The 230,686-nt window shown below is 61.6% G+C and carries 206 protein-coding genes, 1 tRNA gene and 2 pseudogenes (1 of these 209 cut by a window edge); 86 read left to right on the top strand and 123 right to left on the bottom strand.

Going from position 1 to position 230,686, the window contains the following annotated elements; translation table 11 throughout:
- From AC1DD7_RS15710 to AC1DD7_RS15700, 3 genes are all read left to right on the top strand, one after another.
- Positions 1-508: the 3' end of a hemolysin family protein gene (locus AC1DD7_RS15710; RefSeq protein WP_477515711.1), read on the top strand. Its footprint begins 824 nt before the window's first position; the window shows 508 of its 1,332 coding nt (coding positions 825-1,332); its start codon lies beyond the left edge, outside the window; its stop codon occupies positions 506-508.
- Positions 459-1,454, top strand: coding sequence for a GTPase Era (gene era, locus AC1DD7_RS15705; RefSeq protein WP_431115343.1), 996 nt, complete (start codon positions 459-461; stop codon positions 1,452-1,454). The genes AC1DD7_RS15710 and era overlap by 50 nt, the downstream gene beginning before the upstream one ends.
- A 104-nt stretch (positions 1,455-1,558) precedes the next feature.
- Positions 1,559-3,130: an LCP family protein gene (locus tag AC1DD7_RS15700; protein WP_477515710.1), complete on the top strand. Its 1,572-nt coding sequence runs from the start codon at positions 1,559-1,561 to the stop codon at positions 3,128-3,130.
- A 96-nt stretch (positions 3,131-3,226) separates the two neighbouring features.
- Here the strand turns inward: AC1DD7_RS15700 and AC1DD7_RS15695 are convergent, their stop codons facing one another.
- Positions 3,227-5,179, bottom strand: a complete 1,953-nt coding sequence (locus AC1DD7_RS15695; RefSeq protein ID WP_477515709.1) for a M13 family metallopeptidase — start codon at positions 5,177-5,179, stop codon at positions 3,227-3,229.
- A 251-nt stretch (positions 5,180-5,430) separates the two neighbouring features.
- Between AC1DD7_RS15695 and leuA the strand changes: the two genes are divergently transcribed.
- The 3 genes from leuA to AC1DD7_RS15680 all read left to right on the top strand — a co-directional run bounded on the left by leuA (position 5,431) and on the right by AC1DD7_RS15680 (position 8,839).
- Positions 5,431-7,170, top strand: a complete 1,740-nt coding sequence (gene leuA, locus AC1DD7_RS15690; protein ID WP_431115340.1) for a 2-isopropylmalate synthase — start codon at positions 5,431-5,433, stop codon at positions 7,168-7,170.
- Positions 7,171-7,241: 71 nt separating this feature from the next.
- The gene (gene recO / locus AC1DD7_RS15685; protein WP_431115339.1) at positions 7,242-8,012 is read left to right on the top strand and encodes a DNA repair protein RecO; all 771 of its coding nucleotides are present in this window, start codon (positions 7,242-7,244) and stop codon (positions 8,010-8,012) included.
- A gap of 2 nt (positions 8,013-8,014) precedes the next feature.
- Positions 8,015-8,839: an isoprenyl transferase gene (locus AC1DD7_RS15680; protein ID WP_431120233.1), complete on the top strand. Its 825-nt coding sequence runs from the start codon at positions 8,015-8,017 to the stop codon at positions 8,837-8,839.
- 15 nt (positions 8,840-8,854) lie between these two features.
- On the opposite strand, the gene AC1DD7_RS15675 is transcribed toward AC1DD7_RS15680, so the two are convergent.
- From AC1DD7_RS15675 to AC1DD7_RS15665, 3 genes are read right to left on the bottom strand one after another with little or no spacing between them, the layout of a single operon-like run.
- Positions 8,855-9,928, bottom strand: a complete 1,074-nt coding sequence (locus AC1DD7_RS15675) for an alpha/beta hydrolase (RefSeq protein WP_431115338.1) — start codon at positions 9,926-9,928, stop codon at positions 8,855-8,857.
- The gene (locus AC1DD7_RS15670; protein WP_477515708.1) at positions 9,925-10,932 is read right to left on the bottom strand and encodes an alpha/beta hydrolase; all 1,008 of its coding nucleotides are present in this window, start codon (positions 10,930-10,932) and stop codon (positions 9,925-9,927) included. Before AC1DD7_RS15670 ends, AC1DD7_RS15675 begins: the two co-directional genes overlap by 4 nt.
- Before the next feature lie 9 nt (positions 10,933-10,941).
- The gene (locus tag AC1DD7_RS15665) at positions 10,942-12,621 is read right to left on the bottom strand and encodes an FAD-binding dehydrogenase (protein ID WP_477515707.1); all 1,680 of its coding nucleotides are present in this window, start codon (positions 12,619-12,621) and stop codon (positions 10,942-10,944) included.
- A 68-nt stretch (positions 12,622-12,689) separates the two neighbouring features.
- On the opposite strand from AC1DD7_RS15665, the gene AC1DD7_RS15660 reads away from it, so the two are divergent.
- Positions 12,690-13,769 (top strand): quinone-dependent dihydroorotate dehydrogenase, encoded by a 1,080-nt coding sequence (locus AC1DD7_RS15660; RefSeq protein WP_477515706.1) that lies wholly within the window; start codon positions 12,690-12,692, stop codon positions 13,767-13,769.
- A 111-nt stretch (positions 13,770-13,880) separates the two neighbouring features.
- On the opposite strand, the gene AC1DD7_RS15655 is transcribed toward AC1DD7_RS15660, so the two are convergent.
- On the bottom strand, positions 13,881-14,474 hold the full coding sequence (locus AC1DD7_RS15655) for a DUF3043 domain-containing protein (protein WP_431115334.1): 594 nt from the start codon (positions 14,472-14,474) through the stop codon (positions 13,881-13,883).
- A gap of 117 nt (positions 14,475-14,591) precedes the next feature.
- Here AC1DD7_RS15655 and AC1DD7_RS15650 point away from each other — a divergent pair, with 117 nt between their 5' ends.
- From AC1DD7_RS15650 to AC1DD7_RS15630, 5 genes and pseudogenes are all read left to right on the top strand, one after another.
- Positions 14,592-16,064 carry a M20/M25/M40 family metallo-hydrolase gene (locus AC1DD7_RS15650; protein WP_477515705.1) on the top strand — a complete coding sequence of 491 codons (1,473 nt, stop codon included), beginning with the start codon at positions 14,592-14,594 and terminating at the stop codon, positions 16,062-16,064.
- Positions 16,065-16,262: 198 nt separating this feature from the next.
- Positions 16,263-16,652 carry a HesB/IscA family protein gene (locus tag AC1DD7_RS15645; RefSeq protein WP_216925609.1) on the top strand — a complete coding sequence of 130 codons (390 nt, stop codon included), beginning with the start codon at positions 16,263-16,265 and terminating at the stop codon, positions 16,650-16,652.
- A gap of 182 nt (positions 16,653-16,834) precedes the next feature.
- A complete protein-coding gene (ctaC, locus tag AC1DD7_RS15640) occupies positions 16,835-17,707 on the top strand; it encodes an aa3-type cytochrome oxidase subunit II (RefSeq protein ID WP_477515704.1) in 873 nt (290 codons plus the stop codon).
- Positions 17,708-17,717: 10 nt separating this feature from the next.
- A complete protein-coding gene (gene ctaD, locus AC1DD7_RS15635; protein WP_216925611.1) occupies positions 17,718-19,439 on the top strand; it encodes an aa3-type cytochrome oxidase subunit I in 1,722 nt (573 codons plus the stop codon).
- Positions 19,436-19,768 (top strand): annotated as a pseudogene (locus AC1DD7_RS15630) (cytochrome c oxidase subunit 4); the annotation flags it as partial. The gene ctaD and the pseudogene AC1DD7_RS15630, both read left to right, overlap by 4 nt.
- 78 nt (positions 19,769-19,846) lie before the next feature.
- Here AC1DD7_RS15630 and AC1DD7_RS15625 read toward each other — a convergent pair.
- On the bottom strand, positions 19,847-20,092 hold the full coding sequence (locus AC1DD7_RS15625; RefSeq protein ID WP_477515762.1) for an HPr family phosphocarrier protein: 246 nt from the start codon (positions 20,090-20,092) through the stop codon (positions 19,847-19,849).
- A 224-nt stretch (positions 20,093-20,316) separates the two neighbouring features.
- Between AC1DD7_RS15625 and AC1DD7_RS15620 the strand changes: the two genes are divergently transcribed.
- A complete protein-coding gene (locus tag AC1DD7_RS15620; protein WP_431115330.1) occupies positions 20,317-21,105 on the top strand; it encodes a GntR family transcriptional regulator in 789 nt (262 codons plus the stop codon).
- Between the two features lie 98 nt (positions 21,106-21,203).
- Here the strand turns inward: AC1DD7_RS15620 and qcrB are convergent, their stop codons facing one another.
- The 4 genes from qcrB to ctaE form a co-directional block, all read right to left on the bottom strand.
- Positions 21,204-22,877: a cytochrome bc1 complex cytochrome b subunit gene (qcrB, locus tag AC1DD7_RS15615; protein ID WP_477515703.1), complete on the bottom strand. Its 1,674-nt coding sequence runs from the start codon at positions 22,875-22,877 to the stop codon at positions 21,204-21,206.
- Complete coding sequence (gene qcrA / locus AC1DD7_RS15610; RefSeq protein ID WP_431115328.1) at positions 22,855-23,925, bottom strand: cytochrome bc1 complex Rieske iron-sulfur subunit; 1,071 nt, start codon at positions 23,923-23,925, stop codon at positions 22,855-22,857. Before qcrA ends, qcrB begins: the two co-directional genes overlap by 23 nt.
- A gap of 99 nt (positions 23,926-24,024) precedes the next feature.
- Positions 24,025-24,813, bottom strand: a complete 789-nt coding sequence (gene qcrC, locus AC1DD7_RS15605; RefSeq protein WP_431115326.1) for a cytochrome bc1 complex diheme cytochrome c subunit — start codon at positions 24,811-24,813, stop codon at positions 24,025-24,027.
- A gap of 87 nt (positions 24,814-24,900) precedes the next feature.
- Positions 24,901-25,539, bottom strand: coding sequence for an aa3-type cytochrome oxidase subunit III (ctaE, locus tag AC1DD7_RS15600; RefSeq protein ID WP_431115325.1), 639 nt, complete (start codon positions 25,537-25,539; stop codon positions 24,901-24,903).
- A gap of 148 nt (positions 25,540-25,687) precedes the next feature.
- On the opposite strand from ctaE, the gene trpD reads away from it, so the two are divergent.
- On the top strand, positions 25,688-26,755 hold the full coding sequence (trpD, locus tag AC1DD7_RS15595; protein WP_477515702.1) for an anthranilate phosphoribosyltransferase: 1,068 nt from the start codon (positions 25,688-25,690) through the stop codon (positions 26,753-26,755).
- A gap of 75 nt (positions 26,756-26,830) precedes the next feature.
- On the opposite strand, the gene AC1DD7_RS15590 is transcribed toward trpD, so the two are convergent.
- Positions 26,831-27,109, bottom strand: a complete 279-nt coding sequence (locus AC1DD7_RS15590) for an Lrp/AsnC family transcriptional regulator (RefSeq protein ID WP_223932953.1) — start codon at positions 27,107-27,109, stop codon at positions 26,831-26,833.
- 71 nt (positions 27,110-27,180) lie between these two features.
- On the bottom strand, positions 27,181-27,567 hold the full coding sequence (locus AC1DD7_RS15585; protein ID WP_477515701.1) for a DUF3054 domain-containing protein: 387 nt from the start codon (positions 27,565-27,567) through the stop codon (positions 27,181-27,183).
- Between the two features lie 133 nt (positions 27,568-27,700).
- On the opposite strand from AC1DD7_RS15585, the gene AC1DD7_RS15580 reads away from it, so the two are divergent.
- From AC1DD7_RS15580 to AC1DD7_RS15570, 3 genes are all read left to right on the top strand, one after another.
- A complete protein-coding gene (locus tag AC1DD7_RS15580) occupies positions 27,701-28,078 on the top strand; it encodes a VOC family protein (protein WP_477515700.1) in 378 nt (125 codons plus the stop codon).
- A 143-nt stretch (positions 28,079-28,221) separates the two neighbouring features.
- Entirely contained in the window at positions 28,222-28,680 is a 459-nt protein-coding gene (locus AC1DD7_RS15575) for a VOC family protein (RefSeq protein ID WP_477515699.1), read from the top strand.
- An 87-nt stretch (positions 28,681-28,767) separates the two neighbouring features.
- The gene (locus AC1DD7_RS15570; protein WP_477515698.1) at positions 28,768-29,199 is read left to right on the top strand and encodes a VOC family protein; all 432 of its coding nucleotides are present in this window, start codon (positions 28,768-28,770) and stop codon (positions 29,197-29,199) included.
- Positions 29,200-29,271: 72 nt separating this feature from the next.
- On the opposite strand, the gene AC1DD7_RS15565 is transcribed toward AC1DD7_RS15570, so the two are convergent.
- Complete coding sequence (locus tag AC1DD7_RS15565) at positions 29,272-30,255, bottom strand: Lrp/AsnC ligand binding domain-containing protein (RefSeq protein WP_477515697.1); 984 nt, start codon at positions 30,253-30,255, stop codon at positions 29,272-29,274.
- Between the two features lie 100 nt (positions 30,256-30,355).
- Here AC1DD7_RS15565 and AC1DD7_RS15560 point away from each other — a divergent pair, with 100 nt between their 5' ends.
- Positions 30,356-31,207 (top strand): sigma-70 family RNA polymerase sigma factor, encoded by an 852-nt coding sequence (locus tag AC1DD7_RS15560; protein ID WP_477515696.1) that lies wholly within the window; start codon positions 30,356-30,358, stop codon positions 31,205-31,207.
- A 48-nt stretch (positions 31,208-31,255) separates the two neighbouring features.
- On the opposite strand, the gene AC1DD7_RS15555 is transcribed toward AC1DD7_RS15560, so the two are convergent.
- Together AC1DD7_RS15555 and AC1DD7_RS15550 are read right to left on the bottom strand one after the other, a co-directional pair.
- Positions 31,256-31,669, bottom strand: coding sequence for a hypothetical protein (locus tag AC1DD7_RS15555; protein ID WP_477515695.1), 414 nt, complete (start codon positions 31,667-31,669; stop codon positions 31,256-31,258).
- A 161-nt stretch (positions 31,670-31,830) separates the two neighbouring features.
- A complete protein-coding gene (locus AC1DD7_RS15550; RefSeq protein WP_477515694.1) occupies positions 31,831-34,053 on the bottom strand; it encodes an ATP-binding protein in 2,223 nt (740 codons plus the stop codon).
- 143 nt (positions 34,054-34,196) lie between these two features.
- Here AC1DD7_RS15550 and AC1DD7_RS15545 point away from each other — a divergent pair, with 143 nt between their 5' ends.
- On the top strand, positions 34,197-34,445 hold the full coding sequence (locus tag AC1DD7_RS15545; protein WP_477515693.1) for a hypothetical protein: 249 nt from the start codon (positions 34,197-34,199) through the stop codon (positions 34,443-34,445).
- Between the two features lie 44 nt (positions 34,446-34,489).
- Here AC1DD7_RS15545 and AC1DD7_RS15540 read toward each other — a convergent pair whose 3' ends face one another.
- The gene (locus tag AC1DD7_RS15540; RefSeq protein ID WP_477515692.1) at positions 34,490-34,681 is read right to left on the bottom strand and encodes a hypothetical protein; all 192 of its coding nucleotides are present in this window, start codon (positions 34,679-34,681) and stop codon (positions 34,490-34,492) included.
- Between the two features lie 1,150 nt (positions 34,682-35,831).
- Here AC1DD7_RS15540 and AC1DD7_RS15535 point away from each other — a divergent pair.
- On the top strand, positions 35,832-36,182 hold the full coding sequence (locus AC1DD7_RS15535; protein ID WP_477515691.1) for a DUF3846 domain-containing protein: 351 nt from the start codon (positions 35,832-35,834) through the stop codon (positions 36,180-36,182).
- Between the two features lie 263 nt (positions 36,183-36,445).
- Here AC1DD7_RS15535 and AC1DD7_RS15530 read toward each other — a convergent pair whose 3' ends face one another.
- Positions 36,446-37,783 carry an HAD family hydrolase gene (locus AC1DD7_RS15530; RefSeq protein WP_477515690.1) on the bottom strand — a complete coding sequence of 446 codons (1,338 nt, stop codon included), beginning with the start codon at positions 37,781-37,783 and terminating at the stop codon, positions 36,446-36,448.
- Between the two features lie 173 nt (positions 37,784-37,956).
- A complete protein-coding gene (locus AC1DD7_RS15525; protein WP_477515689.1) occupies positions 37,957-40,350 on the bottom strand; it encodes an ATP-binding cassette domain-containing protein in 2,394 nt (797 codons plus the stop codon).
- 266 nt (positions 40,351-40,616) lie between these two features.
- On the opposite strand from AC1DD7_RS15525, the gene AC1DD7_RS15520 reads away from it, so the two are divergent.
- The 3 genes from AC1DD7_RS15520 to AC1DD7_RS15510 are packed head-to-tail and all read left to right on the top strand — an operon-like array spanning position 40,617 to position 43,609.
- The gene (locus tag AC1DD7_RS15520) at positions 40,617-41,753 is read left to right on the top strand and encodes a type III polyketide synthase (protein ID WP_477515688.1); all 1,137 of its coding nucleotides are present in this window, start codon (positions 40,617-40,619) and stop codon (positions 41,751-41,753) included.
- Positions 41,750-42,469, top strand: a complete 720-nt coding sequence (locus tag AC1DD7_RS15515; RefSeq protein ID WP_477515687.1) for a class I SAM-dependent methyltransferase — start codon at positions 41,750-41,752, stop codon at positions 42,467-42,469. The genes AC1DD7_RS15520 and AC1DD7_RS15515 overlap by 4 nt, the downstream gene beginning before the upstream one ends.
- Before the next feature lie 9 nt (positions 42,470-42,478).
- Complete coding sequence (locus tag AC1DD7_RS15510) at positions 42,479-43,609, top strand: FAD-dependent oxidoreductase (protein WP_477515686.1); 1,131 nt, start codon at positions 42,479-42,481, stop codon at positions 43,607-43,609.
- A 15-nt stretch (positions 43,610-43,624) separates the two neighbouring features.
- Here the strand turns inward: AC1DD7_RS15510 and AC1DD7_RS15505 are convergent, their stop codons facing one another.
- Positions 43,625-44,044, bottom strand: coding sequence for a nuclear transport factor 2 family protein (locus AC1DD7_RS15505; protein WP_477515685.1), 420 nt, complete (start codon positions 44,042-44,044; stop codon positions 43,625-43,627).
- Between the two features lie 98 nt (positions 44,045-44,142).
- Between AC1DD7_RS15505 and AC1DD7_RS15500 the strand changes: the two genes are divergently transcribed.
- The gene (locus AC1DD7_RS15500; RefSeq protein ID WP_431115302.1) at positions 44,143-44,820 is read left to right on the top strand and encodes a peptide deformylase; all 678 of its coding nucleotides are present in this window, start codon (positions 44,143-44,145) and stop codon (positions 44,818-44,820) included.
- A 17-nt stretch (positions 44,821-44,837) separates the two neighbouring features.
- Here the strand turns inward: AC1DD7_RS15500 and AC1DD7_RS15495 are convergent, their stop codons facing one another.
- Positions 44,838-46,853 carry an alpha/beta hydrolase family protein gene (locus AC1DD7_RS15495; RefSeq protein ID WP_477515684.1) on the bottom strand — a complete coding sequence of 672 codons (2,016 nt, stop codon included), beginning with the start codon at positions 46,851-46,853 and terminating at the stop codon, positions 44,838-44,840.
- A 69-nt stretch (positions 46,854-46,922) separates the two neighbouring features.
- On the opposite strand from AC1DD7_RS15495, the gene AC1DD7_RS15490 reads away from it, so the two are divergent.
- From AC1DD7_RS15490 to AC1DD7_RS15475, 4 genes are all read left to right on the top strand, one after another.
- Positions 46,923-47,777, top strand: coding sequence for a methyltransferase domain-containing protein (locus AC1DD7_RS15490; RefSeq protein WP_477515683.1), 855 nt, complete (start codon positions 46,923-46,925; stop codon positions 47,775-47,777).
- A gap of 83 nt (positions 47,778-47,860) precedes the next feature.
- Positions 47,861-48,322, top strand: coding sequence for an NfeD family protein (locus tag AC1DD7_RS15485; RefSeq protein ID WP_477515761.1), 462 nt, complete (start codon positions 47,861-47,863; stop codon positions 48,320-48,322).
- A gap of 96 nt (positions 48,323-48,418) precedes the next feature.
- A complete protein-coding gene (locus AC1DD7_RS15480; RefSeq protein ID WP_477515682.1) occupies positions 48,419-49,414 on the top strand; it encodes an SPFH domain-containing protein in 996 nt (331 codons plus the stop codon).
- A gap of 256 nt (positions 49,415-49,670) precedes the next feature.
- Positions 49,671-50,018: an RNA polymerase-binding protein RbpA gene (locus tag AC1DD7_RS15475; protein ID WP_021470504.1), complete on the top strand. Its 348-nt coding sequence runs from the start codon at positions 49,671-49,673 to the stop codon at positions 50,016-50,018.
- 75 nt (positions 50,019-50,093) lie between these two features.
- On the opposite strand, the gene AC1DD7_RS15470 is transcribed toward AC1DD7_RS15475, so the two are convergent.
- The 18 genes from AC1DD7_RS15470 to AC1DD7_RS15385 form a co-directional block, all read right to left on the bottom strand.
- On the bottom strand, positions 50,094-50,837 hold the full coding sequence (locus AC1DD7_RS15470; RefSeq protein ID WP_224090400.1) for a polyprenol monophosphomannose synthase: 744 nt from the start codon (positions 50,835-50,837) through the stop codon (positions 50,094-50,096).
- A 420-nt stretch (positions 50,838-51,257) separates the two neighbouring features.
- Positions 51,258-52,919, bottom strand: a complete 1,662-nt coding sequence (locus tag AC1DD7_RS15465; protein ID WP_477515681.1) for an amidohydrolase — start codon at positions 52,917-52,919, stop codon at positions 51,258-51,260.
- Between the two features lie 55 nt (positions 52,920-52,974).
- Positions 52,975-55,944: a DEAD/DEAH box helicase gene (locus tag AC1DD7_RS15460; RefSeq protein WP_477515680.1), complete on the bottom strand. Its 2,970-nt coding sequence runs from the start codon at positions 55,942-55,944 to the stop codon at positions 52,975-52,977.
- Positions 55,945-55,968: 24 nt separating this feature from the next.
- The gene (tatC, locus tag AC1DD7_RS15455) at positions 55,969-56,805 is read right to left on the bottom strand and encodes a twin-arginine translocase subunit TatC (RefSeq protein ID WP_477515679.1); all 837 of its coding nucleotides are present in this window, start codon (positions 56,803-56,805) and stop codon (positions 55,969-55,971) included.
- Between the two features lie 6 nt (positions 56,806-56,811).
- Positions 56,812-57,081 (bottom strand): Sec-independent protein translocase subunit TatA, encoded by a 270-nt coding sequence (tatA, locus tag AC1DD7_RS15450; protein ID WP_431115294.1) that lies wholly within the window; start codon positions 57,079-57,081, stop codon positions 56,812-56,814.
- A 36-nt stretch (positions 57,082-57,117) separates the two neighbouring features.
- On the bottom strand, positions 57,118-57,468 hold the full coding sequence (locus AC1DD7_RS15445; protein WP_477515678.1) for a hypothetical protein: 351 nt from the start codon (positions 57,466-57,468) through the stop codon (positions 57,118-57,120).
- Between the two features lie 9 nt (positions 57,469-57,477).
- Positions 57,478-59,517 (bottom strand): helix-turn-helix transcriptional regulator, encoded by a 2,040-nt coding sequence (locus AC1DD7_RS15440; RefSeq protein ID WP_477515677.1) that lies wholly within the window; start codon positions 59,515-59,517, stop codon positions 57,478-57,480.
- Between the two features lie 98 nt (positions 59,518-59,615).
- Entirely contained in the window at positions 59,616-60,011 is a 396-nt protein-coding gene (locus AC1DD7_RS15435; protein ID WP_216925697.1) for an FKBP-type peptidyl-prolyl cis-trans isomerase, read from the bottom strand.
- 87 nt (positions 60,012-60,098) lie between these two features.
- Entirely contained in the window at positions 60,099-61,028 is a 930-nt protein-coding gene (locus AC1DD7_RS15430) for an FKBP-type peptidyl-prolyl cis-trans isomerase (protein ID WP_216925698.1), read from the bottom strand.
- A 129-nt stretch (positions 61,029-61,157) separates the two neighbouring features.
- The gene (gene pafA / locus AC1DD7_RS15425; protein ID WP_477515676.1) at positions 61,158-62,522 is read right to left on the bottom strand and encodes a Pup--protein ligase; all 1,365 of its coding nucleotides are present in this window, start codon (positions 62,520-62,522) and stop codon (positions 61,158-61,160) included.
- A gap of 1 nt (position 62,523) precedes the next feature.
- Positions 62,524-63,231: a proteasome subunit alpha gene (prcA, locus tag AC1DD7_RS15420; protein WP_431115289.1), complete on the bottom strand. Its 708-nt coding sequence runs from the start codon at positions 63,229-63,231 to the stop codon at positions 62,524-62,526.
- 1 nt (position 63,232) lies between these two features.
- Positions 63,233-64,042: a proteasome subunit beta gene (gene prcB / locus AC1DD7_RS15415; RefSeq protein WP_431115287.1), complete on the bottom strand. Its 810-nt coding sequence runs from the start codon at positions 64,040-64,042 to the stop codon at positions 63,233-63,235.
- Positions 64,043-64,122: 80 nt separating this feature from the next.
- Positions 64,123-64,326 (bottom strand): ubiquitin-like protein Pup, encoded by a 204-nt coding sequence (locus AC1DD7_RS15410; RefSeq protein WP_216925702.1) that lies wholly within the window; start codon positions 64,324-64,326, stop codon positions 64,123-64,125.
- A gap of 117 nt (positions 64,327-64,443) precedes the next feature.
- Complete coding sequence (dop, locus tag AC1DD7_RS15405; RefSeq protein WP_477515760.1) at positions 64,444-66,063, bottom strand: depupylase/deamidase Dop; 1,620 nt, start codon at positions 66,061-66,063, stop codon at positions 64,444-64,446.
- A gap of 50 nt (positions 66,064-66,113) precedes the next feature.
- Positions 66,114-67,925 carry a proteasome ATPase gene (arc, locus tag AC1DD7_RS15400; protein ID WP_431115286.1) on the bottom strand — a complete coding sequence of 604 codons (1,812 nt, stop codon included), beginning with the start codon at positions 67,923-67,925 and terminating at the stop codon, positions 66,114-66,116.
- Positions 67,926-68,021: 96 nt separating this feature from the next.
- The gene (locus tag AC1DD7_RS15395; RefSeq protein ID WP_477515675.1) at positions 68,022-69,110 is read right to left on the bottom strand and encodes a tRNA (adenine-N1)-methyltransferase; all 1,089 of its coding nucleotides are present in this window, start codon (positions 69,108-69,110) and stop codon (positions 68,022-68,024) included.
- Positions 69,111-69,230: 120 nt separating this feature from the next.
- Entirely contained in the window at positions 69,231-70,394 is a 1,164-nt protein-coding gene (locus AC1DD7_RS15390) for a site-2 protease family protein (RefSeq protein ID WP_431115283.1), read from the bottom strand.
- On the bottom strand, positions 70,395-71,114 hold the full coding sequence (locus AC1DD7_RS15385) for an HAD family hydrolase (protein WP_477515674.1): 720 nt from the start codon (positions 71,112-71,114) through the stop codon (positions 70,395-70,397).
- 122 nt (positions 71,115-71,236) lie between these two features.
- On the opposite strand from AC1DD7_RS15385, the gene AC1DD7_RS15380 reads away from it, so the two are divergent.
- Complete coding sequence (locus AC1DD7_RS15380) at positions 71,237-72,142, top strand: PAC2 family protein (RefSeq protein WP_431115281.1); 906 nt, start codon at positions 71,237-71,239, stop codon at positions 72,140-72,142.
- On the opposite strand, the gene mshC is transcribed toward AC1DD7_RS15380, so the two are convergent.
- Together mshC and AC1DD7_RS15370 are read right to left on the bottom strand one after the other, a co-directional pair.
- On the bottom strand, positions 72,139-73,416 hold the full coding sequence (gene mshC / locus AC1DD7_RS15375; protein WP_477515673.1) for a cysteine--1-D-myo-inosityl 2-amino-2-deoxy-alpha-D-glucopyranoside ligase: 1,278 nt from the start codon (positions 73,414-73,416) through the stop codon (positions 72,139-72,141). The genes AC1DD7_RS15380 and mshC overlap by 4 nt on opposite strands.
- 15 nt (positions 73,417-73,431) lie before the next feature.
- Positions 73,432-74,265: an undecaprenyl-diphosphate phosphatase gene (locus tag AC1DD7_RS15370; RefSeq protein ID WP_477515672.1), complete on the bottom strand. Its 834-nt coding sequence runs from the start codon at positions 74,263-74,265 to the stop codon at positions 73,432-73,434.
- A gap of 51 nt (positions 74,266-74,316) precedes the next feature.
- Between AC1DD7_RS15370 and AC1DD7_RS15365 the strand changes: the two genes are divergently transcribed.
- Entirely contained in the window at positions 74,317-75,249 is a 933-nt protein-coding gene (locus AC1DD7_RS15365; RefSeq protein WP_477515671.1) for an aldo/keto reductase, read from the top strand.
- 12 nt (positions 75,250-75,261) lie between these two features.
- Here AC1DD7_RS15365 and rfbA read toward each other — a convergent pair whose 3' ends face one another.
- Positions 75,262-76,128 (bottom strand): glucose-1-phosphate thymidylyltransferase RfbA, encoded by an 867-nt coding sequence (gene rfbA, locus AC1DD7_RS15360; protein WP_477515670.1) that lies wholly within the window; start codon positions 76,126-76,128, stop codon positions 75,262-75,264.
- A gap of 54 nt (positions 76,129-76,182) precedes the next feature.
- Between rfbA and rfbB the strand changes: the two genes are divergently transcribed.
- Both rfbB and AC1DD7_RS15350 read left to right on the top strand, forming a co-directional pair.
- Positions 76,183-77,181 carry a dTDP-glucose 4,6-dehydratase gene (rfbB, locus tag AC1DD7_RS15355; RefSeq protein WP_477515669.1) on the top strand — a complete coding sequence of 333 codons (999 nt, stop codon included), beginning with the start codon at positions 76,183-76,185 and terminating at the stop codon, positions 77,179-77,181.
- Positions 77,182-77,184: 3 nt separating this feature from the next.
- Positions 77,185-78,594: a sugar nucleotide-binding protein gene (locus AC1DD7_RS15350; RefSeq protein ID WP_477515668.1), complete on the top strand. Its 1,410-nt coding sequence runs from the start codon at positions 77,185-77,187 to the stop codon at positions 78,592-78,594.
- On the opposite strand, the gene AC1DD7_RS15345 is transcribed toward AC1DD7_RS15350, so the two are convergent.
- Entirely contained in the window at positions 78,586-79,311 is a 726-nt protein-coding gene (locus AC1DD7_RS15345; protein WP_477515759.1) for a glycosyltransferase, read from the bottom strand. The genes AC1DD7_RS15350 and AC1DD7_RS15345 overlap by 9 nt on opposite strands.
- 448 nt (positions 79,312-79,759) lie before the next feature.
- Between AC1DD7_RS15345 and AC1DD7_RS15340 the strand changes: the two genes are divergently transcribed.
- Positions 79,760-82,513, top strand: coding sequence for a WecB/TagA/CpsF family glycosyltransferase (locus AC1DD7_RS15340; RefSeq protein ID WP_477515667.1), 2,754 nt, complete (start codon positions 79,760-79,762; stop codon positions 82,511-82,513).
- Positions 82,514-82,562: 49 nt separating this feature from the next.
- Here the strand turns inward: AC1DD7_RS15340 and AC1DD7_RS15335 are convergent, their stop codons facing one another.
- From AC1DD7_RS15335 to AC1DD7_RS15275, 13 genes are all read right to left on the bottom strand, one after another.
- Entirely contained in the window at positions 82,563-83,723 is a 1,161-nt protein-coding gene (locus AC1DD7_RS15335; RefSeq protein ID WP_477515666.1) for a glycosyltransferase family 4 protein, read from the bottom strand.
- Complete coding sequence (locus AC1DD7_RS15330; RefSeq protein WP_477515665.1) at positions 83,704-85,128, bottom strand: O-antigen ligase family protein; 1,425 nt, start codon at positions 85,126-85,128, stop codon at positions 83,704-83,706. Before AC1DD7_RS15330 ends, AC1DD7_RS15335 begins: the two co-directional genes overlap by 20 nt.
- A 2-nt stretch (positions 85,129-85,130) precedes the next feature.
- Positions 85,131-85,796: a YveK family protein gene (locus tag AC1DD7_RS15325; RefSeq protein WP_477515664.1), complete on the bottom strand. Its 666-nt coding sequence runs from the start codon at positions 85,794-85,796 to the stop codon at positions 85,131-85,133.
- 2 nt (positions 85,797-85,798) lie between these two features.
- On the bottom strand, positions 85,799-86,482 hold the full coding sequence (locus tag AC1DD7_RS15320) for a hypothetical protein (RefSeq protein ID WP_477515663.1): 684 nt from the start codon (positions 86,480-86,482) through the stop codon (positions 85,799-85,801).
- Positions 86,483-86,529: 47 nt separating this feature from the next.
- Positions 86,530-88,590 carry a glycosyltransferase gene (locus AC1DD7_RS15315; RefSeq protein ID WP_477515662.1) on the bottom strand — a complete coding sequence of 687 codons (2,061 nt, stop codon included), beginning with the start codon at positions 88,588-88,590 and terminating at the stop codon, positions 86,530-86,532.
- Entirely contained in the window at positions 88,590-89,855 is a 1,266-nt protein-coding gene (locus AC1DD7_RS15310) for a glycosyltransferase family 4 protein (protein WP_477515661.1), read from the bottom strand. The genes AC1DD7_RS15315 and AC1DD7_RS15310 overlap by 1 nt, the downstream gene beginning before the upstream one ends.
- Positions 89,852-91,315 (bottom strand): oligosaccharide flippase family protein, encoded by a 1,464-nt coding sequence (locus AC1DD7_RS15305; RefSeq protein WP_477515660.1) that lies wholly within the window; start codon positions 91,313-91,315, stop codon positions 89,852-89,854. The genes AC1DD7_RS15310 and AC1DD7_RS15305 overlap by 4 nt, the downstream gene beginning before the upstream one ends.
- Positions 91,312-91,974, bottom strand: a complete 663-nt coding sequence (locus tag AC1DD7_RS15300; protein WP_477515659.1) for an acetyltransferase — start codon at positions 91,972-91,974, stop codon at positions 91,312-91,314. The genes AC1DD7_RS15305 and AC1DD7_RS15300 overlap by 4 nt, the downstream gene beginning before the upstream one ends.
- On the bottom strand, positions 91,971-93,137 hold the full coding sequence (locus tag AC1DD7_RS15295) for a DegT/DnrJ/EryC1/StrS family aminotransferase (protein ID WP_477515658.1): 1,167 nt from the start codon (positions 93,135-93,137) through the stop codon (positions 91,971-91,973). Before AC1DD7_RS15295 ends, AC1DD7_RS15300 begins: the two co-directional genes overlap by 4 nt.
- Positions 93,134-94,153, bottom strand: a complete 1,020-nt coding sequence (locus AC1DD7_RS15290; RefSeq protein WP_477515657.1) for an NAD-dependent epimerase/dehydratase family protein — start codon at positions 94,151-94,153, stop codon at positions 93,134-93,136. The genes AC1DD7_RS15295 and AC1DD7_RS15290 overlap by 4 nt, the downstream gene beginning before the upstream one ends.
- Complete coding sequence (locus AC1DD7_RS15285) at positions 94,150-95,259, bottom strand: Gfo/Idh/MocA family protein (RefSeq protein WP_477515656.1); 1,110 nt, start codon at positions 95,257-95,259, stop codon at positions 94,150-94,152. Before AC1DD7_RS15285 ends, AC1DD7_RS15290 begins: the two co-directional genes overlap by 4 nt.
- 117 nt (positions 95,260-95,376) lie before the next feature.
- Positions 95,377-97,056 carry a sugar transferase gene (locus AC1DD7_RS15280; RefSeq protein ID WP_477515655.1) on the bottom strand — a complete coding sequence of 560 codons (1,680 nt, stop codon included), beginning with the start codon at positions 97,054-97,056 and terminating at the stop codon, positions 95,377-95,379.
- A 276-nt stretch (positions 97,057-97,332) separates the two neighbouring features.
- On the bottom strand, positions 97,333-97,590 hold the full coding sequence (locus AC1DD7_RS15275; protein WP_431115260.1) for a hypothetical protein: 258 nt from the start codon (positions 97,588-97,590) through the stop codon (positions 97,333-97,335).
- Between the two features lie 39 nt (positions 97,591-97,629).
- On the opposite strand from AC1DD7_RS15275, the gene AC1DD7_RS15270 reads away from it, so the two are divergent.
- Positions 97,630-97,863 carry a DUF5703 family protein gene (locus AC1DD7_RS15270; protein ID WP_216925728.1) on the top strand — a complete coding sequence of 78 codons (234 nt, stop codon included), beginning with the start codon at positions 97,630-97,632 and terminating at the stop codon, positions 97,861-97,863.
- A 34-nt stretch (positions 97,864-97,897) separates the two neighbouring features.
- On the opposite strand, the gene AC1DD7_RS15265 is transcribed toward AC1DD7_RS15270, so the two are convergent.
- Together AC1DD7_RS15265 and AC1DD7_RS15260 are read right to left on the bottom strand one after the other, a co-directional pair.
- Positions 97,898-99,058 (bottom strand): acyl-CoA dehydrogenase family protein, encoded by a 1,161-nt coding sequence (locus tag AC1DD7_RS15265; RefSeq protein WP_477515654.1) that lies wholly within the window; start codon positions 99,056-99,058, stop codon positions 97,898-97,900.
- 29 nt (positions 99,059-99,087) lie between these two features.
- Entirely contained in the window at positions 99,088-100,392 is a 1,305-nt protein-coding gene (locus tag AC1DD7_RS15260) for a M20/M25/M40 family metallo-hydrolase (RefSeq protein ID WP_477515653.1), read from the bottom strand.
- On the opposite strand from AC1DD7_RS15260, the gene AC1DD7_RS15255 reads away from it, so the two are divergent.
- Together AC1DD7_RS15255 and AC1DD7_RS15250 are read left to right on the top strand one after the other, a co-directional pair.
- Positions 100,391-100,651, top strand: a complete 261-nt coding sequence (locus AC1DD7_RS15255) for a hypothetical protein (protein WP_477515652.1) — start codon at positions 100,391-100,393, stop codon at positions 100,649-100,651. The genes AC1DD7_RS15260 and AC1DD7_RS15255 overlap by 2 nt on opposite strands.
- 9 nt (positions 100,652-100,660) lie before the next feature.
- A tRNA-Leu gene (locus tag AC1DD7_RS15250) sits at positions 100,661-100,743 on the top strand.
- A 75-nt stretch (positions 100,744-100,818) separates the two neighbouring features.
- On the opposite strand, the gene AC1DD7_RS15245 is transcribed toward AC1DD7_RS15250, so the two are convergent.
- The 5 genes from AC1DD7_RS15245 to AC1DD7_RS15225 form a co-directional block, all read right to left on the bottom strand.
- Positions 100,819-101,103 (bottom strand): hypothetical protein, encoded by a 285-nt coding sequence (locus AC1DD7_RS15245; protein ID WP_477515651.1) that lies wholly within the window; start codon positions 101,101-101,103, stop codon positions 100,819-100,821.
- Between the two features lie 165 nt (positions 101,104-101,268).
- Positions 101,269-102,210 carry a glycosyltransferase family 2 protein gene (locus AC1DD7_RS15240; RefSeq protein WP_477515650.1) on the bottom strand — a complete coding sequence of 314 codons (942 nt, stop codon included), beginning with the start codon at positions 102,208-102,210 and terminating at the stop codon, positions 101,269-101,271.
- 72 nt (positions 102,211-102,282) lie between these two features.
- Positions 102,283-103,209, bottom strand: a complete 927-nt coding sequence (locus AC1DD7_RS15235; protein WP_477515649.1) for a MaoC/PaaZ C-terminal domain-containing protein — start codon at positions 103,207-103,209, stop codon at positions 102,283-102,285.
- Positions 103,206-104,546: a 3-oxoacyl-ACP reductase gene (locus AC1DD7_RS15230; RefSeq protein WP_477515648.1), complete on the bottom strand. Its 1,341-nt coding sequence runs from the start codon at positions 104,544-104,546 to the stop codon at positions 103,206-103,208. The genes AC1DD7_RS15235 and AC1DD7_RS15230 overlap by 4 nt, the downstream gene beginning before the upstream one ends.
- Before the next feature lie 9 nt (positions 104,547-104,555).
- The gene (locus tag AC1DD7_RS15225; protein ID WP_477515647.1) at positions 104,556-105,944 is read right to left on the bottom strand and encodes an acetyl-CoA C-acetyltransferase; all 1,389 of its coding nucleotides are present in this window, start codon (positions 105,942-105,944) and stop codon (positions 104,556-104,558) included.
- On the opposite strand from AC1DD7_RS15225, the gene AC1DD7_RS15220 reads away from it, so the two are divergent.
- Complete coding sequence (locus AC1DD7_RS15220; protein WP_477515646.1) at positions 105,943-106,743, top strand: TetR family transcriptional regulator; 801 nt, start codon at positions 105,943-105,945, stop codon at positions 106,741-106,743. The genes AC1DD7_RS15225 and AC1DD7_RS15220 overlap by 2 nt on opposite strands.
- 46 nt (positions 106,744-106,789) lie before the next feature.
- On the top strand, positions 106,790-108,928 hold the full coding sequence (locus AC1DD7_RS15215) for an acyl-CoA dehydrogenase family protein (protein WP_477515645.1): 2,139 nt from the start codon (positions 106,790-106,792) through the stop codon (positions 108,926-108,928).
- Between the two features lie 135 nt (positions 108,929-109,063).
- On the opposite strand, the gene glgA is transcribed toward AC1DD7_RS15215, so the two are convergent.
- Positions 109,064-110,260 carry a glycogen synthase gene (gene glgA / locus AC1DD7_RS15210; protein ID WP_477515644.1) on the bottom strand — a complete coding sequence of 399 codons (1,197 nt, stop codon included), beginning with the start codon at positions 110,258-110,260 and terminating at the stop codon, positions 109,064-109,066.
- A gap of 93 nt (positions 110,261-110,353) precedes the next feature.
- Here glgA and glgC point away from each other — a divergent pair, with 93 nt between their 5' ends.
- Positions 110,354-111,766 (top strand): glucose-1-phosphate adenylyltransferase, encoded by a 1,413-nt coding sequence (glgC, locus tag AC1DD7_RS15205; RefSeq protein WP_477515643.1) that lies wholly within the window; start codon positions 110,354-110,356, stop codon positions 111,764-111,766.
- Between the two features lie 75 nt (positions 111,767-111,841).
- Positions 111,842-113,293, top strand: coding sequence for an SDR family NAD(P)-dependent oxidoreductase (locus AC1DD7_RS15200; protein ID WP_477515642.1), 1,452 nt, complete (start codon positions 111,842-111,844; stop codon positions 113,291-113,293).
- 76 nt (positions 113,294-113,369) lie between these two features.
- Here the strand turns inward: AC1DD7_RS15200 and AC1DD7_RS15195 are convergent, their stop codons facing one another.
- From AC1DD7_RS15195 to AC1DD7_RS15185, 3 genes are all read right to left on the bottom strand, one after another.
- Positions 113,370-114,221, bottom strand: a complete 852-nt coding sequence (locus AC1DD7_RS15195; RefSeq protein WP_477515641.1) for a transglutaminase family protein — start codon at positions 114,219-114,221, stop codon at positions 113,370-113,372.
- On the bottom strand, positions 114,218-115,144 hold the full coding sequence (locus AC1DD7_RS15190; protein ID WP_216925742.1) for an alpha-E domain-containing protein: 927 nt from the start codon (positions 115,142-115,144) through the stop codon (positions 114,218-114,220). Before AC1DD7_RS15190 ends, AC1DD7_RS15195 begins: the two co-directional genes overlap by 4 nt.
- Before the next feature lie 97 nt (positions 115,145-115,241).
- Positions 115,242-116,798, bottom strand: coding sequence for a circularly permuted type 2 ATP-grasp protein (locus tag AC1DD7_RS15185; RefSeq protein WP_477515640.1), 1,557 nt, complete (start codon positions 116,796-116,798; stop codon positions 115,242-115,244).
- A 111-nt stretch (positions 116,799-116,909) separates the two neighbouring features.
- Here AC1DD7_RS15185 and AC1DD7_RS15180 point away from each other — a divergent pair, with 111 nt between their 5' ends.
- Both AC1DD7_RS15180 and pepN read left to right on the top strand, forming a co-directional pair.
- Positions 116,910-117,974, top strand: a complete 1,065-nt coding sequence (locus AC1DD7_RS15180) for a YeiH family protein (protein ID WP_477515639.1) — start codon at positions 116,910-116,912, stop codon at positions 117,972-117,974.
- A gap of 4 nt (positions 117,975-117,978) precedes the next feature.
- On the top strand, positions 117,979-120,582 hold the full coding sequence (gene pepN / locus AC1DD7_RS15175; RefSeq protein ID WP_477515638.1) for an aminopeptidase N: 2,604 nt from the start codon (positions 117,979-117,981) through the stop codon (positions 120,580-120,582).
- A gap of 25 nt (positions 120,583-120,607) precedes the next feature.
- Here the strand turns inward: pepN and AC1DD7_RS15170 are convergent, their stop codons facing one another.
- From AC1DD7_RS15170 to AC1DD7_RS15160, 3 genes and pseudogenes are all read right to left on the bottom strand, one after another.
- On the bottom strand, positions 120,608-121,717 hold the full coding sequence (locus tag AC1DD7_RS15170) for a lipoyl protein ligase domain-containing protein (RefSeq protein ID WP_477515637.1): 1,110 nt from the start codon (positions 121,715-121,717) through the stop codon (positions 120,608-120,610).
- 87 nt (positions 121,718-121,804) lie between these two features.
- Entirely contained in the window at positions 121,805-122,062 is a 258-nt protein-coding gene (locus AC1DD7_RS15165) for a type B 50S ribosomal protein L31 (RefSeq protein WP_216925747.1), read from the bottom strand.
- A 182-nt stretch (positions 122,063-122,244) separates the two neighbouring features.
- Positions 122,245-122,355 (bottom strand): annotated as a pseudogene (locus AC1DD7_RS15160) (TrmH family RNA methyltransferase); the annotation flags it as partial.
- Positions 122,356-122,458: 103 nt separating this feature from the next.
- Here AC1DD7_RS15160 and AC1DD7_RS15155 point away from each other — a divergent pair.
- Positions 122,459-123,844 (top strand): NAD(P)-binding protein, encoded by a 1,386-nt coding sequence (locus AC1DD7_RS15155; protein ID WP_477515636.1) that lies wholly within the window; start codon positions 122,459-122,461, stop codon positions 123,842-123,844.
- 183 nt (positions 123,845-124,027) lie between these two features.
- Here AC1DD7_RS15155 and AC1DD7_RS15150 read toward each other — a convergent pair whose 3' ends face one another.
- The 3 genes from AC1DD7_RS15150 to AC1DD7_RS15140 are packed head-to-tail and all read right to left on the bottom strand — an operon-like array spanning position 124,028 to position 126,524.
- Positions 124,028-124,927, bottom strand: coding sequence for a TrmH family RNA methyltransferase (locus AC1DD7_RS15150; protein WP_477515635.1), 900 nt, complete (start codon positions 124,925-124,927; stop codon positions 124,028-124,030).
- Between the two features lie 7 nt (positions 124,928-124,934).
- The gene (locus tag AC1DD7_RS15145; RefSeq protein WP_477515634.1) at positions 124,935-125,720 is read right to left on the bottom strand and encodes a sulfite exporter TauE/SafE family protein; all 786 of its coding nucleotides are present in this window, start codon (positions 125,718-125,720) and stop codon (positions 124,935-124,937) included.
- A gap of 18 nt (positions 125,721-125,738) precedes the next feature.
- A complete protein-coding gene (locus AC1DD7_RS15140) occupies positions 125,739-126,524 on the bottom strand; it encodes an ABC transporter ATP-binding protein (RefSeq protein WP_431115237.1) in 786 nt (261 codons plus the stop codon).
- 111 nt (positions 126,525-126,635) lie between these two features.
- Between AC1DD7_RS15140 and serB the strand changes: the two genes are divergently transcribed.
- Positions 126,636-127,529, top strand: a complete 894-nt coding sequence (serB, locus tag AC1DD7_RS15135) for a phosphoserine phosphatase SerB (RefSeq protein ID WP_477515633.1) — start codon at positions 126,636-126,638, stop codon at positions 127,527-127,529.
- A gap of 11 nt (positions 127,530-127,540) precedes the next feature.
- Here serB and AC1DD7_RS15130 read toward each other — a convergent pair whose 3' ends face one another.
- Entirely contained in the window at positions 127,541-129,088 is a 1,548-nt protein-coding gene (locus tag AC1DD7_RS15130) for a SpaH/EbpB family LPXTG-anchored major pilin (RefSeq protein WP_477515632.1), read from the bottom strand.
- Positions 129,089-129,280: 192 nt separating this feature from the next.
- On the opposite strand from AC1DD7_RS15130, the gene AC1DD7_RS15125 reads away from it, so the two are divergent.
- Complete coding sequence (locus AC1DD7_RS15125) at positions 129,281-129,748, top strand: hypothetical protein (protein WP_477515631.1); 468 nt, start codon at positions 129,281-129,283, stop codon at positions 129,746-129,748.
- Positions 129,749-130,059: 311 nt separating this feature from the next.
- Positions 130,060-130,428, top strand: a complete 369-nt coding sequence (locus AC1DD7_RS15120; protein ID WP_431115233.1) for a hypothetical protein — start codon at positions 130,060-130,062, stop codon at positions 130,426-130,428.
- An 81-nt stretch (positions 130,429-130,509) separates the two neighbouring features.
- On the opposite strand, the gene AC1DD7_RS15115 is transcribed toward AC1DD7_RS15120, so the two are convergent.
- From AC1DD7_RS15115 to AC1DD7_RS15105, 3 genes are all read right to left on the bottom strand, one after another.
- A complete protein-coding gene (locus tag AC1DD7_RS15115) occupies positions 130,510-132,012 on the bottom strand; it encodes a sugar ABC transporter ATP-binding protein (protein WP_477515630.1) in 1,503 nt (500 codons plus the stop codon).
- A 284-nt stretch (positions 132,013-132,296) separates the two neighbouring features.
- Entirely contained in the window at positions 132,297-133,049 is a 753-nt protein-coding gene (locus AC1DD7_RS15110; protein ID WP_477515629.1) for an SDR family oxidoreductase, read from the bottom strand.
- A 125-nt stretch (positions 133,050-133,174) separates the two neighbouring features.
- Complete coding sequence (locus AC1DD7_RS15105) at positions 133,175-133,900, bottom strand: beta-ketoacyl-ACP reductase (protein WP_223932850.1); 726 nt, start codon at positions 133,898-133,900, stop codon at positions 133,175-133,177.
- Positions 133,901-134,053: 153 nt separating this feature from the next.
- On the opposite strand from AC1DD7_RS15105, the gene AC1DD7_RS15100 reads away from it, so the two are divergent.
- The 4 genes from AC1DD7_RS15100 to AC1DD7_RS15085 are packed head-to-tail and all read left to right on the top strand — an operon-like array spanning position 134,054 to position 136,171.
- A complete protein-coding gene (locus tag AC1DD7_RS15100) occupies positions 134,054-134,557 on the top strand; it encodes a DUF3099 domain-containing protein (RefSeq protein WP_477515628.1) in 504 nt (167 codons plus the stop codon).
- Positions 134,554-134,829, top strand: coding sequence for a hypothetical protein (locus AC1DD7_RS15095; RefSeq protein ID WP_477515627.1), 276 nt, complete (start codon positions 134,554-134,556; stop codon positions 134,827-134,829). Before AC1DD7_RS15100 ends, AC1DD7_RS15095 begins: the two co-directional genes overlap by 4 nt.
- Positions 134,830-135,702 (top strand): SURF1 family cytochrome oxidase biogenesis protein, encoded by an 873-nt coding sequence (locus AC1DD7_RS15090; protein WP_477515626.1) that lies wholly within the window; start codon positions 134,830-134,832, stop codon positions 135,700-135,702.
- Entirely contained in the window at positions 135,686-136,171 is a 486-nt protein-coding gene (locus tag AC1DD7_RS15085; RefSeq protein ID WP_477515625.1) for a YbaK/EbsC family protein, read from the top strand. Before AC1DD7_RS15090 ends, AC1DD7_RS15085 begins: the two co-directional genes overlap by 17 nt.
- Positions 136,172-136,323: 152 nt before the next feature.
- Here the strand turns inward: AC1DD7_RS15085 and AC1DD7_RS15080 are convergent, their stop codons facing one another.
- The gene (locus AC1DD7_RS15080; RefSeq protein WP_223946045.1) at positions 136,324-137,922 is read right to left on the bottom strand and encodes an ABC-F family ATP-binding cassette domain-containing protein; all 1,599 of its coding nucleotides are present in this window, start codon (positions 137,920-137,922) and stop codon (positions 136,324-136,326) included.
- Positions 137,923-138,200: 278 nt separating this feature from the next.
- Between AC1DD7_RS15080 and AC1DD7_RS15075 the strand changes: the two genes are divergently transcribed.
- From AC1DD7_RS15075 to AC1DD7_RS15065, 3 genes are read left to right on the top strand one after another with little or no spacing between them, the layout of a single operon-like run.
- Positions 138,201-138,815 carry a biotin transporter BioY gene (locus AC1DD7_RS15075; RefSeq protein ID WP_477515624.1) on the top strand — a complete coding sequence of 205 codons (615 nt, stop codon included), beginning with the start codon at positions 138,201-138,203 and terminating at the stop codon, positions 138,813-138,815.
- 33 nt (positions 138,816-138,848) lie between these two features.
- Positions 138,849-139,619, top strand: coding sequence for an energy-coupling factor ABC transporter ATP-binding protein (locus AC1DD7_RS15070; RefSeq protein ID WP_477515623.1), 771 nt, complete (start codon positions 138,849-138,851; stop codon positions 139,617-139,619).
- Positions 139,616-140,245, top strand: a complete 630-nt coding sequence (locus tag AC1DD7_RS15065) for an energy-coupling factor transporter transmembrane component T family protein (RefSeq protein ID WP_477515622.1) — start codon at positions 139,616-139,618, stop codon at positions 140,243-140,245. Before AC1DD7_RS15070 ends, AC1DD7_RS15065 begins: the two co-directional genes overlap by 4 nt.
- A gap of 57 nt (positions 140,246-140,302) precedes the next feature.
- On the opposite strand, the gene AC1DD7_RS15060 is transcribed toward AC1DD7_RS15065, so the two are convergent.
- Together AC1DD7_RS15060 and AC1DD7_RS15055 are read right to left on the bottom strand one after the other, a co-directional pair.
- Positions 140,303-141,559, bottom strand: coding sequence for a thiolase family protein (locus AC1DD7_RS15060; protein WP_477515621.1), 1,257 nt, complete (start codon positions 141,557-141,559; stop codon positions 140,303-140,305).
- Complete coding sequence (locus tag AC1DD7_RS15055; RefSeq protein ID WP_477515620.1) at positions 141,531-142,922, bottom strand: class I adenylate-forming enzyme family protein; 1,392 nt, start codon at positions 142,920-142,922, stop codon at positions 141,531-141,533. The genes AC1DD7_RS15060 and AC1DD7_RS15055 overlap by 29 nt, the downstream gene beginning before the upstream one ends.
- Before the next feature lie 61 nt (positions 142,923-142,983).
- Between AC1DD7_RS15055 and ypfJ the strand changes: the two genes are divergently transcribed.
- A complete protein-coding gene (gene ypfJ / locus AC1DD7_RS15050; RefSeq protein WP_431115221.1) occupies positions 142,984-143,883 on the top strand; it encodes a KPN_02809 family neutral zinc metallopeptidase in 900 nt (299 codons plus the stop codon).
- 107 nt (positions 143,884-143,990) lie between these two features.
- Here ypfJ and AC1DD7_RS15045 read toward each other — a convergent pair whose 3' ends face one another.
- Genes AC1DD7_RS15045 through AC1DD7_RS15020 form a run of 6 tightly spaced genes read right to left on the bottom strand, consistent with a single transcriptional unit; the run spans position 143,991 to position 149,143 of the window.
- On the bottom strand, positions 143,991-144,323 hold the full coding sequence (locus AC1DD7_RS15045) for a metal-sulfur cluster assembly factor (RefSeq protein ID WP_216925770.1): 333 nt from the start codon (positions 144,321-144,323) through the stop codon (positions 143,991-143,993).
- Between the two features lie 13 nt (positions 144,324-144,336).
- The gene (gene sufC / locus AC1DD7_RS15040; RefSeq protein WP_224090246.1) at positions 144,337-145,122 is read right to left on the bottom strand and encodes a Fe-S cluster assembly ATPase SufC; all 786 of its coding nucleotides are present in this window, start codon (positions 145,120-145,122) and stop codon (positions 144,337-144,339) included.
- A 44-nt stretch (positions 145,123-145,166) separates the two neighbouring features.
- On the bottom strand, positions 145,167-145,523 hold the full coding sequence (locus AC1DD7_RS15035; protein ID WP_431115220.1) for a non-heme iron oxygenase ferredoxin subunit: 357 nt from the start codon (positions 145,521-145,523) through the stop codon (positions 145,167-145,169).
- Positions 145,524-145,542: 19 nt separating this feature from the next.
- A complete protein-coding gene (gene sufD / locus AC1DD7_RS15030) occupies positions 145,543-146,856 on the bottom strand; it encodes a Fe-S cluster assembly protein SufD (RefSeq protein WP_477515619.1) in 1,314 nt (437 codons plus the stop codon).
- A gap of 2 nt (positions 146,857-146,858) precedes the next feature.
- On the bottom strand, positions 146,859-148,322 hold the full coding sequence (gene sufB / locus AC1DD7_RS15025; RefSeq protein WP_431115218.1) for a Fe-S cluster assembly protein SufB: 1,464 nt from the start codon (positions 148,320-148,322) through the stop codon (positions 146,859-146,861).
- Positions 148,322-149,143 (bottom strand): helix-turn-helix transcriptional regulator, encoded by an 822-nt coding sequence (locus tag AC1DD7_RS15020; protein ID WP_431115217.1) that lies wholly within the window; start codon positions 149,141-149,143, stop codon positions 148,322-148,324. The genes sufB and AC1DD7_RS15020 overlap by 1 nt, the downstream gene beginning before the upstream one ends.
- 109 nt (positions 149,144-149,252) lie before the next feature.
- On the opposite strand from AC1DD7_RS15020, the gene AC1DD7_RS15015 reads away from it, so the two are divergent.
- Genes AC1DD7_RS15015 through AC1DD7_RS15005 form a run of 3 tightly spaced genes read left to right on the top strand, consistent with a single transcriptional unit; the run spans position 149,253 to position 151,954 of the window.
- Complete coding sequence (locus AC1DD7_RS15015) at positions 149,253-150,218, top strand: ABC transporter ATP-binding protein (RefSeq protein WP_477515618.1); 966 nt, start codon at positions 149,253-149,255, stop codon at positions 150,216-150,218.
- Complete coding sequence (locus AC1DD7_RS15010; protein WP_477515617.1) at positions 150,215-150,979, top strand: ABC transporter permease; 765 nt, start codon at positions 150,215-150,217, stop codon at positions 150,977-150,979. The genes AC1DD7_RS15015 and AC1DD7_RS15010 overlap by 4 nt, the downstream gene beginning before the upstream one ends.
- Before the next feature lie 30 nt (positions 150,980-151,009).
- On the top strand, positions 151,010-151,954 hold the full coding sequence (locus AC1DD7_RS15005; RefSeq protein WP_477515616.1) for a COX15/CtaA family protein: 945 nt from the start codon (positions 151,010-151,012) through the stop codon (positions 151,952-151,954).
- Between the two features lie 456 nt (positions 151,955-152,410).
- On the opposite strand, the gene AC1DD7_RS15000 is transcribed toward AC1DD7_RS15005, so the two are convergent.
- On the bottom strand, positions 152,411-153,373 hold the full coding sequence (locus AC1DD7_RS15000; RefSeq protein ID WP_216925779.1) for a heme o synthase: 963 nt from the start codon (positions 153,371-153,373) through the stop codon (positions 152,411-152,413).
- 431 nt (positions 153,374-153,804) lie between these two features.
- Here AC1DD7_RS15000 and tkt point away from each other — a divergent pair, with 431 nt between their 5' ends.
- From tkt to pgl, 6 genes are read left to right on the top strand one after another with little or no spacing between them, the layout of a single operon-like run.
- Positions 153,805-155,931, top strand: coding sequence for a transketolase (gene tkt, locus AC1DD7_RS14995; protein ID WP_477515615.1), 2,127 nt, complete (start codon positions 153,805-153,807; stop codon positions 155,929-155,931).
- Between the two features lie 22 nt (positions 155,932-155,953).
- The gene (gene tal / locus AC1DD7_RS14990; protein WP_477515614.1) at positions 155,954-157,072 is read left to right on the top strand and encodes a transaldolase; all 1,119 of its coding nucleotides are present in this window, start codon (positions 155,954-155,956) and stop codon (positions 157,070-157,072) included.
- A 6-nt stretch (positions 157,073-157,078) separates the two neighbouring features.
- Positions 157,079-158,710 carry a glucose-6-phosphate isomerase gene (locus AC1DD7_RS14985; protein ID WP_477515613.1) on the top strand — a complete coding sequence of 544 codons (1,632 nt, stop codon included), beginning with the start codon at positions 157,079-157,081 and terminating at the stop codon, positions 158,708-158,710.
- Between the two features lie 15 nt (positions 158,711-158,725).
- The gene (zwf, locus tag AC1DD7_RS14980; protein ID WP_431115210.1) at positions 158,726-160,282 is read left to right on the top strand and encodes a glucose-6-phosphate dehydrogenase; all 1,557 of its coding nucleotides are present in this window, start codon (positions 158,726-158,728) and stop codon (positions 160,280-160,282) included.
- A complete protein-coding gene (locus AC1DD7_RS14975) occupies positions 160,279-161,220 on the top strand; it encodes a glucose-6-phosphate dehydrogenase assembly protein OpcA (RefSeq protein WP_477515612.1) in 942 nt (313 codons plus the stop codon). Before zwf ends, AC1DD7_RS14975 begins: the two co-directional genes overlap by 4 nt.
- Complete coding sequence (gene pgl / locus AC1DD7_RS14970) at positions 161,210-162,028, top strand: 6-phosphogluconolactonase (protein WP_477515611.1); 819 nt, start codon at positions 161,210-161,212, stop codon at positions 162,026-162,028. Before AC1DD7_RS14975 ends, pgl begins: the two co-directional genes overlap by 11 nt.
- Here pgl and AC1DD7_RS14965 read toward each other — a convergent pair.
- From AC1DD7_RS14965 to AC1DD7_RS14895, 15 genes are all read right to left on the bottom strand, one after another.
- Positions 161,981-162,376 carry an RNA polymerase-binding protein RbpA gene (locus AC1DD7_RS14965; RefSeq protein ID WP_442005392.1) on the bottom strand — a complete coding sequence of 132 codons (396 nt, stop codon included), beginning with the start codon at positions 162,374-162,376 and terminating at the stop codon, positions 161,981-161,983. The genes pgl and AC1DD7_RS14965 overlap by 48 nt on opposite strands.
- A 165-nt stretch (positions 162,377-162,541) precedes the next feature.
- Complete coding sequence (gene secG / locus AC1DD7_RS14960) at positions 162,542-162,799, bottom strand: preprotein translocase subunit SecG (RefSeq protein ID WP_216925786.1); 258 nt, start codon at positions 162,797-162,799, stop codon at positions 162,542-162,544.
- 36 nt (positions 162,800-162,835) lie between these two features.
- Complete coding sequence (tpiA, locus tag AC1DD7_RS14955) at positions 162,836-163,651, bottom strand: triose-phosphate isomerase (protein WP_431115206.1); 816 nt, start codon at positions 163,649-163,651, stop codon at positions 162,836-162,838.
- Between the two features lie 74 nt (positions 163,652-163,725).
- Positions 163,726-164,952: a phosphoglycerate kinase gene (locus tag AC1DD7_RS14950; RefSeq protein WP_223946065.1), complete on the bottom strand. Its 1,227-nt coding sequence runs from the start codon at positions 164,950-164,952 to the stop codon at positions 163,726-163,728.
- 9 nt (positions 164,953-164,961) lie between these two features.
- Positions 164,962-165,972 (bottom strand): type I glyceraldehyde-3-phosphate dehydrogenase, encoded by a 1,011-nt coding sequence (gap, locus tag AC1DD7_RS14945; protein ID WP_477515610.1) that lies wholly within the window; start codon positions 165,970-165,972, stop codon positions 164,962-164,964.
- A 270-nt stretch (positions 165,973-166,242) separates the two neighbouring features.
- Positions 166,243-166,866, bottom strand: coding sequence for a superoxide dismutase (locus AC1DD7_RS14940; protein WP_431115203.1), 624 nt, complete (start codon positions 166,864-166,866; stop codon positions 166,243-166,245).
- Positions 166,867-167,041: 175 nt separating this feature from the next.
- Positions 167,042-168,022 carry a DNA-binding protein WhiA gene (gene whiA, locus AC1DD7_RS14935; protein WP_018777554.1) on the bottom strand — a complete coding sequence of 327 codons (981 nt, stop codon included), beginning with the start codon at positions 168,020-168,022 and terminating at the stop codon, positions 167,042-167,044.
- Between the two features lie 13 nt (positions 168,023-168,035).
- On the bottom strand, positions 168,036-169,052 hold the full coding sequence (locus AC1DD7_RS14930) for a gluconeogenesis factor YvcK family protein (protein ID WP_477515609.1): 1,017 nt from the start codon (positions 169,050-169,052) through the stop codon (positions 168,036-168,038).
- Positions 169,052-169,975 carry an RNase adapter RapZ gene (rapZ, locus tag AC1DD7_RS14925; RefSeq protein ID WP_477515608.1) on the bottom strand — a complete coding sequence of 308 codons (924 nt, stop codon included), beginning with the start codon at positions 169,973-169,975 and terminating at the stop codon, positions 169,052-169,054. Before rapZ ends, AC1DD7_RS14930 begins: the two co-directional genes overlap by 1 nt.
- Before the next feature lie 86 nt (positions 169,976-170,061).
- Entirely contained in the window at positions 170,062-172,083 is a 2,022-nt protein-coding gene (uvrC, locus tag AC1DD7_RS14920) for an excinuclease ABC subunit UvrC (protein ID WP_477515607.1), read from the bottom strand.
- A gap of 43 nt (positions 172,084-172,126) precedes the next feature.
- Positions 172,127-172,795, bottom strand: a complete 669-nt coding sequence (locus tag AC1DD7_RS14915; protein ID WP_431115199.1) for a lysophospholipid acyltransferase family protein — start codon at positions 172,793-172,795, stop codon at positions 172,127-172,129.
- The gene (locus AC1DD7_RS14910) at positions 172,782-173,498 is read right to left on the bottom strand and encodes an HAD hydrolase-like protein (RefSeq protein WP_477515606.1); all 717 of its coding nucleotides are present in this window, start codon (positions 173,496-173,498) and stop codon (positions 172,782-172,784) included. The genes AC1DD7_RS14915 and AC1DD7_RS14910 overlap by 14 nt, the downstream gene beginning before the upstream one ends.
- Positions 173,499-173,609: 111 nt before the next feature.
- Positions 173,610-176,537: an excinuclease ABC subunit UvrA gene (uvrA, locus tag AC1DD7_RS14905; protein WP_477515605.1), complete on the bottom strand. Its 2,928-nt coding sequence runs from the start codon at positions 176,535-176,537 to the stop codon at positions 173,610-173,612.
- A gap of 65 nt (positions 176,538-176,602) precedes the next feature.
- On the bottom strand, positions 176,603-176,983 hold the full coding sequence (locus AC1DD7_RS14900) for a GntR family transcriptional regulator (protein ID WP_477515604.1): 381 nt from the start codon (positions 176,981-176,983) through the stop codon (positions 176,603-176,605).
- Positions 176,984-177,140: 157 nt separating this feature from the next.
- Positions 177,141-177,920: a trans-aconitate 2-methyltransferase gene (locus tag AC1DD7_RS14895; protein WP_477515603.1), complete on the bottom strand. Its 780-nt coding sequence runs from the start codon at positions 177,918-177,920 to the stop codon at positions 177,141-177,143.
- A 70-nt stretch (positions 177,921-177,990) separates the two neighbouring features.
- Here AC1DD7_RS14895 and AC1DD7_RS14890 point away from each other — a divergent pair, with 70 nt between their 5' ends.
- The 4 genes from AC1DD7_RS14890 to AC1DD7_RS14875 all read left to right on the top strand — a co-directional run bounded on the left by AC1DD7_RS14890 (position 177,991) and on the right by AC1DD7_RS14875 (position 183,862).
- Positions 177,991-180,525 (top strand): DEAD/DEAH box helicase, encoded by a 2,535-nt coding sequence (locus tag AC1DD7_RS14890; RefSeq protein ID WP_477515602.1) that lies wholly within the window; start codon positions 177,991-177,993, stop codon positions 180,523-180,525.
- Positions 180,526-180,595: 70 nt separating this feature from the next.
- Positions 180,596-181,978 (top strand): CoA transferase, encoded by a 1,383-nt coding sequence (locus AC1DD7_RS14885; RefSeq protein WP_477515601.1) that lies wholly within the window; start codon positions 180,596-180,598, stop codon positions 181,976-181,978.
- Positions 181,979-182,007: 29 nt separating this feature from the next.
- The gene (locus tag AC1DD7_RS14880; RefSeq protein ID WP_477515600.1) at positions 182,008-182,520 is read left to right on the top strand and encodes an N-acetyltransferase family protein; all 513 of its coding nucleotides are present in this window, start codon (positions 182,008-182,010) and stop codon (positions 182,518-182,520) included.
- On the top strand, positions 182,513-183,862 hold the full coding sequence (locus AC1DD7_RS14875) for an alpha/beta fold hydrolase (protein ID WP_477515599.1): 1,350 nt from the start codon (positions 182,513-182,515) through the stop codon (positions 183,860-183,862). The genes AC1DD7_RS14880 and AC1DD7_RS14875 overlap by 8 nt, the downstream gene beginning before the upstream one ends.
- Before the next feature lie 30 nt (positions 183,863-183,892).
- On the opposite strand, the gene AC1DD7_RS14870 is transcribed toward AC1DD7_RS14875, so the two are convergent.
- The 4 genes from AC1DD7_RS14870 to coaE form a co-directional block, all read right to left on the bottom strand.
- Positions 183,893-185,209, bottom strand: a complete 1,317-nt coding sequence (locus AC1DD7_RS14870; RefSeq protein WP_477515598.1) for an MFS transporter — start codon at positions 185,207-185,209, stop codon at positions 183,893-183,895.
- A gap of 29 nt (positions 185,210-185,238) precedes the next feature.
- Positions 185,239-186,267: a TerC family protein gene (locus AC1DD7_RS14865; RefSeq protein WP_477515597.1), complete on the bottom strand. Its 1,029-nt coding sequence runs from the start codon at positions 186,265-186,267 to the stop codon at positions 185,239-185,241.
- Positions 186,268-186,433: 166 nt separating this feature from the next.
- Complete coding sequence (gene uvrB, locus AC1DD7_RS14860) at positions 186,434-188,530, bottom strand: excinuclease ABC subunit UvrB (protein WP_477515596.1); 2,097 nt, start codon at positions 188,528-188,530, stop codon at positions 186,434-186,436.
- A gap of 29 nt (positions 188,531-188,559) precedes the next feature.
- Positions 188,560-189,801: a dephospho-CoA kinase gene (gene coaE / locus AC1DD7_RS14855; protein ID WP_477515595.1), complete on the bottom strand. Its 1,242-nt coding sequence runs from the start codon at positions 189,799-189,801 to the stop codon at positions 188,560-188,562.
- A 22-nt stretch (positions 189,802-189,823) separates the two neighbouring features.
- On the opposite strand from coaE, the gene AC1DD7_RS14850 reads away from it, so the two are divergent.
- Positions 189,824-190,510 carry an IMPACT family protein gene (locus tag AC1DD7_RS14850; protein ID WP_477515594.1) on the top strand — a complete coding sequence of 229 codons (687 nt, stop codon included), beginning with the start codon at positions 189,824-189,826 and terminating at the stop codon, positions 190,508-190,510.
- Positions 190,500-190,631 (top strand): hypothetical protein, encoded by a 132-nt coding sequence (locus AC1DD7_RS14845; RefSeq protein ID WP_477515593.1) that lies wholly within the window; start codon positions 190,500-190,502, stop codon positions 190,629-190,631. Before AC1DD7_RS14850 ends, AC1DD7_RS14845 begins: the two co-directional genes overlap by 11 nt.
- A 100-nt stretch (positions 190,632-190,731) precedes the next feature.
- On the opposite strand, the gene rpsA is transcribed toward AC1DD7_RS14845, so the two are convergent.
- From rpsA to polA, 4 genes are all read right to left on the bottom strand, one after another.
- On the bottom strand, positions 190,732-192,207 hold the full coding sequence (gene rpsA, locus AC1DD7_RS14840) for a 30S ribosomal protein S1 (RefSeq protein ID WP_011774756.1): 1,476 nt from the start codon (positions 192,205-192,207) through the stop codon (positions 190,732-190,734).
- Between the two features lie 205 nt (positions 192,208-192,412).
- Complete coding sequence (locus tag AC1DD7_RS14835; RefSeq protein WP_477515592.1) at positions 192,413-193,444, bottom strand: polysaccharide deacetylase family protein; 1,032 nt, start codon at positions 193,442-193,444, stop codon at positions 192,413-192,415.
- A 63-nt stretch (positions 193,445-193,507) separates the two neighbouring features.
- A complete protein-coding gene (locus AC1DD7_RS14830; RefSeq protein ID WP_477515591.1) occupies positions 193,508-194,848 on the bottom strand; it encodes a GNAT family N-acetyltransferase in 1,341 nt (446 codons plus the stop codon).
- 82 nt (positions 194,849-194,930) lie between these two features.
- Entirely contained in the window at positions 194,931-197,573 is a 2,643-nt protein-coding gene (gene polA / locus AC1DD7_RS14825) for a DNA polymerase I (protein WP_477515758.1), read from the bottom strand.
- A gap of 160 nt (positions 197,574-197,733) precedes the next feature.
- On the opposite strand from polA, the gene AC1DD7_RS14820 reads away from it, so the two are divergent.
- Complete coding sequence (locus tag AC1DD7_RS14820; protein WP_477515590.1) at positions 197,734-198,198, top strand: hotdog fold thioesterase; 465 nt, start codon at positions 197,734-197,736, stop codon at positions 198,196-198,198.
- A gap of 23 nt (positions 198,199-198,221) precedes the next feature.
- Here the strand turns inward: AC1DD7_RS14820 and AC1DD7_RS14815 are convergent, their stop codons facing one another.
- The 6 genes from AC1DD7_RS14815 to AC1DD7_RS14790 all read right to left on the bottom strand — a co-directional run bounded on the left by AC1DD7_RS14815 (position 198,222) and on the right by AC1DD7_RS14790 (position 202,906).
- On the bottom strand, positions 198,222-198,767 hold the full coding sequence (locus tag AC1DD7_RS14815) for a dihydrofolate reductase family protein (RefSeq protein WP_477515589.1): 546 nt from the start codon (positions 198,765-198,767) through the stop codon (positions 198,222-198,224).
- A 13-nt stretch (positions 198,768-198,780) separates the two neighbouring features.
- Positions 198,781-199,710 carry a hypothetical protein gene (locus tag AC1DD7_RS14810; RefSeq protein ID WP_477515588.1) on the bottom strand — a complete coding sequence of 310 codons (930 nt, stop codon included), beginning with the start codon at positions 199,708-199,710 and terminating at the stop codon, positions 198,781-198,783.
- Positions 199,707-200,705 carry a hypothetical protein gene (locus AC1DD7_RS14805; protein WP_477515587.1) on the bottom strand — a complete coding sequence of 333 codons (999 nt, stop codon included), beginning with the start codon at positions 200,703-200,705 and terminating at the stop codon, positions 199,707-199,709. Before AC1DD7_RS14805 ends, AC1DD7_RS14810 begins: the two co-directional genes overlap by 4 nt.
- Positions 200,706-200,796: 91 nt before the next feature.
- Entirely contained in the window at positions 200,797-201,018 is a 222-nt protein-coding gene (locus AC1DD7_RS14800; protein ID WP_431115180.1) for a hypothetical protein, read from the bottom strand.
- Complete coding sequence (locus AC1DD7_RS14795) at positions 201,015-202,220, bottom strand: inorganic phosphate transporter (RefSeq protein WP_431115179.1); 1,206 nt, start codon at positions 202,218-202,220, stop codon at positions 201,015-201,017. The genes AC1DD7_RS14800 and AC1DD7_RS14795 overlap by 4 nt, the downstream gene beginning before the upstream one ends.
- 179 nt (positions 202,221-202,399) lie before the next feature.
- The gene (locus AC1DD7_RS14790) at positions 202,400-202,906 is read right to left on the bottom strand and encodes an HAD domain-containing protein (RefSeq protein ID WP_431115178.1); all 507 of its coding nucleotides are present in this window, start codon (positions 202,904-202,906) and stop codon (positions 202,400-202,402) included.
- A 131-nt stretch (positions 202,907-203,037) separates the two neighbouring features.
- Between AC1DD7_RS14790 and kynA the strand changes: the two genes are divergently transcribed.
- The 3 genes from kynA to AC1DD7_RS14775 are packed head-to-tail and all read left to right on the top strand — an operon-like array spanning position 203,038 to position 206,040.
- On the top strand, positions 203,038-203,907 hold the full coding sequence (kynA, locus tag AC1DD7_RS14785) for a tryptophan 2,3-dioxygenase (RefSeq protein WP_477515586.1): 870 nt from the start codon (positions 203,038-203,040) through the stop codon (positions 203,905-203,907).
- 34 nt (positions 203,908-203,941) lie between these two features.
- Positions 203,942-205,180: a kynureninase gene (locus AC1DD7_RS14780; protein WP_477515585.1), complete on the top strand. Its 1,239-nt coding sequence runs from the start codon at positions 203,942-203,944 to the stop codon at positions 205,178-205,180.
- The gene (locus AC1DD7_RS14775) at positions 205,177-206,040 is read left to right on the top strand and encodes a PaaX family transcriptional regulator (protein WP_477515584.1); all 864 of its coding nucleotides are present in this window, start codon (positions 205,177-205,179) and stop codon (positions 206,038-206,040) included. Before AC1DD7_RS14780 ends, AC1DD7_RS14775 begins: the two co-directional genes overlap by 4 nt.
- A 21-nt stretch (positions 206,041-206,061) precedes the next feature.
- On the opposite strand, the gene AC1DD7_RS14770 is transcribed toward AC1DD7_RS14775, so the two are convergent.
- Positions 206,062-206,808 carry a GntR family transcriptional regulator gene (locus AC1DD7_RS14770; protein WP_477515583.1) on the bottom strand — a complete coding sequence of 249 codons (747 nt, stop codon included), beginning with the start codon at positions 206,806-206,808 and terminating at the stop codon, positions 206,062-206,064.
- A gap of 112 nt (positions 206,809-206,920) precedes the next feature.
- On the opposite strand from AC1DD7_RS14770, the gene AC1DD7_RS14765 reads away from it, so the two are divergent.
- From AC1DD7_RS14765 to AC1DD7_RS14735, 7 genes are all read left to right on the top strand, one after another.
- The gene (locus AC1DD7_RS14765; RefSeq protein ID WP_477515582.1) at positions 206,921-208,354 is read left to right on the top strand and encodes a sugar porter family MFS transporter; all 1,434 of its coding nucleotides are present in this window, start codon (positions 206,921-206,923) and stop codon (positions 208,352-208,354) included.
- A complete protein-coding gene (locus tag AC1DD7_RS14760; RefSeq protein WP_477515581.1) occupies positions 208,351-209,286 on the top strand; it encodes an N-acetylglucosamine kinase in 936 nt (311 codons plus the stop codon). Before AC1DD7_RS14765 ends, AC1DD7_RS14760 begins: the two co-directional genes overlap by 4 nt.
- A 40-nt stretch (positions 209,287-209,326) precedes the next feature.
- Positions 209,327-210,397, top strand: coding sequence for an SIS domain-containing protein (locus AC1DD7_RS14755; protein WP_477515580.1), 1,071 nt, complete (start codon positions 209,327-209,329; stop codon positions 210,395-210,397).
- A 166-nt stretch (positions 210,398-210,563) separates the two neighbouring features.
- Entirely contained in the window at positions 210,564-211,721 is a 1,158-nt protein-coding gene (locus tag AC1DD7_RS14750) for a LolA family protein (protein WP_477515579.1), read from the top strand.
- A 40-nt stretch (positions 211,722-211,761) separates the two neighbouring features.
- Complete coding sequence (locus AC1DD7_RS14745; RefSeq protein WP_477515578.1) at positions 211,762-212,736, top strand: ABC transporter ATP-binding protein; 975 nt, start codon at positions 211,762-211,764, stop codon at positions 212,734-212,736.
- 94 nt (positions 212,737-212,830) lie between these two features.
- A complete protein-coding gene (locus AC1DD7_RS14740) occupies positions 212,831-213,646 on the top strand; it encodes an ABC transporter permease (RefSeq protein ID WP_477515757.1) in 816 nt (271 codons plus the stop codon).
- A 20-nt stretch (positions 213,647-213,666) separates the two neighbouring features.
- The gene (locus tag AC1DD7_RS14735) at positions 213,667-214,287 is read left to right on the top strand and encodes an L-threonylcarbamoyladenylate synthase (protein WP_477515577.1); all 621 of its coding nucleotides are present in this window, start codon (positions 213,667-213,669) and stop codon (positions 214,285-214,287) included.
- 25 nt (positions 214,288-214,312) lie between these two features.
- Here the strand turns inward: AC1DD7_RS14735 and AC1DD7_RS14730 are convergent, their stop codons facing one another.
- Together AC1DD7_RS14730 and ligD are read right to left on the bottom strand one after the other, a co-directional pair.
- Complete coding sequence (locus tag AC1DD7_RS14730; protein WP_477515576.1) at positions 214,313-215,437, bottom strand: serine hydrolase domain-containing protein; 1,125 nt, start codon at positions 215,435-215,437, stop codon at positions 214,313-214,315.
- A gap of 14 nt (positions 215,438-215,451) precedes the next feature.
- Entirely contained in the window at positions 215,452-216,477 is a 1,026-nt protein-coding gene (gene ligD / locus AC1DD7_RS14725) for a non-homologous end-joining DNA ligase (RefSeq protein WP_477515575.1), read from the bottom strand.
- A 113-nt stretch (positions 216,478-216,590) separates the two neighbouring features.
- Between ligD and AC1DD7_RS14720 the strand changes: the two genes are divergently transcribed.
- Positions 216,591-217,256 carry an alpha/beta hydrolase family protein gene (locus AC1DD7_RS14720; protein ID WP_477515574.1) on the top strand — a complete coding sequence of 222 codons (666 nt, stop codon included), beginning with the start codon at positions 216,591-216,593 and terminating at the stop codon, positions 217,254-217,256.
- Positions 217,257-217,260: 4 nt separating this feature from the next.
- On the opposite strand, the gene AC1DD7_RS14715 is transcribed toward AC1DD7_RS14720, so the two are convergent.
- The 3 genes from AC1DD7_RS14715 to AC1DD7_RS14705 all read right to left on the bottom strand — a co-directional run bounded on the left by AC1DD7_RS14715 (position 217,261) and on the right by AC1DD7_RS14705 (position 220,862).
- A complete protein-coding gene (locus AC1DD7_RS14715; protein WP_477515573.1) occupies positions 217,261-219,345 on the bottom strand; it encodes an elongation factor G-like protein EF-G2 in 2,085 nt (694 codons plus the stop codon).
- 144 nt (positions 219,346-219,489) lie between these two features.
- Entirely contained in the window at positions 219,490-220,248 is a 759-nt protein-coding gene (locus AC1DD7_RS14710; protein WP_477515572.1) for a M50 family metallopeptidase, read from the bottom strand.
- Positions 220,245-220,862 (bottom strand): TetR/AcrR family transcriptional regulator C-terminal domain-containing protein, encoded by a 618-nt coding sequence (locus tag AC1DD7_RS14705; protein ID WP_477515571.1) that lies wholly within the window; start codon positions 220,860-220,862, stop codon positions 220,245-220,247. Before AC1DD7_RS14705 ends, AC1DD7_RS14710 begins: the two co-directional genes overlap by 4 nt.
- A gap of 155 nt (positions 220,863-221,017) precedes the next feature.
- Here AC1DD7_RS14705 and AC1DD7_RS14700 point away from each other — a divergent pair, with 155 nt between their 5' ends.
- Both AC1DD7_RS14700 and AC1DD7_RS14695 read left to right on the top strand, forming a co-directional pair.
- Entirely contained in the window at positions 221,018-222,475 is a 1,458-nt protein-coding gene (locus AC1DD7_RS14700; protein WP_477515570.1) for an APC family permease, read from the top strand.
- The gene (locus AC1DD7_RS14695) at positions 222,465-224,108 is read left to right on the top strand and encodes an amidohydrolase (RefSeq protein WP_477515569.1); all 1,644 of its coding nucleotides are present in this window, start codon (positions 222,465-222,467) and stop codon (positions 224,106-224,108) included. Before AC1DD7_RS14700 ends, AC1DD7_RS14695 begins: the two co-directional genes overlap by 11 nt.
- 18 nt (positions 224,109-224,126) lie before the next feature.
- Here AC1DD7_RS14695 and hrpB read toward each other — a convergent pair whose 3' ends face one another.
- Both hrpB and AC1DD7_RS14685 read right to left on the bottom strand, forming a co-directional pair.
- Entirely contained in the window at positions 224,127-226,835 is a 2,709-nt protein-coding gene (gene hrpB / locus AC1DD7_RS14690) for an ATP-dependent helicase HrpB (protein WP_477515756.1), read from the bottom strand.
- 82 nt (positions 226,836-226,917) lie between these two features.
- On the bottom strand, positions 226,918-227,961 hold the full coding sequence (locus AC1DD7_RS14685) for an NAD(P)-dependent alcohol dehydrogenase (RefSeq protein WP_477515568.1): 1,044 nt from the start codon (positions 227,959-227,961) through the stop codon (positions 226,918-226,920).
- 130 nt (positions 227,962-228,091) lie between these two features.
- Here AC1DD7_RS14685 and AC1DD7_RS14680 point away from each other — a divergent pair, with 130 nt between their 5' ends.
- From AC1DD7_RS14680 to AC1DD7_RS14670, 3 genes are all read left to right on the top strand, one after another.
- Positions 228,092-229,030 carry a helix-turn-helix transcriptional regulator gene (locus AC1DD7_RS14680; RefSeq protein ID WP_477515567.1) on the top strand — a complete coding sequence of 313 codons (939 nt, stop codon included), beginning with the start codon at positions 228,092-228,094 and terminating at the stop codon, positions 229,028-229,030.
- 22 nt (positions 229,031-229,052) lie between these two features.
- Positions 229,053-229,457 carry a (R)-mandelonitrile lyase gene (locus AC1DD7_RS14675; protein ID WP_477515566.1) on the top strand — a complete coding sequence of 135 codons (405 nt, stop codon included), beginning with the start codon at positions 229,053-229,055 and terminating at the stop codon, positions 229,455-229,457.
- A gap of 53 nt (positions 229,458-229,510) precedes the next feature.
- Positions 229,511-230,686 (top strand): DUF222 domain-containing protein (locus AC1DD7_RS14670; RefSeq protein WP_477515565.1); only part of this gene is annotated, 1,176 nt, incomplete at its 3' end.

Raw genomic sequence — 230,686 nt, 5'->3', positions numbered from 1 at the left:
TCGGTACGTCCCGGAATCCAAGCCCGTGAGCGACCTCTTGAAGGAACTGCAGAAGGAATCCACCCACGTAGCCATCGTTATCGATGAGTACGGCGGCACCGCGGGCCTGGTGACTTTGGAGGATCTCATCGAGGAAATCGTAGGAGAGATCGTTGACGAGTACGATTCTGCTGCGGAAGAAGCGGTGGACCTCGGCGACGGAACCTACCGTGTCAGTGCCCGCATGAGCATTGATGACCTCGGGGAGCTGTTCGATATCGACCTCGATGACGACGAAGTGGACACCGTTGGCGGCCTGCTGGCCAAGGCTCTTGGCCAGGTTCCGATCGTCGGAAGCTCCGTTGAAGTGAACGGTGTGTCGCTAAAGGCAGATAGGCTTGAGGGTCGCCGAAACCGGGTCAGCCACATCATTGCGGCAGCCATGCCAAAGGAAGACACTGACTTTGAAGACCTTCTCGATGAGGCCGACACAACGCAACAGGGAGTTCCACGTGAGCAAGCAAAATAAGAAGTTCGACGCCGATGACGATTTCGGTGGCTTCCACGCCGGATTCTCGGTCCTCGTTGGCCGCCCCAACGCGGGTAAGTCCACGCTGACAAATGCGTTGGTGGGGCAGAAGGTGGCCATTACATCGGCCAAGCCGCAGACCACCCGCCACACGATCCGTGGCATCGTCCACCGCGAGGACGCACAACTGATCCTGGTTGATACCCCCGGCCTCCACCGGCCTCGCACGCTTTTGGGAAAGCGGCTCAACGACCTCGTGGCTGACACGTTGTCCGAGGTGGACGCTATCGGCTTCTGCTTGCCGGCCAATGAGAAAATCGGTCCCGGCGATAAGTACATCGCCGCTCAGCTGGCTGCCGTGGGCCGCAAGCCCATTGTTGCCATTGTGACTAAGACTGACTTGGTGGACCGGCAGGCACTGACGGAACAGTTGCTCGCCGTCGCTGCTTTGGGCCGTGAAGTCCTCGGAGAACAAGGCTGGGCGGACATTGTTCCCGTTTCTGCCGCCGATGGTTTCCAGGTATCCACTGTTGCCGACGTACTTATCGGGCACATGCCGTCGTCGCCGCCCCTTTACCCGGATGGCGAGCTGACCGACGAGCCCGAGGCCGTCATGATTGCTGAACTCATCCGCGAAGCGGCCCTCGAAGGTGTTCGGGATGAACTTCCCCACTCCCTTGCCGTCGTCGTTGAGGAAATAGTGCCCCGTGAAGGACGTACGGAGGACAATCCCTTGCTGGACGTCCGCGTCAATCTTTACGTGGAGCGGCCTTCCCAAAAAGCCATCATCATCGGTAAGGGTGGCAGCAGGCTGCGGGAAGTCGGAACCAACGCGCGTAAGGGAATCGAGACGCTCTTGGGAACCAGGATCTACCTGGATCTGCATGTCAAGGTTGCCAAAGACTGGCAGCGGGATCCCAAGCAATTGGTAAAACTCGGGTTCTGACCCGGCGTCACCGCACCGGCGTGGCTTGGGCTCGATAAGGAACTTCCCAGAATCGGCCACTATGATTGCGGGGATCCACGTGTTTGAGGAAAGGTAACCGAATAGTGCGACGTCGTGACGCCCGCCCGCTGGGCCCCGGCACCGCTGCTGCCGATGCGGCGCGCCATGGGGAGGACCCCGAGGGAACTCCGCGCCACATGAACGCGCCCAAGGGGCTCCCTTTGTGGCTGAAGATTGTCACTGGCCTCGTGTCGGTGGCTCTCGTTGCCGGCGTTGCGTTTGCAGCCTTCTGGTTCATCCGTCTACAGACCAACATCACCAAGGCCCCGCTATCGGCGGCCGAATCGCGCGATAGCAGTGACGCCGTGGTCAATGACAAGTCGGACCGCCTGCAGATCCTTATCCTCGGCTCGGATACCCGCGATGGGAAAAACTCCCAGTATGGCAATGCGGACGATTCGACGGGCTACGGCCACTCGGATGTCATGATGTTGCTGGACATTTCTGCGGACAATAAACGGGTCAGCGTCATGAGTTTCCCACGTGACCTCCTGGTTGATGTGCCCCAGTGTACGGACCATACCAACAACCAGACGTTCCCGGCGCGGAGCGGCGTGATGATCAACGAAGCCATGGCAGAAGCCGGAATCGGCTGCGCTGTGGACACGATCAACAAGCTCACTGGCCTGGAAATTGATCACTTCATGATGGCGGACTTCAACGCGGTGAAGGAACTCTCCAAGGCTGTCGGTGGAGTGGATGTTTGTGTCAGTGATCCCGTCTTTGATCCCGACTCTCATCTTCGTTTGGCGAAGGGCAACTCCCAGGTCGAAGGCGAGCAGGCCCTGGCATTCCTGCGTACCCGGCATGCCTTCGGCGACGGTGGCGACCTCGGTCGAATCAAGGGCCAGCAGGCATTTCTTTCATCACTGACGCGGAAGCTGAAGGCCGACGGCACGCTCGGCAATCCGCAAAGGCTCCTCCAGATCGCTGACGTCGTCACGCAAAACCTCACCGTCGATGAGGGGTTGGCGTCCGTGCCATCGCTGTTGACGATTGGTGGAAGGCTGAAGGACATTGATGTCTCCAAGGTCGCGTTTGTCGCCGTCCCCACCCAGCCGGCCGCCTTGGACCCCAACCGGTTGGAACTCGTTGAGCCCCAGGCATCACAGCTCTTCGCGGCCCTTCGCGCCGATCTGGACCTGACAAATCCCGGAGCAACCTCGAGCCCGGCTCCAACAGCGCCCGGGGACGGAACACCTTCGGCGGCGCCTACCACCGCTGCCCCTTCAGTCCCGGCTTATAACAAAGCCATCCAGCCAGTGGCAGTCGCCAACGGCAGCGGAGTTGGGACCAGGGCACAGGAAATCCTGGCGACCCTGACCGGCAATGGATTTACACAGTCAGTGTCATATTTGGCAAGCCCAGTGGAGAAGACTGTGGTCTACTACGGTCCGGACTTCGCTGATGTTGCTACGGACGTTGCCACGCTGTTCGGCATCCCGGCGGCACAGGTTCAGCAAGCCCGGGGAGTTTCGGGCGTGCAGCTCTACGTGGGTACGGACTTCGCAACGGGGACAGCCTACGGGGCGGCATCGGTTCCGCCCGATGTTGTCAACCAGACGGCCAAAGAAGCAGTCTGCCAACAGGTGAACCCGCTCTACATCACCCAATAGCAGTCAGCGCAGCGCAGTTGGCGGCAAAGGCAGGACCAAAGACGAATGGCCGGACCCCGGTTCACACACGGGGCCCGGCCATTCTTCGTAGTGGCTTTACCAGATGCTGACTCTGTCCTCAGGTGCCATCCACATCCGGTCTTGATCGTTGACCTGGAATGTTTCGTGGAAGGCGTCGAGGTTCCGGGCAATCGCATTGGTGCGGAACTCGTTGGGGGAGTGTGGATCGGTAGCAAGCCTGCGGATCGCTTCCTCGGCCCGGATCACCTGGCGCCAGCCGGCAGCCCAGGACATGAAGAACCGTTGCTGGCCGGTGAAACCATCCAGGACCTCGGGCTCGGCACCATCGAGGCTGAGCAGGTAGGCCTTGTACGCAATGGTGAGTCCGCCCAGGTCACCGATGTTCTCACCCAGCGTCAGTTTGCCGTTGACCTTGTGGTCAGGTGCCGCGTAGGGGGATAGGGCGTCGAATTGGGCAACCAACTTTGCCGTGCGGGCTTCGAAGGCCGTCCTGTCCTCTTCCGTCCACCAATTGCGGAGGGCTCCGCTTCCGTCGAATTGGGATCCCTGGTCATCGAATCCATGGCCGATCTCATGTCCGATCACAGCACCAATGCCACCGTAGTTCACGGCGTCGTCTGCTTCTGCCGTGAAGAACGGGGGCTGGAGGATAGCGGCGGGGAACACGATTTCGTTCAGCATCGGGTGGTAGTAGGCGTTCACGGTCTGTGGCGTCATGAGCCACTGGTCCAAGTCCACCGGCTTGCCGATTTCATCCAGGTGGCGATCGACGTCGGCGTCGTGGGCCCGCTCAACGTTACCCAAGAGGTCATTGGGGTCGATCTCAACGGCGGAGTAGTCGATCCACTTCTCAGGGAAACCAATCTTGGGGCGGAACGCGTCCAGCTTCTTAAGAGCTTCGGCCTTTGTGTCCTCACCCATCCACTCAAGGGAAGAAATGCTTTCCCGGTAGGCCTCGATCAGATTGGCCACGAGGGTTTGCATCCTGGCCTTGTGGCCCTCGGGGAAATGGCGCTCCACGTAGATTTGGCCCACTGCCTCGCCGAGTGCTGCCTCGACGACGGCCACGCCGCGCTTCCAGCGCTCCTTGTTCTGTGGTGTGCCACTGAGTGTGGTCCCGTAGAAGTCGAAGTTCGTGTCCACAAACTCCGAGGACAGGTAAGGCGCCGCAGAGCTGAGCACCCTCAGGGTCAGCCATTCCTTCCAGACGGCAAGGGGTTCCGATTCCAGAAGCGCTGCCGCGCCGGCAAAGAAGTCCGGCGTGCTGACCACGATCTCGCCGCGTTTGCCGGCATCGACGCGGCCAGCCTCAAACCAGGTATCCAACAGGGGGAACAGCTTCGCTGCTTCTTCCGCCGTTTTCAAGTTGTATGTCTTTTGGGGATCCCGAAGGGTGACGTTGTCCCAGTGGTGGGATGCGAGGGCCTTTTCCAAGGCAACGATGCGGCCAGCCGCGGCTTCTGCGTCTGCAACTCCGGCGAGGCGGAACAACTTGGCGACGTATTCACCGTAGGCGGCCACAATCGGCGCAAACTTTTCATCGCGATAGTAGGACTCGTCCGGGAGGCCGAGGCCGCCTTGGCCGATGTAAAGAAGAATCCGCTCCGGGTTGCCGGCGTCGGGTGCCGGGTAGATGGAGAACAAACCGGACACGTCGCACCGGAACAGCCGGCCCAGTAACGCCGCAAACTCATCTGCCGAACCCACTGACCGGACTTCCTCCAGTCGCTCCTGCAAGGGTTCGAGTCCCTTCGCCTCTGCCGCGGCCTCATCCATGAAGCTCGCGTAAAGCCCGCCGACCTTCTGTTCGATGCCGGAGGCTGATGCTCCCTTGTTCGCGGCTTCCTCGATGATCGCCTTGACAGCCAATTCTGCCTCGTCCCGCAAAGCGGTGAACGTGCCTTCCAGCGGGCGGTCGTCAGGGATCGTCGTGCTGTTCAGCCATGCACCGTTGACGTGCTGGTAGAGATCGTCCTGCGGCCGGACGCTGTGATCGATGTTGGAAAGAGTGATCCCCGACTGTGGCACTGTGGCTCCTTGAATGGACGCTGCAGCCGGCGTTGCCACCGTCGCTGCGTCTGCATAGTGGACGTTGCATGAGGTGTTGCAATGTCATCATACGCACCGTGTTACTGTGAACTTGTGCGTGCGGGAATGCTTCTTCTTAGCTGCCGCGGCGAGGCCTGAAAGCTATCTGAAAGCTGGGCCACCCTCGCCGCGGAGTTTAGTTGTGCCCGGCTAAGCTTTCATTTAGATCTTAGAGAAAAGGCCAACACGACATGCGTAATGCACAAAAGCCCTCCGGTATGCCGATTCACCGCTACCTGCCGTTCCAGGACCAGATCACTGTCGAAGTTCCGGATCGTACTTGGCCGGACAAAGTCATCACCAAGGCCCCACGCTGGTGTGCAGTGGACCTGCGCGATGGTAACCAGGCGCTGATCGATCCCATGAGCCCGGCGCGCAAGCTGAAGATGTTCCAGCTGCTGGTCAACATGGGATACAAGGAGATCGAGGTTGGGTTTCCCTCCGCATCCCAGACCGACTTTGATTTCGTTCGGCAGCTGATCGAAGGCGGCCACATTCCGGACGATGTCACTATTCAGGTCCTCACCCAGGCGCGTGAACACCTGATTGAACGGACTTACGAGTCCTTGGTGGGTGCCAAGCAGGCGATCGTGCACCTGTATAACTCCACTTCTGTGCTGCAGCGCCGGGTTGTCTTCAACCAGGACGAGGACGGCATCCTTGATATCGCCCTGCAGGGTGCCCGCCTCTGCAAGAAGTATGAAGAGACGCTGACCGATACCCACATCACCTACGAGTACTCTCCGGAGTCGTTCACCGGAACCGAGCTGGAGTATGCAGCCCGCGTTTGCAATGCGATTGCAGATGTTTTTGAAGCATCAGCGGACAAGCAGGTCATTATCAACCTGCCGGCCACGGTGGAGATGGCAACTCCCAACGTCTATGCCGACTCCATCGAGTGGATGCACCGCAATCTGCATCCCCGCGACGGCATCATCATTTCACTGCACCCGCACAACGATCGTGGTACCGGCGTTGCTGCCGCGGAACTCGGCTACCTGGCTGGAGCAGACCGCATTGAGGGCTGCCTGTTCGGCAATGGTGAGCGCACAGGAAACGTTGACCTCGTCACCCTGGGCCTGAACATGTTTGTCCAGGGCGTGGACCCCATGATCGACTTCTCTGACATCGACGAGATCCGCCGCACGGTCGAGTACTGCAACCAGTTGCCGGTTCCCGAACGTTCGCCCTATGGCGGCGACCTCGTCTTCACTGCCTTTTCCGGCTCGCACCAGGACGCCATCAAGAAGGGCTTCGAAGCACTCGAGAAGGATGCTGCCGCGGCAGGCGTACCCGTGGACGACTTCACCTGGCAGGTTCCGTACCTGCCTATTGATCCCAAGGACCTGGGCCGAAGCTATGAAGCTGTTATCCGGGTCAACTCGCAGTCCGGCAAGGGCGGCGTGGCATACCTGCTGAAGAACGAGCACAATCTCGACCTGCCGCGGCGCGCCCAGATTGAATTCTCCGGCGTCATCCAGCGCCGGACAGATGCTGTTGGTGGCGAGGTCAGCGGGGCACAGCTCTGGCAGATCTTCCAGGATGAATACCTGCCCTCCGATGAGGAACAAGCCCAGTGGGGCCGGTACTCCTTGGGCAGCGTAAGCACCGAAACGGATGAGACCGGCGCCATGACCATGAACGCAAACCTGCGGATCGATGGCGTAGAGGTGCGCAGGACCGGCCATGGTAACGGCCCAATCGCCGCGCTCCTGGACATCCTGCACCACGACGGCGTTGATGTCCGTGTGCTCGACTACAGCGAACATGCATTGTCAGAGGGTGGCAGCGCAAGCGCGGCTGCTTATGTTGAATGCGCGGTGGGCGAACGTGTCCTCTGGGGCGTGGGAATCGACCCCAGCACCACCACTTCCTCACTCAAGGCACTCATCTCTGCCGTAAACCGGGCAGTTCGGGACGCCCGGGCCTAACGCCTGGACCGTGTGGTGACGGGAAATACCGTCACCACACGGGCTTGTGGTCCTCCTTGGACACTGGCTTAGTGCGAAGATTAGTTGTGGCCAATCCCTCCTCATTTGCAGCACGGTCCTACCGGGACGATGCCGTTGTGCTCCGCACCCATAAGTTGGGCGAGGCAGATCGGATTATTACCCTGCTGACCAAGCATCACGGGCAAGTACGTGCGGTCGCAAAAGGTGTGCGGAGGACCACCAGCCGTTTCGGCGCCCGGCTGGAACCGTTCATGGTGGCGGACTTGCAGCTCATCTCCGGCCGGACTCTGGATATCGTCACCCAGGCTGTTGCCAAAGGCGCCTATGGGAGCAGCATTGCAGCGGACTATGGCCGCTTTACTGTAGCTGCTGCCATGACAGAGACGGCCGAGAAGCTTACGGACGCGGACGCTGAATCGGGCACCGCCCAGTACAACCTCCTGGTAGGTGCCTTGGCAGCGCTCAGCCGCTCGGACCATGCTCCGGAACTTATTCTGGACTCCTATCTCCTGCGCGCGTTGGCCACTGGCGGATGGGCGCCGAGCTTTACTGATTGCGCCCGGTGCGGCAGGCCCGGCCTGCACACGGCCTTTGCCGCGCCACTGGGGGGTATGGTGTGTGGCGATTGCCGCCCGCCCGGCTCGCCGGCTCCGGCGCCGGAAACCGTGCTGTTGCTCGGAGCCCTCCTGACCGGGGATTGGAGCGTCGCTGACGCCTCGGATTCGCGGCATCGACGCGAAGCGGCCGGACTGGTGGCCAGTTACCTGCAATGGCATTTGGAACGCGCCTTGAAATCACTCAAACACGTGGAGCGAAGCTGACTGTGGCACTTGGAAAGAAAAGCAAGACAACCCGGGCGCGGACTTCGCCCGTAGTGGCCCCCTACGGACATCCTTCAGGTGCCGTTCCGCCCACCATTCCGAGTGAACTTATTCCGCAGCATGTAGCGATTGTCATGGATGGCAATGGACGTTGGGCCAACCAGCGGGGACTGCCGCGAATTGAGGGGCACAAGGCCGGCGAGCCGGCACTGCTGGACGTTATGGCCGGAGCCATTGAACTAGGCATCAAATACGTCAGCGTGTATGCGTTTTCCACCGAAAATTGGCGCCGATCCCCAGAGGAAGTCCGCTTCCTGATGGGATTTAACAAGGATGTGCTACGTCGCCAACGGAACCAACTCGATGAATGGGGAGTCCGGATCCGCTGGGCCGGTCGACGGCCCCGGCTCTGGGGCTCGGTGATCCGTGAGCTTGAAGAGGCCGAAGAATTCACCAAGGCCAACGACACCTGCACGTTGACCATGTGTGTTAATTACGGCGGCCGGGCAGAAATCGCCGACGCCGTCTCGGCCATAGCTGAGGACGTTGCCGCCGGGCGCCTCAAGCCGGGATCGGTGACGGAAAAGACCATCCAGAAGTACCTGGACGAGCCGGACCTCCCCGACGTGGACCTCTTCCTGCGCAGTTCCGGGGAGCAGAGGTTGTCAAACTTCCTGCTGTGGCAGTCCGCATACGCCGAATTCGTCTTCATGGACACGTTGTGGCCTGACGTCGACAGGCGCACACTCTGGGACGCCGTCGAGATCTATGCCAAGCGGGATCGCCGCTACGGTGGGGCAGTCGACGCAGCGCCAGCCGGAAACTAGCATGGGTCTGCTACTTCAATACGGGTAAGACGAAAGCCAGACCGACACATCACGGTACGCCTGGTGGCGGATGGTCCTCCGCGACAAGAAGATGTCGTGCAGCGCCCCCGGGTAGCGGAACACAGCCGTTCTCCTGCCCAGGCCCAACGCGCGCCGGGATGTCTCCTCGACGTCGATCACGGCATCGGCCCTCATGAGGTCCGACGTCCATTCGGCCTGGATCCGCGTCCGGCCCGATAAAAGGACCAAAACGGGGGCATCGATGTTGAGTTTTCGCTCTACCGCTTTGTGGCCGGCAAGCACTGCCTTTGTCCAACCAGCGCGGATGGGGAATGAGCCGCGCGGACGCCAGACGGGATCCAGCGGCCACTCGCCGTGGGCTTGGCTGCTGACGCTCTCCCAGTAGGCAGGCATCTCGGGAAACCTGAACGGACGCTTGGGGTCGGTTCGCGCGAAGGGCTCCACCAGGTGCATGGCGATGCTGCGAATCAGGCTGCTGCCCTGGAGCTCCAACCATGGCGAATTCAGGACAAGTGTCCCGATCCTGCCTGGATGGCGGTCCGCCCATAAAGAAGCAATCAGGCCGCCCAAGGAGTGCGCGAGCATGTGAATGGTTGGCGACGCTGGACTGTTGGTCCTGGCCACAACGTCCCGTTCGATCTCCAGCAAGGCTGCTTCGATGTCTTCGTCGTAGACAGCCAGGTCGGTGGTGTATCCGGGCGTCTGACCGGGTAGCAGGCTCCGTCCAAATTTCCGAAGATCCAGCGCGTAGAAATGAAAGCCTGACGCCGTCAGGTACTCGGCGAGTTCGGTCTGGAGGAAGTAGTCAGCCCAACCGTGCAGGTAGAGAACCACTCGTGGCGCCCCCGTGGGATCCATGGACGCCGTACGTCGCCTGCGTTGCGTGAAGGTGGAGAAGAAATCAAGGATGCCGTGAGGAGTTGCGGCTGTGACTGGCGGGGCATGCCGGACGAGTGTTGCTTTGACCGCGCCCTCCTCGTCAGGAGACAGGGGGAGTTCCAGGCGTTCGTATCCGGCGCCCAGGATGTCCGGTTGCCACAGAGATACCGACTCTTCAGTGGTGGTCATGCGTCCCCTTCCTGCCGTACCTGCGGCAAGTCACTTTCCATGTACCCGCGAATCCATCGTGAAAGCCTCGCGTAGGCATCTGCCCGGACGTTGGGTGCGGACAGGAAGACATCATGCAGCCCGCCATCCACTCTTTCCAGAGTCACGCTGCGGCCCAAGGCCATGGCACGCAGTGCGATGATGCTGACGTCCAGTACAGCATCCGAACGCCGCATGGACTCCTGCCACACCATTCCGTTGGCGCTGGCGGCCGATGTCAGAACCAGGACCGGGATGTCCAGGTCCAGGCCGCGTGCAACCTGTGAGTGGCCGGCCAGGACGGCGCTAAGCCAACCGGCCCTGACGGGAAAGGCAAGGGGTGGCCGGTACTTTTCATCCAGCGGCCATTCGCCTTCGGCGGTATTGCTGATGCTACGGAAGTAGAATCCACGCTCCGGCAGCCTTAAGACCATCTCGGGGCGGACTCTGGCAATGGGTCCCACCATGACTTGTGCGGCGCGCCTGACAATCGAGTTGCCATGCATTTCGAGCCAAGGACTGTTGAGTATCAGGTGTTGCACCTGGCCCGGGTGCTTGCTCGTCCACAATGCTGCGATGAGGCCTCCGGTGGAATGGCCCATCATGGCCACGCCGTTCCGGCGAGGTCCCAGGCTGTCGCTGTGGATGACCTCGAGGGCTCGGCTGATTTCGGCGTCGTAGTCGCCAAGGTTGGCCACGTATCCACCCGGCGAACCTGAGGTCAGGCTCCTTCCATGGTTGTGCATGTCCAATGCATAGAATTCGTACCCGTGCCCTGCCCAAAACCTGGCAAGTTCCACGTTGAAGAAGTAGTCGCTCCAGCCATGCAGGAACAGCAATGCGCCGTGCGTTGCCTGGCCCTCCTGAGTGGTCGACTCCGGCCGGTGACGGACCAAGGTTGCACGGCGCACCACACCGTCAGGTCCTTCCACGTCCAAGGCGCATGACTGGAAGCCCATTCCCAGTATGTCGGTCGACCAATCCATGCCTTCAGCTTAGACACTCGCCGCAGCATCGCGTCCCGCGGCCCTGCCGGTGAAAAGACATCCACCCAGGAAAGTTCCCTCCAGCGCCCTGTACCCGTGGATACCGCCTCCGCCGAAGCCCGCCGCTTCACCGGCTGCGTAAAGGCCCGGGATCACCCGGCCTTCCTGGTCCAGGACCCGGGAGCGAAGGTCAGTCTGCAGCCCTCCCAGGCTTTTCCTTGTCAGGACGGACAGCCTGATCGCAATGAGCGGTCCGTGGGCAGGATCCGCCAGGCGGTGCGGGGGAGCCACCCGCATCAGTTTGTCAGTGGCAAAACGGCGGGCCGCCCGGATAGCAGCCAATTGCGGGTCCTTGCCCAGCCCGCTTGCCACTTGAAGGTCGCGGGCCCGCACCAGCGCGTCCAACTGGTCAGCGTTGATCAGTTGATTCCCCGTGAGTGCGTTCATTTTCCCGGCAAGGTCATGGGGCGAGGATCCCTGAATGAAATCGATGCCTTTGTCCAGGAAACGTTGTATGGGAGTATCGCTGCCTGGTTTCAGTCGGGAAACGAGCAGTGACACGTCCCTCCCGGTCAGGTCCGGGTTCTGCTCGGAACCGGAAAGGGCGAGTTCCTTCAGCGCAATGGTGCGGTTCAGGACGAACCACGAGTAGCTGTGACCGGTGGCGACGATGTGGCGAAGCGCGCCAAGGGAATCGAAGCCCGGAAACAGAGGTGCGGGCAACTGTCGCCCTTCGGCATCCAACCACAGCGATGACGGACCGGGAAGGATGCGGATGCCGTGCTTGGGCCACACGGGATCGTAGTTGTGGATTCCCTCGGGGTAGTGCCACATGCGGTCTCCATTCACCAACGCTGCACCGAGGGATTCCGCAACAGGAAGGAAATCACCATCCACTGATGCGGGAACACCGCTGAGCATGTCGACCGGTGCGGCGTTGCCCGGCCATTGCCGACGCACGGTCTCGTGATTGCCACCGATGCCGCCTGTGGTCACTACGACAGCGCCCGCCGTGGCCTCGAAACCCCCGACGGCGGTTCGCGAGGACGCTTGGCCGCGCACCGCCGTCGAGGGTTCCAGTATCTGGCCCGAGACGCCCGCCACCCGGCCGGCCGTCGTCGTCAATGAAGTAGCCCTATGCCGGAAGTGCAGAGACACCCTCCCGGCCTGAACACCTTCCTGCACCTTGGCCAGAAACGGTTCCACGAGTGCGGGGCCCGTTCCCCACGTGACGTGGAACCGGGGAACAGTGTTTCCATGTCCCTGGGGGCCGTAACCCCCGCGTTCTGCCCATTGCACCAAAGGGAAGATGCCGACGTCGAGGCTCTTCAACCAGGCGCGCTTCTCACCAGAAGCAAACTGGACATAGGCTTCGGCCCACTGCCGCGCTATCGCGTCGTCTGCTCGGTCAAAGCCTGCGGAGGCCATCCAGTCCGAGAGCGCCAACTCAGGGCTATCCCTGACACCGAGCCGGCGCTGCTCCGGGGTGTCAACCATGAACAGGCCCCCGAAGGACCAATGCGCCTGCCCACCCAGGGATGCCGCTGGTTCCTGGTCCAGGATCGCCACGCGCTTGCCTGCCGCGTAAGCAGTTGCTGCCGCTACCAGTCCGGACAAGCCTGCACCTACGACGATAACGTCGGCGAGGATTCGATTCCCATGATCTGCATCACGATCTTGTAGCGGCATGCCTACATGCTAGCCGCAGGCAAGGTCACGGGTTTGGTGAGTTGTCAGTAAACCGGAAAACTAGGACCATGCGTGTTTACCCCACCTTCTTCAAGCTCGCCTTCTCCTGGATGGATGCCGAGAAAGCACACAAGATCGGCTTTCAAGCGATCCGGGCGGCCCACCGCACCGGTGCAGGCCGGGTTCTTGCCAGGATCACAGCTCCGGATGCGTCCCTTCGAACTGAAGCTTTTGGGTTGACGTTTCCCTCTCCCTTCGGCTTGGCGGCCGGCTTTGACAAGGAAGGCCACGGAATCGAAGCGCTGGCCGATCTGGGGTTTGGCCATGTAGAGGTCGGAACCATCACCGGGCAGGCGCAGCCGGGCAACGAAAAGCCGCGTTTGTTCCGATTGATTGAGGACCGCGCCGTCATCAACCGCATGGGTTTCAATAACGATGGTGCAGCAGCAGTGGCTCCGCGACTCAAGTCGGCGAAAGCTGCACTGCAGCGCCTCCACGCCGATGTACGACCCGTGATTGGTGTCAACATCGGTAAGACGAAAGTTGTTGAGCTGGATGAGGCCACAGAAGACTACCTCGTCAGCGCCCGGAGCCTCGCTCCCGCCGCCGACTACCTGGTGGTCAACGTCAGTTCGCCCAACACGCCGGGGCTACGGTTGCTCCAGAACGTGGAAACTCTTCGGCCGCTGCTCCGGGCCGTGGGGGATGCTGCAGATGAAGCTGCTGGTCGCCATGTTCCACTCCTGGTCAAGATTGCGCCTGACCTGAGCAATGAGGACATCGACGACGTGGCCCGGCTTGCGCTTGACCTCAAGCTGGACGGCATCATCGCAACCAACACCACCATTGCCCGGGACGGCCTCGCCACTGATGCTGCAAAGGTTGGATCACTGGGAGCCGGCGGGCTTTCAGGTGCCCCGCTGAAGCAGCGATCACTGGAGGTCCTGCGACGACTCAAGGACGCCGTGGGAGATCAGCTCGTACTCATTGCCGTGGGCGGCGTGGAGTCAGCCCAGGATGTCCAGGACCGTTTGAATGCAGGGGCAACCCTGGTGCAGGGCTACACCGCGTTCCTCTATGAGGGCCCGTTCTGGGCATCACGCATCAACAAGGGCCTCGTCAAGATCCGGAAGCGGGCTTCGCGCTAGTCAAAACGTTCTACCAGGAACGAACCAACACGAAGGCCCAATACGAAGACCCCGGACCAATGGTCCGGGGTCTTCGTATTAGTAGTGGGTTGGGGCCTCTTCGGCGTGGCGCTAAGCGGGGTATTGGCCGCGCTTGACCTGCGGCTTGGGGAGGCGGAGCTTGCGGAACTGCAGAGCGCGCATGCATCCATACCAGACTGATCCGCGCTCGACTTCACCGAACTTCTCGCCCAGGCGCTTGCGGAGCTTGCGCGAAAGGATGAAAACATCCACAAAGACGGCAAGGAACATGATCCAGAATCCAACCAGGACGTAGGTGATCTGTGAACTGGTGGCCGGGATAATCAGCGAGATCACCACGAAGAGCAGGGCGCCGAACATCAGGTATTCGCCGAGGCTGAACCGGGCGTCCACATAATCCCGAACGAAACGCTTCTGGGGACCCTTGTCCCTCAGGGGGAGGTACTTTTCGTCACCTGTATCCAGTGCTTGCCGCATTTTCTGGCGCTGGTCCTGAATCGCTACGCGTTCGGCCTCCTTGGAAGCCTTGCGGTCAGTGGGCACCAACGGGCGCTTTCGAGCTGCCTCCTGGTCCTTCCGCTTGGGGGTAGGGGCGCCCTTTCCGGCACCCGGTTCCTGGGCGGCGGCATGCGCCTGGTCAACTACTGCTTGAGCGCTGGGCTCTTCCTTTTTGCGTCCGAACACCCATACAGAATACCCCGCAGGAAGGTGGCGCAGATTACGGGAGCCCGTGCTGTCCTTCGTGGTGGGAGCCCATCGCGCCTTCCTTTGCCGTCTCCTGGTCAGCTGTAAAGTTTGGGCATGACATCAGAACATGCGGAGATCCCGCAGAATCAGCGACGGAACTCCGGCCACAGCACTGAGGATCCGTCGTCCAACGAGGCCATCCACTCCGAAGTTATAGCCGCTTTGGCTAAAGCAGTCGATGAATCATTCAGCGCGACTCTTGGCTCCTTGAAGGACCTCGTCGGTATCCCGGGAATCGCGTGGCCAAGCTTCGACCCCGCCGAACTGGATCGCAGCGCCGAAGCTGTCGCCTCCTTGGTAAGGGCAACGGGAATGGATGACGTCCGAATTCTGCGCTGCGACAAATTGGATGGAACGCCCGGCGGTCCCGCCGTCGTCGCCCGCCGTCCCGCCCGCGACGGTAAGCCCACGATTCTCTTGTACGCGCACCATGATGTCCAGCCTCCAGGCGACCGGACTCTATGGACCTCCGAGCCTTTCATTGCGGAGGAACGGGAAGGCCGGCTCTATGGTCGCGGCGCGGCTGACGATAAAGCCGGCATCATGGCGCATCTGGCGGCTTACGCTGCTGCGACGCAGGTCCTGGGGGATGAGTTTGGCCTCGGGGTGACCTTCTTCTTTGAAGGCGAGGAAGAAGCGGGCTCGCCCACGTTTCGGACATTCCTTGAGGAACATCGCGAGCTTCTCCGCTCCGATGTGATCGTGGTGGCGGACTCCAGCAACTGGAAGGTGGGCATTCCCGCCTTGACCACCAGCCTGCGCGGGCTCGTGGATGGCACCTTCGAAGTCCGTGTACTGGAGCATGCGGTGCATTCGGGAATGTACGGTGGCCCGGTGCTGGACGCCCCCACCCTGCTGTCCCGTCTCATCGCGACCCTCCACGACGACGAAGGAAATGTCGCCGTGGCCGGCCTTGTTGGAAATGACAACGTTGCGGTTGACCTGACGGAGGCCGAATACCGCGCCGACGCTTCAGTGCTCGACGGCGTCAAACTCGCCGGGAGCGGGACGATCGGCTCCCGTTTGTGGACAAAGCCGGCGCTGTCCATCATCGGCATGGATGTTCCCGCCGTTGCCGTTGCCTCAAATACGCTCATTCCCGCGGCCCGGGCCAAGTTCAGCATGCGGCTGGCCCCCGGACAAGATCCCGACGCCGCCATGGAGGCTTTGAAGAACCACGTTGAGTCCCGCGCACCATTCGGTGCCGAAGTAACATTCACGCCGGGGGAGCGGGGCAATGCCTTCGCGACCGATACGTCCTCAGCCGCTGCCAGGGTGGCACTCTGGGCCCTGGGGGAGGCCTGGGGAGTCCAACCAGTGGAAATGGGAATCGGCGGTTCCATCCCGTTCATTGCCGACCTGACCGAGATGTATCCCGATGTCCAGATTCTGGTGACAGGTGTAGAGGATCCGGATTCCCGCGCCCACAGTGCCAACGAATCACTGCACATCGGCGATTTCCGTCATGCTGTGCTGGCGGAGTCGCTGATGCTGGCGCGGCTTAATGCCGAAGGCCTTGATCGCTAAGCATCGCAATGGCGTATAGGTGTGTCGTTTATGGATGGCGAGGCACGCCGGGAACAAGTAAATGCGGTCCGTGGTTACGTCAGAAGTTATAGCTCAGCGTCTGCGCGACGTAGCATGGAGCTATAACCCGTACGTAATTGGGTAAGGGCAGGCTGCGTTCCGGCGCCGCCGCCAGGAGCGTCATAAGAAGGTAGGCCAATGAGCACTGCAACCAACGAAAACAGCACCGGAGCACAGCTCGTCCCCGACGAGGAGCTTCCCACGCACGAGGTCAATCTGACCGATGTCGCAGCAGGCAAGGTCCGCAGCCTCCTCGAACAGGAAGGGCGCACCGATCTGCGTCTGCGCGTTGCAGTCCAGCCGGGCGGCTGCTCCGGCTTGATCTACCAGCTCTACTTCGACGAGCGTCTGCTCGACGGCGACGCCGTCCGTGACTACGACGGCGTTGAAGTGGTAGTGGATAAGATGAGCGTCCCATACCTGAGTGGGGCCAGCATCGACTTTGAGGACACCATCTCGAAGCAGGGCTTCACCATTGATAACCCGAACGCCGGCGGGTCCTGCGCTTGCGGCGACTCGTTCCACTGACGTGAGCTATCGCCGCATGTCGGCGCCCCTCTGCATGCGTTCCAACGCATTCGGAGCCACGGCGCCGACATGTGCGCGAAAACCGCTTCATAGCGGTAAGCTCTACATCGGGTAGTAAAACTTTTAGTGTGCCCGGTGGCCTTTGGCCTGCCGGGAGACAGCAACAAGAGGAAGGGCCGTCTGTGAGTTCGCAGAACCGAACCGGCAGCCGACGCATAAAGATCACCTCGATCACTGGCTTGGCACTAGCCGGCGCGTTGGTTTTGACTGGATGTTCACCAGAGGTAGAGAAGGGTTGGCTGCCAACAGAGCGCGGCACGACCAACCACACTGACCGGATCATGGACCTCTGGGTCAACTCATGGATCGCCGCCTTGGCAGTCGGTATCATCACGTGGGGCCTTCTGGTCTGGTGCATCATCGCTTACCGCCGCCGTAAGGGCACCACGGGATTCCCGAAGCAGCTCAGCTACAACCTGCCGCTTGAGGTCTTCTATTTGACCATCCCGCTGTTCATGGTGCTGGTGTTCTTCTACTTCACCGACCAAGACCAGCGCGCGATCGATGACCGCTCACAGCCGGCAGACGTCGTCGTTGACGTCCGCGGCAAGCAGTGGGCTTGGGACTTCAACTACAAAAAGGGCGAGGTCATTAACGAAGACCTCCACGAGGCCGGCGTTCAGGCCCACCTGACCGGCAACGAGGTCAACAAGGACCTGCTTCCCACGCTGTACTTGCCCGTTGGCAAGTCGGTTGACCTGGAGTTGAACTCCCGCGATGTCATCCACTCTTTCTGGGTTCCGGCCTTCCTGCAGAAGCGGGACATGATCCCTGGCAAGACCAACTACATCAGGTTCACTCCCACCAAGGAGGGCACTTTCGATGGCAAGTGCGCCGAACTCTGCGGTGAATACCACTCCGAAATGCTGTTCCGCGTCAAGGTTGTCTCCGAGTCTGAATTCCAGGACCACATGGACAAGCTTCGCCAGGACGGCAACACGGGCCTGCTCGGTGCGGAATACGACCGCAACCCGGACCTGATCGAAACCAAGTAAGGGGAGCGACGTGGCTACTTACACTCAATCCGCCGGGACCCTAGAGGCTCCCGTAGTTCCTAAATCCAAGGGACGCATAGTCGTCAACTGGATCACCTCCACGGACCACAAGACCATCGGGTACATGTACCTCATCGCGTCCTTCGTGTTCTTCTGCCTCGGTGGCGTCATGGCGCTGTTGATCCGTGCAGAACTGTTCGAACCCGGTATGCAGATCCTGCAGACCAAGGAACAGTACAACCAGATGTTCACGATGCACGGCACAGTGATGCTGCTGATGTTCGCGACACCGCTGTTTGCGGGCTTCACAAACGTCATCATGCCCCTGCAGATTGGCGCCCCCGACGTCGCCTTCCCGCGATTGAACGCGCTGGCCTTCTGGTTCTTCCTCTTCGGCTCCACCATTGCTGTGTCCGGCTTCATCACGCCGCAGGGTGCTGCATCGTTCGGCTGGTTCGCATATGCGCCACTGTCGAACACCACCTTTACGCCCGGCGTCGGCGGTGACCTGTGGGTCTTCGGCCTCGCACTGTCGGGCTTCGGTACCATCCTGGGTGCCGTCAACTTCATCACCACGATCATCTGCATGCGTGCGCCCGGCATGACCATGTGGCGCATGCCGATCTTCACCTGGAATGCCCTGGTGACGTCCATCCTCGTCCTGATGGCGTTCCCGCCGCTGGCCGCTGCCCTGTTCGCCCTTGGTGCGGACCGCAAATTTGGTGCCCACATCTTCGACCCCGAAAATGGCGGCGCCGTCCTCTGGCAGCACCTCTTCTGGTTCTTCGGCCACCCCGAGGTGTACATCATCGCCCTGCCGTTCTTCGGCATCGTGTCCGAGATCTTCCCGGTGTTCAGCCGGAAGCCGATCTTTGGTTACAAGGGCCTTGTGTACGCAACCATCGCCATTGCCGCACTGTCCGTCACTGTCTGGGCACATCACATGTACGTGACCGGTTCCGTGCTCCTCCCGTTCTTCGCGTTCATGACCATGTTGATCGCGGTGCCCACCGGCGTGAAATTCTTCAACTGGATCGGTACTCTCTGGCAGGGTTCCATTACCTTCGAGACTCCGATGCTCTGGAGCATCGGCTTCCTGGTGACCTTCCTGTTTGGTGGCCTCACGGGTATTATCCTTGCGTCCCCGCCACTGGACTTCCACGTCTCGGACTCCTACTTCGTGGTGGCACACTTCCACTACGTGGTCTTCGGTACGGTTGTGTTCGCCATGTTCGCCGGCTTCTACTTCTGGTGGCCGAAGTGGACAGGCAAGATGCTGAACGAGCGCCTGGGCAAGATTCACTTCTGGCTTCTATTCCTTGGCTTCCACGGCACCTTCCTGATCCAGCACTGGCTGGGTGTTGAGGGTATGCCCCGCCGTTACGCCGACTACATGCCGCAGGACAACTTCACCTGGATGAACCAGTTCTCCACGATCTCGTCCTTCGTCCTTGGTGCCTCGTTGCTGCCGTTCTTCTGGAACGTCTACATCACCTGGCGCAGCAACAAGAAGGTAGAAGTTGATGACCCCTGGGGCTTCGGTGCATCGCTGGAATGGGCAACTTCCTGCCCGCCGCCGCGCCACAACTTCACCTCCCTGCCTCGTATCCGTTCTGAGCGCCCGGCACTGGACCTGCACCACCCTGAGTTGGCCCAGGTCCACACCGCCCAGTCCCCGGACCCCGCAGCAGTGCTGCTGGGCAACGCCGACCAGAAGGACGTTCGCAAGTGAAAATTGAATCGTGGCTCTTTGGAGCAGGAGCATTCTTCTTCATCCCGGTCGCCATCGCCTATGGCTTCCTGACGGAATGGCATGAGTGGGTCGGCGTTCTGGGTATTCTCCTGGTTGGCGGTCTCGTAGGCATGATCGGCGCTTACCTTGGCTTTACTGGCAAGCGGATTGGCATGCGTCCAGAAGACCGCCCTGATGCTGAAATTCACGAGGGCGCGGGCGAACAGGGGCACTTCAGCCCCTGGAGCTGGTGGCCGCTGGTTCTCGGTATTGCGTGCGCAAGCGGTTTCCTGGGCCTTGCGGTGGGTTTCTGGATCACCTTCATCGCCCCACCTTTTGGTGGGGCCCGACGTCGTTATGCTGTCTCTAGCGTGGGTCGCTGGCCATTTCTAGATAGTCCAGAGCTGTCACTGGGCCTTCAATCGAGCTTCGGTGCCCTCCAGAACGGCAGAAAGGCCGAGGAGGGCATTACGAGCGGCGGAGACACTTTGGTCGTCTTGGAGGGCGTCCAGAGCCACCTCCAGGAGTACCTCGCAGCCATGGCCAAAGTCTTCTGTCATGACTTCCAAGAGGGAGCGTGCGTCTACCGGCGGCCCATCGGGCTTCCTTATCGTGACTGGCAGGCCAGTGTCAGTTACGGCCCGGACAAACACCGCTGCCGCTCGCGCATGCAAGCCTATTTCTGCTGCGACGAAGGATTTCTGCTCCGGCAAGCCAGCTCCTTTGCTAAGACGGAATATCCGTCCGTGAAATTTGATCCATACAAGCGTAGCCGCCGCCTGGCCTGCTCTCCATATCGCGCAGTGCGGCTGGTCTAGACCTGTGCTCTGGCTGATCTACCCTTAAGGCATGACTCATTTGATGTTGGGCGCTCGTCATGCCTGAAGCCGCGAGTATCGCCGGTGAAATCGACCGGACCAGCAGCACTCCTATTTACATCCAGCTACGGGAGATATTGAGGAGTTTCATAGCCCAGTCGTGTCCGCCTGGTTCGTCGCTGCCCTCTGAGCGGGACCTCTCGCTAAGGTTCGGCCTTGCGAGGATGACCGTACGGCAAGCCATTGATGCCTTGGTGGGCGAGGAAGTCATTGAGCGGGTGGTGGGACTCGGTACGTTCGTCAAGAAGCCCAAACTTGATCTCCAAGTGAAGTTGACCTCATACAGCGAGGAGATGCAACGACGCGGGATGGTTCCGGCTGCCAAGGTGTTGAGCTTTGAGCAGATTGCTGCCAGTGCTTTTCTGGCGCGGGAGCTTCAGCTGGAGGAGGGCACGCCCTTGGTCCGTTTCAGGCGGTTGCTGCTGGCCGACAACGAGCCCATGAGCGTCGACGAGAACTTCATCCCGGCACACCGCGTCCCGGGACTCTTGGATGAGGCGCCGCCCACGTCGCTCTACAACGTCCTCAGCGAACGCTTCGGGTTGGTCATGGAATGGGGAGAGGACATGATCGAGGCGACCGCCGCATCCCCTTCAACGGCGAGACTGTTGAACGTGGACGTGGGCTCACCCCTGCTAAAGATCCAGCGTCATGCCTTCGTGGCCCGGGCTATGGTGGACTACTCCGTTTCGTACTATCGGGCAGACCGCTACAAGCTCTGGGTTCCGCTGCAGCGACCAGGGGTCCGGCCCACACGCAACTATTCCTCCGGTTACCGAAGTCAATAGTGCCGGCAGCGGTCCGTAACGGCCCATCACAAATGGCAAATACAACAAGGAAGGGCACGATCCGTGTGGATCGTGCCCTTCCTTGTTTCAAGCTGGAACTAGTGGCTGAGACTCTTCTGGTCCGCGCCAGCTTCGATGGCCTCGTGGTGGCCATGCGCGTGTGCTGCTTCGAGTTCGGCAGGAGTTGCCGGAGCAACACGGTCTTCGAAGAACCACTTGGAGAGCGCTGCACGCCGCTTTTCCTTGCGGGTTACGACACCGTGTTCGTTCGGCGTCGCCGGCAACGGAACCGGAGATTCGAATCCAACGAGCTTGTAGCGCTTGTACTCGTCCAGGGTAGCGTGTACCTCGATGAACTCACCGTGGGGGAGCCGTACGATGCGGCCGGTCTCACGCCCGTGGAGGGCGATCTCGCGGTCCTTACGCTGCAGAGCGAGTGCGATTCGCTTGGTCACGATGAAGGCGAGAATAGGGCCGATGAAGAACAGTGTGCGCAACCAGTACGTGACATCGTTCAGGGATACATGGAAGTGCGTTGCGATGAGGTCCGAGCCTGCCGCTGCCCACATGACGCAGTACCAAGTGAAGCCTGCAACACCGATCGCGGTACGGGTGGGTGCGTTGCGGGGACGGTCAAGGACGTGGTGCTCACGGTTGTCCTTGGTTACCCAGCGTTCGATCCACGGGTACATGAACAGCACGGTGAAGATGATGCCCGCGGGCACGAGCGCCGGCAACAGGACGTTCAGCGTCAGCGTGTGTCCGAAGATGATGTATTCAAAGTGGAAGTTGTTGATGACGCCAGGCATGAGGCGAAGTGCGCCGTCAACAAACCCGATGTACCAGTCAGGCTGGGTACCGGCGGAAACCGGGGAGGGGTCGTAAGGACCGTAGTTCCAGATCGGGTTGATCGTAAAGGCAGCTGCCATAAGGGCCAGGACGCCGAAGACGATGAAGAAGAACCCGCCAGCCTTGGCAGCGTAAACCGGGCCAAGGGGGTAACCGACGACGTTGCCGTCGTTGCGACCCGGGCCGGGGTACTGCGTGTGCTTGTGGACCACAACCATGAACAGGTGAATCACGATCATGAGCAGAATCAGGGCCGGAACCAGAAGGATATGAAGCACATAGAGACGACCAATGATCGCTGTGCCCGGGAATTCTCCGCCGAAGAGGAAGAACGAGATGTAGGTACCAATGACCGGAATGGACTTGATAACGCCATCGATGATGCGCAGACCGTTGCCGGAAAGGAGGTCATCGGGGAGGGAGTAGCCAGTGAAGCCGGCAGCCATGGCCAGAATCAGCAGGACTCCGCCCACTACCCAGTTCATTTCACGAGGCTTGCGGAACGCACCGGTGAAGAAGACGCGCAGCATGTGGACACCCAGTGAGGCCACGAACAGCAGCGCCGCCCAGTGGTGCACCTGGCGCATGAAGAGGCCACCGCGGACATCGAAGGAGATGTTCAGCGATGAGCTGTAAGCCACGGACATTTCGACGTTGTACAACGGCGTGTAGGAACCCTGGTAGTGGGTTTCAGCCATCGAGGGGTCGAAGAAGAAAGTCAGGAATGTACCCGACATCAGGAGGATGACGAAGGAATACAGCGCCACCTCACCGAACATGAATGACCAGTGGTCCGGGAAGACCTTGCGGCCGAACTCGCGCAGGATGCCGGAGCCACCTACACGTTCGTCCACGAAATCAGTGAAACGGCCAACTTTTGTCTTCGCTACGAAGGGGGCTTCAGCTGTTGATGAGGCGCTCATGCTCGTCACGCTCCCAGTAACTCGGTCCTACAGGTTCTTTGAAGTCGCTGGTTGCGACGAGGTAGCCTTCTGCGTCAACTGCGATGGGCAGCTGGGGGAGCGGACGGCTGGCCGGTCCAAAGATGACCTTGCATTCCTGCGTGAGGTCGAACGTGGACTGGTGGCACGGGCACAAAAGGTGGTGTGTCTGCTGCTCGTAAAGAGCAACCGGGCAACCAACATGGGTGCAGATCTTGGAGTAAGCAACAATGCCGTTGTAGCTCCAGTTCTCGCGGCCCTCGGAGGGGTTCAGCGAGTTGGGATCGAGGCGCATCAGCAGAACGACGGCCTTGGCCTTTTCGTTCAGCTTGCCTTCGTGAAGTTCGTTGAGACCTTCGGGAATGACGTGGAATGCCGAACCGATGGTGACATCCGAAGCCTTGATGGGAGTGCCATCGGGGTCGCGGGTCAGTCGCTTGAGCTTGCCGCCTTCAGGGGCCCACATGGTGTGTGCGAGCTTGTCATCAGGACGCGGTCCCAGGTCGCCGAAAATAGCGAGAGCAGGGAGCGGAGCAAGGGCAACGGCACCAAGAAGGGTGTTGCGGATCAGCGGGCGACGCTTAATGCCGGTTTCCTCGACGATGTCGTCGACGATGCGCACCGCAGCCTGGCGGTCTTCCTCATGACGGATAGCGTGGCGCTCTTCGGACACCTCGTGATCGGGCATCAGGGCCTTGGCCCAGTGCACGATGCCGGTGCCAATGCCAAGCATTGCGAACGCCGTACCCAGGCCCAGGAGCAGGTTCTGGGTACGGATGTTTGCAATCGTCGAATCGTCGCCCAAATCGATGGCAAAGTACGCCACCAGGAAGATCAGCGTGCCGATGACAGAGGTGCCAAACAAAATGGCTACCTGACGCTCGGCTCGCTTTGCGGCTACCGGGTCCGTGTCAGCCAGGCGCAAACGATGCGGAGGAAGCCCAGGATCCTGGAACTTCTCCACTTCATTCTGACCAGCCGTAGCTACGGTGCCCGAGTGGTTCGGACTGCCGTCACTATGGTTGCCCATAATTCGCCTCATCCTTCTCTCGTTGTCTCGGCCTGGGCCGAGTTAATTTTCAGTTCGAAACTGCTGAACATGCAGCAGAAGTTTGTTGTCTCGTCCGGACTATGACGTGCGTGACGTCAGCCAGATGGTGAAGGCGATGATGACGCCCAAGCCGGCAACCCAGACGAAGAGACCTTCAGACACCGGGCCAAGGGCGCCGAGATCGGCACCGCCCGGTGAGCCGTTGGCTTCGATGGTCTTGAGGAAGGTGATGATGTCGCGCTTACCTTCGGGTGAGACGTTCGAATCGTTGAACACAGGCATGTTCTGCGGGCCCGTGGCCATGGCCTCGTAGATGTGCTTTCCTGTGACATCTGCCAGCGCGGGAGCGAACTTGCCGCGCGTCAGGGCGCCGCCGGCTGCGGCAGCGTTGTGGCACATGGCGCAGTTGACGCGGAAGAGCTCGCCACCTTTGGCTGCATCTCCCTTTTCGTCAAGCAGGTGTTCTTCCGGAATCGCAGGGCCTGCGCCGAGCGATGCAACGTAAGCGGCCAGCTGGCTGGTCTGCTCCTCGTTGAACTGGACGGGCTTCTTCTGCGCCTGGGGGCCATTCATCTGCATGGGCATGCGGCCGGTGCCAACCTGGAAGTCAACTGCTGCGGCACCCACGCCGACCAGCGAGGGGCCGTCCTTGGTTCCGCTTGCACCCATGCCGTGGCAGGTGGCGCAGTTGGCAGCAAACAATTTGCCGCCTTGCTCTACGTCACTTGCGCTGTAGCTGGTGGTGTCGGCCTTGGCCTGGTTGACAGATGTGGCAACGGCGTACAGCCCACCAGTGAGGAGGAGGCCCATCAGCAGCAGCGCAATGGCTGCCAGTGGGTGACGTCGCTTCTGCGAGAGTGCCTTCACGTGGTGGTTCCTTTATTCGATCCTGCGTCGGCTCCGCGAGCCGCTTCTTGAAATTCTGCCTCTTGTAGAAAAAGAGTCAAAGCCGGGCTACTTCAGGACGTAGATGACCAGGAAGAGGCCAATCCAGACGACGTCCACGAAGTGCCAGTAGTACGAGGTGACGATCGCGGATGTCGCTTCAAAGTGTCCAAACTTCTTGGCTGCAAACGCGCGGCCAATAATGAACAGGAACGCGATCAAACCGCCGATGACGTGAAGGCCATGGAAGCCCGTAGTCATGTAGAAGGCGGAACCGTAGGCATTGGATGACAGGGATACGTGCTCCGAGACGAGCATCGCGTATTCCGTGGTCTGTCCGGCTACGAAGAAGGCACCCATGATGAAGGTGAGGACGAACCATTCGCTCATGCCCCAGCGGGTGAACTGCAGGGGGCCGCCGGTGCGGCGCGGTTCAAGCCGCTCAGCGGCGAAAACGCCCATCTGGCAAGTAAAGGAACTGGCCACGAGGACGATCGTGTTAACGAGCGCAAACGGGAAGTTGAGCTTGGCCGACTCCTCGGCCCACATCAGTCCTGATGTGGAGCGCAGGGTGAAGTACATGGCAAAGAGACCGGCGAAGAACATCAACTCACTGGACAGCCAAACAACGGTTCCAACAGAAACCAGATTGGGGCGGTTCAGCGTCGGGTGCGCCGGGGTACTGGGGGCATGGGTCGCAGATGTCACAAGGACATTATGTCTGTAAAAGTCCAGACTTCCCAATGCAAACCACCGATTCGGGAGACTTTTTCTACAAAGACGCGAAATCGCGCGGAAAAGTTCCCGGTCCGGTTCACATTGGTCATCGGTGCAGCCCGGTCGATAGCATCAAGGGGTGACTTCTCCGGCATCGGCACCTGCAGCCAGCAATAACTGGCCAGGGCTCATCTCAGCACTGATCAACGGCGACGACCTTGCAGTGGGCAATACTGAGTGGGCCATGAACACGATCATGGCCGGCGAAGCGACTTCCGCGCAGATCGCGGGTTTCCTGGTTGCCCTGCGTGCCAAGGGCGAAACGGTGGAAGAACTGACCGGCCTTGTGGAGGCCATGCTTCAGAATGCCAACCCCATACAGATCTCTGGTGAAAAGCTGGACATCGTGGGAACGGGCGGGGACAGGCTGAACACCGTCAACATCTCCACCATGGCAGCCCTTGTGGCGGCCGGTGCGGGCGCGAAGGTCGTCAAACACGGAAACCGGGCGGCGTCGTCGACGTCGGGTTCTGCCGATGTATTGGAAGCCTTGGGTGTCCGTCTGGACCTTTCGATTGACCAGGTTGCCCGGAATGCGGAGGAGGCAGGAATCACCTTCTGCTTTGCGCAGGTTTTCCATCCCTCGTTCCGTCATACTGCAGTACCCCGGCGGGAGTTAGCTGTGCCCACGGCCTTTAATTTTCTCGGCCCCATGACAAATCCTGCTCATGTTCAGGCTTCGGCAGTTGGCGTCGCCAACGCCCGGATGGCTCCTTTGGTTGCGGGCGTCCTTGCCCGTCGCGGCAGCCGCGGCCTCGTGTTCCGTGGTGACGATGGGCTGGACGAATTGACGCCTACGGGGCCATCGACTGTCTGGGAGATAAGGAACGGAACTGTCACTGAACAGGTGTTCTCACCCGCTGAGCTCGGTATCGAACCGTCCACCGTTGCGGATCTGCGGGGCGGGGACGCCGCCGCAAATGCAGTGGTTGTACGTGAGGTCCTTGATGGCAAGACAGGTCCTGTGCGTGATGCTGTCCTCTTGAATGCTGCCGCTGGCTTGGTGTCCGTTGATCTGAATGCCGACGGCGACCTTTTGGAACGTATGCGAGCTGCCTTCACACTGGCAGCGGAGTCCGTGGATTCAGGTAAGGCCGCCGGCGTCCTGACCAAGTGGATCGCCCTTAGCCAGGGTTCCAAAGACTAGCCACAGCCTCTGCAGACTGTGCGGCCGCTAGACTGCGCTGCCGCTTCGAATCGTGATCTTCAGGGGTCCCTGACCCTATTCGAATCCCAACGCAAAGGCGGCGTCGAGATCGTGCTGGGAGTAGGCACGGAACGCTATGTGAGTAGTGGTGTGGACCACTGAATCCACCTTCGACAGGCGGTCAGCGATGACGTCCGCGAGGTCTTCATGCTTGGAGACCCTGGCTACAGCGATGAGGTCCCATTCTCCAGTGACGGAATAGACTTCACTGATGCCCTGGATGGCTGAAATCTGCTCGGCGGTTTCCGGGATGCGCGAAGCATCGGTCTTGATCAGGACGAAAGCGGTGATCACGGGGGGCCTTTCCGGAAAAGCTTCATTGCGGACGCACTTCAGCCTAGTACATGGGAGATGCGGGAACCCTTTCAGACTTTGGACCGGCGCTTTCGTGACGTGCGCAGAATTAACGCGAGAATGGCGCGGAAGCCGACCAGGAAAACACCCAGGCTGATAAGTGCCACGATGACAAAGGGCAACACCACCGTCTGGCCGGTCACCGCCCTGAGCAGCATGCCGATCCCTACGGCACCGATCCAGACACAAATGCCCGAAGGCCAGAGGGCAAAGGGGGCACGCCAAACCCTTGCGACCAGCCAGGCAATGCCCGCACCAGCGAGGAAGGGCCAGGCCGTGACAAAGGCGCCTGTGATGATGTCTCCACGGGCGTGGGCGTCGCGGCCGATCGCGGCGAAGACAAGAATCAACACGAGGTCGGCGGCGGCAGGAATCCAGGATCTAAGCGATGACGGCATGTTCTGACATTATCCGGGCGGAAGTGTTGGCGCGAAGTTGACGACCCCCCAGGTTCTCCCTTGCGCATGGTTTCTGCTGCGGCCACGATGACTGGCAGGAACAAAGGACGCACCCGAATTAATGGAGGAGATCATGCGATTCGTTCAAGTAGCCCAGCATGCCGAAGACCTGAAGCGGGCGGCGGCCTTCTACGCTGCACTGCTGGGCGCCGAGCCCAAGGCCTTGTACGACCCTCCCGGGCTCCTCTTCTTTGACGTGGGTGGCGTGCGGCTTCTGCTGGAGAAAGGAGCGCCGTCGTCCCTGCTCTATTTCGAGGTTGGAGACCTTCACGGCACAGTGGCGGCGTTGAGGAGCAAAGGCGTCAAGATCATTTCGGAGCCGCACATTATTTTCATCCATGAGGATGACCTCCTCGGACCGGCAGATTCAGAGGAATGGATGGCCTTCATTGAGGACAGCGAGGCCAATACCGTAGGCCTGGTCAGCCGGATCAGGACGGCAGGCGACTGACTCTTGCTTGATCGGCAGGCCCCGCGCTGGTGCGGCATAACGCATCCGGTGACAGCCGCCGTCGGGCGTTGTGTGGTGGAACCCACAGGACTAGCCTCAGTCGGGGGACAAGTGGTTCCTCACGATCCTGGAGGACTTGCAGAATGCAGAAGATTTCCACCTGTTTGTGGTTTGACGGCCGGGCGGCAGAGGCGGCGGAGTTCTACACATCGACATTTGATGATTCGTCCATCCTGACATCGATGCCGGGTCCAGGCGGACAGGTTCTCACCGTGGACTTCGAGATTGAAGGACGGCAGTTCATGGCCTTGAACGGGGGACCCGCTTTCACCTTCAACGAAGCGGTTTCCCTCGTGGTGAACTGCGATTCGCAGGACGAGGTGGACCGTTACTGGAATGCGCTCTTGGAAGGAGGGGGAGAAGAAAGCCAGTGCGGATGGCTGAAGGACAAGTTTGGCTTGTCATGGCAGATCGTCCCTGCTGGGATGCCGAGCCTGTTGAACGGTCCGGATCCAGCAGGTTCCCAGCGGGCAATGGAAGCCATGTTGAAGATGCGGAAGCTTGATATCAACGTTCTGCAAAAGGCGTACGACGGCGACTGAAAGTTCGGGGGACAGGCGCCTTGGGCGCTGCTAGCATTACCGCACGGTGACGTGCGCACCTATTACAACCATGAGGAGAACTGACTAATGACAACCCGCCTCAACCCATATATCTCGTTCCGCGATAATGCCAGGGACGCAATCAACTTCTACGAGTCCGTCTTCGGTGGCGAACTCACGCTCAGCACTTTCGGCGAGTATCAGGCAAGCGAAGACCCCGCCGAAGCGGAGAAGGTCATGCACGCAATGCTGGTAACACCCAACGGTCTGACGCTGATGGCTGCCGACACGCCGAACAGCATGGACTACAACCCGGGCAGCAACATCTCGGTGTCTCTAAGCGGCCAGTCCGAGGATGAAGCCGAACTTCGTGGTTACTGGGACAAGCTCGCCGACGGCGGTACCGTCACCATGCCACTTGAAAGCGCACCGTGGGGTGACACCTTCGGGATGTGTGTGGACAAGTTCGGCATCGCTTGGTTGGTCAACATTGCAGGAGCGCAACAACAGGAGCAGTAGCAGACGCGCGGAACACTGAGTAAACGAATGCCTGTCCGATTCGCGATGGACGAGGCATTCCCATTTCCGCCTTTACATGATGCGGCGGCCAGAGGGATCCAGCATGATGCCAACATGCTTAGGTGTTCGCAGTACGACTGAACGATCCATGATTTCCACCATGGGCAACTTCTCACCCAGTTGCCGTTCGAGAATGGTCATGTCATCGAGACGGCGAAGCCACACCGACATCACAATCGAATACAGCCCACCTGTGGTGACGACCAGACGCACTTCTCCGAGACCGACCAACCGGCCCGCTACTGCTTCCGCCTGCGTGGCTGGCACGCGGAGGAAGTACCAAACGTTTACGGGCCAAGGCGATAACGTGCGGGCCATTTCCAGCCGGACAACGATCCGATCCTGAGCCAGGGCTGCGCCTAGAGCGCTCTTCGCGCGCGGGGGGCTGATTCCCAACTTTTGGGATATTTCAGTTATCGAGGCTCGACCATCAGCGCGCAGGATCCCAAAAAGTTGCTCTTCCAGATCTGCCGATGCACCCTTCGCGGCCGGACTTGGTTGAGGTGCTTCGCGCTCTATGAGTTTTACCTCGTGCTCCTGCAAAGAGCGCAACCGCCAGCTGCGGGCGTCCGCCAGCAAATTGATGCCCGGATGGGTTCTTGTACTGCGGATTCCTTTGACGGCTGGCAAGCGGTCCAAAACGAAACGTCCGAGGGAGGCGTCATCGCGGCTCATGACAGTGATGACCATGTCCCTGCCACCTGCGGTGTGATCCATGGAGAGCACATCCGGATCGGCCGCAAGCTTTTCGGTCACGCTTGCCATGCTGGCCGGTGAGCACTCGATTTCCACCAGGGCAAAGGCGACTTTGGACCCGAGCCCACGGTAGGTTGCTACCCATGCCAGCCCTTCACCGGAAAGAAAATTCCAGCGTCGGGCCAAGGTGACTGCATCGGCACCCACACCAGGTGCCAAGGCCGTCCATGGTGCCCGGGGGCGGATCTGAAGGGCATGCAGGAGTTTGAGGTCCCGTTCATCAAAGTCGAAATCCTGCATGGAACGTCTACTTCCAACAAATTGCCTGCGTTTTGAGTGTGACCAATCACTTGCTGCCTAGATTCTAGGCGTCACCACTCAAACACTTCGGAAGGCAGCCATGCTTGCTCCCGTCCTGCCGTTCGGCCGCGTCCAATCTTCCATGACGGCTCAGCAAGTACAAGTGCTACTGAATCCTGCACAAAGTCAGCAGGGGAGGGGAGCGGGCACATACCCGTTGGCGGCGGGCGAGAGTGACACATGCCTGCTCGCTTCCGTGCGCGGGGGTGACCCTGGATCCTACGAGGAACTTTTTCGCCGGTACCAAGGCATTGCCAGCCATGTTGCCCGGACTGAATCGGATAATCCAACGGATGCTGACGACGTGGTCTCCGAGGCGTTTGCATCGATCCTAAAATCGCTGCTGGACGGCAGGGGACCGGCGGACTCATTCAAGGCCTATCTGTTGACCACCGTTCGGCGAATGTCGCACCGCCGCAATCTGCAGAGCAGGCGGGCATCGGCGACGGTGAATGGCGTTGTGAGTCAGGTCGTGGCAATTGATGATGATCCTGTTCTCAAAGACTTCGAGAACACGATCCTTATGCTGGCTTTCCGTTCCCTGCCATCCCGCTGGCAGACCGTACTTTGGCAGGTGGACGTTGAGGGCATGAAGCCGGCTGCAGCGGCACAGGCCATGGAGCTGACTCCAAACGCTGTTTCGTCATTGCTCATCCGGGCACGTGAGGGTCTCCGCCAGGCGTACCTGCAAAAACACGTGCAGGAATCAGCTACGGACCCCTGCACGGACTTTTCGCGCTACCTGGGTAAATACGTCAGAAATGCCGTGCGCCAGGCCGCCCAGGAGAAAGTTCGCCGGCACTTGGACGATTGCCTCCGTTGCACAGGGGTGTTGGCTGAGTTGGTGGAAGTTCAGTCAGGAATGAAACAGGCCGGGTCCAGCGCTGGATAGGTCTGGCCGCGTGTTTCGCTGCATAGGGGACTGAACTGCCGTTACAAGCTAGAAGTATGTCGGAAAGATGGAGAGAACATAGGCCAGGAGAAAGGCATATCCCATCGCGAACGCGGTCTGGTATGGCCACCTGGTGCGTCGAAGGTTCTCTTCTTCGACTGAGTGCTGACCCGACGTTCCAGGTCGGAACCAACGCACTGGAGGCAACTGCACGTGGAAGATGGTCACTGCAAGAAGCTGAAGGATCGCAGCTGAATAAGCAAGCAGCGGCATCCCGACAAAAACGGTGACGATTGGAAGAAGGACATCCACTCCAATGGCGACCACATTTCCCGCCAGCTGAAACCGCACGAAGAACTGATCCGTGCGAGATCCCTCCTTCACGGGAAGGCGAAAGCGTCCAGCTGCTGCCACGGCCAGTCCGACAAGAACCAAGGCTAGGAGTATCAGGAACCGTTCCATTACAGACACACCCTAACGGAAGTGGCTGTGGGAGCGGGGGAGTCAACGAAGTGCTGTAATCAACGGTTACTGGTCATCGTGCACATTCGACACGGAACTATTCAATAGACCGTGCTGCTTCTCGGCGTTGACGACGGTTCGCCGACTGGCTTCGCCAAGGTCTAGTCAGGCTTCCGGTGTTCGGCAGCCCAGACAGCCAAGGCAGCGCGGCTGTGCAGTCCCAGCTTTGTCAGGGCATGAGCGACGTGGTTCTCCACGGTCCGCGCCGAGAGCGAGAGCTGCCTCGCGATGGACGCGTTGCCGAGGCCTCTGCGCACAAGCCCGGCGATCTCGAATTCGCGGGGCGTGAGCATGTCAGGCTGGAGCACACCTTCCACGGCCCGGAGCTCCTCCGCGGCCTCAGCGAAGGAGAGCTTCTCCCCGGCCTCCCAAGCGGCCGCGAAGCCCTGCGGTCCGAGCAGCAGCTCAGCGGACGACCGCACATGGTCGAAGTCGGCCAGCGCAATCTCGTGGAATCTTCCGCCGGCACCCTCCCGGCGGGTCGTCGCGGCGGCAGCTCGCACCGCCGTCGCCGGGTCCCGGAGCACAGTGAGCGCCGCGAGGCGGGCGAGCGCGACTCCGCGGTAGGATATATCGCCCACCCGGGCGAAGGCGTCCACCCCTTCGAAAAGCCTTGCCCGGCCCATGGCAGGGCGGCCCCGATTCGACTCGGCAAGGCCCAGGTAGGTGAGGATCTGACCCTGCGCCCAGAGGTCCCCCGCGTAAACGGCAAGGTCCAAAGCCCGAATGAGGATGCCTATTGCCTCCTCGTCGCGATGTGCCCACACCGCCGCCATTCCCCGCATGCCGATGGCCCTGCTCTGTCCGGCTACGTCACCGAGCCCTGTATATACGTCCAGAGCCGCCTCGCACGACTCGATACAACCTTCGGTGTCTTTGGCAAGACAGCGGGCGATGGCCTGATAGAAGAAGGCGGCGCCTGCCCCTGCCGAACCTGGTTCAAGAATGGCGAGCGCCTCCCCAGCCAGCCGGTTCCCGGCCTCGGTCTCCTGCCGCGAGGTGTGGCAGACGGAAGCCGTTATCAGGCCTTGAGCCCGCGCATCATCATGCATTGGATGGCGTTGCAGAAGACTAGTGGCCCGGGAAAGTCCTTCGTCCTGGGCATAGCGGAACCACAGTTCGCGCGTTGCGCCCATGACCTGAAGGCCCTCGGCAGGTGCGGCAACGACCGCGAAGTCGAGAGCCGCCCGGAGATCCGGCAAGCGATCGACGGCTTGCCCGTTGCGTGAGCTCTCCATCACGCTCAATGGCCTGTCGGCGCTGAACTCTGCCGCGATCCACGCAAGGTGGCGCCTCTGCACCTCCGCGAGCCGTTCGCTGTCGAGCCCGTCGCGAGCGAACTCCCGCAGGCTCTCAAGAAGTCGGAAGACCGTGTGGCCTGCAGCGTCGAAGGACGGCTGGAGCAGGGATCGGGCCACGAGGTCTTCGAGGTTCTCCAGCGACGCACCCGCGACGGCGGCCGCCGCGGGTGCGTCGAACGGACTCGCGAAGACGGCGCACGCCTCGAACGCGGCGCGCTCGTGCTCCCCAAGTGGGTCCACACTTGTGGCGATGCAGGCTCTCAGGCTGCGGTGGCGGGCCGGCCCTGTGGAAGGTCCGGATCCAAGAGCATGCAAGGGGCGCTCGAGTAGGGGCAGCATCTCCGCCGGCGTCATGACGGACATACGAGCAGCTGCCAACTCAAGGGCGAGCGGCAGCCGGTCCAGACGTGCGCACAGTTCGCGGGAGGCGGAGCGGGATTCCGGGGAAACCGTAAGTGACGGCCGAACTGCCTGCGCGCGCTCCCAGAAGAGAGCCTCGGCGTCGTCGTCCAGCATGGGCCCTACCGGGACGATACGCTCACCCGAAATGCGCAGCGGCTCTCGGGTCGTCACCAGAACGGTACAGTCCAAGGCGCCCTCCAGGAGCTCGGCCACAAGGGCAGCCGTCTCCTCAAGGACATGCTCCGTGTTGTCCAGCATGAGGAGTACGCGCTCCCCGCCGTCGAGCCACCACAGGATCGCGTTGAGGGCGCCCTCCCTCTTGACACCGCGAAGGCCCACGGCCTCCGCGACGGATAGCGCGACTGGGGCTCCTTTTGGGATTCGGGTGAGGTCCACGAATACCGGATGACCAAAGCGATCGCCGGCGGCGCTCACCGCGGTCAGTGCTATGCGTGTCTTCCCGACACCCCCGGGGCCGGCCAGCGTCACGAGGCGGCTCGACAGGAGAGCGTTATTGATGGCGGCTAGTTCGTCGACGCGGCCTATGAAGCTGCTGGGAGACGCCGGGAGACGCCCCGGCGCACGCGCCCTGGGTCCCAGGGCATGGGTTCTCCTGGCCATGCCATCAGTATCTGCGGCAGGGGAGAAGTGTGTCTATCCCCTAAATGAGTAGGCACTTGAGTAGCCGCCCCGATGTCTCAGCCAGCAGTCGAGACCTACTGTAAAGGCATCAGAAAGGGCATACAGACCGTAAGGAGCCCCCCATGTACGCCACAACACCAACCCCGGCGCGAACACCCGCCCCGCCGACAATCCATGAGCGGGCGGCCATCACATGGACCGCCATCTTTCCGCTCGTCGCGCTCAGCCAGTGGGCGCTCACACCGTTGATCGGGCCATGGCCGTCTGTGCTTCGGGCCCTGGCAATCACGCTCATCGTGGTCCCCGTCGCCGTATACGTCGTCGTCCCCCGCTTGATTGCGGCGTATCTCCGGCTTGCACGCCGGCCGTGATGCTTCGCCGCTTGTTCGACAGTGAAGGGGCCCCGCCGTAAATGCTATTGACGAAAATCGAGTTGGCAGTCGAGATTCGGGCGAACGGCGCCTTTGCTCCAGGCCCCGGACTTTCGTGCATCCCGGACGCTGGAATCCATGGCCCGGCGCAGCGAGTAGATGTCCAGGGCGGGGGAGAGGCCCGGCTCTTCGCAGTAGCGGTTGAACCTGCGGTTCAGCGCAGTGTCGGAAACCAAAATGCCGCGTTCCAGCCAGTCCGCGAGGATCTCCGCCGACCGGTCAACGCTAGACAGGATTCACTAGGCCCGGGGGGCCGGTGATACGGGCTTTTGATGGTCAACCTTGGATGCTAGTCGCGCTCCATCCTGATGGTGACGAGGTAGGTGCCCGGATCGTCAGGCGACTCATCGATGCAGAGAGATTCTTTGCTAACAGCTTCATCTTCTCTCGTGAGACAGCCGGTGGAGTTGCCTGAGGGTGATCCATCTGAGACTCCCTCCATTCCAAATCGGCTGGCCACTTCGGTGAGGCTGACTTGGTGATCAACCGACCATGCTGCAGTGAGCTTCAGGCAAGATGTGTCAATGGAGAGACAGCCAGGATCAACCTTGGGGTTCTGACGGAACGTCTCAGTCCAGTCACTCTCCGGCACGTTGTCAACGCGAGCAACCATCTTACTGGCCTTCTCCGCCTGAGACTTCCTTGAGTCTCCAGGGGATTGGGGCGAATTGATTCATCCAACGAGATACGCAGAGTACTACTTTACATAATGTAGATTATCGGCGTTTAAGGAACGGGGGTAGAAGGGGCTGCCTGCACCGGCGATGTCCGTGCGCTCGGGTGGCAACTGTGCTGCTGATGCCCGCGGCGCGCGCATGAGCGGAATCTGGATGGATTTGGGAACTGGACTACATTTCCTGCATCCATAGCGGCATGTCCTGGGCCTGCAACCCATTGTTCGAAAGTCTTGTCTGGAAATAGCCTGCAGAAAACGTCCACCAAACCGCGGACTGGCCTTAAAAATTAAAGTCGGCATGGTGATGTGTAGAAAGCATTCAGAAAGGCGTGATTCCAGTGTCAGGTAAGTCTCCCAGAAATGTTAGTGCCAAAAAAACCGGAAAATCGATTCTTGAAAAAAGAGCCGCCAAAAGGGCAAAAAGCGATACCAGCGAAAATGTATTCCAAAAACCGCGTAAAAACCAAAGGTGATATGCCGCCTTACGCTCTGTGTTGGTGGCGGACCTGTCACCCCCTAGCGCGGCGGTGTCTAAGCCGCAGGCGAGCCTCTGTAAAAGTGGTGCCCCGAACGTCAGTGGTTCTTTCCCTGGAGGGCTGGGTTTGAAGCCTGTGAGACGGCTGGCCGCCCAGAAATGGAAGGGTCGAATTATGGATCGGAAACGCACTGCGCTGATTATCCCGGCTCCCCTCAGGCAGGCCGTCCGTGTCGAAAGAATCGACGCAACGTTGCCTACAAGGCAAAGGCTGCTTGAAGGAAACGTCGAAGCAATAACCTGGAACGGTTGGCACGTTTATTTGAACGACGAAGCAGGGTTTATTCCGCTGCCCCTGAATGCCCGTGCCGAAGTGTTGCTGCGCGAAGCAGGCTTGGAGATCGAACAGCCCGTCAGGGGGGCCGCTGTTCTTCTTGGCCATGACGACAACGGCGAAGACATAGATGTACCCCGTCACTTGCTCCGGCTGGCCGAGCGACTTTTCGACACGGCTCTTGCCGCGTAGTCACAACGAGATAGCTGCCGCTGCGTAGTCGGTCAGCGGCTACCGGCCCATACGGATAGAGTTCCATCTGTATGGGCCGTCCGGGCGGTGCTAGGTAAGTTCGTTAGCCAAACTTGCCCAAGTGGCCACCATCGCCGAAACCCTCGGCTACTCCCCCAACATTTGGTCCCCGTGGTATCGGCAGTTGGCGACTTCAGATGCACCGAAGAACTCCGGCAGCCTTGCTGGACGAGCGCGCCGCACTGTCAGCGGCAGAAGTCCCTTCAGTGGACACGGTCCACCTGGTCCGGAATGAGGCTGCCGTCCTCGCGCACCACTGGCCCCTTGCTGCTGTCCGGGTTGGTGTACGCCTTGGTGGTGCATGGATACGGCTCGCTACGCTGTGGTTTGGGGTCGATGAACATTGGGGTGATCAGCCACTTGCCGTCCTCGTTGTCGTAGGCTCGGCACATAATTTCGGCGTTGTTCCGGTTCACCACCAGCCTGGCTTCGGTGGCGTCGCCAACGAAGGTTACGTCTGTGCCGGAGTCGCCGGCGGCCAGGATCTGGCGGCGTTCGGCAGGCAGTTGCTCAAAGGCTGAAGGACCCTCGACGCCGAAGATCACCTGATTGGCCCAGCAACGTTTTCCCTCGATGTAGGTCATGACGGAATCTTCGCCGTCGGGTATTCCGCCGCAGCCTTTCAGATGGGAGGTTTGGATGCCATCCTCGTAGACGCTGCGGACGCCCACGACATGCCCGGCATCGATGCCGACGTCGCCGGCCCACGCTTTCACCACCGGCTCAGGCGACGCCGACACCACCCAAGTATCGATGCCATGTGCCTGGAGGGTACCGATGAGGTCTTTGATCTGCGGATAGATCCGGATGTAGCCGTCCACCTGCTGGCTTCCAACGGTCTGCATGCTGCCCTCTGCTGCGTCCAGGTTCTCCTGCTTCATCGCGAGTGCGAACTGGCCGAGCTGTTCCGCGGTATAACCGGCAGACAAGGCAGTACCCCAGGCGTAGGCGCCGACGAGGTGCCGGGCATTGAAGCCCTCAAAAGCTGGCTCGCCCGAACGGGTCTTGTCCTCGAGGATGGCGAGGATTTCATCAGCGCAGTCCATGTTGCTGCTGGTTTTGAGGGGCTGGCCAGCGGGTGTGTCTGTGCCGCATGCCGTTGACAGCGCCGTCGCTGCCGCATCAGTAAGGTAGCGGTTCGTGCTCTTCCAGTCCTTGTTGGCCGGTTGCAGGACTTTGTCATGCCGCAGCATCCAAAAGTTCGTGCCGTAGCCGACGTCGTTCTTCACTACAGTGTTGTCCCAGTCAAAAATCGCCACCGGAGCTTTATCTCCGCGGGCTGTTCCTGTGCAACTGCTGTGGGCGTCAATGGTCTTTTGCAATTGTTCCCGGACCTCCCCTGGCCATGCCAGTTGGGCGTCGAGTTGGCGGCATTCAGCTGCTGGCCCGGCGTTGTTTGCAAGAGGCGCGGCGCACGCAGTGGCCGCCATGAGTGTCGCCACTATCGCAGTCGTGGTTGCAACGCGGAGATAGGGTTTTCTGCGGGTTTCCTTGCTGTGGGTGTTGTCATCCTTGACCGGCCCTGACGAAAATGTGGACATGCTTCCCCCGGTTCTCAAGATTTCTTAATGGTCTGTAAATAGTCCAAAGTCCTGAGTAAGTGTGTGCCACATCACGGGAAATAGTCAAGGAGTTAGAGGGAATTTCTAGCAGGAAGTTAGAGTCGGCCACTCGGAAGCAAGTGGTATTGGCATTTTTTCAGGCCAGCCAAGTATCAGGCGCCGACGTAAACCGCCAAGTGCTTGCCGGTCAGCGTCGAGCGGTCAGCCACAAGGTCAGCGGGCGTGCCGGAGAAAACGATCTTGCCGCCGTCGTGTCCGGCGCCAGGCCCGAGGTCGATAATCCAGTCGGCATGTGCCATGACGGCCTGGTGATGTTCGATCACAATGACTGACTTTCCTGACTCGACCAATCGATCCAGCATTCCGAGCAGGTTCTGGACGTCGGCGAGATGGAGGCCTGTGGTCGGCTCGTCCAGGATGTAGATGTCGCCCTTCTCCGACATTTGCGTGGCAAGCTTGAGCCGCTGGCGTTCCCCGCCGGACAGTGTGGTGAGCGGCTGTCCAAGCGTCAGGTAACCGAGTCCGACGTCGGCGAGGCGGTCCAGGATCTTGTGGGCGGCCGGTGTGCGTGCTTCCCCTTCGCTGAAGAAGATCTCAGCCTCGTTGACAGACATTGCAAGCACGTCTGCAATATTGCGGCCACCAAGCCTGTACTCCAATACGGACGCCTGGAAGCGCTTACCTTCACATTCCTCACACGTTGATTCCACCGTCGCCATGACGCCCAGATCCGTGTAAATGACGCCGGCACCATTGCAAGTGGGGCACGCGCCCTCGGAGTTGGAGCTGAAGAGTGCCGGTTTCACATTGTTGGCCTTGGCGAATGCCTTGCGTATGGGCTCAAGGAGCCCAGTGTAAGTTGCAGGATTGCTTCGGCGGGAACCCCGGATGGCACCTTGGTCGATCACCAGGACGCCGTCCCGTTTGGCCACCGACCCGTGAATCAGCGAGCTCTTGCCCGATCCGGCCACACCGGTGAGCACACACAGCACGCCCAGTGGAATATCAACGTCCACGTTTTGAAGATTGTTGGTGGAAGCTTCGCGGACCTCAAGAGTTCCGGAAGCTGTCCGTACCTGCTCTTTAATGGATGCGCGATCGTCGAGGTGGCGCCCAGTGATGGTGTCACTCCCCCGCAGCCCGTCCAGATCGCCTTCGAAGCAGACCGTGCCGCCGCCTGTGCCCGCGCCAGGTCCGAGATCCACCACGTGGTCAGCGATCGCAATCGTTTCAGGCTTGTGCTCGACTACCAGCACAGTGTTGCCTTTGTCCCGCAACTGCAGCAGCAACTGATTCATACGCTCGATGTCATGCGGGTGCAGGCCGATAGTTGGCTCGTCGAAGACGTAGGTGACGTCAGTCAGGGATGAGCCCAAATGCCGGATCATCTTGGTTCGCTGCGCCTCTCCCCCGGACAAGGTACCGGCAGGCCGATCGAGGGACAGATAGCCGAGACCTATCTCGGCGAAGGAGTCCAAGAGGTGCTGCAGTCCCTTGAGAAGCGGAGCCACTGAGGGCTCATCGATTTCCCGGATCCATAAAGCGAGGTCACTGATCTGCATCGTGCACACATCCGCAATGCTCTTCCCTCTGATCTTGGAAGAACGTGCCTCCGGGCTCAACCTGGTGCCCTCACACTCCGGACAGGTGGTAAAGGTGATGGCCCGCTCCACGAAGGCCCGGATGTGTGGTTGAAGTGCGTCAACGTCCTTGGAGAGCATCGATTTCTGGATTTTTGGGATGACGCCTTCATAGGTGAGGTTGATGCCTTCGACCTTGATTTTGGTCGGTTCCCGGTACAGGAGGTCGTGGAGCTCCTTCTTGGTGAACTTGGCAATTGGCTTGTCCATATTGAAGAAGCCTGATCCGCTGAAGATCCGGCCATACCAGCCATCCATCGTGTACCCGGGAATGCTGAGCGCGCCCTCGTTCAAGGACTTGCTGGCGTCGTACAGCGCGGTGAGATCGAAATCGTTGACTGAGCCCATGCCCTCGCATCGTGAGCACATGCCGCCCAGGCGATTGAAGCTGGCCTTCTCCGTTTTGGTTTTGCCCTCGCCGCGATCCACCGTGATGGCCCCGCTGGCTTTTACGGTGGGCACGTTGAACGAGTACGCGTTCGGTGATCCGATGTGGGGCTGGCCGAGCCGGCTGAAGAGAATGCGGAGCATGGCATTGGCATCTGTCGCAGTGCCCACGGTTGAGCGCGGATTCGAGCCCATCCTCTCCTGGTCCACGATGATGGCCGTTGTCAGGCCCTCCAGCATGTCCACGTCCGGCCGCGACAATGAAGGCATGAAGCCCTGAACAAAAGCGCTGTACGTCTCATTGATCATTCGCTGGGACTCCGCCGCGATGGTGCTAAAGACCAACGAGCTCTTGCCCGAGCCGGAGACACCCGTGAACACCGTGAGACGACGTTTGGGGATCTCGATGCTGATGTCTTTGAGGTTGTTCTCGCGCGCACCCTGCACCCGTATGAGGTCGTGGGTGTCTGCTACGTGCGACCCAGGAGACTGCGTGTCGGTGCTCGTGGCAATGCTCATGATCTCTCCATCTGTTGGGCGGCAACTGCTGGCCACCACCTGTTGGTCGGCATCTGTTGGTCGGTGCTGCCCAGCAGTCCCCCGTCGGCGCCGCCTGGCCAGGACTGACCAACCTGAGGTCAGTACGTAAAATTCTCGTTCGTCGTCGCGAATGCGGCAACGGTCATTGACCACACTAACGGCCCGTGCTGCAGGCCTTTGGGAGGACGCGAAGCCTGAGCCCCTCCAACCATTGTCATCAGCGGCCGACTCACTAAGAATGAAGCATGCCGGTATACATGAGGTCCCTTGAAACCGCAGTTCCGCCAACCATCCTCGTGCAGTCGCAGGCACGCGACGTCTTCGCAGCTCAACCAGGCCTGACGCGGCTCGGATCGCGACTGGTCTCCACTTGCTTCGACTCAGCTGCAATAGATACCCGCTATACGGCGGTGGAAGAGTTGAGCCTCGACGCGCATCCGGAAAATCCACGATTCTTTGACCCTTCGACCAATCACGTGCTGAGCCCCAGCACCAAAGTCCGGAACGAGATTTTTGCCACGGAGGCCACCAAGCTCTTTATCGAGTCCGGCAAGGCTGCGGTAGCACGCGTGCCGGACATCGACCTCGATGACATTACTCATGTCATTACTGTCTCCTGCACGGGATTCTTCAATCCTGGTCCCGACTACAAGGTCGTCCGGGCGCTGGGACTGAACCCCGCCGTGCAGCGTTACCACCTCGGCTTCATGGGCTGCTATGCCGCGTTTCCAGCCCTGAAGGCAGCCAAGCAGTTCTGCCTGGCAGATCCAGCCGCCGTCGTTCTGGTTATCTGTGTGGAGCTTTGTTCGCTGCACGTGCGCACCTCCAACGACCCCGACACCATCATGGGTTCGGCCATCTTCGGGGACGGTGCAGCCGCGGCCATTGTGACGTCCAAGGAACCCCAAGGGCCCGAACCGGTGATCAGGCTGGACCACTTCGAAACGGTCCTCACCCCCGTTGGTGAAGAGGCGATGGCCTGGAATATTGGTGACGAGGGTTTTGAAATGGTCTTGGGTTCCTATGTGCCGCACATCATCGAGGAGCACATTACCGGGGCGTTGGAGCCGTTGCTCGCCAAAGAGCCGCAACTGGCAGAACTCCCCTATCGCGATATAGCGCACTGGGCCATTCATCCCGGTGGGCGCAGCATACTGGACAAGGTCGAATCCAAACTCGAACTCACCGCGGAGCAACTGGTCCCTGCGAGGGAAACACTCAGGGAATACGGCAACATGAGTAGCGCCACTGTGCTGTTTGTCTTGAAGTACATGCTTGGGCAACCCGCAAATCAACGCGAGGAGCGAATCTGCTCCATGGCGTTCGGTCCCGGCCTCACGGTGGAGACTGGCCTCTTTACGTTGGTCTCTCCCACCCTGTGAGCCCGTGGGGATCCCTGAAAAACAGGGACGTGGATGCCATCGAGGACATGGACCGGCCTGATTGTGACCTCCAGCGCCTGGATCGCAGCTACGCGCGCTTCCCGGTGGTTAACCGCCTCCTTTCCGGATGGCACCGGACGTACCGTGACCGCTTCCGTCCACTTCTCGCAGCCAACGGCACGGCGTCGATCCTGGACATCGGGTGCGGTGGTGGGGACGTCGCTCGAAGCTTGGCGCGATGGGCCGCAAAGGATGGATTTGCGTTGAAGGTAACTGCCATAGACCCTGACGAACGGGCATATAGTTTTGCGACCCGGGCGCCAGCGGTGGAAGGCGTCACCTACCGGCGGGCGCACAGTGCGGATCTTGTCGCGGAGGGCAGGAGGTTCGATATCGTCCTCTCGAATCACATCCTCCACCACCTCGATGCTGACCAACTCGCCGGGGTGTTGAACGACTCAGAAGTACTGTGCCAGAGGCTCGCGCTGCACAATGACCTCAAGCGGAGCAACATGGCATACCTTCTCTTCGCGGCAGGCTTCTGGCCTTTGGGCGTCGGCTCTTTCATCTGCGGTGACGGTTTGGTTTCCATCAAGCGCAGCTTCACCTCCGGGGAGCTCCAGGCGGCGGCTCCGGAAGGATGGAGGGTGGATCGAAACGGACCGTGGCACAACCTGCTCGTCTACAAGCATGCCGGCGATGGATCCTGGACGTGAGGGACAGACGTGCTTGACGTCATCATCGTGGGTGCCGGCCCGGTCGGTCTGTTCATGGGCGCCTTGTTGCTCAATCAAGGGCACCAGGTCCGAATCCTTGAACGTCGACCGACCAGGAGCCACCGTTCAAGGGCAATAGGGATTCACCCGCCGGCGCTCATTGAACTGGAACGGGCCGGTCTTTCCGCGCCGTTGTTGGCATCCGGTGTGCGGATCGAGCGGGGCGTTGCGTACAGCAAAGGCAAGAAAATCGCCGAGCTGCCCTTTACAGGGGACCCGGACTTCCCCTTCATCCTCGCGGTCCCGCAACCAGTGACGGAGCAGGCACTGGAGCAAGCGGTCCTGGCGTTGGACTCCAAGGCGATCATCCGCGGCGCGGACGTGCGCAATTTTGCCGACGACGGCGGCACTGTCAGCGTCCGGGCGGCCTCACCTTCCGGAGAACACACCTTCACCAGCCGTCTTTTGGTGGCAGCTGACGGAGCCCACTCGCTGATACGACAACGTCTTCTCCCCGACCTTCCGGCCCGCAGCTATCCGGATAGTTATCTGATGGGAGATTTCGTTGATGGGACAGGCCATGGAGACAACGCGGTCCTGTATCTGGAGCCCGAGGGGATCGTGGAGTCGTTCCCCTTGCCTGGGGATGTTCGCCGATGGGTGGTACGGCTTGGAGCCCCGGCGGATGGGGCGACGGCGGCTGAGCTGGCTGCCATGGTCCAAGCCCGGACCGGCGCCGTGCTGGATCCGGAAAGCAACACCATGTTGAGCGCATTTGATGTCCAGTCCAGGCTTGCGGGCCGCATGATCCATGGCCGAACGGTGTTGTTGGGCGATGCCGCCCACGAGATCAGTCCCATTGGTGGCCAGGGAATGAACCTTGGATGGCTTGGTGCTGCTGCCCTGGCACCTCTTATTGATGCCTCCCTCAGGGGACAGGCAGTCGGTCGCCAGCTTCAGGTGTTCGAGAAGGACCGACGCCGGGCAGCGGCCCGCGCATCCTTGCAGGCGGGCTTGAACATGGCACTTGGAAGGCCCCTCCCTCCGGCAATCATGGCCGCCAGGAACGCGTTTTTTAGTTATGCGTTGGAGTTTCCTGCTGTCTCAGCGTTGGTGGAGCGGCGCTTCACCATGCGCTAGCTCGTGCGCGTTCCTTCAGGACGTTGCCTGTTCAGGGAGTGTGTAGTAGCAGTCGTAGGTGTCCTGGCTGATGATCAAACCGTCCCGCAGCTCAAAGACAGCGGTGCTCCGCGCACGTATGGTTTCGCCGGCGTCCCAGTGTGGGAGGTCCAGGAGCAACGTGGCTGACCAGTTCATCTCCAGGACTACCCGGTTGCCTTCGCAGGTGGTCCGGACCACCTCAAAGCTCTGGTTCGCCACGATGTTCTTACTGTGATCCGCGCCACTGAGAGTCTCCTGAAGGGTTCTGGTGGACCCGGTTTTGGATAGCGCGTGCGGCCATTCCGTCAGTGTGAAGTCGTGGGCCAGGTACGGGCTGATCTCAGCGGCGCCGCCGCCGGACTCAACCGTCCTGATAAACCCGAGTACATGGTCCAGGGGGTTGCTTTCAGTCATCCGACGAGCCTAGCTGAACGCGGAGATCGGCGCCCGGCAAGGGCGCACCCGGGTGAAGGACCAGGCGCGAAGAGGAGGCTTCGCGTTAGGCTCAAGTCATGACGCAGCAACCTCACTCCGAGGCGCCCAGCCCGGCTACTGACTTTAATCCCCTCCAGATCAGGGACGCAGTCCTCCGGCTACTTGAAACAGAGGAACTTCCGCCGATCGTTCAAGCCGGGCACCCCGTCCTCCGGCAACAGGCCGCGCCATATGACGGCCAGCTTGATGGCGCTGAATTGGCGGCGTTCATCGAGCGGATGCGTGAGGTCATGCACGCGGCACCGGGGGTTGGACTGGCGGCTCCGCAGTTGGGCATTCCGTTGCAGTTGGCAGTCCTTGAAGACAAGTACGAGGTGGATCCGGAGTCGGCAACTGTCCGGCACAGGGAGCCGCTGGAGTTCATGGCTGTCCTCAACCCGAAATATCGGCCTCTGGGAAACGAGACAGCGTCCTTCTATGAGGGGTGCCTGTCCGTTAACGGCTACCAAGCGGTGGTCACGAGAACCCGCAATGTGGAATTGAGCTACCTCACGCCAGAGGGCCGCCCTGTGGAGGAATGGTTCTCAGGGTGGCAGGCACGCATAGTGCAACACGAAACGGACCACCTGCAGGGAATCCTTTACGTGGACAAAGCAGAAATGCGATCGCTTTCCAGCAACGCGGAACACTCATTACGGTGGACCAACCCGGACATTGAGGACGCGCGCCGGACTCTCGGCTTCCTACACGGCTAGCTGGTCCGTGGCTTGCATCAGTCCGCCATATGGTTTGATGCAGTCGGCAGATACATGGCCCACCACGCAAGGATGTGTTGGAACCGCTGCTTGCGGTGATGCGGTGTCCCGGAACGCGACAATTCATGGTCCTCGCCCGGGAAGACGAGTAACGACGTCTCAATTCCCCTCTCTTTGAGGAGCGCGTAGTACCGCTGCCCTTGTTCGAGAGGACACCGAAGGTCGTTTTCGCTGTGGATCACCAGGGTCGGTGTCACGACGGAGCCGCCTACGGCCAAGGGGCTCTGAGCCATAAGCTGACCGGGTGCGGCTCCAGCGTACTCGCCGCCAAAAAACCAGCCAATATCGGACGTGCCCGCAAAGCTGACAGGGTCCAGGAATCCGCGTTCGACAATTGCCCCTTTGAAACGGTGGTCGTGTGCGATGGTCCACGCCGTAAGGTAACCGCCATAGGATCCACCCATGATGCCCACGCTGTCCGCGTCCAAGGTTGCGTGGGCGGATAAGGCAGCGTCCAGGAAAGTGAGCACGTCCTGCATGTCCACGGTTCCCATCCGCTCCTTGATGACCCGTCCATGGGATTGTCCGTAGCCTGAGGAGCCCCGCGGATTGCACATCACTACTGCGTATCCTGCAGCTGAATAGACTTGCGCTTCGTCAAAGAAGGCTCCCGTGTATTGGGAGAACGGACCCCCGTGGATGGTCAGTAGGACAGGGTGCGGTCCGGGGCCGTCGGGTAGCACCAACCAACCGTTCACGGGGTATCCGTCGTCGGCGGTTGCCTGGAAATCCACAGGCTCACTGACCCGTGAGCTGTTCCGAAGTCCCGCCGAGAAGTCTGTCAGCAGACGCAGTTCACCACGCTCCAGGGAGGCGACGTCGCCAGCGGTGGCCGCATCCAGGAAGCTCACGGCAATTTCGCCATTGGCACCAACTGTGGCTCCAATAACCACGCGGGCGCCATGGACCAGTGGCGTAATGCTTCCCGCCGCCGTGACATCGAGGAGCTCCACGCTGCCCAATGCTGTGTTCAAGACCAGGACGCTGTCCGGTCCGCTCGGTTCCAGCGGACCTGAGACGTCCAAATGCTCGACGTCGGTGAGGGCCACGGCATCTCCCCCGATGACAGGCATTGAGTAGAGAACGCTGTTGCGCGCGACAAAATCCCGTCCTGTATCGCCCAGGTCCTGCGCGGTGAAGAAGAGCGAGCGGCCATCGGTGGACGCCTGCACCGCCGTGACGGTCTGCAGTTTTGGGTTGTGGGGTTTGACGAGCTCGGGTTCGCCGCCTGTTGCGTCAATCCGGTACACGGACGTTACGAGGTCCTCATCATGCCCGTCGTGGAGAGCGGCTACGAAATAGAGGAATCTGCCGTCGGCCGAGAAGCATGGCGCCTCATGGTCCGATTCGCCGAACGTCATCTGCCTGGCATCGGGAACCCCGGTTACCTTGGCACCCGGCCGTTCGTGGGCGGCTCTGCCGCGGGGAATGACAACAGGCTCGCCTCCCAATTCCGGCACGTCAACCACAAACAGTTGCTGGCGCTGGTCCAGGACGTACCCCACACCGTTCATCCGGTACTGGTTCACGGCGATAAGCCGGGCGTCTTCACTGCCGGAAGCAACGCCGTCGACCGTTCCATAGCGGCCCGGTTCCGCAACACGGCTGGTGAAGACCACCCGATGGGAATCGGGCGCCCACGCAAACCCGTTGACCCCGCCGTGCTGATCCGTGACCTGCTGTGGTTCGCCCCCTGCCGACTCCACAACAAACAGTTGTGCTTTTCCCTCTGCGTCGCTCCGCAGGAAGGCCAAAACCAGGCCGTCAGGCGAGAAAGCCGGCGAAGTGTCCCTGAACCCGCGGGTGATACGTCGTGGGCGCTTGCTGGAGTCCAGCGGTACGTTCCACAATTGGCCGACGTAAGTATCGGCGTCGAAATCAGGCCTGACGACGGATACCACCGCTTTAGTGCCGTCCGGATGGATGGCTGGGGCGGAGACGGAGTTCAACAAAGGCAGCTGCTCGGGTTTCACCTTGGTGAGCCTAGCCCCGCCGCCCTGGCGCAGGCACCAGACACTCCGGCCCACCGTAGGATTGAATCCATGTTGTCCGATGCCGTTGCCGCCCTCCGTTGTCCCGTTTGCGAAGGGCGGTTTCAGCTTGTCGAGGACCCACAGCGGAGGCTTGTTTGCGGTTCCGGGCATGTATTCGATGCCGCCAAACAGGGTTACTTCAACCTGCTGACAGGTAAGGGCACAGTCTTCGAAGCTGATTCGGCGGAGATGGTGGGAGCCCGGCATCGATTCCTGGACCGCGGACACTACGCTGCTTTGGCCGAGCGCGTTGCGGGTCTGGCAGCCGCATCGCTGCAGCGGCCCGGGGCCGTGGTTCTCGACGCCGGAACGGGCACCGGTCACTACCTCCACCGTGTCCTGGAAAGGACTCCGGCTTCTGCGATAGGTCTGGACATCTCCAAATTCGCGCTCCGCCGCGCTGCACGGCTCAACGGGGATGCTGCCAACCTCGTCTGGGACATTTGGCGTCCGCTGCCCATTGCCGATGACGCGGTGGACGTGGTCCTGGTGGTGTTCGCTCCAAAGAATCCGGCAGAGTTCGCCCGGGTGCTGCGGCCTGGTGGAGAGCTGATTGTGGTGACACCGCAGCCAGGACACTTGGCTGAAATCGCTGCCCGCACCGGAATGCTCAGCATTGAGGAAGGCAAAGCCGAGCGCTTGGCTGAATCCCTGGGTGGCTATTTCCACGCTGATGCAACGTACAACCTGGACGTGCCGCTCACCCTCACGGGCTCCGAGCTGGCCGACATCGCCTATATGGGGCCGGCCGGTCACCACATCAAGCCCGAAGAACTCGCTCTGCTGGCCGATGCGGATGGAACCGTAGCGACCACGGCGAAGTTCCGAATCAGCCTCTTTACGGTGGGTGCTTCGGCTTCCTGACGAGGGACTCAGCGTCGGGCTAGGATGGAGGAACAGCGACTGTGACCCCGTCTGCGGCGGGGTCCGGGACCAAGGGGGAAATGATGTTTGAATGGCTCGGCGAGAATTGGTGGGCGCTCTGGCTCACGGTCTTCCTCGCGTTCGCGGTGGTGGAGATGCTAACCCTCGACCTCTTCTTCATCATGCTCGGAGGCGGCGCATTGGCCGGGGTCATAGCCGACTTCGCCGGGGCCGATTTCTGGCTCCAGATCGTCATCTTCAGCGTGGTCTCCCTCTTGATGATCGCCTTCGTCCGCCCGGTCGCCTTGAAACACCTGCATAAGGGACCAGCAGAACAGCGGACGAATATCGACCGGCTCATCGGTCAGCCCGCCCTCGTCATAGAAGCCGTCACGGGCACCAGCGGACTGGTAAAGATCGGCGGCGACGTCTGGAGCGCGCGCAGCACCGCTGGAGTCCTCGACGCCGGCGCTACCGTTCAGGTCACCAGGATTGACGGCGCGACGGCGGTAGTAGCCTCGCCTGCCGAAAACAGCCCGCGCTGATTCGAACGGGAAAACCAGAATTCTGCGGATAACAGGCTGGCAGCCTGCCCGCAAAAGGCCAAAGCAAGCCACGCAATTGGGGAATCAAGGAGACGCATGGACGGTTTAGGAGGAACAGCGGCAGCAGTTGTGCTGATTGTTCTCGTCATTTTTGTCATCATCGTGTTGGTCCGCTCGGTAAGGATCATCCCGCAGGCACGTGCCGGCGTCGTTGAACGCCTCGGCAAGTACCAGCGCACGCTCAACCCGGGCCTTACCATCCTGATTCCGTTCGTCGACAGGCTCCTGCCGTTGCTCGACCTCCGTGAGCAGGTGGTGTCCTTCCCGCCGCAGCCAGTCATCACCGAGGACAACCTCGTGGTTTCGATCGACACCGTGGTCTACTTCCAGGTAACGGACCCCCGGGCGGCTACCTATGAAATCGCCAACTACATCCAGGCGGTAGAGCAGCTGACCACCACCACGCTTCGTAACGTTGTGGGTGGCCTGAACCTCGAAGAGGCACTGACCTCCCGTGACCAGATCAATGGCCAGCTGCGTGGAGTGTTGGATGAAGCCACAGGCCGCTGGGGCATCCGCGTCTCGCGTGTGGAACTGAAGGCTATTGATCCGCCCCACTCCATCCAGGACTCGATGGAAAAGCAGATGCGTGCAGAGCGCGACCGTCGAGCAGCCATCCTGACTGCTGAAGGAACCAAGCAGTCGCAAATTCTTACAGCAGAAGGCCAGCGCCAAGCGGCCATTCTCGCAGCTGAAGGTGATGCGAAGGCCGCCATCCTTCGGGCAGACGGTGAAGCCCAGGCCATCCAGAAAGTCTTTGACGCCATCCACAAGGGCAACCCGGACCAGAAGCTTTTGGCTTACCAGTACCTTCAGACGCTGCCCAAGCTCGCCGAGGGCAGTTCCAATAAGCTGTGGATCATCCCCAGTGAAGTTGGCGAGGCCTTGAAGGGCATTGGCAGTGCGCTCGGAGGCGCCAACGGTGACTCCGATGCTGCTGGCTTCTTTGGCGGCAGCAACAAAGCTGCCGCTTCGGAGCCGGCAGCTCCCGTGGAATCCACCACGGCAGCACAGTCAAGGCCCGCGGAATAACTCTGTTGTCAGGCAGTTGAGCGGTCAGCCAAACGGCTGGCCGCTCATCGCATTTTGTACTGCTTTTGGGTACTTACCATCCATCCGCGTATAATGGGATATTTGTCCGGCTGGTTCAGTGTGGATGGAACATTAAAGCTTGGCCAGGCGTTGCAATTAGTGATGCAAGGTGTGCAGAAGTAGTCCGTAGGGACCGTGAAAACGGCTTACGGCTAGCGCGGAGTTCAGACTCCGCGAACAGACAGAGGGAGTAATCATGAGCGATCGCAGCCTGCGGGGTATGCGTCTTGGCGCCCAAAGCATGGAAACCGAGTCCGGCGTTGAACCGGCACCGCGCCAGCGGGTTGAATACCGCTGCGAGGACGGCGAGCAGGTCTTCGTCACCTTCTCTGCTGAAGCCGAGATCCCCCCTGTTTGGGTTTCCAAGACTGGCAAGGAAGCCTTGCTCGTAGACGGCGAGCGTCCCGTGGATGCCAACGAGAAGGCCGTCCGTACCCACTGGGACATGCTTCTGGAACGCCGCAGCCTTCCGGAGCTGGAGCAGATCCTTGAGGATCGTTTGAACATCCTGCGTGAGCGCCGCGGAGAGCGTCGCTCAGCTTAGTCTTCAAACTCAAGCAAAAAGGCCGGAGCGGTTCCCTTTGGGAACCGCTCCGGCCTTTTCTTATGAAAGCTACCTTTATTTTGCGAGGGCAGGCTGTTTTCCGGTGAGCTTGGCCCACCGTGCCGCCAAGCCCCATTTGGTGACGTTGATCATGGCTTCCACCACAATGTTGCCACTCATCTTTGATGCACCGAGCTCCCGCTCAACGAAGGTGATGGGACGCTCCTCAATACGCAGGCCGAGCTTTGCCACGCGCCAGGCAAGATCAACCTGGAAGCCATAACCCACTGAATCCACTTCATCCAACTTGAGGGCTTCAAGTGTGCTGCGGCGGAAAGCACGGTAGCCGCCCGTGACGTCCTTGATTTTCAAGCCAAGCATGATGCGGGCATAGGTGCTGCCAATACGGGAGATTGCCTGGCGGTAGAGAGGCCAGTTCACAACACTGCCTCCCGGTACCCAGCGCGAGCCCATGGCAAGGTCGGCGCCCTCTTTGACCGCATCAAGGAGGAGGGGCAGCTGCTCGGGCTTGTGGGAGCCATCGGCGTCCATCTCGACCAGAACGTCATACCCGGCGGCGAGGCCCCACTTGAAGCCGGCGATGTAGGCCGCGCCAAGGCCTTCCTTGCCTTTGCGGTGCAGCACGTGCACTTGCTTGTCCTCGGCGGCTATGCCGTCAGCAAGTTGTCCCGTGCCGTCCGGGCTGTTGTCATCAACCACCAGGACGTCCGACTCAGGCACTGCGGTCCGCAGCCGGCCCAATGTCTTGGGGAGCGATTCCAGCTCGTTGTAGGTAGGGATGATCGTCAGGACACGCAAGAAGAGGCCTTTCCTTGATGGAGCGGTCAGTGTGCCGGACCAGCCTCAGGGCTGGCGTTCTGGCGCAACTCTCCATTATAGGACGATCCTGTGCACTACTACGGGCAGCTGTGGCCCCGGCCACACAGACTTAAGCGCTGCGGGCAGGTCCATAGACCCAGGACCAGTGTTGTCCGGACAGGCATTTTGCCGGACGAACTGTTTTCTAGGGCCCTATGGGCCTGCCCACTCGCGTACCGCCACCAAGCCATATCCTGGCCGCGAACCAGATAATTACTCCCGGGAAAGCCCCAGGACTTAACAATCTGTTGAGCCTCAATGCTACGGACTTTACAAAAGCTGTCAACCAGGGCTTGACCTGCGCGTTCGTGCATCGTCCCAGTTCAGGCGGGGAGTTCAAACCTCAAGGAAACAATGGGCTCAGACCCGGAGGGATTCGTGCGCGAAGAGCTCCTGGCCTTCCCTCACCGTCTGCAGACATACAGGATCGTTGCCAGTATCCAAGGCCGGGAGCAAGGGGGTGCGGGCACGGGGATCGGTGCTCCAGGACTGCACACGGCTATCCGCTACCTGCACCATGAGTTCCTCAATTTCCCATACCGCGAAGCTGGCTGGCGCACCAGGGACGAGTTGGCCCATGAGAGGGTTCCTGTGTTTGGTGGCCCGCCAGCCCGCCCTCGTATGGCCAAGGAAAGCCGCGCGCGCTGAAATGCGCTGGTCCGGGTTGCTGTGTTCCAGGCAGGCCCGGATGCTGGACCAAGGGCTGAGCGGTGTGACCGGGCTATCGCTGCCAAAGGTGATCGGAACTCCGCTGGCGTAGAAGGACGCAAACGTGTTCATTGCCTGGCTGCGGCCGCCGAGTCGTTGCTCGTAGAATCCCCCAGGGCCTCCCCAGAGAGCGTCGAATGCCGGCTGCATGCTGACAGTCACTGAGTACTTGGCCAGCTTCTCGACGGCGGACTGGTCGGCGAGCTCAACGTGTTCAAAGCGGTGACCCGCCGCGCGGATCCGCTGCTCCCCCACCTCGTCAGCTGCGGCGTCCAATGCCTCAAGCGCAACATCAAGTCCTGCATCACCGATGATGTGGAAACCGCCCTGGATTCCCAGCAGCGAGCATGCAGCAAGGTGCTTGGCGGCTTCATCCACTGAAAGATACACGTTGCCCCGTTGACCTGGCGCATCGGAATAGTCTTGCCTCAAGGCAGCTGTCCGCGAACCGATGGAACCATCGATGTTCAGATCTCCCGCCAAGCCCAGGACGTCGGGGCCCACGCTGTCCAGGATACTGCGGGCGTGATCTTCCGATGACGCCAGCTCGCCCCAATACGGCAGCACCTGCGGTTTGCCGGCTTGCCTGTTCCAGGACATGGCCATCTGAAGATCTTCCGGCCCGCAAATGTGTGGGGCCGACATTTCCGCAAGGGCAACATAGCCGTTGGAAGCCGCATAATGCAGGGCCTGTTCCTGATACCCGCTCCGTTCGGCCTCACTGAAGCGCCGCGCCGCGAGGCGGGCGGCGGTGTGGGCAGTCCTGACTACGCGGCCGCTGTCCCCCGTGAAGCCGTCCATGCCCGCAAGGCCTGCCGACGCCGCAAGAGAGGATGAAACGAGGGCGGAGTGAACGTCAATGCGGGAAAGGTAAACCTGCCTGCCGCCCGAGGCCTGTTCCAGCTCTTCAAGCGTTGGAAGGGTAGCATCCTGCCAGGTTGTTTCATCCCAGCCATGCCCAATGACACTCCCGGTACCGCCAGCGGCAGCAACGGCGTCCAGCAGCTCCCGGGAAGAGCGCACGCCCGTCAAGGACAGTCCAGCCAAAGCTAGGCCCGTCTCCGTCAAGTGAGCATGGGAGTCAACAAAGCCCGGCGCCACGAGGGCTCCCCGAAGATCAATGATGTCCATGGTGGAATCCGCGATGGACGTCGCTGCTTGCTCGGAGCCCACCCACGCGACCGTGTCACCGTCCACCACCATGGCGGTAGCGAACGGATCGGCAGCGGTATAGATCGAACCGTTCCGGTAAAGGGTCACCTTGCGGACGTTTTCGTGGGGGCGGTCGCCGGCGGACAGGCCTGGCTGGTTCATGCGGTGTGCTCCTCGAGCGTTGAAGAAGGTCTGGGGTCTCGAAAACGGTTCCGGGTCAGGCGATGGTGGAGTAAGCCACGACCCCCCGGCGGACCAGATCGATGGATTCACGGCAGATCCGCGTCAAGCGGGGATCCAGTTGTGGAATTTTGGCGAGTTGGTCCAGGAGGTCAACCACTTGCTTTGCCCAACGGACGAAGTCGCCTGCAGCAAGGTCAGTGCCGCTGAGCACGTCCTGAAGATGGCGGCCTTTGGCCCACTTGTACATGGGCCACATGAGCCCCAGCTCCGGTTCGCCGGTCAGGGGAAGCCTGTTCTGTTCCTCGGTGTCCTCAAGTTGGGACCATTCCCGGACGACGATGTCGACCGCCGTTTCCAGCGCAATCGATGGCATCCTCGGGCGAAGGCCCCGGTCTTCACGCTTTGCCTGGTACACCAGGGTGCTGGCCAAGGAGGCCAGCTCGGCAGCATCGAGATCGTTGATGGCACCACGCCTGATGGATTGTGAAATGAGCAGGTCCTTCTCACCGTAAATGCGCCGCAGCCGCTGCCCGTCCGTGCTGATGGTGACCTTGCCGGCGTCGTTGGTTTCGAGGTACCCATAGGCCGAAAGGACGTCGCATACGCGATCGAAAGTTTTGGCAATCGTGTTGGTCCTGCTTTGGATCTGGCGGATCAGGCCGTCTGTCTCCTTGCGAAGTTTCCACCAACGCTCGCCCCAGCGGGCGTGGTCTTCGCGTTCACTGCAACCATGGCAAGGATGCGCCCTGAGCGCCCTGCGTAGTTCAGTGATCTTCTGTTCCTGGTCCGGGAGCCGGGAACCCAGGCCAAAGTCTTCATGCCTGCTGTTGCGGCGCGACTTGGGAGCATCGTCACTGATGGCATGGCGCATGGAGGAAGCGAGGTCACGCCGCGATTTGGGGACCTTGGCGTTGAAGGATTTCGGGATCCTGATCCGGGTCACAGGAGACACCGGGGCATCGACGTCGTGGACGCCGATCCGGCGCAGTTGATTGTCCGAGGTGAGGACAGAAGGCCTCGGCTCGCGGGCGTTGGCATCGGAATCAAGCACGACGGCGTAGCCCGCCAGCCTGCCGCTGGAGACGCTGATGACGTCCCCTGGGATGAGCCTCGTCAGTGAATCCGCCACCCTGGACTTTCGCGCGCGGTGGTAGTTCCGTTCAGCGAACTGTTCAGTATCACTGAGCTCCCGCCGGAGCCTGGCGTATTCGGTGAAGTCGCCCAGATGGCACTCCATGGATTTCGCGTATCCTGCCAACGACTCCTCGCGGCCACGGACCTGCCGCGCCAGCCCTACGACGGAGCGGTCCGCCTGGAACTGCGCGAAGGACGACTCGAGGATTTCCCGTGCCCGGACCCGGCCAAACTGGGCAATCAGGTTGATGCTCATGTTGTACGTGGGCCTGAAGCTGGAATTCAGCGGGTAGGTGCGGCGGGACGCCAAGCCAGCCACGGCAGCGGGATCCGTTCCCGGCTGCCACAGCACTACGGCATGGCCCTCGACGTCGATACCGCGGCGTCCAGCCCTGCCAGTGAGCTGCGTGTACTCCCCCGCCGTGATGTTGACGTGGGCTTCGCCGTTGAACTTCTCAAGCTTTTCCAACACCACGCAACGCGCGGGCATGTTCACCCCGAGCGCCAACGTTTCGGTGGCAAAAACTGCCTTGACCAAGCCATCCGCAAACAGCTTCTCCACTACCTCCTTGAAGGTGGGAAGCATGCCCGCGTGATGAGCCGCGAAGCCCCGGATGAGGCCGTCGCGCCAGCCCCAGAATCCCAAGACATCGAGATCATCGGCAGGGATTTCGTGGCTTGCTTCATCCACCCGCTGCGCAATGATCTGCTGTTCGCGTTCGGTAGTGAGCCATAGTCCCGATGCCGCGCCCTGGGCCACTGCAGCATCACAACCGGCCCGGGAAAAAATGAACGTAATGGCAGGCAGCAGGCCCTGACGGTTGAGGCTTTCAATAACCTGGGGGCGGCTTGCCTTCCGGACTGGGCTGCGCTGTTCAGTGTTCTGCCGTTCATCCCTGGAGCGGTCCTGCCGACGGCGGCTCCGGCCACCGTGGCCGAAGCGGCCGTTGAAGTTCATCCGGCTCTCGGAGCGGGCCATTGCCAGCAGATCCGGGTTCACTTCGAACTCGGGGCCGGTCACTGCCTGGCGGACCGGAGATGCCACGGAACTCTTGACGGCGGTCTTCCGGGTTTCTGCCGGGAGGGTGGCCTCGTCCACGGCGTCGTCAGCATCGCTAAGGTCCGGAACTTCTGTGTCCGGTATCTGGGGAGCGATTTCATCGAAAGTGGTATCGCCGGCAAAGAGGTCAACGATCTCCCTGCCCACCATGACGTGCTGCCACAGTGGCACGGGCCGGTGCTCGGACACGATGACGTCCGTATCGCCCCGAACGGTATCCAGCCATGCACCAAACTCTTCGGCATTGGAGACCGTTGCGCTCAGCGAAGCAACCTGTACTTCACTGGGCAAGTGAATGATGACTTCCTCCCAGACGGCTCCGCGGAAGCGATCTGCGAGGTAGTGGACCTCGTCCATCACGACGAAGCCGAGGTCACCGAGCGTCTCCGAGTCGGCGTACAGCATATTGCGGAGGACTTCGGTCGTCATGACCACAACGGGCGCCTCACCGTTGATGGTTGTATCGCCCGTCAGCAGGCCAACGTTGGCAGAGCCATACTTGGCGGCGAGCTCGGAGAATTTCTGGTTGCTCAGCGCCTTGATGGGTGTCGTGTAGAACGCCTTGAGGCCACGTTCCAAAGCCAGATAGATGGCAAATTCGCCAATGATCGTCTTTCCCGCACCTGTGGGAGCCGCGACGAGGACGCCACGGCCCTCCTGTAATGAGCGGCACGCCTCACGTTGGAAGTCATCCAATTCGAAGTCCAGCGTCCGGGCAAAGGCACCAAGATATGTCTTGGCCTCAGCTGCCCGGTGAGCTGCCGCCTGAAAGCGGTCTGATGGTGATGGAGACCCGGAAATGGAGGACATGCACCAAGCCTAATGGCCTGAGGTCTAGAGATTCTCCAGATCCGAGGCCGGGGTAGCAATATCTGCCGTGGCTTCGGTCTCAGCAGCACGCTTGATGGCACGGCGTTCCCGCCGGCGGTCGTTCCAGAGACAAACGCCGATGGCAGCGAAGAACAGAAGCAGCATGGGCGCCGCCAAGTAGAACATGCTCATGGCGTCGGCACCCGGGGCAGCCATGGCCGCGAAAAGGCAGACCAGGAAAATAGTGATCCGCCAGCTTTTGACCAGTTGCTTGCCCTTGACGATTCCGGCCAGGTTCAGCCCGACCAGTACCACCGGCACCAGGAAAGCGATTCCGAAGGCCAGAAGAAGCCTGAGGACAAACGCAAGGTAGATTTCGGCGCTAATGAAGTTCGAAGCGCCGGTGGGCGTGAAGTCCGTCAGGACACGCACTGCGTTGGGAAGCACGAGCCATGCCAACAGGACGCCGCCGATAAACAGCGGAACGGCAGCTGCTACAAACGACAGAGCCAACCGACGCTCTTTTTTGTGCAGGCCAGGGACTATGAAGGCCCACAGCTGGTAGATCCAGACAGGACTGGAAAGGATCACGCCAAGGAATACGGAGACCTGCACCATGAGGTCGAATGAGCTGGCTACGCCATCAAAGTTGAGGCTGGCAGCGCGGCCCTCTTTTTCGTTGAGGTCTTTGATCGGCTTGATCAAAGCTTCCAAGAGGGGTTGATAGACGATGAAGCCCAGCACCGTCCCAAGAATAACGCCGATGGCAGCCTTGAAGAGCCGGTTCTTCAGCTCCTTAAGATGGTCAAGGAGCGCCATCCGGGCTTCGGGGTTGGCCTTGCGCCCCTTCGTCTCTACCACTTCTTCTTAGACGCGGTTGGAGGGCGGAACGTCGGTCTCGCCGGTGTTCTTGGCCTTTACGTCGGGGTGGTCTACAACCCTGCCTTCGACGGCGTCAGAGGGGTCTTGGGTTTCCTTCTTTTCGGAGGACCCGTCCTTTTTCATTTCCCGGACTTCAGACTTGAAGATACGCATCGACTGGCCAATGCTGCGCGCCATGGACGGCAGCTTCGGTGCAGCGAAAAGCACCAGAGCCAGGACGATGATGATGATGAGATGCCAGCCTTCGAGCCTCATGTGGGGAGGTCCTTTCCTTTTGGATACATCCTACGTCTATCTGAATTCAATGTCGTGCAGGGATTGGGGCTGACCCCGCTCTGCTTTGCGCTGAACGCGCTTCTGGCGACGAACTTCCTGGCGGAAGGCTTTGGCCGTCAGGTAATCATGACGCATCTGCTCCGGCGAGGCAAAAATTGCGGATCCCGGCTCCGGGTGGCGTTCCGGGGCCTCAACATCGGAGGTTTCTGCGGCAGGAGAAACATGGCTGAAACGTTTCCCAGCGTCCCCTAATTCGTGAACAGTGGCCATGAATTTCCTGAACAGCCGAAAACCCAAGGTCACATGGAGGAGCAACGACAGGGCTATGAGCGCGATCCACAGCAGGATCCAAAACCACCAAGGCATCTGAGTAGTCTAGCCAGCCACGATGTCCGACGAGGAAACGGCACCGTATTGGTCCAGGGCCGCTGTGAGCCACGCCTGGACTTTCTGGCGCAACTGCGCAGGGTCCAGCACCCGCACCGTCCCTCCATGTTGGGACACAAACATTGGTAACCACTCCACATTTCCAAAGCGCACCTCGGCGAGCAGTCCGCCATTGGGCAATTCGGCAGTGCGCTCGGCGTAGTAGTCGTCAGCCAGGCCAGCACCCTGCCGGGTCAACTCAAGCACCACCAGGACGTCGTCGTCACTGGGCGTGAAGAGCCGTGCCGGAAAGTCTGCATCAGCAGTTGCTGTCCCGGAGACAGGACGGCCATTGGGTTCCAGGGATTGCACACGGTCCAGCCGGAAATTCCGGAGTCCCGACTTGCTATGGCAGTAGGCCTCGAAGTACCAGGTGTTGTCCAGGGAGTAGAGCCGCAGGGGGTCCACGTCGCGCTCGGTTACTTCATCCCTTTGCGGGGAAAGGTAGCTCAGGCGCAGTTGTTGGCCGTCCCTGATGGCGTGCGTGATGGTGGCGAAGGCTTCCGATTGCTCGGGTGCCACCGACTGGCCTGCAACGGCACCGGCCAAGCGTCCGGCCTGTCCTGCGGCACCCGTCAATTTGATGGTCACAGACTCCAGGGCGCTGCCCGGTTCGTCTTCGGGCAAACCTGCAAGTGCAGGCAGATCGCCGAGCATCGACAATCCAGTCAGCAGCGCCGCGGCTTCGTCCTCGCTGAAGCGAACAGGACGGTTCAGGTCCAAATGCTCCGTGATGTACACATGGTCGTTTTCCCATTGGATGTCCAGGAGATCGTCCGGGTAGCCTCCGGGCAGCCCGGAACAGATCAGGATTTTCAGGTCGTCGATAAGTGCTTTGCGGCTGATGCCGAAGCGGTCAGCTACCTCCTGTACGTGCAGGCCCTGATGGTGGACCAGGAAGGGCACCAGTTGCAGCATGCGCGTGAGTTGGTCTTCGGACGTGCGTTTCCTTGATCGCTGCGCGCGCGCAGCTTCGGGGAATTCCACGGGGATGGCCGGGGACGCATTGAACTCCGCAGCGCTTTTGAGCCGGCGTACGACGGCGGCACGCAGCTCGGCAGGTTCAACCACTTTGAGGTGGGGGCCATACGAGGCCAATTCCTCGGCGAACTGTTCGGGATCCCGGAAGTCCACCAGCAGCCTGTCCCTGCCGTCCAAGCCCTTCTCAGCCGGTTCCTTCCCGGCACCGCTGGAAACAGCACGTTTGCGCAGGGCGAGAAGACGTCCGGCGTCTACGTCCATGACAGCCTGCTGCACGGGAAGTTCGTTGAGCGAATCCAGCTCCGCCCGGGCGTTGAAACCGGCTGGCGGCTCGAAGGAACTGCCAGGTATGGCCGAGACGGCGGTGGTCATGCGTGACAACCTGAAAATCCGCTTGGCTGCCCTCCCCCGGTCAAATCCCACGAGGTACCACTGCCCAAACCGGCTTCCCAGGCCCCAAGGCTCCACCTCGCGCACTTCCTCACGCCCGGTGCTTCCGGCGAGGTACCCGAAGCGGACCCCATGCCGGCCGTGCATGGCTGCAACGACGTCGTCGAATGCTTGTCCGGCTGGCTTGATCCGCGGCTGGACGCCGGCAGGAAGGTCGACGTCGGTGAATCCACCTGCGGCCTGCAGCTTGCGGACGGCATTGACTGCGGCGTTGCCGAGAGCAGCACGTTCCCACAACTGGGCGGCAAGGAGGAGGACGGTGGATTCGGCGGGCGTCAGGCTGACATCAGGAAGCCTGTTCGAGTCCTTGCCAATGCGGTAGCGGGTTGATGCGGGATCCTCGGACCCGAAACTGCGGGGGTCCGTGAGGGTCTCGATCTCAAAGCCGAACTGTTTCAGATCCACTTTGTCCCGCTCGAACATCCGTCCGAACGCGACGTCGTTTTCGGCGGTGTCGCGATAGACCTTTTCCCGCAGGACAGAGCGCGGAAGGCCCACCCTGGTATTGAGCAAGGCAAGCAGGAGATTCAGGAGTCGTTCAGTGCGGGATGCGGACACGCTTGCTACGTTACTAAAGTCCTGGGCGAAAGCAGCAAGGCGCGTCACCGGCCCGGCAAAAGCCGGAAGGTAACGCGCCTTGGCAGGAAGCTTTCGCCCTAGCGGACAGCTACGAGGTCAACGACGAAGATCAAGGCCTCATTGGGCTTGATTGCTCCGCCGGCGCCACGGGACCCATACGCCAGTTCTGAAGGGATCTCCAGGCGGCGACGGCCGCCAACCTTCATACCCAGCAGGCCCTGGTCCCAACCCTGAATGACCTGGCCTACGCCAACACGGAAGTCCAGCGGAGCACCACGGCCCCAGGAAGCGTCGAACTCTTCGCCCGTAGACCAGGCGACGCCAACGTAGTGGGTGGATACGGTGTCGCCGGCTTTGGCCTCGGCGCCGGAACCCTCGATGAGGTCCGTGATGACGAGTTCGGTGGGAACGTCGCCTTCCGGGAAGTCGATTTCGGGCTTGGTGCGGTCGAAGTCACGCTGACCAAATGACATGGTTGCTCCTTGCTTTGGGGGACGTAGGGGTGTGAGGGACGAATGGTGCCAGGAACCAGCTTAGCCAGTCCCGGATCAGGTAGCTGCCTACTTGACGCCGAGGATGTCAACGACGAATACGAGATCGCCCTTGGCTTCACCCTGTCCAGCCGCGCCGTAGGCAAGGTCCTGCGGGATGACCAGAAGAACGCGGGAGCCAACCGTCTTGCCTTCCAGGCCTTGGGTCCAGCCCTTGATGACACCGGAAAGCGCGAAGCTTGCTGTCTGGCCCCGGTCAAAGCTCGAGTCGAACTTCTGGCCGCCCACAAGATTGACGCCTACGTAGTTCACCGTGAGGGTGTCAGTGGCCTTAACAGCAGCGCCGGAGCCCTTGATGAGGTCCTGTGCGATGAGTTCCTTCGGAGCGGCTGCGCCGTCAACGGAGATCTGCGGGATGCCCTTGTCATCTTCCTTCACGGTGGGGAGCCCAGCCGGAGGAGTGACGGTCTCGCCTTCCGGCTTCGACAGGACCGGAGCTGCTTCCTTAGCGGAAAGCAGCTTGAAAACCACCAACTGCGTAGAGCCGGCTGCGGCGCCCGTAGCTGCCGAACCCGGCGCGGCGAACGCGATGTGGGAACCGATCTTGGCGCCAACAATGGCGTTGTAGATCAGCTCATTGCCCTTCTTGAGCTCGTCATTCAGCTCAATGGGCTGGGGGCCGTTCTTGTAGACGTCTTCAACGGTCTTGCCGTCATTGCCATCCACGGCGATGTATGCGAGCTCGGCAACCTGGCCGGCTTTGATACGCTCGCCGTTGCCTTCACTGACTACCTTGATGGTTGGTTCAGCGACGGTAAGCGGCTTGGTGAAGTCCAGACCAGGGGCTTTGTCATCTCCGTTATCTGTCACCTTCACGGAATCGAGTTTGGAGACATCGCCGGATGACTGGCTGGTGGGCTCGGCGGCTGGCGTACCCCCTCCCCCACACGCAGTGATGAGCAGCAGGGCAGGAAGAAGAATTGCTAGGAGTCGGCGCACAAAAAAGACACTTTCGTCGGGGCAAGGGACACTCGGAAAGGCGCATGGCAGATCCAAGCCAATGGCCTCTTGGAAAGAGGCCACAGTCCAGAATAGCCGGTGAAGCTGGGAGTCCGCTCAGAAAAGCTGTTAGCCCATGGAGTCCAGGAGCGCATCAACGCGGTCGTCGACGCTGCGGAAGGGGTCCTTGCACAGGATCGTCTGGTGTGCGCGGTCGTTGAGCTTCAAGTGCACCCAGTCCACCGTGTAATCGCGTCCAAGTTCCTGCGCCCTCCGGACAAAGTCTCCCCGCAGCTTGGCCCTGGTTGTCTGGGGAGGAGTGTCAACAGCGTCCTTCACTTCGGTTTCGGGGACCAAACGCCGTGCGGCATCCCGTGATTGCAGCAGGAAGAAGAGGCCGCGCTGGCGTGAAATGTCGTGGTAGGTGAGATCCAGTTGAGCAATGCGTGGCGAGTCCAGGCTGAGGTCGTGCCGACGCATGTAATTGTCCATCAGCTTCTTCTTGATGGCCCAGTCCACCTCGGTATCGATAGTGCTGGTATCGCCGCTTTCAATGGCGTCCAGGGTCCGCTCCCACAGATCGAGAATAAGCGGCACATGGGCATTGTGTGCGCCGTTCGCGGCCACGAACTCTGTGACCTTTGCCAGGTACTCCCGCTGGATATCGAGCGCCGAAAGTTGCCTGCCGTTTGCCAAACGGACCAAGGCGCTGCCCGTGAGGTCGTGCGAAATTTCCCGGATGCTCCGGATGGGGTTTTCCATTCGCATGTCCCGCATGATCACCCCTGCCTCGATCATGCGCAGGATCAGGTCCACCGTGCCCACCTTGAGGAGTGCGGATGTTTCGGACATGTTGGAATCACCCACGATCACATGGAGCCGCCGGTAGAACTCGGCATCGGCATGCGGCTCGTCACGGGTGTTGATAATGGGGCGTGACCTGGTGGTGGCAGAGGACACGCCTTCCCAGATGTGGTCCGCCCGCTGTGAAAAGGCGAAAGTTGCACCATGGGGTGTCTTCAGCACCTTGCCCGCTCCCGCGATGAGCTGACGGGTCACCAGGAACGGGATGAGGATCTCGGCCAGCCTGGAGAACTCACCCCGGCGGGGTATGAGGTAATTTTCGTGGCTGCCGTAGGAGTTGCCAGCGGAGTCGGTGTTGTTCTTGAAGAGGTACACCGTGCCGTTGAAACCCTCCGCGGCGAGCCGGGCCTGGGCCTCATCAACGAGGTCGTCCAGGATGAGCTCGCCGGCGCGGTCGTGGGCGATGAGTTGCGCGAGGTCGTCACATTCTGCGGTGGCGTATTCAGGGTGCGAACCAACGTCCAGGTACAAGCGTGAACCGTTGGTCAGGAAGACATTGGAAGACCTGCCCCAGCTCACCACCTTGCGGAACAAATAGCGGGCCACTTCTTCGGGGGCCAAAGGACGTGAGTCGGGGCTTGAATAGGAAATCCCAAACTCCGTCTCGATGCCGAATATGCGCTTGTCCATCTCAAGCCTCCTCTGTGAGCAACTGTGTCATGTCCTCGGGAAGCAGACGCCGGAAAGCCCGGCGGGAACCCCTGTGACTCTCCGAAGCGCGGTCCAGGACTGCCGCTTCGACGGCGGTCGCCGGGAGGGCATCGGCTTCCTTGTCTGTCGCCAATGCGCGCAAAGCCAATCTCATGGCCCCGGCAAAACCAAGCTCAGGCTCCCAAGCCCCGCTGACGACGTCGGAAATCTGATCGGCAAGTCCGCCCATCACGACGAAGCCGTTCTCATCGGCAATCGAACCATCAAAGGTGAGCCGGTACAGGTGGTCCTGCTCCTGCGTCGGGGCGACTTCAGCCACGGCCAGTTCCACTTCAAAGGGCTTTTGTTCGGCGGTGAACACGGCGCCGAGGCTCTGCGCGTAGACGCTGGCCAGTCCCCGGGCGGTCACGTCTTCGCGATCGTAGGAGTAGCCGCGGACGTCCGCGTACCGTACCCCGGCCTGCCTCAGGCTTTCGAACTCGTTGTACTTGCCCACCGCCGCGAAGGCGATTTTGTCGTAGATCTCGCCGATTTTGTGCAGCGAAGGTGACGGGTTCTCAGCAATCAGCGCGATGCCATCAGCGCAACTGATCACCACTACGGAACGTCCGCGGGCAATGCCCTTCCGTGCGAAGTCCGCACGATCCTTCATCAGCTGTTCGGGCGAGACATAGAACTGCTGCGTCATGTCAGGCCTCCCGTCCGGCGATGGCACGGGATTCGACGATGGCACCGGCTATCGCCGCCAGGTCCCGTTCAGGTACCCGGCGATTACCGGCACGGTCGACCGTGTAAACCACTGGCCACAGCTGGCGGACGGGGTCCGGGCCGCCCGTTGCGGAGTCGTCGTCCGCGGCGTCATAGAGGGCCTCAACCGCGACGGCCACAGCTTGTTCTTCCGAAAGGTTCGGCTTCCAGAGTTTTTTCAGGGCCCCGCGTGCAAAAACAGAACCGGAACCCACTGAGTGGTGTTCCTGTTCTTCGTAGCGCCCACCCGTTACGTCGTAGGAGAAAAGCCGCCCGGTGCCCGATACGTGGTCGAAACCGGCAAACAAGGGAATCACCGCCATTCCCTGCATTGCCATGGGCAGGTTGCCGCGGATCATCGCACCCAAACGGTTCGCCTTGCCCACCAGGCTAAGGAGCGTGCCCTCAATCTTCTCGTAGTGCTCCAGTTCCACCTGGAAGAGCCGCGTAATATCGATCGCCAGGCCGGCGGTACCGGCAATGCCCAGAACTGAATACTGGTCCGCGGGAAAGACCTTCTCAATGTGCCGGCTGGCGATCACGTTTCCCATGGTTGCCCGCCGGTCCCCCGCCATCAGCACGCCGCCGGCATACGTCAAGGCGACGATGGTGGTCGCATGCGGCGAGGACGGTACGGTGCCGGCAGGCAACGTTTGGTTGAAGGGAAGGAGTTCGGGACGCGAGCGTTGAAGGTGCTCCGTGAATGAAGACGTTGCCTGGGTGGCCAGGGGGCCGGTTGATGGGTCCTGCATTGCTGCACTCCTTCGACTCTGCATTCCGATGCCCGGCGGCCTCGCGCCGGCCGGGCAGTACATAGGTTGTCCGGGTCCGCTTACTGGCCGCCCTTTTGGACGAAGGCCCTGACGAACTCTTCAGCGTTGGATTCCAGGACGCCATCGATTTCGTCAAGGAGATCGTCCACACCCTGTGTCGCGTCCGAGGCCTGGGCTTCGGGTGCTGCCGGTGGGGCCTCCGGGACGTCTACTTCAGTCTCGGTGTCCCGTGACTGCGGTTGCTGCTGTTCCTGAGCTGCCATTTCATTCTCCCTACTGTCAGCCCCCGTTTGTGGGGACTTCCTACTGCCATATTGCCACGCCGTGGGCTGCTGCGCCCGGCTTTGCCGGGGCACCATTTTTCCCCGTGCCTGAACGCCTCAGTCCTTGGGCGGCGGCGGTTTTTGGCCCAGCAATTCGGCCAGGAACGAGCCTGCCTCCTGATGCCGGTCAAAGAGCTCTCCTGTGAGCGCGCGGGTTCCCCGAAGCGGTTCGCGGGTGGGGACGCGCTGCAGTTTCCCAAGTCCCGGAACATCGAAGATGACCGAGTCCCAACTGGCGCCCACAACGTCTTTGCCGAAGCTGGAAACGCACCGTCCGCGGAAATACGCGCGCGTATCCGACGGCGGTTCACCCACCGCCCTGGCGATGTCGGCGTCGTCGACGATCCGGATCATCCTGTCCCTGGACAGCATCCTGTAGTAAAGACCCTTTTCCGGCCGGATATCGGACCATTGGAGATCGACCAACCCGAGCCTGGCATCGTCCCAACCAAGGCCGTCCCGGTTCCGGTACCCCTCAAGGAGGGATTTCTTGGCTACCCACTCCACGGATGACGCAGCAGCAGCGGGGTCGCTGCCCAGCACTGACAGGGTGGATTCCCAGCGCTCAAGGACGCCATGCGTGTGCCCGTCGCCAGTGACGGAATCGGCAACTCCGGTCTCTTGCGCCAGCTTTGCGGCGGCTTCGTAGTACATCCACTGGATGTCCAGGGCGGTCACCCTTCGTCCGTCCAGCAGTCTTACGGTAGTGGCCAGGGTTGTGTCATGACTGATGGCCTGCAGCGCCTGAACGGGTTCATGGACTTCGATGCGGGGCGCCTGGCCAGCTTCAATGAGGCTGAGAACCATGGCCGTGGTGCCGAACTTCAGATAGTTCGAAACCTGGCTGAGGTTCGCATCGCCGATAATGACGTGAAGCCGCCGATACTTATCCGCGGTGGCATGGGGCTCGTCCCGGGTGTTGATGATGGGGCGGCGGATAGTGGTCTCAAGGCCGACCTCAGCCTCGAAGAAGTCTGCCCGTTGGCTGATCTGGTAGCCGGCAGTGGAACTGTCCTGTCCGATCCCCACACGCCCGGCACCACAAATCACCTGCCTGGACACGAAGAATGGTGTGAGCCCCCGGATGATGTCGCCAAAGGGAACTGAACGGGGCATGAGGTAGTTCTCGTGCGAGCCATAGGACACCGATTTGTTGTCAGTGTTGTTCTTGTAGAGATTGATCGGCGGAAGGCTGGTGTCTGCCGCAACTTTCCTCACCGTGGCAAGTGCGACGAGATCGCCGGCGGCATCCCAAGCCACCGCATCCCGTGGGTTGGTGACTTCAGGGCTTGAGTATTCCGGGTGTGCATGGTCCACGTAAAGGCGCGCGCCGTTCCCGAGGACCATGTTCATGAGGAGCGAACCGGACTCGTCCTGGCCATCCAGTTCCAGTTCCTGGCGGCCATAGGCCAACGCAACTGCCTCGGCGTCGAGCACTGGCGGTTGGTCAGTCAACTGGCTGGGATCGGCGGACGCCCGGTCAACGGTCCAACCGCGGGCATCGTGCAGAGGTTCTTCGTCCGTGTAGTCCCAACGGGTTTCCGCTCCCCCGGCGGCACGTTGGCGCGTGACCGTGGCATAGGCCTGGATGATCCGGGCGGACATCATGGTGGCGTTCGCCCCGGGCGCTGATGGCGCATGGATTCCGTACTCGGTTTCGGAACCCATGACGCGCATGGCGCCACCCACAGGCAACCTTTCCCCGGGCACACCCTCGGTTCTGGCCGTCACAGGTACTGACCCGTGTTGGCTGTGGTCTCGATCGACTTGCCAGGTTCCTGGCCGGCCTTGCCTTGCACGATCGTACGGATGTACGTGATCCGTTCACCCTTCTTCCCTGAAATTCTTGCCCAGTCGTCAGGGTTTGTGGTGTTCGGCATGTCCTCGTGTTCCCGGAATTCATCCACCACTGCACGCAGCAGGTGATCGATCCTCAGACCCTTCTGATGGTTGGTCAGCAGGTCCTTAATGGCGTACTTCTTAGCCCTGTCCACGACGTTCTGAACCACGGCGCCTGAGTTGAAATCCTTGAAGTACAGCATTTCCGTATCACCGTTGGCGTACGTGACTTCAAGGTATTCGTTCGACTTCTCGGTGGAATACATTGCCTCCACGGTGCGCTGGATCATGGCGTCGACAGTAGCTTGGACGTCCCCGCCGTACTCGGCCAGGTCCTGTGCATGGAAAGGCAGGTCCGTGGTGATGTACTTGCCAAAGATGTCTGCAGCGGCCTCGGCATCGGGTCGCTGGATCTTGACCTTTACGTCAAGGCGGCCCGGCCGGAGGATCGCGGGATCGATCATGTCCTCGCGGTTTGAGGCACCAATGACGATCACGTTGTCCAATCGCTCCACGCCATCAATCTCGCTGAGCAGCTGCGGGACGATGGTGGTTTCGACGTCCGAAGACACGCCAGTGCCACGGGTGCGGAACAGCGAATCCATTTCATCGAAGAAAACCACCACGGGGCTGCCATCGGACGCTTTTTCCCTGGCGCGGGAGAAGATCAGCCGGATGTGCCGTTCGGTTTCGCCAACGTACTTATCCAGGAGCTCAGGACCCTTGATATTGAGGAAGTAGCTCTTGAGGTCGGTGTTGCCTGCGCGCTCAGCGGCACGGGCTGCCAGGGAATTGGCCACAGCCTTGGCGATGAGGGTCTTGCCGCAACCTGGCGGACCGTAGAGAAGGATGCCCTTGGGCGCCTTGAGCCCGTGTTCCCGGTACAGGTCAGGATGCAGGAACGGGAGTTCAACAGCATCGCGGATCTGTTCGATCTGGGGACCAAGGCCGCCGATGTCCTGATAGGTGATGTCCGGGACTTCTTCCAGGACAAGGTTCTCCACCTCAGCGCGCGGGACTTTCTCCAGCGCATAGCCGGTGCGCGAATCCAGTGAGAGCGCGTCTCCTACCTTCAGGTGCACGCTTTGCAACGCTCCGGAAAGGCGGACTACGCGTTCCTCGTCGGCCCGGCCAACTACCAATGCACGGTCCTTGCCCAGCATCTCCTTGAGCGTAACGAGTTCACCCGCCCGTTCGTAGCCGAGTCCGGCAACCACCAGCAGGGCCTCATTCAAGAGGACTTCCTGGCCAACGGCGAGCTGGTTGACATTTACCAGCGGGCTGATGCCAACACGCATCTTGCGGCCCGCATTGAAAATGTCCACGGATTCCTCCGTGGCCGCCTGGCCGGAACTTCCCGGGCCCGGCTGCCTGCGGGGGTTGATCTGTACCACTGTTCCGAAGCTGTAGGGCGGCTGCCCTTCCTGCTCCAACGCACCCTTCAAACGGAGGATCTCGCTCTTCGCCGTTTCAAGCATGCTGACGAGCTTGCTGTTGTTCTGGGTGGCGGCGGCAAGCTGGCGGTCGATGTGGCGAAGCTTGTCCCGAAGGATGTTGATCTGGCGTTCGGCCACGGTCAATTCACTGGATGGGTCGGGCGGTTGGATGGCGGCAAGCCTCCGGTTTGCTGCCTCTTCAGCAGCGGCGTTAGCTTCCTCCGGTGTCGGCCGTCCAATGTCGTTGTTGTTCGACGTATCCACGATTCATCAGCCCCTTCCTGCGCTTAACAAGACCTTAGTCCCGAAAAGCTCAGGGTGCTTGGTGACATCCGGAATGCGGACCCTATTGTGACCTTTTCAGTTTGTGACCGAGGGATCGTCCTGGACGTTGGTTCCGGCGATGGCATCACGTGCGGCGCGCCGGAGTTTCTTGTCCGATACGGCACGCTCCCCTACTGCTCCCGGAGTCCAAGCGTTCAGGTCTTCCTCGCTGAATTCGGTCTTGGATGGGCGCCGTTTGACGGAGATTCCAGTGACGCCGTCCGCGAGCCGCCTGGTGACCAGGAGGAATCCAGTGTGGGCAACCATGCGGTGGTCCGGGCGCACTGCAAGTCCTTCAAGGTGCCAGCCGCGGACCATGGATTCCCAGGCATCCGGCTCGGTGAAGCGTCCATCAGCCCTGATGGCCTCGGCGGTGCGGGAAAGCTGCGTCACTGTTGCCACGTAATTGATCCAGACGCCACCTGGGGCCAGAACAGTTGCCACAGCGTCAAGGCACTCCCAGGGAGCAAGCATATCCAGCACTACCCGGTCTACGGAGCCAGGTGCTTCGGCACGGACCACTTCTTCCTGGAAGTCACCCAGGGAGATCTGCCAAGCGGGGTGCGGGCCACCGAAAATCGTCTCGACGTTCCCCCGGGCGATGTCCGCGAATTCTTCCCGGCGCTCAAAGGAATGGAGGTAGCCGCCGTCGCCTACTGCACGGAGCAGGGAAATGGACAGCGCACCGGAGCCCACGCCAGCTTCAACAACGCGCGCACCGGGGAAGATATCTGCCATCGTGACAATCTGACCGGCGTCCTTCGGATAGACAACCGCCGCGCCACGAGGCATGGACAGGACGAAGTCCGAGAGGAGGGGACGCAGCGTTTGGTACTGCTGCCCGATGTTATTGCTGACTACCGAACCATCAACCTTGCCGATGATTTCGTCGTGGTTCAGGAACCCGCGGTGGGTATGAAAAGCTCCCCCCACCTCGAGCGTGATGGTGTTCATCCGGCCACGCTCATCGGTGAGCTGCACCCGCTCGCCCACGCGGAAAGGCCCACGGCGCCGGGCTGCCCCGGTTGGTTGCGTGGCAGAGTCAGTGGCTGGCTTGTCGATGCCTGTGCCCGCGCCCGTGACAGTGCCTGCGCTTGTCTGCGCCGCGGCGGTTTCGCTGCTCATGTGGTGTTCCTCGCTCCTGGGCGGCTGCGCCGCCATGTGTTGCTGCCGTATGGGCGCCGAAAAGGATGGTTTTGTTTTGTCTGTTTTATGGACCGGCACGTAACTCTACCGGCAAGGGCGTTAGGCGCGCCCGCTGCCCCGGGCTTCTTTCCCTGTTATCGCTGTCACTACTGCCTGCTGGCGGAGCAACCCGGTCACGGTTCCGTTGTGGTCCACCACAGCGTATTCGCCACCCTCCAGCCGCGCCAGATACTGGATCAGCTCCTGGCCCTTGGACCATTCCGGGACGTACGCGCCGGCCGCCAGGGCATGCGCTACGGCGGTGACCGGCGTGGTCGCTATGGCCTCGGGAGGAACCGCGGCGGCCGCGCCCGGATCCACCACTCCCTGCGGTTTTCCGTCAGGTCCGCAAATTACGACCGCGGGACTCCCGGCCGGTGATACCACCAGGACGTCCGCCACAGTAGCCGCGTTCGGGAGGCCCACTGCGGGCTCCGCGAGCCCGGCCGCGCTCACCAGGTAAAGGCGGCTGCGGAGTTTTGCATGGTTGATTGAGCTCGATGCGCCCATCCACAGGAAACCGCAAACAAGGACGGTGATGAGCATGAGGCTGATGTCAAGGGGCGCTCCGGTGAGGAACGGCACTCCGATGAACCAAATGACAAGTGCGGCGACGATGACGCGGCCTGACCATCCTGCCGCAATGGTTCCCTTGTCCTGGCTGCCCGTGGCCTTCCATACCGCCGACTCCACCAAGCGGCCGCCATCCAAGGGCAAACCGGGAAGAACGTTGAAGATGCCAATAAGGAGGTTGGCCCACATCAGGATGTTTGCCAGGATTTCCGCGACGCCACCGAGGATGCCTGAAGAAAGGACAGCCCACATGCCGCCGGCCAGGACAAAGTTCGACACCGGTCCGGCAAGGGCGACGATGACAGAGCGTCCCGGGGATGCGGTGAAGCTCTCGAATTGGGTGTGGCCACCCCACAGGTTCAGGACAATCTTTTCCGTTGGCCAGTTGAACGCCTTGGCGCTGAGCGCATGGGCAAGCTCGTGGACCAGGACGGAGAGCGCCAGCAGCAAGGCATAGCCGAGGGCAACAAAGTAGGCCCAGATGCCCAGGTTGGGCATTCGCACCAGCAGGGCAGGCCCATAGACGATGACGGTGAAGCCGGCGATAACGAACCACGAGTACGCGAGGTACACGGAGATTCCGGCGATTTTTCCGAGCGGGATGCCGTCCCTTTTGGTAACGGCATGGTGTGGCGTGGAGGAGCTGCTCACCTAGTTTGCCCCTTCAAGCAGGTTTCCCGGTGCGAAGCGATCGGCAACCAGCTGGCTGACATCTGCTGCGGACCTGCCCACCAGGGTTTCCCACATGACCATGCCAGGGTACTCGGGCAACGGAACCTGATGCGGGATGCCCACTGTCAGTACGCCCGATGCCAGGGCAGCCGTAGCGCCCGGAATGGAGTCTTCCAACGCAACACAGTGATCGATGGTCAGTGACGGGTCGTCGAGCCGAAGCCGTTCAACAGCTGTGAGGTAGGCCTCCGGGTGCGGTTTGCCGTTGGTGACGGTGTCTCCCGTGACCAGGAATTCGAAGTAGGGCTTGGGGAGGCTTTCAACGATAACGCCGGCCAGCCGGCCCTCGGACATGGTGACCAGGGCACAACGGATGCCCGCCTGGTGCAATTCGTCCAGCAACTCGCGTGCTCCCGGGCGCCAGGGAACTTCATTGCGGACGTGCATGATCACCTGTGCGCTGAGGGTATCCACGATTTCCCGGGCTTCAAGGCGGACTCCAGCAGCTTGGAGTACAGCGGCGGAGTGCAGCAGGGACTGGCCCACCAACTGCATGGCCTGCTGGTGTGACCAGGTCCCGCCATGCGCCTCCACGAGTGCGCGCTCGGCGGCAATCCAGTAGGGCTCAGTGTCCACAAGGGTGCCATCCATATCCCAGAGCACGGCTTTGAGGAGGGGCTGACTGGATGACGAAGGCATGGTTTCAAGTCTACGTGGAAGCCGGGGCGCTTCCTGCCGGGCTTGCGCTGTGGGCGAATACAGGACACGCTTCGGCGCGAAATGCCATGCATCCACAAGGGACTTGGACGTAGGGTGAGTGGATGAACAGTGTGGACGGGACCCCCGAAGGACAGGACATCACCGCGGAGCCCGAGCGTTTCCTTAAGGAACCCGCGGAAGGCCAGCGCGTCACCGTAATGATCGCCGCGTTTGAAGGCTGGAACGACGCCGGTGAGGCCGCCAGCGATGCGCTGCACTATTTGAACAAGCTCTGGGACGGCAAGAAGGTTGCCACAGTGGACGCCGAGGAGTACTACGACTTCCAGTTCACCCGGCCCACCGTGCGGCGCACGTCCTCTGGCGCGCGCAAGGTCAAATGGCCCTCAACGCGGATCTACAAAGCGTCAGTTCCGGACAGCAACGTGGACGTGGTGTTTGTTTTGGGCACCGAACCTTCATACCGTTGGCGCGCCTACACAACCGAACTCCTGGTCCATGCCGAGGCACTGAAGGTGGACTCGGTCATTCTTGTCGGTGCGCTGCTGGCCGACGTTCCCCACAGCAGGCCTATTCCGGTAAGCACCACCACGGAAGACAGTTCACTTCGGGAACGCTTGAACCTGGAGGCCTCCCAGTACGAGGGGCCCGTGGGCATTGTGGGTGTGCTGGCCGAGTTTGCCATGCTGGCAGGGCTGCCAACAGTTTCCCTGTGGGCAGCGGTCCCCCACTATGTCGCACAGCCGCCCTCGCCCAAAGCCCAACTGGCCATCCTTCACAAGATCGAGGACCTGCTCCAGGTTCCCCTGGACAGCCAGGCCCTGGCGGAAGAGTCCGAGGCCTGGGAACGCGGAGTAGACGAACTTGCCACCGAAGATCCTGAGATTGCCGCCTACGTGCGCCAGTTGGAGGAAGCCAAGGACACCGCAGACCTCCCGGAAGCATCGGGCGAATCCATTGCCCGGGAATTCGAGCGGTATTTGAAGCGACGCGGTAAGGACCGCCCCTAAAGCTCCACGCCGAGCAACGCGTCTACGGCATCGCCCATAAGGGCGGCGTCGATCCCGGACGCCGGGGCGTTGTTCCGCACTGCCTCCTCAGCCCAGCGATCGACGGCGGCAATGGCTCCGGGAGCGTTGAGGTCATTGGCCAATTCCAGGCGCATGGCGGCGACGAGTGCTCCGGCCGAACCGGCTGGGGCGGCGTCGCGGGCATTGCGCCACCGGGCGAGCCGATCCTTTGCTGCCCCGAAGTCCGCCTCAGTCCAGGACCAATCAGAGCGGTAGTGGTGGGCGAGGATCGCAAGGCGGATGGCAGCTGGTTCTTCTCCCGCAGCACGGAGCTTGGAGACAAGAACCAGGTTGCCCTTTGACTTGCTCATCTTTTCGCCATCAAGGCCCACCATGCCGGCGTGGGCATAGTGGCGGGCAAGCGGAACGCCCGCCAGTGAGTAGGCATGTCCTGCTCCCATTTCGTGGTGGGGGAACACGAGGTCGGAGCCGCCGCCCTGCACGGTGAAAGGGGCGGGCAGGTATTTCTGCGCGATAACCGTACACTCAATGTGCCAACCGGGACGGCCGTCGCCCAAGGTAGCCCCGGGCCAGCTGGGCTCGCCTTCACGTGCTACCCGCCAGAGCAAGGGATCAAGCGCCTGGCGTTTGCCGGCCCTGTCCGGATCGCCGCCACGCTCAGCGAAGAGGGCAAGCATTTCCGCTTCGCCGAGTCCTGAAACGTCGCCCAGCGTCCATGCATCAGTGGCGTCGGATCGTTTGCCGGCCATTTCGACGTCGTAGTAGACATCGCCGTCGGGCTCGCCGTCTGTACCTTGTACGCGGTAGGCGACGCCGTCGGCAATAAGCCGCTCGATGGCGGGCACAATGTCCGGAATGGCTTCGACCGCGCCGATGTAATGATTTGGAGCAAGGACGTTGAGGGCGTCCATATCCGTGTGGAACAGTTCAATCTGGCTCTGCGCCAGGTCACGCCAGTCCACACCGGTGGCGGTGGCGCGCTCAAGCAGCGGGTCATCGATGTCCGTTACGTTCTGAACGTACGCCACCCGGATTCCGGCATCGCGCCAGGCCCTGTTGAGGAGGTCGAAGGCCACATAGCTGGCGGCGTGGCCCATGTGCGTGGCGTCGTACGGTGTAATGCCGCAGACGTACATCGATTGTTCCGGCTGCGGCTCTATCTCCGCGACACGGCCAAGGGCGGTGTCGAAGAGGCGTAGTTGCGGCATTGTGCCGGGCAGCTCAGGAACAGGGCGGGAAGTCCACGATTTCACGACTCAACCTTAGTGCTAGGCGCTGATCACATTGAAACCGAGCAGGACATACAAGGCCAGGCCAAGAAGGATGCGGTACCAGACAAAGAGCCTGTAGCTACGTGTCGAGACGAACTTAAGGAACCAACCAATGATCACGTAGCCCACCACGAAAGCGATGACTGTGGCCAGGGCTGTCTCCGGGAGGCCGTAGGGACCGGCCAGGCCCTCCTTGGAAACCGTTTTGTAGAGCTGGTAGAGGCCGCTGCCGAAAACCGCCGGAATGGCGAGGAGGAACGAGTAGCGGGCCGCAGCTTCACGCGTGTACCCCATCAGCAACCCGGCAGTGATGGTTCCGCCGGAACGCGAAACGCCGGGAATAAGGGCCATTGCCTGGGCAAAACCGTACAGAATGCCGTGCTTATAGCTGAGCTGTGTGAGATCCCGTTCCTGGCGGCCAACGGCGTCGGCAACTGCCAGGATCATGCCGAAGACAATGAGCATGGTGGCAACTATCCACATGCTCCGCAGGACCGACTCGATCTGGTCCTGGAACAACAAGCCGAGAACGATGATGGGTAGGCTGCCCAGGATCACCAGCCATCCCATGCGGGCGTCCGGATCGTTTCGTGGGACTTTTCCGCTCAGGGACCTGAACCAGGCCCCGATGATCCGCACGATGTCGCGCCAGAAATAGACGATGACCGCCGTCTCCGTACCCAGTTGGGTGATGGCCGTGAAGGCTGCTCCGGGATCGGCCGCATTCGGAAGGAATGAGCCCACGATCCGCAGGTGCGCGCTTGAGGAGATCGGGAGGAATTCGGTGAGGCCCTGCACCAGGCCCAGCAAGGCTGCTTCTATCCAGTTCACGTGAATAGACCCTACGTCATGAAGACTGGGAACTCCCCGTAAGCTATCAGCATGCAGCAGCGTTATGTCGGGAACAGCGGGTTCCGTGTCTCCTCTTTGTCCCTCGGAACAATGTCCTGGGCGCAGGAGACGGATGAGCAGGACGCTGCCGAGTTGCTCCACGCTTTCGTGGACGCAGGTGGCACCGTGATCGACACCGCTGCATCGTATGCCCAAGGCCAGGCTGAGGCGATGTTGGGCTCCATGTTGGGTGATGTCGTGGCTCGCTCCGAAGTCGTGATATCTACCAAAGCCGGTGTCTCGTCGTCGGAATCCAGGCGCAGCATCAACGCATCACGCGGTGCCCTGTTGTCAGCGTTGGACGCCAGCCTGGCAAGGCTTGGAACCGATTACCTCGATATCTGGTTCGTTCATGAGTGGGACCCGAATGTTCCCTTGGACGAGACTCTGTCAGCACTGGAGCTCGCGCAGAGGTCGGGACGTGCCCGATACGTGGGAATTTCCAACTACAACGGGTGGCAGACAGCGAAAGTGGCGGCAGTCGCTGGTTTCACGCTGGTAGCCAACCAATCCGAATATTCCCTGGTGCAGCGAAAGCCGGAGGAAGAGCTCATTCCTGCCGTGGAGGATGCCGGGCTCGGCCTCATGGCCTGGGCTCCCCTGGGCCGTGGTGTCTTGAGCGGAAAGTACCGGGGCCAGATTCCCGCGGATTCCCGTGCAGCGCAGAGCAGGCTTGCAGCGTATGTTGAAACATACCTTGAACCGAAGGCATCACGGGTAGTGGAGGCCGTTGCCATGGCCGCGCGGGGTTTGGGACGATCGCCCCTGGACGTATCGCTGAGTTGGTTGCTTTCGCGTCCCGGCGTTGCCACGGCGATAGTGGGAGCCCGGAACGCCGTCCAGCTCAAGGAATTGCTGGATGCCCAATTGACCGTTCTCCCTGCCGAAATTTCGCGCGCTTTGGAGGACGTCTCGGCCGTATAGCCCTCGAGGTTCTTACTGGCGGTCGAGGATGTCCAACAGGTAGCTGCCATAGCCGCTTTTGGCGAGCTTGGACGCCTGTTGGCGGAGTTCGTCGTCGTTGAGGTAGCCCATTCGCCACGCCACCTCCTCCGGCGCTCCGATCTTCAGGCCCTGCCGGTTCTCGGTGGTTCGGACATAGTTTGACGCATCGTTGAGGTCACTGAAGGTTCCCGTATCCAGCCAGGCGGTCCCGCGGGGGAATTTCTGCACATGGAGCCTTCCGAGCTCCATGTATTGCCGGTTGATATCCGTGATCTCCAGCTCCCCCCGAGGGGAAGGTTTGAGGTCTTTTGCCATGGCGACGACGTCATTGTCGTAGAAGTACAGGCCCGGGACCGCGTAGTTGCTCTTTGGGGACGCGGGCTTTTCTTCGATGGAGACGGCCAGACCATCGTCATCGAATTCCACGACGCCGTAAGCACTTGGATCCTTGACCCAGTAACCGAAGATCGCGCCGCCTTCAACGTCGGCGTACTTGCGGAATTGGTTACCCATCCCGGGACCGTTGAAGATGTTGTCCCCCAGGATGAGCGCTACTTTGCCTTTGCCAATGTGCTGCTCCCCCAGGATGAATGCCTGCGCCAATCCATCAGGCGTGGGTTGTTGTGCATATGTGAGGTTTATGCCGAATTGGGATCCGTCGCCCAGTAAGTTCTCGAACTGGGGCGCATCCGTGGGTGTAGTAATCACCAGAATGTCCCGAATGCCGGCAAGCATCAGCGTGCAAAGCGGGTAATAAATCATGGGTTTGTCGAATACGGGGACTAATTGCTTGCTGATTCCAAGCGTTATTGGGTGAAGCCGGGAGCCCGTGCCGCCTGCAAGAACGATGCCGCGCATATTAGCTGTCCCTTCCCGCTGCACATAGCCCCAATTGGCGGCTACGCTATGGCCATGCAGAGAATCCTTGTCACCGGCGGGGCCGGATTCATTGGATGCAACTTTATCCACTACATCATGGAGCACTCACGCCTCCATGTCACGGCCCTGGACAAACTCACCTATGCCGGAAACATCGAGTCCCTCGCCGGCCTGCCTCCTGAACGCTTCGAATTCGTCCAGGGCGATATCTGCGATGCCCCGCTGGTAGACCGCATGACGGCAGCCGTTGACGCCGTGGTCCATTTTGCGGCCGAATCGCACAACGACAATTCACTGCAGGATCCCCGGCCGTTCGTGGACACTAACCTCGTAGGCACGTTCACGCTCATTGAAGCGGCGCGGAAGCACAGTACCCGCTTTCACCACATCTCCACAGATGAGGTGTATGGGGATTTGGCCCTGGAAGATCCGCAACGGTTCACCGAGGGGTCGGTCTACCGGCCCACGAGCCCCTACTCGGCAACCAAAGCCGGTTCAGACATGTTGGTTCGGGCCTGGGTTCGTTCCTTCGGCCTCCAAGCGACCATCAGCAACTGCTCGAACAACTATGGGCCCTATCAGCACGTGGAGAAATTCATCCCACGACAGATCACCAACGTCCTGGATGGCAACCGTCCCCGCCTCTACGGCAACGGCCACAATGTGCGGGACTGGATCCATGTGGAGGACCACTCCTCGGCTGTGGCGGCAATCCTGGAGCGTGGGCGGATTGGTGAAACGTACCTGATCGGTGCTGACGGTGAGCAGTCCAACCGGGACGTCGTGGAGAAGCTGCTTCGGCAGATGGGACAGTCTCCCGAGGCCTATGACCTGGTGACTGACAGGCCTGGTCACGATCTTCGGTATGCGATTGACTCCAGCAAGCTTCGAAAGGAACTTGGTTGGGTCCCCCGGTTTGCAGACTTCGACGCCGGATTGGCTGACACTGTGCGCTGGTACCAGGACAACGAAGCGTGGTGGCGACCGCAAAAAGCTGTGACCGAAACCAAATATGCGGGTCAAGGCCACTAACCCATGGAACCCACTGAATTGACATCCCGCGGTACGCCGATCCCTGGGCTGTTGCTTTTCGAGCTGCCGGTCCACGGAGACCACCGGGGATGGTTCAAGGAGAACTGGCACCGTAGCAAGATGATGGCTTTGGGCCTGCCGGATTTTGGGCCTGTGCAGAACAACATCTCTTTCAATGCCAAACGCGGGACCACGCGGGGTATCCACGCCGAACCGTGGGACAAGTTCATCTCCCTCGCCTCAGGACGGATCTTTGGTGCGTGGGTGGACCTGCGGGATGGGCCTACGTTCGGAACGATGTTCCATGCCGAGCTGACGGCCAAGGACGCTATCTTCGTTCCGCGCGGTGTGGGCAATGCTTTTCAGACCCTGGAGGATGACACCGCCTACACCTACTTGGTCAACGACCATTGGAGCGCCGGGGCCCAAGCCGAATATACGTTCCTGAACGTTGGCGACGAAAACGCCGCTGTGCCGTGGCCCATACCCTTGGAGCGGGCCATCCTGTCACCGCAGGACCGCAACCATCCGAGGCTGGCAACAGTCACGCCCATGCAATCCAGGCGGACGTTGGTACTGGGCGCGGACGGACAATTGGGGAAAGCGCTCAGACAGGAGTTCGACGGCGACCCAACAGTGGACTTTGCGGGGCGGGACCAGTTCGACATCTCGGCAGAGAACTCCTATCTCGCCACCGATTGGCGCAAGTACTCCACCATCATCAACGCCGCCGCCTTTACGGGAGTCGACGCCGCGGAGACAGCGGAAGGACGCACTGCTGCCTGGAGCATCAACGCAGCCGCAGTGTCCCGCTTGGCCAGGGCCGCCGTCGAACATTCACTGACGCTTGTCCATGTATCCAGCGACTATGTGTTCGACGGTACGGCCGCCGTGCACCGGGAGGACGAGGCACCCGCTCCCCTGGGTGTCTACGGGCAAAGCAAAGCCGCCGGAGACGCTGCCGTTGCTGCGGTGCCGCGGCACTACATTGTGCGGAGCAGTTGGGTGGTGGGCGAGGGCCGCAACTTCGTCCGCACCATGGCTGGACTGGCCGCGAAAGGCGTGGCGCCCGCAGTGGTGGGCGACCAATGGGGGCGGCTGACATTTGCCTCTGATATTGCCGCAGGTATCAGGCACTTGATCACCCAACAGGCACCTTACGGAACGTACAACCTCACCAGCGACGGCGAGCCGCAGTCCTGGGCGGAAATTGCACGGGATGTCTATCGCCTCTGCGGTGCAGATCCTGGAAAAATCACCACCATCAGCACTTCCGAATACGCAAAACCCGGGACGGCGCCGCGCCCAGGCAGCAGCGTGCTGGACCTTTCGAAAATAAAGGAAGCGGGCTTCACTCCGTCCATGTCGCATTCCCGCCTGGAAGCATACCTGCGTTCCGGAACGTCACTTTGAGACGAAGCTTCCCGCTTTCCGCGCTACGAGGGTCTTGGCCAAGTCCCTGAGCCGCGATGGCTTTCGGAGCAGGCGCAGGAGAATTTTCCAGGCGCCCAGGACCCTGTCCACGCTGCGGCTGAACAGTCGATCATCCACCTCGAGGGACACAGAAAAGTGCGGGGCAATGCGTCGGGCACTCGTCCGCAGGCCGACGACCTCGTTGAGGACGTTACCGCCGTGGACCACCTGCAACCACATCGGGTGTGCGGTCCGCACGTTCAGGACAGGGGCATATGCATCGATCCGGTAATGATGTTCAACGAACACGGTGGCCGGACGGTGGTTCGTAACCCGCTCTATCAAGCTCGAAAATGGATTCATCGTGTAGGGGCGGACGTAAAGTTTCCGACCGGCATACTGCGCACCGTTCACGAGATTAACGAAGGTTTTGTCTTGTTCCATAAAACAACTTTGAATTGTCTCAATAAAGTCGTTTGCTACTGCGTCATCGTTATCTACCCGCGTGGTGATGACGTAGGGCGTGGCAGTAAGTTGGCCAATTGTCCGGCTGAGGAATTCCTGCGAGAAGGCACCCTCAACGTAAACGGCGCGAAAGACGCCTTGGGACAGTTTGTCAATTTCCTGCTTCAACCACAATGGTGACAGGGAGTCAAGGAAAACCAGCCAAGTAAACCGGGTTTCCGTTTGATTCCGGAAGCACGGGATGCAGTACATTTCAAAGAGTTGAAGGCGCTCGCGAAGCCATGCGTCCGTGGGCTCTGCCTTGTGATAAAAGCTGCGGACATTGAAGCGTGTCAGAACAAAATGCGTTGCCGAGCCCCCCAAACAGTCTGTGATCTCGCTGCCCATGTCCCTCCTCTACGTGGTCAGAGTTGGTCCCCTCGGTGTCGACATAACGCATCCTCTCCCGGCAGGGGCCGGCAGGCAATACCCTGCGGCCGCGGACCTTTCCCATGAGTCAAACGCGGGCTCTGGTGCACGCAGGCAAATCGTCCTAAAGTAGCCCTACGGCAGCCTCGAAACAGTAGGGCCGGGAGACAACTCAAGGAAGTAAGTTCGGGCGGCACCCGCCGTCCGGCATCGGCGATCCAGGAAGTGCAGCGACTTGGATCGCCGGCACATTTTTGTGCCGTGAGTTGGATCATCGAGCCTGGAGCCGAGAATGCTGCACCAAGAGACTGCGCCCTCCCGGGTTGCCACCCGCCACATTTCTCCCCGACTTCGCCCGGGGGAAGCAACAGGGCATGGTTCCCGACCACCGACAGTTTCCCCAGCCGGGCAGGGTCTGTGGGTGAGCCTGGGCGGAGTTCCCGTGAAGCTCTTGGAGTTTGATGGCGCCCTGCGGGAAATCATGGACCGGGCAACTTCAGTTGGCGCGTCACCTCTTGGCGTTTGTTCCGCGAACCTGGACCATATCCTGCACTTTGGGGCCGGAAGCAGGTGGATGGGCGCCATGGCGGAGCACGCGTCGGTGGAGTGGCTGACATTGCTTGACGGAGCCCCGCTGGTTGCTGAAGCCCGTCGTCTGACCGACCAGCCGTGGCCACGATTGGCGGGAAGCGATCTTGTGGAGCCCCTGTTGGACGAAGCCGAACGCCGTGGCCTGAGCGTGGGATTCCTCGGTGGCACGGAGCAGGCCCAGGAGCTTATCCGCGGCAGGTTCGCAACGGAGCGTCCGGATCTGGCGATCGCAGGCTGGTGGGCCCCGGAAAGGTCCGTGATCAGCGATGAGCAGGCTTCGTTGGAACTCGCGGCGCAGATAGCGGCTACTGCTCCGGACATCCTGGTGGTGGGCATGGGCAAGCCCCGCCAGGAATTGTGGGTCAGCAAGTATGGCCGCCTCACGGGAGCCAAGATTCTGCTGGCGTTCGGTGCTGTTGTCGATTTCCTGGCTGGTCGAATCCGGCGCGCCCCATCCTGGATCAGTTCCCACGGGTTTGAGTGGGCTTGGCGACTCATGCTGGAGCCTCGGAGGCTTGCTCGCCGGTACCTGATAGATGGACCCGAGGCCTACCTGAAGTTGCGTCAGGTCAGCGCTGCAGACGTTCCTCCCGCCGCACTGCCCGCGGGCCGGAAGCCAGAGGATTCGGTAATTGCCCCTGCCCCGATCAACAACCAGGCCCCGCAGCCCTTCCTCCGGGCTGAGGCGAGGGCAGAGGTGGCAGCCATAGTTGTTACCTACAACAACGCCGACGACGTCGGACCCCTGATTTCGAGCCTGAGGGCCATGACAGGTGACCAAACCATGAAAGTAGTGGTGGCTGACAATTCTCCTGACGATCGCACGATGACCGAGCTGGCGAAGCATTCGGATGTCATCTCTTTGCGGACGGGCGGAAATCTAGGCTACGCGGGTGGCATCAACGCGGCGATTCGGGTGGCGGGGCCCGCCGATGCCTACCTCATCTTGAATCCGGACCTGCGGGTGGAGCCGGGCGCAGTGGCAGCATTGCGCCGAAGAATGCGGCTGTCCCACGCTGGGGCGGTTGTGCCGGTCCTGCTGGAAAATGATGGCAGTGTTTACCCCTCGCTGCGCCGCGAGCCGAGCGTGATGCGGGCCCTGGGAGATGCCGCACTGGGCAGCCATCTGCGCCGGCGGCCGGCTTGGCTCTCGGAGATGGACTTCGACGTGGAGGGCTACCAATACGCTCATCGCATCGAATGGGCCACAGGCGCGGCTCTCCTGATAAGCGACGAGGCAGCCCAGGCCGTTGGGGAATGGGACGAGCAATTCTTCCTGTATTCGGAGGAGACAGACTATTGCCATCGAATCCGTGAAGCAGGGAATTCAATCTGGTTCGAGCCCACAGCAAGGATGTGGCATGAAGGCGGGGGTTCGGGTACCTCGCCTCAGCTGACGGCGCTGCTGTCCGTGAATCGTGTTCGCTATGCAGCCAAACATCTCGGGCGGAGCAGGGCTCTGCTCTTCCGGGCCGCCGTTTGCGCCGCTGAGATGGCACGCATCAACAAACCTGGCCACCGGGAAGCAGCACGGGCCCTTTTGAGGAAACGGCTATGGCAGACGTTGCCTCATGCCACGCGATCCCCTGATTTTTCGAAGGACCTTCCAACCGGAGCGGTCATCATCCCGGCGCACAATGAGTCAAAAGTTATTGGCCGGACACTGGATTCTTTGAAGGAAGTCATAAGAGCGGGAACTGTGGATGTCATCGTGGCGTGCAATGGCTGCACGGATGACACGGAAATTGTCGCCTCCCAGTACCACGGCATCAAGGTCCTGCATGTGGAGGGTGCGTCCAAAACAGCAGCGCTCAACGCGGCGGACGGTGCCACCGAACGGTGGCCGCGACTGTATCTTGATGCTGATGTAGAGCTCAACCCCGAGGCCCTTCACGCCGTTTTCAAGGCTCTCGAGGCCGGGCCCCTTCTGGCTGCACGGCCAGCCTTCCGCTACGACACCAGCGGAGCCTCCGTGTTGGTCAGGGCTTATTACAGGGCCCGGAACCGAATTCCTGGAAACGTGCAGGGGCTGTGGGGGGCCGGAGCCTACGCGATGAACGCAGATGGACACGAGCGGCTCGGAGAATTTCCCGCTCTGACCGGCGACGACTACTACGTGGACCGTTTGTTCCAACCCGGCGAAAAAGCTGTTCTGGCAACCGACCCTGTCGTTGTGAGGACCCCTCGTTCATCGAGGGCGTTGCTCGCGATTCTTCGGCGCACTTACCGCGGAAATCAACAGCAAAGACCCTCACGGGGCCCACTGTCGACGTCATCTGGCGCAGCCTCCTCGACGGCGCGGACTTTGCAGGAGCTAGCCGTTTCAGTACGCGGGCCGGTCAGTGCATTCGATGCGCTGGTATATGCAGGTTTCGCTGTTATTGGCCGGTACGGAGCATTCTTTACGGGGAGAGCGAGCGGTTCCTGGGAACGCGATGAGAGCAGCAGGCAGTAGAACCCCTGTGGGCGAAACCCGGCCGGGTGGGCTTGTCTTGCAGCTTGGGCTAGTTTTGGGCGGACGCTAGCGGTTCGCCGCTCCTCCGGGACCAAAAGTTCCTTCTGCTTGGCCGCGTCGACAACTCGAGCACATTGCTCCTGACGTGGTCTATGAAGTCTTCCAAACGGTGGTTTTGCTCCACATAGGCGCGACCACGACGCCCCATTTCCTCCGCAGCTTCAGGGTCGGCCAGGAAAGACTCTATGCGACTCCTGAGGGCCGAGGAATCTTTTGGTGGCACGAATACTCCGGTGTCGCCGTCACGGATAACGTCCACCTGGCCCTGGGTTTCAGAGACAATGACAGGTCTTCCCATGGCCATGCCTTCCAGAATGACGTTCACGCCTGCGTCAATGTCAGTGGGCAAAAGCGGGACAACCACCACCTTGGCGGCCGCATACGCGTCGCGCAGCTCAACGGACGTGAGTGGTCGGACCTGGCAGTTCTCCGGCCAGCCCGGTTCATTACGAACGTCCCGCGTGATGATTTTGTATCCGTCAAGGGCAACCACGAGCGAGGCGGCTATATGGACGGGAACGTCCAATCCCCTGACGGCGTCTGCGAACGTTGGAAAGTCCCGTTGGGTGGAGCCTGCTGAAAAGATGATCTCACGCTCGGAATCGACTGGTTTGAAGAATTCCAGATCTACAGGATGGCGGACGAGGACTACGTCATCGCGCTTAAACCCAATCTGTTCAATCGCCACGGTCCGTTGGATTGAGCTCCACGTCACGATTCTGTCAATGCCGGACCGGACGAGCCTGAGAGGCCATCGAACTGCCGGCTTTGAAAGCCAGAACATCATGGCCAAATGCGGAGTCCTAATACGGAGGATGGCGAATAGTGCCGCAACGGCAACTGAATGCCTTTCCGACCACGTAATAATCACGTCGTAGGAGCGGCTGAGCCGTGCGGCTTCGAAGGCCTGGGCGGCAAAGGCCGGCAAACGCCTATAGATGTGTGCCCGGAGACCCTCTGCGTGTTGGATGGTGTTTTCATCGAGGACATCGCAGTTCAGGGTTTCTTCAAACAGGAGACTGCGGGGCTCTGCGCCGGAGGACTCCAGGCGCTGTCGTTCAGCCCGCTCCACGATCGAGCGTCCCCTGGTCTTGACGAGGAGGATTCTCGGCGCATCTCCACGGAAGACCTCATCTGTTCGAACCATCATCAACTCCGTCTCCATGCGGGCGCAGCAAATTAAATCGAGGCGTCTTTCCGATGGGTAGGGCGCTCAGCTTTCTCGTGGGAAGGCCTCCTCGTTCTTCCTGCACGATGCGCCACAACGCTCCCGCGACTCCAAGCATTAAGAACAACATCGCGGCGGCCATGGGAAAAGAGAGTCCGTCGAAGAACGCAAAGGTGACAGCTATGGCTGCCAGGGACGCGAGGACTGCTTGGCTCAATTGACGCATGTCGTTGTCCACGGCCAGGCGCCGCGCGCGCCAAGCACAAGAGAGCCCACTGATAATAAGGGCCAGGAACAGGGCCAGTCCAAGGACCCCCAGTTCCACAAGCAGTCCCAAATACTGGTTGTCGACGATGATGTACTCGGGCAGGAACGTTCCGAACGCCCGCCCAATGATGGGATTGTTCTCCAACATCCCCAAGGCAGTGGAGTACCCATTTGTCCTGGAAGTAATGCTTGTGTCGTCGCCCCCGACGGTGAACAGGCCTCGAAGCGTGCCAAGCAGTCCAGGAGTGACGATATAGATGGCGCCCACGAGGCCGATTGACGCCAGATAGGCCCGACGCCGCATGGACTTTGACCATGCAGGGATGAGGATGACGAAAGCTATGGCGACCGCGATCAATGCAGAACGGGAGACCGACAAGACGGAAGCGACGGCGATAGCCGTGACTGGCAGCCACCGCAGCAGCCAATTCCTTGTCGTCTGCGTGAGTGCCAGGGTCAAAGCAATGGGAAATGAGGTCGACAGTACGACTCCGTACTCGAGCGGGTGTGACGCCATGGCGGCGGCCCGGACAAATCCGCCCCTGACGTCGATGTTGGAGAAGTCGGGGCTCGATGACATACCCGGAATGGTGATCCAGTCGATGAGGGATGCTCCCGTGACAAACTGGAGAAGTCCAAGGACTGCGGTGAACGTTCCCATCATGACGACACTGCGCATGATGATAATCAATCCATGTCTATTCTTGAGCCCATCGTGGATCAGGAGGAGAATCCCTGCCCAAGCAAGCAAACGAATGAGTCCACCATCTGCAGGACTGGATTCCTTATCGGGCAGGCCGTGGAGCATGGCCACGGCGTAACTGGCTACCGCAATAGCCAAAAAGAGGGCCAGGGCGAGTCGGACTGGGCGGCGCCCCACAGCCTCCGGCTTGGTCCTGTGAACCTGATACAGCACCCACCAGACGAGTGCCAAGAGGGCCCACAAGGTGGTCAACCGCCCTACGGTGCCCAAGGCCGATATGGTCAGGTTGGAAGGAACGGCACACGTGACCACCAGATATATGGTGACGAATGTGGCGACATCCGAGCGCTCGCGCTGCTTTCCCATCTGGACCACAGTTACTTCACGCGGGTCCCAACCATCTGATGTGTCCCGCATATCTACTGACCTGCCCCTCGACGTACCCCACGGCGCCGGGCAATCTGGCGTTCAACAGTGGCGGCCACGGCCAGGGCGGCAGCGCCAGCGAGGGCGAGCCAGACGCTGGCACCTTTGACGCGGTCCGTCGGCGTACCGCCGCCGAAGATGATCTCGGGACTTGAGGGCGTGGTCACCGTGGTTATCAGGGCGCCATGAACGTCCGTTTCCTTCTGCAGTGCCGTGGACTCCTCCTGGATTCTCTTAATGACCGCGGACAGTACTTCGTTCACCCGCTCCGCGCTCGAGTCCACCACCTGAACCGCCAGCACCGGCCTGGAAAAGCTCTTGGTCCACTGGCCTCCGGTGTTGGGCAGCGTCACCGAGTATCCGTGCTTGACTCCCGCTCCATAGAGGGTGCCCCGGGACAGGACCAAATTGACTGAGTCGGAGTCGTCGTTGACGCGCCGCTCCACCAGAGCGGCGAATGGCACCAGCGACGCCACATCTCCCCCTGGGACCCAGTAGGCCGGTTCGCCATCGGGTGCAACGAAGGAGACTTCTGCTTGGGTCCAATACACGGGATCCAGGGATCGGATCGCCCCCAATCCTGCGAAGCCAATCAACAGAACAGCGACGGCGGCATACCACCTCCGTCGCAGGACCTGGAGCAGAGTCTTGGGGGTCATGGCTATGAGGGCCTGTGGGAGACTGGCAAGGCGACCGGGACGTCGTCGTGCGCTGGTGCCAGTGATGGCGCTGTAGCCGGCACATTATGGTTGGTCTCCTCCGGAATCCGGGAACCCTTTTCCCTGTGGCGACGGGCTCTGCGTGACTTCAGCAGGCTGTCCAACAGAACGGTGAGCACCAAGGTCAGCCCTACTCCCCCGGCTGCTGCCACGAGGAGGATCTGGGTCCTTGCCTTGGATTCGGGCGTTGCCCGGCTATCGACCAGAAGGGTCATGGTTGAGATCCGCGACTCCTCTGGAACGTTCAACGCGCCTTGCATGTTTTCCAGCACGAGGGGGGCTTGGTCCATGACCGCGCGCATGGTGCCCAAGGATTCATCCGGGTTCGATGACGTGGCTGTGATGAGAAGAATGGCTCCGCTCGTGCCTCGATCGGTCTCTGCTGTGTAGCTTGCGTTGGCAAAGTCCTCCGCGATCTTGCCACGGATGTCTTCGGCCGAGAGCCGGCGGGTAAGGATGTCCAGCGCCTCACCCATGCCGCCCAGGTTCAGGTATGGATTACCGTCGACGCCAACGCTATGCGCTGATGGCATGATCACCAGGCTGGCTTGCGCTTTGAATTTCTCAGGGGTGTTCTGTTGGAGCTGAAAACACAGCACGAGGGTCATCACCAAGCCGATGATCACGAAGTACCACCTGTGCCCCAGGCTTCTTAGAATCGTTCTGATTTGCATTATCCGATCTCCCTCCCACTCTGTCCCAGGAAAACTTTTACCCTGTCGATTCCACTTCTGCCGAGGAGCCTGACCGTGGCCGCTTTAATTGCGCTGCGCAGGCCGTCGCGAAGCAGGCGTGCCGGACCCTCAACCAGGGCGTCGCGCACTAATTCCAGCGTCCTCACAGCGGCCACGTCGTCGAGCAACCCAGGGAACCTGTCTGCAAATGGATCAGCGGCCACAAGGCGTCCGCGGATTCTGTTACTGACGTTGGAACCGTGCACAACCTGCAGCCATGCTGGCGGGCCACCGACTTCCTCCGTGGCCATAATCTCGCTCAGTTGGTTATGCCAGGCTGACCAGCATGTAATGGGACCACTCCAGGTGGACCGCACGGAGCAGAACGCGTTTCGGTCGTCGTGCCTCAGATAGACGGAGGCACCTCCTTTTACCAATCCGGAGGACAAATAAATGGCTGACGGCAACTCGGAACACTGGACGTCCTGTACTTGGGCCACAAAGTCAGCGGCCAGGCCGTCGTCGTTGTCTACATTGGTGGTCAGCAGATTTTGTGTCCGCCGACCCGTGACCTCCTCGATGTCCGCCAGGAGCTCGTCGGCAGAAACTTCCGCCCGGAAAATCGGCGTGAACAGACCGTCGGCACTCAGGTCCTGAATCCGGTCCAACAACCACGCAGGACTCTCGGGATCGAAATAGACAATCCAATGAAAACCTTTGCGTGTCTGGGCACGAACCGAGGGAAGGCAATATCTCTCGAAGAGTTCAACGCGATTGTGAAGCCATCCGTCTTTGGCCCGGACAAGGCTCTCAAAGCCCTTTGACGGAAGGTTGAACCTGGTCAGGAGCGCGTGGTCTACCCTTGGCTGCACGTCATCCGGCTGGCCCGGCACTGCAGGACCTGACAGCTGCGTCGGGTGCCCGTCGCTGACATTCCGGGCCTGCTTTCCCGTGCCCAGGAGTCCCCGGACTTTGGCGCCCCGTGAGTCCCAGCTATGCGACCGTACGGTGGCGTCAATATCTTCACGGAGGTCCTGTGTCATCGGCTCGCGCAGGGCATTGAGAACGAACTGTGAGAATTCGGCGGGTGTTTTGGCTGCCGCAATGGCGGGCGAGCCGATCCATCGGGTCGACGGCAGGTCCGTGGCTACTACCCGGAGCCCTGCAGCAAGGTATTCAAGGGTCTTCAAAGGAAAACTCGACCGGTTGAACTCTGTGTCTGCATAAGGAGTGATACCGACCGACACCGTTTGCAGCAATCGGGCAACGTCGTCCTGGCCCACCAACCCCCTCCAATCCACGTTTGGCCTGGACAACAGGGCATCCAACCTGGAGCGGACAACTGGATCGCCGTCCGCCCGGGGCCCAATGATGAGCAGTGGGACCTCCGTTGCAGCTACGGATTCCAGGGCGTCCAGATCCAACCGGTTGTTGAGCTGACCAACCAGGGCTACAACCGGACTGCGGCGGGAACCTGATGGAGTGGTTGCAGGAGTGCAGCCGTTGGGCAGGACTTCGACGGGCCTGCCGGAAAACCTGGAGATCTTGGCTGCCAGTTCCTCAGAGACTGCGCTAACAGCATCGGCAGATCGGATGTTCTCTTCCAATACGCGGATCAAATGGGACGAAGTGAAGCCCATGAGATTCGTCCCCGCCAACCAATCATCGGTCAGGTGCAGGAGCCGCGTCCCTTCCGGGCGGCGGGACGGAAACAGCATGATCGGCGATGAATTGACGATGCCGGCAATACGCCCGGCAGTCCGATCCAGGGCGGCATCTACACAGCGGCGTACAAGAGCATCCGTAGAGCGACGCACGACCGGTTTGCTCACGCCGGGCAGAGCCGGAATCCGCAGGCGGCTGATATTCGTCCCCACATTTTCGCCGACACCACGAAGGCTCCGGAGGAGGTGGCGTCGGACATCCTGGTAGCTGGTAAGCGGAACCGGGTGATCAACCCACAGAATATGGTGTGTCCTTGCCAACGTGGTGGCCAGCATCTTGTCAGTACCCGAAAGGCTGTCCCAGCGGGTCCCGGACATGTAGACGATCGTTTCCATCAGCTGTCCCGTCCGCGCACGGCCAGGGAAGGCATCGAGGCTACCGGCTTGGCATTGAAGTCATCAGCCGCGTTGTGTCCGAAATAGCGCTGAAAACGTCGACGTCCCACGTAGGCGGCATATTGAGCACCAGCTACCGCCTCGGCCCTCAACGAAGAGAATGTTCCTGTGCTTTCTTCCAGTGAACGCCGGTAGAACTGCACCTGTACCCGGGCTGCGTTAGTGAGCGAAAACCTGTCCTGAACAAGTTGGCGCCCAAAGGAGCCCAGCTGGGCCCGTTCCTGCTCGTTGTCCAGCAGGAATCCAAGGATGGAAATCAAGTTTTCCCGCCCGGCGTCCGTGCCGCTGCCTACGCCGTACCATCCCTGCCAGAGGAAACGGTCCAGAGTTTCAGGGGTCAACAATTCCCAGAAGCCGCGCTCCCCTTGAACCACCAGTGGCTTCCCAAAGGAAAGACCGCGCAAGGCCGAGCCGCCCATCCCCAGAACGACATCAGCAGCCGCGTACGCTGGCCTGGGATCCTCAAGCTCCCCCGTTAGCAGGACCACGCGTCGTCCCAGCCCGTCATTGATAACGGAAGCCTTGGCAATCGCGTCCCTCATCCCTGGCCCGTCTCCAACGATCACAAGGCGAACGTCCCTCAGCCGTGCCAATTCAGCGATGGCGTCCATCGAGGACAAGATGCCCTCAAGCTTCAACTCCCGGGCAAGACGTGAAACACAAACAACTATCTGGGCCTGGTCATTCAGTCCAAACCGTTCCCGGAATTTCTCCTGCCCTGCAACGGCTGACGGACTGTTTGCGATGACATCGATGGGGGGCTCCAGAAGCCCCACGCGGTGGCGACCGAAAGCTGACTCGGCCTCCAGGATCTGTTCAGTTCCTACAAGAAGGGGCATCGTCCTGGGGATAAACGGAGCAACGGCCATGGACATGACAGTCGCCATGCTGTTGCTGCCGGGTACCAGTCTTGAAGCAATCAAGCACTCAAGGGCCGGTGGCCACTCGTAACCATGGAGTACGTCAAGCATGCGCCCCCGGGCGAGCTTGCCCAACGCCGCGCACACTGACGGGGACGGCCGCTTGCGGGGAGCCGGTGCCTGAATGAACTCCAGATCAAGCTCCCGCACCTTCCGGGTAAGCGTTCCGGGCTGCCCAAAAATCACCACGCTGTGGCCCAGGTCCCGGACAGCGGCTCCCAACTCAATGGCATTGACCTGGCTGCCACCAATTCGAAGGTCATGCGGATAGACAAGAATCTTCACCGGACGGCCTCCTGTTCCCGACCCATTCGACGCAACTGATGAATGTCTCCCAGCCGGAGGAACACCGAGACCGTGATGGCCAGCAAACCAACCAACAGGCTGGAACCAACTGCCAGAAGGGGCGAAGGAATCGAAGAGGACAGCACGAAACAGGCCACCCCGGCGGCGACCGAGATACCGGTGGACACACTCACGCTGACCGCAAGGCTTCTCAAGGGAATACCTGCCCGGGAGAGCGCACCCAAATAGAGCGGCGAAGTTACGGCCGCCGCAATGAACAGCGGAACGGCCGCCAAGCCTTGGAGGCCGCCCAGTTGTGCGCCCAAAACAAGCGCCGGAATCAAGGCCAGGAGAGACAAGAGCTGGACCCTCAGAATGGGAACCGACTGCTTGATCACCACCAGGTAGTCATAAATGAGTTCGTGGAAAACCCTGAACACCGCAACCGGTGCCAGCCAAGCCAAGGCCCCGGCAGCCGGCCCCCACGCTTCCCCATACAGCAGCGTCACGACCGGAACCGCGCAGGCAGTCAGGACCGCCGAAACCGGCAGCATGGCTGCTGCCACCACCGCAACAATCGACAGCATGGCGGCACGCATCTCCGTAGGAGCATCCTGCAGTCTGGCAAATGTCGCCGGTGCCACACTGCGCAAAGGCTGCGACAACAAGCTGGCTGGCCAACCGGCCATATTCGTGGCCATGACATAAAAACCCAACACCACCGGACCGAGCATCTTTCCAGCAACCAGTTGGTCAACGTAACCCACACCGAAGACCACCATGCTCGCGCCCGCCAAGGGCAACCCAAAAGCCAGCAGCTGTTTCGCCAACTTTCTGGAGAACCCAAAGCGGTAAGGCAACGGCGAGTAAATCAGGAAAAGGACAGCGGAAATGAGGCTGGCCAACACGCGTCCAACGGCAAGACTCATAGCACCCATGCCCATGATGACGAGAACCAGGGAGACGCCTGCCCCAAGCCAAACGTTGACCTGATCAATGATCATGCGTTGGCCCTGGCGAAAATTTCGTTGCAGAACGGCCGCAGGCGTAGCCACCAGCCCATTGAGAACGATGCAGAAGGCGAGCGCCCTGACGACGTCGGTGGCCGCTTCGTTTCCCATTGCTGCCGTGAAGTATGGCGCCATCACATAGGAACCTGCGAAGAGAACAATGCTGCATGCCGTTGAGATCGTGGTCACGGTCGCTGCGATTTCCTTGGGATCCCCTGGCCATCGAACGATTGCCAGGCTGACCCCAAGTTCGTTGAAGCTCAGTACAGCCATGAGTGCCACAAACGCCACAGCGTATGTTCCGAACTGCTCGGGCCCCAGTAACCGCGCGAGTGCTATGCCAATTGCGATCGTGCCCAGGCGTGTCACGACTGCGTTCAGGACGCTGATGACAAACGCCCGTGTTGGAGTGGGCGTTTGCGGGATTGCGGGACGGCTGCGGAGGGTCACAGGGCGTCCTCCAGCTCGGGGGAAAAGCCGCGGCGGATAACGCGTGCGGGCACCCCGGCCCAGGTTTCCTCGTCGGGAACATCGGTGAGCACGGCCGCTCCCATGCCGATGGTTGCGCCGGCGCCGACGGTGCGGCGCTCGCGGACGCTTGCGTTCATGCCGATGTAGGCTGCGCGGCCGATGTGGACGTTCCCGCCGAGGGATACGCCTGCGGCCAGGGTGGCGAAGTCGCTGACGACGTCGTCGTGGGTGAGCGTGACGCCGGGCATGGCTACTACGTGGCTTCCGACGGTGACGGAGGCTGTCATGGTGACGTTGGCCAGGAGGATGCTCCCCAGGCCGATCCTGCATCCCTCTGGCGGATGTACTGATGAGTCGATCGCTGTCGCATATCGGTCCTCTGCGAGGCCCAGGGTGCGTAGCCGCATGACGACGCTTTCGCGTCCACGGCCGGATCCAATACAGACAAGCAGCATGGCGTGTGGGAAGGTCAGGGCATCGCGGATGGGGCCCAGTACGTGGGCGCCGTCCACGACGCGTCCTAGTTTGTCTTCGTCGTCGTCCAGGATTCCGATGACGTCGTATTGTCCGGTGTTGCGGACCATGGCCAGGACCTCGCGGGCGAGTCCGCTGGCGGCGATGAGGAGGAGCTCGGTCATCTTCCCTGTCCTGCCGCGCGAAGTACTGAGTCGATGACCCGGACCTGGTCACCCAGGGTGAGTTGGTGGTAGAGAGGCAGGATCAATGTGTGGTCTGTCAGCCATTCAGTTGCTGCCAGCGAAACCGCGCCCTTGGATGTCACGGCGTAGGCAGGTTGCCGGTGTGCGGCCATGATGCCGCGTCGTGCCGATATTCCGTCCTCTGCCAGGCGGGTCATCAGGGCGTCTCTTCCCAGGGGGAAAGCCGTGCCTACTTCCAGCCAGCAGGATTGGAAGTTTCCGGTTCCGTATCCGGGGTCGTCCACTAAACGGAGGCCTTCGATACCAGCGAAGGCCTGTGCGTAGTTGGCGGCCAGTTCGCGCCTGCGTTGTACTGCTTGGTGCAGGCGGCCTAGTTGGACGATCCCGACGGCGGCCTGCAGGTCAGTCATGCGGTAGTTGAAACCTATTTCGAGGTATTCCTCGGCGGGGGCAAGGATGCTGGCATGACGGTCCGCGGCTGAGACGCTCATTGCGTGTTCGCGGAGCCGGCGGGACCGGTCTGCGAGGTCCCGCCGCGGTGTGGTGAGCATCCCGCCCTCGCCGGTGGTGAGGATTTTGCGGGGGTGGAAGGACCAGGCCACCAGTTCAGCGCCGGCTCCTACTGGGCGGCCGCGGTAGCGGGAACCGATGCCGCAGGCTGCGTCTTCCACCACGGTGATACCGAGGGGGTCGCACAGGGCCCGGATGGGATCGAGATCCACGGGTACTCCGCCTTGGTCCACGGCTATGACGGCCCGTGTGGCGGGCGTCAAGGCGGCGGCAATCGTTTCAGCGGTGACACAACCTGTGAGTACGTCGACGTCCGCGAAGACGGCCCGGGCGCCTACGTAGGTGGGGGCGTTTGCCGTGGCAATGAAGGAGAAGGAGGGAAGGACTACGTCGTCTCCCGGACCGACGCCGGCGACGGCGAGTGCCAGGTGCAGGGCTGAGGTGCAGCTGGAGACCGCGACGGCGAAGGACGCCTGTTGCTCCAGGGCGAAGGCTTCCTCGAACTGCTTGACTTTGGGGCCTTGGGCCACCCAACCGGAAGCGATGACCTCGGCCACTGCTTGGGCTTCTTCTTCCCCAAGCCATGGTTTCATGACGTCGATGCGTGCCAGGGCGGTTTCGGAGGTGGTCATCGTGCACCTACTGAGGGTGCTTCCGGCCGGGCAAGCTGCCGGGAGGCTGCGATTTCTTCACGGAGCGGACGCCACCATGTGATGAGTGTGCGGAGTCCATCTTCAAGTTCTATTGCGGCTTCAAAACCGAGGTCCCGCTTGGCGGCGGTGACGTCTGCGAGGCGGCGGGCAACGCCGTTGACTGCCCGTTCGGGTCCGTGGTCAAGGTGCAGTGGGGACTGCATGACCCGTAGCAGTGTTTGAGCGAGTTCGGCCAGGCTGGTTTCGGTGCCGCTGGCCACGTTGTAGACGCCCTCCCGGACGTCGCTGGCGGCTGCGAGGATGTTGGCCCTTGCGACGTCGGCGGTGTGGATGAAGTCCATTGTCTGGTGGCCGCTGCCGAAGATCAGGGGCGGAAGGCCATCGACTATCCGCTCCATCCAACGGACAAGTACCTCTGTATAGAGGCCGTGGACGTCCATGCGGGGTCCGTACACGTTGAAATACCTCAGGAGGATGTAGTCCAGGCCGGACATGGCCCGGAAGCTCCTCGCCATTCCCTCGTTGAACGATTTCGCGGCCCCATAGAAGGTGTCGTTGTTGTGGTGGTGGTGTCTCTCCGTGGTGGGGAATTCTTCTGCCATTCCGTAGACGGAGGCACTCGACGCCGCGATCACCTTTTCCACGTTCTGCTCCACCGCGGCTTCGAACACATTGAAGGTTCCATCCACCAGGACCTCAAGCGCCAATCGTGGCTCCTCGGCGCATTGGGTGATACGGATCGCAGCCTGATGGAAAACCAGATCCTTGCCCCTGGTGAGGTCGTGGACCAGGTCCCGGTCCCTCAGGTCACCTTCCACTAGCTGTACCAGTCCGGTAGCCAAGGCACCGTTGAGGTTAACCCGGCGCCCCCTGACGAGGTTGTCCAGGACGTCCACGTGCGCCGCACCGGCGTCGAGCAGTTGGTCTACCAGGGTGGATCCGATGGTTCCGGCGCCTCCGGTGACCAGGACGTTGGCGCCGAGCAGCTTCTTCACTGTGCGACCTGGAGAGCGACCTCGTTGCCGGCAACGATGGTTGACTGGCCGTCTGTTCCAAGGCTTTGGGTGACGGCTTCCAGTACTGAGAGGACCCTGAGCCCGGATTCGCCGCTGGTGCGCGGTATCGTGTGGTTCCGGATGGAGCCGGCCAGCTCGGCGACGACCTGGCCCAATGGTTCGCGTTCCTGCAACGCCGGTGACCAGGTGTCGCCCAGGCGATAGGAGATGGCCGAGTTCTTTTTCTCCGCCGCGGACCGTGGCTGTTGTTCCAGGCTGACGCCGCGATCGTAGACGCTGAGGCGTTGTTGCGGGTTCAGGTCGTCCCAGACGAGCGTCCTCTTTGAGCCGCCAATGATCATCTGGCGGATTTTGGTGGGACTGAGCCAGTTCACGTGGATATGCACCATGGCGTCGTTTGGCAGGCCGAAGGTCAGGTGGCCTACACAGTCGCGGCCCGTACCCAGCGGATCTGCGCCGTGTGCAGAGATCTCGGTGGGGTGCAGGCCTCCCGGCAGGACGAAATCCAGGATCGACAGATCGTGGGGTGCAAGGTCCCAGAAGACGTTGACGTCCGGTTGGACAAGTCCGAGGTTGATGCGCACGGAGTCGACGTACAAGATGTCGCCCAATGCCCCACTTGATACGAGCTCCTGGATCTTCAAAACCGCGGGAGTAAAACAATAGGTATGGTCTGCCATGAGGACGAGTCCGCGGGACTTGGCTTCCTCCACCATTTCCAGGCCCTTGGCACGGCTATCCGCGAGTGGCTTCTCAACGAGTACGTGCATGCCGGCACGCAATGCAGTCATCACTACTCCGTGATGCGTGTGCGCCGGGGTCGCCACAGCGACGGCGTCCAGGTTGTACGTGTCCAGAAGTTCGTCCAAGGACTCGACGACGGCGACGCCGCCTACCGTTTCGGCCAGCCGAAGTCCGCGCTCCACGTCAAGATCGCAAATTGCCACGAGTTCCCAGTCCGGGCTGGCTTTAAGGTTTCTGGCGAGGTTCGGGCCCCAATATCCCGCTCCGACCACGGCGATCCGTAACTTCGGGGTCATCCCGTGGCCGTTAAGGTGGCCTGATGGAATAGTTCCTATGCTCATTTTCCACTCGGATTCTGTGTTGGATAGCTCGGTTCTTTCTCAGGTAATGCTTGTTGTGCCGCTCGGCGTCTGCCGGGTCAGCCAGTCTGTGTCAGTCAATGAGGTCCAGCCCGCCCATCAGTAGGCACCCGAGGGCTGGATCATGGCCCGGAAGGTCCGCCACATGATCATCAGGTCGCCCGCTATGGACCAGTTTTCGACGTAATAGAGGTCCAGCCGGACGGCTTCATCCCAGGGAAGGTCCGATCGTCCATTGATCTGCCACAAGCCAGTAATTCCGGGTTTGATGAGCAGCCGGCGATGGGTATGCCGTTCGTAGCCACTGACTTCGCGAAGCAGCGGCGGACGGGGGCCCACAAGGCTCATGTTCCCGGCCAGCACATTCCAGAACTGGGGCAGCTCGTCCAAGGAGTACTTGCGCATCCAACGGCCGCACTTGGTGATGCGGGGATCGTCGCGCATCTTGAAGAGGACGCCGGCGCCCTGGTCCTTGCCGCTGAGTTCTTCCAGCCGTGCTTCGGCATCAACCACCATGGAACGGAACTTCAGCATCTGGAAGGTGGTGCCTCGCCTGCCAATCCGTTCCTGCCGGAAAAGCACCGGACCTGGGCTGTCCAACCTGACTATCAGCGCCAAAACAGCCAGCAGTGGCGCCAGGCAAAGCAAAGCAGCAGCTGAGACCACAATGTCCATGAGGCGTTTGAGCGTGTGTTTGCCACCGGAGTAATGCGGAATATCCACGTGCATCAAGGGCAGGCCCTCAACGGGGCGCCAGTGGATGCGCGGGCCGGCCACGTTGGTCAATGTTGCTGCCAGGACCAGTTCGGCGGCATCTTCTTCCAAGCGCCAGCCCAACTCCTGGATGAACTGGTTGCCCCCGGGAACGGGACCGGCAACGATCACCGCGTTGGCGCCCGTCTGACGCACAGTGTGGGCAATGCCGTAAATCGATGACAACACGGGAACCCGCACGTTATCCACCACCAGGACGGCGCCACGCCTAGCCCCTGGAAGGCATGCGCCCAGGATGTTGTACGCGGCACCGGACTTCCGGTTGATTTGCTTGATGACGTACCTGACGTCCTGTGGCTCCCCCACCACAATGGCACGGGAGAGGCAGCGGCCGCGTGATTTTTCGCGCGTCAGCCAGCGGCGGAACATCCACCGGCTGCCTGTCAGGGCTACCAAGCCCACGGGCAGGGACACCAGGACGAATGAGCTTGCGGACTCCAGCCGAAGGACGACTGCGACGAGCCCCAGGAAGCCGAAAACGCGCAGGCTTGCGGACAGGACACGCTTGTATTCTTCGGGCCCAACCCCGAGTACTTTCGGATCCCTTGTCCGGTAGACCTCCAATGCGCCGAGCCAGGCAATGCCAAGTATGAAGCCGAGCATGAGATGGCGCTCATGTCCCGCGCCGCCTGCCGCAACGGCAAGACCGTCAGTGTTCAGAAGGAAACCTGACGTGACGGCTGTCGCTACCAGGGCGCTGTCTGCCAATCGAAGACTGTTGGTGAGTGCCTTGGTCCAGCCGGACCGGCCGGCCACGGAGTGAGCGCTGCGGGGGTTGCGGTGGGTGACTGGCGGCTTGAGGTCCAGGGTGACATCTGCCCTCAGCGCCGCCAGTCCCGCCTTTTCAGCCCGTTGTGCAGCAACGGACTTGTCAATCCAGGGAGACACCGGCGGATTGACATCGACAACAGCCGGTTTCGCTGTGAACGCCGCCCCCAAGGAAAAGTTGTGCGCACCTTGTGGTGCTGCCACCTTGCCCGAACGCAAGACTGGAACTTTTACCATGTCAGCCTTCTTCGCAGACCTGCCGTTGCCTACATCCCAGTGAAGCGGCGGCTGTCAGGAGGCGCACCAGTAGTCGGTACTCAAGTTTGCGCAGGTTTACCCATGTCTCCTACGTGCGAGTACCTAGCCGGATGACGCAGGACTACGTGCTCCAAGCCTCACAGAACCACCGAAAACCGCTACATTTCGGGCAGGAAACAGGACAAAGAGGTCGCGAAACGACACAAAAAACCGGCCACCGCCGGTGGCCGGTTAGTTGCCGCTTATTGAAGGTTCCTAGTCCTCCAGGCTTTCGAGGTCTTCGTCCAAGATCTCGTCATCGTCCTCTTCCTCGTCATCAAACACCTGCAGCGGAGTAACCTCGGAATATGCCTCGTACAAGGCGTCTTCGTAAACCTCGAAGGCATCTGCGACGGCGAAGAACGCCGCCTCGACGTTGGGGTCACCCTCGCCCCGGCGGGCTGAAGCGGCGGCCAAATGCTCTTCCAGGGCAGCAGTCAGTGACTGAAGCGCGACACGCGGATCGATGCTCATGACTTCACGTTAGCCCGAAAAGGACGAAAATGGAGAGGGATGAAGGAACAATTTCGAGGCAGCTCCGAAGAGCGCCAACGTGACTATGCACGTCAGTACGAGTACCTCGTACTGACGGTGGGACCTGACGATTCTCTGCCCGAAGCCCGGCGTCGGCTCGCAGAGCACTCGGAGTACGGGAAGTGGGAGTTGGAACGCAGCCGGCTATACCTCGGCGGCGGCAGACGCTTCTGGTTGCGCCGAAAAGTCTATTCCGTGCAGCGCACGGTCTAAACAGCTGTCCAGTTTCCTGAGCTGTCCAGTTTCCCTAGTTCTCCAAGGGCCCAAGCCAGGCGTTCGCCACCGTATTGTGCGCCGATTCGTCATTGGACGGATGGAAAATTCCAGCGAGTACGTCCCGGTAGAGGCGTTCCAGTTCCGAACCGCGGAAGTAACTGGATCCTCCCGTGACCCTGATCGCCAGATCGACCACGTGGCGGGCATTTTCTGTGGCCCGCGACTTGAGTCCAACAAGCTTGGGGAACCACTGGGCGCCATGGTCCACCAGGTTGTCGATGTCGCGCGCTACTGCCGACAATTGGGGATAGATACCGTCCATGGCAAGGGCTGCGTCGGCAACTTTCCAGCGGATGTCCGGGTCCTGGGCGAAACTGCGTCCGCCGTGCTTCGCCGAGTCCCGTCGCTTGACACTCTCAATGCCCAGCATGAATGCGCGCTCCGCCAACCCCGTGTAGACGGCTGCCAACAAGGTCTCAAAGCAGGCAAAGATCGCGAAAATCAGTAAGTCCTGGTTAGGCCCGACAGGCAGTTTACGGAAGATCCGCTCCGAAGGAACCGCCGCTCCCTGCAGCAGTGTGGTGTTCGAAGCGCTGGCCCGCATGCCCAGTGTGTCCCAATCGTTAAGGGTTTCGTGCCCCGGTTCATCACGATGGATGAATCCAAAAACCAACTCGCCCTCTCCGTTCCTGGCGTTGGCGTCCTTGCCGAACGTTCCCAGACGCGTCCAACCATGGGAGAGGCTGGTGAAGATCTTCCGTCCGGTGAACCGATAACCACCGTCGGGCAGCGGCTCTGCAACGGTAGTGGAATCGAACAGCATTGAATCGTTGCCCGCTTCCGAAATTCCGAAAGCGAACACTTCCCCCTTGCCGGCTTCCTTCAACACGAAGTCCAGCGAGCCGTCTCCCTTGGCGGCCATGACATGCGCGACGCCGGTCCAGACCAAGTGCATGTTGACTGCCAAGGCTGTGGCAGGCGCTGCCGTGGCGAGGCGCTGCTGCAACGCAGCTACCGCTTCCAGACCGAGTCCCATACCGCCGTCGGCAACTGGCACGAACAGTTTCAGGTAACCGGCGGCTGCCAGCTCTTCAAGGTCTTCATGGAAGAAGAGATTGTTGTGGTCATAACCGGCCGCCCGTCCGCGCAGCCGTTCCAACAGCCCATCCGGAAGGATTTCCTCTGGAGTCATCGCGAACCGTCTTTCTTGAAAATTGCGTTTTAGTAGTTGCTCAGCAGCCTGTTCAGGACGCGCGCGCCGAACTGCAGGGACTCTGCCGGTACTCGCTCGTCCACTCCGTGGAACATGCCTGTGAAGTCCAGCTCGTCCGGCAGCATCAGTGGAGCGAAGCCATAGCCGGTGATGCCGATCTTGCTCAAGGACTTGTTGTCCGTGCCTCCGGAGAGGGTGTAGGGAAGCACCTTGGCGCCCGGGTCCTCGGAGTGCAGGGCATCGATCATGGAATCCACCAGATTGCCGGCAAACGGCACCTCCAGCGAGACATCCTTGTTGACGTAGCTGATCTCAATGCCGTCCCCGGCGAGCTCCTTGATGGTCTCGAACACCAGTTCCTGCTGGCCGGGCAAGGTGCGGCAATCCACGAATGCCTCGGCCGATTCCGGGATGACATTGTGCTTGTAGCCCGAGCGGAGCAGCGTGGGGTTGGAAGTGTTTTGCAGCGTTGCCCCCACAAAGCGGGCGACCGTGCCAAGCTCCTTGAGCAGGATGTCCGGGTTGTCGGCGTCAAACTCCACGCCAGTGAGTTCGGTCACGCCGTCCAGGAACTGCCTGGTGGTGGGAGTCAGTTCCACAGGCCACTTGTATTCGCCGATTCGGGTGACGGCCGCCGCGAGCCGGGTGATCGCGTTGTCCGTATTGATTTGCGAGCCGTGGCCAGCCCGTCCATGGGCCACCAGCCGCAACCAGGACAAGCCCTTTTCGGCAGTTTGCAGCAGGTAGGTTCGCTGGCCGCCGATAGTCGCGGAGAAGCCGCCCACTTCGGAGATAGCCTCGGTGGCCCCATCGAACAATTCGCGTCGGTGCTCCACGGCATACCGGGCGCCATAAGTGCCGCCGGCCTCCTCGTCTGCGAAGAAGGCGAAAATTATGTCCCGCTTGGGCCTGCGACCAGTCCTGGCGAAGTCCCGCATCACTGACAGGATCATGGCATCCATGTCCTTCATGTCCACGGCACCGCGACCCCAGATCAGTCCATCCTTCAGCTCACCACTGAAGGGGTCAACGCTCCACTGATCCTTCAAAGCCGGTACAACATCGAGGTGTCCGTGGACCACCAGTGCGTCAGCTGAGGGGTCCTCCCCCGCCATGCGCGTGACGACGTTGGCGCGTCCCGGCGCGGACTCGAAAATCTCGGCCTCGAGACCCACTTCCGTGATCAGGCCAGCTGTGTATTCCGCAGCAGCGCGTTCGCCCGGTCCGGTGTCGTCACCGAAGTTGGAGGAGTCGATCCGGATGAGCTCCTGGCAGATCCGGACAACTTCGTCTTCGGGGCGGATGACAGACATGGAAATTCTCCTTGCGTTGGCTGGGCTGCAGGTGCCGGCGACGCGCACTGCGGACCCCGCAGCTCTACCGTCCCGTGTTCCACAAGCCTACTCACCGGAAGGGCTGTCGGTTGAGCAATTCCGGGCGCCGCCACGCGTTGAAAGCCTGCAGCCCGTCCTGACCAGCATCGATTTTTTAGTTGCTTCAAACCGTGTTAGAGTTTTTCTCGCTGCTTCGGAGGAAAGTGATGCACCGGAAGGTGCAGAATGGCTTCTCTGAACACCACCTGCGCGGGTGGCGGAATGGCAGACGCGCTAGCTTGAGGTGCTAGTCCTCGAAAGGGGGTGGGGGTTCAAGTCCCCCTCCGCGCACAAAGAAGGCCCCGGGAAACCGGGGTTTTTTTGTGCCCTCAACCACGCCGAGGCCCATTTCCAACCACGGGTTTACTAAGCCAACGGCCAGCCCCTCCATGATTCCCGGGCCACCCGTTTGATCTGTCCGGCTGGAAACCATTCCACATGATAGTCCCGCCGATCATCCATCCACTCCACAAGGCCGTAGGTCCGTGTGTACTTGATCGCCCTTCCATACACCTCACCAACACGGACAAGCGGTTGGGCACCCTGCTCCAGCTCCATGATTTTGCCATCGTCAGGTTTGGGGTGCTTTGTCTCCGCCTCGGTCTGCAACATCATGCGGGCGAAAGCTTTGGAGTCTTGCTTGGGTCTCATGGACTAAGAATAGAACATATATTCGAATATGGCTGAGGGTTGGCACAAGGGCATCATCTCTCAGGTGGAACGGCGGGCCGCCTCCTCGATGCAGCCGCTTGTCGCCGTAAGGTCAGGTGGCGTTCCCTCATGATCATCACTCCCCGCCAAGGGAATTAGCCTGGCTCATCGCTTGAGCGATATGCCGCGCCCCTGAACGTGCCGCTCTTGAGGAGCACGTCGAAGTGCAAGAACGTGGTCGGCTGCGTCCAGAGTCAATCGGGGAAGCTTGGCAAGTCGTCTCCACAGGAGGTAGATCCGGATATCCACACCGTTGCGTTCGAACCGCGACATGAAGACGTCCTTGCAGGATGAGTAGCACAGCCGAAGAGATTCCCGAAGGCCACCAAATTGCCTGGACCTCACCAGCAGAAGACCCACATGACCAACGAGCACGGGCACCAGAAACAGAGCTGGTGTGTGGCACCACTTGAACCGAAGTTCGCTGCGCCAGCGCAATTGGCGCCTGCGCAGAGGTTGCCGGTCAGGGTTTGGGCAGTGCTCCACCGGATCCGAGGTTCCGTGCCTGACTACGAGGCCGGAAGCCAACAGTCGAATCGATAAATCCGATTCCTCACAATAGAACCTATAGGATTCACGCAAACCGCCACAGGCCAGTACGGCATCCCGGCGCAGAGCATGTGCCGCGCCGATGAAGCTCCGGGCCAGCTGAACAGTATCGCCGGATTGATCGCCCTGCATCAGTGCACCGTTCTCGGCAAAGGGGACTGCAACTGCGGCAATTGCAGGCGACGAAAAGTCGGCCACGGTTTGCCGGGCCGTGGAGGTGGACGTGAAGTACGCGTCATCATCGAGGATGAGGACGAATGGAGTGGATGCTGCCCGGATGCAAATGTTCCGGGCAGCGATCAAACCGACATTCGCCTGACCGGTAATAAGCTCAACGGCGGGAAACTGCTCTCGAACCACCTCTGAAGTGCCGTCCGAGGATGCATCGTCATAGACGATGACGGGAATTGCGGGTTCCTGGGCGAGAGCGCTGGAGAGCAGCCTCTTCAGATCATCAACTCGGTTGTAGGTCGAGACGCACAAACTTATCTGGTTCATGTGGCAAGACTCTCCTCCTACGGGCCGTCCGTCTGAAGAGAATATCCCGCCCTCAAGGATTTATGGAGGGCCTTAAGACAATGGAGCCACGCTGCCCCTGAAGTGACGCCGGCCGCTGCGTGGGTTCCATGCCACGTAGTCCGAACGCTGCCATGCCCCCGTTTCCGCCTGGATGGTGGAGATGTCCAGCGCCACCCGGGCCGGCAGGAACACCGGCGCTTCAAACGTCACATCCCAGGTGAAGGCATCAGACTTGACCGCTCCGACGTCTGCCAACGCTCGGGAGGCAAGGTACATGCCGTGGGCAATGGATCCCCTCAAACCCAATGCTTTGGCCGATAGGACGCTCAGATGGATGGGATTGAAATCGCCGGAGACGGCGGCATAACTGCGTCCGATGTCCAGGTCCAGTTGCCACAGGGCCGTGGGGTCCGGCGGGGAAAAGTTGCCATTATCTCCGGAGCCGCTTGGATTTCCCGGCTTGTCGATACCAGGCAGGAAGACCCCTTTCGCAAGGTATGTGGAAATTCCGCGCCACAGAAGCACGCCTGAGGTGCTGGAGCGCACTTCGGCGATGACATCCACTTGCGTACCCGCCCGATGACCCGAAAGGTTCTCCGACCAGGACCGGATGTCCAGGGCTTCTGTGAACTGGATGGGAACCCGCTGCTCTACATGGTTCCTGAGGTGGATCATCCCGAGCAGTGGCAATGGAAAATCATCCCTGTTCATCACGCTCATGGACACCGGAAAGGCCAGTGCGTGGACGAATCCTGCCGGCAGGATGTCACTGGCGGTCTCTCCCAGAAGGTGCTGGTAGGCGGTCAGGTTGGCGACGTCCGCCTGGACTCCCTTGACCTCGTGGCTAACCGCGGGCAATGTTGCCTGCCCCGCCGATGACCCCAGCACGCGCCGGCGGGCGGCAGTTGCCGCGGCATTCATGTAGAGCTTGGACAGCGACGGCAGCTCCCCAAGGATGACCGGCTGCGGTTTGCTCATGCTCCCACCAATTGCTGTCCGCACACGCGAAGGACTTCGCCCGAGATTCCTCCCGCGGCGTCGCTCGCCAGGAATGCGATGGCTTCCGCCACGTCCTGTGGCTGGCCACCCTGCCTGAGGGAATTGGCCCTTCGCGCAGCTTCCCGAATGACGAACGGCATCCGGGCGGTCATCTCTGTTTCAATAAACCCCGGTGCTACAGAGTTGATCGTCCCTCCGAAGGACTCCATGAGCGGCGCTGTTGAGCGCACCATTCCGATCACCCCACCCTTGGACGCGGCATAGTTGGTTTGGCCCCTGTTGCCGGCAATGCCGCTGGTGGATGCCACCGAAACGATGCGCGGCTTCTCCTTGAAGTGCTCCGATGCCAGGAGGGCCTGATTGATCCTCAGTTGCGCGGCGATGTTGACGGCGATGACAGACTGCCAGCGGCCCTCATCCATGTTGGCCAGGAGCCGGTCGCGGGTGATGCCAGCGTTGTGGACTACGACGTCGAGCCTGCCATGGCGTTCCACTGCGTGGTCGATGATCCGGTGACCGGCGTCGTCCCGGGTGATGTCGAGCTGGAGGGCGGTCCCGCGGACCTCGTTGGCCACTGCCGCCAAATGGTCCCCCGCGGCAGGGACATCCACCAGCACAACCTTTGCCCCATCACGGTGGAGCGTCCGGGCGATCGCGGCACCAATGCCCCGCGCTGCACCAGTGACCACGGCAACTTTTCCGGCAAGGGGTTTGTCGGCGTCAAAGGGCAGGCTGCCGAGCGACGAGCTGATAGTCAGGAACTGGCCATCCACATAGGCGGAGCGGCCGGAAAGGAAGAACCGGAGGGCTCCCAGTGCGGACGGGCTGGTGGTGGCTAAATCCTCGTCGAGAAGAATGCCGTTCGCGGTGGCTCCAGCACGCAATTCCTTGGCCAGTGAACGCAGCAGGCCATCGACGCCCTGCCGGGTGGCAGCCGAAGCGGGCGCCGGTGCCGACTGGGCCGTTCTTGAGAGGGTAATGACACGTCCGTTGGGTACGAGGTCCCGCAAGGAAGCACTAATTGTCAGCATTGGTTTGCCCAGGTCCTCTGGGTGCTGCACGGCGTCGAGGACAACAATGATGGCCCCGAGCTTTTCCTTGGGCAATGCATGACGGCGGATGTCCAGGCCCCAACCAAGAAGCGTGGTGGCGAGGTCATCTGCGCCCCGGCTGTCGCCGTTGACCAGCACCGGCCCAGCCACAAGGGGCGCGCCTGGGTGGTGTCGACGTAGCTCAACCGGCTGCGGCAGGCCGAGCCTTTTGGCGACGTCCTTGCCTAGACCCTTGCTGACCATTTTGGCGTACTTGTCTGTCATCACGCTCCCCTAGGCTGCTTCCAGAATGGCAACAACGCCCTGCCCGCCGGCGGCGCACACGGAAACCAGGCCACGTGCCGGCCTTCCATCCACAGCTCCCTTGTCATGGAGCATCTTTGCCAGCGAGGCCACGATCCTGCCACCGGTTGCTGCAAATGGGTGCCCGGCAGCGAGCGAAGAACCGTTGACGTTGAGCTTGGCGCGGTCCACCTTTCCCAGCGCACCGTCCAGCCCCAACCGCGTTCGGCCGAAGTCCTCATCTTCCCAGGCAGCCAGGGTGCTGAGGACGGTTCCGGCGAAGGCCTCATGGATTTCGAAGAAGTCGAAGTCCTCCAGAGTCAGCCCATGGCGGGCGAGGAGGCGCGGTACGGCAAAGACCGGCGCCATCAGAAGTCCATCCTTGCCGTGGACGAAGTCGACGGCGGCCGCCTCGCCGTCCAGCACGGTGGCGAGTTTGGGCAGGCCACGGCTGTCCGCCCACTCTTCGGTGGCAAGCAGGACCGTTGCCGCACCATCGGTCAGCGGTGTCGAATTGCCCGCCGTCATGGTGGCCTCGGATCCCAGGTTCTTGCCAAAGACAGGCTTCAACGTGGAGAGCTTCTCCAAGCTGGTGTCCGCGCGAAGATTCGAGTCCCGGTTCAGGCCCCGGTAGGGAGTGATGAGGTCGTCGAAGAAGCCTCGTTCGTAGGCAGCGGCGAGGTTGCGGTGGCTGTTGAAGGCCAGCTCGTCCTGTGCCTCCCGGCTGATGTTCCACTGTGCCGTGGTGAGGGCTTGGTGTTCGCCCATGGAGAGGCCGGTACGTGGTTCGCCGGTGTTGGGAGCATCGGGGGCCAGATCCTTTGGCCGGATGCGGGCCAGGACCTTCAGCTTCTGGACGGAGGTCTTGGCGCGGTTGAGGTCCAGCAGGATCTCCCGCAGCCCCTCGCTGACGGCAATCGGGGCATCGGACGCGGAGTCAACGCCACCGGCGATCGCCGATTCGATCTGGCCGAGCTTGATCTTGTTGGCCAGCCCAAGCACGGTTTCCAGTCCCGTTGCACATGCCTGCTGAAGGTCGTATGCGGGTGTCTCTGGAGATAATGCCGAACCCAGTACAGCCTCCCGGGTGAGGTTGAAGTCCCGTGAATGCTTCAGCACGGCTCCAGCCGCTACTTCACCGATCCGCTCATCCTGCAGCCCGAAGCGGGCGATCAGTCCATCCAGTGCAGCAGTAAGCATGTCCTGGTTGGAGGACTTCACATAGGCACCGCCCGTCCGGGCAAAGGGGATCCGGTTGCCTCCGACGATGACGGCAGAACGCGTCCCTTGAAGGCCCTTGTTCTGCTCGGCGCTCCGCTCTCCGCTTGCGAATCCGTTTGTACCTGTGTTCGTGCCCGCGGGTGCGTCTGCTGCAGCCATGCTTGACTCCTTCGATGAATACCAGTTACTGATACCCAGCGTACCTGATACGCTGGGTATCGTGAACCGTCGTCGTACAGATTTTCCGCGAGAACCTGCCTCTTCCGGGGCTGGTGCTGTTGATACCGCCGTAGAGTCCGGTAACGCCGTCCCGGACCCTGCGGTAGATGGGCGTGCCGCCAGATGGCAGAGCCATCGCGAGGAGCGTCGGCGCGAGCTCATCAAGGCAGCACGCAGGGCTGTGCACGCCTTGGGCAGTGAGGCGTCCATGGAAGACATCGCCGGTGCCGCGGGCACCTCAAAGTCGGTGTACTACCGCTATTTCGGCGATAAGGCAGGCCTTCAACAGGCCATGGGAGAAGTGGTGCTGGGGCAAATGCAACGCCGCATGAAAGAAGCGGCACAATCGGCACAGACGCCACGTGAAGGGCTCTACGCCATGGTTTCGGCCTACCTGCAAATGGCGGAATCGAGCCCCAACGTTTATGCGTTCATCACCCGGTTGACGCCCGGCGAAGCTTCCTCGCAGGATGCCATTGCGGCGTCGGGCGCTCTGGGAAACTTCTTCGAACAAATCACCGACATGATCGCCACGCCCATGCGGCAGTATCTCGGTGCAGAGAAAGAGGCGTTGATCGAGTACTGGCCCACTGCAGCCATTGGGCTCGTTCGGAACGCCGGCGAAATGTGGCTGGGAAGCCCTGCCTCCGACGGCAAGCCGAACCAGGCAACCATGGCCGGGCACATTACGGACTGGCTCTGCCTGGGCATCGCTCCTGAGCTCAAAACAACAACCTGACATGAGCAACGACCCATCAGTTGTAAGAACCAAAGAAGGAATCAACATGACTGAAGTAGTGGACCGGGCGCCATCAGCCCATCAACCGTCCGGCCGCGAGGACGCGGCCACGCGCACCAGTGGCTCCGGCAACACTGCATCCGGCAAGCACGGTGCGGACCCCGTCGTGGATGTCGCGGCGCTGGGTGAGCAGCTCTTGGGCAAGTGGGCCCACATCCGGCACCAGGCCCGCGAAGTAGCGGGTCATCCCGATGTCCAGAAGATCGAAGGCCTGCACCACACGGAACACCGTGCCCGAGTGTTTGAACAGTTGAAGTTCCTGGTGGATAACAATGCCGTCCACCGGGCGTTCCCCACGCGCCTGGGAGGCTCTGATGATCACGGCGGCAATATCGCCGGATTCGAAGAGCTCGTCACGGCCGACCCCTCCCTGCAGATCAAGGCCGGCGTTCAGTGGGGCCTCTTCGGCTCCGCTGTCATGCACCTTGGTACCCGTGAACACCACGACCAATGGCTCCCCGGCATCATGAGCCTGGCAATTCCCGGTTGTTTCGCGATGACTGAGACGGGCCACGGCTCCGACGTCGCAAGCATCGCCACCACGGCCACCTATGACGAAGCGAACCAGGAATTCGTCATCAACACCCCCTTCCGGGCAGCCTGGAAGGACTACATCGGCAACGCCGCTAACGATGGCTTGGCCGCCGTCGTGTTTGCGCAGCTGGTAACCAAGAACGTCAACCACGGCGTCCACGCCTTCTATGTAGAGCTGCGCGACCCCACCACCAAAGAATTCCTGCCAGGCATCGGAGGGGAGGATGACGGCATCAAGGGCGGCCTCAACGGCATCGACAACGGCAGGCTCCATTTCACCGATGTCCGTATCCCCCGCACCAACCTCCTGAACCGATACGGCGATGTAGCTGCCGATGGAACGTATTCATCAACCATCGAGAGCCCGGGCCGCCGCTTCTTCACGATGCTTGGAACCCTGGTCCAAGGCCGGGTCTCCTTGGACGGGGCAGCTGTGGCGGCCAGCAAGGTGGCGCTCAAAACAGCCATCCAGTACGCCACCGAGCGCCGTCAGTTCAATGCTTCCTCCCCCACTGACGAAGAAGTCCTGCTGGACTATCAGCGTCACCAACGGCGCCTGTTCACCCGGCTTGCCACGACCTACGCCGCCAGTTTTGCCCACGAGCAGCTCCTGCAAAAGTTCGACGACGTCTTCTCCGGTGCCCATGACACCGACGCCGACCGTCAGGATCTGGAAACCTTGGCGGCCGCGCTGAAGCCCCTCAGCACCTGGCATGCGCTGGACACCCTGCAGGAATGCCGGGAAGCCTGTGGTGGCGCAGGATTCCTGATCGAGAACCGCTTCGCCTCGTTGCGCGCGGACCTTGACGTTTACGTCACTTTTGAAGGCGACAACACCGTCCTGCTGCAGTTGGTGGCCAAGCGTCTCCTGGCTGACTACGCCAAGGAATTCCGCAGTGCGGACTTCGGCGTGCTTGCACGCTATGTAGTGGACCAGGCCGCGGGTGTCGCCTTGCACAGGACGGGCCTTCGCCAGGTTGCCCAGTTCGTAGCGGACACGGGTTCGGTGCAGAAAGCAGCACTGGCTTTGCGCGACGAGGAAGGCCAGCGGACCCTGCTGACTGACCGCGTGCAGTCCATGGTGGCAGAAGTGGGTGCTGCGCTGAAGGGCGCCAATAAGCTGCCGCAGCACCAGGCGGCAGCCCTGTTCAACCAGCACCAGCATGAACTCATCGAAGCCGCTCAAGCCCATGCCGAGCTCCTCCAGTGGGAGGCATTCACGGAGGCACTGGCCGAGGTTTCCGATGAGGGAACCAAGCGGGTCCTCACCTGGCTGCGGGACCTGTTCGGGCTTTCGCTCATCGAGAAGCACTTGTCGTGGTACCTCATGAACGGCCGGTTGTCGATGCAGCGCGGCCGGACCGTAGGGACGTACATCAACCGTTTGTTGGTCAAGATCCGTCCGCACGCCCTGGACCTCGTGGATGCCTTTGGCTATGGTCCTGAGCACCTGCGGGCAGCTATCGCGACCGGCGCTGAAGCAAGCCGCCAGGACGAGGCCAGTACCCACTTCCGTAAGCAACGCGCCAGCGGATCCGCACCAGCGGACGAGAAGTCACTCCTGGCGCTGAAGGCGTCCAAGTCCCGGTAACAGTACGAGATTTCCGGTCAGTGAACTTTTTCGGAAGTTTCGCCAAACCACGACGGCGCCGTCCCCACTCAAGGGGGCGGCGCCGTCGTGGTTTTGACTGCTTTTCCGGACGGGCCGGGGCTGAACTAACGCTGCTCAGTTAAGAACTGAGCGGTATACCTCAAGGGTGGTTTCAGTGATCGATTCCCACGAGAAATGTTCCTCGGCGCGGCGCCTGCCCGCCATGCCCATCTTGCGGGCACGCTCTGGATCTGCCACTACCTCGTTCAGGGCCGCAGCGAAGTCGGCCACAAATTTCTGTGGATCCAACGGTGTTCCCGTACCGTCGGTGACCTGCTCCAAGGGGACCAGCAAGCCGGTTTCGCCATGCTGGACCACCTCTGGAATGCCGCCGGTTGCGCTCGCCACCACAGCGGCGCCGCAAGCCATTGCTTCAAGGTTGACGATGCCCAGCGGTTCGTAGATGGAGGGGCAGGCGAATGCGGTGGCATGGCTGAGGACCTGGATGAGTTCCCGGCGTGGCAGCATCCGCTCAATGAGGATCACGCCCTCGCGCTTGCTTTGGAGCTCCTCAATGAGGCGTGCTGTTTCAGCTGCCAATTCGGGAGTGTCAGCTGCGCCCAGGCAGAGGACCAGCTGAACATCTGCGGGAAGGCTGGACGCGGCGCGCAACAGGTAGGGGACGCCCTTTTGGCGGGTGTTCCGGCCAACGAACACCACACTTGGCTTGGCAGGATCTATGCCCAACGCGCGGATGGCGTCGTCCTCTTCGTCCCGTTCCCACAAGGAAACGTCGATCCCGTTGTGTACTACCCGGACCTTGGCGGGGTCAACGTCAGGGTAGCTGCGCAGGATGTCCTGCCGCATTCCATCGGATACGGCGATGATCGCCGCGGCAGCTTCGTAGGCTGTCTTCTCCACCCATGAGGACAATGCGTAGCCGCCACCGAGCTGTTCGGCCTTCCACGGACGCAACGGCTCCAGGCTGTGGGCGCTCAGTACATGGGGGATGCCATGCAGCAGCGAGGCGAGGTGTCCTGCCATGTTGGCGTACCAGGTGTGCGAGTGGACGAGATCCGCTCCCGCAATGTCCGGAACGATCCGAAGATCCACGCCCAACGTCTGCAGGGCAGCATTGGCGTCGCCGAGGTCCTGGGGTGTGGCGTAGGAGGCCACGGTGGCCCCATGGTAGTCGGCATCACGTGGGGCGCCAAACGCCCGGACATGAAGATCCACGTGCTTCGCCAGCACACGGCTGAGCTCGGCAACGTGGACACCGGCACCGCCATAAATTTCCGGAGGGAATTCTTTAGTCACAATGTCTATTCGCACGTTACCCAACGTAGTCGTTCCGGCTTATGTGTTCTAGTGTGAAAGGGTCCGGAAAATCGGACTTTTGGGGGCTACGAAGACGTACGGGGAGCTATGACCATGGCGTTGAAGAAAGTATTGGCAATCGTGTTGGCTGGCGGCGAAGGCAATCGCCTCATGCCTTTGACGGCGGACAGGGCGAAGCCGGCGGTTCCGTTTGCGGGGGGCTACAGGCTTATTGACTTTGCACTATCGAATCTGGTCAATTCGGGATATTTGAAAATCGTGGTTCTGACGCAGTATAAATCGCACAGCCTTGACCGCCATATCTCCGAGACGTGGCGCATGTCCACACAGTTGGGCCGCTACGTAGCTTCCGTTCCCGCGCAGCAGCGCGTCGGCAAGAGCTGGTTCCTTGGCAGCGCCAACGCCATCTACCAGTCTCTGAACCTTATTCACGATGACGCTCCGGACATTGTGGTTGTGGTCGGCGCAGACCACGTTTACCGCATGGACTTCTCACAGATGGTGGAACAGCACATTGCCAGCGGCGCGAAGGCTACCGTAGCAGCCGTCCGGCAGCCGCTGAACATGGCCAACCAATTCGGTGTGATTGAGGTTGACCAGAACGATCCCCAGAAGATCGCGGCATTCGTGGAGAAGCCGGCCAGCACGCCCGGACTTGCGGCCGATCCCACCCAGTTCCTCGCCTCCATGGGCAACTATGTCTTCAACGCCGACGCCCTCGTTGAGGCGCTTCATGTTGACGCCGAGCGCCTCGATACAAAGCACGACATGGGCGGGGACATCATTCCCTACTTCGTGGACAAGGGTGAAGCCGGAGTCTATGACTTCACGCTTAATGACATCCCTGGTGCCACGGAACGCGACCGTACCTACTGGCGGGACGTTGGCACCATCGACTCCTTCTACGACGCCCACGTTGACCTCATCTCCCCCGTTCCCATCTTCAATCTCTACAACTCCGAATGGCCCATCTACACCCGTCAGAGCATCTCCCCTCCCGCTAAGTTTGTCCGTGGCGGGAACAGCACGGTGGGTACCGCCCTGGACTCCATCGTGGCCAGCGGCGTGGTCATCTCAGGCGGCATTGTTGAAGGATCCGTGCTCTCCAACGACGTCTTCGTGGAGGCTGGCAGCCGTGTCCAAGACTCAGTACTGATGGATAAGGTCCGCGTCGGCGAAGGTGCAGTGATCAAGCGGGCCATCCTGGACAAGAACGTCAGGGTCCCTGCCGGTGCCGCGATCGGACTGGACCCGGCCTTGGACAAGGCCCGTGGCTACAAGGTCACCGAATCCGGGATCACAGTCCTTGCCAAGGGACAGCTTGTTCCTGAACCTGGGGAAGAGGAACTCGCGTTGTCCGCAGAGTACCGCCGGGGCCTGCCGGAAGCCGTTAAGGCTGCCACGCAGGATGACCCCGATATCCGGGATTCTGCAGAAAAGGTAGCTGCCGGTATACAGGCGCGGGTAGTAGACACAGCATCACAGGGCGCCGGCCGCTAGGCTCCCGCCCGGCACCGGCTGCGCTGGTAGAACCCGAGGCAGGCCTCAGGCTCCCAAGGCTGTAAAATCAGGTCAATGAGCTCCACCGATCTGACGCCTGAAGAGATCCAGGCCTGCCTCAAGGTTCTGACCACAATCCACGTCTACGACGAGGAGCACCCGGACTACGTCGCGGTCCGCCGTGCAACGGGCAAGATGTTCAAAGCCGTCAAGCGGCACCGCCGGGTCACCAAGCGGGACCTGATCGCGGAAGCCGACCGTGCAGTCCTTGCCCTCACCGCAACAGCTGCGCCGGACCGCATCGATGACGAAACCCGTGGCAACAAGCTTGCTCCTTCAGCCACCGGCGAGGTCGCGGGCCACCTGATCCGTTCACGTCCCTGCTACATCTGCAAGCAGCACTACACGCAGGTGGATGCGTTCTACCATCAGCTGTGCCCCGAGTGCGCTGCATTCAGCCACAGCAAACGCGATGCCCGCACGGACCTCACGGGACGCAACGCCCTGTTGACCGGTGGCCGCGCCAAGATTGGTATGTACATTGCGCTCCGCCTGCTCAGGGATGGCGCCCACACCACCATCACGACACGCTTCCCCAAAGACGCGGCACGTCGGTTTGCCGCAATGGAAGACAGCGCGGATTGGCTGCATCGCTTGCGGATCGTTGGCATTGACCTCCGCGATCCCGCCCAGGTGATGGCCCTGACGGACTCCCTGAACAAGGCCGGCCCGCTGGACATCATCATCAACAATGCCGCGCAAACGGTGCGACGCTCCGGCAACGCCTACAAACCTTTGGTTGACGCCGAGGACGAGCCCTTGCCGGCCGCATTGGAGGCTGCCAACGGAGGCCCCGAGCTGGTCACGTTCGGCCACGCCCATGACAAGCATCCACTGGCGCTGGCCAGCAGCGTCACCGAACATCCTGTCCTTGCCGGAGACGCGATCACTTCCCTGGCGCTCTCTACCGGTTCGGCGTCTTTGGCCCGGATCGAATCCGGAACGGCTATCGATGCCGGTGGGCTGGTCCCGGACCTCGCCTCCATTAACAGCTGGACGCAGGTAGTGGACGAAGTGGATCCGCTCGAAATGCTCGAGGTGCAGCTGTGCAACGTCACAGCTCCGTTCCTGCTGGTCAGCCGCCTCCGCGATGCCATGAAGCGTTCAACGGCAAGGCGAAAGTACATCGTGAACGTTTCGGCCATGGAGGGGCAGTTCTCCCGTGCCTACAAGGGTCCGGGGCATCCTCACACCAATATGGCCAAAGCTGCCTTGAACATGATGACGCGCACCAGTGCGCAGGAAATGTTGGATTCCGATGGCATCCTCATGACTGCCGTGGACACCGGTTGGATCACCGACGAACGTCCGCATTACACCAAGGTGCGGCTCATGGAAGAAGGATTCCATGCGCCCTTGGACCTGGTGGACGGTGCTGCCCGCGTGTACGACCCCATCGTGATGGGTGAGAACGGCGAGGACCAGTACGGAGTGTTCCTCAAGGACTACAAGCCCTCCCCCTGGTAAATCCAAAAGTCTGCGAGTGTGTTTACAGATATGGCCCCCAAGCGCTTCTTGGGGGCCATATCTGTTCACAAACTACTTATGCGAGGCGGGTGATCTCCACGGAAACGGACAGCCCCGAACCTCCGCCGCCGGAAAGAATGCCTTTCAGGGGCGGAACATCCCGGTAATCCCGTCCCCTCGCCACAGTCACGTGGTAGTCGCCGGCAGGCTTATGGTTGGTGGGATCCCAGCTGCGCCATTCGCCGTCCCACCACTCCAGCCACGCGTGGGACTGACCGGCAACGGTCTCGCCGATGTCAGCGGACGATCGCGGATGGATGTAGCCCGACACGTAGCGCGCTGGTATGCCCCGGCTACGCAATGCGCCAATGGCCAAATGGGCAAGGTCCTGGCAGACACCCTGGCGTTGCGTCCACGCCTGTTCGGCATTCGTAGTGACACCTGTGGTGCCCTTCATGTACGTCATCTCGCCGGCCATCCACGAAAAGACGGCCAACGCCGCCTCATGGGGGTTCTTGCCATCGACCACGCCTGGGATGATGCCGAGGACTTCCTCACCCGGACCGCTCAAGCGTGACTGGGGCAGCCAATCGCTGAATTCGTCCTGGATCTTCTCCGAGGCGATGACGTCCCAGCCCACGATGTCGTCCTCGGTTGCCACTCGCTCGGTCCGGTGCACTTCCACGGTGGCCGTGGCAAGGACCTCGAGGCTCTCGTGGGGCATCTGCATATCGAAGGCAGTGACGCGCGTGCCCCAGTAGTCGCGGTAGGTGCTGACCGAGGCCTGGTTGGGTGAAACCTTCAGCGAGGATTCCAGGACCACCTGCTGGCCGTCCGTCAACGGAGTCATCCGGGCCTCGTTGTAGGACAACGTCACGCGTCGGTTGTATTTGTAGGCCGTCTTGTGGACGATGCTCAGCCGGGTCATGAAACTTCTCCCACCCAGGCGTGCTCATCAGCCTGATTGAAGTACTTACGGGAAATCGCGTCCGAAGCCTGGGTTACGGCCTTCTGCACACGTTCCATATGCTCGGGCAATTCGGACATGAGGTCATCCGTCCTGTGGAACTCCAGGAACGTTCTGGCCTGCCCAACAATCCGGCGGGCATCGTTGATGAAGCCGACCCGCTGTGCTGAAGGATCCAGCTTTGCCAGGCACTCGTCCGCGTCGCGCAGGGCGTAGACGATCGAGCGCGGGAACAAACGGTCCAGAAGCAGGAACTCGGCTGCGTGCTGGTCGCCAAATGCGGCCCTCCGGGTCCGGATGAAGGACTCGTACGCGCCGGCGCACCGCAGCATGTTCACCCAGGACATTCCCGCGGACTGCACATCCCGCGTGGACAACATGCGTGCTGTCATATCGGCACGCTCAAGCGAACGCCCGAGTACCATGAACAGCCAGCTCTCGTCATGGCTGACGGTGGTGTCCGCCAGCCCGCGCACCATGGCGGTCCGCTCAAGGACCCAGTTGCAGAAACGGTAGGTTCCCACGACGTCCTTGCGATGCTGGCTGAGGCCGTAATACGTGGTGTTGAGGCTTTCCCAGAGTGACTGCGAGACGGTCTCCCGCGCCCTGCGTGCGTTCTCACGTGCGGCGCCAAGCGAGCCCGCGATGGAGGACGCGCTCTGCTTGTCATACGCAAGTGCATGCAGCAGCTCGGGCAGGCCGAAGTCTTCGCTTTGTGGCTTCGCGCCCATTACGGCGAGGAGTTCACGGGCAACACTGCGTTGCTCTTCAAGGGGCAGGTGGTTCAGGCGCTCCAGGTGCACGTCCAGGATCCTGGCAGTGCCGTCGGCCCGCTCTACATAGCGTCCGATCCAGAAAAGTGACTCGGCAATACGGCTCAGCATGAAACTGCGCCTCCTTCGCGTGGTGCTTGTCGAAGTTCAGGGGTCAATGGAGCTGGGTTCAATGGAGCAGGGGTCCCTCTGGGGCCTGCAATCCGGATCATTGCTGCTGCTCCGTCTGGCGGTCCCGCCAATTGCTTTCCACGGGCCACACGGAAACCTGTTCGCGCACCGTCACGGACTGGCGCGGAATGATCTCGGCAGGCATCTGTGGCGAATTGGCCAACACCCAGGTGTCCTTGGAACCGCCACCCTGGCTGGAATTCACAATCAGGGAACCTTCCTTGAGCGCCACACGGGTCAGGCCACCGGGAAGGACCCAGACGTCGTCGCCGTCGTTGACTGCAAAGGGGCGGAGGTCCACGTGCCGCGGTCCGAATTTGTCTCCGGAGAGCGTGGGCACCGTGGAGAGTTGAAGAACGGGCTGGGCGATCCAGCCACGCGGATCTGCAATCACGCGCTTCCGCAAGGCGTCAAGCTCCTCCTTGGAAGCATCCGGGCCGATGACCAAGCCCTTGCCGCCTGAACCATCGACGGGCTTGACCACCAGCTCCTCCAAGCGGTCCAGAACATGTTCCCTGGCTTCCTTTTCCTCGAGCCGGAAAGTGTCGACGTTGGCGATGATCGGCTCTTCGTGAAGGTAGTACCGGATCAGGTCAGGCACGTAACTGTACACGAGCTTGTCATCGGCTACGCCGTTGCCAACCGCGTTGGCGATGGTGACGCCACCAGCGCGGGCCGCGTTGACCAGGCCAGGGCAACCGAGCATGGAATCGGAACGGAACTGCAAGGGATCCAGGAAGTCGTCGTCGATGCGCTTGTAAATGACATCCACGCGCTGTTCGCCGGCTGTGGTCCGCATGTACACACGGTTGCCGCGGCAGATCAGGTCCCGGCCTTCCACCAATTCCACGCCCATGAGTCCGGCAAGGAGGGTGTGCTCAAAGTAAGCGCTGTTGAAGACACCTGGCGTGAGGACCACAACCGTGGGATCGTCGACGCCGGCCGGTGCGGTCTTGCGCAGCGCTGAGAGGAGCCTGCGGGGGTACTCCTCCACGGGCCGAATGTGCTGCTGGCCGAATGCCTCGGGCAGGCCTTTGGCCATGGCGCGGCGGTTCTCCAGTACGTAGCTCACTCCGGAGGGGACGCGAACATTGTCCTCAAGGACACGGAAAGTGCCTTCGGCATCACGGACGACGTCGATGCCGGAGACGTGGACGCGAACACCACCGGAAGGCTCGAAGCCGTGAACCGCACGGTGGAAATGGGCGCTGGTGGTGACGAGTTGCCGGGGAATGACGCCATCAGTCACTACAGCCATCCGGCCATACACATCGTTGAGGAACGCTTCAAGGGCCTTGACCCGCTGTGCCACGCCGCGCTCAAGGACATCCCACTCGTCAGCGGGGATAACGCGGGGAACGATATCCAGCGGGAACGGCCGCTCCTCCCCCGCGTAGTCGAAGGTCACGCCGCGGTCCAGGAACGTGCGTGCCATGGAATCGGCGCGGGCGGTGACATCGGCCAGGGAAAGCTCGCGCAGTGCACCGGCAACCTGACCGTAGGATTTTCTGGCGACGTGGCCGGGGGCGAACATCTCGTCGTAGGCGCCGCTGCGCGCAGCGGCCTCGGAATAATCCTGAAATAGGTCAGACATGGGAATTAGACAATCACCTTTTTGAGTCAAGCGCATTTCGCACTGATTGTGTCGCGGTTTCCGGAGACCCCCGGTTCGCCTTTCGGTGCCCCCATCCGGCAGGGTTGAGGCATGCCCTTGAACAGTCTTGCGCCCCACCTGTCCCGGCTCGGGCCGGGGTTGGTCCTGAGTATTGCCGCAACGGGGGTCGCCTTCACCGTCCACGCGGTATTTCCGGCATTGGGGGTCATTCCCGTCATGACGCTTGCTGTTGCACTGGGCCTGCTCTCTGCAAATATACCGGGCACTGCTGTCTGGGCCGCGGGGCGCGCCCGGCCAGGCCTGGACTTCGCCGGGAAGCACCTTATGCGTGCCGGAATCGTCCTGCTGGGACTCAAGGTGAGCATGGGCGACGTCCTCGGATTGGGGTGGTTGTCACTGCTTCTGATTGCAGCCGTGGTGTTACTGAGTTTCGCCGGGACCTACGGCCTCGCGAAGATCCTCCGCCTTCCGGATGAGGCGGCACTCCTGATCGCCACAGGGTTTTCCATTTGCGGTGCGTCGGCCATCGGTGCCATGGCAGCGGTAAGGCGGGTCAAGCACCAGGACACTGTTCTTCCCGTGGCGCTGGTGACATTGTGCGGCACTCTGGCGATTGGAGTGCTCCCCCTCCTCATGCACCCCCTGGGCTTGAACCCGGAACAATTCGGAGCGTGGACCGGTGCGTCCGTGCATGATGTCGGCCAAGTGGTTGCCACCGCCCAAACTGCGGGGACAGCGGCACTGGCTGTCGCCGTCGTCGTTAAGTTGACGAGGGTGGTGCTCTTGGCGCCCATCGCGGCGGCGGCAGGGCTTCACCAGCGGGTGATGCACGTACGGCGGCGGGTCAACGGCGTATCGGCTCAATCAGGAAAGCACGACGGCGATGGCCGGTTTCCGCCAATTGTCCCTCTGTTTGTCCTCGGCTTCATCGCGATGGTGGGCGTCCGCACCTTGGGGTGGGCGCCACCGGCAGCTCTGGAAGCCGCCGCCGGAGTACAGGACATCCTGCTCGCGACCGCCCTCTTTGGGCTCGGTTCCGCGGTGCGGGTGCGCACCCTCGTTCATACCGGGGGCCGTGCCGTTGCTGTGGCACTGGGATCGTGGCTGCTGATCGCAACGCTGGGCTTGGGCGCCGTTTGGATCATGATTAGATAGCTGTGTGTCGAATCACAATCTCTCGCGCGACGAAGCCGCAACACGTTCAGCCCTGATCACCACCCACAGCTACGACGTCACCCTCGATGTCCGCGACGCGGCAGATCCCGCAACCGCCGGCTATCCGAGCACCAGCACCATCAGGTTTTCAGCCATACCCGGTTCAGCTACTTTCCTGGATTTCATCAGCGGCGGAGTGCAGTCCGTGGTGCTGAACGGCAAGGCGCTTGATGTTGCGCGTGTGGTGGACCGGGACAGGATCATCCTGGAAGGCCTCGCCGCCGAAAACACCGTCACTGTGACGGGAACAGCGCTCTACAGCCGATCCGGAGAGGGCATGCACCGTTTCGTCGACCCCGCCGATGGCCAGTGCTACCTCTACACCCAGTACGAACCGGCCGACAGCCGCCGCGTCTTCGCCAACTTTGAACAGCCCGACCTCAAAGCCGAATTCACTTTCCACGTGATCGCTCCGGCAGGCTGGGAAGTCGCCTCCAATGGCGTGGAGACCACCAGAACGCCTTTAGCGGACGATACGTCGGCCCAGCGCTGGGATTTTGCTACCACCCAGCGGATGTCCACCTACATCACCACCATCCTTGCCGGGCCCTACTTCAAGGCCACTGATCATTGGGGAGCAACGCTCGACGACGGCACCCGCCTTGACGTGCCACTGGCCCTTTACTGCCGCGCGTCTTTGGCGGACTCGTTCGATGCCGATGAACTCTTCCGGTTGACCAAGAGCGGGCTGGCGTTCTTCAACGAGCTTTTCGACTACCCCTATCCTTGGGGCAAATACGATCAGGCGTTCGTGCCCGAGTACAACCTCGGGGCCATGGAAAACCCCGGGCTGGTCACCTTCACTGAGAAGTATGTCTACGCTTCCCGGGCAACGGACGCCCAGTACCAGGCGCGCGCCAACACCCTGATGCACGAGATGGCCCACATGTGGTTCGGCGACCTCGTCACCATGACCTGGTGGGACGACCTCTGGCTGAAGGAATCTTTCGCTGACTACATGGGGACACTCGGCGTGGACCGGGCCACTGACTGGGATACCGCATGGGTGAACTTCGCCAGCAAACGCAAAGCCTGGGCCTACGTACAGGACCAGTTGCCTACCACGCACCCCATCGTTGCCGACATTCCGGACCTCGAGGCGGCGAAGCAGAACTTTGATGGAATCACGTATGCCAAAGGGGCCTCTGTTCTGAAGCAGCTGGTGTCTTACGTAGGCTTTGACGACTTTATCGCCGGGTCCCGTCAGTACTTCCGGGATCACGAGTTCGGCAACACCTCGTTACAGGACCTTCTTCAGGCGCTCAGCGCGGCGTCGGGAAGGGACCTTGCCGGCTGGGCACGCCAGTGGCTGCAGACATCCGGCATTTCCACTATCACGGCGGACATCGTTGATGACAACGGGACCATGGGCGCCGTGACGCTCCAACAGGATGCCACCGACCCCCTGACGGGCAAGCAGGAGTTGCGGCCGCACCGACTCCGGTTGGGCCTGTATGACCCCGATTCCTCCGGCCACCTCGTCCGGCGAGAGAGCATCGAGCTGGACGTCTCCGGCCCGAGCACGCTGGTGGCCGAACTGGCAGGGAAGCCCCGGCCCGCCCTGCTGCTGGTCAACGATGAGGACCTCAGCTACGCGAAGGTGCGGCTGGACGCCCTTTCGGAGCACACAGTCCGCAGTTCCCTGGGCACCATCGAAGACCCCATGGCACGTGCGCTGTGCTGGACCGCCCTGTGGGATTCGGCTCGGGATGGCGCTACGTCAGCGGTTGGGTACGTTGCCGCCGTCGAACAGTTCGCACCCGCCGAAACCGGCATCGGCGTCCTCCTGAACGTGCTGGGCAATGCAGCCACCGCTATTGAACGTTATGTCCCCGCTGTCATGCGGGAAGGGGTGCGCAAGGACTTCCTGGCAGTCGCCGCCGCCCAATTGCAATCCGCAGCCCCTGGATCAGACCAGCAGCTTGCCTGGGCCAGAACCCTGGCCGATGTTTCCAGGCACGGCGACAGCGAGCTCCCCCTGCTGCGGGGCATCCTGGAAGGCGGCACGATCATTGACGGCCTGGCCGTGGATGCCGAACTGCGCTGGAGTTTCTGGCAGGCCCTCGCCGCCCACGGACAAGCCATGCAGCGCAAGCTGGATGCTGAACTTGAGGCGGACAAGACGGCCTCCGGCCGCGAAGGCCATGCAGTAGCCTCCTCAGCACGCCCTGACGCCTCCGTAAAGGCGGCAGCCTGGGACGCAGCCGTCAACACTACCGGGCTGTCCAACGAGATCCTCAGTGCAACAATCACGGGTTTCACCATTGCGCCCAGAGACCTCCTGGAGCCATACATCGAGCCCTACTTTGAATGCCTGGAACGTGTCTGGGCTGAGCGCAGTATCGAAATCGCAGGCAGGATCGTCGGGGGCCTCTATCCCGGCGGGCAGGATCTGGCAGCCGGCATGGAGCCGATCACGCATCCAGTGCTGGTGAAGACTGACCAGTGGCTGCATGAGCATACCGACGCACCCCGTGCTTTGCGCCGCATCATCATCGAACAGCGCAGCCACCTGCTGCGTGCGCTGACGGCACAGGCGGCCGGTTAGGGAACCTGCTTTATGGAACCCTGCTTTATGGAACCCTGTTCAACCACTCCTCTGTGCCGAACTTCGTTTCTACCCGCTTCCTGGCTTCTGAAAGTTCATCTTCCGACAGACGCGACTCAATTGCGCCGTAGCGTTCAGTAAAAACTTCCTGCATGGCGCCTATGATTGCGGCCCGGGCCAAGCCGGTCTGTCGGCGCAGCGGATCCACTCGTTTCTTGGCGCTGCGCGTGCCTTTGTCTGAGAGCTTTTCCTTGCCGATGCGCAGGACCTCCACCATCTTGTCGGCGTCGATGTCATAGCTCATGGTCACGTGGTGGAGCATCCCTCCGTTGGCGAGCCGTTTCTGGGCCGCGCCCCCGATCTTGCCTTGCTCAGTGGCGATGTCATTGAGGGGAACGTAGAAAGCCGTGATGCCAAGCTTCTCCAGCGCCGCCATGACCCATGCATCAAGGAAGGCGTAGGAATCAGCGAAACTGATGCCATCTACCAACGTCTGCGGTACGTAAAGGGAGTAGGTAATGCAGTTGCCGGCTTCCATGAACATTGCACCGCCACCACTGATACGGCGGACTACCGTGATGCCGTGCCTGGACACGCCTTCAGGATCTACCTCGTTCCGAACAGACTGGAAACTTCCGATGACCACTGAAGGTTCTTCCCAGTCCCAGAAGCGCAGGGTGGGATTTCGGACTCCCGCGCCGACTTCTTCGGTGAGGACCTCGTCGAGCGCAACGTTAACCTCGGTGGGCAGGACCATCGGCGGGATAATTTCCCACTGGTGGTCGGACCAGCCCGTGGCTTTGGACAACGCACGCCGGACGGTCACCGCCACGGCCTCTGCAGAGAATCCAAACAGCACGGACCCTGGGGGCAACCCGGCTGAGACAGCTGCAGTGATGTCTGCAGCCGACGTGGTCGCTGGCAGGCCCGTCAGAGCGGCATTGATGTCCTGCAGGGCTTCGTCAGGCTCCAGGAAGAAGTCACCGCTCAGTGAAACGTTGGCCAAGAGACCGTGCTCGACGTCCAGGTCCACCACCACGAGTTTGCCGCCGGGAACTTTATATTCCCCGTGAAGGCGAGTGGCGTCGTCGTCAATGTAGTTAGTGGGCTTTTCGGGTGCGGGCTGGGACGTCATGGGTTCCATCTTGCCGGAAAACAAAAAAGCCCGCATTGCTGGAAATTCCAGCAGTGCGGGCCTTCGAAAAGCCTTGGGGCGAAGTGGTTACTTCGTGCCGCCGAAGCCCTTGAAGCGAGCGTTGAAGCGCTCGACGCGGCCAGCGGAGTCCATGATGCGCTGCTTGCCCGTGTAGAACGGGTGGGACTCCGAAGAGATTTCGACGTCGATAACCGGGTAGGTGTTTCCGTCTTCCCATTCGATGGTCTTCGAGGAAGACACAGTCGACTTGGTCAGGAACTTCGTGCCGGAAGCCAGGTCGTTGAAAACAACAGCTTCGTACTTCGGGTGGATATCAGACTTCATAATGGGACCTTTTGTTCACGCAACTGGATTTTGCCAGCTGCCAGGTATGAATGGAGGTGGTCCGCCTGCTGCCATGAAATTTCAGCGGCCGGGCCAACAATCAATCATAGCCGAAACCAGCCGGGCGCACGAACCAGGCTCAGTCCTGCGGGCGAATCTCCCAGAACGCCACCGCCGAAGCGGTCAACAGCGTCTTCGGTCAATTCCATGGCGGCAACTGTGAAGCCCTGTTCCTTGAGCCTTTCGAGGTCACCAGGCCAGCTTTCCAGGCGGGCCCAGGGAACCTGGAAGACCAGTTCTCCTGCCGGAGTGAGCGACTCCGTCAGCCGCACGGCCCGACCGTTCGTGCGCACTGGAGGATTCCCCTGCGCAGACGGCCGGGTTTACTGTAAGTGGGTGCGCGGGCGCATCGAAGCCGACTATCTGGTGGTCGGCGCTGGGACAGCGGGGATGGTCTTCACCGACCGGATCCTCGCGCATTCGGATGCCACGGTCGCGATCGTCGATCGTCGGCACGCGCCCGGGGGACATTGGCAGGACGCATATCCGTTCGTTCGGCTGCACCAGCCCGCGAACCTCTATGGGGTCGAATCCGTGCCATTCGGAGCCAACAGGCGCGACGTCAGCGGCACGAACGCTGGCATGTACGAGCTGGCTGGCCCGAGCGAGATCTGTGCGCATTTCGAAGAGGCGATGACGGGGGTCTTCCTGCCGACCGGTCGTGTAGTGTACCTGCCCGAGTGCGAGTTCGTTGACGAGGGTCGGATCCTCTCCCGCCTGGACGGCCGCACCGTGCCCGTCACCGTGCGCCGCCGCGTGGTAGATGCCAGGTATCTCGAGGGGCGCATCCCCGCCACCTCCGCCCCGCCGTTCGCCGTGGCCGACGGAGTCCGCTGCATCCCAACCGGTGGGCTCGCCCGACTCGCCCACCCGGCGGGACGCTTCACCGTGATCGGCGCGGGAAAGACCGCCCTCGACACATGCGTGTGGCTTCTCGAGCGGGGTGTGGATCCCGCCGACCTCACGTGGATCAAACCGCGCGAGGGCTGGTGGCCGAATAGACGCTACCTGCAGCCGCACGACCTCGTCGTTGACCAGTACGTCGCGAACGCCGCACAGATCGCGGCCATGGCCCAAGCAACGACGGTTGACGATCTCTTCGCACGGCTCGACGAACAGGGAATCCTGCTACGGGTTGATCCCTCGGTGCCACCCACGATGTTCCACGGCGCGATCGTCGGAGAAGCCGAGATCGCCCTCCTCCGGCAAATCGAGGATGTCGTCCGCCTCGGCCACGTGCGTAGTGTCGAGCGCGACCGCATCATCCTCGACGACGGTGTCATCCCCACGACACGCGAAACGGTGCATGTCCACTGCGCGGCGTCGGGGCTCGTCCGGCCTCCACTTCGTCCGATCTTCGAACCTGGCCGCATCACGCTTCAGCCGATGTTCTGGGGCACCGTCTCGTTCCAGTACGCGATGCTTGGCGTCGTCGAAGCCGAACTCCACGACGACGACCAGAAGAACAAGCTGTGCCGCCCGCTGCACCTCTGGGATCGGAATGTCGACTTCCTCATCGCCTACGCCGCGCTGATGGCGAACGCCCGAGCACGCGGCCAGCATCCGGCCGTGTCCGCATGGTCGCGGACGAGCCGACTGTATCCTTTCGCCGAACTGGAGCGATACGCCGACGACCCACGCATCCCCGAGGCTCACGAGCGCAGCCGAGCCCATGCCGCCGGAGCGCTCTCCAACCTCCCCCGCCTCATCGCCTCGGCGTGACCCGTCCATCGTCGGCCGGGGATCGCTGAGGGCGGTGAGACTCGTGCTGCAGGCTTGAGGCGAGACCGGCGGCTGTGGCTTGGTGCGTGATGGGCTAAGTCACGGCCCCTCCCGCAGCTTCCGCTGGGTAGCAAATGGTGCTCTGACCTGCGGTTTCGCCCTGAACGTATCCTTCGGCACCAACTACCTCGTTGCATAGAACGCCACAGCCGATGAGGCAGCAACATTCAGCGAATCCACGCCGTTCATCATCGGAATCGTCACGCGCGCGTCGAGCACTCGATCGGTCTCAGGCATCAATCCCTCACCCTCGGTGCCGAAGACCAGCGCCAGGTTTTGATGGTCCTGGGCGACCAGCTCGTCGAGCGTGATGGCCCCTTCCCCGAGCGACATGCCGGCCACAAAGTAGCCCGCTTCCTTGAGTACCTCGAGGTCGTCAGGCCACGATTCGATCCGGGTCCACGGCACCTGGAACACCGTGCCCATCGACACGCGGATCGAGCGTCGATACAGCGGGTCGGCACACTGGGGCGAGACCAATACGGCGTCGACACCAATTGCTGCGGCGCTGCGGAAAATCGCCCCTACGTTTGTATGATCGGTCAAGTTTTCCAAGACCGCGATCCTAGACCGATGCGGAGCAGTCTCCGTCAGCGAAGACTCTCCGCGCATTTTGTGACCACTCACCTTCGTGTGGTCCACGATGTCTTCCAGCACGGGAACCCGCCGGGCGCCAGCCAGCAGCTGCGTGAGCGGCACGGGTGCCGGACGATGCATCGCTGCCATTGCTCCACGGTGCAGGTGGAATCCCGTGATTTCTTCCAGCAGCTTGGCTTTGCCAATCAACACCGGAACGTCAGGATAGGCCTGGAAAACGTCCTCGAGGTCTTCCAGCCACTTCTCCGCCAGGAAGAACGAGCGTGGCTGATGACCTGCTGCCAATGCGCGGCGAAGGACCCTGGAGGATTCGGCAATGTACATGCCTTCCTCCGGCTCGCGGAGCTTGCGAAGGTGCACATCGGTCAGCGTGGTGTAGTCGGTCACGCGGGGATCATCGGCGGACTCGAGATAGTGGAACGTCACCGGGTGATTATTTCAGCAGATTGGCGATCATGACGACGAGGGCCACGATGCCAAGAGTGAAGATGATTGCTCGCAGGACGCGCGGCGAAAGCTTACGGCCAACCTTGGATCCAACCAGGCCGCCAATGGTTGAACTCACGCCAATAAGCAGGACCACGAGCCAGTTGATGCGATCGAAGGCAAAGATCAGGTAGGACACAGCGGCCACCATGTTGACGCCGAGCACCAGGATGTTCTTCATGGCGTTGGCATTCTGCATGGTCCCGGTGAGGAACACGCCAAGTATTCCCACGAGCAGAATCCCTTGTGCCGCTACGAAGTAGCCGCCGTAAACGCCCGCGAGGTAAACCAGGACCACGAGGAGGAAGCCGTGGCTCCGGTCCCTGAGGGCATGCTCCGGGTTCTGTTCACGGTTTCGCACTGAGGCCTGGAGTCGGGGCTGGAACACCACCATCAGCAGAGCCAGTACGAGCAGGACGGGGGCGACGTAGTGGAACACCTTGTCCGGCAGGTGCAGCAGCAACCATGCCCCGGTGATACCGCCCAGGAGGGAAGCTGGCAGCAGCTTCAGCAATTGCCTGCCGCGCCCCGCAAGTTCCCGGCGATATCCCCATGCTCCGGCCGCAGTGCCGGCCACCAGGCCCATGGCGTTGCTCATGGAGGCAACCACTGGAGTCACTCCCAGTGCGATGAGTACAGGAAAGGTCACGAGTGTTCCGGAGCCGACCACCGCATTGATGGTGCCGGCCCACAAGCCCGCGAAAAAGACCAGGACGCTGCTAAGAATCTCCACAGTTGACCGAGGGACCGCCTAGCGGCGGGCAGTTGCCGTGTAACGGCCCGCGTTTTCCGTGACGTCCAGGGCCAGGCCGAAGGTGTTGCTCAGGTGCTCGTCCGTGAGGACGTCCTTGATGGCACCGGCTGCCACTACTCCACCTTCGCGCAGCAGCATGGCGTGGGTGAATCCGGGGGGAACTTCTTCAAGGTGGTGGGTTACCAGGACCATCGCCGGAGCTGCTTCGTCCTTGGCCAGTTCACCGAGTTTGTGCACGAGCTCTTCGCGCCCCCCGAGGTCCAGTCCGGCGGCCGGCTCATCCAGCAGCAGGAGTTCGGGATCGGTCATGAGTGCTCGCGCGATCTGCACCCGTTTCCGCTCACCTTCAGACAGAGTAGCAAACGTACGGTTGAGCAGCGGGCCCATCCCCCAGTCGTTCAGGAGACCGAAGGCGCGACGCTCATCATCGCGCTCGTATCCTTCGCGCCAGCGGCCTGTGACGCCGTAGGCAGCGGTCACTACGACGTTGAGGACGTTCTCGTCTTCCGGGATCTGGGTAGCGAGTGCTGCCGAGGAAAGGCCAATGCGGGGGCGCAGTTCAAAGACGTCCACCCGGCCCAGGGTTTCGTCAAGGATCCCTGCCCTTCCGCTGGACGGGTGCATGCGTGCTGCAGCAATCTGGAGAAGTGTGGTTTTGCCTGCGCCGTTGGGGCCAAGAATGACCCAGCGTTCGCCTTCGTTGACCTGCCAGTCAACCTTGTCCAGCAGGGTCTTCTTGCCTCGGACAACGCTGACGGAAGCCAATTCCAGAACATCACTCATAGCAGTAGACACTAGGACAAAAATACAGATGACTGATAACCGGGCATATGTCCTCGTTGCTGCGGAGAAACGAATTCGGGTGAACGTAGCGCGCTCAGTAGGATTGAGGCCATGACTTCGAACTTGGCTGCGGTCAGCTATGGCGTGAATTTGTCCCCTGAATCGCTTGATAACGTGCGCAAAGTGCTGGCTGATGCCGGCGCGGCACTGTCATCGGAATCACAGTCCGGAGACGACCGCTTTGGTGTTCACACGGCCGGTCTCGCCGTTGATGCCATCACGCCCGAAGACCTGACAGCCATTCGTCGGCGGGTGGCTGAGGCCGCGGATGCCGGAGTAGATACTGCGATCGTTCCGGAGGCCCTTCGCCAGGCTCCGAGGAAACTGCTCATCATGGATGTGGATTCCACCCTGATCCAACAGGAAGTCATTGAGTTGCTTGCCGCTTATGCAGGCAAGCGCGACGAAGTTGCAGCTGTTACCGAGGCAGCCATGCGTGGGGAGCTGGATTTCGCACAGAGCCTCTACGCCCGCGTTGAGGTCCTCGCAGGGCTGCCGGCCGCCGTCGTCGATTCTGTACGTGCGGAAGTGCGCCTCAGCCTTGGCGCAGCAGAATTGGTAGCCGCATTCAAGGAAGCGGGACACGTGGTGGCTGTGGTTTCCGGTGGCTTTAACCAGATCCTTGGGCCCATAGCTGAAGAACTCGGCCTGGATTACTGGATTGCCAACGAGCTGGAAATCGTCGATGGCGCTTTGACCGGCAGGGTGCTGGGCGACGTCATTGACCGCGCAGCGAAGGAGAAGTACCTGCGTAAGTGGGCAGCTGCCGAGGGGATCGACCTCCAGCACACCATCGCAGTGGGCGACGGCGCCAACGACCTCGACATGCTGGGAGCGGCCGGAATTGGCGTTGCCTTCAACGCCAAACCGGCCGTCCGTGCAGTGGCAGACGCCGTCATCAACATGCCGTACCTTGATGCGGTGCGGCACATCGCCAACGTCTGAACCCCAGGTGCCTAGCTGTTGTTACCCGCCCTGCGGTTGCGGACGAACAGCAGGCAGGCACCAATGACCAGCAGGGCACCGGCTGCGTAAAGAATGCCGGTTCCCACGCCACCTGTCAGCGGCAGCTCGAACCCGCTGTTGGATGGCATGTTCTTCACCTGCAGGTCGATACCAACCGGGGTGGTGGTGCCGTTGATCAGGAAGGAGACCGGCTCGGCCAGCAGTTCGTACCCTGCCGGCGCCGTTGTCTCCACCAGATAGTAGGTGCGGTAATCAGCGTCCCCAGGGGCAACTGCCGCACCGTTGGCCCAATCCGAGTAGCGCAGGCCTGAAATGGTCAGCGTTCCATCACCGGCAACGGTGAAAATACTCTGGCCGTCAATTTCCACGGCGTTGGTGCCCGCCTTGGCATCAGCCTCATTGGTGTAGACCGAGAAAGAAGCGCCGGCCAGGGCCGCAGCGTTCTCGTCCACCTTCTGCAACGTCATCCCGCCCCATTTGGTAACGACAGGCGGCGTCACTACCGGCCCGCCGGGCTGGCCAGGCGTGATGTCGAAGCTCGCAGCGTTCGGGTAGGCAAGTGCGACGTTTTCAATCTCACCTATGGTGTTGACCTTGGTGCTTACAACGATCTGCACACGGGTTTGGGTGCGGGCTGCCAGCAAGGCACGTCCGTCATCGGTGAACACCACCGAGACCGTGTTGGTTGTGGCATCGAAGCTCAGGACGTAATCGGTACCTTCACTAAGTGACGTGCCATCCTCCAGCATGGCGGTGGCACCGACGTAGGTCAGTTTGGTGTCGAGCTGATCCACCACCTTGTAACCGTCAATCACGGCCTCGTTCGGGATATCAGCTGTGATCGTCCAATCGACCTGGTCGCCGAGCTTGACGTCGGGAGCATCAGTGACGATCTTCTCCGCACCGGAAACAGAGTTTTTCGGGTACACGTCGACGTCGTAGATCCAGTTGTCCTGGTTGTCCGGATCGGTCATGGGCACCGAGATGAGGAACGGAGCCGATGGGGTGACCCCGGCAGGATAGTTCGTCTCGGTCACTAGATACAGGCCTATGGGCAGGTTGGCGAAGAAGGCAGTGCCGTCGGCGGCAGTGACCTGGGCCTGGCCGGCACCCAAGGTGTATCCAGCGGCAGTGATGGAACCAGACGGGTCAGACGACGAAAAGACATAGCTAAGGTTGTGTGCTGCGTCCCAGCCCGCATTGGTGGACAGATCAATGGTATTGACCTGCTGGATCGTGAACTCAATACCAGGCAAGGGCGTCAGGCTGCTGGTATCAGGAATGGCGCGGGAAAGGTTACTGCCACCATTGTTGCCGCCGCCACCGTGCCCGCCGCCGCCATTGTTGCCACTGCCGTTGTTGCCACTGCCCCCGGGGAGCGGCTTCTCGAATTTGTGAACGGTGATGGAACCGGGTTGATCACTATTGATCACTGGGGCTGCCGAGGCCGGCGCGACGGAGAGTGACACAGCCAGCACCGCCCCGACCAAGGTGGCAGTGGCCGCTCGCCAGTGCCGTGATGCGCGTTGATTTATCACACTTTTCCCCTTCGATTGATGGTGCCCCGGACACTTGGCCGAGGGCCTCCACCATTGGAGTAGTGCCACCACAGTGTTCATGTTGTGGATTCCACAAGGTTTTCAGCGAAACGAATGGCACTTGCAGGACACTCATCAGATGTGACGCCTGCCGGTTGTTGCACGTCGCCTTGCCCATCCGAAGGAGATGCGTTGCTGGAGCATGAAACCCTCCGCAGGTCTGTTGTTTCAGCTGACCCTGACGGTGTGCTGAGGAAGCACTTCATTATGTGGTGTGCGCGGTTCAAGATCTTTCCAACGGAGTCCGGCTTCGCCACCGAAACCGGCCACGTCGTGTACCCGGCTCATGGAGTTGTCGAGGCAGATGGAACTGTGTGGTTGTCAACGTTGGCGTCCTTTGATCAATCCGGGATCCGTGGGCACGTGGAGAACCACCCGGGCTTTCGGGACATGCTCGCAAATGCGTCGCGAACGCCTGATCGGGCACCCGACGGGATAGCCCTGTTGATTGGGCGTACGCCCTATCAGGTGATTTTCCAAAATACGACGGAGGCTGGCGGCGACCACATTATTAACGTCGCCTTCATTAATCGAAAGGCGCTGCACAGAAACACTCCGGAAGCTCGCGGCTCGCATTTCGTGACGCCAAATCTCGAATAATTTATGCGATTGTCACTAACTTGCTCGCTTCTTGAGACAATGCATTCCAGTGGCGTCTCAATGTGTAAAGTTGGAAACTCCAAGACGGAGCCGTGATGCATTAGGCAGCCCGGGATCAAGACCAGCAGGGGCAGAAAGTGAATCGTTCGCGGCACGCACGGAGATGGTGGAAACGTCAGGAAAAGTCTGTGCCTGCTGGAGTGAATGCCAATGAGGATGAATCCGTTCTCAATGTGTCCGTGCACCAGGAAACCCGGGCGGTCCACTTCACACATTTCGGCGATGATAAAAACGAAAAGGAAGAACAAAATATGAGCACGCTTGACGAATCCATAAAGCAGTTGCTGTCCATAGAGGGCGCAACAGGCGCGGCCGTCGTGGACTACTCCAGCGGAATGGCTTTGGCCCAGGGTGGAAACCCTGGCTTTGACCTGGGTGTGGCAGCTGCCGGCAACTCAAATGTTGTCAGTGCAAAGCTCCGCACCATGGCGGACCTCCACGTGGACAGCGATATCGAAGATATCCTCATCACGCTCGGTTCGCAGTACCACTTGATTAACGTTCTGAACTCAGGCGGTTCCAAGGGCCTGTTTGTCTACCTGGTGCTGGACCGAACGTACGCAAACCTCGCATTGGCGCGCCACAAGCTCAACAATCTCGCCAAAGGAATTACCATCTGATCTTCCCTGGAAGACCAAAAGGGGCGGCCGCGCATTCGCGGTCGCCCCTTTTGGTTTCACGTCAGGAAAGGCACAGTGCCGTCAACTCTTCACGCGGCGGGCTTCCCCACTGCCGGAAGTGAACTTCTCCCCCAGCATGTGGTGCACCAGGGCGTCTTCATTGGTATTGGCGTTTGCCTCGATGGCCACCATTTCGCCGTTGCGCATCACACCAATCCGATGGCACCAGCTGACCAGTTCCGACAAATCCGACGACAAGAGGATGATCGCAACCCCGGTCCGGGTGAGCTCATTGAGCATCCTGTACACCGTCTCTTTGGCCCCGACGTCTATACCGCGGCTGGGGTGACTAAGGATCAGCACGTCACAGTCGCTGGTCATCCATTTGGCAAGCTGCACTTTCTGGCGATCGCCCCCTGAAAGAGTAGTGATGGCGCCATGAATGTTTGTCGTGTTGATGCGCATTCGGCGGACCAGTTCGATCACGCCCCGAAGCTGAGTGATCTCATCCTGTAAGTTTGCTCCGGCAGTGTCGTCACTGCGCTGAAGGCCTTCTACGATTCCGCTTGCCGATTCCAGGGTGTCTGCGGTGTCTGACAAGTAACCGATCTTCAAACGCAGAGCATCTTGCAACCCTCGGATCTGTACAGGCTTTCCTTGCATGAAAATCTGGCCCGATGTACTCGGGTGAATACCTACCAGCGCTTCAAGCAGTTGATAGATGCCTGAGCGATGCGTTCCGGCCAAACCGAAAATCTCACCCTTGGATACGCTGAAGGAAATATCGCGGATACTGTCTTCCACAGTGAGCCCCACCACCCGCATAGCCTCATCTCCGGGTGCCGGATCAGTGGGCCTGGAGTTATTGGCCAGCTTGTGCTGAAGCAAGAGGAAAGCGAGCTCGTCGACGTCGGTCCGGCTGGCTTCCAGGATTTTGTGGACTTTGCCATCCCGCATGACGGCGATGCGGTGGGCTATGGATCGGACTTCATCCAGGCGGTGGGTGATGTAGATGATCGCACGCCCCTGCCCAACCAGCATCCGCAAGACTTGATGCAAAACGGCGACGTCGTGATCCGGTAGCGACGCAGCAACCTCGTCCATGATCACGAGTTGGGCTTCTTCGGCAACCATTCTCAGAACTTCCACGAGGGTCTGCTCGGCACGAATCAGAGTGCCCACTTTCACGTCGGGATCCAAGGTGATGCCGATGTCCTGAATGAGTTTAATTGCTTGAACCCGGAGTTCATCATGGGATTTATCGGCTTGAAAAGTTCCCCGAAATATTGCCTCGGCGACCGTCAGGTCAGAGTTGAGCCGGAAGTTCTGCGGGATGAGGCCTACGCCGCAAGCCTGGGCTTCCTCCATCGAATCCGGTCCATATTTCTCGCCAGCCAGCATGATTTGGCCGCCATCGTGCTTATGAGATCCGGCCAATACGCCCATGAGCGTCGTTTTGCCGGCACCATTGGTCCCGATTAATCCCAGGATCTCGCCGCGGTGGAGGGAAAGTTCAACGCCTTTGAGGATGCGCCTTTGATCGTAGGACGCGTGAATATCATCAGCATGCAGTAACAGGTCCAAAGATGCTCCTAGTTCACAGTAGTGGGTTCGACCCTGGACACTGCCATAAAGTTCCTACCTTGGCTAATACAGTTTGCTTACATTTAGGGACGACGACGCCTTGGAGATTCAATCAGATGGGCAGCATTAATGCAAAAGGAGAAACGTGAAACAACTAATCGCATTTCGTGTCGCGAGAATCTGAACTATTTATCAAGATCGTCCTGACTCCCCTTGGCTTTCCCATGAACTGTTAAACAGTTGCGGCCCGGACGTGTGTCCGGGCCGCAATGAACTTAAAGGTGCTACTCGGCGGATTTGCCGAAGTAGTCTGCTCCACCCACGTATTCGGTGTGGCCGGTTTCGACGTCGGCCGTCACCATCTTGGCGACCTCTGCCGCAAATTCTTCAACCGAATACAACTTGCCGGCTTCTGCGCGGCGGGCCTCTATGGCGCCCGGGTTGGAGCGGTCAAGCAAGGTGGCCGTGACGGTGCCCTCGATCATGTCACCGGAAACAACCACCAGCGAGATGCCTTTGTCAGCAAGGTTGGGCAGGAGTGCGCGCAGTGCGTCCTCGCCGGCCCGCTTGCTCTTTGCCACTGGCTCGTATTCAGGCATGGTGGGAACGGTCTCCACGAAATGAGCCTGGTGGCTGGTCACGAAGACGACACGCGAGCCTTCGCGCATGAGGGGAACAGCCGCATTGAGCATGTTGACCTGGGCATCGCGGTTGAGCTTGAGGGCGTAACCCTCCTCCATTCCGGACTCCATGCCACCGGATGCGTTCAGTACCAAGACATCCAGCGAGCCGAACTCTTCCATGGCGGTGCTGGCAAGAGTGTGTACGCCCTCGTCGGTGGTGAGGTCTGCACCGACGGCCGCGGCGCGGCCGCCCGCTGCCTGGATTTCAGCTACTACCTTGTTGGCACGCGGTGCCTTCTGACGGTAGTTGACGACGACGGCGGCGCCCTCACCCGCGAGGATCTTGGCGACTTCAGCACCGATGCCACGGGAAGATCCCGTGACGATCGCGGTCTTGTTATCCAGCATTCCCATTCGTGCTCCTTTTGTTCACTTCATCTAAAAACGTGCGGTCCCGGGTTCCATCATGCCAGTGGCGGGCTCGAACCCCTTTGTCGGCTGGCGACAAAAACTGGCTGATTGCCTCAGAGCGTGGCGCTTTAGTGGCCCATCCCGAGACCGCCGTCAACGGGAATCACAGCGCCTGAAATGTAGGCGGCCTCGTCGCTGGCCACCCAGCGCACAACATTTGCTACCTCGGACGCCTCGGCGAAACGGCCTGCCGGCACGTTTGCCAGGTACGACTTCTGAGTTTCCTCCGGCAGTTCTGCCGTCATGTCCGTGTTGATGAACCCGGGAGCCACCACGTTGGCCGTGATCCCCCGGCTGCCCAGTTCACGGGTCAGCGAGCGTGCGATCCCCACCATGCCCGCCTTCGATGCGGAGTAGTTGATCTGGCCTGGAGCTCCGTACAGGCCGGACACCGAGGAGATGAGGACCACGCGGCCCTTACGGAGCCGGATCATGCCCTTGGAAGCACGCTTAATGACGCGGAACGCACCGGTGAGGTTCGTGTCCAGCACAGAGGTGAAGTCGTCCTCGCTCATGCGCAGGAGCAGCGTGTCTTTGGTAATGCCAGCATTGGCAACCAAAACCTCCACCGGGCCGTGGGCTTCCTCTACTGTCTTGAAGGCGGCATCAATCGAGGCTTCGTCAGTGACGTCGGCTTTAACTCCCAGGATGCCTTCAGGCAGTTCTGTTTCGCTTCGATAGGTCACTGCCACCTTGTCACCGTTTGCGAGGAAGGACTCGGCAATGGCCAGGCCGATGCCCCTGTTGCCGCCGGTAATGAGGACGCTACGGCCGGTGGATACTGCTTCAGACATACTTTCGCTCCAGGTTCTGCGGCATGGGTGTGCTGCGGTGAAGAGGGGATTTCCTGCCTCGATCTTATCGGGCGCCTGCTCCAACCCGCGGGTAACCGGCCTGTCCCGCGGTTTGGGCGGCTACCGCCTTGGTGAGAGAATTGAGAGAAGCCTTTGGAGCGTGATGATTCAGCTGTGACACGAGAAAACAGTCCCCTGCAGCAGGTGCCCGGGGATCCGGACGCTGTTTCCGGCGACCCCGAAGTCCACAGCATCACCGATGCCGCGGCTGCCCACTCGGAAGACATGCGGGAGCGCATGGTCAAGTACGCAGTGGCGATGGGTATTCGCATGGTCTGCATCATCCTGATTTTCGTGGTGGACGGCTGGTTGAAAATAATCGCCGTGGCCGGCGCGGTGTTCCTGCCCTGGATAGCCGTGGTCATTGCGAACGGCAGCGATAAAGCCGAGGACCACAGCGATTCCCTGCTGGACTACGTTGAAACAGCTGAAATCGAGGGCTCGCCCCAGAGCACCGAAGGCGAAGCGACGGAAAACGTCACGGTGCTAAAAGGCGAAGTGGTGGACGATGACGGGCCACCAGCTCAGGACGCAGAACCTGACGCGACTCATATACCGAAGGCCGGGGACTCCGGCGATGAACGGGCGGCTTCATGAACATCTTTAACCTCGGCGGCGCCGGTTTGGGCAGCCAGGAGTCCGATCGCGCCACCGGCCCCGCCCTCTGCTCCCGTAAGGGATGCCGGGAGGACGCTGCCTGGCAACTCCTGTGGAACAACCCGCGGATCCACACGCCTGAGCGGCGGAAGGTTTGGCTTTCGTGCAACGAGCACCGCGATTGGCTTGAGGACTACCTTCAAACCCGGGGCCTCTGGAAAGAGACCGTACCTTTCGAGGCAGATGACGCTGCCGTTGGCGGGGCCCGCTGAATGTATCGTTTCCTTTTCTCCAGCAAGTGGCTGGGCTATTTCGTTCTGGCCGCTATCTTCGCCACAGCCTGCGTGTTCCTCGGCCGTTGGCAAATGGATCGGCGGGCAGAGACGCTGGCTGAGATCAACCGCGTAGTGACCAACTACTCCGCGACGCCTGTCCCCTTCGCTGACATCAAGGACCAGTTCCGCACCTTGGACCCCGAGCGGGAATGGACCCAGGTAGAGCTGCGGGGTAGTTACGACCTGAACGGACAGCGCGTTGTACGAAACCGTCCGTTGAACGGGCAGCCAGGTTACGACGTCGTGGTTCCTTTCCGCCTCACCACCGGTGAAGCGGTGGTTATCGACCGCGGCTGGTTGCCAATTGGCAACAACACACCGGGCCGTCCCGACGTCGTTCCGGCACCTCCCGTGGGTGAGGTGACCGTGGTGGCCCGCCTCAAGCCAACGGAACCGAAGCTGGACCGCGGTGCGGTGGACGGGCAGCTGCCATCCATTGATCTGGCCAGCTTCGCCAGCGAACTCCCCTACCCCATCGCGACGGGCGCCTATGGGCAGTTGGCAAGCGAGGATCCCGCGGTCCAGCCCATGCCCACGCCCTTCCCCAAACCAGCCACGGAAGAGGGCACACACCTCTCCTATTCCCTGCAGTGGTTTGCCTTCGGCGTCCTGATGTTTATTGGCTTCGGCTACGCAGCCCGGCAGCAGGCGCGTAACGCTGCCATCGACGCGGAAGAGGACGAAGATGGCGAGGACGAAGTCATTGCCGTCAGTGGGCCGCCCAAGCGTCGTGTGTCCGCAAGCCGAAAGAACAAGCGCCCCACGTCTGAAGAAGAGGAAGACGCAATCCTGGATGCCCAAGGTTACTGAAGCGGTTCCGGACCCGGTGCTCAACGTGAAGTCGGCCCTCACGGCCGCAGGCGCTGAGGACACCGTCCGGATCTTCGAAGACAAGGTGCCCACGGCTGCAGCGGCCGCCTCTGTCCTTGGATGCGAGGTTGCAGCCATCACCAACAGCCTGATTTTCGAACTCGACTGCAAACCCTTGCTCATCCTCGCCAGCGGAGCCGCGAGAGTAGATACAACCCTGGTAGCCAAACTGCTGGGCACCGGAAAAATCCGCCGCGCGAAGCCCGATTTCGTGCTCAAACACACCGGCCAGGAAGTGGGAGGCGTCGCCCCGGTCGGTCACCCCGAACACATAAAGACGATCCTGGACACCTCTCTCAGAGCGCACCCCTTGTTATGGGCAGGAGCCGGAGACCACAATTCAATGTTCTCCATCACCTACGAAGAACTAAAGGCCATCACAAACGCCGAAGAACTCCAGGTTCGCTAGGGCCGCAAAGGTGACACAACGGCGAGCGTAGCGTCGCGTTTGATGTGCGTAGCGTGCGTCTAAGCGAGGAACGAGCGAGCACGCGGCACATCGAGCGCGCCGCGAAGCGGAACCCGGCGCGTCGCGCAGCGGTTCGCAACAGCCGGTGCCTGCTAAGCCAGCGTAATGAGGTCCAGGTAGTCCTCGTTCCAGTGATCTTCAACACCATCGGGGAGCAGCACCACGCGCTCCGGATTCAGGGCCGAGACGGCGCCTTCATCGTGACTGACCATGACGACGGCGCCACTATAGTTCTTCAGTGCACCAAGGATTTCCGCGCGGCTGGCTGGGTCCAGGTTGTTGGTGGGCTCGTCGAGGAGCAGCACGTTGGCGCTCGAAGCAACGATGGTTGCGAGGGCGAGCCGGGTCTTCTCGCCACCGGACAGAACTCCGGCAGGCTTTTCGACGTCGTCACCTGAGAACAGGAATGACCCCAGAATGCCGCGGACTTCGGCGTCCTTCATGTCAGGTGCAGAGGAACGCATGTTTTCAAGGACCGTGCGATCGTGGTCCAGGGTTTCGTGTTCCTGGGCGTAGTAGCCCACCTTCAATCCGTGTCCCGGGATGATGTCGCCGGTGTCTGGTTTGTCCACGCCTGCAAGCATTCGCAGGAGGGTGGTCTTGCCCGCACCGTTGAGGCCAAGAATGACCACTTTGGAACCGCGATCGATCGCCAGGTCCACGTCGGTGAAAATCTCCAGGGAGCCGTAGGACTTGCTGAGCCCTTCGGCTGTCAGCGGGGTCTTGCCACAGGGTGACGGATCCGGGAAGCGCAGGGCGGCGACGCGATCGTTTTCACGAACGGCTTCCAAACCGCCAAGGAGGCGCTCAGCACGCTTTGCCATGTTCTGCGCTGCGACGGCTTTCGTTGCCTTGGCGCGCATCTTGTTGGCCTGGTCGATGAGGACCTGGGCCTTCTTTTCCGCATTGGCCCGTTCGCGCTTGCGGGCCCTTTCATCGGTTTCGCGCTGCTGGAGATAGCGCTTCCAACCCATGTTGTAGTAGTCGATCTGGGCCCTGTTGGCATCAAGGTGGTAGACCTTGTTGACCGTGGCCTCCAACAATTCGACATCGTGGCTGATCACGATCAACCCACCCTGGTGGTCCTTGAGGAAGTCGCGCAGCCAGGTGATGGAGTCGGCGTCGAGGTGGTTGGTTGGTTCATCCAGGAGCAGGGTTTCTGCTGAGGAATAAAGAATGCGTGCGAGCTCCACGCGACGGCGCTGGCCACCGGAGAGGGTCTTCAGCGGCTGGTTAAGGATGCGTTCCGGGAGCGCAAGGTTGGAGGAGATCGCGGCTGCCTCAGCTTCAGCGGCGTATCCGCCGCCAGCCAGGAACTCAGCTTCCAAGCGATCGTAGCGGTTCATGGCCTTGCGCTGTACGGCTTCGTCCTCGCTTGCCATCTCGGCCTGGGCCTTCTTCAGCTTCCCCACCACCACGTCCAAGCCACGAGCAGAAAGGATGCGATCACGCGCGAGCTGTTCCATGTCCGGGGTGCGGGGATCCTGGGGCAGATAGCCGATCTCACCGCTGCGGGTCACTTTGCCGCCTGCCGGAAGGCCTTCACCCGCGAGGACGCGGGTTAAAGTGGTCTTGCCCGCCCCGTTGCGGCCAACGAGTCCGATCTTGTCCCCCTTGTCCACCCTGAAGTTGACCTTGTCCATGAGCAGGCGTGCGCCGGCGCGGAGTTCGAGTTCCTGGACGGTAATCAATTCGGGTGATGCCTTTCAATGGGGAACGCCTGCGTGACCGGTTGGCCCGGTAGTTGCGGCGGGGACGGCTGTGAGAACAGCCTGTTCAAGTCTACCGGCACCCCGCCCTCCCCCTGACATAACATCGCCCGAGCGGCACATTGTGCCATCTCTCACAGAATTTTCACTCACGGTTGTGGAGAGGCTCCAAAAAAGCCCTTTCCCAAGCTCCGTATCCTCACTGTTGGGGGAAACAAACTTCAATCTCGCACCCACAGCATTTCCCGATAGGACCCGTCATGAGCCAAACCACCTCCGCCTCTGTGGAGCGCAACTCTTCGCGCAAGCGATGGACCGCCACAGACCTCGGCCTCATTGCCGTCTTCGCAGCCCTTGTGGCCGCGTCCGCGATCGTTCCCGGCATTCCGGTTGGCGCCTTGGGCGTGCCGATCACCTTGGTGACCCTCACTGTGATGCTGAGCGGCCTGGTGCTTGGCCCCGGGAGGGGATTCGCCGCCGTCGGGCTTTATGTCCTCCTTGGCCTGGCCGGGCTGCCGATCTTCAGCGGGGGCCGCAGCGGACTGGGCATCCTTGCTACTGCATCGGCGGGTTACATCATCGCGTTCCCCCTTGCGGCGGCCGCCACGGGCTGGGTGGCGGCCCTGATCATCCGTAAAACGGTGCGGAACCGTTCCCTGCTGCTGTTTGCTGCCGCCATGGTCAGCAGCATCGTCCTCATCCACGGCCTGGGCGTCCTGGGCATGATGATCAACGGCAAACTGGACTTCACCAAAGCCTTCATTGCCGATCTCGCCTTCTACCCTGGGGACATCCTCAAGAATGTCCTCGCCGTGATCATTGCGGTGGCTATTCACAAGGCCTTCCCGGATGTCCTGGTCCGCAGGGTCAAATAGCCTGCGTCACGCAAAATCAGAAACAATATCTCTATGAACTCCATCAGCTTCAGCAGGGTCTCGGTTCGTGTAGCCATTGACGGCAGCGCTACGTCCAAGACCCTGCTGGAGGATGTTTCCTTGAACCTTTCGGAGCGGCGTATCGGCGTCATCGGAGCCAACGGTTCCGGAAAGTCCACGCTGTTACGGCTGTTGAACGGCCTGGTGGAGCCCAGCGACGGAACCGTTGAAGTCCACGGCGATGACACAGTTAAAGCCGTGCGCCGGGTTCGTGCGAACGTCGGATTCGTCTTCACTGATCCCTTGTCGCAACTGGTGATGCCTACCGGCCGTGAAGACGTTGAACTCTCCCTGCGGCGCTCCATTAAGAACACCCGCGAACGAGCCGCACACGTCGAAGCAGTTCTTGACAGGTTTGGCCTGCTGCCACTGGCAGACCAGAGCATCTATGAGCTCTCCGGCGGGGAACGCCAACTGCTCGCCTTGGCCGCAGTCCTCGCCGTCAATCCCCAGGTGCTGGTCCTCGACGAGCCATCCACCCTCCTGGACCTGCGTAATCGCGAGCTGCTCCGGCGCACCTTGGCGGGCCTGGAGCAGCAAGTTGTCATGTCCACCCACGACCTCGACCTCGCACTGGAGATGGACCGCGTCCTGGTGGTGGAGTCGGGGCGAGTAGTATTCGACGGCGATGCCGCCGACGGTGTCGCCCAGTACCGGGAGCTGTGCGCAACTGCGCTCGACGAGGTTCCGGGCGTAGACGGGGTTCCGGGCCTTGGGGAACGTCCAGGGCGAGGCCAGTTATGAGGGGCCACGGCTTCCTGATCGCCAACTATGTGCCAGGCAACTCGCCCATCCACCGAATCCCGTTGTGGCTGAAGTTCCTGGTGGTTGCAGGGTGCGGGACCGCATCCTTCCTGATCGTCGACTGGGCAGTCTCGCTGTTGGTCTTCGCCATGATGTGCGGGCTCTTCCTGCTCGGCGGGGCCGGTTTGCGCCGCCTGATGCGTGCCATATGGACTGTGACGCCCATTCTCGTGGTGATCGGATTGTTTCAATGGTGGCAATTGGGTGCCCCCACGGCTGCACGCATCGTCCTGAACGTCCTGGTGTGCGTCGTCGCAGCCTCGGTTCTGACTGCCACCACACCCGTCCAGGATCTCTTGGACGGCGTTGTCTCCCTCGCCAAACCATTCCAGCGCTTTGGCGCCGATCCCGAGCGTTTCGCGCTCACCATCGCTGTGATGCTCAGGAGCATCCCCTTCATTGCAGGGGCCTTTTCGGACGTCAGGGATGCGGCCCGCGCCCGCGGACTTGAACGCAATCCCAGGGCATTGATACTGCCGGTCTTTATCACGACGGTCGCTTATGCGCGCCAAACCGGCGATGCCTTGGCCGCCCGGGGACTCGGGGAACCGGACGAGCCCAAGTAAGTCGCAGCAGATGCCGTTTTGAGGGCTCAAAAGGGCATCTGCTATTACTCAGTTGGGCTAGAGCCGGGAATAGCGCAGCAGGGCTGCCGTGCCCATGCCGCCTGCGATGCTGATCATCGCCAAGCCCAGCGGTGCTACTCCGGAATTTTCAGAAAGGCTCCGTGCCTGGGTCAGCAGGCGTGTCACCAAGACAGCCCCCGAAGCACCGTAGCCATGGCCGAGCGCCAGCGCTCCGCCCTCTGCATTGGCTTTCCCAGGATCGATACCCAAATGGTCAAGGCAAGCGATGGTCTGGGAGGCAAAGGCTTCATTGAATTCGATGAGGTCTACGTCGGTTGCAGCCACACCATGTTGAGCCAACAACTGCTCGGCGGCGTGTGCAGCCCCGATGCCGAGCAACTTCGGATGCACACCTGTGGTCTCACAACCCAAAACCAACAAGCCGTCAGCCGCGCCCATCTCCCGAGCGCGCTTGAGCGACGTTATGACGACCGCGGCCGCGGCGTCGGCGTCGAAGCACGAGTTGGCTGCCGTGACAGTTCCGTCGGGGACGAAAACTGCCGGGAACCGCGACATCAGTGAGGCGCGCAACGACGGCTTGGGACCGTCGTCGGCGTCGACAATAGTTCCGGCATTTTCAAGCGGCACGATTTCGCGTGCGAGCTTGCCCGCTGCCGCAGCCTCAAGAGCCCGCCGATGGCTGCGGAGTGCGTACTCATCTTGCCGCTCACGACTGATACCAAACGCGCGGGCCACATTTTCCGCAGCCACACCCATGTCAGGGTCACCAAACACAGTTGGCACAAAGGTGGCCCGCGAGTAAAAGTCCAGGCCGCCGTCGTCGGTCCTGTTGGCGCGGGCCGGAGCGGTACTGATGCTTTCCACCCCGCCGGCAACATACAGCGGATCTCCACCGGCGCCAACCAGACGCGCAGCAAGCGCAATAGCATCCAATCCGGAACCACACTGCCGGTCAACTGTGAGCCCCGGGACTGTGACCGGCAAACCGGCCTGCAGTGCGGCGAAGCGCGCTACGTTTCCACCACCACCAACGGCATTGCCCATGATGACGTCGTTCACCCCGGCCGGGTCAATGCCTGCCGACTCGATGAGGGAACGGATGACGGGCGCCAGGAGATCCGGCGCCCGGAGGTGCCTCAGCTGCCCGTTTGCACGGCAGATCGGAGTCCGCAGCGCCGCGATGATGACCGGCAGGCGGGACTCGTCCACCTCCTGCGTCGAAGGGCCGCTACCCAAGGGGACGCCGCTACCCAAGGGGGCGCCGCTACCCAAGGGGACGCGCCCGGGCATCATGGTTTTTGATCCAGTCGAGCAGCACCATCCGGCTGACCTTACCGCGATCCGTAATCGGTAACTCGGACAGGACGTAGTACTGCAGCGGCCACTTGTCCCGCGCGAGCAGGCCATCAAGGCCAGTGCGGAGCTGCGTCGCCGTGACGGCACCATAAGCGGGAACGACGCCGGCAATCACCTTTTGGCCGCGGATGTCATCCGGAGCGCCGGCTGCTACCGCAACCTCGATGCCTGGAACGGAAGCGAGGGCGAGTTCCACCTCGTGTGGGTACACGTTCTTCCCCGCCGTGATGATCATGTCCGAACGACGTCCCAGAATGTGCAGGATCCCGTCGGCGAGATAGCCCTGGTCCCCCACTGTGTACCAGCCGTCCAAGCAGCGGAGGGCTTGGCCGTCGTCGCCCCACAGGTAGCCGTTGCTCACCATCCCACTGCGGACGCTGATGTTGCCGTGCTCCCCATCCGGCAGAATCTGGCCGGCGTCGTCCAGGATTCGCAATTCCACACCAGGAAAAGGCCGGCCAATCCCAGTACCCCCGACGTCGAGCGGTTCCCCGGCAGCCAGCCGCGTGCCGGAGACGAAGCTCAATTCGGAGGCTCCGTAGTACTCAAAGATGGCAGCATGTGGGGCCCAGCGCCGCGCCGCTTCCAACGTACGGCCATCCAGCTTGGAACCCGCGCAGATGATGCTGCGGATGCCGGAAGCATCCACGTCTCCAGCCAAGCCACGTTCGCTGAGCAAACGCAGCATGGTCGGGGTGAGCACGAGTCTTGTGATGTTGTCGTGGCTTATCGCTGCATGCGCGTCACCGACGTCGAAGGATTCCAGCGAGTGAAACGCGGAGCCCGCGTACAGGCATTCGGACAGGGCGTAGAGGTTCAAGCTGGAGGAGAGGGGACCTGCCGCCAGGGTCCGATCGTCCTGCGAGAGACCAAAGAACTCGATCGAAGCGTCGAACGAGACCTGCCACGACCGGCGGGACCGTGTGAACGCCTTGGGCACTGAAGTCGTGCCGGAGGTAAGCCCAATCAGGAAGGTTGTGGACGGATCCCCGTCCACAAGTTCCACCCCGGTTGAGATGGTGGAGTCGACGATGCGCGACGTCACTTCCTCCACCATCGCTGCAGGCCACTGTGGGTCCAGCACAGCACAGCGGCGCTCCCCCGCCACCGCCGCCGTAAACTTCGCGACGAAGTCAGTGGAGTTGGGTTCGGCAAGCACAGTAGTGGCCGTCGCGTGGCCAAGCAGGCTTGCCGCGGCGTCGCGGAGCTCGGCCCAGTTGAGCCGGCTGCGGCCCACAACGACGGCGGTGTCGTGGGGACGCTCATCGGCCCAGAGCTGAATTTTGTCCAGAAAAGGCATCCCCGCAATTTTACGGCAGTGTTCGCCCTCCGGCACCAATGGTGACGTCTATTCTGACTGTATGAGTTTCAATGACGGTGCGCAGCTTGACCCATCCCAGGTAGAAGACCGACGCGGCGGAGGCATGGGCCGCGGGACGAAAATAGGTGGCGGGATTGGTGGTGGCATCGTCGTGCTGCTTCTGGCCCTCTTCGGAATCAACCCCAACATCCTCGGCGACCTCACAGGCGGCGGAACCCAGCCGCCCGCCGTTGAAGGCGGGAGCGGCGGTGTGCAGGAGTGCCAGACAGGCGCTGACGCGGACAAACGACTCGACTGCAGGATCACAGGCACTGTCAACAGCCTTAATGCCTTCTGGCCGGAATACCTCGCCCAGTACAACGTTCAGTATTCCCGGCCCGGAACAGTGATCTTCGATCAAGGGACCAATACGGGATGTGGCCCTGCCACCACGGCTGTAGGACCTTTCTATTGCCCGGTGGACACCAAGGCATACTTCGACCCCGGGTTCTTCGATGAGCTCGTGACCCGTTTTGGTTCATCAGGGGGACCACTGGCGCAGGAGTATGTGGTGGCCCACGAATTCGGCCACCACATCCAAAACATCCTGGGCAACCTGGACCGGGCACAACAGGATCCCCAGGGGCCGCAGTCCGGTGGAGTCCGTGTCGAATTGCAGGCGGACTGTTACGCGGGACTCTGGGTTCGCCATGCGACCACCCAGAAAGACCCGGCAACGGGCAAGCCGTTCCTTGACCCCCTCACCGAGCAGGACCTGCAGGACGCGCTGTCCGCCGCGTCCGCCGTCGGCGATGACCGTATCCAGGAAGCCGCAACCGGACGGGTCTCGCCGGAGTCCTGGACCCATGGCTCAAGTGAACAGCGGCAGAAATGGTTCTACCAGGGATACGCAACCGGCGACATCAACAAATGTGACACCTTTGGTGTGGCGGCGCCGTAGCTGCTGCGGGAACGGTTTAATTCCTGAGCCATCGGTTAAACGCAGAAATGGTTCCGGACCACAGGTCCGGAACCATTTCTTTGCCCTTGGAGGGCGAAAACTGCTGATCAGATGTTGAAGCCCAGGGCCCGCATCTGGTCCTTGCCGTCGTCGGTGATCCGCTCGGGACCCCATGGCGGCATCCATACCCAGTTCAGGCGCCATTCATCCACTACGCCGTCGAGGGACTTGCCTACCTGCTCTTCCAGCACGTCCGTGAGCGGGCAAGCCGCTGTCGTCAGTGTCATGTCGATCAGGAGTGCGCCGTCCTCATCCGAGTACTTCAGGCCATAGAGGAGGCCCAAGTCCACGACGTTGACACCGAGCTCGGGGTCAATGACGTCCTTGAGCGCTTCCTCGACGTCCTCGAGGCTGGTGCGCGCCGCGTTGATTTCGGTCATGGAACGATCCTAACTAGGCCTGTACGGCAGGAGCAACGGCAACGCCTGCGCCTGCGGCGTAGCGGTCGTAGCCTTCTTCTTCAAGACGGTCGGCCAGCTCGGGGCCGCCCTCTTCAACGACCTTGCCGTCGACGAAGACGTGGACGAAGTCCGGCTTGATGTAGCGCAGGATGCGGGTGTAGTGGGTGATGAGCAGCGTGCCCATGTTTCCCTCTGCATGTGCGCGGTTGACGCCTTCGGAAACTACCTTGAGGGCGTCGACGTCCAGGCCTGAGTCGGTCTCATCCAGGACGGCGAACTTGGGCTTGAAGAGCTCGAGCTGAAGGATCTCGACGCGCTTCTTCTCGCCACCGGAGAAGCCTTCATTGACGTTGCGCTGGGCGAAGTCGGCGTCGATGCGCAGCTGCTGCATGGCAGCCTTGACGTCCTTGGTCCACGTGCGAAGCGCGGGTGCTTCGCCGTCGATCGCCGTCTTGGCGGTACGCAGGAAGTTCGTCATGGTGACGCCGGGAACCTCAACCGGGTACTGCATGGCGAGGAAGACGCCTGCACGGGCGCGCTCGTCAACGCTCATTTCGAGGACGTTTTCGCCATCGAGCGTGATCGTACCGCTGGTCACCGTGTAGCGCGGGTGGCCGGCAATGGTGGATGCGAGGGTGGACTTGCCCGAGCCGTTGGGGCCCATGATGGCGTGCGTTTCACCGGTCTTGATGGTGAGGCTGACGCCCTTCAGGATCTCCTTGGTGCCCTGCTCCGTCTCGATGCTGACGTGCAGGTCCTTGATCTCAAGAGTAGACATGCTCTTCTTTCTTTTCCGTTCGTAAGTCTGGTGATACCGGGCGCTCAGTAGTTATCTACCGAAGCACCGTTCACAACGTTGGTCACGTCCACGTAGACGTCGTCACCATCGATGGTGACCGCGAAAACCGGGACGGGGTCGTAGGCAGGCAGCTGGAGAGGCTGTCCGCTGCGGAGGTCGAACTGGGAACCGTGGCCCCAGCACTCAATCGCGCAGCCTTCAATCTCGCCTTCGGACAACGAGATGTCCGCGTGCGAGCAGGTATCGCCGATGGCGTGGATCTCACCCATCGAGTCCCTCACGATGGCTACGGGATAGTCATCGATCAGGACGCGCAGCGCCTGCTTGACCTGGATGTCATTGGCGTTGCATACCAGTTCGCCCTTGGTTTCTTCACTCATGGTTGTCCTGCCTGGTCTGCTAGTTGTCGGTCGCGGCGAGTTCGCGCTCAACAGCTGCGGTCAGGCGTTCTTCGATTGCCGGGACGTTGATCTGCTGGATGATCTCGTTGAGGAAGCCTCGAACCACCAGGCGGCGGGCAACCTTTTCCGGAATGCCGCGTGCCATGAGGTAGAAGAGGTGCTCGTCGTCGAAACGGCCGGTGGCGCTGGCGTGGCCGGCACCCTCGATGAGTCCCGTCTCGATTTCCAGGTTCGGCACAGAGTCCGCACGCGCACCGTCCGTCAGGACCAGGTTGCGGTTGGCCTCATAGGTGTCCGTGCCTTCTGCTTCCTTACGGATCAGGACGTCGCCCACCCACACAGTGTGGGCATTGCGGCCCTGCAGCGCGCCCTTGTACAGCACGCGCGACTTGCAGTTGGCCACTGCGTGGTCAACAAACAGGCGCTGCTCAAGGTGCTGTCCGGCGTCGGCGAAGTACAGGCCGAACATTTCGACGTCGGCACCAGGTGCGGTGAAACGTGTGGACGGCGTAACGCGCACGACGTCGCCGCCGAGGCTGACCACAATGTGCTTGAACTTCGCGTCGCGGCCGATCTTGGCCTGCTGGGCGGATGCGTGAACAGCGTCGTCGGCCCATTCCTGCAAGGACACGACGGTCAGCTCAGCGCCATCTTCGACGATAATTTCAACGTTCTCGGAGACAACAGCGGTGCCCTGGTGATCCAGGACCACTACCGCCTTGGAGAAACGCTCTGCCACAATCACGATGTGCTGGGCAGCCGGAGCCTCGCCGGATCCGGTGATCAGGACGGAAACTTCGCTCTCGGCCTGGAGCTCGGCCGGAACCGTGACAACGGTAGCCTCGGCGAAGTTCTCCCAACCGTTAGCGGACACGCGGTCCTCGGGGATGGCTGCCTGGCCGATCCGCTGATCCTCGCGGCCAACCGTTTCGACGACGACGCCGGACGGTGCGGTCACGCTGACAGCCGGAGCTGCACCGTTAAGGACCTCGGTGTGGAGACCGCGCAGGCGCTTCAGGGGCGTGAAACGCCAGTCTTCTTCAAGGCCGGTCAGGGGCTTGAAGTCCTCCAGCTTGTAGGACGTGAGGCGGCCGGCGCGGGAGCTGTCCGGGATGCCGACGCCGCCACCATGCGAGTGGCTCTTTACCGATGCGCCACCGAGCGGACCAGCAGTAGGCTGCTCCGACGTCGTGCTGGTGTTTGTTCCGGTGTTTACGGGCGAAAGGTTTTCGCCTTCCTCGGTGAAGCCGTTGATAAACGGCTGGGCCGAGGGCGCGCCGATGCGTGCCTTTTCAGTAGTGATATCAGTCATTGTTAACCGACGGACCCTTCCATCTGCAGTTCAATCAAGCGGTTCAGCTCAAGGGCATATTCCATGGGCAGTTCACGGGCGATCGGCTCAATGAAGCCGCGCACGATCATGGCCATGGCCTCGTCCTCAGGCATGCCGCGGGACATCAGATAGAAGAGCTGCTCTTCGCTGACGCGGGAAACGGTGGCCTCGTGACCCATGACGACGTCGTCCTCGCGGATGTCGATGTACGGGTACGTGTCCGAGCGGGAAATGGTGTCCACCAGGAGGGCATCACAACGGACCGTGTTGGCCGAGTGCTTTGCACCTTCGCGGACCTGGACCAAGCCGCGGTAAGCCGCACGGCCACCGCCGCGGGCCACGGACTTGGAAATGATGGAGCTCTTGGTGTTCGGTGCGATGTGCACCATCTTGGAGCCGGTGTCCTGGTGCTGGCCCTCGCCGGCAAATGCGATGGACAGGGTTTCACCCTTGGCGTGCTCGCCTACCAGGTAAACGGCCGGGTACTTCATGGTCACCTTGGAGCCGATGTTGCCATCGATCCATTCCATGGTGGCGCCCTCTTCGCAGATGGCACGCTTGGTGACGAGGTTGTACACGTTGTTGGACCAGTTCTGGATGGTCGTGTAGCGGACGCGGGCGCCCTTCTTCACGATGATCTCCACAACGGCGGAGTGCAGGGAATCCGAAGTGTAGATCGGAGCCGTGCAACCTTCGATGTAGTGAACGTAGGAGTCCTCATCGGCGATGATCAGGGTGCGCTCGAACTGGCCCATGTTCTCCGTGTTGATACGGAAGTAAGCCTGCAGCGGGATGTCCACGTGCACGCCCTTGGGCACGTACACGAACGATCCACCGGACCATACTGCCGTGTTCAGCGAAGCGAACTTGTTGTCGCCCACGGGGATGATGGTGCCGAAGTACTCCTGGAAGATCTCCGGGTGTTCGCGCAGGGCGGTGTCCGTGTCCAGGAAGATAACGCCCTGGGCTTCGAGGTCCTCGCGGATCTGGTGGTAGACAACTTCGGATTCGTACTGGGCCGCGACGCCGGAAACGAGCCGGCTGCGCTCAGCTTCCGGGATGCCGAGCTTTTCGTAGGTGTTCCGGATGTCCTCCGGAAGGTCTTCCCACGTGGCAGCTTGCTTCTCGGTGGAGCGCACAAAGTACTTGATGTTGTCGAAGTCGATGCCGGAGAGGTCTGCGCCCCAGGTTGGCATGGGCTTGCGGTCGAAGTACTTCAGGCCCTTGAGGCGCAGATCGAGCATCCATTCGGGCTCGTTCTTCTTCGAGGAGATGTCGCGGACAACGTCCTCGTTGAGGCCACGACGGGCATTCGCGCCTACGTCGTTCTTATCGGCCCAGCCGTACTCGTAGTTTCCGATACCGTGCAGTTCGGGATTCTTCTCCAGAATCTCCGAGATCACAGTGCCGTCAGCTACCGCTTTCTCTGCTAGTTGGTCCGTCATCACGGCCTTTCTTGCTGGTTGTTTGATTCCTGGTACGGGTTCCCGGACTGCTCTGCGGTGCTGTGAGGCACCGTGGCAGCTGGTCGCCCGGTAGGTATGTGGGTGGTGCAGACGTGCCCGCCTTGCGCCAGGGTTGAAAGACGTCGGACATCGACGCCCACCAAGCGGGAAAAGACTTTGGTCTCGCTGTCACAAAAAACAGGGAATTCCGCGGCGAGCTGCTGGATGGGGCAATGTCCCTGACACAGCTGCACACTGGAAAATTCTGCAGGCAGTGGGGCTTTTGCCTCAATGGAATGGGCAGAGGCTACGTAGCCGTCCCGGCTGAGGGCCTTGGACAAGGCCAAGGCGCGGGCGGGGATGTCCTGCCCGGCGGCCGCAACTTCGGGCGCATAGCGGCGCTCCATTTCAGAGAAGCGCTCTTCAGCATATTCGCGGACTGCATCCTCGCCGGCGATTTCCTGGAGTCGCCGGAGCGCGGAGCTGGCGATGTTCAAATAGTCATCGCCAAGCTTGGATTGCCCTTGTGAACTCAGGACATAGCGGCGCGCAGGGCGTCCCGCCCCGGCTCCTGCCTTGGCAACGCGCTTGACTTCGATAACGCCATTGCGCTCCAAGTGATCCAGGTGGCGGCGGACCGCTGCAGGCGTGAAGCCAAGAAGGTCACCCAACTCAGCAGCACTGACGGGGCCGTTCTCCAACACTGCACCAAGGACGCGGTCCCTTGTACGGTCTTCCGCGTCCGGCAGCGCAGAAGAAGGCGCAAAGGCCTCCGCCGCTGCAGCATGCCGCCTTGAGGGCATGGAAATTGGACTGCTCATGGAATACACAACACAATCATGTCGTAATTTGTTTCATGCATCCAGTAAGGCAAGACTGACCTTAGTCACCCACCAGGTGTGACCGTACTACTTCACGTAGAATACTCTGGTGCGATCCACTGATTCCCCTGTCCTCACTATAGACGGACTCATTAAGGATGTAGGGCCCCTGGCCTCCCTTGACGGCAAAATGCTCCGGGTTGTTAGTGGGCTGTCCATGGTGGCTGAGCGGGGCCGGATTACGGCCCTCCTTGGAGCCAACGGCGCTGGCAAGACCACCACCCTTGAATGTGCGCAGGGTTTGCAGAAACGGACAGGGGGAACCATTTCGCTTCTGGGCGCAGACCCGGACACAGCCGGCGCTGACTTGAGGTCCCGGGTGGGTGTCATGCTTCAGGATGGCGGCCTCCCGCCGTCGGCCCGTCCAATCCCCCTGTTGCGTCATATTGCCGGCATGTACCGCAACCCCATGGATGTCGACGCCCTCGTGGACCGCCTTGGCATTGCCCAATTCAGCCGCACCAGTGTGCGGCGCCTCTCAGGTGGCCAAAAGCAACGGGTGGCTTTAGCTGCGGCATTGATTGGCAACCCCGAGGTCCTCTTCCTGGATGAACCCAGCGCTGGATTGGATCCGCATTCGCGCCAAGTGGTTTTTGACCTTATTGCGGAACTGCGCGACGCCGGCATGGGCATCATCCTCACGACGCACCTCATGGATGACGCCGAGCGCCTGGCTGACTACGTCTATATCATCGACGGCGGACACAACGTCGCCGAGGGAACGGTCGCCGACCTCCTGCGGCACGATCATTCCACCGACACCGCGATCACTGACCGGACCCTCTTCTTCGACGCGCCGCCGGGACTCGAGTTCAAAGACGTCCTTGGCGCAGGTCTGCAAGTCCTTGAAACCCGTGCCGGCAGCTACTCGATCACCGGTGCCCTGGGGCCCGACGACCTTGCCGCGCTGACCGCCTGGTGGGCCGCACGGAACATCATGCCAGCCTCACTAAGACTCGAGGCGCGGAGCCTCGAGGACGTTTTCCTGGACATTTCCGGAAGGGACCTCCGATGAGCAAGCTCCTCTCCACCAACGCCGGACCCGCTTCCCTACCTCGCCGTATTCTGCAGCAAGGCCGCTACGAGACCATCACGATGCTGCGCAACGGCGAGCAATTGATTCTTGCCGTCGTCCTGCCGCTACTTGCTTTGGCCGGCCTGACTGTCACTCCCCTGCTGGATGGGCTCGGAGGCTCGCGCGTTGACGTAGCCACGCCGGGAATCCTTGCTCTGTGTGCCATGTCCACCGCTTTCACTGGCCAAGGCATCGCTACGGGATTTGACCGGCGTTACGGCGTTCTTCGCTTCCTCTCCACCACCCCACTGGGGCGTGGTGGCCTGATCGCGGGCAAGATACTCGCTGTGCTCGTCGTTCTCTTCCTTCAAGTACTGGTAGTGGGGTTTGTCGCCGGATTCCTGGGCTGGCAGCCGCGGCCGGAGGCATGGCTTCCAGGCCTTGGGATCCTCATCCTTGGTGCGGCTGCGTTCACGGCGCTGGGGCTCCTGGTCGCCGGAACAGTGCGGCCTGAAGCTACCCTGGCCATCACCAATCTTCTGTGGATCCTCCTCGGAGCGTTGGGCGGGATCGTTGTCCCGGCGGAGAGGCTTCCAGCTTTGGCCCAGGGCATCGTTCACTTCCTGCCCTCCGGTGCACTGGGCCAGGCATTGCGGGACGCGTTCCTGCTGGGCATTGTGCCCTTCCCCGCCGTCCTGGTCCTCGTGACGTGGACCCTGCTGGCCGGCGCGGCAGCTATTCGCTGGTTCAAGTGGAACTGACAACAAGCAGAACTGAGAGTTGAGCAAACTGTGAGCACGGCATCGCGCCTCCCCAAATCCGTCCAGCGATTCACCACCAAGCTGCCAACGGAAGTAAACCGCACTATCCGCCGGCTATCTGTCCTTTCGCTGATCGGACAGACAGTACTCGTGGTGACCGGTGGTGCAGTTCGCCTTACGGCTTCGGGCCTCGGTTGCCCCACGTGGCCGCGGTGCACGGACGAATCCCTCGTCAACACGCCTGAAATGGGCATTCACGGTTTTATCGAGTTCGGGAACCGTATGCTCACGTTCGCGTTGGCGGCGGTTGCGGCTCTCATGCTGGTCTACTTGTGGAATCTCCGCAAGGAACGTCGCGATCTCTTCATGCTCGCTCTCGGCCTCCTGGCGAGCATCCCGGCCCAGGCCATCATCGGCGGAATCACGGTCCTGTCCAACCTCAACCCCTGGGTTGTGGGCCTGCACTTCCTGGTATCCATGGCCTTGGTTGTCTTAGCGACGCTGCTCGTGAACCGCGCCTTCGGCCGCACCGGCCGATTCATGAACCAGGTACTGCCCACACTGCCTTCGGTTGCCCGCCCCGTTATGCTGGCTGTCGCCGTCTTCTCGGCCATAGCTGTCATGCTCGGCGTAGTAGTCACAGGCGCCGGTCCGCACGCGGGCGATGCCGATGCGCCCCGCAATGATCTGGACTGGGACCTTTTCTCACACATTCACGCTGTGCCCGCTTACCTGATCACAGCCGGGACACTATTCGCTGTATACCTTGTGGTCCGGCATAAGATCGGCGGCCCGTTCCGAACCGCTTCGTTCCTCCTGCTCGCCGTGACGTTGCTCCAGGCCATCATCGGGTTCACCCAGTACTACAACGGGATCCCTGCTCTCCTCGTGGGCGCACACATGCTGGGGGCTGCCCTGCTAATGAGCGCATCGACCAACGCGGCCGACATCGCCAAGTACAGTCCCGCCAAGTAGCCCTCTCTCACGTACGGGGCCCTGGGGCGGGATCTTCTCTCACGTCCGGCGGCGCTGAGCGGGATCTTCTCTCACATCGGGTGGCGCTGGGCGGGATGTTCTCTCACGTCCGGCGGCGCTGGGCGGGATCTTCTCTCACATCGGGTGGCGCTGGGCGGGATGTTCTCGCACGTCCCCCCAGGCTTTCGGGATCCATCATTATCCCGGCGCTCCCTCCTTAGGCACTCTTTTCGACCGTTTGTTCAGTCGGCGGGTGAGAGAAGATCGGTAGGAATGGGCTCGGATGTGAGAGAAGATCGGTAGGAATGGGCTCGGATGTGGGAGAAGATCGGTAAAAATACGCTCGGATGTGAGAGAACATCCGGGGGGAAACGAAAAGGCGCGACGCCGGAACTCGGGTGAGTGCCGGCGTCGTGCCTTCTTTGTCTTGCTTCTTTGTGGAAGCCGTCGCGGAGGTTAGCCGCCGATGATCGGTGATCCGATGAACGGGTCCACTGCCAGCGCGATGAAAAGCAGCGTCAGGTAGCTGATGGAGCCGTGGAAGACCTTCATGGCACCCTTGTTGGAGACGTCGCCGCCCTGTGCCCGCTTGTAGAGGGCGTGGCTCTCGTACAGGAACCAGGCGCCGGCAGCGACGGCGGCAATTGTATAGACCCAGCCGGCGCCGCCAACGGGAATCATCAGCAGCGAGCAGGCCACCATGGCCCAGGCATAGAGAACCACCTGAACGGACACAACTTTGGCCCCGGCAATTGCTCCGAGCATGGGCACCTTGGCGTTGCGGTAGTCCTCGCCGTAGCGCATGGACAGAGGCCAGTAGTGCGGGGGCGTCCACAGGAAAATGACCATGAACAGCACAATGGCAGGCCACTCAACCGTGTTGGTGACCGCAGCCCAGGCGATCAGTACCGGGAAGCAGCCGGCAGCCCCGCCCCAAACGATGTTTTGTGCGGTGCGGCGCTTCAGGATCATGGTGTAGATGACCACGTAGAAAACGATGGCACCCAGTCCAAGCCATGCGGACAGCGGATTCGCACCGAACCACAGGATGGCGATTGAAGCGGCACCAAGAATCCAGGCGAAGACCAAAGCCTCCCTGGGCGAAACTTCACCGGTGACCAACGGACGCTTCTCGGTGCGGTGCATCAATTTGTCGATGTCGCGGTCGATGTAGCAGTTGAACACGCCGGCGCTGCCCGCCGCGAAAGCGCCGCCAACGAGAGTCGCCAGAATCAGTCCGATGGACGGGAAGCCGCGCTGGGCAAAGATCATGGTGGGGAGCGTGCTGACCAGGAGCAGCTCGATGACACGGGGCTTGGTGAGAGCCAGATACGCCTTTAACTTACGGGAGATTCCGATGCTTCCCCGGGCCGGGGACGCGTTGAGGGGCGTATCAGTTGTGCTCACGGCGGCAGTCACTCTGTTCTATGCTCTGGGGTTCTCGCAGCGGCTGCAGTCCGGGGTTTCCGAGATGGAACCGCAGGCGCATGAACCGCTGGTGGCCTCCAGATATCATACCGTGGCTGGAAGTGCGTCCGTGTCCGCAAAATACGCCAATGTTTCGGAAAGTTCACTTCCCAGCGGCGCCATCGTGATTCATATAAGGGAAATTCTGTCCAGTTAGTGGGATTCCCTGAGTCTCAGGACACGTTTGGGGCTAAGCTGTTGAGCAGATCAGCACACGTTGACACTCCGGGAAACCGTATTCTCGGAAAATCCGTGCGTCTGGATGAAGGATCAACGTTTCAATGGTGAACGGCTGGTAGACACATTGCAGCGGGCGCCATCCTGTGCTTCCTGCGTGCCGTGTCCTTCCGCCTGCCGTCAGCACAGAGAGGGGCTCGGTTTTCGTGCCACATTTGGAAGAGCAAGAACTGTCATGGACCGATCTGGATCAGAAGGCGGTTGACACCGTTCGCGTGTTGGCCGCTGACGCCGTGGAGAAGGTTGGAAATGGCCACCCCGGCACGGCAATGAGCTTGGCTCCGGCAGCGTACCTGCTGTTCCAGAAGCTGATGCGCCATGACCCGAAGAACCCTGACTGGATTGGGCGTGACCGGTTCGTCCTGTCCCCCGGCCACACATCACTGACCCTTTACATCCAGCTGTTCCTCTCCGGATACGGCCTGGAATTGAAGGACCTTGAAGCACTGCGTACCTGGGGTTCGCTGACCCCGGGCCACCCCGAGTACAAGCACACAGCGGGCGTGGAGATCACTACCGGCCCGTTGGGCCAGGGCCTGGCTTCGGCTGTTGGTTTCGCTTACTCCCAGCGCCGCCAGCGCGGCCTGTTCGACGCCGATGCTCCCGCCGGTGAGTCGCCGTTTGACCACACGATCTGGGTTATCGCATCCGACGGCGACCTCCAGGAAGGTGTGACGTCCGAGGCGTCCTCGCTGGCTGGCCACCAGGAACTGGGCAACCTCGTGGTGATCTACGACGAGAACCACATTTCCATTGAAGACGATACCGACGTTGCTTTCACCGAAGATGTCCTGAAGCGCTACGAAGCCTACGGCTGGCACACCCAGCGCGTGGACTGGACCAAGACCGGGGATTACGTCGAGGACGTCCAGGAACTCTACTCCGCACTGCTGGCTGCGAAGGCTGAGACGAACAAGCCGTCCATCATTTCGCTGCGGACCATCATTGGCTACCCGGCCCCGAAGAAGCAGAACACGGGCAAGATCCACGGCTCGGCCCTGGGGGCCGAGGAAGTCGCAGCACTGAAGACCGTGCTCGGTTTCGATCCCGCCAAGTCCTTCGATGTTGACGAAGAGGTCCTGGCACACGCCCGAAAGGTCCTGGACCGTGGCGCCGAATCCCGCGCTGCATGGCAGTCCTCGTTCGAGGCCTGGCAGTCCGCCAACCCGGACGCTGCTGCCCTGCTGGAGCGCGTTGAGGCCAAGAAGCTTCCCGTGGGCATCGACGCCGCGCTGCCCGTGTTCGAAGCCGGCAAGGACGTCTCCACCCGCGCAGCATCGGGCAAGGTCCTGAACGCCATCGGCCCGGTCCTTCCCGAGCTGTGGGGCGGTTCCGCCGATCTCGCCGAGTCCAACAACACCACGATCGAGGGTTCGCCGTCGTTCATTCCCACCTCGCGCTCCACGGACGCTTGGAAGGGCAACCCGTACGGACGGGTCCTGCACTTCGGTATCCGTGAGCACGCAGCTGCGTCGATCGTGAACGGCATTTCCCTGCATGGACGCACGCGTGCGTTCTCGGGCACGTTCCTGATCTTCTCGGATTACCAGCGCCCGGCCATCCGCCTCGGCGCGTTGATGGGTGTGCCGTCCTTGTACGTATGGACGCACGACTCCATCGGCCTGGGCGAAGACGGTCCCACCCACCAGCCCGTGGAGCAGCTCGCGTCGCTGCGTGCTATCCCGGGCCTGGACGTCGTCCGCCCCGGTGACGCGAACGAGGTCTCGGCAGCGTGGAAGGCGATGCTGGAGAACCACGAGAACCCGGCCGGCATCGTGCTGACCCGCCAGAACATCCCCACCTACGCCCGCGGCGAAGGCACCGCAGAAGGTGACACCTTCGGCTCCACCGCTGGTGTGGCCAAGGGTGGTTACGTCCTGGCTGAGGCTTCCAAGGACGGCGAAACCGTTGACGCGCAGGTCATCCTGATCGGCACGGGCTCCGAGGTCCAGCTCGCCGTCGCGGCCCGCGAAGCACTCCAGGCCGAAGGCATCGCCACCCGCGTTGTTTCCATGCCGTGCGTGGAATGGTTCAACAAGCAGGACGAGGCCTACCGTGAGTCCGTGCTCCCTGCCGATGTGAAGGCACGCGTTTCCGTCGAAGCCGGCCTTGCACTTGGATGGCGCGAATTCGTCGGTGATGCCGGACGTTCGGTCTCCCTTGAGCACTTCGGTGCCTCGGCAGACTACAAGCGGTTGTTCCAGGAATTCGGCATCACTGCCGAAGCCGTTGCCGCCGCTGCAAAAGACTCCCTCGCAGGCCTGAGCGCCTGATACCTCTATCAAGGAGAAAACAATGACCAGCACCCCCACGCAGCAACTCTCCGACGCCGGCGTTTCCATCTGGCTCGACGACCTTTCACGCAACCGCCTCGAAACGGGCACGTTGCAGAAGCTCATCGACGAAAAGAACGTAGTCGGTGTCACCACCAACCCGTCCATCTTCCACGCTGCCATCACCACCGGCACGGACTATGACGCCACGATCGCCGCGCAGGCCGCGGCTGGAGCCAGCGTCGAAGAGACCATCTTCGAGATCACCACCACGGACGTCGCCGACGCCTGCGATCTGTTCGCACCGATCGCTGCCGCCACCAACGGCGTGGATGGCCGAGTGTCCATCGAGGTGGATCCCCGCCTGGCGTGGGACACCCAGGCCACGATCGCCGAGGCCAAGCACCTGTATGGCAAGGTCAACAAGGACAACGTCCACATCAAGATCCCGGCAACCCTGGAAGGCCTGGAAGCCATCACGGCAACCCTGGCCGAGGGCATCAGCGTCAACGTGACCCTGATCTTCTCCCTGGAGCGCTACCGCGCCGTCATCAACGCCTTCCAGTCCGGCCTGGAGCAGGCCAAGGACAACGGCCACGACCTCTCCAAAATCCACTCCGTGGCATCCTTCTTCGTTTCCCGCGTGGACACCGAGATCGACAAGCGCCTGGACGCCATCGGCACCGACGAAGCCAAGGCCCTCAAGGGCAAGGCAGGCGTCGCCAACGCACGCCTCGCCTACCAGGTGTACGAAGAGCAGTTCTCCACCGAACGCTGGGCCTTGCTCGCTGAGGCCGGCGCCCTCCCCCAGCGTCCGCTCTGGGCCTCCACCGGCGTCAAGGACCCGGCCTACCCCGACACCCTGTACGTCACCGAACTCGTGGCCCCCGGCGTGGTCAACACCATGCCGGAAAAGACCCTCGACGCAACGTTCGATCACGGCGTAGTCACCGGAGACACCATCACGGGCACCTACACAGAAGCGAACCAGACCCTCGACGCACTCGAAGCCGTTGGCGTTTCCTACAACGACGTCGTAGCCGTGCTTGAGTCCGAAGGCCTCGAGAAGTTCGTGGCCAGCTGGAAGGAACTCCTGGCCGACGTTGAAGGCGCCCTCGCCACCGCACGGAAGGCTTCCTAACCAACCATGAGCACAATCAGCTACGACGCCAGCGGTGCCGCGCAGCAGGCCATCGCCCAGAACATCACCAGCCTGGTAGACGACAAGGTCGCCACGAGGATTTTCGCCAAAGACCACACGCTGTGGGGTCCTGAAGCGGAGTCCGAGTCGGCCATCCGTCTGGGCTGGGTTGAGGCTGCCGCCGTATCGCAACCTTTGGTGGAGGGCATTCTCGAGCTTCGCGATGCTCTCCGCGCCGAGGGTGTCTCCCGTATTGTCCTCTGTGGCATGGGTGGCTCCTCCTTGGCTCCCGAGGTCATTGCCGGCACCGCCGGCGTCGAGCTGACTGTGCTGGACAGCACAGATCCTGAGCAGGTCAGCGCTGCTTTGACGGACCGGTTGGCGGAGACTGCGATTGTGGTGTCCTCCAAGTCGGGTTCAACTGTTGAGACTGACTCCCAGCGCAGGGTGTTCGAGAAAGCGTTCAACGACGCCGGTATTGATGCCAAGAGTCGAATCATCATCGTCACGGATCCGGGTTCTCCGCTGGACAAGGCATCCCGCGAAGCCGGTTACCGTGCCGTCTTCAATGCCGATCCCAACGTCGGCGGCCGTTTCTCTGCCCTTACGGCGTTCGGGCTTGTCCCTTGCGGGCTGGCTGGCGTGGACATCCAGGCTTTCCTGGACGAAGCTGAGGAGGCTGCCGAGATCCTCAACGAGGACTCAGAGGACAACATTGGTCTTGCTTTGGGCATTGCCCTGGGCGGCACCAATCCTCTGCGCAACAAGATCGTCATTGCCGAGGACGGTTCCGGCATTGTGGGCTTCGCTGATTGGGCCGAGCAGCTCATCGCGGAGTCCACGGGCAAGCTCGGCACGGGTGTGCTGCCTGTTGTCGCGGGACCGGATTCCCCTGAGGCCCTTGGCGGCGCCGAGGACGTTCTGGTGGTCCGACTGGTTAGTGCGGACGCCGACGTCGAACTTCGTGAAAACGAAGTTGCGATCGCAGGCGGCCTGGCTTCCCAGATGTTCCTTTGGGAATTCGCGACCGCCGTTGCAGGACGTCTGCTGGGCATCAACCCGTTTGACCAGCCCGACGTCGAGGCCGCCAAGGTGGCCGCGCGCGGCCTGCTGGATGCCCGCCCTGAGCCCACTCCGGCCACGTTCACCGACGGCGTCGTGGAAGTTCGCGGCGGCGATTGGCTCGGTAGTGCTTCCACCGCAGCCGAAGCCGTGCAGGCACTGCTGGCCCAGCTCGGCTCGGACGGTTACCTGAGCGTCCAGGCTTACCTGGACCGCATCTCCCATGCGCCCCTTGAAGGCATCCGTGACGAACTCGCCGCTGTCTCCGGCCGTCCGGTGACGTTCGGCTGGGGCCCGCGGTTCCTGCATTCCACAGGCCAGTTCCACAAGGGCGGTCCGGCTATTGGTGTGTTCCTTCAGATCACCGCAGCATCGTCTTTGGATCTGGAAATTCCTGACCGCCCCTTCACGTTCGGGGAGCTCATTGCTGCACAGGCCTCGGGCGATGCCCAGGTCCTGGAAGGCCATGGCCGTCCCGTGTTGCGCCTGCACCTCACCGAGCGTGCTGCCGGCGTAGCCCAGCTCCAGGAAGTCGTCGCTGCACTGGCCGGCCAGGCCAGCGCACTCGAAAGCTAAGGCACAAAACCAAACATGCCAGAAACTGAAAACGGCAGGAAGAACGCCGGCCTGCGGAACCCCTTGCGGGATCCGCGGGACCGGCGCCTGAACCGCATCGCCGGGCCGTCGTCGTTGGTGTTCTTCGGAGTCACCGGCGACCTCGCCCGTAAGAAACTCATGCCTGCGGTCTATGACCTCGCCAACCGTGGCCTGCTTCCGCCGAGCTTTGCCTTGGTGGGATTCGGACGCCGCGAGTGGGACAACGCCGACTTCGCGGCAGAGGTGAAAGAGAACGTCAAGGCCCACGCACGGACCAAGTTTGATGAAGCCGTCTGGGAACAGTTGGCTTCGGGCATCCGCTTTGTTCAGGGCGAGTTCGACGACGACGACGCCTTTGAGCGACTCGGAGACGTGCTGGAGGAGCTGGACGAGACCCGCGGCACGCGTGGCAACCATGGCTTCTACCTCTCCATCCCGCCCAAGGCATTCGAGCAGGTCTGCCGCCAGTTGTCCAAGCATGGCCTGGCGCAGGCGAAGCCCGGGCAATGGCGCCGCGTGGTCATCGAAAAGCCGTTCGGTCACGACCTCGAGTCCGCCCGTCAGCTCAACGACATCGTCGAGTCAGTGTTCCCGCCGGATGCCGTGTTCCGGATTGACCATTACCTGGGCAAGGAAACGGTGCAGAACATCCTGGCCCTGCGCTTCGCGAACCAGCTGTTCGAGCCCCTCTGGAACGCCAACTACGTTGACCATGTCCAGATCACCATGGCCGAGGACATCGGTACGGGCGGCCGTGCCGGCTATTACGACGGCGTGGGCGCGGCGCGAGACGTGATCCAGAACCACCTGCTGCAGCTCCTGGCCTTGACGGCAATGGAAGAGCCTATTTCTTTCAACGCCGATGACCTGCGTGCCGAGAAGGAAAAGGTCCTCGCGGCCGTTAAGCTGCCCGATGACCTGTCCACCCATTCGGCCCGTGGTCAGTTCACCGGTGGCTGGCAGGGCGGCGAAGAAGTTCTCGGGTACTTGGATGAGGACGGCATCCCGGCTGATTCCAAGACCGAAACCTATGCTGCGATCCGCGTGGACATCAACACCCGCCGCTGGAACGGTGTGCCGTTCTATCTGCGTGCCGGTAAGCGCCTGGGCCGCCGCGTGACTGAAATCGCGGTTGTGTTCAAGCGTGCACCCAACCTGCTGTTCCGGGACCACAACGATGACGACTTCGGCCAGAACGCCGTGGTGATCCGTGTCCAGCCCGACGAAGGTGCCACGATCCGGTTCGGTTCCAAAGTCCCGGGCACGCAAATGGAGGTCCGCGACGTCACGATGGACTTCGGCTACGGTCACTCGTTTACCGAGTCCAGCCCCGAAGCCTACGAACGACTCATCCTGGATGTACTCCTGGGCGAACCGCCGCTCTTCCCGCGCCATCAGGAAGTTGAGCTGTCCTGGAAGATCCTGGACCCGTTCGAAGACTACTGGGCGGCCCTGGAAGAACAACCGCAACCGTACGCACCCGGTAGCTGGGGACCGGCTTCAGCCGATGAACTCCTTGCCCGCGATGGACGAACCTGGAGAAGGCCATGATCGTAGATCTTCCCGACACAACCACCTCCAAGATCTCCAAGAAGATCATGTCGCTGCGGGAACAAGGCGGCGTGATTGCCCTGGGCCGGGTGCTGACCCTGGTGGTTGTCACGAAGTCCGGGCAGGAAGAAGACGCCATCGAGGCGGCCAACGAGGCCAGCCGCGAACACCCCTGCCGCATCATCGTACTTGCCGATGCCGGGGTTGAGGCCCCGGACCGGCTTGACGCGCAGATCCGCGTTGGCGGCGACGCCGGTGCTTCCGAAGTCATCGTCCTGCGAGGGTTCGGCCACATGGCCCACGAAAGTGAATCCCTGGTGGCAGGCCTCCTGCTTCCGGATGCACCGATTGTGGCCTGGTGGCCGCACGGCGCACCGGAAAGTGCCTGCGAGACGTCCATCGGTCGTATTGCACACCGTCGCATCACGGACTCCGCGAACGAGCCCGACCCCACCCAGGCGCTGGAGAATATTCGCCGGACTTATAAGGCAGGCGACACAGACCTCGCCTGGACCCGCCTGACCAACTGGCGCATGCAACTCGCAGCCGTGTTCGACCAAGTGGACAATGACCCGGTCTCCGCCGTAGCCGTTGAAGGTGCTTCGGACTCCCCCAGCACCCTGCTCCTCGCAGCCTGGTTGGGCCTTGCCCTGCAGGCGCCGGTCACGATCGTTGCCGATCCGGCTGGCACCGGCATCCGCCGCGTCCGCATGACACGTGCCAGCGGTGACGTCCAGCTTTTCCGCCCCGGATTGTCCGTGGCGGAGCTAACACAGCCCGGTCAGCCTGCACAGCGCATCACCCTCCCCCGGCGCAGCCTGAAGGATTGCCTCGCCGAAGAACTCCGCCGGCTGGACCCCGACGAAGTCTTCGGAGAAGTGATTACGATGGGACTGCCATTAACCAGTCAGAGGAGAGTCCAGACCAGTGCACGCTGAGCCCAGAGTAAGCATCCACCCCGATTCCAAGGTGCTCATGGCGGCCATTGCGGCCCGCCTTATCACCAAGCTTGTGGATGTCCAGGACAAGCACGGTGAGGCCACGGTGGTCCTGACAGGAGGAACTGTTGGGATCGGCACCCTGAAAGCGGTGGCGGATTCTGCCGCTGCACCAGCTGTCGACTGGTCAAAGGTGAACTTCTGGTGGGGTGATGAGCGCTTTGTTGCAGCAGACAGCGATGACCGCAACACCCGCCAGGCACACCAGGCCCTGCTCGCTCACCTGCCGGTTGACCCTGCCCGGGTCCATGAGCCCGGTTCGTCGGGCGAGTTCGCATCGGCCGACGACGCTGCGGCTGATTATGCCGACAGGCTGAAGGCAGCAGCAGAGGCAGAGCATGCAGCTGACATGTCCGATACCCGTCCGGAGGAACCCGGTATCTTGCCGCGCTTCGACGTACTGCTGCTCGGTGTTGGTCCAGACGCCCACGTGGCATCACTCTTCCCGGAGCAGGCAGCCATCAGGGAGAAGAACCGTACGGTGGTGGGCGTCGAAAACTCACCCAAGCCGCCGCCGTCGCGCATTTCCTTGACTTTGCCGGCCATCAACACGGCTCAGGAAATCTGGATGGTGGTAGCGGGCGAGGACAAGGCCGGTGCAGTAGGCCTTGCCCTGGCAGGCGCCAACCCTGTTCAGGTCCCCGCAGCGGGCCCCGTTGGGCGCTCGAGGACCCTTTGGCTCATCGACGAGAACGCAGCGTCACGTGTCCCCCAGCAGTTGGTCCGGAAGGACCCCGCGGGCGCGTAACCGCTCCAACGCTCCAGCCAGGACGATTTCGGCGTCCTGGCTGGAGCGTCTTTCTTTAACGTAATCCAAGTGGGACTTGAAGAGGTCGTCTTCCGGCCGGGTTTCCGCAACCTGGCCTGGGTCTCTGGATGCAAGGAGGCCGCACTTGGGACAGTCCCAGTTCTTGGGTATTTGTTCGTCCGGCAGTTTAAGGAAAACAAGCCGCGTCTCGTGTCCCTTGGCGCACCAATACGGGACACGAATACGCGGCAGTTGTTCTCCATCGCCGTGGTCGCTTTGATGCCGAGGAGCAGATCCGAGTGCTACACCAACGCGGGTGCCCCGGTAACCAGGCGTGCCATGAACCATTTTCGAACCCCTAGCGACTCGGTGGTTGGCCGTCACGGCCCGTAGGCCTTACAGCCAACAGGCCCAGTCTAATGCGAGGGGTACGACGGCGGCACTGGTGTTTGCTGCCGATTGATTCAGAAGTGCTGGGAAGGCTCCGTTGGAGGAGCCTTCCCGCGCGAACTATTAGGAATCGCCACCCGAGGTGAAGCGCATGATCAGGCCCAGGCCGATGATGACGACTCCCCACGTGACACCAAGAATGATGGTGAAGCGGTTCAGGTTCCGCTCAGCGACGCCGGAAGAGCTCAATCCGGAGCTCATGCCTCCACCGAACATGTCGGACAAACCGCCTCCACGTCCTTTGTGGAGAAGAATGAGCAGCGTCAGCAGAAGGCTGGTTACGCCCAGCAGGATCTGCAGAATGACATGAAGAACGTCCACGACGGCCTTTCGAAGAAGCGGAAAACGGGAGCCGGACTAGTCCGTGACGAGGTGGCTCTCGAACCTGACAATGTTAGCAAACTCAGCTGGGTCCAGACTGGCGCCGCCCACAAGCAGGCCGTCAACATCGTTTTCTGCCATGATTGCGGCAGCGTTGTTTGCCTTGACGGAGCCTCCGTAGAGAAGGCGCGTCTTTTCAGCTACGCCCTCGTCGAAGAGCTTGGCAAGTTCGGCGCGGATGGCAGCACACATTTCCTGTGCATCGTCCGGACCTGCAACTTCACCGGTTCCGATAGCCCACACGGGCTCATAGGCGACCACCAGCTCAGCAGCCTGTTCCGGCGTGAGGCCTTCGACACCGGCGCGCAGCTGGGTTAGCGTGTGCTCCACGTGTGTTCCTGCCTGGCGGATTTCGAGGCCTTCACCGACACAAAGGACCGGTGTGACACCGTGGCGGAACGCCGCTTTGACTTTGGCGTTCAGGACGTCGTCGGACTCGTTGTGGATGGTCCGGCGTTCACTGTGCCCTACCAAAACGTATGCGCAGCCCAGCTTGCTGAGGAACTGGCCGGAGATGTCACCGGTGTAGGCTCCGGAATCGAACTGGGACAGGTCCTGGCCGCCGTAAACAACGTCAAGTTCATCGCCCTGTACGAGCGTCTGAACGCCGCGGAGATCAGTGAACGGAGGGAAGACGGCAACCTCTACACGGTTGTAATCATGCTTGGCGTCCGAGAGGGTCCAGGCGAGCTTCTGTAGCAAGGTGATGCCCTGGACATGGTCCATGTTCATCTTCCAGTTGCCTGCGATGAAGGGCTTTCGGACAAAGTTGCCGTTGGCAGAGGTAGTCACATGAACTCCAAGAATGCGTTGATAAATGGAACAGCCGGCAGGACGCGTGGGCGTCCTGCCGGCCGGATTGCTGTTTAGCGGTCCAGGACGCTGAGGCCCGGAAGTTCCTTGCCTTCAAGATATTCCAGGCTGGCCCCACCACCGGTGGAGATGTGGCCAAACTGGGAATCCTCGAAGCCGAGGGTCCTTACTGCTGCGGCTGAGTCGCCGCCACCAACCACTGTGAAGGCCACAGTGTCAGTCAGGGCCTGCGCGATGGCCCGCGTGCCGCTGGAGAATGCCTCGAATTCGAAGACGCCCATGGGGCCGTTCCAGAAGACGGTCTTGGCTCCTTCGATCTGCGCCGCAAAAGCAGACGCTGATTCGGGCCCAATGTCCAGTCCAATGCCGGAGGCACCAAAGGAGCTTTCCTCGATGGCATCCGCGCGGACAACTTCGTGCTCGGCGTCCGCCGCGAAACGGCTTGCAACCACGACGTCCGTAGGAATCACGAACGACGTACCGGCGTCAGCCGCACGCTTGAGGTAGTCCTGTACGACAGGAATCTGGTCTTCTTCCAAGAGGCTGCCAGCTACCTTGTGGCCCTCGGCGGCGAGGAAGGTGAACAGCATGCCGCCACCAACCAGGATGGTATCTGCCTTGCCAAGAAGGTTGTCGATGACTGCCAGCTTGTCCGAGACTTTGGAACCGCCCAGGACAACGACGTAAGGCCGCTGGGTGTCTGCGGTGAGCTTCCGGAGAACTTCCACCTCGGTGTGCACGAGGTCGCCGAGGTAAGACGGTAGCCGCGTTGCGACGTCGTAGACACTGGCGTGCTTGCGGTGGACCGCGCCGAAGGCATCGTCCACGAACGCGCCGTTGTCACCCGTGAGGGCAACCAGCTCGTCAGCGAATGCGCCACGCTCGGCGTCGTTCTTGCTGGTCTCGCGGGCGTCGAAACGCACGTTTTCCAAGATGAGTACTTCGCCATCCTGCAATGCAGCTGCCAGCTCCTTGGCGGAGTCGCCAACGGTATCAGCAGCCAATTGGACGTTGAAGTCCGCAAGTTCCGCAAGGCGGGTCGCTGCGGGCTTCAAAGAGTACTTTTCCTCGGGGGCGCCCTTGGGGCGGCCGAGGTGGGCGGTTACGAGCACACGGGCACCGGCGTCCGAGAGCTTCTTAAGGACCGGGAGGGAGGCCTTGATGCGGCCGTCGTCGGTCACTGTAGAGCCGTCGAGCGGCACATTAAGGTCACTTCTGACCAGAATGTACCGCCCGCGGACACCTTCAGCGATGAGTTCGTTGAGGGTGTGAGATGTCATGTGTCTACCCTAGCCCAGCTTGGATGCGACGAGCTCCGTGAGGTCGACGAGGCGGTTGGAGTAGCCCCACTCGTTGTCATACCAGGAAACAACCTTGACCTGGTTGCCGATGACCTTGGTCAGGCCGGAGTCGAAGATCGAGGAAGCGGGGTCGCCAACAATATCCGAGGACACGATGGGAGCATCCGTGTAGCTCAGGATGCCGGCGAACTGATCGGACTCCGCGGCAGTCTTGACTGCGGCGTTGACTTCCTGGACCGTGACTTCGCGGGAAACAGTGACCGTAAGGTCCGTGGCGGAACCGGTGGGGACGGGAACGCGGATGGCGTAGCCATCGAGCTTGCCCTTGAGCTCCGGCAGGACCAGGCCGATGGCCTTGGCGGCACCAGTGGAGGTGGGAACCATGTTGATGGCAGCAGCGCGGGCGCGGCGGAGGTCGCCGTGGGGGCCGTCCTGCAGGTTCTGGTCAGCCGTGTAGGCGTGAACCGTGGTCATCAGGCCACGCTCGATGCCGAAGGCGTCGTTGACTACCTTGGCGAGCGGGCCAAGGCAGTTGGTGGTGCAGGATGCGTTGGAAATGATGTGGTGGGCCGCGGGATCGTAGAGCTCGTGGTTCACGCCCATGACGATGGTGATGTCTTCGTCGCTGGCAGGTGCCGAGATGAGGACCTTCTTGGCGCCGGCGTCGATGTGCTTTTGCGCAGCTGCAGCCTTGGTGAAGAACCCGGTGGATTCGATGACGATGTCCACGCCGAGCTCGCCCCAGGGAAGGTTTGCGGGATCGCGTTCAGCAAGGACAGTGATGGACTGGCCATTAACAATCAGGTTGCCCTCTTTGACTTCCACGGACTGGGTCAGACGGCCGCCGACGGAGTCGTACTTCAGGAGGTGGGCGAGGGTCTCGGGGCTGGTGAGGTCGTTGACTGCGACGATCTCAAGGTCTGCGCCCTGGGCCAGTGCTGCGCGGAAGTAGTTACGGCCGATGCGGCCGAAGCCGTTGATACCAATACGGGTGGTCACTGTGTGTCAATCTCCTTGGTGCTCTTGCAAGCACGCCTAGTGAGTCGGATTTATGTTTCCAACTAACAGACCCCGCACGTCATTGGGCAGAGGTGATTATCAGATCGGAGGGCGACCAGCCACGTTGCTGAAGGCTAACCGCCTTCCGTGACCTATCTTACGTTTAACTAAGCCTGCCCCCGCAACTGCGGGGGCAGGCTTTCCAGTATTTGGTCCCATTTCACTGTTAATGTGACTTTTGTTACATCAACGTGAACCGGGGCTCACCAGCTACAGAACGATGAGGCCCGTAGCGTTGGTGCGGGCTGCTTCGAAGCGCTTGGCGACATCTGCCCAGTTGGCGATGTTCCAGAATGCCTTGACGTAGTCTGCCTTGACGTTGACGTAGTCCAGGTAGAACGCGTGCTCCCACATGTCCAGCATGAGCAGCGGGGTGGTGCCAACGGCGACGTTGCCCTGCTGATCGTAGAGCTGCTCGATGACCAGGTTGCCACCGATGGGCTCGTAGGCCAGGAAGGCCCAACCGGACCCCTGCAGACCCAGTGCGGCAGCGGTGAACTGGGCACGGAAAGCGTCAAACGAACCGAAAGCGTCCTCGATTGCGGCTGCGAGTTCGCCTTCAGGCTTGTCGCCGCCGTCCGGGGAGATGTTGTTCCAGAATACGGAGTGGTTGATGTGTCCGCCGGTGTGGAACGCGAGGTCCTTGGAGAGGCGGTTGATGTTGGCGAAGTCACCCGATTCGCGGGCTTCAGCGAGCTGCTTGAGGGCGTTGTTGGCGCCTGCAACGTAGGCAGCGTGGTGCTTGCTGTGATGCAGCTCCATGATCTTCGCCGAAATGTGCGGCTCAAGAGCTGCGTAGTCGTAGCCGAGCTCGGGCAGAACGTACTCTGTCACGAAATCCTCCAATGTAATGGACCGAAGTCCGGTTTGGTAACTCTCGTTGTGTTCATCCGGCCGGCAGGCCAGCCGGAAATCCTCGGGGAAGAAGTCTGCTCCTGCCACCAACGGGAACAACCCGCCGCGACCTCGCAGTATTTCCTCCACACGTTCTCGATTCTATGGGCGGGAACTACTCGTCCATCATTTCCGGAGTCACATTTGCTTCCGTACCCGGAATTCCGAGATCCAGGGCGCGTTTGTCGGCCATCGCGAGCAAACGACGGATCCGGCCCGCAATGGCGTCCTTGGTCATGGGGGGATCGGCAAGGCGGCCCAGTTCGTCCAGGCTTGCCTGCTTGTGGGCGACCCGGAGTTCCCCTGCGTACTTCAGGTGATCCGGAACATCGTCGCCCAGGATTTCAAGCGCGCGGTCCACCCTGGCGCCAGCCGCAACGGCAGCCTGCGCCGAGCGCCGCAGATTAGCGTCATCAAAGTTGGCCAGCCTGTTGGCGGTGGCCCGGACTTCCTTGCGCATGCGCCGCTCCTCCCAGACCATCAAGGCGTCATGTGCGCCCATCCGGGTAAGGAGCGCGGCGATCGTGTCACCGTCGCGGATAACCACGCGGTCTACGCCGCGGACTTCGCGGGCCTTGGCTTGTATGCCCAGCCGGCGGGCGGCACCCACCAGTGCCAGTGCGGACTCCGGCCCGGGACAGGTTACTTCCAGGGACGAAGAACGTCCTGGTTCTGTGAGGGATCCATGGGCCAGGAAAGCTCCGCGCCAGACGGCTTCGGCATCGGCCGCGGACCCATTGACGACTACGGAAGGCAGGCCACGTACCGGGCGGCCGCGACCGTCCAGCAGTCCTGTTTGGCGGGCCAGGGCTTCGCCGTCGCGGACAACACGGACCACGTAGCGGCTACCGCGGCGAAGGCCGCCACCTGAGACCACGATGATCTCGCTCTGGTGTCCGTAAACCTCGGCAATCGCGGCGCGCAGACGCCGGGCAGTGGAGGCCAGGTCCACCTCAGCCTCGATAACAATTCGTCCCGAAATAATATGCAAGCCCCCTGCAAAGCGGAGCATCGCCGAAACCTCAGCTTTACGGACTGAAGATTTCTTGATGTCCAGCCGGGACAGTTCGTCCTTGACCGACGCGGTAAGTGCCATCGCGTGTGTATTCCTAACTGTTCCCGAAAATATCGTGGTACGCCGCTGCCAAGAGCAGTGGATCATGGACGGGGCGGCGCCTCGAAGCCCCTACTCTACCCAACACCACTTCCGCACCGATCATCCCCGCAGCTTTCTCAAAGGCCTTCAGGTCCTGGATCGCGGAGGGATCGGCGAGTACGACGTCGACGCTGAACTCCGGTGCGTAGCGTCGCAGGACATCCAAGTGGTCGGCCGCCGTCATGCCGGACGTTTCCTTGGTTTCGACGTCAAGATTCATGGTGACGCAGCGCTTGGCTGCGGTATCGCCCAAGGCCTGCCGAAGCTCCGGGAGCAACAAATGGGGCAATACCGATGTGTACCAGGACCCTGGGCCGAGAATGACCCAGTCGGCGAGCTCGATCGCGGTGAGTGCCTCAGTGCAGGCTCGGGCGTCCTCGGGCAGCAGCCGCACTTCCTCCAGTTTTCCGGCAACGGCGCACTTCGCCTGTCCGCTGACGGTCTGCAGCTCATGTCCCCCGCCGGGCAATTCCACCCGGGCCTGGCCCTCGATGGTCAAAGGCACACTGGACATTGGCAGTACCTGGCCGCGCGCGCCAAGCAACGCCCCGGCCCATTTGAGGCCGGCCACGGTATCCCCCAGCAGCTCCCAGAGCGTGACGATGAGCAGGTTGCCCATCGCGTGGTGGTCCAGGGAACCGCCCTTGGCGGTTCCTGCTGTGAAGCGGTGCTGCATGACGTCACGCCATGTCCGCCCCCAGTCGGTGTCGTCGCAGAGTGCACTGAGGGCCATCCGCAGGTCACCGGGCGGGAGGACGCCGTACTCTTCCCGTAGACGCCCGGAGGAGCCGCCGTCGTCAGCTACCGTGACGATCGCCGTCAGTTCTGACGTCAACAGGCGAAGTGCGGAGAGCGAAGCCGCCAGTCCGTGTCCGCCGCCGAGGGCCACCACGGAAGGACTTTTGTTTTGCTGGCTGCCCGGAACGCCCTTCGGCGGGATGAGGGGCAACGGACCCGTAAGGACTCCCATTACTCACGCCCCAGGTCGCGGTGCGTGGTTGTCACCGTAACGCGCGGATATTGCGCAAGGCGTTTGGAGAGCTCGACGGCGACTGCCACCGAACGGTGCTTGCCGCCGGTGCATCCCACAGCCAGGGTGGCGTAATGCTTGTTCTCCTGGCGGTAGCCGTCCAGGACCGGTTCCAGGGCTTTGACGTAACGGTCGACAAACTCCTGGACCCCATCAGCGGAGAGCACGTAGTCGCTGACGTCCTCATCCAATCCTGTGTGGGGACGAAGTTGCGGCACCCAGTGCGGGTTGGGAATGAAACGGGCGTCGGCCACGAAGTTGGCGTCTACGGGCAGGCCGTACTTGAATCCAAAACTCATGACATTCAGCCGGAGCGTCACAGGTCCGGTATCGCTGAACAACTCAGTGATGGCTGTTGCAAGGCCGTGCACGTTGAACTCACTTGTGTCCAGGACGACGTCGGCATGCTCCCGCAGTTCGCGCAGGACCTCACGCTCTATGCCGATTCCGTCAAGGATCCGTCCGCCGCCCTGCAGCGGATGCGGACGCCGGCCTTGTTCGAACCGGCGGACCAGGACTTCATCGCTGGCATCGAGGAACAGTACCCGGAACGTGATGCCAGTGGCGCTCAAGGCGCCCAGGGCGGTCTGGATGTCAGTAAAGAGGTCCTTGCTTCGGACATCCACCACTACGGCCAGCTTGGGGATGGATTTAGGCGCGTGCGAGACGATTTCCGCCAAGGTGCCAAGCATCTGGGGAGGAAGGTTGTCTACAACGTACCAACCGTGGTCCTCCAAGGCGTCCGAAGCGGTACTGCGGCCCGCCCCCGACATGCCGGTAACCACCAGCAGTTCCGCCTCCGCCGGCTTGACGGGCGTTAGTCCGTCCTGCTCCGCGCTGGCTCCTGCCGTTGCCTCATCCATCAGTGGTCCCCGTTTCCTTGGAAGTGGTTGTTACAGCCTGACCGGTGGCATCGCAGTTGCGGCCACCGGTCAAGTTCTTACCCTAGCTAAGATTCGAGGATTTCGCCGGTCGTCATGTTCACCGCAGGAGCGGCGTCTCCTGCGTCGTCGCTGGAACCCAGATGCTGCACGACTGCAGCTGCCAACGCCGGACCGATGCCCTTGGCGGAGGTGAGTTCCTCCACACTGGCCGCCCGGATCTTCTTGAGGGAGCCAAAATGTGCCACCAAAGCCTTGCGTTTGGCCTCCCCAAGGCCCGGAACGCCGTCCAGGGCAGAGACCGTCATGGCCTTGCCGCGCTTTTGCCGATGGAAGGTGATTGCGAAGCGGTGGGCTTCATCGCGGATGCGCTGGAGCAGGTACAAGCCCTGCGACGTCCGGGGAAGGATCACCGGGAAGTCGCTGTTGGGAAGCCAGACCTCTTCAAGGCGCTTCGCCAGGCCAACCACGTAGACGTCGTCGATGCCCAACTCAGCCAAAGCACGCGCTGCAGCATTGACCTGCGGCTGCCCACCGTCCACCACCACCAGGTTGGGCGGGTACGCGAACTTGGCTTTGGGGGCCGGCATGGTGGGGTCCGACGGCGGCGCTTCAGTTCCATTGGCAGCTGCGGCGGTGCCCGCACGGGTTGGGTTGATGATTTCGCCGGAGACGGGCACCTGGGCGGCCTTGTCAGTGAGGTAGTGACGGAAACGGCGCGTCAAGACATCGTGCATGGCGGCGGTATCATCGGCTGCCGCCGCTCCCGTGATGGAGAACTTGCGGTAATCGGACTTCTTGGGCAAGCCGTCTTCCACCACAACCATGGACGCCACCACGTTGGTTCCTTGGACGTGCGAGATATCGAAGCATTCGATCCGAAGCAGCGGAACCGGAAGCTCAAGGGCCTCCTGAAGCTCCTGAAGGGCAAGCGAGCGGACGGTGATATCCCCGGCGCGGCGGGTCTTGTGCAGCTTCAGCGCCTGCTCGGCATTCTCCCGGACCGTTGACATGAGCGCAGCCTTGTCACCACGCTGGGGCACACGGATATCCACCTTTGCCCCGCGAAGCCCGCCCAGCCATTCGCTCAGTTCGGCATGGTTGCTCGGATTCTCCGGAACGAGTACTTCCCGGGGGATGCGGCCCTGGACCTCGCTGTCTTCCCCGTAGACCTGTTGCAGCAAGTGCTCGATGAGTTCCGGCGTCGTGGCGTCTTCAACTTTCTCCACCACCCAACCACGCTGTCCACGGACCCGGCCGCCGCGGACGTGGAACACCTGTACTGAGGCCTCGAGCTCGTCTTCATGCAGCGCGAAGACGTCGGCGTCCGTATCCTCCGCGAGGACTACGGCGTTGCGTTCGAAGACCTTGCGCAGGGCGATGATGTCGTCCCTGAGCCGTGCGGCGCGCTCATAGTCGAGCTCCGCGACGGCGGCCGCCATGTCCTTTTCAAGCCGGTTGATGAAGCGCTTGGCTTCCCCGCCCATGAAAGCGCAGAAGTCCTCGGCAAGTTGGCGGTGCTCCTCCGGCGTCACGCGTCCGACACAGGGTGCTGCGCATTTGTCGATGTAGCCCAGGAGGCAGGGGCGTCCACTGGCTTGTGCCCGCTTGAGGACGCCTGCGCTGCAGCTGCGGACCGGGAATACGCGAAGCAGGGTGTCCATGGTTTCCCGGATGGCGCCCGCCGTGTAGGGGCCAAAATACCTGGTGCCCTTTTTACGCTCGCCACGCATGACCTGCACCCTGGGGTACTTCTCCCCCATGGTGACGGCCAGGTAGGGATAAGTCTTGTCGTCCCGGAAGACCACGTTGAAACGCGGCTTGAATTCCTTGATCCAGGTGTACTCCAGCTGTAGCGACTCCAACTCGCTGCCCACAACGGTCCACTCCACGCTGCTCGCGGCATGGACCATGGCATGCGTCTTGGGTAGGAGCCCCGACGGGTTCGCAAAGTAGGAATTCAGCCTGGAACGGAGGTTCTTGGCCTTGCCCACGTAGATGACCCGGCCGTGGGGGTCGCGGAAACGGTAGACGCCCGGGGTGGTGGGAATTTCACCCGTCTGGGGTCGGTAACTTGCTGGATTTGCCACGATTCCAGTCTAGTGAACTGGACCGACAGCCAGCGCCAAGCGCTCAGTCCACCGACTTGCTTTGGTTGTAGCTTGTGGACCGTTCCTGACCACTGAGGGCAGCGATGGCATCCATGATCTTGTCCGTCACTTGGCGGCGTGCAGGAAGGGAATGGTCCGGGCCCGTCTTGTCGAAGTAGAGCGGCTCGCCAACCTTCATGGTGAAGTGCTGGGGACGGACCGCGTTCTTGTCCGCTGGCTGCAGTTTCTCCGTGCCTATCAGCCCCACGGGAATTACGGGTGCGCCCGTGGTGAGTGCCAACCAACCGACGCCGGTCCGGCCGCGATACAGGATGCCGTCGCGGGACCGGGTGCCCTCCGGGTAGATTCCAATGCCCTTCCCGGACTCCAGGATGTCCAGCAACGTCTTCAGCGCCTGCACGCTAGCTGCCTGTTCACCACGTTCCACCGGGATGGAACCGACGGCTTCGAAGAAGGACTTCATCACAGCGCCCTTAACGCCTTTGGTGGTGAAATACTCCGCCTTGGCGAAGAACGCCACTGGACGAGGCATGAGCGCCTGGACAATCACGCTGTCCAGGAACGAGAGATGGTTCGGCGCCACGATGAACGGGCCGTCTTTGGGTACGTTCTCCAGTCCAATGACCGTGGGCCGGCACGTGCTGGAGATCAGTCCACGTGTAGTCCAGCGGATCGCATCAAAGACTGCCATCGTTTTGTACCTCGCTCAGTGCCGCCGCGCGGACAGCGTCAAGTTCTTCAATTTTGGTTCGCAACTCAAGGGCGGTGCCGACCACGGCGACCGCACCGGCTTCCTCCAACTCGCCGTCCGAAGCGAAGCCCCAACGGACCCCAATGCAATCCAGGCCGTTGGCCATTGCTCCGGCAACGTCCTGGTGCCGGTCTCCCACCATCACAGCAGGCTGGGAGTGGAGATCCGCCAAGGCTGCGCCAACAATCTCGATCTTGCCGGACGCGGAATTGGCCGCCAGCGATTCGTCGTCGGCAGCTCCCCTAATGGACACAAAGAAATCCGCAATACCGTGATGCTCAAGGACAATCCGGGCAATACCTTGGGGCTTCTGGGTTGCAACGGCGACGGGCCGCCCTGTTTCGGCGAAGAATTCAAGGAGGTCGAAGATTCCCGGATACAACTTGCTCTGGCCAATACCGGTTTCCCTGTAATGCCGCCGGTAGCGGGAAATGGTTTCATCGACCAATTCCGCCGGGACATTCGCTAAATGCAGGAGTGCATCGCTGAGCTTGGGGCCAACCATGGCGTTCAGCACGGCCTGTTCCGGAACCGGGAGGCCCATTTCGCGCAGGGCCGCGGATATTCCTCCTGTGATACCGCCGGCTGGATCGACAAGGGTGCCGTCCAGATCGAAAATTACGGGCACCGTTGTTTGAGTCACCGGGTTAGTTTCTCACGAGTAGCGGCATGCCTGAAACTCGCATGCCGCTACCGGAATACTTCTGGCGTGCTGAAGATATTCTTTAGCCATCCGGCGAGGCAGTTCGGGCTATCAGCGCAGAATTTCAGCAAGGAACGTTGCGGTGTGGCTGTCAGTGGACTTGGCTACCTGCTCAGGTGTGCCCGTTGCGACGATTTTGCCTCCACCTGAACCACCGTTCGGTCCGAGGTCCACAATCCAGTCCGCGGACTTGATGACGTCCAGGTTGTGCTCAATGGTGATCACGGTGTTGCCCTTGTCCACCAGCCCCTGGAGGACCATGAGCAGCTTCCGGATGTCCTCGAAGTGCAGGCCGGTAGTGGGTTCGTCCAGAACGTAGATGCTGCGGCCGTTGGACCTCTTCTGGAGTTCTGCGGCCAACTTCACGCGCTGCGCTTCACCACCGGACAGGGTTGTGGCTGGCTGGCCCAGCCTGACATAGCCCAGTCCCACGTCCACCAAGGTGTTCAGATGCCGCGCGATGGGGGTGAAGGCAGCAAAGAATTCAGCGCCTTCCTCGATGGGCATGTTAAGGACGTCGGCGATTGTCTTTCCCTTGTAATGCACTTCAAGGGTTTCGCGGTTGTAACGGGCGCCGTGGCACACCTCACAGGGAACGTAGACGTCGGGCAGGAAGTTCATTTCGATCTTCAACGTGCCATCTCCGGAGCATGCTTCGCAGCGTCCGCCCTTGACGTTGAACGAGAAGCGGCCGGGCTGGTAACCGCGGACCTTTGCTTCCGTGGTTTCAGCAAACAGTTTCCGGATGTTGTCGAAGACGCCTGTGTACGTTGCCGGGTTGGAGCGCGGTGTGCGTCCGATGGGGCTCTGATCAACGTGGACCACCTTATCCAGGTGCTCCAGGCCATTTACGCCACGGTGCCGTCCGGCAACCTGCTTGGCGCCATTGAGCTTGTTGGCGAGGACCTTGTAAAGGATCTCGTTCACCAGCGTGGACTTGCCCGAACCACTGACGCCCGTCACTGCCGTGAAGAGCCCCAGCGGGAACGTGGCATCCACGTTGTCCAGGTTGTTTTCCCTGGCACCGACAACCTTCAACTCACGTTTTTTGTCGTACTTGCGGCGCTTGGCCGGGATATCGATCTTGCGGCGGCCGGACAGGTAGTCGCCCGTCAAGGACTCCTTGTTCTCCAGCAGCTCTTTGTACGTACCTGAATGCACCACTTGTCCGCCGTGCTCGCCGGCGCCGGGTCCAATGTCAACCACCCAGTCCGCTTCATGGATGGTGTCCTCGTCATGCTCCACCACGATCAGGGTGTTGCCGAGGTCGCGCAGGCGGGTCAGCGTCTCGATCAAGCGGCGGTTATCGCGCTGGTGCAGGCCGATGGATGGCTCGTCCAGGACGTAGAGAACTCCCACGAGGCCGGAACCAATTTGCGTAGCAAGGCGGATGCGCTGGGCTTCACCGCCGGACAAGGTCCCGGAAGGACGCTCCAGGTTCAGGTATTCAAGGCCCACGTCCAAAAGGAACGTCAAGCGGGCCTGGATTTCCTTCAGGACCTGGTGGGCAATCTGTGCTTCGCGGTCGGTCAGGGTCAGGCTGCCCAGGAACGAGGCGCATTCACGCATGGGAAGGGCCGCAACTTCAGCGATGGACTTGCCATTGATCAATACCGACAGCGACGCAGGGTTGAGCCGTGCACCGTTGCACTCGGGGCAGGGAATCTGGCGCATGTACTCTTCGTACCTGTCCCGCGCCCAATCCGAATCAGTTTCGCCGTGCTTGCGGTGGACATATTGAATGGCACCCTCAAAGCCGGTGCTGTACTTGCGTTCCCGGCCGAACCGGTTCCGATACTGGACGACTACCTTGTGGTCCTTGCCGTGCAGCACGGTGTTCCGGACATCCTTGGGGAGCCTTTCCCAGGAGGTGTCCATGGAGAAGCCGAGTTCGTGGGCCAGGCCCTCCAGAAGGCGGTTCCAGTACTCGGTGGTGGCGGTGCCCAGGGACCAGGGAGCGATGGCGCCCTGTGCCAGGGAAAGCTCCGGATTGGGAACAATCAGTTCCTCGTCCACTTCAAGCCTGGTTCCAATGCCACTGCACGCTGAGCAGGCGCCAAAGGGGTTGTTGAACGAGAAAGAGCGTGGCTCGATTTCATCGATGGCCAGGGGGTGCTCGTTGGGGCATGCGAGGTTCTCGGAGAAAGCACGGATACGTGCGGGGTCCCCGGCCTCAAGGTCCACGAACTCAATCAGCACCCGGCCTTCTGCCAAGCCCAGGGCAGTTTCAATGGAATCGGTAAGCCGCTGGCTGATGTCTTCCTTGACCACCAAGCGGTCCACTACCACCTCGATGGTGTGCTTGAACTGCTTGCCAAGCTTGGGCGGCTCGCTGAGCTGGACCAGTTCGCCGTCCACCCGGGCGCGCGAATAGCCTTTGGCCGTCAATTCCTTGAAGAGGTCCACGAACTCGCCCTTGCGCCCGCGAACTACGGGAGCGAGAACCTGGAATCGTGTGCCCTTTTCCAGTTCCAACAGCTGGTCAACGATCTGCTGCGGGGTTTGCCGGGCGATGGGCTCGCCGCAGACAGGGCAGTGCGGGCGGCCTACGCGCGCCCAGAGCAGACGCATGTAATCGTAAATTTCCGTGATGGTGCCCACGGTGGAACGAGGGTTCTTGCTGGTGGATTTCTGGTCGATCGACACCGCCGGCGACAGGCCCTCAATGAAGTCCACATCCGGCTTGTCCACCTGGCCCAGGAACTGGCGGGCATAGGCGGACAACGATTCCACGTACCGCCGCTGTCCCTCGGCAAAGATCGTATCGAACGCCAAGGAGGACTTGCCCGAACCTGAAAGGCCCGTGAACACGATCATCGCATCCCTGGGGAGGTCCAGATCTACATTGCGCAGGTTGTGTTCACGTGCGCCCTTGACTACCAACCGGGACAGGTCCGGCCTGGTGGGCTTGGTATCGGGAACGACGGCTACGCTCTTCGGGGCATCGATGGCTGCATCTTCAGCTAAGGCTTTGGGCACCTACCAATGCTAATCGAAAACTTCTTCGAATTTCCATGTCGTGCCTCACATGCTACTGATCGGTATCAATCAGCGTCATATGCGGCCGCAAGAAGCTGCACAGCTTCCGCGAATGACGCTCCTTGGGCTTTGGCCGCAGCAGCATACTGGGCGGCGACTTCCGCAAGCGCGCCCCAGCGGTCATCCCGGGCACACACGATGGTGCCGTTGCGTCCCCTCGTAGCGACGACGCCAGCAGTCTCCAGTTCCTTATAGGCGCGGGCCACGGTATGTGGGGCAACATCCAACACGCCCGCCAGGTTGCGCACCGGAGGGAGCTTCGCTCCAACTGCGAGGACCCCGGTGTCTGCCAGTTCGATGATGCGCAGCCTCAGCTGCTCAAAAAGGGCAACTCCGCTGCTGGTGTTGGGGCGCCAGTTCCCGGGAAAGCCGTCCATGGCAGTCATCGCGAACACCGGCCAGGCGCCGGGACCCATGCGGGCGTTTGCTGCTGATTGAAGCGTCCATGGTCCATGCCGAGAATTAGACCAGCGACGCGGAAAGGGTACAAGCCACCGACGGCTGGAAACTTAATTGCTACGACCGGCAACAGGTCTTGGCGGCTCATATGTCTTTCCGGGCCACCGCGAAGATCCGGCGGAACGGGAACACCGTCCCGTGGCTTGTGGCCGGATACGCCTCACGCAGCAAAGCAGAGTATTCCTGCTCGAAGTCGGCGGCGTCGCCGGGAGACAAGGCGGCCAGGACGGGCCGCAGTCCCGTGCCCCGCACCCATTCAAGTACCGGGTCCTTGCCCGGCAGCAGCTGCTGGTAGGTGGTTTCCCAAGCGTCAGCTGCACAGCCGGCGTCGAGCATAATACCCAGGTAGTCCGCTGGACTGCCCACAATGCCCTCATGCCGAAGAACGCCGCCGAGGCGGGAGGACCATTTGGGTGACTCGGCGAGCTCCCTCATGAGCGTGTGCGAAGGGGATGTGAAGTTTCCCGGCACTTGCAGGGCGAACCAGGCACCCGGTTTAAGTGCACTTAGCCAGTGACCGAGCATGGCTTGGTGCCCGGGAACCCACTGGAGCGCGGCATTGGTTACTACGACGTCGGTCTCCTGGTCAGGCTGCCAGTCAGCAATATCCGCCTGCTCGAATTCCAGGTTGGCGGATTTCCGGGCCTGTCCAGCTGCCTTCGCCAGCATCTCGCCGGAGGAATCGAGGCCGACTACGCGGGCGCCAGGCCAGCGGACAGCCAGCGTGGCTGTGAGGTTACCTGGGCCGCATCCAAGATCCACCACTTTCTGCGGCGACTCAGCCTGGATCCTGGCCACCAGGTCATGGAACGGCCTGTCCCTGTGATTGCCGAACTCCACATACTTGGACGGATCCCACCTCATATAAGCCTCCTTGCGTTTGGCAGCAGTGCTGGGGCGAGCCTAAACCGTGCGGGCACTAAGCTGGAAACCAATGAAACTTCTTGAGCAGCTCCCTGGTTCCACCCCCTCCAACCCGTTGGGTCCGGACGAGATCTATACACGGTTCGTTGAGTGGACAGAAGGCCGCGGCTTGCAGTTGTACGCCGCTCAGGACGAGGCCATCATGGAGCTCGCCTCCGGCGCCAACGTCATCCTGGCTACGCCCACGGGCTCGGGTAAATCGCTGGTCGCCATTGCAGCCCACTTCGAGGCCATGGCCCGTGGCCAACGCAGTTACTACACCGCCCCCATCAAGGCTTTGGTCTCGGAGAAGTTCTTCGCGCTCTGCGAGATCTTCGGCGCCGAAAACGTCGGCATGATTACCGGTGACTCGGGCGTAAACCAGGATGCGCCGATTATTTGCTGCACCGCCGAGATCCTGGCCAATATTGCCCTCCGCGAGGGAGCTTCCGCGGAACTTGGCGCTGTGATCATGGATGAATTCCACTTCTACTCCGATCCCCAGCGCGGATGGGCCTGGCAGGTTCCCCTGCTTGAACTCCCCCAGGCCCAGTTCCTGCTCATGTCCGCGACGCTGGGCGACGTCAGCCGTTTCGAAGCCGGCCTCACTGAGCTCACCGGGCGGCCCACCACCACCGTCAGCTCTGCGGAGCGTCCGATTCCACTGGATTACTACTATCACCTCACGCCGGTCCACGAGACCCTGGAAGAACTGCTCTCCACCAAGCAGGTCCCCGTCTACGTTGTGCACTTCAGCCAGGCAGAAGCGATCGAGCGTGCCCAGAACCTGATGAGCATCAATATGTGCAGTCGGGCAGAAAAGGACCGCATCGCAGAGCTCATCGCAGGCTTCCGGTTCGCCGCGGGCTTCGGAAAGACACTCAACCGGCTGGTCCGCCATGGCATCGGCGTGCATCACGCCGGCATGCTGCCCAAGTACCGCCGCTTGGTGGAGCAACTGGCACAAGCCGGGCTCCTGAAGGTCATCTGCGGCACTGACACCCTGGGCGTCGGCATCAACGTGCCCATCCGCACGGTTCTGTTGACGGCCTTGAGTAAATACGACGGCGTACGCACCCGGGTGCTCAACCCGCGTGAGTTCCACCAAATTGCCGGCCGGGCTGGTCGCGCAGGATACGATACCGCCGGCACCGTGGTGGTTCAGGCTCCGGATCACGTAGTGGAGAATGCCAAGGCCATGGCAAAGGCCACGGCAAAGTTCGGCGACGACCAGAAGAAGCTTCGCCAAGTGGTCAAGAAGAAGCCACCGGAAGGTTTCGTTTCCTGGGGTGAATCAACCTTCAAGCGGCTGGTGGAGTCGGTTCCGGAGCCCCTTACGTCGAGTTTCACGGTCACCCACGCGATGCTCCTTAACCTTATGGAACGCCCCGGAGATCCTTTCCAGGCGACCCGGCGCTTACTCAGCGAAAACCACGAGACCCGCCCGGCGCAGTTGAAACTCATGAAGAAGGCGTTGGGCATTTACCGCGAACTGCTGGCCGCGGGTGTGGTTGAACGCATTCCTGAAGATGAACAACAATCCGAAGGCCGTTCTGTCCGCTTGACGGTCCACTTGCAGGCCAACTTCGCCCTCAACCAGCCGCTTTCGCCGTTTGCGCTTGCCGCGCTGGAACTGTTGGATCCAGAGTCGCCGTCCTACGCGCTGGACGTTGTTTCGGTGATCGAGGCCACGTTGGAGAAGCCGCGCCAGATTCTCTCTGCGCAGCAGAAGAAGGCCCGTGGCGAGGCGGTTGCCGCCATGAAGGCTGACGGCATCGAATATGACCAGCGCATGGCCATGCTCGACGACGTGACGTACCCGATGCCCTTGGCCGAGATTCTCGGTGAAGCCTTCGAGGTGTACCGAAAGGCTGCCCCATGGGTGGGCGACTTCGAGTTGGCGCCTAAATCCATCATCCGCGACATGTATGAACGTGCCATGAACTTCGGAGAGTTCGTGCAGTTCTACGGCTTGGCCCGCTCCGAAGGCATTGTCCTGCGCTACTTGGCGGATGGATTCCGTGCACTCAGACAGACCGTGCCCCAGGACTTGCTGCGCGAGGATCTTGAAGACCTCATCGCCTGGCTGGGTGAACTTGTCCGGCAAGTGGACTCCAGCCTCCTTGATGAGTGGGAGGAGCTCACCTCAGGGCTTACGCCAACACCGCATGACGCTCCCCCGCCACCGCCGCCGCTTTTGACCACGAACATCAGGGCTTTCCGGGTCATGGTCCGGAACGAAATGTTCCGCAGGGTGGAGCTCTTCGCGGACGAAGACTCTGCCGCCCTGGGTGAGCTGGACGCCGACGCCGGCTGGGACGCCGAACGCTGGGAAGAGGTTCTGGACGACTACTTCGATGAACACGATGACATCGGCACGGGCCCCGATGCCCGAGGCCCCGGATTGCTCATCATCACCGAAGAACCCGGCACGTGGCGGGTCCGCCAGATCTTCGATGACCCCGCCGGAAACCACGACTGGGGCATCTCCGCCGAAGTGGACCTCGCGGCTTCCGATGAGACGGGCACCGCGGTGGTTCGCGTGACGAACGTCAATCGGCTCTAAGCCAATCCCCTGAGGGCCATACGGCAATAAGCCAATCCGCTGAGTGTCAAACGGCTGAAGGAGGCCTCCCATGGAATCCGTCCCCGATCTCGGCAGCAGCTTGCGGGCGCTGAAGATAATGAGCGCACAACCTACAGCTCCTTGGACCGGATCGCGACGATGGTGGGCCTCCGGAGATGGCGTCCCTGCACTGGACGTGGAAGGCCTGGCTTTGGGCGCGGTGCGGGCTGCAGCTACGGCCCTGAACGCCTTGACGGGAACGACGCACAGGTATTCGGTGGCCGCCGGACCCACGGCCACTGCGTTCGATTCCCTGGGGCACCTGCGCGTAGGTGGCCAGAAACCTGAAGGGTTCGCTCCCTTGTCCGGTTTTCGAAGAACAGCTGACGGCTGGATCCGCCTTCACGCCAACTATCCACACCACGCGGCCCGGCTTATGGAGGCGGTCTCGGCCAGCGAACCTGTCGATGTGGACCGCGCATTACTGGCCATGACGTCTTTGGAAGCCGAAGACCTTATTGCCGGCAACAGCGGCGTAGCTGCGGCCGTCCGTACCAGGGAAGAGTGGGCAGCCGCTCCTATGTTTGAAGCGGCCAGTGAAGGGCCGTGGATCAGTTTCGGCCACCTGGGACCATCCACGGAACCAAGCCGCCCGTCGTCGTGGGTTCCTTCCGCGGTTCCAGACCGCCCTTTGGCAGGTCTCAAAGTCCTTGACCTGACCCGCGTCATTGCCGGCCCGGTGGCAACCCGGCTCCTTGGCGCCCTGGGCGCGGACGTCCTCCGGATAGACCCTGCGCACCTTCCGGAGCTGACAGACGCCTTCATTGACTCAGGCTTTGACAAGCGCAGCGCCGAAGCAGACTTCCGGAATCCGGACGATCTGGCTGCGGTCATGGGCCTCCTGGAGACGGCAGACGTGGTGGTCATGGGGTATCGCGACGGCGGGCTGGATCGTTTTGGATTGACCCCTGACGCGCTGCTGCTGCGCCGCGCCGATCTCGTAGTAGTGGCGTTGAGCGCATGGGGCCACGGAGGTCCCTGGCAGCGGCGACGTGGCTTTGACAGCCTGGTGCAGGCAGCGTGCGGCATAGCTGACCGATATGGCCATTTCGACGACGGCGGGTGGAGGCCCGGCGCGCTGCCGGTGCAGGCACTGGATCACGCCACGGGTTATGGCCTTGCGGCGGCCGTGTTCGCTTTGCTGACCCAGCGACTGGGTACGGGGCGTGGCGGAACGGCGCGGCTTTCGCTGGCCCGGACAGCGGAAGAGCTACTTCTCCCTCCGACGGGCACTGGGACTGACGTCGAGCTGCCGGCGCCCGACTACCACGAGGTAGACAGTCCGTACGGCCGTCTCCGGTACGTCGGCCCGCCCATCACGGTGGATGGTGTTCCCATTGCTTATCAAGAACCGCCTGTCACGTACGGTTCCTCCGCACTACGTTGGCGGTAGGCGGTCCGGCCCCTAGTAAGCTCGGAAGCATGAGTGTAATCCGCCCTGCCACCGTTGAAGACGTTCCCACAATACTGCGCATGATCCACGATCTTGCGATCTACGAAAAGGAACCCGACGCCGTCAGGAATACCCCGGAGCTGCTGACCGAGGCGTTGTTCGGAGAGAACCCGCGGGTGTACGCGAGCATGGCCTGTAATGCTGCTGGTACAGTGCAGGGCTTTGCCCTGTGGTTCCTGAATTACTCAACGTGGGAAGGTGTTCACGGCATCTACCTGGAAGACCTCTACGTCGTTCCGGACGCGCGAGGCGAGGGCCACGGCAAAGCGCTTCTGCAGCATCTGGCCGCGACCGCCGTCGAACGCGGCTATGCCCGGGTGGAATGGAGCGTCCTGGACTGGAACGAACCGTCCATCAAGTTCTATAAGAACCTTGGCGCCTTCCCCATGGAGGAGTGGTCTACGTTCAGGCTGACCGGCGAGGCGCTGGAAACGTTCGGGGCAGGTGCCAGCAACGGTAACAAGGCTCTTGCCCATGGCTGAAATGCGAGCCTTGACCGACGCTCACCGCATCCGCGCCCGGCACGAATTCCGAGGCCTCCGAACCGCCGAGCACTACTTCACGGTCCCCCTGGACCATGGTTCGGCTAAATCCGCCATGGATGACCAGACCACCGGCGAAACAATCACTGTGTTCGCACGGGAGTATTCCTCCACCGATCACTCAGAGGAGGAGGCCGCCAAACTTCCATGGTTGCTGTTCCTCCAAGGAGGACCTGGCGGGCGCGGGAACCGCGTCACGTCCCTTTCAGGGTGGATGAAGGCAGCGGCCAAGGATTTTCGGATCCTGATGCTGGACCAGCGCGGCACAGGCCTTTCCACACCTGTGGAGCGACAATCCTTGGCGCTCCGCGGTGACGCCGCAGCCCAGGCTGACTACCTGACGCACTTCCGGGCCGATTCGATCGTGGCCGACGCCGAGTTCATCCGCCATGCTTTGGATTCCGGACCATGGTCAGTGCTGGGCCAGAGCTTTGGTGGATTCTGCGCGTTGACCTATTTGTCCTTCGCCCCGAAAGGGCTGCGGGAGGTCCTCATCACTGGAGGACTTGCTCCGCTGCACGGCCCCGCCGAGCGCGTGTACCGTGCCACTTTCCGGCGGGTGGCGGAGCGGAACGCGGAGTACTTCGCCTGGTATCCGGAAGACCGCGAAACTGTCACCAGGATCGTCCGCCACCTCGAACAGCATGAGGAATTCCTGGCCAGCGGAGAACGGCTGACGCCCGAGCGGTTCCAGATGGTGGGATCGTTCCTTGGCGGCAACACCCGGGTGGACTCCCTGCACTACCTCCTCGAGGACGCTTTCATCGAAACACCTTTGGGTGAACGCCTGTCGGAGGTGTTCCTGGAGCAAGTGCGGAGCCTCGTGAGTCGCGCAGGGAATCCCTTGTACGCGGTCCTCCACGAATCGATCTACGGGCAGGGCGAGGCCACGGACTGGGCAGCGTGGCGCGTGCTGGAAGAATTCCCGGAGTTCAAGCCCGGAGCAGAGACACCCCTGCTCACGGGAGAAATGGTCTATCCCTGGTACTTCGAACAGGATCCGGCACTGATCCCGCTCCACAACGTAGCCGCCTTGCTGGCTGCCAAGTCGGACTGGTGTCCCCTGTACGACCACCAGCAGTTGGCGGTCAACAAGGTTCCAGTAGCAGCCGCCGTCTACAAGGACGACATCTACGTGGACCGTGACCTCTCAATGGAAACCGCCGCGGCAGTCCGTGGGCTTCAAACCTGGGTCACGGACGACTTCCACCATGACGGCATAGGGGAAGACGGCGAAGGCATCTTTGGGCGGCTCTTCGGGCTGGTGCGGGGTTCCCGCTAACCCCACGCGTTCCGTACAGGGGGATTGTTCCTACACGGGGATTGAACGGCGCACCCGGGCCGCGGTGACGGCTGTTAAGGCCAGCATTACGGCGGCCAGCACGCCGGCGGCTATGTTCAGCCCTTCATAGCCGAGCCAGGCGAGGACAAGTCCGGACGTAGCGCCGCCCGTTGCACCCGCTGCGCCCATGAGCGTATCGGAAACGCCCTGCACGGTTACCCTCTGTTCTCCGGCGACGCTCTCCGCAAGGAGGGTGGATCCTGCGATGGTCGCGGCGGACCATCCAAGGCCGAGGATGATCAGCCCAGTGGTGACCAGCACGGGTTCTTGCTGGCCGATTCCAGCGATCAGCACTGCCACCAGCAGAAGCCCGTGGCCCATGGCGATGGTCTGGATGCGGCCGGCTTTGTCAGTCAGCCAACCCCATAGTGGGGACAGGGCGAACATGCCGGCGATATGCAGCGAGATGGTCAGCCCAATGACAACCAGGGCGTCGGTGCTGTCAGTTGTTCCGCCGTGATGGCCTGCGTGTGAAGTGCCTACCAGCTGTTGCAGGTGCAAGGGGGTCATGGACATTATGGCCACCATGACGCCGTGGGCAGCGACCACGGCTGCAAGCGCAAGGATGGCCCGGGGCGAGGAACGAACAGCCTGAAGGCCGGAGCGGATAGTGCCCCTGACGGGGAGGGTCCCCGTGCCTGCGGACTCCGAGGCCAACCGCCGGGCCAGCAGCAACGGGTCGGGCCGCAAACCGGCAAAGAGCAGCGCCGCCGCCAAGAACAGACCTGCGGCCGAGAAGACGAAAGGCCCGGCAATGGGCGGCAGGCCCAACGCAGCCCCCACTGCGGCGCCGGGCTGGATGAGGTTTGGACCGGCCACAGCACCAATAGTGATTGCCCAGACAACGGTGGACAGTGACCTGCCGCGGTGCTCAGCGCGGGCGAGGTCGACGGCGGCGAACCTCGCTTGAAGGTTGGCGGCTGTACCAAGGCCGAGAAAACCGGCAGCGAGCAGGAGCAGCGGGAAAGACTCACCCACCACGGATGCCATCACCAGGAGCGCCCCGATCATGGCAGCCACCAGGCCGGAGACGAGGCCCACCCGGCGTCCCCGAGCTTCCGCAAGCCGTGCCAGCGGTAGTGCGGACAGGGCTGCCGCCAGGGTCAGCACAGTAGTGATCGATCCTGCCCACGCCTCGGATCCGGACAGATCCACGGCCAGGAGCGATCCAATGGACAACGTGGCGCCATTGCCGATTCCGCTGAGGAGCTGGGCCGAGCTGAGCAGGAAAACAGTACGGCGCTGAACCCGTTGGGGGTCCAGCGCCGTAGTAGAAGTGGTAGTCACTTCACGAGACTACAACTTTCACAGCCCGGTTACTCTGCTTCGCTCAAGCTCTTCTTCGCGTCCTCTTCCAGCCGCGCGTCCAGCTTGGACTGGCGGGCCGCCGGGCTGAGCAAGCTGGCAACGACTGCTACCACGATCGTGCCGATAATGACCGCCAACGAAACGAAGGTGGGAATCTCCGGAGCCCACTCGATGTGGTGGCCGTTGTTGATGAAGGGAAGCTCGTTGACGTGCATAGCGTGCAGGACGAGCTTGATGCCAATGAAGGCAAGAATGACTGACAGGGCGTGCTTCAAGTAGATCAGGCGGCTCATCAGTCCACCCAGCAGGAAGTACAGCTGGCGCAGGCCCATGAGCGCGAAGATGTTGGCCGTGAAGACGATGAAGGCACTCTGGGTCAGGCCGAAGATCGCGGGAATGGAGTCCACCGCGAACAGGAGGTCGGTCATGCCGATGGTCACGAAGACGATCAGCATCGGGGTGAAGACCTTCTTGCCGTTTACCGTGGTCCGCAGCTTGCCGCCGTCGAACTTTTCAGACATCGGCAGGACCTTGCGCAGCCGCGCAACCAGCGGGTTCTCGGCGCCTTCTTCTTCGTCTTCACCGGAATCCGTGGCCTGCTTCCAGGCAGTCCACAGCAGGAATGCGCCGAAGATGTAGAAGATCCAGCTGAACTGCTCGATGACTACCGCGCCCAAGGCGATGAAAATACCGCGGAGGACCAGTGCGATGATGATGCCCACCATCAGCACTTCCTGCTGGTATTTCCGGGGCACGGAGAAGCGGGCCATGATGATGATGAAGACGAACAGGTTGTCGATGCTCAGGCTGTATTCAGTAACCCAGCCGGCGACGAACTGGCTGCCGTATTCGGGGCCGGTGAAGTAGAACATGGCACCGGCAAAGACCAATGCCAAGGCAACGTAGAAGGCGACCCAGAGGCCGGCTTCCTTCATTGATGGTTCGTGGGGACGCTTGACCACCAGGAGGAGGTCGATGAGCAAGATGATACCGAGGGCGACGAACGAGCCGACCTCAAACCAGATTGGAAGCTCCATTAATGTGGGCCTTTCGCAGGGTACGGGAAAGCGGTGTAAGTCTCTCCGGCCTGCCAGTGCGGTGAATGCACATTCAGCGGCCCACTAAGTCCGGCGAGGCATCTGTGCCTTGCGTGCTGACGGACGTAGCGCTTGGGATACTCCCCTACGTGACCATAACCTTACCTTAGGCGTGCCCTGCGGACTGCATTTGACGCAATTCCCGCTTCAACTCCCCCACTTCGTCACGGATTCGGGCGGCGACCTCGAACTGCAGCTCGGCAGCGGCCCCGTGCATCTGTTCCGTGAGTTGTTCGATGAGGCCAACCAGGTCCTCCGCGGGAGCCGCGGCCAGCCCGTCCTTCCGGACGGTGGCTGCACCCTTGCTGCCCGAGGCGCGTTTGGCTCCCTTGGCCAGCCTGTTGTTGTTCAGGAGCTCCTGGGTATCGGCATCTTCCCGTGCCAGCTGGTCCGTGATATCAGCGATCTTCTTCCGAAGCGGCTGGGGGTCAACGCCGTTGTCGGTGTTGTACTTGACCTGGATGGCGCGACGCCGGTTGGTTTCCTCGATGGCGTGGGCCATGGAGTCCGTGATCCTGTCCGCGTACATGTGGACCTGGCCGGACACGTTTCGGGCGGCGCGGCCAATCGTCTGGATGAGGGACGTAGAGGAACGGAGGAAGCCTTCCTTGTCCGCATCCAGGATGCTGACCAGCGAGACTTCAGGCAGGTCCAGGCCTTCACGCAGGAGGTTGATGCCGACCAGGACGTCAAAGACACCCATCCTGAGCTCGCGCAGCAGCTCAACCCGGCGAAGAGTATCGACGTCGGAGTGGAGGTACTGGACTTTGACGCCGTGGCCCAGGAGGTAGTCCGTGAGGTCTTCGGCCATCCGCTTGGTCAAGGTGGTGACCAGGACGCGTTCATCCCGTTCAGTGCGTTGGCGGATTTCGCCCAGGAGATCATCGATCTGGCCCTTGGTGGGCTTCACGATCACCTCGGGATCGATGAGTCCAGTGGGCCGGATGATCTGCTGGACAGTGCCGTCTGCCTTCCCGAGCTCGTACTTGCCGGGCGTGGCCGACAAGTAAACGGTCTGGCCGATGCGTTCAAGGAACTCGTCCCACTTCAAAGGCCTGTTGTCCATGGCGGAGGGCAGCCGGAACCCGTGGTCCACCAGTGTGCGCTTGCGGGACATGTCCCCTTCGTACATCGCGCCAATCTGTGGGACGGTGACGTGGGATTCGTCGATGACCAGGAGGAAGTCGTCAGGGAAGTAGTCCAGCAGGCAGTGCGGTGCGGTACCGCCTGCCCGGCCGTCGATGTGCCGGGAGTAATTCTCGATGCCGTTGCAGAAACCCATCTGCTGCATCATTTCGAGATCGTAGGTGGTCCGCATCCGCAGGCGCTGGGCTTCCACCAGCTTGTTCTGGCTCTCCAGTACCTTCAGGCGTTCGGCGAGTTCATCTTCAATGGCTGTGATCGCACGGCCCATTCGTTCCGGGCCGGCCACATAGTGGGAAGCCGGGAAGACGTACATCTCGGTTTCCTCGCGGATAACCTCGCCGGTGACCGGATGCAGCGTGTAGATGTTCTCGATTTCGTCGCCGAAAAATTCGATTCTGAGTGCGAGTTCCTCGTACATGGGAATGATCTCTACAGTGTCACCACGGACGCGGAAGGTGCCCCGGTGGAAGTCCATGTCATTGCGCGCGTACTGCATGGAAACGAACTTGCGAAGGAGGTGATCCCGGTTCATTTCGGCGCCCTTGGTGAGCGTCACCATGCCCGCGATGTACTCTTCGGGTGTTCCCAGGCCGTAGATACAGGAGACTGTGGCTACTACGATGACGTCGCGCCGGGTCAGCAGCGCGTTGGTGGCCGAGTGCCGAAGTCGCTCGACTTCCTCATTGACCGAGGAGTCCTTTTCGATGAAGGTGTCCGTCTGGGGTACGTACGCTTCCGGCTGGTAGTAGTCGTAGTACGAGACGAAGTACTCCACTGCATTGTTGGGCAGGAGTTCCCTGAACTCGTTGGCCAGCTGGGCTGCCAGGGTCTTGTTTTGAACCATGACCAGCGTGGGACGCTGCACCTGCTCAATAAGCCAGGCTGTGGTGGCGCTCTTGCCCGTACCAGTAGCGCCGAGAAGGACGACATCCTTCTCGCCGTTGTTGATGCGTTCTGTCAGTTCCGCAATGGCTGCAGGCTGGTCGCCGGCGGGTTTGTAATCGCTGACGACTTCGAAGGGCGCGACGACACGGTTGATCTCCTGGGCAAGACTCATGACACCAATCTACCCCCGCACCCCGACAGTTATTGTCCGGATTTATGTCCCGCTGCAACGGAAGAATACGACGGCGGTTGCCAGCCGGTGCGGCTTGCCCACTCATCCATCAGCGGCCAGGCCACATCCGTGAACCAGGGTTCTTTGGCATCGGCGTAGGCAGCGGTGCCGGGGTCAGTGGCATGCTGTGCAGCAAGCTGGCGCTTGTGCGCCTCATACAGGGCAACGGCAGAAGGTTCCGCCCTCAACCAGTCACGGAACAGCAGGGCGTATCTCCAGCCGGGCGAGCCGGCAACGCGCACATGCAGGTTCGTCGGGCGTCCCGGATCCGCGTTGGCATGGAAGCGCTTCTGCCATTGGGCTGGATCAGGTTCCGACGGCTTCGGGGTGTCAGCGAAAACGCCGGGAACACGTGGGTATCCTGCTGCGGCCAGACGCGGTGCAATGCGATCCGCCACCTCAAGGTCGGCAACAGTCACTTGCAGGTCTATGACATCCTTGGCGGCCAATCCGGGCACGGACGTTGACCCAATATGGTCCACGGCAAGGATGTCCTCCGGTGCTGCCGCCTGGATGCGCGAGGAGAGCCGGGCCGCTTGCAGGCCCCAGTCCTTTCTGGAGGAGGAGAGGACAGCACCTTCTGTCCGCCTGGCACGAACACCCCGCCGGCAACTGTCCGCGAAAGGCACCAGTCGCCCAAACCATAAGGCATCCACTGTGGCGAGCAGTTCCTCCCGGCTGCCGGAATTGTCCAGGACGATGTCCGCTGCAGCGTTTCGTGCCTCCTGGCTGGCTTGGGCCGCCATTCGGGAACGGGCGTCCTCCAGGCTCATTCCGCGAAGACTCACCATCCGTTGGATCCGCACCTCATCGGGGGCATCCACCACAATGACCAGATGGAAGGCGCTCCCCTGCCCTGTCTCAACCAAAAGGGGAATGTCCTGGACCAGAATGTCCTCATCCGCGGCTTCGGCGACGATTGCCGCTGCTGACTCGCGGACCAACGGATGGATGATGCCATTGAGTACTTCCCGCCGCGAGGGATCCTGGAAAACTATGGCGCCAAGGGCGGGACGGTCCAGTTTCCCCTCAGGGTCCAGGATCCCCGGCCCGAAAGCCTCCACAACACGGGCAAGGCCCGGAGTTCCAGGCTCCACGACCTGCCTGGCGATGAGGTCAGCATCAATGAGCAGGGCGCCCAACTCTTGCAACCTGGCCGCCACCAGCGATTTTCCTGAGGCGATGCCGCCCGTCAGCCCGATCTTCAACACCCCTCCACACTAGACTGAAGCGGTGGAAATTGAGGATGACAGCCGTGCAACCAGTTACACAACGCTCGCTGAAGGTCCGGATTTCCGACACGAACTGGAGATCCGGCGTTCACGCTTCATCACCGTCCTCCGCCGCTCGCCGGAGGAAGATACTGCACGCTCACTGGTGGCTGCGCTGCGACGCGAGTTCCATGACGCACGGCATCACTGTTCGGCTTTCGTTGTGGGTCCGGACAGGATGATTCAACGTTCCAGTGACGACGGCGAACCGTCAGGCACGGCGGGTATCCCCATGCTGGAGGCACTGCTCAAGCGTGAGACAGCACCCGGGGTGACGGATCTCAGTGACGTGAGTGCCGTCGTCGTCCGCTATTTCGGTGGAATCCTCCTGGGCGCCGGTGGACTGGTCCGCGCCTATTCCGAATCGGTATCTGCCGCTTTGGAACTGGCACCCCTGGTGCAGCGTCGGCGGCTGCGGCTTTGCGACATCGAGGTGCCGCACGCGGATGCCGGACGGTTGGAGAACGAACTCCGCGGATCCGGCTTTGTCATGGCGAACACCAGTTATGAAGCCAGGCACACAGTCCTCCGGGTCGCGCTGGCGGACAACAGCGACGCCATCGCGGACGCGCATTCCCGTGTAGCGGCCCTCACTGCTGGCACGGGCAGACTGAGTCCGCAGGGAACGGAGTGGATCGATGTGCCCTGAATCAACGGTGGAACCCCAGGTGGCACTGGCCCACGTTGACGAGGAAATGCTCAAGGAATTGCTTTCCGTTGCGCTGTCGCATGCCAGCGCCGATGAGGTCAGGGCGCACCTGGCGCTCTGATAGCCCGTCTCTGGTCACACAGCTTAAGCAGAAGGACCCCTGCCGCATGGCAGGGGTCCTTCTTTGGCTATTCAGCGCATCCCGTGAGGGGGTGGCGGAATTAGTTGCCGGTCAGCTTCTCGCGCAGTGCTGCGAGAGCTTCGTCGGACGCCAGGGTGCCGGCGTTGGACTCAGCAGCAGCCGGCTCCGAGGAGTAGCTGGTTGTGCCGGAATCGCTCTCACCGGACGTTGCAGCGGCAGCGTCGTCAGCAGCGTGCTGTGCAACCTGCTTCTTGTGGGCTTCCCAACGGGTCTGGGCGTCAGCGTACTGCTGCTCCCAAGCGGCGCGCTGGGTCTCGTAGCCTTCGAGCCATTCGTTCGACTCGGGGTCGAAGCCCTCGGGGTACTTGTAGTTGCCCTCTTCGTCGTACTCAGCGGCCATACCGTACAGAGCGGGATCGAACTCGGTGCTGTCAGCGTCAACGCCCTCGTTAGCCTGCTTGAGGGAGAGGGAGATGCGACGACGCTCGAGGTCGATGTCGATGACCTTGACGAACAGTTCGTCGCCAACGGAGACAACCTGCTCGGCGAGTTCAACGTGGCGGACAGCCAGCTCGGAGATGTGAACGAGGCCTTCGATGCCGTCTTCGACGCGAACGAACGCACCGAACGGAACCAGCTTGGTGACCTTACCCGGAACAACCTGGCCGAGGGCGTGGGTGCGGGCGAAGGTCTGCCACGGGTCTTCCTGCGTAGCCTTGAGCGACAGGGAGACACGCTCGCGGTCCAGATCCACTTCGAGGACCTCGACGGTGACTTCCTGGCCAACCTCGACAACCTCGGACGGGTGGTCGATGTGCTTCCAGGACAGCTCGGAAACGTGAACGAGGCCGTCTACGCCGCCAAGGTCCACGAATGCACCGAAGTTGACGATGGAGGAAACGACGCCGGGACGAACCTGGCCCTTTTCCAGCTTGTTGAGGAACGTGGAGCGGACCTCGGACTGGGTCTGCTCGAGCCATGCACGGCGGGACAGCACAACGTTGTTGCGGTTCTTGTCCAGCTCGATGATCTTGGCTTCGATCTGCTGACCGATGTACGGAGCGAGGTCGCGGACACGACGCATCTCGACGAGGGATGCGGGCAGGAAGCCGCGCAGGCCGATGTCCAGGATGAGGCCACCCTTGACAACCTCGATGACGGTACCGGTAACGACGCCGTCTTCTTCCTTGACCTTCTCGATGTCGCCCCAGGCGCGCTCGTACTGAGCACGCTTCTTGGAGAGGATCAGACGGCCTTCTTTGTCTTCCTTGGTGAGAACCAAAGCTTCGACCTGATCGCCAACGGCAACAACATCGCCGGGGTCAACGTCGTGCTTGATGGAAAGCTCGCGGGAAGGGATGACACCTTCGGTCTTGTAACCGATGTCGAGCAGGACTTCGTCGCGGTCGACCTTGACGACGGTACCTTCGACGAGGTCACCGTCGTTGAAGTACTTGATGGTGGCGTCGACAGCTGCGAGGAAGTCCTCAGCGGTACCGATGTCGTTAATGGCGACTACGGGGGTACCGGGCTTCTCGGTGGAGGTGATGGTCATGTAGTAGGGGCTCCGTTGTGGATAGTGTGTCGGTCAGGCAAACCGCTGCCGCCCGGGTCCGGACGGCAGAACACGGCAAAATACCGGGTCATCCTGATTTGTGGATTAATACAAAATGGACGCATGCACGTAGTACACGCCCGTTTATTCTAGTCGTATCTGCAAAGCAGGGTCAAAAGGACCCCGGCAGGACCAGAGAAGGCCTTCACACAGGCAGGACGTCTCCGAGCCGCGCGAACGTAACCCCGCGGTCCAGCAAGCGAGGCAAAGCCCTCGCATAACCCTCTGCGGTTCCCGCGCCCGGCCTGTTGAAGTGCGAGATGACGATGTCTCCCGCCGCTGCCTTGGCCAGTTCTCCGGCGACGGTAGCCGGAGCAAAGGTGGCCCCGCCGTCGCCGTTTACCGTGAAGTTGACCGGCAGCATCCCGAGCCTGCGGGTCATGCTTGCAGCGACTTCGTCGTAGAACGCCGTTCCTGGCCGGAAGAAGCGCGGGGAAACACTGGTCAACTCGTGCATGAGGGCTTGGTTGCCCATCAATTCCTCGTACACTGCCGCGGGGTTTGCCGTTCCGGCAATGCCGTAGGCGGACTTGCCATTCACTGACAAGGGCAGGTGAAGCGTGCCATGGTTCGCGAGCTCGAACAGGGGGTCGGAGGCCAGTTCCGCGGCAAGTGACCTGTTCGCCGTAATCCAACGGCTGTTGATGAATAGTGTGGCCGGGACGTTGAGGCTGCGAAGGGACTTCAGCAGTTTGTGGTCACAGCCGGTTCCGCCGGGACCGCCGCAGGCATCGAACGTGAGGGCCACATGCCGGGAGGCAGAATTGTTCACCACACCCGTAACGTGAAGGCCCCACTCCTGCGGCCGCAAGGGTCCAAATTCTGCCAGGATCTGCGGCTTGCCCGGGATTGCGGCTGGCGATGCGGAAGCGCTCGACGGCGGCACTGGAGTCTGGTCGCCTGTGTCGCCGTTTCCTCCCTCACCGCTGCCGGGTTTGGCGGCGAGGGCAGCAGTAGCCTGCTCGCTGGACAGCGCGGCGATGGAGGGCGGTGGCGTCGCAGGGCCGGCCCCGAGCCCGTTTGGTGGAGTAACAGGGGCCGTCTGCCTTGGTGCAGCGGCGTCCGGGAGCGCCCTCCCGTTGTCCGCGCAAGCCGCCAGGGCTGTAGTTGCCAGCCCCGCCATCCCAAGCAGCACTGAACGCCGGCCGGCCAACGGCCGCCGCTTGGAATCCCCCATGGATGTCCTTGTCTATTGAGTATTGGAGTTTATTTGTGAAGGTGCTGCTTGCAGGAGCTTTTTCTAGAAGTGGGTGAGACAGTGTGCCGGCCGTTCCACAGCGAAAAGCTGCTGGGCTGCGAACGCGGCACCTGGCTTGCATTCACTCATCCGCCCGGCAGCAGTGAGCGTCACTGGGGACACAGCACCAAGATAGATGGACGCGAGATCGGCGGCATCCATGCACAGATCGGGTTCCTGGCCGGATGCCTCGGTGACGGCCGCGGTAGCACCGCCGTCGGACTCCAACGCCCACGTGCCACCAGCCATACCAAGCGTATCCGAGACTTCCATGACGAGCTTTCCGGCAACCGGGTACCGGCGGGCGGACAGCGCTGCCGGAACGTCCAGGATCCGTAGCCACAACATGTCCCGCACGTCCGAGGAGTCTATGCACCTGGGATCTTCCAGGGCCCACGTCAACGGATCATCCACGGGCGCCTCGGACCAGGTCACCTGGTCAATGAGATCAATGCTCCCAAGGAAGCGCCAGAGATCGAGATAAGCCGCATTGGTACCAGCAACGAGGTCCACAATTTCCATGGTGTAGGGCCTGGCATCCCAGCCCTTGAAACGATAGGAAACGTAGCCGTCCGGGGTCCCGGAGGCGTTGTAGTGCAGGGCGCTTCTGACAGCAGTGTCCGGCTTCCCGTCATGACCGATCGCTCCGGAAGCCAGCAAGCGATAGTACTCCTGACGGTCCACTGAGCCAGGAGTCGCCCGCTGGACGTGGCCGAAGACCTGCGGCGCAACGTCCAGGAGCACGGCAGGATCCGCCACCTCTACCGTTCCCGTCGCCGGCCCCTTGAGACGGAAACGAGGACCCGTATCGACCTTGATGCTGCGTTCAAATGTAGCCACGCCAAAACCGAAGCGGCCGTAGATGGAACCCTCTGAGGCGGTCAGCGCTGCCATGGCGAGATCATCGTCCTTTGCGCCCGCAAGGTCAGCGGTGATCATGCCCCGGAGCAGCCCTTTGCGCCGGTGCGTTCCACGGACGGTCACGTTGGTCACCAGGTTTGATTCAAGTTGTCTGCCAAACCCGATGTTCAGGGATTTTCGCATCGTGCCGTACGTTGCCACCGGGACCTCCGCACCCAGAGCGTGCTCGGGAACGTCACCGTTGATGTACACCCCGGTCAATTCGCGGTGGTCCGCGCGGTAAGCCCCCAGGGTCCTGGCGATGTAGTCGTCGTCGCGCCTGTGCTGGTGGAAGCCGTGCGAGACCGCCTGGACCCATGCGGCACAGCGGGAGTAGGCAGGGTCCTCACGATCAGCTACTGCAGGGAATTGTTGAACCCTGTATTTATCGGCATATTTCTCGGGGGAGTTCGTTTCGGAATAACTTTCATTGGGATCAGCCACGCCCCGAGCCTAGCCAGACGCCGGAGGGCGCGCCACCATCGAGGCGGCGCGCCCTCCGGCGAAACTTCGGAACTTACGGCGGCTAGTGGCCGGCCTCGTACCAACTGGAACCTACGCCGAGCTGAACGTCCAACGGGACTGACAGCTCAGCAGCAGACCCCATTTGCTCCACTACCAGTTTTTCGACCGCGTCGCGCTCTCCCGGTGCCACCTCGAGGACGAGTTCATCATGGACCTGGAGAAGCATCCGCGATTTCAAGCCCTGGCTTGCAAGTTCGGCCGACACGCCCAGCATTGCGCGCTTGATGAGGTCGGCGGCGGAACCCTGGATGGGCGAGTTCAGGGCAATGCGCTCGGCTGCTTCACGGGCCTGGCGATTGGTGCTGGTGAGGTCAGGGAGGTAACGGCGGCGACCTTCAATGGTGGCTGTGTAACCGTCCACCCTCGCCTGGTCCACAACGCCCCTGAGGTAGTCACGCACACCGCCGAAACGATCGAAGTAGTCCTTCATCAGGGTCCTGGCCTCGTCCACGGAAATCTCCAGCTGCTTTGAGAGGCCAAACGAGGTCAGCCCGTAAGCGAGGCCATAGGACATGGCCTTCACCTTGGAACGCATCGCGCTTGTGACTTCGGCAGGAGGGACGTTAAAGATCCGCGAGCCCACGAAACGGTGCAGGTCCTCGCCGTCCCTGTATGCCTGGATCAGTGCCTCGTCACCGGAGAGGTGGGCCATGATGCGCATTTCGATCTGTGAGTAGTCAGCGGACAGCAGGCATTCATACCCTTCGCTGACCACGAAGATCCCACGGACCCGGCGTCCTTCCTCGCTGCGCACCGGGATGTTCTGCAGGTTGGGGTTGTTCGAGGAGATCCGGCCCGTAGCAGCAATGTTCTGAGCGTAGGTGGTGTGAATACGTCCATCCTCCGCCACGGATTTCTTGAGGGTTTCCACCATCTGGGCGAGCTTTGAGGATTCGCGGTGTGCCATGAGCTGCACCAGGAATTCGTGGCCGGTCTTTTCCAGCAAGCCCTTCAGGGATGCGGCGTCGGTGGTGTAGCCGGATTTGATCTTCTTGGTCTTGGGAAGCCCAAGTTCCTCGAAGAGGACAGTCTGGAGCTGCTTGGGTGATCCCAGGTTTACCTCATGCCCGATTGCCGCAAACGCCTGTTCCTGGGCGTTCTCGATCACCTTGGTAAGGTCCGCAAGCTGTTCGTCCATGCGGTCCGTGGAGACGTAGATACCGGTCAGTTCCATCTGCGCCAGGACGCGGGACACCGGAAGCTCCAGCGTGGTCAGCAGGGCGTCGGCCTTGATACCGGCAAGTTCCGTTTCGAAGTGCTTGCTGAGGGCATGCACGACGGCGGCCTGCTGGACGAGCGCTGCGGCCGCGGCTTGGTCGCTGCCTCCCGTGAGGTCCAGCTCCAACTGCCCGGCGGATGCGGTCACAACGCCCAAGGAGATCTTGAGGTGGACTTGGGCGAGCTCCGGGAGGTCGTAGCTGCGGCGGTCCGGCTGGATCAGGTATCCGGAAATCGACGTGTCATCCACAACGCCTTCCAGGCCCAGGCCTCGGTTGTGCAGTGCCTTGAGTGCAGCTTTGAACTCATGTACTACTTTGGCTTCTTCGGGGTCCCGCAGCCAACGCGCCAGCACTGATTCGGCTGCTGAATCCAACTCCGTGAGGTCGATAAAGGCAGCGCCATTGTTCCGGACCACAGCCAACGCGCTGGCATCCTCGCCTATACGGCCCTGGACCGGCTGGATGGCTATCGCGGCACGTGTGCCGGAACCGGCACTGAAGAAGGCCTCCAGCTCAGCGGCGTCCTTGATGGTGGCAAACTCGGGGGCTTCGATGGTGTCCGGGGCAGCACCGGTGGTGTCGTCGCCGTAGAGATCGAACAACCGGGCGCGCAGGGTACGGAATTCCAGCTCCTCAAACAGTTCCTCGATGGCCTGCCGGTCGGGGCGCGGCTCGTGGAGGTCCTCCAGCCTGACGGGCAGTTCGAGGTCTGTCAGGAGCTGGTTCAGCCTCCGGTTCCGTTTGACGTTCTCAAGGTTCTCCTTGAGGGCTCCGCCCACCTTGCCACCGATGGCGTCCAGGTTCTCCAGGATGCCCTCCAGGCCACCGTAGAGGTTGATCCACTTGGCGGCAGTCTTTGGCCCCACGCCCGGTACGCCCGGAAGGTTGTCCGCGGATTCGCCCACCAAGGCCGCGAGGTCCGAATACAGGGCGGGCTTGACGAAGTACTTCTCTTCAATGGCGGCGGCATCCAGCTTGGGGATGTTGCTCACGCCCTGTTTGGGATAGAGCACAAACACATTGTCATTGATGAGCTGGAAGGAGTCCCTATCCCCCGAGACCAGGAGGACCTCAAAGCCGGCGGCGTCCGCCTGGGCAGCAAGGGTGGCCAGGATGTCATCAGCCTCGTAACCGGGCAGCGCAATGGTCTTGATACCCCATGCCTCCATGACCCTCGCGATCAGCGCGATCTGGCCTTGGAACTCCGTGGGCGTCGCGTTGCGGCCACCCTTGTACTCGCTGTACTCGGCCTTGCGGAACGTGGTGTCGTCAGAGACATCAAACGCGACGGCGACGTGCGTGGGCTTCTGGTCCTTGATCAGGTTGATCAGCATGGAGGTGAACCCGTGCACGGCGTTGGTGTACTGGCCTCTGGCAGTAGAGAAGTTTTCAGCAGGAAGGGCGTAGAAGGCCCGGAATGCCATGGAATGGCCATCCAGGACCAGCAACCTGGGCCGGCCCTCCCCCGTGGTGCTGGATGAAGCGGTGGAAGACGGGGTGGGTGCTGTTGCAATGGCAGCAGCTTGGGCCGTTGGAACCTGGTCCGGTTTGGTTGTTTCACTCACAGGTGCCAGCCTAGTTGGCATGATGGACAATTTCACGCCGAACCGGTTTGTCGACGAACTCAACGAGGCAGGTGTGCCCGAAGAGTTCCATGATTGGCTTTCCGGGCACGGCGTTGGCTCCCTTGTGGTGAAAATGGGTATTCGGTTTACCGAACTCAGTGCCGAACGAACTGTGGCAACCATGCCAGTGGAAGGGAACACGCAAGTAGCCGGCATCCTTCACGGCGGAGCCCACGTGGTCCTCGCCGAAACCCTGGGTTCATTTGCTGCCTCGCTTCACGCCGGCAGGGGTCGGCACGCCGTGGGAATCGAAGTCGGAGCGACGCATCACCGCTCGATTGCCAGCGGAACGGTAACCGGCACGTGTACCGCCATCCACCTGGGCGGGACCTTGGCCACCCACGAGATCGTTATCACCGATGAAAAAGGCCGGAGGCTTTCAACTGCCCGGATTACCAACATGATCCGGACCAACCGCCACTGATCAACCAGCTACGGCCAAAACAGTTACTGCGGCGGCATGCGGTAATGCAGTTCAGCCGCGGCCCCGCCAAGGATGCGCGAGGAGAGCAACTCAAGTGGCGCCGTCGGGCCCTTGAGCGGCAGCAGCCGCTTACCGGCGCCCAGTACAACGGGGATGATGGTGACGATCATCTCGTGGAGCAAGCCGGCGTTGGCGAACTGGGCCACGAGGTCCCCGCCGCCCACCAGCCAGACGTTCTTGTCTCCGGCGTCGGCGAGGAGATCCGGTGCGAACTCGCTCACGTCCCCACGGACGAACGTGACGTTGGAACCGGCCGGAGCTGAATATTCATGATGCGTGAACACCCAACAGGGGGTGTCCGGGTACGGCCACTTGCCGGGCTCGTGCTCCATGAGCCAACGGTAGGTCTCGCCGCCCATCGCGATACAACCCACACCTGCGAAGAAGGACTCATAGCTGCCGCTCACGCCTTCAACCTGGTCGAATTGCAGGAGCCAGCCGAGATCGTCATCCTCAGAAGCAATGAAACCGTCAACGGTGGACGCCACGTAGTACTGGAAGATCGACATGGCCCCAGACTAGTCAGTTGGCGCTGGCGTTCCCATACTCCACACGGACACTGCCATCATCGCGGAGTACCACCACCCGGCCCTGGGCAAGCGTCCATCCATCGTTGAGCAGGAAGATCCTTCCTCCGCTGACCACCAGCAGCCGCAGGCCCGTATACCGGTACAGCGGCTCAGCGTCTGTACCAGCGGAGTCCTCATGGACGTTGGGCGCTGTCACGGCCAACCGCTCCTTGCTGTACACCACGGCTGTTGGCAGCAGGCTGGATCTTTCCTGGTAATCGATGGCCGCGCCCCGCCCAAGGGCTTGCGCGTAATCGGAGGTTCCCCAGAACAGCAGCAGGGTGACCAGGACGAACACAAGGGATCTTTCGAGCGAGCGCGGACTGGTGGCGCGGAGTACTCGTTGGGCGGGATCAGTGGCCCGGCGACGCACACTCAGCCCCCATGCCCCCACCAGCAGGCCGGCGGCGATGAGGAAGGGTGCGTAGAGCAGGATCCGTCCCGGCTGGGTCACGATCGCCACCCACATCACCGCCGCGTAGGCGAAGCCAAGAACCAGCACCACCAGGGCGGCCCTTCGCAGGAGCGTCCGGTAGCGTGCGGCGCCCAGGAGCCGGGAAACGAGCCGGTCCACCATGAGCCACAACAACCCGATCACCACTAGCCAGGCCAACGGCTGAAAGAGCGACTGGATACTCCGCAGGATAAAGTCCTGCACGGTATAACCAAACAGGCTGACGTCCAGGCCCATGGCCTTCGCCTGGGCATCCGTCCGCGCCCAGCCGAAGTAGACCAACAACGCCGTGGCCACGGTCAGGGGCGGACCAATAACGGAGAGGACGTCCAGGGTCCGCTGCCAGCGGCTGTTGACCAGGCTCCGCTCATCGGCTATTTGTGACGCATCGGATTCTCGTGACGCAGCGGGTTCCTGGGCGACGCTCATGGAGCTGCCGTGGGGGACGCGCCACCAGAAGGAATGGCCGGCGGGGCGCTCTGCGTGGGTTCAGCGCTTGGCCGGGTTCCAGGGGTTTTGGGCGTTCCACCCGGGCCCGTGCTGGTCGGCGTGGAATCTTCATAGAAGAAGGTCACTGTTCCGCTGATGTCCACGGTGTCCGTAATGGAGATGCGGACGGAGTCGCGGCCGTCGGACGGCGGCATCCTCAGGTATAGCGTTTCGTAATCCCCTCCTCCGGCAACTATTTCGGGGGCTGCCGGGACGCCGTCGAACAGGATGTCCGCAACCCTGACGTAATAGCCATCCAGCCTGACGACAGTTCCGCCTGATCGGGGGCCGGAGGCACGTGCTGTGCCGGCCACTGGCCTCAGGTCGTTGTCTACCACCGTGAGGCCGCTCAAGTGCCGAGGGCAAGCTTCACCCGGGGCGGTCTCGGGCTTTAGTGGCACTCCCGGGTTGCTGCGGTGTTGGGCGATCGCAGAGGCTGACGTTGCGGCCACCGTGAACTCAAGACACTGGGTCTGCGGTATGCGCGGTGTTGCTGCAACGGCGTTCGAAGCCCGCTGCCAGTCCTGCTGGGTACCACTTTGCAGTGCCTTGCAGACAGCCGCGCCCGCCAGCCAGACCGCAGCGTCTTCCGCGCCTTCCAGGCTTTGGGCCAGGGCATCGCATTGGAATTGCTGCAGCAGAAGATAGCGTTGACCCGATGTGGGATCGTTGGGGCCTACCGGTCCAATGGGCACCCAGCGCAGCACCGGCGCTTCTGCTTGTGGAGCTCCGGGCCCCGCCGGACCTGCGGGCTGCCCTGCGGTGGGATCGACGGCGGTGGGAACCGCTGGTGATGTTGCGGTGGTGACGGACGGAGCCGGATTGGGAGAAGGACTACCTTGTGGGGCGGTGTTGGGAACGCAGGCAGAAAGTGCCAGCACCAGGACCGGAACCAGCGCCAGTCCGATGAGATGGCTTCGGGAATGGCACTTCATGACAGCCCCACATCTGCCGGATCACGACCACGCAATGATGTAACTTCACTGCTGATTATTCTCCCGAACGGACTTTGCTGCCAGAGAGGCGTTACTTTCCGAAGTAGGGCACGATTAAGTAGATGCCGAACAGCACAGCGAGCCCGCAGACGGCAAAGCATACGGCCGCCAGGGAGCGAACCAGTCCGGGCGACTTCTGCTGGGCGTCACCGGCAATTGCGGTGAGGCGTACTCCCAGGGAGTAAAGGACCACCAGGGTCACAGCAGCAACGAGCGTGACGCCGGCAACCTGAAGCAATTCCAGCCACTTCATCGCTGCACATCCTTGTTGTTGACGGACTTTCGGGATTTCTTTTTCTTGCTGAACTTGACCGCGTGGCCGGCCTCTTCGACTTCCACTGCATTGTGGTGGCCGACATGCGATTTACGCGATGCAACAAACATGAAGACGACGGCGGAGCTACCGACAACCGCGGCGATGACCACACCCACGACGCCGATGTTCACCAGGAGCGCGGTAAGTGCGCCCACGATGGCCGACGCCGGCAGGGTAAACAGCCAACCCAAAGCGATCTTGCCGGCAGTGCCCCAGCGCACGGAGGTGCCCTTTCGGCCCAGGCCGGAGCCAATGACCGAGCCGGAGGCGACCTGCGTGGTGGAGAGCGCGAAGCCCAGATGGGAAGAAGCCAGGATGGCTGAGGCAGTGCTGGTCTCGGCCGAGAAGCCCTGCGCAGGCTTTACTTCGGTCAGGCCCGATCCCATGGTGCGGATGATGCGCCATCCGCCGGCATAAGTGCCGATGGCGATGGCCAAAGCACAAGCGGCCACAACCCAGAACTGTGGACCGGATCCCGGCGCCTGCGTACCTGCGGCGATGAGGACCAGGGTGATGATGCCCATGGTCTTCTGGGCATCGTTGGTGCCGTGCGCGAGGGCCACGAGGCTGGACGTGAAGATCTGGCCGGTCCGGAAACCACCGCGCTTCTGCGTGAGCTTGTCGCCCGTTTCGGGGTCATGCCGGGAAGTCAGCGCGTAGGCCAGGCGTGTGCAAAGGTATGCCACCGCGCCGGCGATGAGTGGTGCAAAGACAGCCGGCAGGATCACCTTCTGCAGCACAGTTTCAAAGTTGATGGAGTGCACTCCGATACCTACTACGGCGGCGCCGATGAGGCCGCCGAACAGTGCGTGGGAGGAACTGGAAGGCAGGCCCTTGAGCCAGGTGACCATGTTCCAGAGGATTGCACCCATCAGGCCGGCAAAGATGATGTCCGGCGTGATGTGGATACCGTCCGAGCCTTCCCGGATGAGTCCGCCGGAAATGGTTTTTGCCACTTCAGTTGATAGGAACGCCCCAACAAGGTTGAGCACGGCAGCCAGGGCAACCGCCGTCTTGGGTTTGATCGCCCCCGTAGCGATAGGCGTGGCCATCGCATTGGCTGTGTCGTGAAAGCCGTTGGTGAAGTCAAAGAATAGGGCCAACGCTATGACAAGCGCGACCATGAAGGTGATTTCCACCTGTTGCCCAATCTGCAGAGTCGACGTTCAGGAGTTTCACTTCCCCATACCTGCCATGCACAGCATAGTTCAGCCATTGTTCAACTGACTGGACTTGCCGCACTCTATCCGGCGGGCTTGAAACCTTAAGAATCCTACGTGCCAACCACCGAGCCGACAAACATGCACCAGCGCTTCGGTCAACCGAGGAAGGTCCGGACCGCGGCAAGATCGCTGCGGGAGAGTCCCTTGCGCGGATCCGGTGAGATGCAAAGCACACGGTCCTGGTGGTATTCGGCCCAGGAACGGGCGTCTGACTCCTGGCCAAGTTGGTCGTCCAGCCACACGAAGCGCTCAGCTCCCATCGCTGCCAGGTCCTTCTGAAGCGCCCCGAGTTTCCACCATTCCGGGCTTTGGTCCCACCCTTGGCTGGAAAGCACAGGCCAATCCTCGCCCTTCAGTCCAATGGCAGGACAGAGGAACTCCGGGGCAAGGCGCTCCCACGTGGTGAGCCATACAAAGCGGGCGGAGGGATGAGCCGCGAGCTCGTTGAGTTCGGCCACTGCCTCTGGCGCGAACGCGACGTCAAGGATTCCGGCGTCGGCGATTTTCCATTCACCACCCCAATCAGTGACGCCTTGGGGACCGAACGGGTTCACCACGCCGTCGACGTCCAAATAGATGGAAACCGGCATGTTGGAGGCCATGGCCGTCCTCCCTTCCCCCAGGTTCCGGTGTATCAAGCCCAGCGTACGGTACTGCGGAGAACTTCAGGGGAAGAAAATGCTGCCAAAATCATTCTCTTGACGTTCGTCATGGAAATGATAATCTCGAAGGTATGGAAAAGCCCCCAGTCCATTCCCCCCAAAGTGTCCGCCACATAGAAGATTCAGTGCGCACCGATTTCCGGCATGCGATGTCCTATGGCGGTTATCTGGACCTGGACCACCTGCTCAACTCGCAGCATCCGCTCAGCCAGCCGGAGCACCACGACGAACTGCTGTTCATCATCCAGCACCAAACCAGTGAGCTTTGGCTCAAGCTGGTCCTTCATGAGCTCCTGGAAGCCCGCAGGCTCTTCGACCAGGACAACCTTGGCAAAGCCCTGAAATGCATCGCCCGCGTCAAGGCCATCCAGCGCACCATGACCGAACAGTGGTCGGTCCTGGGTACGCTCACGCCCCGCGAGTATGCACAGTTCCGCGGCTTCCTGGGCAGTTCCTCAGGTTTCCAGTCCTACCAATACCGTGGCGTTGAATTCCTGCTGGGCAACAAGAACCGCGGCATGCTGCGGGTCTTCGAAAGCGACCCCGAGGCACATGCGCTGCTCAGCAGGCTGCTGGAGGAGCCCACGTTGTACGACGCCTTCCTGGCGGTGCTCGCCCGCGCCGGATACGACATTCCAACAGACATCCTTGAGCGTGACACCAGCGAGCCGTGGACCTTCCGCAAGGATCTGGTGCCCGTCTTCCAGAAGATCTACGAATCGGACGATACCCAATGGGGACTGTACGAGGCGTGCGAAGACCTGGTGGACATCGAAGACAACTTCCAGGCCTGGCGTTTCCGCCACCTGCGCACGGTCCAGCGGACCATCGGATTCAAGGTAGGCACCGGCGGTTCCTCAGGTGTGGACTTCCTCAAACGTGCCCTTGACCTCACCTTCTTCCCCGAGCTTTACGCCGTCCGCACTGAGATCGGCAACTAACAAACTTCCGGACACCACCCCCCAGGAGGGAACCATGACTACCGCTCAGCAGACCCAACGGCCAACGTCGGCCGAACTGGACGCCGCAGATCCGCTCGCCGCCCAGCGTGAGGCCTTCTACACGCCCGACGCCGGTCAGCTCACCTCGTATCTGGACGGCAACTCCCTCGGGCGTCCCTTGAAGGCAACTGCTGCCAACCTGCAGTCGTTTGTCCAGGACGCCTGGGGCAGCCGGCTGATCCGCGGCTGGGACGAACAGTGGATGGATGAGCCTACGCGCGTTGGCGACCGCATCGGCGAAGTGGCCCTTGGTGCGGCTCCCGGGCAGGTCACTGTGGGCGACTCCACCTCGGTCATGTTGTACAAGCTGATCCGGGCAGCAGTGGATTCCCAGCCGGGGCGTGACGAGATCATCATTGATCGCGATAACTTCCCCACGGACCGCTTCATCATCGAAGGGATCGCCAAGGAACGCGGGGCAAGCATCAAATGGATCGCATCCAACCCCTCCAGTGGCGTCCGTGCCGCGGACCTCGACGGGCTCCTTGGCGAGCGGACCGCCGTCGTGGTTCTTAGCCATGTGGCTTACCGCTCCGGGTTCCTGGCAGACGCGAAGGCAATCACCGGCAAGGTACATGCTGCAGGTGCCCTTATGCTCTGGGACCTGTGCCATTCCGTAGGTTCCGTGCCGTTGGACCTTGATGCGTGGAACGTTGACCTGGCCGTCGGCTGCACCTACAAGTACCTCAACGGTGGTCCTGGCTCCCCCGCGTTCGCATATGTCAACGCCTCACGGCAAGACGTGCTCCAGCAGCCAATTTGGGGCTGGATGGGCGCGGACAATCCGTTCGGCATGACGGATTCGTACCGTCCCGCAGAGGGAATCCGCCGGTTCATCACGGGTACTCCTCCGGTTCTTGCCATGCAGCCGATCAAGGACATGGTGGAGCTGATCGCCTCTGTGGGCATGGATTCGGTGCGGGAGAAGTCGGTTAAGCTCACGGAGTATGCGATTGCCCTGGCAGATGAGCTCCTGGTGCCACTTGGAGTGGAAGTCGTGAGCCCCCGCGACGCTGCCGAGCGTGGCTCCCACATCACGGTGGACCACCCGCTCTTTGCCGACGTCACAGCCAGGCTGTGGGAGAAGGGCGTCATCCCGGACTTCCGTCCCCCGCATGGCCTGCGCATCGGCCTGTCTCCCTTGAGCACGAGCTACGCCGAGGTTGAGCTGGGAGTGACCGCTATCCGCGACGCCCTCGCCGAACTGCTGTGAGTGCCGTTCTTGACGACATGGACTCCCGTCCCGGGAGTACCACATCGTTGCTGCGAACAGTCATCGGCCTGTACTTGCGGGAAGCCGGCGGATGGATGTCGGCTAAGGACATGGTCGTCCTCATGGAGGCCCTGGGCACGTCCGGCACAGTGACCCGGACGGCCCTGGGCCGCCTGCGGAAAAAGGACGTTGTCCTTCAGGAGACGCGCGACGGTATCCCCGGGTTCACCCTGACCGAGGGAGCCGCCACCATGCTGGCCCGCGGCGACCGCAGGATTTACAACCCCATCAGCATGTCACCGTCCGATCCGTGGTGCCTCGTCTCCTTTTCGATTCCGGAGACGGAGCGGGAGAAGCGCCACCAGTTACGGCGCAGGCTCCACTGGATTGGGTGTGGCACTGTGGCCGCCGGCCTGTGGATCTGCCCGGATACCCTTCGCGGCGAGGTGGAGGAAATCCTCGCCGACCTCGAACTCCGAGGGATGGCCACCCTCTTCGTCACGCAAACCCCCTTGGTGGGCGGCACCCTCCAGGACGCTGCGTCCGCTTGGTGGGATTTGGATTCGGTGGCAGGGCTGCACAAGGATTTCATCCGCCAGCACGGCGCCGCAGTGCCTGGGCAGGACGGCGCGGGCGTTGAGGCGACAGCACAGGCGTTCGCCATTTTTGTCCAGTGCATCGATCGCTGGCGGATCATCCCGTACCTGGACCCGGGGTTGCCTGCTACGTTCCTGCCCAAAGACTGGCCCGGGGCTGAAGGGACAGCGTTGTTCAAGCGGATCATGGACGCGTACGCACAACCCAGTGCCGAGTTCGTGCGCCGCACCCTTGGGAGCGAGTTGGCGGTCGTTGCTCGCTGAGCGGTTTGCCAGCAGCTGTTTTCAGATGGTGCTCGCTGAAGCGGCGCTCTTGACCCGCGAGACGAACCGGAATCGATCGCCGCGAAACGTGCTGCGCGTCCATTCGACAGGAACCCCGGCAGCATCCCGTGCCAGGCGGTGGACCACCAGCAACGGCGCCCCCATTTCGATGCCGAGCAGCCGGACGTCCTCCGGCCCAGCCAGTGCTGTCTCCACGGTGTCCTCGACGTCGGAGATGTGGATGCCGTATATGTCGGCCAGGGCTGCATAGAGCGAACCGGCCTTCTCGAGGTTTGCCTTGAAGCGCGGCAGCTTGCCCGGGAGGTAGGCGATCTCGTGCGCCAGCGGTTCGCCGTCGATCAACCGGATTCGCTCAAGCCGGGTGACAGCAGCGCCGTCGTCGAGCCCTAAATGCGCCGCGACGTCGATGTCTGCCTTTGCCACTGCCAGAGAGAGGAGCTGCGAATCAGGCCGTAGGCCTTGGTTCCTCGCGTCGTCTGAGAAGGACGTGAGCTGCCGCACGTGGGTGATCTTTGGCGGTGCGACAAAGGTGCCATGCCCTTGGATGCGGCCCAGTTTCCCTTCTGCAACCAGCTCGCTGATGGCTTGCCGCACGGTGGTGCGGGACGTCTTGTACTTCTCTGCCAGCGCCCGCTCCGTGGGAATGAGCGTGCCCGGCTGCTCTCCGGCGATCGAGGCAAGCAGCTCGGTCTTGAGGACGTAGTACTTGGGCATCGCCGGCGCGGCATCGGTGGACATATTGGACATCCTACTTGTAGACAACGCCATTGGTCTATGCCAATCTTGTGCAGGTTGGTCTAAACCAATTTCGGAAAAACTCCGCAAAACCCCTACTTTTCCACAGATCCAAGGGACAAAGATGTCGATCCTGCAAGACCTACGGCAAACACCCAAGCTCGGGCTCCTGGTGGGCGGCGCCGCCGCCACCATAGGTGTGATTTACGGCTACGACATGTCCAACATTGCCGGCGCCCTGCTGTTCATCACCAAGCAATTCAGCCTCACCACATCCCAGCAGGAGCTGGTGACCACCGCAGTGGTTGCCGGGGAAGTCCTTGGGGCGTTGGTGGGTGGCTGGCTATCCAATCGCGTGGGCAGGAAAGCCTGCATGGTGGGCCTCGCGATCGGCTACGCCCTCTTCGCCGTGCTCAGCGCAATGTCCAGCGATGTGCCGACGCTGCTCACCGCCCGCCTCCTGTTGGGCCTCACCATCGGTGTCTCCGTGGTGGTGGTTCCCGTATTCGTTGCCGAGTCGGCGCCGGCGAAGGTCCGCGGCGCCCTCTTGGTGGCGTACCAAGTGGCGACCGTCTTCGGCATCATCGTCGGCTACCTGGCCGCCTACGCCCTTGCCGGCACGGGCTCCTGGCGGTGGATGCTTGGCCTTGCTGCGATCCCCGCAGTCATTGTCCTCGCCATAGTGATCAAGCTGCCGGATACTGCCCGGTGGTACATGATGCGAGGCAGGACTGCTGATGCCAGGCGAACTCTGTCCGCCATTGAGCCCCACGCGGACGTGGAAGCAGAATTGGCCGAGATGCAGCGGGGCATCAGCGAAGAACGCGGCGGCGGCCTGCGCGAGATGCTGCGCGTTCCTTACCTTCGGGCCACCGTGTTTGTGGTTGGCTTGGGCTTCTTCATCCAAATCACCGGCATCAATGCCGTGGTCTACTACAGCCCAAGGATCTTCGAAGCCATGGGCTTCAGCGGCAACGCGGCGCTCCTGCTGCTTCCCGCGGCAGTGCAGGTGGCCTCGCTCGTCGCTGTTTTCGTGTCCCTGTCCTTGGTGGACCGGCTGGGACGCCGCCCGGTGCTGTTGACCGGCATCGGGATGATGGTGGTGGCCAATGTCCTGTTGGTAGGTGTCTTCATGGCCGGCCAGGACTTCGGCGGGCTGCTCACTGTCCTCGGCTTCCTTGGCGTCCTTCTTTTCACGGTTGGCTTCACGTTCGGGTTCGGTGCACTGGTGTGGGTGTACGCCGGCGAGAGTTTCCCTTCCCGGCTCCGCTCACTCGGAGCTAGCGCCATGCTGACCTCCGATCTGGTGGCCAATGTCCTGGTGGCAGCGTTCTTCCTGACCATGCTTCAGCGCTTGGGTGGTGCAGGTACCTTCGCAGTGTTCGGTGTTCTGGCTATCCTCGGCTTTATGTTTGTCCGCAAGTTCGCTCCCGAGACGAAGGGCCGCCCGTTGGATGAAATACAGCAGTACTGGGAAAACGATGGGAAGTGGCCGGAGCCTGACGCGGCCGGACACATCCCCGCACAGGAAAACACCGAACCGGCGGTTGTCCGGTGACGCCGACGGTGTTGGGCCTTCACATTGGAGGTTCCAAGACACATGCTGTCCGTTCGGACCTGGGCTCGGACCTGGGCTCGGACCCGGGCCGAGGCCAGGGCCCGGAGACGAGCAGCGAGGCACCTCTGGAGATCACCGAGGCGAGCGCCAACCTGTCCTCAGTGGGTCATCAGGGAGCAGATGCCGTGCTGCGGCGGATCGCGGCCGCCGTCGGTGCTGGTGTTGAGGCGGTTTGCGCCGGTGCTGCAGGGGCGGATACTCCTGCCAGCAGGGCAGTCCTGAGTGCTTTGCTTACCGGGTATTTTCCCGGCGCCAGGATTGAGGTGGTCCATGACACCCGCATCGTCCTCGCCGCAGCAGACCTCGACGCCGGAGCGGTCCTTGTCGCAGGCACCGGCTCGGTAGCTTGGGGCCGGAACCGGGAAGGGCGCGAAGCGCGCAGCGGCGGCTACGGCTACTTGCTCGGGGATGAAGGCGGAGGGTACTCCGTGGTCCGTGACGCCGTCCGGGAGGCCCTGCGCGAGTACTATGCGGGACTGGTACCCGGCACTATGGTCAGCGCCCTTTTGGCTGCCACGGCGAGCGCGGACGCGCTGCAGCTTATGGATCTCTTCTATGCCAAGCCAGAGCCGGACCATTGGGCGGGCCTTGCCCCGCTGGTCCTGGATCTTGCGGTTGAAGGTGATCCTGCTGCGTTGCGGATTCAAGCGGAAGCCGCGCATTCCCTGGCCACGTTGGCCCGGCAAGTGCTGGGCGAGCTCGGATTGGATCTGCCGTTGGTGATGGCTGGCGGGCTTCTGGTCAATCAACAGCAGTTGGCGGGCGCTGTTGCCCGCAAAGTTGCCTTGGAGGATCCGTCGCTGATCAGGATCCAGAGCCAAGCGCCGGTGCACGGAGCCGTAAAGCTCGCGCGGCAGCTGATCCAGCCCTGACTTCCAGAGATTTTGCCCCTTCGAACAACAGACAGGAACCATGATCATCACTCCTACCTCCCCAGACGTCTCGCACCATACTCCCGGCGTCAAGATGACCAACGAGATCGGCGAGCAGCCCCAGGTTCTTGCCGGACTCCTGGACTCGGGCCGCCACCAGTTCCTGGCCATGGCGGACATCATCAAGAAGGCATCCCCACGGTTTGTCCTGCTCGCCGCCCGCGGCACGAGTGACCATGCGGCGTTGTACGCGAAGTACCTCATTGAAATCAGGTTGGGGCTGCCTGTTGGCCTCGCGTCGCCGTCGACCCTTACTGCCTATGGCGCCACGCCCCAACTGGAGGGCGTGCTGTGGTTGGCGGTTAGCCAGTCCGGCGGCTCGCCGGACCTGGTGGAGTCGACGGCGGCGGCGCGTCGTCTGGGCGCTCTCACTGTTGCGGTGACCAACTCGCCGGAATCCCCGCTGGCTGGGGCCGCGGAGCATCACCTGGATATTGGGGCGGGCAGCGAAACTGCGGTTGCCGCTACCAAGAGCTACACGGCGCAGCTTCTGGCCCTGTGGTTGTTGGTTGATGCGTGGCGTGGTGGAACGTCCGCCGGCGCGGCGGGCCTTCCGGAGTGGGCCGCTTCCGTCCTTGCGGACGACGCCGTGCTGGAGGTCGCTGGTGGTTACCGCTTTGCCGATCGCATTATCACCACGGGTCGTGGCTATTCCTACCCCACGGCGAGGGAGGGTGCCTTGAAGCTCATGGAAACCTCCTACCTTCCTGCCCAGGCATTCTCTGGTGCGGACCTCCTGCACGGGCCGTTCGCGATGATCGACTCCCAGCACCCTGTGATTGCCGTTGTGCCGGAGGGAATCGGAGGTAAGGCCATGCGCCCTGTCCTGGAGAGGCTCGCAGGCCGCGCAGCGCACGTGTGCGTGGTGGGCGATCCCTCTGCCGCCCTTCCAGGTAGTTTGGTCCTTCCATTGCCTGCGGGCGTGCCCGAGGAACTGTCTCCTATCCTGCAGATCCTGCCCCTCCAGCGATTGGCGTTGCAGTTGTCGGTGGAGCGCGGCAATGATCCGGATGCGCCGCGCGGCCTGCTGAAGGTCACCGAAACCTGGTAGGCGCAGCAACCTGGTGCGGACCCGTGCGTGGCTGGATGTGCAGGCAGCATCCAGCCACGCGGACCGATGATGCGTTCAGGTAACGGGAGTAGTCTGGATTCATGCCTCTCACGCGTGGTGGTCGGTAGCAATGGCGCGGGCCCGGCAGCGGTGGCTGCCAGCTCTCTTGATTCCCCTTGCACTGGCACTGGCGGCGCTAATTGGCTCCGTCCAGGCCGGCGCAACTGTCTCCCTGCCGCCCAAAACGGCCGACGAGATCCTGGCGATGATAGCCCGTACCGAGGTGCGCGCTTTATCCGGCACTGTGGTGCAAACTGCGGAGTTGGGGCTCCCTGAAGTTCCAACTGCTGGGCCGGGAATCGTGCCCGGAGCCACGTCTGCACTTGAGCTGCTCACGGGTTCGCACACAGCCCGGGTATACGTGGACGGCCCTTCCAAGGCCAGGCTGCAGATCATGGACCGGATGGCCGAACGCGACTTTGTGGTCAATGGAGGCGATGCCTGGTTCTACAACTCCGCTGACAACAGCGCGACGCACTTGAGCGTCCCTGTGCCCTTAAAGGCTGAGCAGAAAGACTCCCTTCCAAGTGAAACAACCCATCCCGGCATGCCCACTCCGGAGGCAATGGCCAGTCGTTTCCTGTCAGCCATTGATTCCAGCACTGAGGTAACGGTGGGCGAAGCTTCCACTGTGGCGGGTCGCAGCGCGTACCGGCTGAGCTTGGTGCCGCGCAGTGACGGAACTTTGGTTGATTCGGTATCGATCGACGTCGACTCCGAAACCGGGTTGCCGCTGGGCGTCGAGGTCCGAGCGAAGGGCCAGCCGGAGCCCGCGTACTCACTTGCCTATACCGACGTGAACTTCTCCACACCTGACGCGGCCTTGTTTAACTTCACTCCTCCGGCCGGTGCAACTGTCACAGAGAAGCCGGTCCCCATGAAGCCGTTGCCACCCGCAATGGAAGATCCTGCCGTCCCAGCTCCGGATGCTCCTGTCCCAGCCCCCAGTGCGCCTGCTCCGGATGGTTCTGCTCCGGCACCTGACGCTGTTGTTCCAACACCTGAGGGATCAGCCACTCCTATGCTCCCCCACCCCAGCCCTTCAGTGACCGGCGAAGGGTGGGCCACGGTGATCGGTTTGCCCGCTGGAACGGCGCCCGCCGAACTCACATCGAACCCGCAACTCGCCCAGGCCCTGCAACCCGTGAGTGGCGGACGGGCGTTGACTACCTCCCTGGTGAGCGTCCTCATTCTCGACGACGGCCGCGTGTTTGCGGGATTGGTGCCTCTGGATCGGCTGGAATCAGCCGCGACGGCCCAATGATCGGGGTGCACAATGATCGGCGCCCCTTGATCGGCGCCCTGTGACGGAGATCCGTGAAGCTGCTCCCGGCTCCCAACCCATTGACCTTGCCATAGAAACCCATGGCCTCGTGAAGCGCTTTGGGCACCGATCCGCGGTGGACGGCATTGACCTTGCGGTCCCCCGTGGTGCGGTTTACGGCTTCCTGGGGCCCAATGGTTCGGGAAAGACCACCACCATCCGGGTTTTGCTGGGTCTCGCTTCAGCGAACAGCGGTGAAATACGGGTTCTGGGCAGGGAGATGCCCCAGCAGTTGGCCTCCGTGTTGCCCGAGGTCGGCGCGCTGGCGGAGGGGCCGGGCTTCTATCCGTTTCTTTCCGGTACTGCCAATCTGCTGCGGTTGGACTCCGCGGACCGCCATGCATCCTCTTCCACCCGACGCCAGCGCGTCAACGAAGCGTTGGACCGCGTCGGCTTGAGCCATGCAGCGGGGAAGAAGGTACGTGCCTACTCACTGGGCATGAAACAGCGCCTCGGGCTTGCCAATGCCATGCTCCGGCCGCGGGAACTGCTGGTGCTCGACGAACCAACCAACGGGCTGGACCCCCAAGGTACGCGGGAGGTGCGCAGCCTGGTGCGCTCCCTTGCCGCCGGCGGGACCACCGTCTTCGTTTCCAGCCACCTGCTGGCCGAGGTGGAACAGATGTGCACCCATGTGGGGGTGATGAGTGCCGGACGGCTGGTGGCCCAAGGACCGCTGGACGAACTGCGCTCTGCCGGGCAAGCGCACGTCTTAGTGCGAACGCCCGACGTCGAACGTGCTGCCCGTGTCCTGGCCCGCCTGGGTCTGGTACCCGGCGAAGCGCCTGCCCGCGGGGTGGTCCAGGGAAACGGACTGGATGGCGTTGAGCCTGAAGAGATCGTTGCAGCCTTGGTGGCCGACGGCGTCCGTGTCAGGGGTTTCTCTGTGGAGAACGCAAGCCTGGAGGAGCGGTTCGTGTCCTTGACCGGAGAGGGGTTCGACGTTGTCGGCTGAAACTGGTGACTCTGTTGAGACTGCAAAAGTGGCTGGAACTTCTGGAAGGGCCGGAACAAACGTTAGTTTCAAAGACAGTGCCGTCCCTCCCAGGATGGGGTGGGCGTTGCTTGGCTCGGAATTATCCGTGCTGTTTCGTCGCCTCCGTACCTGGGCCATGCTGGTGGCCCTCGCCGCCGTTCCGATCCTGATTGCCCTTGCCGTCAAGCTCTCTTCCCGGCCAGCGACACCCGGCCGTGGGCCACTGTTTTTGGATCGCATAACCCAGAACGGCCTCTTTGTTGCTGTGACAGCCCTTGTGGTGTGTGTCCCGCTGTTCCTCCCCCTCACCATCGGAGTGGTGGCAGGAGACACCATCGCCGGAGAAGCCAACCTTGGCACGTTGCGCTATCTGCTCCTGGCGCCAGCGGGGCGTATCCGCCTGCTGCTGGTCAAGTACGCCGGGGCCATCGCTTTCTGTTGTGCCGCAACGGCAACGGTCGCAGCCGCGGGTGCCTTGGCCGGCGTCGTGTTCTTCCCCATCGGTCCTGTCACGCTGCTCTCCGGTGACACGATCGGGGTTGGCGAGTCGGTACTGCGCTCGTTGCTCATCGCTGCCTACATCACGGTCTCGCTCCTGGGATTGTCCGCGATCGGGCTCCTCATCTCGACCTTCACGGACGTACCTGTGGGGGCGATGGCCGCCACGATCGTCCTCTCGGTGGTATCGCAGGTACTGGACAACCTGCCACAACTGGAGTGGCTGCATCCTTGGCTGTTCAGCCACCACTGGCTGGGCTTCGCCGACCTCCTGCGGCAGCCGGTCTCCTGGACATCGTTTGGCGAAAACGCGCTGCTCCAGGCCGGCTATATTGCCGTCTGCGGCGCGCTGGCCTACGGGAAATTCTCCACCAAAGACATCCTGTCCTAGCTTTGCCGTAGGCTCTCTGCATGGCCAGATTCTTTGACGTCCACCCTGAAGATCCCCAACCACGCGCCATCGGCCAAGTGGTTAATATTCTGCAAAGCGGCGGGCTGATCGCCTACCCCACCGACTCCTGCTATGCACTGGGTGCCCAGATTGGCAACAGGGAAGCCTTGGATCGCATCCGGACCATCCGGCAACTGGACGACAAACACCACTTCACCCTGGTCTGCAAGGATTTTGCCCAAATGGGGCAGTTCGTGATGATCGATAACGATGTTTTCCGCAGCATCAAGGCCGTCACCCCGGGCAGCTACACCTTCATCCTTCCGGCCACCCGCGAGGTTCCCAAGCGCCTGCTCCACCCGAAAAAGAAGACAGTGGGCGTGCGCATCCCGGATCACAAAGTGGTCCAGGCGCTCCTTGCGGAACTCGGTGAACCATTGCTGTCCAGCACGCTCCTCCTGCCTGACCAGGAGGAGCCACTGACCCAGGGATGGGAAATCAAGGAACGGCTGGACAACGAAGTGGACGCAGTGATCGATTCCGGCGATACCGGTTCCGAGCCCACCACCGTGATCGACTTCTCCAGCGGCGTGGCAGAAGTAGTGCGGCGCGGAACGGGCGATCCTTCACGGTTCGAATAGGGTTCCAACGGAGGTCGAACCGCAATCAGCGGAACTGGAAACGGCAGCTCGCGTTCAATACAACCTGGGCTAGTCCTGTCAGTTCCAAGGCGATGGCCGAGGGCTGTGTGGACAGGGGCAGCGGCGGGTAGGCCAGGGAAATGGTGAGCTGACGGTTCCCATCAGCACTGCTGATCGAGATGGTGCCAAAGCCGGGTACGTCACCTGAGTGGCCGTAATAGAAGCCGTTGGTGCACGTGTCCTTCCAGTGGTCCAGGCCCAATCCGTAATCGGCGAAAACCGAACCTTTCATCTCCACGAGGCTCTCCGGTAACAGCAGCCGGCCTTTGAGCAACGCTGCGTAGAAGGCGTTGATGTCCCCCACGCTGGCGATCACGCCCTCTGAAGCCGGGCCGCCTGGCTGCGCGGAATGCGTGACGTCCACGGTTTCATCCCGCACCACTGCATAACCATGGACCAGCGCGTCTGGAACGGGGCCCTCGTCCAACACCATGGTTGTGTGCAGGTTCAAGGGATCCAGGATGCCCATTCGCAGCACCGCGCCCAGTGGAGCGCCCCGGAGCCGCTCCACCAATAAGCCAAGGACTGCATCATCCGAAAGTCCGCTGGCATAGGGAGTCCCGGCGGTGTGGCCCAACAATTGCCGGATCGTCACTGACTCTGGCTCCGGCGGCAGGAGGACGTCGATCCCCGGCAGGTATTTGGCGATTGAATCCTCAAGTACCAGCCGGCCTTCTTCCACCAGCTTCAACACGGAGACTGCCACCAGGGTCCGCGTGAGCCCGCCCACCCGGATCGGATCATCCGCCTGCACAGGAGCACCTCCGTCAAGGCTCCTGACACCTGCCGCATGCCTCCACACTTGTTGCCCGGCTCTGGCCTCTATCAGCACCGCGGGCGCACCGTTTTGGAGCATCTCCCGGCTAAAGAGTTCCAAAGTTGCCTGCAACTCGCGAAAGGCAGGTGTTGCCGATGGTGAGGCTGATGCTGCTGTGGAGGGCGGCGCGGGCACCGTGGGAGGGGGCGCCGTCGAGCTTGTCGCTGGTGCCGGCGGAAGCGGGTTGGGCTGCGGTTCGCCCGTGCAGGCAGCGAGGAACAGGCCGCTCACAAGCGTTGCGGTCACCATGCCCCGGCGTGAACCTGGATGCACACCTGCTCCTGCGTTTACTCCTCCTGCTTACGCGCCCGGCTGGGCTGTACCCGCATGGGCTCCCCCGGCATCTTGGGAAACTCCGGTGGGAACGGCATTTCGCCTTGGCCGTTCTTGACATCGCGCTCCCACCATTGCAGAAGGACGTCGATGTCTCCGGGCTTCTTATGCATAGTGGCCCAAGGGTCGCCCGTTGTCTTCAGTCGGTCCGGGACTGTGGTGATGGTGTATTTGGCCGGATCTGCATTCTCCAGCTCTTCCCACGCCAACGGGCACGATACCTGTGCATTCGGCACGGCACGCGGGCTGTATGCACCGGCAATCGTCCGGTCCCGGTTGGCCTGGTTGAAGTCCACGAAGATCCTGGTCCCGCGTTCTTCTTTCCACCATGCCGTGGTGACCTTCTCCGGCATCCGTCGCTCCAACTCCCGGCCCGCAGCGATCACCGCGTGGCGCACTTCCAGGAACTCATGCTTGGGGTGGATGGGGGCGTACACATGCAGTCCCCGGTTGCCCGAGGTCTTGATGAAGGCCGTCAGCCCGGCTTCGTCCAACAAGGCCCGGAGTTCCTGCGCAGCCGGTATGGCGTCGCCAAAGTCGGTTCCAGGCTGGGGATCGAGATCGATACGCAGCTGGTCGGGATTGTCGGGATCGTTGGCACGGGAAGCCCACGGGTGGAAAACGACCGTGTTCATTTGCGCTGCCCACACCGCGGCCGCGGGTTCGTCGATCACCAACTGCGGATGGGTCCGGGCACTCGGATAGGTCACCATGACCGAGCGGACATACTCCGGCGCACCCTTGGGAGGGTTTTTGGAGAAGAACATCTCGCCCTCGATGTTGCCCGAGTACCGCTGGAGACTGACGGGCCGGTTGCCGTTGGCCGCCACAAAAGCATCGCCCACATCCACCAAATAGTTGGCCAGGTCCAGTTTCGTCAGCCCGGCCTCAGGCCACATGACGCGGCTTGGACTTGAAATTCGAACTTCGCGGGGGCCCTCGGGACCGGGCACGGAGACTGTTGCTGATTCGCTCGCCATGGCCACAAGCTACCCCGTCCAGGGCGTTCCCGTCAGCATCCCGCGTTCCTTTTTTCGGGCGGCGCGAAGTAGTGCCTGACAGCTCCAAGGCCAAACTGCACCATGATGGATACATGCCAAACACTGAAACCGCCCTGACTGTTGCCGTGGGAGACACCAAGGTATCGGCAATCCACGTCCGTCCGGAGAAGTCGTTCGCCACTCTCGTTGTTGCCCATGGCGCCGGAGCAGGAAAGGAACATCCCTTCCTGCAGGGATTTGCCGATGCGATGGCGGAGGAAGGCGTCAGTACGCTGCGCTTCAATTTTCCGTACCGGGAAGCGGGGCGACGGTTCCCCGACCGTCCGCCGGCAGCCATCGCCACGTGGCGGGCCGTCATGGAAAAGGCCGAGGAGCTCGCAGGCGATGAACCGTTGTGGGCAGGGGGAAAATCTTTTGGGGGTCGGATGGCATCCATGGCCGTGGCTGAGGGAATGCCCACGAGTGGCCTGGTGTACCTCGGGTATCCCCTCCATGCCCCGGGCAAACCGGAGAAGCTCCGCGATGAACACCTCTACGGGATAACCGTGCCCATGCTCTTCCTCCAGGGCACCCGCGATACATTCGCGACGCCGGAACTTCTGGAGTCCGTGGTGGCCAGGATAGGCCCGACGGCGACTCTCCAGTGGAGCGAAAATGCCGACCATTCGTTCGTGGTCAAGGGCCTCAAGCGCAGTGCCGCCGAGATAGGTGCCTCGCTTGCACCCGCGGTAGCGGGGTTCATCAGGGACAACAGTTGAGGAACTACTTCGGCACCGGTTCGTGACGCAGATAGGATCGCCGGAAGCGGCCGGTGCCCGCTGTCAGGGCCCGAAGCTCAACGGCGTAGCGCAGAAGTTCCTGGTCAGGGACTTCGGCCGTAATCTCAGTACCTTCGCCGTTGGCTGCCGTTGTTCCGGTCACTCGTCCCCTCCGGCCCGACAAATCGCTCATCACCGCCCCCACGTGTTCGTCCGGGACACTGACCACTACGGCGGACACGGGCTCCAGCAACTGGATCCTGGCCGTTGCCGCGGCTTCGCGAAGCGCCAACGCGCCGGCTGCCTGGAAGGCTGCGTCGGAGGAATCCACGCTGTGGGTTTTTCCGCCCACCAAGGTGACTTTGATATCCACCACGGGGAACCCGGCCGAAACGCCCTTGAGCATCTGTGAGCGCACGCCCTTTTCCACGGAAGTGACGAACGTACCGGGAATAACACCGCCCACCGTCTTGTCAGCGAATTCAAACCCCTCCCCGCGCGCCAACGGCTCAACTTCGATGTCGCAAATGGCGAACTGTCCATGTCCGCCTGATTGCTTGACATGCCGGCCGTGCCCTGCGGCCTTGCTGGCGAAGGTTTCCCGCAGCGGCGTGATGACCTCCACTGTTTGAAGCTTGACGCCCTGGTTGCGCAGCCTGTCCAGTATCACCTCCGCATGAGCTTCACCCATGCACCACAGAATCAACTGGTGCGTGTCCTGATTGCGTTCCACCCGAAGCGTCGGATCTGCTGCGACTACCTTGCCAATGCTCTTGGCCAGCGCGTCCTCATCGCTACGGGACATTCCTTCGATCGCTATGGGCATCAGCGGCTCAGGCATGTTCCAGGTTTCGATCAGCAGTGGGGCGTCCTTGTCCGAGGCAGTGTCCCCGGTTTCCGCGTTTGCCAGCTTGCTGATGGCGCAAATGTCACCGGCGATGCACTGCGAAACAGCCTTCAGGCTCGATCCGACCGGCGAATACAGATGCGTGACGCGTTCATCGCTGTCGTGGTCCTCGTGGCCCCTGTCCGCCAATCCCCTGCCGCCGATGTGGATGGCTGAATCTTCACGGAGGGTTCCGGAAAAAACACGGACCAAGCAGACGCGCCCCAGGAATGGATCCACCGTGGTCCGCACCACCTCGGCAGCCAGGCGTCCTGCAGGATCGCACTCCAGTGGTTTCAAGGACGAACCATCGAGTTTCATCACTGGTGGCGCCGCGCGTTCCAGCGGCGAAGGCAAAGCATCAATCATCAGTGCCATGAGCTCAGGAAGTCCCAAACCCGTCTCCGCCGAGGTAGCCATCACAGGGAAGAAGGAGCCCCTGGCCACAGCGGTTTCCAGGTCCGTGATGATGTCCTCCAGCGGCAACTCTTCACCGCCCAGGTAGCGGTCCATCAAAGTCTCGTCTTCGCTTTCGGCAATGATCCCTTCAATCAAAGGGCCGCGGGCTTCCTCCACGGCAGGATCATCGCTGTTCCCCTCGAGCACCGCTGCCAACCCTCCGCCGGAGGGCAGGTACAGCGGGAGGACAGACTCACCGAAGGCTTCCTGGCAACGCACGACGGCGGCGCTGAAGTCCGCGCGGGGATGGTCCAGGCGGCTGACTACGACAGCCCGCGGCATGCGGATCTTCTCGCATTCACCCCATAACGCGATGGTGGCGCCGTCGATGCCGTCCACGGCGGAGACGACAAAGAGGGCCGCATCGGCGGCCCTCAATCCTGCTCGTAATTCCCCTGTGAAATCCGTGTACCCCGGAGTGTCAATCAGGTTCACTTTGACCTCGCCCACCAGGATCGGGGCCACTGACAAGGTGACGGACCTTTGCTGATGGATGGCTGAAGGGTCTGAATCGCTGACGGTGGTTCCCTCGGTGATCGAGCCCATCCTGGCGATGGCGCCGGTGGCAGCCAACAGCGCTTCTACCAGCATCGATTTCCCCGCACCTGAATGCCCCACGAGTGCCACGTTGCGTATCTTGGCAGGATCACTTGCCGCCAGAGCCGTACCGTTCTCGCTTCGTCGGGACTCGGGTGTGCCGGGTCCGGCCGCCTTGGCCGTCTCCCGTGTGCCCTTCGCGGACATGAGCACCTCCTGGTGTCGTATCCAAGCTCGGAGTTCGAACGCGCCGAAAGGTTCGAACGTGTAAGAGGATTGGACACCCTGAGGCGACCACAGGGCAAGACCCAGCCGCGGCCGAAGAGCTGGCGGCGAAGCGGCCAACGGGTACTAGGCCCGGACCATCCCCCATAACAACCATGCTGAGGTGACTGTGCTTCCTGTGATGACCACGGAGAATCCTGTCAGCCACAGGAATGATGGGACACCCGTGGTTCGGCCAAGGATGTAGGCGTCCGACGCTGCGAGCCGGTCCCGGCGCCGTGTATGGACGCCGGCGAGCTTGAAAAGGTCGCGCACAGCACCCACTGACAGGGCGATCCCCAGGGCCAGCACAGCATAGTTGACGATGGTGGGCGATCCGAAGAAGACCAAAAGCTGAGCGATAGCTGCGCTGACCACCGCCACGAGGATCCCTGTCAGGTTGCGCAGGAAAATCAGGGAGACCAGCAGGATGAGGGCACCTAAAGACATCGCAGCCCCTGATCGGCCGGCGGCGAACGCGGCAATCAAGGCAAGTCCCACGACTGCGGGCGCTGGATATCCCCAGAACCCCGACCAGGCCGCACCAAAGGGGCTCCGGCCGCTGCTGACGAGGCGGCCCGAATGATCCAGTCCAATGCGAAGACTGTGGACAAAGCGCCCCGTCATGAGGGCGGCATAGGCATGGCCAAGCTCATGGACGAAGGTCACGTACAGGCCGAACCATCGCCAGGTGGCTCGAGGGATGCTCAATATGGTTGCTGCGGCGAGAATCGCCAACAACGCAGGTAGGGGCACGGCAGTAGTGTGGACGTCGGTGAAGCCACGGACCACAGCCGCCCACCAGGTTTGTACAGGGTTCACAGCTGCGTTCACAGGACCGTTCACAGCACAGAGGATTTGAGGCGTGAACGGAGTCCCGCAACCAGGATCTCCAAACCGAAATCGAAGGCTGCTTCACCACGCTGGTCCGGCGGACCCGCGTGCGTTAGCGCCTGGGTAAGGGCCGGGTAGCCGTGAACCGGAGGTGCCCACACGACGTCGGGAGCGGCCAGGTCCAAGGCAAATCCCAAGGCAAAGCTGTCGATCGTAGAGATCGCCGAAACCACATCCTGCCCCTGGAAACCGGCATTTTCCAAGGCGACCGCCAGATTCTCATAGAGAGCCAGCACCTGATCGTCCTGCACCGTTTGCAGCACCAATAGGGGCGCCAGCCGGGGGTGCCGGGCGAACGCGTCGCGGTAGCTTCGGACAATAACCCTGAGGGCCTCCTCCCAGTCCTGCCCTTCGTGGAGCGTGTAGGGGCTCTGGGCGATGATCCGTCCGCGCATCAGCTCCAGTATTTCTTCCCGGCCGCTGACATGGTTGTAAATCGACGATTGACTGACGCCGATCCTCTTGGCCAATTTGGGCAGGCTGAAGTCCCCGGCCTCGTCCACCAGCTCCAAGGCGGCCGTGACGAGTGCGTCGATGGATATCAGCGGAACCAGCGGGCGTGGCATTGGGTTCTCCAATCAATGTGTTGTTACGACTCTAGCCAGAAGTTTCGGCAAAGGTATTGTGCCCCCAATCACAAGGCCTTACGATAAACGAAAGCCTTTCGCTTATCGATCGGCTCCTCCCCCAAATCTCCCCGCATTAGACCTCCGAGGACACCATGTCTGAAATCGAAACCCGCCCTCCTGCAGCGGATGCTGGAAACGGGCTCAAGAAGAACGCCATCGGCACCGGCGGCATTGCCTTCCTGGTGATCTCCGCAGCAGCCCCCTTGACCGTGATGGCCGGTGTGGCACCTGTGGCCATTGGCATCGGCGGCATTGGCGCCCCCATGGGCTACGTCATCGCCGGCGCCGTTCTCTTGATCTTCGCTGTGGCTTTCATGGCCATGACCAAGCACGTCAAAGCAGCCGGCGGCTTCTACACCTACATCACACTTGCCATGGGAAAAACGGTCGGGCTTGCCTCCGCCATTCTCGCCATCGTTTCCTATAACTGCCTGCAGATCGGCGTCTACGGGCTCTTCGCAGTCCAGACCCAGGCCATGCTCCGGACACTCTTCGGCCTGGATGTCCCATGGCCGGCCGTAGCCTTGGTGGCCGTTGCCGCCGTCTGGTTCCTTGGCTATCGGGGCATCGACGTTGGGGCCAAAGTCCTGGGTGTGCTGCTTATTGCCGAGACCGCCATTCTTGCCGTCATGGGCGCCGGCATTCTGGCGCACGGCGGCGCACAAGGCATCAGCGTTGCCTCGTTCTCTCCCGAGCATGCCTTCACCCCTGGCGTCCTGGCCATTCTTGCCATCTGCTTCGCCGCCTTCATGGGCTTTGAGTCCACGGTGCTGTACCGCCGTGAGGCCCGCAACCCGGACAAGTCCGTGCCCAGGGCAACCTACATTGCCGTCGGCTTCATGTCCGTGTTCTACGCCTTCATCGTGTGGACAGTCATCCAGGCCTACGGCGACGGTGACGTGATGGCCGCTGCCGGTGAATTGGCCGACGGCATGTTCTTCGCCACCATCAACCACTACGTGGGTCCTTGGGCAGAAGTTGTCATGTACGTGCTGATCGTGACCAGCGTCTATGCCTCCCAGCTGGCATTCCACAATGCCATCAACCGCTACGTTTACATGCTCGCCAAAGACGGCGTCCTTCCGGCATTCCTGGGCAAGACCCATCCGAAGTACAAGTCCCCGCACCGCGCCGGGCAAATCCAGACAGCCCTCGCCGCCGTCGTCATCATCATTTGCGCCATCGCAGGCGCCGATCCCTACAAGCAGCTGCTGATCTGGGTCAACACCCCCGGTATCTTCGGCATTGTCGCCTTGCAGGGACTGGTGTCCGTGGCAGCTTTCATCTATCTTCGGCGCAATCCGGAGGCCGTGACCAACCGGCTGCTGATTCCCTTGAGCATCGCTTCAGCCATCCTGCTCTTCGGCGTGGTTGCCCTGATCGCCATCAACATCGAGCTCCTGACTTTCGCCGATGCCTTCACCAACACCATCCTCGTGTTGGCGACCCCCCTCGTTTTCCTGGCGGGCCTGCTGATAGCCCGTAGATTGCGCACCACCCGCCCTGACATCTTCGCCCGGATTGGAAGCTTCGAAACCCATGACTCCTGACCTCATCGTCCTTGCTGACACCATCCACACGCTCGACGACCGCCCGGCCAACGGCTCCGGGCCAGACATTCAGGCCGTTGCCGTCAGCGACGGGATGATTGCCGCCATCGGAACCCGGGAGGATGCGCAGGAGTGGCGTAAGCCGGGCACCCGGGTAGTGGATCTTGGCGGTGCAACACTCACGCCGGGCCTGGTTGATTGCCACATCCACCCCGTGTTTGGCCTGGACCTGACCATTGGCTGCGACCTGTCAGGCGCGTCCACTTTGGCTGAAGTACGCGCGCTGCTGCAGGCAAACCCAGCAAACGACGGCGGCTGGTTGCGTGCCTGGGGTCTGAACCCGAACGCGTTTGGTCCAGTACCCCTGCACCGGAGTGTGATCGACGAGGTCTCCGGAGACCGGCCGGCCATGATCCGGTTGTTCGACGGCCATTCGGCGTTGGCGAACAGCCGGGCACTCGAAGTGGCCGGGATCCGTGGCCGCGTTGAATTTGACCAGAGCGCCGAGGTGGTCTGCGACGCCGATGGCGTCCCCACCGGGATGCTCCTGGAAGCAGCGGCCATTGAACTGGTGCAGCGTCACATTCCCAAGGAATCGTTTGAGGATCGCAAGACGCGCCTGGGCAACTTGCTCCGGGACTTCGCCAGGTCGGGCCTGACCGGCGGGCACGTCATGGACCACGACGAGGAGTCGGCGGCACTTTTTCAGGCTTTGGAAGCCGACGGCGAGCTGCCCCTGCGGCTGCGGAGTGCGCCGTGGTGCATGCCGGGCACGCGCGAGGTTGAGTGGAAGGGACTTGCCCGCACTGTAGGCACCGGCGGGCGCCGCTGGTCAGTCGAGGCCATCAAACTGTTCGTTGACGGAACCGTGGACAACGGGACCGCGTGGCTTTACGAGCCGGACCTGTACGGCCAATCCACTGCGCCGTTCTGGCCGCGGCCCGAAGAATACACAGCAGCGGTTCGATACTTTGCCTCCCTCGGCATCCCGACGGCGACCCACGCCATCGGCGATGCCGGCGTGGAACATGTCCTGGACGCCTTGGAGTCCCTCCGCGGCGTTGTGCCATCGGACGTGCTCCGCCAGACCGTCCACAGGATCGAACACATCGAAACGGTGCCCGACCAGCTGGTGAAACGCTTCCAGCACGCCGGAGTGGTGGCGAGCATGCAGCCCACGCACTGCACGCACTATTCCGTGGCGGACCACAGTGACAATTGGTCCACCAGGCTTGGCAAGGTCCGTGCCGACCGCGCATGGCGTTGCAGGGACCTCCGTGAGGCTGGAGTTACCGTGGGCATCGGTTCTGACTGGCCAATCGCTCCCTACGAGCCCTTGCCAATCATGGCAGACGCCCAGTTGCGGCGCCGTTCAGGACATCCGGAGCAGGAACCGATCGCACCTGCCCAGGCACTCACCGCACTCCAGGCGCTTGAGGGCTACACCTCACATGCGGCACGGGCTGCGGGACTGTGGGACGTTTCGGGCTCGATCACGGTGGGCAAGCGCGCCGACTTCACCGCGTTCGAACGCGATCCAATGACCACGGCGCCGGATGAGTTTGCCTCCAGCAGCGTGTTGGGAACATTCGTGGACGGCAAGATCCAATTCATGCTGGAAAGGCTCGCCTAGCCTTAGTGGTCCGGTGAGCTACATCCGGTTCTTGGTTTTGGACGTAGCCGGCGCCGTCCACGGGTCCTCGGGCCAGGGATGCCTGGGGTAGCGCCCACGCATCTCTGCCCGAACCTGGGCATAGGGCCCGGACCAAAACGATGCGAGATCACCTGTCACTGCCAACGGCCTGCCTGCCGGAGACAAAAGGTGGAATAGCACCGGTACCCTTCCGCCAACGAGGCGAGGCGTGCGGTCCCAGCCGAAACACTCCTGCAGCTTGACCGCCACAACCGGGCTACCGCCGTCGTGCTCCGCGTTCTTTCGATCGGAGCCGTCAAACCCCTCAGAGACCTCCGGGTACTCGATTCGCACCCGCGAGCCACTGGGCACCTGAAGTCGCTCAGGCACCAGGCTGTCCAGGTTGGCGGCCTCGGGCCAGGGCAGCAGGCGCCGGAGTGGATCGCTGAGGTCAATGGCGGTGGTGGGGGTGCCGGTGGCCATGGATTCGAGCTCCGGGGCAAGCCAGTCATCCAACCTGCCCACCAGCGCGGATTCGCTGACATCGGGCCATGGATCGCCGAGCTCCCGGTGCAACAAAGCCAGACGTCGGCGCAGCGCATCTGCCGCAGCGGACCACCCGATCATCGAGAGTCCTGCCTTTTCCAGTGCAACCGCAACAGCTTGACGGCCCTGCTCCACGCTGGGGCGCACGGGCGTCGAGGACAGCACAAGGGCTCCCAACTTCCGCTCAACCTTGGCGGTCACCCGTCCTTGGGCGAAACGTGCCGTTACGTCCTCGACCAACAGCTCCGGCGCCGCAGCGGCCGCCAGCTCAGCGGACAGGGGCGCCGCCGATCGGATCACGGCTCCCGTGCCCGCGGCGTCCCTGCCTTGGGCGCGGGAAACCTCCGCCACGGCCAACCAGTCGTGCCCGGCCAGCGAGCTACCTGCGGGCAGACCAGCCCTGGTGCCCGATGTCAGCAGATATGTTGGTGCCCCTTGGCCGGGAACCCGCCTGGCAATACGGTCCGGGAAGGCCAACGCGACCACGAACCCGGGCGCCTCCCCCACTGACACATCCAGTGCCGGTTGTTGATGGACGCCTTGTTGATCCACAGTTCTATCCACGGTGGAGGACGTCTCCTGGCGCGCGAGCGATTCCATCCGTTTGACGTCTTCGGCGAATCGTCGGGCTGCCGGGTCTGATCCGGAACGAACTGCCGCCAAGAGCTTTGCGAGATCGGCACCAGGCGCGCGTTGATCACCGGCTACCAGTGCCACCGTTTCAGCGGCAAGGCGACGGCCAACCAGCGCAGAACCATCCAGCAGTGCGCGGGCGAGCCGAGGGTCTGCCGGGATCTTCGCGAGCGTCCTGCCCAAGTCCGTGACAGTTCCTTCCACTGTCACCGCACCGAGTTCCCGCAGGACCTCCACGGCGTCATCCATAGCGGCACGCGGTGGTTCGTCGGGCAGTGCAAGCCCACGGCCCCCGGGGGCTCCCCAGCAAGCGAGCACCAGAGCGGCGCTGGTGAGGTCGGCCACCGAAATCTCGGGGGTTTGATGCGCTGGCGCGGCGGCGAAGGCCTGCTGGTCGTAGCACCGAACCACCCTGCCTGGTCCTTGGCGCGCTGCGCGTCCGGCCCGCTGCTCGGCCGAAGCCTTTGAGCAGGACACCGTCACCAGTCCGGACATGCCTCTGCCCGCGTCACGACGCGGTTCACGTGACAGGCCGGAATCTATGACGAGCCGGACACCCGGCACCGTGAGTGACGACTCGGCCAACGCCGTTGACACGATAATTCGAGGAGGGTCGCCGGGTTCCCGGCCGGAAACCGCACGGTCCTGGGCGTCGGGACCGATCTGGCCGTGCAGCTCAAGTACTTCAACACCGGCCCGGACCCGCCCGCGGAGCCGGCTGGCGACGTCGGAAACTTCACGGACGCCTGGGAGGAAGACCAAAGCGTCAACGTCGGGGTTTTCCCTGAGCGCTTCCTCGTGGGCACCCACCGTTGTTTCAGCAACATGATTCAGGAAGCTGTATGCCACGCCGCGCTCGTCCAGGCGCTGACCTGCGGCCGGAACCCAGTCGACCTCCAGGGCATGCAACACGGAAGGACAGTCGACGACGGGAGCCGGCGTGCCGTCGTCGGCCTCTCCCGACCCACTTCGCCCCAATAATGCGGCGAAACGCCTGGCGTCAACGGTTGCCGACATGGCCACCAGCGTGAGGTCGCCGCGGAGTTCCTGGACTTCCGCGAGCATGCCCACGAGCAGGTCGGTTTCGAGTCCACGCTCGTGGACCTCATCCAGGATCACCGCTTGCGTTCCCTCAAGTCCGGGATCAGCCAGGAGGCGCCGCAAGAGAATGCCGGGAGTGACGAACTCCACCACAGTGTCCGAACCCGATTTGCTCTCGCCGCGGACCGTAAAACCCACTCGGCTGCCCAAGCGGCTGCCGTCGAGTGAGGCAAGACGGCGGGCGGCTGAGCGCGCGGCCACCCTGCGCGGTTGGGTGACGACGACGCGGGGCTGGCCCGGGTGCCTCTCCCCCACAAAGTTGGCCAGCAGTGGAGGAACCAGGGTGGTCTTTCCTGTCCCGGGCGGTGCCTGGACGACCACCGTTCCGCCGTCGCCCTGACTCTCCAAAGCGGTGGCGAGCTTCCCCAAGGAATCAGCGAAGACCAGCCCTGCCCCGATGGTGTCCAGTCTGAAAGTCACCACACCATTGTCCCTGCTTGCCAGCACTAAAAAGGCCACGCCCCTCGGTCAACCTGACGGCTGTGAGGAGGCGTGGCCCTTTCAGTGGTCGTGCTTTTAGGCCAGCTTGTTAGCCAATGGTGGACGTGTCAATGACGAAGCGATAACGCACGTCGGAGGCGAGCACGCGCTCATAGGCCTCGTTGATCTTGCTGGCCGGGATGACCTCGATCTCGGCACCGAGCCCGTGCTCGGCACAGAAGTTCAGCATCTCCTGGGTTTCACGGATTCCGCCAATCATGGAGCCGGCGAACCTGCGGCGCCCACCGATGAGGGCGAAAGCATTCACGGGCAGCGGCTCGGCCGGCGCGCCAACGTTTACCAGCGTTCCGTCAAGGCTCAGCAGCTGCAGGTAAGCGCTGATGTCGATGGACGCGCTGACGGTGTTGATGATGAGGTCAAACGTGCCTGCCAGTTGCTCGAACGTGGCAGGATCACTGGTGGCGTAGTAGTGGTCAGCGCCCAGCTTCAGGCCGTCTTCCATCTTCTTCAGGGACTGCGAGAGGACCGTCACCTCGGCACCCATGGCGTGGGCAATCTTGACGCCCATGTGGCCCAAGCCGCCCAAGCCCACGATCGCGACCTTCTTGCCAGGACCGGCCTCCCAGTGATGCAGCGGGGAGAACGTCGTGATGCCTGCGCACAGCAGCGGTGCGGCGACGTCGAGATCCAGCGCTTCAGGGATGGTGACGACAAAGTCCTCGTTCACGACAACGCTGCTCGAGTATCCGCCCTGGGTGATCGTGCCGTCACGGTCAACTGCGCCGTAGGTGCCCACGTTGCCGTTGAGGCAATACTGTTCCTCGCCCGCCAAGCAGTTCCTGCACTCTTTGCACGAGTTAACCATGCAGCCGACACCAACCCGGTCGCCCACTTTGTGCTTGGTGACGTTCGGGCCAACTTCGGTAACGATGCCCGCAATCTCGTGGCCAGGGACCAGCGGGTACTGCTGGGGACCCCAATCCCCGCGCACAGTGTGGATGTCCGAGTGACAGATGCCAGCGAATTTGATGTCAATGTGGACGTCGTGAGGTCCAACCTCGCGAAGTTCGATGGTGGTCAGGGTGAGGTCGCCCGTGGCCGAAGGTGAAGCATAAGCGTTAGCGGAAGGCATGTTTCTCCTGCGTGATGAAGATTAGTGGATGTTTCCATCTAACCCTCTTTTCCAAAATGCAAGGAGTTACTGCTGTTAGGGGTAATGACAGGGACTCCCTTGGAGGGCCAAAAGCCATACCGTTGGAAACATGGACAACAGGACCGAGACGCGCGATTTCCTCTCTACCCGAAGAGCGAAGATCACCCCCGAGCAAGCTGGGCTGGCCGCCTATGGCGGCAATCGGCGCGTCCTTGGGCTCCGCCGCGGCGAAGTTGCCATGCTTGCCGGCGTAAGCGTTGAGTACTACACCCGTTTGGAGCGGGGGAACCTCTCAGGCGTCTCGGAGAGCGTCCTCGAGGCACTGGCCAACGCTCTGCAACTGGACGACGCCGAGCGGGCACACCTCTTCGACCTCGCCCGTGCGGCCAACGACGGCGGCCGGCTGCGGCGGCGTCCGGTACGGAAGCAGTCCATCCGACAGGGTGTCCAACTCACCTTGGACGCGATCACGAATTCGCCTGCCTTCGTCCGCAATGGCCGGCTCGATATCCTCGCAACCAACGCTTTGGGCAGAGCACTGTACTGGGATAGCTTTGACACTCCTTTCGGGCCGCCCAACCTTGCCCGCTTCCTGTTCCTTGACCCTCGCAGCCACGACTTCTACACCGATTGGGAACGGGCTGCGAACGACACCGTGGCCATCATGCGGACCGAGGCCGGGCGTAACCCCTACGACCGTGGACTCACAGACCTCGTGGGTGAGCTGTCCACCCGCAGCGAAGAATTCCGCATGCGCTGGGCGGCGCACAACGTCCGGCAGCATTACACCGGGAAGAAGCAGTTCAGGCATCCGATCGTCGGGGACCTGCACATGCTCTATGAGGCGTTTGAGTTGTCCGCCGACGACGGCCTGACCATGACCATCTACAACGCGGAGCCTGGCACCGGAACCGAGGATGCCCTGCGGTTGCTGGCGAGTTGGGCTGCCACCACACTCGCGTCTGAAGCTGGCACGTCCGAATCCGGCACGTCCGAATCCGGCGCGTCTGAATCCGGCCACGACCTCCGCAAGACGAACCGCAACTAATTCCGCAACGAAAAAAGGAACAATGGACATAACCCCCAAGACCACCAGCACCAAGGGACCGTCAGGGCTCTTCACCGGCGACGTCTACTTCGACGTCATCGCCAAGGGAGACGAGCCCTCCCGACTGCGGGTGAACATCGTCCGCTTCGCTCCGTGTGCTAGAACGGCGTGGCACACCCATGCGGCTGGTCAGACGCTCCACGTGACGGACGGTGTGGGCCTGGTCCAGGCGCGCGGAGGCGAGGTGAAAGTGGTCCGTCAAGGTGACACCATCTATACGCCTCCGGGCGAATGGCACTGGCACGGTGCTGCTCCGGAGCATTTCATGAGCCACCTTGCCATGTGGGAGACAACCGGAGCCACCGACGGTTGCGAAACAACGTGGGGCGAGCTAATGACAGATGAGGAGTATGGCTATCCGGGCTGAGGGTTCTTAGCGGGCTTCCTAATAATGTCAGCCCCCGATGAAATGATTTGATCATGGAAGATATGGGGCAGCTGACAGCACTTCGGACGGAACCGTCCCCTGTTGTTGCTGCCCTGGCCGCTGCCCGGTCACGGCGCTTCTTGAGCATGCCGGACTTGGTCAGGGCGGGGTTCAAGGATTCGACGGCGCCCATCACCGCGATCGGCCATTTCCACGGGCTGGGCAACAGAGCCAGGCTGGGCAACGACGCTGCGCTTGCTCAGCCGAACTCCCCTTTCGAAAATAGGCATCCCAATCCTGCGGCGCCCGGACAGGTCCCGGCGGCTCTTCTTGAGGATGGCGCGGCTCTTCTGGACCCCTTGCGGTTGTCCGCAGCGGCCGATGCGGCGCGGCTGTTTGGGTTTGTTGAGGCCGCTGACTTTGCCGGCAGGATCGAGGAGATCTCCCGGTCCTTGGAGTACTTGCAGGTTGTCGCAGCGCAGGCGGTGGAAAGGACCCGGAAGGAAGCACAGCAAGCGTCGCCGGGGTCGTCGGCCGGCGCGCCGGAGTGGCGGACCGGTTGGACTGAACCAGCCACGGGTGCGACGGTTACGGGAACGGCCAGCGTCCTGGATGACGGGTACCGGAATGCCGCTGAGTTCCTTCGGGCCCGGTTGCGGATCAGCAAAAGCGAAGCCAACCGCCGGCTCGCCCTCGCACCCGACGTCCTTCGGCAGGCCGGGATGGCCGGGCAGGAGATCCCGGCCCGGCGCGAAGTGCTGGCCGAAGCCCTCTCCTCAGCCCTGGTGCCTTCCCGCTCCGCGACGATCATCAGCAGCGCACTGGATAAAGTCCGGCTGCTCACCGATGACGACACCCTCACCCGGATGGAACACGCCCTCACCGCCACGGCCGTTGAATCCGACCCGGACTTCGTCACCAAAATGGCCAAACGCTGGGTCGATTCGATCGACCAAGACGGTCCCGAACCGTCCGAGGAAGTTCTCCGCCAACTCCAAGGCGCGTTCTTCCGTCGTCGACGCCGCCACGGGCTCCACCACATCGAAATCTTCGCCACCGCGGAACAATACGAAACCCTGGCCACCGCCATGAACACCGCCACCAACCCCCGACTCACCACCGGAAACGGTAATGAGTCGGGAACCACCAATGCCACTGGCGAAGGCGACGGGAACGGCGGCGACACCAACGAAGGCAGCGAAAACGGGCAGAGCGGCGGCGGGATCAAG

It is taken from the genome of Paenarthrobacter sp. 10L412 (assembly GCF_056395565.1).
The sequence above is the reverse complement of the archived record's forward strand: the minus strand, read 5'-3'. Positions and strand labels throughout refer to the sequence as shown.

Bases quoted from the DNA above. Each gene is read 5' to 3' on its own strand.
- leuA (WP_431115340.1), top strand. From the start codon at position 5,431: ATGCGTAATGCACAAAAGCCCTCCGGTATGCCGATTCACCGCTACCTG.
- AC1DD7_RS15565 (WP_477515697.1), bottom strand. From the start codon at position 30,255: ATGCAGGATTTCGACTTTGATGAACGGGACCTCAAACTCCTGCATGCC.
- AC1DD7_RS14755 (WP_477515580.1), top strand. From the start codon at position 209,327: ATGATCATCACTCCTACCTCCCCAGACGTCTCGCACCATACTCCCGGC.
- AC1DD7_RS15230 (WP_477515648.1), bottom strand. From the start codon at position 104,546: ATGACAGACAAGTACGCCAAAATGGTCAGCAAGGGTCTAGGCAAGGAC.
- AC1DD7_RS15410 (WP_216925702.1), bottom strand. From the start codon at position 64,326: ATGGCAGCTCAGGAACAGCAGCAACCGCAGTCACGGGACACCGAGACT.
- AC1DD7_RS14950 (WP_223946065.1), bottom strand. From the start codon at position 164,952: ATGACATCTCACACCCTCAACGAACTCATCGCTGAAGGTGTCCGCGGG.
- AC1DD7_RS15365 (WP_477515671.1), top strand. From the start codon at position 74,317: ATGCAGCAGCGTTATGTCGGGAACAGCGGGTTCCGTGTCTCCTCTTTG.
- AC1DD7_RS14810 (WP_477515588.1), bottom strand. From the start codon at position 199,710: ATGAGCGTCGCCCAGGAACCCGCTGCGTCACGAGAATCCGATGCGTCA.
- AC1DD7_RS14875 (WP_477515599.1), top strand. From the start codon at position 182,513: ATGGCTGAAATGCGAGCCTTGACCGACGCTCACCGCATCCGCGCCCGG.
- sufB (WP_431115218.1), bottom strand. From the start codon at position 148,322: ATGACGGACCAACTAGCAGAGAAAGCGGTAGCTGACGGCACTGTGATC.
- AC1DD7_RS15260 (WP_477515653.1), bottom strand. From the start codon at position 100,392: ATGTCTGTCATCCGCCCCGAAGACGAAGTTGTCCGGATCTGCCAGGAG.
- pafA (WP_477515676.1), bottom strand. From the start codon at position 62,522: ATGGACAAGCGCATATTCGGCATCGAGACGGAGTTTGGGATTTCCTAT.
- AC1DD7_RS15010 (WP_477515617.1), top strand. From the start codon at position 150,215: ATGAGCAAGCTCCTCTCCACCAACGCCGGACCCGCTTCCCTACCTCGC.
- whiA (WP_018777554.1), bottom strand. From the start codon at position 168,022: ATGGCACTTACCGCGTCGGTCAAGGACGAACTGTCCCGGCTGGACATC.
- AC1DD7_RS15265 (WP_477515654.1), bottom strand. From the start codon at position 99,058: ATGACTCCAGAGGAAATCCTTCCGGATGGGCTGTTGGAACGGCTGCGC.
- AC1DD7_RS15120 (WP_431115233.1), top strand. From the start codon at position 130,060: ATGAGCACGCTTGACGAATCCATAAAGCAGTTGCTGTCCATAGAGGGC.
- AC1DD7_RS14800 (WP_431115180.1), bottom strand. From the start codon at position 201,018: ATGAAGTGGCTGGAATTGCTTCAGGTTGCCGGCGTCACGCTCGTTGCT.
- AC1DD7_RS14815 (WP_477515589.1), bottom strand. From the start codon at position 198,767: ATGTCGATCTTCCAGTACTACGTGGCGTCCACCGTTGACGGTTTCATT.
- AC1DD7_RS14885 (WP_477515601.1), top strand. From the start codon at position 180,596: ATGGAATCCGTCCCCGATCTCGGCAGCAGCTTGCGGGCGCTGAAGATA.
- rpsA (WP_011774756.1), bottom strand. From the start codon at position 192,207: ATGACCATCACCTCCACCGAGAAGCCCGGTACCCCCGTAGTCGCCATT.
- AC1DD7_RS15505 (WP_477515685.1), bottom strand. From the start codon at position 44,044: ATGACTGAAAGCAACCCCCTGGACCATGTACTCGGGTTTATCAGGACG.
- AC1DD7_RS15065 (WP_477515622.1), top strand. From the start codon at position 139,616: ATGAGGGGCCACGGCTTCCTGATCGCCAACTATGTGCCAGGCAACTCG.
- ligD (WP_477515575.1), bottom strand. From the start codon at position 216,477: ATGGCGAGCGAATCAGCAACAGTCTCCGTGCCCGGTCCCGAGGGCCCC.
- AC1DD7_RS15315 (WP_477515662.1), bottom strand. From the start codon at position 88,590: ATGGAAACGATCGTCTACATGTCCGGGACCCGCTGGGACAGCCTTTCG.
- AC1DD7_RS15445 (WP_477515678.1), bottom strand. From the start codon at position 57,468: ATGCCTTGGTGGTTTTGGATCCTGCTGTGGATCGCGCTCATAGCCCTG.
- AC1DD7_RS15350 (WP_477515668.1), top strand. From the start codon at position 77,185: ATGGAACCCACTGAATTGACATCCCGCGGTACGCCGATCCCTGGGCTG.
- AC1DD7_RS15090 (WP_477515626.1), top strand. From the start codon at position 134,830: ATGTATCGTTTCCTTTTCTCCAGCAAGTGGCTGGGCTATTTCGTTCTG.
- AC1DD7_RS15140 (WP_431115237.1), bottom strand. From the start codon at position 126,524: ATGAGTGATGTTCTGGAATTGGCTTCCGTCAGCGTTGTCCGAGGCAAG.
- AC1DD7_RS15220 (WP_477515646.1), top strand. From the start codon at position 105,943: ATGCTTGACTCCTTCGATGAATACCAGTTACTGATACCCAGCGTACCT.
- AC1DD7_RS15055 (WP_477515620.1), bottom strand. From the start codon at position 142,922: ATGCCTTTTCTGGACAAAATTCAGCTCTGGGCCGATGAGCGTCCCCAC.
- AC1DD7_RS15490 (WP_477515683.1), top strand. From the start codon at position 46,923: ATGTTGTCCGATGCCGTTGCCGCCCTCCGTTGTCCCGTTTGCGAAGGG.
- AC1DD7_RS15660 (WP_477515706.1), top strand. From the start codon at position 12,690: ATGCGTGTTTACCCCACCTTCTTCAAGCTCGCCTTCTCCTGGATGGAT.
- AC1DD7_RS14915 (WP_431115199.1), bottom strand. From the start codon at position 172,795: ATGGCAGTCTTTGATGCGATCCGCTGGACTACACGTGGACTGATCTCC.
- AC1DD7_RS15435 (WP_216925697.1), bottom strand. From the start codon at position 60,011: ATGTCATTTGGTCAGCGTGACTTCGACCGCACCAAGCCCGAAATCGAC.
- AC1DD7_RS15555 (WP_477515695.1), bottom strand. From the start codon at position 31,669: ATGGAACGGTTCCTGATACTCCTAGCCTTGGTTCTTGTCGGACTGGCC.
- glgC (WP_477515643.1), top strand. From the start codon at position 110,354: ATGACCATGGCGTTGAAGAAAGTATTGGCAATCGTGTTGGCTGGCGGC.
- AC1DD7_RS15340 (WP_477515667.1), top strand. From the start codon at position 79,760: ATGCTGCACCAAGAGACTGCGCCCTCCCGGGTTGCCACCCGCCACATT.
- AC1DD7_RS14685 (WP_477515568.1), bottom strand. From the start codon at position 227,961: ATGCCTTCCGCTAACGCTTATGCTTCACCTTCGGCCACGGGCGACCTC.
- AC1DD7_RS15570 (WP_477515698.1), top strand. From the start codon at position 28,768: ATGACAACCCGCCTCAACCCATATATCTCGTTCCGCGATAATGCCAGG.
- AC1DD7_RS15325 (WP_477515664.1), bottom strand. From the start codon at position 85,796: ATGACCCCCAAGACTCTGCTCCAGGTCCTGCGACGGAGGTGGTATGCC.
- AC1DD7_RS14735 (WP_477515577.1), top strand. From the start codon at position 213,667: ATGGCCAGATTCTTTGACGTCCACCCTGAAGATCCCCAACCACGCGCC.
- AC1DD7_RS14985 (WP_477515613.1), top strand. From the start codon at position 157,079: ATGAGCACAATCAGCTACGACGCCAGCGGTGCCGCGCAGCAGGCCATC.
- AC1DD7_RS15575 (WP_477515699.1), top strand. From the start codon at position 28,222: ATGCAGAAGATTTCCACCTGTTTGTGGTTTGACGGCCGGGCGGCAGAG.
- AC1DD7_RS15075 (WP_477515624.1), top strand. From the start codon at position 138,201: ATGAGCCAAACCACCTCCGCCTCTGTGGAGCGCAACTCTTCGCGCAAG.
- AC1DD7_RS15275 (WP_431115260.1), bottom strand. From the start codon at position 97,590: ATGAGCATCGATCCGCGTGTCGCGCTTCAGTCACTGACTGCTGCCCTG.
- serB (WP_477515633.1), top strand. From the start codon at position 126,636: ATGACTTCGAACTTGGCTGCGGTCAGCTATGGCGTGAATTTGTCCCCT.
- AC1DD7_RS14930 (WP_477515609.1), bottom strand. From the start codon at position 169,052: ATGGGAGTCCTTACGGGTCCGTTGCCCCTCATCCCGCCGAAGGGCGTT.
- kynA (WP_477515586.1), top strand. From the start codon at position 203,038: ATGGAAAAGCCCCCAGTCCATTCCCCCCAAAGTGTCCGCCACATAGAA.
- AC1DD7_RS15180 (WP_477515639.1), top strand. From the start codon at position 116,910: ATGCCCTTGAACAGTCTTGCGCCCCACCTGTCCCGGCTCGGGCCGGGG.
- AC1DD7_RS14900 (WP_477515604.1), bottom strand. From the start codon at position 176,983: ATGACTGCCATGGACGGCTTTCCCGGGAACTGGCGCCCCAACACCAGC.
- polA (WP_477515758.1), bottom strand. From the start codon at position 197,573: ATGGCATTCCGGGCCTTCTACGCCCTTCCTGCTGAAAACTTCTCTACT.
- AC1DD7_RS15395 (WP_477515675.1), bottom strand. From the start codon at position 69,110: ATGAGCAGCGAAACCGCCGCGGCGCAGACAAGCGCAGGCACTGTCACG.
- AC1DD7_RS15295 (WP_477515658.1), bottom strand. From the start codon at position 93,137: ATGACCACCTCCGAAACCGCCCTGGCACGCATCGACGTCATGAAACCA.
- AC1DD7_RS14675 (WP_477515566.1), top strand. From the start codon at position 229,053: ATGGACATAACCCCCAAGACCACCAGCACCAAGGGACCGTCAGGGCTC.
- AC1DD7_RS15225 (WP_477515647.1), bottom strand. From the start codon at position 105,944: ATGGCTGCAGCAGACGCACCCGCGGGCACGAACACAGGTACAAACGGA.
- AC1DD7_RS15475 (WP_021470504.1), top strand. From the start codon at position 49,671: ATGAGCGATCGCAGCCTGCGGGGTATGCGTCTTGGCGCCCAAAGCATG.
- dop (WP_477515760.1), bottom strand. From the start codon at position 66,063: ATGCGCGTCATGGGTTCCGAAACCGAGTACGGAATCCATGCGCCATCA.
- AC1DD7_RS15650 (WP_477515705.1), top strand. From the start codon at position 14,592: ATGACATCAGAACATGCGGAGATCCCGCAGAATCAGCGACGGAACTCC.
- AC1DD7_RS15380 (WP_431115281.1), top strand. From the start codon at position 71,237: ATGAACAGTGTGGACGGGACCCCCGAAGGACAGGACATCACCGCGGAG.
- AC1DD7_RS15550 (WP_477515694.1), bottom strand. From the start codon at position 34,053: ATGGCCAGGAGAACCCATGCCCTGGGACCCAGGGCGCGTGCGCCGGGG.
- sufD (WP_477515619.1), bottom strand. From the start codon at position 146,856: ATGACTGATATCACTACTGAAAAGGCACGCATCGGCGCGCCCTCGGCC.
- AC1DD7_RS14965 (WP_442005392.1), bottom strand. From the start codon at position 162,376: ATGGTTCATGGCACGCCTGGTTACCGGGGCACCCGCGTTGGTGTAGCA.
- AC1DD7_RS15580 (WP_477515700.1), top strand. From the start codon at position 27,701: ATGCGATTCGTTCAAGTAGCCCAGCATGCCGAAGACCTGAAGCGGGCG.
- AC1DD7_RS15485 (WP_477515761.1), top strand. From the start codon at position 47,861: ATGTTTGAATGGCTCGGCGAGAATTGGTGGGCGCTCTGGCTCACGGTC.
- AC1DD7_RS14895 (WP_477515603.1), bottom strand. From the start codon at position 177,920: ATGAGGTGGGATCCGTCCAAGTATGTGGAGTTCGGCAATCACAGGGAC.
- AC1DD7_RS15035 (WP_431115220.1), bottom strand. From the start codon at position 145,523: ATGAGTGAAGAAACCAAGGGCGAACTGGTATGCAACGCCAATGACATC.
- AC1DD7_RS15105 (WP_223932850.1), bottom strand. From the start codon at position 133,900: ATGTCTGAAGCAGTATCCACCGGCCGTAGCGTCCTCATTACCGGCGGC.
- AC1DD7_RS15070 (WP_477515623.1), top strand. From the start codon at position 138,849: ATGAACTCCATCAGCTTCAGCAGGGTCTCGGTTCGTGTAGCCATTGAC.
- AC1DD7_RS14680 (WP_477515567.1), top strand. From the start codon at position 228,092: ATGGACAACAGGACCGAGACGCGCGATTTCCTCTCTACCCGAAGAGCG.
- AC1DD7_RS15095 (WP_477515627.1), top strand. From the start codon at position 134,554: ATGAACATCTTTAACCTCGGCGGCGCCGGTTTGGGCAGCCAGGAGTCC.
- prcA (WP_431115289.1), bottom strand. From the start codon at position 63,231: ATGACGCAGCAGTTCTATGTCTCGCCCGAACAGCTGATGAAGGATCGT.
- AC1DD7_RS14975 (WP_477515612.1), top strand. From the start codon at position 160,279: ATGATCGTAGATCTTCCCGACACAACCACCTCCAAGATCTCCAAGAAG.
- AC1DD7_RS15525 (WP_477515689.1), bottom strand. From the start codon at position 40,350: ATGAGCATTGCCACGAGCACCGACACGCAGTCTCCTGGGTCGCACGTA.
- AC1DD7_RS15110 (WP_477515629.1), bottom strand. From the start codon at position 133,049: ATGGGAATGCTGGATAACAAGACCGCGATCGTCACGGGATCTTCCCGT.
- tal (WP_477515614.1), top strand. From the start codon at position 155,954: ATGACCAGCACCCCCACGCAGCAACTCTCCGACGCCGGCGTTTCCATC.
- AC1DD7_RS15300 (WP_477515659.1), bottom strand. From the start codon at position 91,974: ATGACCGAGCTCCTCCTCATCGCCGCCAGCGGACTCGCCCGCGAGGTC.
- AC1DD7_RS15245 (WP_477515651.1), bottom strand. From the start codon at position 101,103: ATGAGACCCAAGCAAGACTCCAAAGCTTTCGCCCGCATGATGTTGCAG.
- AC1DD7_RS14715 (WP_477515573.1), bottom strand. From the start codon at position 219,345: ATGTCCGCGAAGGGCACACGGGAGACGGCCAAGGCGGCCGGACCCGGC.
- AC1DD7_RS14790 (WP_431115178.1), bottom strand. From the start codon at position 202,906: ATGGCCTCCAACATGCCGGTTTCCATCTATTTGGACGTCGACGGCGTG.
- AC1DD7_RS15185 (WP_477515640.1), bottom strand. From the start codon at position 116,798: ATGTCTGACCTATTTCAGGATTATTCCGAGGCCGCTGCGCGCAGCGGC.
- AC1DD7_RS14705 (WP_477515571.1), bottom strand. From the start codon at position 220,862: ATGCCACGCCCGCTGGTTCCGCTGATATCCATCGACGCACTCGTCACG.
- AC1DD7_RS15020 (WP_431115217.1), bottom strand. From the start codon at position 149,143: ATGAGCAGTCCAATTTCCATGCCCTCAAGGCGGCATGCTGCAGCGGCG.
- AC1DD7_RS14820 (WP_477515590.1), top strand. From the start codon at position 197,734: ATGATGGACAATTTCACGCCGAACCGGTTTGTCGACGAACTCAACGAG.
- AC1DD7_RS14740 (WP_477515757.1), top strand. From the start codon at position 212,831: ATGGGGTGGGCGTTGCTTGGCTCGGAATTATCCGTGCTGTTTCGTCGC.
- AC1DD7_RS15675 (WP_431115338.1), bottom strand. From the start codon at position 9,928: ATGACCACCACTGAAGAGTCGGTATCTCTGTGGCAACCGGACATCCTG.
- AC1DD7_RS15645 (WP_216925609.1), top strand. From the start codon at position 16,263: ATGAGCACTGCAACCAACGAAAACAGCACCGGAGCACAGCTCGTCCCC.
- AC1DD7_RS15060 (WP_477515621.1), bottom strand. From the start codon at position 141,559: ATGATGCCCGGGCGCGTCCCCTTGGGTAGCGGCGCCCCCTTGGGTAGC.
- AC1DD7_RS15480 (WP_477515682.1), top strand. From the start codon at position 48,419: ATGGACGGTTTAGGAGGAACAGCGGCAGCAGTTGTGCTGATTGTTCTC.
- AC1DD7_RS14845 (WP_477515593.1), top strand. From the start codon at position 190,500: ATGTGCCCTGAATCAACGGTGGAACCCCAGGTGGCACTGGCCCACGTT.
- AC1DD7_RS15535 (WP_477515691.1), top strand. From the start codon at position 35,832: ATGGATCGGAAACGCACTGCGCTGATTATCCCGGCTCCCCTCAGGCAG.
- AC1DD7_RS15385 (WP_477515674.1), bottom strand. From the start codon at position 71,114: ATGCCTTCGTCATCCAGTCAGCCCCTCCTCAAAGCCGTGCTCTGGGAT.
- AC1DD7_RS15465 (WP_477515681.1), bottom strand. From the start codon at position 52,919: ATGAACCAGCCAGGCCTGTCCGCCGGCGACCGCCCCCACGAAAACGTC.
- AC1DD7_RS14865 (WP_477515597.1), bottom strand. From the start codon at position 186,267: ATGGAGCTTCCAATCTGGTTTGAGGTCGGCTCGTTCGTCGCCCTCGGT.
- AC1DD7_RS15335 (WP_477515666.1), bottom strand. From the start codon at position 83,723: ATGATGGTTCGAACAGATGAGGTCTTCCGTGGAGATGCGCCGAGAATC.
- AC1DD7_RS15670 (WP_477515708.1), bottom strand. From the start codon at position 10,932: ATGGATTGGTCGACCGACATACTGGGAATGGGCTTCCAGTCATGCGCC.
- AC1DD7_RS15665 (WP_477515707.1), bottom strand. From the start codon at position 12,621: ATGCCGCTACAAGATCGTGATGCAGATCATGGGAATCGAATCCTCGCC.
- AC1DD7_RS15170 (WP_477515637.1), bottom strand. From the start codon at position 121,717: ATGACGTCCCAGCCCGCACCCGAAAAGCCCACTAACTACATTGACGAC.
- AC1DD7_RS14695 (WP_477515569.1), top strand. From the start codon at position 222,465: ATGACTCCTGACCTCATCGTCCTTGCTGACACCATCCACACGCTCGAC.
- rfbA (WP_477515670.1), bottom strand. From the start codon at position 76,128: ATGCGCGGCATCGTTCTTGCAGGCGGCACGGGCTCCCGGCTTCACCCA.
- zwf (WP_431115210.1), top strand. From the start codon at position 158,726: ATGCCAGAAACTGAAAACGGCAGGAAGAACGCCGGCCTGCGGAACCCC.
- AC1DD7_RS15200 (WP_477515642.1), top strand. From the start codon at position 111,842: ATGAGCTCCACCGATCTGACGCCTGAAGAGATCCAGGCCTGCCTCAAG.
- AC1DD7_RS15345 (WP_477515759.1), bottom strand. From the start codon at position 79,311: ATGTACTGCATCCCGTGCTTCCGGAATCAAACGGAAACCCGGTTTACT.
- qcrA (WP_431115328.1), bottom strand. From the start codon at position 23,925: ATGGGCAACCATAGTGACGGCAGTCCGAACCACTCGGGCACCGTAGCT.
- prcB (WP_431115287.1), bottom strand. From the start codon at position 64,042: ATGCAGGACCCATCAACCGGCCCCCTGGCCACCCAGGCAACGTCTTCA.
- sufC (WP_224090246.1), bottom strand. From the start codon at position 145,122: ATGTCTACTCTTGAGATCAAGGACCTGCACGTCAGCATCGAGACGGAG.
- era (WP_431115343.1), top strand. From the start codon at position 459: ATGAGGCCGACACAACGCAACAGGGAGTTCCACGTGAGCAAGCAAAAT.
- AC1DD7_RS15585 (WP_477515701.1), bottom strand. From the start codon at position 27,567: ATGCCGTCATCGCTTAGATCCTGGATTCCTGCCGCCGCCGACCTCGTG.
- AC1DD7_RS15165 (WP_216925747.1), bottom strand. From the start codon at position 122,062: ATGAAGTCTGATATCCACCCGAAGTACGAAGCTGTTGTTTTCAACGAC.
- AC1DD7_RS15460 (WP_477515680.1), bottom strand. From the start codon at position 55,944: ATGTCCTCCATTTCCGGGTCTCCATCACCATCAGACCGCTTTCAGGCG.
- AC1DD7_RS14765 (WP_477515582.1), top strand. From the start codon at position 206,921: ATGTCGATCCTGCAAGACCTACGGCAAACACCCAAGCTCGGGCTCCTG.
- AC1DD7_RS15215 (WP_477515645.1), top strand. From the start codon at position 106,790: ATGACTGAAGTAGTGGACCGGGCGCCATCAGCCCATCAACCGTCCGGC.
- AC1DD7_RS15330 (WP_477515665.1), bottom strand. From the start codon at position 85,128: ATGCGGGACACATCAGATGGTTGGGACCCGCGTGAAGTAACTGTGGTC.
- rfbB (WP_477515669.1), top strand. From the start codon at position 76,183: ATGCAGAGAATCCTTGTCACCGGCGGGGCCGGATTCATTGGATGCAAC.
- AC1DD7_RS14805 (WP_477515587.1), bottom strand. From the start codon at position 200,705: ATGAAGTGCCATTCCCGAAGCCATCTCATCGGACTGGCGCTGGTTCCG.
- AC1DD7_RS15045 (WP_216925770.1), bottom strand. From the start codon at position 144,323: ATGACCGAAATCAACGCGGCGCGCACCAGCCTCGAGGACGTCGAGGAA.
- AC1DD7_RS15280 (WP_477515655.1), bottom strand. From the start codon at position 97,056: ATGGTAAAAGTTCCAGTCTTGCGTTCGGGCAAGGTGGCAGCACCACAA.
- AC1DD7_RS14835 (WP_477515592.1), bottom strand. From the start codon at position 193,444: ATGGGGGATTCCAAGCGGCGGCCGTTGGCCGGCCGGCGTTCAGTGCTG.
- AC1DD7_RS15285 (WP_477515656.1), bottom strand. From the start codon at position 95,259: ATGAGCATAGGAACTATTCCATCAGGCCACCTTAACGGCCACGGGATG.
- ypfJ (WP_431115221.1), top strand. From the start codon at position 142,984: ATGAGTTTCAATGACGGTGCGCAGCTTGACCCATCCCAGGTAGAAGAC.
- tatA (WP_431115294.1), bottom strand. From the start codon at position 57,081: ATGAGGCTCGAAGGCTGGCATCTCATCATCATCATCGTCCTGGCTCTG.
- AC1DD7_RS15270 (WP_216925728.1), top strand. From the start codon at position 97,630: ATGAAGGAACAATTTCGAGGCAGCTCCGAAGAGCGCCAACGTGACTAT.
- AC1DD7_RS14720 (WP_477515574.1), top strand. From the start codon at position 216,591: ATGCCAAACACTGAAACCGCCCTGACTGTTGCCGTGGGAGACACCAAG.
- AC1DD7_RS15500 (WP_431115302.1), top strand. From the start codon at position 44,143: ATGACGCAGCAACCTCACTCCGAGGCGCCCAGCCCGGCTACTGACTTT.
- AC1DD7_RS14880 (WP_477515600.1), top strand. From the start codon at position 182,008: ATGAGTGTAATCCGCCCTGCCACCGTTGAAGACGTTCCCACAATACTG.
- qcrB (WP_477515703.1), bottom strand. From the start codon at position 22,877: ATGAGCGCCTCATCAACAGCTGAAGCCCCCTTCGTAGCGAAGACAAAA.
- AC1DD7_RS15195 (WP_477515641.1), bottom strand. From the start codon at position 114,221: ATGACCCGGCTGAGCATCGTCCACAAGACGGCCTACAAATACAACCGA.
- AC1DD7_RS15240 (WP_477515650.1), bottom strand. From the start codon at position 102,210: ATGAACCAGATAAGTTTGTGCGTCTCGACCTACAACCGAGTTGATGAT.
- uvrB (WP_477515596.1), bottom strand. From the start codon at position 188,530: ATGAGTCTTGCCCAGGAGATCAACCGTGTCGTCGCGCCCTTCGAAGTC.
- AC1DD7_RS14770 (WP_477515583.1), bottom strand. From the start codon at position 206,808: ATGTCCAATATGTCCACCGATGCCGCGCCGGCGATGCCCAAGTACTAC.
- AC1DD7_RS15255 (WP_477515652.1), top strand. From the start codon at position 100,391: ATGGAAATTCTCCTTGCGTTGGCTGGGCTGCAGGTGCCGGCGACGCGC.
- AC1DD7_RS15620 (WP_431115330.1), top strand. From the start codon at position 20,317: ATGCCTGAAGCCGCGAGTATCGCCGGTGAAATCGACCGGACCAGCAGC.
- AC1DD7_RS15530 (WP_477515690.1), bottom strand. From the start codon at position 37,783: ATGTCCACATTTTCGTCAGGGCCGGTCAAGGATGACAACACCCACAGC.
- AC1DD7_RS15085 (WP_477515625.1), top strand. From the start codon at position 135,686: ATGCCCAAGGTTACTGAAGCGGTTCCGGACCCGGTGCTCAACGTGAAG.
- AC1DD7_RS15520 (WP_477515688.1), top strand. From the start codon at position 40,617: ATGCCGGTATACATGAGGTCCCTTGAAACCGCAGTTCCGCCAACCATC.
- AC1DD7_RS15235 (WP_477515649.1), bottom strand. From the start codon at position 103,209: ATGAGCAAACCGCAGCCGGTCATCCTTGGGGAGCTGCCGTCGCTGTCC.
- AC1DD7_RS15545 (WP_477515693.1), top strand. From the start codon at position 34,197: ATGTACGCCACAACACCAACCCCGGCGCGAACACCCGCCCCGCCGACA.
- AC1DD7_RS14780 (WP_477515585.1), top strand. From the start codon at position 203,942: ATGACTACCGCTCAGCAGACCCAACGGCCAACGTCGGCCGAACTGGAC.
- AC1DD7_RS14890 (WP_477515602.1), top strand. From the start codon at position 177,991: ATGAAACTTCTTGAGCAGCTCCCTGGTTCCACCCCCTCCAACCCGTTG.
- rapZ (WP_477515608.1), bottom strand. From the start codon at position 169,975: ATGGATGAGGCAACGGCAGGAGCCAGCGCGGAGCAGGACGGACTAACG.
- AC1DD7_RS15560 (WP_477515696.1), top strand. From the start codon at position 30,356: ATGCTTGCTCCCGTCCTGCCGTTCGGCCGCGTCCAATCTTCCATGACG.
- AC1DD7_RS15190 (WP_216925742.1), bottom strand. From the start codon at position 115,144: ATGCTGAGCCGTATTGCCGAGTCACTTTTCTGGATCGGACGCTATGTA.
- AC1DD7_RS14700 (WP_477515570.1), top strand. From the start codon at position 221,018: ATGTCTGAAATCGAAACCCGCCCTCCTGCAGCGGATGCTGGAAACGGG.